Here is a 203,773-nt window from a genome sequence, read left to right as displayed (position 1 = left end):
TATAATTTTTCGTCCCTACTAGTTAAGGTTGTTTAATATTTTCTGATTAATTTTGTAGATAAAAATAAATCAAAAAAAGATTAAAAAAGGCGTTGACAAAGTTAGGAAAAGGCGTAGAATGCGCGCCTCATCTGCAGAGTAAAGCTCTAAAGATACAAGTTCTTTAACAATATAAATCAAGTAAATCGTGTGGGTGTTTGTAGTACTGGTAAGAAATATCAGTAATATAAACAACTCGTCATAGATTGAGTTTTTAGATTACTGAGCCGTTTTAGAACCTTATGGTTCAAAAGATTTTAAACTGAAGAGTTTGATCATGGCTCAGATTGAACGCTGGCGGCAGGCCTAACACATGCAAGTCGGGCGGTAACAGGTCTTTCGGGATGCTGACGAGCGGCGGACGGGTGAGTAAAGTCTAGGAATCTGCCCAGTAGTGGGGGACAACGCGGGGAAACTCGCGCTAATACCGCATACGCCCTACGGGGGAAAGGTGCTTTATTGTACCGCTATTGGATGAGCCTAGATCAGATTAGCTAGTTGGTGGGGTAAAGGCCCACCAAGGCGACGATCTGTAGCTGGTCTGAGAGGATGATCAGCCACACTGGGACTGAGACACGGCCCAGACTCCTACGGGAGGCAGCAGTGGGGAATATTGGACAATGGGGGAAACCCTGATCCAGCCATGCCGCGTGTGTGAAGAAGGTCTTCGGATTGTAAAGCACTTTAAGTTGGGAGGAAGGGGTGAAGTAACGACTCACCTTTGACGTTACCAACAGAATAAGCACCGGCTAACTTCGTGCCAGCAGCCGCGGTAATACGAAGGGTGCAAGCGTTAATCGGAATAACTGGGCGTAAAGCGCGCGTAGGTGGTTTGTCAAGTTGGATGTGAAATCCCCGGGCTCAACCTGGGAACTGCATCCAAAACTGACTGACTAGAGTACAGTAGAGGTTAGTGGAATTTCCTGTGTAGCGGTGAAATGCGTAGATATAGGAAGGAACACCAGTGGCGAAGGCGACTAACTGGACTGATACTGACACTGAGGTGCGAAAGCGTGGGGAGCAAACAGGATTAGATACCCTGGTAGTCCACGCTGTAAACGATGTCAACTAGCCGTTGGGACCCTTGAGGTTTTAGTGGCGCAGCTAACGCAATAAGTTGACCGCCTGGGGAGTACGGTCGCAAGATTAAAACTCAAATGAATTGACGGGGGCCCGCACAAGCGGTGGAGCATGTGGTTTAATTCGACGCAACGCGAAGAACCTTACCTGGCCTTGACATGTCCGGAATCCTACAGAGATGTGGGAGTGCCTTCGGGAATCGGAACACAGGTGCTGCATGGCTGTCGTCAGCTCGTGTCGTGAGATGTTGGGTTAAGTCCCGTAACGAGCGCAACCCTTATCCTTAGTTACCAGCACGTAAAGGTGGGCACTTTAAGGAGACTGCCGGTGACAAACCGGAGGAAGGTGGGGATGACGTCAAGTCATCATGGCCCTTACGGCCAGGGCTACACACGTGCTACAATGGTTGGTACAGAGGGTTGCCAAGCTGTGAAGCGGAGCTAATCTCAGAAAACCAATCGTAGTCCGGATTGAAGTCTGCAACTCGACTTCATGAAGTCGGAATCGCTAGTAATCGCGAATCAGAATGTCGCGGTGAATACGTTCCCGGGCCTTGTACACACCGCCCGTCACACCATGGGAGTGGGTTGCTCCAGAAGTAGCTAGGCTAACCTCGTGAGGCCGGTTACCACGGAGTGATTCATGACTGGGGTGAAGTCGTAACAAGGTAGCCGTAGGGGAACCTGCGGCTGGATCACCTCCTTAAACGAAAGCTGGTACTACAAGTACCCACACGAATTACTTGATTTATAATTGCAAAGAACGAATTGGGCGGATGCCTAAAAAGTTAACAGATTAGGGTCTGTAGCTCAGCTGGTTAGAGCACACGCTTGATAAGCGTGGGGTCGTAGGTTCAAGTCCTACCAGACCCACCAATTAAATGGGGCCATAGCTCAGCTGGGAGAGCGCCTGCCTTGCACGCAGGAGGTCAGGAGTTCGATCCTCCTTGGCTCCACCAGATAATAATCAAAAGAAGCTAGAAGCTAATTCTTTTAAGCAAAGAGAATTACCTTCTAACTTTTAAAGTTAGACTGTTCTTTAACAAATTAGATATGCAAAGAAGTAAAGATTAATTAGTAATTACTGGTCTAATTACTAATGCTGAGGTGAAAATATTGCGAACTCAAGCGCAAATTTTCGGCGAAACAAATGTCGATTCTTTGGTTGTGTAGCTTTAGATTACTAGATAATTTAGGGTTATATAGTCAAGTGAATAAGCGCATACGGTGGATGCCTTGGCAGTCAGAGGCGATGAAAGACGTGATACCTGCGAAAAGTTACGGGGAGCTGGGTACAAAGCATTGATCCGTAAATGTCTGAATGGGGAAACCCAACTGAGAGAACCTCAGTTATCCAGTACTGAATACATAGGTACTGAGAAGCGAACCAGGGGAACTGAAACATCTAAGTACCCTGAGGAAAAGAAATCAACCGAGATACCCCAAGTAGTGGCGAGCGAACGGGGTGCAGCCAGTGTTCAGAAGCATATGTATTAGTGGAATGGTCATGGGAAAGCCAATCATAGAGGGTGATAATCCCGTACACGAAAATACGCATGTGGATCTAAGTACACAAAAAGTAGGTCGGGGCACGAGAAACCTTGACTGAAGACGGGGGGACCATCCTCCAAGGCTAAATACTACTGACTGACCGATAGTGAACCAGTACCGTGAGGGAAAGGCGAAAAGAACCCCGAGTAGGGGAGTGAAATAGAACCTGAAACCGTATGCGTACAAGCAGTGGGAGCGGACTTGTTCCGTGACTGCGTACCTTTTGTATAATGGGTCAGCGACTTATATACAGTAGCAAGCTTAACCGAATAGGGGAGGCGTAGCGAAAGCGAGTCTTAATAGGGCGCCTAGTTGCTGTGTATAGACCCGAAACCAAGCGATCTATCCATGGGCAGGTTGAAGGTTAGGTAACACTGACTGGAGGACCGAACCGACTACCGTTGAAAAGTTAGCGGATGACCTGTGGATCGGAGTGAAAGGCTAATCAAGCTTGGAGATAGCTGGTTCTCCTCGAAAGCTATTTAGGTAGCGCCTCATGTATAACTTCTGGGGGTAGAGCACTGTTTCGGCTAGGGGGTCATCCCGACTTACCAACCCGATGCAAACTCCGAATACCAGAAAGTTCTAGCATGGGAGACACACGGCGGGTGCTAACGTCCGTCGTGAAAAGGGAAACAACCCAGACCGTCAGCTAAGGTCCCAAAATTTTGGTTAAGTGGGAAACGATGTGGGAAGGCATAGACAGCTAGGAGGTTGGCTTAGAAGCAGCCATCCTTTAAAGAAAGCGTAATAGCTCACTAGTCGAGTCGGCCTGCGCGGAAGATGTAACGGGGCTCAAACCAAATACCGAAGCTACGGGTTCACGTTTTACGTGAGCGGTAGAGGAGCGTTGTGTACGCCTGTGAAGGTCAATTGAGAAGTTGGCTGGAGGTATCACAAGTGCGAATGCTGACATGAGTAACGACAATGGGTGTGAAAAACATCCACGCCGAAAGACCAAGGTTTCCTGCGATACGTTAATCGAAGCAGGGTTAGTCGGCCCCTAAGGCGAGGCTGAAAAGCGTAGTCGATGGGAAATAGGTTAATATTCCTATACTTCTAATAACAGTGATGGAGGGACGGAGTAGGCTAAATCAGAGTGGCGTTGGTTGTCCACTTGAAAGGCTGTAGGTAGATCTCTTAGGCAAATCCGGGAGATTATTACTGAGAACTGATGACGATTCATTTATCTTAAATGGAAAGTGATTGATGCCATGCTTCCAAGAAAAGCTTCTAAACTTATGTTATTAGGAACCGTACCCCAAACCGACACAGGTGGTCAGGTAGAGAATACCAAGGCGCTTGAGAGAACTCGGGTGAAGGAACTAGGCAAAATGGCACCGTAACTTCGGGAGAAGGTGCGCTGGTGGTAAGTGAAGTTCCTCGCGAATGGAGCTGAAGCCAGTCGAAGATACCAGGCCGCTGCAACTGTTTATTAAAAACACAGCACTCTGCAAACACGAAAGTGGACGTATAGGGTGTGACGCCTGCCCGGTGCCGGAAGGTTAATTGATGGGGTTAGCTTAGGCGAAGCTCTTGATCGAAGCCCCGGTAAACGGCGGCCGTAACTATAACGGTCCTAAGGTAGCGAAATTCCTTGTCGGGTAAGTTCCGACCTGCACGAATGGCGTAATGATGGCGGCGCTGTCTCCACCCGAGACTCAGTGAAATTGAAATCGCTGTGAAGATGCAGTGTATCCGCGGCTAGACGGAAAGACCCCGTGAACCTTTACTGTAGCTTTGCACTGGACTTTGAACCTGTTTGTGTAGGATAGGTGGGAGGCTTTGAAGTTAGGACGCTAGTTCTAATGGAGCCAACCTTGAAATACCACCCTGACATGTTTGAGGTTCTAACTCTGACCCGTTATCCGGGTTGAGGACAGTGTATGGTGGGCAGTTTGACTGGGGCGGTCTCCTCCTAAAGAGTAACGGAGGAGTACGAAGGTGCGCTCGGCGTGGTCGGAAATCACGCTAAGAGTATAAAGGCAAAAGCGCGCTTGACTGCGAGACAGACAAGTCGAGCAGGTACGAAAGTAGGTCTTAGTGATCCGGTGGTTCTGTATGGAAGGGCCATCGCTCAACGGATAAAAGGTACTCCGGGGATAACAGGCTGATACCGCCCAAGAGTTCATATCGACGGCGGTGTTTGGCACCTCGATGTCGGCTCATCACATCCTGGGGCTGAAGCCGGTCCCAAGGGTATGGCTGTTCGCCATTTAAAGTGGTACGCGAGCTGGGTTTAGAACGTCGTGAGACAGTTCGGTCCCTATCTGCCGTGGACGTTTGAGATTTGAGAGGGGCTGCTCCTAGTACGAGAGGACCGGAGTGGACGAACCTCTGGTGTTCCGGTTGTCACGCCAGTGGCATTGCCGGGTAGCTATGTTCGGAAGAGATAACCGCTGAAAGCATCTAAGCGGGAAACTTGCCTCAAGATGAGATCTCACTGGGGATTTAATCCCCCTAAAGGGCCGTTGAAGACTACAACGTTGATAGGTTGGGTGTGTAAGCGTAGTGATACGTTGAGCTAACCAATACTAATTGCCCGAGAGGCTTGACTATATAACCCCAAGTTATTTAGTTAACCAAAGAAAGACAAGCAAAAGTCGAAAGTGAGCAAATGAGTTCGTTTGCCAAAGCGTAGACTAGACTGAAATAATGATTAATCTTTACAGCATACAAAAGCATATCTGATTTGGGTGATGGGGTAAGATAACCAAGAACCTTCTCACCATAAAGAATTGCTTGAGGAAAATAGAGCGTTGGAACCACCTGAATCCTTCTCGAACTCAGTAGTGAAACGACGTATCGCCAATGGTAGTGTGGGGTCTCCCCATGTGAGAGTAGGTCATCCTCAAGCTCCTAAACAAAAGCCCCATCATAAACTTATATGATGGGGCTTTTTTATTTACAGATAAATTTAATAATAAATAGAAAATATTAGATGGCTGGTTAAAGTCATTAAAAATACTATATTAGATTACAGTAACTTCTTACCTTCTATGCTGGAATCCAACTATAATACTCATTCTTAAATTACTTTAACTGATATATTGAATGATATTTAACCATTTGAATTTAGAAAATATTAAGGATGAGTATTATTCTATATAGCATGATTCTTTTATGCTTATGATTTTGATTTAAGAAATATAAAATAGTCCAAATGTGGTTAGGTTGATGCTAGCTGGAAAAATATTCACTGTAATTCTTTGCTATTAAAGATTTGGAAATGGAGTAAGGGATGTCAAATATAGATTTTATTAATAAGATTTCTATTAATAGACTGTTTAGTAGGAAATTTGAAAGAGACAGAGACAGGGATATTTATCTTTATAAAGTAGCTAGTCAATTAGAGAGTGATCGTGGAAGAATTATAAATTCAGCAGCAGTTAGAAGATTACAGCAAAAAACACAGGTTTTTCCATTAGAAAAGAATTCAGCAGTCAGAAGTAGGTTAACCCATTCTTTAGAAGTTCAACAAACAGGTAGGTATATTGTTAAAACTATTTTCGATGAATTATCTAAGCAACAACTTCTTGATAAATATGGATTATATGGTCTTGAACAACATATAGAAACAATAGTTGAAATGGCCTGTTTAATGCACGATATTGGTAATCCCCCTTTTGGTCATTTTGGTGAATATGCGATTAATCAATGGTTTGAAAAAAATATTGATGCAATCTTTTCAACAATAGATGGCTATAAAATAGTAGAGCTTGCAGATCAGCTAATGTTTGAGCTAAAGCAATTTGAGGGCAATGCGCAGGCAATAAGATTAGTTTCTAATGTTATATCATTAAATTTGACTTATGTACAGTTAGCTAGTTTAATGAAATATATTAAGCCAGTATATTCCCAAGAAAGCTTTGATGATCATCCACTGAGTTATCTTTATAAGAAAGGTGGTTATTATTGGTCAGAAAAAGAATTAGTTGATAATTTAAAAGAAGAATTAATATTAGAAAATAGAAGACATCCCTTCGCTTATATTATGGAGGCAGCAGATGATATTTCTTATTGTTTGGCCGATATTGAAGATGCTGTTGAAAAAGGAATATTGGACATAGTTATGCTAAAGGAACTGTTTATTAAGTATGTTGATTCTGATGAAAAGATTGAAGTTTTACAAGGCTATCAAACTACTAATAAAACAATAGAAGAAGTTTTAGATTATATTACTAAAAATCCATATAGCCATATGGATGAAGTAGGTAGTTTTTTTGTACAGTTTAGAGCGACCTTAATTCAAGTCTTAGTTAAGTATGCAGCTAAGCAATTTGTTAATAATATTGATCAAATTTATAATGGTACTTTGAATAAAGCATTAATGGAAATGGAGGGCATTGAGAGTTTACTTACTCAAGTGCTTAAAAAAATAGCAATTAAATATGTGTTTTGCCATCATGAGGTAAGAACATTGGAGTTAAAAGGATATCAAATTATTACTGGGTTGTTAGAATGTTATCTACCTGTTTTAAAAGCGAGTTATGTGGATTTTTTTAATATTGTAGAAAAAATAGTTAAGGATGATGATATAAAAATTAAGACAAAAGATAAATTATTAGTTCATCTAGTGTACAGATTGGCTAAAAAGCATATTAAGTCCTATTATAAGGCAGTAATTAGCTTAGATAATGACGAAGAATTAAAGATAAAAGAATTATATTTTCGTTGTCGTTTAATTCAAGATTATGTGAGTGGAATGACAGATCAGTTTGCTTTTGATGAATACCAAGAGTTAAAAGTAGCTGGTTTAAATTAGGCAATAATATTTTAGATAAAATTATTTCTACATTACAGAGTCATAATTAGTTTTTGTTTGATTAATCAACATTTGTTATTGAGTGTTTGAGTACAAGATTTAGGATAATAGCTAAAATGCTAACTAATCCTACCCCTACTAAGCTAAATGCACCTATTTTCAGAGTTAGTCCACCTATACCGCAAGTTAATACTACTGAGACTATTACAAGATTTTTGGGAATAGATAGGTCTACTTTACCATCAATAATAGTTTTTAAACCAATAGAGGCAATAGTACCAAAGAGAAGTACCATAATGCCCCCCATAACTGGTTTAGGAATAGATTGAAGGATAGCATTGAATTTTCCGAAGAAAGCTAAACCAATAGCTAGAACGGCTGCATAGGTCATAATAATAACTTTAAAATTACGAGTAATCATTAACGCACCAGTTACTTCTGAATAGGTTGTAATTGGTGGTCCACCAATTAAGCCTGCAAAGCAAACACCAATGCCATCTCCTGTTAGGGTGCGATGTAATCCTGGTTTTTTTGTATAGTTTTCGCCTGTTACATTGCCAGTGGCCATCACATTACCAATGTGTTCGATAATGGGAGCAATAGCAACAGGTAGCATAAAGAGAGCTGCGTACCAATTTACTTCTATTGAGTGAAACTCTGGAACGGCAAACCATTTGGCATCAACGATTGGCTGAAAATCAATTAAACCCATAATTATTGCAGTAACATAGCCTACAATTACACCTGAAAGAATGGGAATAAGGCGGAACATACCACGCCCGAAGATAGATACGATGATTGTGGTGAGTAAAGAAATAGCAGCTAATGTGATAGCTTGGTAGTAGCCTATGGTTGAACCTTCCACTTGTCCCATTGCCATATTGGAGGCGGTTACTGCAACAGATAAACCAATGACCATAATAATTGGACCAATAACTACAGGAGGTAGCAATTTATCAATAAGGCTAATACCTCGCCATTTGATAATTAATGCAAAAATAAAATAGGTAAAACCTGCAGCAAATAAGCCAAATTGTGTAGCTCCTTGACCCCATGTAGACATGGTATAACTAATTGGTGCTATGAAGGCAAAGGATGATCCTAAAAAGATAGGTACTTGGCCTTTAGTAATAAGCTGGAATAGTAAAGTACCTACACCGGCACCAAGAAGCGCCATAGCAGGATTAAGTCCAGTTAATAAGGGAACTAGTACCATTGCTCCAAATGCAACAAAAAGGATTTGGGCCCCTGCTATTAGTTGTTTTATATAGTACATAGTGACTCACCTTATAAAATAGCTTAACTATTATATAGATAAAATATTAATAGAGCGTAAAAATAACAAAAATTTAAATTAACTTATTTGTTAATAGGTAGAGAGTTGCCAATCTGCTTGGTAAATCGGCTGATAAAGTTTTTCTGCCCATTTCTCAAATTGCTGATGTTGGTTGAGTAGTTCAAAACTTGGATATTGCCTTACTAGTACCGCACTTTGTTGGCACTCACCTAGTGTATATTCTGTACCTTCATAAGCTGTTTGAACTAAGTCTAAGTTGTTTTTAGATAATAGGGTAAAGGCAGTTTTAATAGCAACAGGAAGAGGTTGTTGCATTCCTTGTTGGCAACTGGTGAGCAGTGAGTTAAGTAAAGGAGTAGCTTGTTGAGGATTCATGGGGGCTAAGGATATATAGCAATCTAAACCTAGCACAAGCGTTTGTAGCGGTATATTGCAACTATTAGCAGCTAGTTGTATAACCCAAGGGGCGATTAGCTGTTGCCACTTATAATCTTTACCATTAAGCAAGGTGTTAGGTAAGGTAAAACAGTTTAATAAGTTTTCATCATTTATTTGATAAAGATTATTTAACCAGCTTTGTAAATGAATATCTTGGTATTGATAGTTAATAGGCAATGGAGCTGTTATTTGTTGATAAGGTGCTATCAGTAAGCGATGTTGTTCTAGCAAGGGTGTTAATTGGTTAATAAGTTCTAAACCAAGTTGTTGCCCGAATCCTGCCATAGGGAGTTGTCCACTACGTTGTAGGTTATCAATATTATTGCTTAAAATCTGTTGTGTCAGTTGTTCATTTTGATTATAAATGAGGCAGTTTTTTAGTAGCTGCTCAGTTATTTGATAGCGTTGTAAACCATTTAGGGAAAAAGGTTCATTATCTTCCATAAATTCTCTAGTTTGGTTAAAAGAGACTTTTAAGCGTTGGTTAAAGAAGTAACGAACAGGGTGTTTAAGAAAACTGGTAAGTTGTTCTATAGTAAGTGGCGTATCGGCAGGAAAGATAGCAAGTTTTTGCTCATCAGTTAATGTATGGTTTTCTTGGTATAATCCAGCCCATTCTTGTGCATAGCTAAACCAGTTATTATCATTGTGAAAATAACGACGGCTGAAAGGTTGTAATGCATGTGTTTGGGTTAGAGCATGTAGTAAGTCTTTGCTATTAGCTAATTGCCAGCCGCTAGATAAGTGGTCTCTTAGTTGTCCAATTAAAACAGAGGGTGGGCGTTCACTATTGTCACGAATATTGCGGCCTATCCAGCTAATGTACAAGCGATTACGGGCTGATAGTAAGGCTTCTAACAGTAAATAACGATCATCCTCTCTTCTAGAGCGATCGCCAGGCCTATAATCTTTTGCCATCAGATCAAAATCAAGATGAGTTGAAGGGCGAGGGTAGTCACCATCATTCATGCCTAATAAGCAAATAATTTTAAAAGGAATGGCTCGCATAGGCATTAGCGTACAAAAACTGACTGAACCTGCAATAAAATTTTGTGTAAAACGTTCGTTATCTATACCTGTTAGCCAAGCTTCTCTGACAATGGTTAGTGGTAACTGTTCATTTAGGTTTGCTTCTTCACAAAGGGTTAACCAATCATCCAGTAGATTAGCTAGTTCGGTTAATAGTTCTTGTTCTTTTTCATTGCTAGGTTCAAATAGTAACTCTAGCAGCTGTCTAAGAAGGGTTGCCCATTCAATAGGTAATAAATTTTGTGATAGTTTCTGTTGGATATCATCCAGTACAGCAATAAATTGGGCAAGTGAACCAATAAGAGTGGCTTGATTACCACCAATTTCATCAAAGGGTTGAATAGTTTGCCAGTTAGTATCGCTATTACCAATGGCGTATCCTAGTAGCATACGACGTAAACCAAAGAACCAACTATTTTGTTCCATTGTTGTTGGTAGGCCAAGGTTATGTCTTTGTTCTGCATCTAGTCCCCAACGAATACCAGCTTGATGTATCCAGCGATGAAGGATAGGTAAGTCTTGTTCCCGCCAATTAAAACGATTACGAATGGCTGGTACATCTAGTAGATCTAATATATCAGTAACAGCAAATCGGCTATCAGGTAGTTGTAGAAGATATTCCAGTGCTATAAGTAATGGTTCTACTTTTCTTTTACCGCGATCAGAAAGGGTAAAGGGGATATAGCGTTTATCTTGTTTATCAATTTTGCCAAAGGTTGCTTGAATAAAGGGGGTATATTGGTCAATATTGGGTACCATAACAATGATGTCTCGGGGAAGTAATGATTTATCATTGTTAAATAAGTCTAGCAATTGGTCTTGTAAGATTTCTACTTCACGTTGTGGGCTATGGGCAATATGGAAGCGAATTGAATGATCTTGTTCAAGATTTATAGGTGGCCATTGTTTGCGAGTTTCTGGTAGTGCTCTTAACTCAAGAATATCATCCTGTAGTTGCCCTAATAAGGTATTGGTATTAGGGGCTTCATAGAGGTCAATTTTGCCTTCATTGATAATCCCAAAACGTTGTTGGTAACTTTCTGGATCGTCGTAGCTATCGAGTAAGTTTATATAGTCACGCCCTTGTTTCCCCCAAGCTGCCAGTAAAGGATGACCATGTTGGTGAAGGTCTTGGATTTGTAGTTTATTAACTTTCTTTTTTTGGCGACGATATTCATGGTGTAATAGTTGTTTACCTTCAATAATATCTAACCAATGATAACGACAGGGGTTGTGTACATAGAGCATTACTTGGGTAAATTTAGCTAAAATAGCTAGTGCCTCAACCATTTGTGCAGGTAATGCTGAAATACCAAAAATACTAATACGCTTTGGTAGACCTTTAGGTGCTTTGGTAAGTTGTTGGCAATATTCAATAAAGTGTTGATGTACACCTGCACGGCTGCCTTGCATGACTTCTTCACCTAAATCTTCGAGTAAGAGTCGCCATAGTGCAGGTTGCCAGAGTTGTTCTTGGGGAACGGGTGTTATTTTACCATGTACATTTTTTAGTTGATCTTTGCCTTGTAACCAGTCTTGTAGCCAATCAGAACGATAAACTTGGTATTGGTCCAATAAGTCGGCTAGTTGTTCTGCTAGTTGGTAATGTTTGCGTTGATCAATATCATCTGCAAGGAATTGTTTTAAGGTAGTGAATAGGTGATTATTCAGGCATTGTGGTAGTAGTCTAAGTAGGCGCCATGTAAGTGGTTCTTTATCTAAAGGTGATTGTTTGGCTACAGCCTTTTCACCTAATACAGCACGATAGGTTTGCCATAAAAAACGTGAAGGTAGTTGGATATTAATAGCGGCTGCTATGCCACAGCCATCATTAATAGGATCTTCAGCCAGTGCTAGTTTTAGCCATTGAGCAATACCATTACTTTGTACCAAAATGACTTCTGGTTCTAAAGGGGGTAATGGATGTTCTTGCATCCAACTTACAGCAAGATTTCTTAGTTGTTCAAGGTGATTGCCATGTACAATCATTAAACCTGACTGCAATGGTGGCCTCCAATAGATAGAAATAAATAAGGGGGTATTTTACACCCCCTTGTTGATTATTCGCTAACTTTCTGTAAGTAGCGGAAGAAATCGGAGTTGGGATCAAGGACTAGCACATCGTTTTTATCTTTAAAGCTTTCACGATAGGCTTGTAAGCTACGATAGAAGTTATAGAATTCTGGTGCTTTGGAGTAAGCTTTAGCATAAATAGTTGCTGCTTCTGCATCACCCTCACCGCGTACTTCCTCAGCATTACGATAAGCTTCTGCTAAAATAACTTGTTTTTGACGATCTGCTTCTGCACGAATTCTTTCAGCAGCCTCACGTCCTTCTGCACGATATTTTTGAGCTTCACGTTCACGCTCAGTACGCATTCTAGCGAATACACTGTCATAAACTTCTTTAGGTAGATCAATGGCTTTAATTCTTACATCAACTACTTCAATACCTAGTTCTTTTTGAGCCATTTTGTTAAGAGAGTCTGTTACTTGTGCCATTACTTCATTTCGACCGCTGGCAGATTTACTGTTTGTGTCTGTTAGCTCGCCAGATTCATTAACCAATTCGTTAAGGGTTTTATTACCAAATTGATTACGTAATGCGGCATCTAAACGACGGCCTAAACGCTCATCAGCAATCGCTTTTTCACCACGTACGCTGGTGTAGAAAATTTCTGGATTAGAAACTCTCCAACGAGCGTACGCATCTACCATAACAGATTTCTTTTCTTTAGTAAGAAAACGCACATTAGGTGTTTCTAAGGTTAATAAACGACCATCAAAAAGTTTAACTTTATTAATTACAGGCCATTTAAAATGTAAACCTGGTTCTAAATTAGATTGTTCTATTTCTCCAAAGCGCAATAAAATGCCTTTTTGCGTTTGTAAAACAATATAAAGCGAACTCCAGCCAAAAATAACAAGTAGCAAGACAATGACTAAAGGAAAAAGTAGTTTATTACTCATTAACGGTTCCCTCTTGTTCTTGAATCTGTAGTACTAGGTCTTTGGTTACTACTATCAGTAGTTGGAGTATATGAGTTGATACCAGTACTAAAATTACTATTAGTAGCAGAGTTATTGGCTGGTACAGCTTGCTGATTATTCATTAATTTATCTATAGGAAGATAAAGCAATTGGCTTTGTCCATCTTTACTTGTGACTAGGATTTTACTCGTTTTTGTTAGTATTTCTTGAATAGTTTCAAGGTACATACGTTCTCTAGTTACTTTTGGTGCCTGTTGATAGGCCTCCAGTAGTTTTTCAAAGCGAATAGCTTCCCCTGTTGCTCTATCTACAATAGCTTCACGATAACCAGTAGATTGTTTCTCAATACGTGCTGCTTCACCTCGAGCATCAGGAACAATACCATTTTGATAGGTTTCCGCCTCGTTCTTTAGTTTTTGTTGCTCTTCACGGGCACGAATTACATCATCGAAAGCAGATTGAACATCAGATGGTGCGGTGGCACTTTGGATATTAACTTGAGTCACTTGTATGCCTGTTTCATATTTTTCAAGCATTTTAGTTAATTCTTCTTGAATATCACCCGCCATTTTTTCACGGCCACTGGTAAGGATATCATCCATATTAGTTGAGCCAGCTACTTGCCTTAATGCACTATCAGTAGCATTTTCTAAACTTTGCTCAGGTGCATCATTTTTTAGAACGAATTTTTCTAAATCAATAATACGATATTGAACAGTGAGTGGAATTTCAACAATATTCTCATCACTGGTTAACATTTGACCATGCTTGCTGTAGGAACGTTCTGCTGTTACATTGACTTGAAACTTAGTATCTATAGGAGGAAAATAGATATGTAAGCCAGGTTTGACAGTATCGTGGTATTTACCAAAACGTAAAATAACAGCTTCTTCTTGTTGGTCTACTACATAGATTGCCTTAGAAAGCCAAAATCCTACAATAACTACAATAATAATCAAGACAATAGGGAGTATGGGGATTGCAAAGTCGCCACCACCATTATTTCTACCTGAGTTATTATTTGAAGGTTTTTTACCGCCTAAGAATTTGTTAAAAGAATCTTTGACTTTACGTAAAGCCTCATCAAGATCTGGAGGTCCTTCGTTACCGCCATTGTTTTTAGGTGGTTTGCCCCAAGGATCTTGATCGCGATTTTTGTCTTTATCATTATCGTTGTTATTTGAATTACCAGGCTCATTCCAAGCCATAATTCCTCCCAAAATATAATTAATGCCAATAGTTGTTTATTATGGCATGAAAGAACATATTTAAAAGAATGAATTATATCAAAATAGCTATTATATTGCCGAAATTTATTGCAAAGTATGTTTTATAATAATTTATAAATGATAATAGGATTGATAAGTAATGAAATTAGTAAAGTATTTGTTGATTATTGTTCTTGGAAACATATCACAAATAGTAGTAGCAGATAATAAACAGCTTACTTTTGATAAGCATTTATTAACAATTAATGGGGTGCAGTTACAGGCAGAATTAGCTGTTACGGATAAGCAGCGTCAACAAGGGTTAATGTTTCGTAAAAGTCTGGAAGCGGGACAAGGTATGTTGTTTTATTTAGATGAAGATTCAATGCCTTGTTTTTGGATGAAGAATACCTATGTTCCATTATCACTGGCTTTTATTGATAAACATTATCGAGTTTTGCAAATTGAGCAATTACAGCCAGAGAGCCTTAGTCATGTGTGTGCAATGCAGCCTATTAGGTATGCTTTAGAAGTACCGCAAGGTTGGTTTAGTGAGCAGAGAATTAGCATTGGTATGCTGGTTGAGGGAATAAACCATCCTATACCTTGATATAGGATGGTTGTATTAAATTAATTATCTAGTAGTTGTTTATTGCGTACAGCGCCTTTATCTGCACTGGTCGCTAATAAAGCATAAGCTTTAAGCGCTGTACTTACTTTTCTTGCTCTAGGAGCAGCAGGTTTCCAACCCTTTTGTTGTTGTACAGCACGACGATTAGCTAACTCTTCGTCGCTAACAAGTAGTTGGATAGAGCGGTTAGGAATATCAATTAATATCTTATCACCGTTTTGTACAAGACCAATATTGCCACCTGAGGCGGCTTCTGGTGAGACATGTCCTATGGATAAGCCAGATGTGCCGCCAGAGAAACGACCATCAGTTAATAAAGCGCATTGCTTACCTAAACCTTTTGATTTGAGGTAACTGGTTGGGTAAAGCATTTCTTGCATACCTGGGCCACCACGAGGACCCTCATAGCGAATAACTACTACGTCACCAGCTTTTATTTCATCAGCTAAAATACCTTTAACAGCAGCATCTTGGCTTTCAAATACATGAGCTGTTCCTTCAAAACGTAGGATAGAATCATCTACCCCCGCTGTTTTAACTACGCAGCCGTCTTCCGCAAGATTGCCATATAGCACAGCTAGCCCACCGTCTTTAGAATAAGCATGTTCAAGATCACGGATACAACCATTAGCGCGATCTAAATCAAGGCTAGGCCAACGGGTTGATTGACTAAAAGCTTGTTCTGTGCGAATGCCAGCAGGGCCTGCTTTAAAGAATGTATGAACAGTTTCATCGTCAGTTTGGCTGATATCCCATTGAGCAATAGCGTCAGCTAAGGTTTTACTATGTACTGTGTTAACAGAAGTATCTATTAATTTTGCTTTAGCTAATTGACCTAGAATACTAAAAATACCACCAGCACGATGTACATCTTCGATATGATACTTTTGTACATTGGGAGCAACTTTACAAAGTTGAGGTACTTGACGAGAAAGTTCATCAATGACTTTCATATCAAAAGCAACTTCGCCCTCTTGGGCAACAGCTAGTAAATGTAAAATAGTATTGGTAGAGCCGCCCATGGCAATATCAAGTGTCATGGCATTTTTGAAAGCAGCTAATGAAGCGACATTACGTGGTAATACAGAGCTATCATTCTGTTCGTAATAACGTTTACAAAGGTCTACGATTAGATGGGCTGCATTAACAAAAAGCTGTTTACGATCAGCATGGGTTGCTAGTGTAGTGCCATTGCCAGGTAGTGATAAACCGAGTGCTTCTGTTAAACAGTTCATGGAGTTGGCTGTAAACATCCCAGAGCAAGAGCCACAGGTAGGGCAGGCGCTACGTTCATATTCCGCCACTTGTTCATCTGAATAGTTATCATCAGCCGCAATTACCATGGCATCAATTAAGTCTAGATTATGGTCTGCTAACTTGGTTTTACCAGCCTCCATTGGGCCACCAGAAACAAAAACTACTGGAATATTAAGACGTAAAGCAGCCATTAACATGCCAGGAGTAATTTTATCGCAGTTAGAGATGCATACTAGGGCATCTGCACAATGTGCATTTACCATGTATTCTACTGAGTCGGCAATAATTTCTCGGCTTGGTAGAGAGTAGAGCATACCATCATGCCCCATTGCGATACCATCATCAACAGCAATGGTATTAAATTCTTTAGCGACACCACCTGCTTTCTCAATTTCACGAGCGACCAGTTGTCCAAGGTCTTTTAGATGAACATGCCCTGGAACAAATTGAGTAAATGAGTTGGCGACAGCAATAATTGGCTTATTGAAGTCATCATCTTTCATCCCTGTGGCACGCCATAGGGAACGAGCACCCGCCATATTACGGCCTTGGGTGGATGTTTTGGAACGATAGTCAGGCATTGAAAGCTCCTGTTTTCACGGCAATAGTTTAATTATTAACGTGAGTGGATTAGTAAATAGACTGTTAGGTAAACAAGTGTATTTAATACTAATCATGCGATACATTCGGGGTAACCAACTTACTCGTAAAACTCACAATCACGGTAGAATAATGGATAAGTATTCTACAATGGTATTGCAAAACAACATACAACTTTATCTTGTTATTTATAGGATTAGCAATTATCTTGAAGATTCCTGTTAAATAGCGAGATTTATTTTATTAATTAATAGGCTGCTCTTGAGCTTCTCTGTCACGATAACCTAATAAATATAAAATACCATCTAACCCTAAGGTAGAAATAGCTTGTTTAGCAGATTGTTTAACCAGAGGCTTGGCTCTGAAAGCAACGCCTAGCCCTGCAATACCAAGCATAGGTAAATCATTTGCACCATCGCCAACTGCAATAGTTTGTTCTAAACTAATGTTTTCTTTTAGAGCTAAATCTTTTAACAGGTCTGCTTTTCTTTGAGCATCTACAATAGGTTCAATAGCTACACCCGTTAATTTTCCATCTACTATTTGTAGTTCATTGGCATAAACATAATCAATGCCTAGTTTTTGCTGTAATTTATTAGCAAAGTAACTAAAACCACCAGAAAGAATTGCTGTTCTGTAACCTAACTTTTTAAGCTCATCAAATAAATTTTCTGCACCTTCAGTAAGTGGAAGATTATCTGCAATTTCCTCTAACACAGATTCAGATAAGCCTTTGAGTAATGCTAAACGTTCTTTAAAGCTTTCTTTAAAATCAATTTCCCCACGCATTGCCCGTTCAGTAATGGCAGAGACTTGGTCGCCGACACCTGCAGCTTTGGCTAATTCGTCAATAACTTCTGCTTCAATAAGTGTTGAGTCCATATCAAATACAGCTAAGCGACGATTACGGCGATAAATACTGTCTTGTTGGAAAGCAATATCAACACCCAGCTCCGCACCAACCTTTAGAAATTCAGCTTTTAATGCACTGATATTTGCATCACCACGTACTGAAAATTCAATACAACCTTTACTATTTTCTGGTGCAGTACCTAAGGGAATGCGACCAGATAAGCGGTCGATATGATCAATATTAAGATTATGTGCAGCTGTAATAGTACTAACTCTGCATAATTGTTCGGCAGTAACTTTGCGCGTTAATAAAGTTACAAGATGACGGGGTTTGCCTTGTCCAGCCACCCATACTTGGTAATCTTGTTCAGAAATAGGTGTAAAACGTACCTGTTGATCGAGTTCATAGCCACAGAATAATACATCTTTGAGCACATTAGAGTCACTATTATCAGGAAGTTCTACTAAAATGCCGAAAGATAACGTGTTATGAATCACGGCTTGGCCAATATCAAGAATTTGTGCGCCTCCAGCAGCTAACACACCAGTAATTGCTGCAGTAAGCCCAGGACGGTCTTCTCCAGTAATATTAATTAAAATAATTTCACGCAATCTACAATCTCCAACACTGTAAAGCACAAATTTTTACTATTTTAACTTGTTTAAGGGCTTTCCCCAAAAAAAAACGCTAGTTATACTAATATATTCCTATTTTTAAAAGAGTTTTGCTTGTGAAACAGCAACAACATGCTAAAAAAGACAATCTTTTTTTATATTCCAACCAAACAATACGACAAAAACGAGTTTCTCTTGTTGCTAGTTTGATTATTCAATGCTTGCTAGTGTTAGCTATTGCCTTTGGTGTTTATGCTTGGCTAGTTAATGATCAATTTAAGCTTTCTATGCGTCAACAAGCGGATGCAGTGGGACAAAGTTTATTAACTCAGACTGCAGAAAGGGCAGCAGAGTTATTAGCCATTGATGATAAGTTGGGGCTGAATATTTTGTTAGGATCACTAGCTAAAAATCCATTGGTTGCCGATGTGGGGATTTATGATGGTGAAGGTAATGAATTGTTTCGGGCTGGTCTAAAACAATTTTCTCACACCAATAAAACAGATTTGTATAAAGAAAGGTTAGCTATCCAAAAGCAGCCAGATGTTGAATTACGTTTAAGATTAAATCATCAGCAATTTCAATTGCCTTGGGTGGTGAGTGTTGAGCGTGCCATTATTATTGCAGGTATTTTACTGGTTATTGTATTAATTTTTATATTTAGATTAGGTCGTAAAATTACTACACCGGTTACTCAATTACGAGAATGGGTAAGAGATCCTGTTATGCCTGTACCTGCCAGCGATCGACAAGATGAAATAGGTGATTTAGCTAGAGAGTTACAAGCTAAATTAATTGCTGTTGAAGATATTGAAGCATATTATGCGCAATTTATTGAACCAGAGTTAGAGCCTGAACCTATTGAGGTGGTTGAACATGATCTGATTAATATTAGACAAACTGAAGATGAATTAACAGATAGTAATTTTGATCGGGCTTTTCTTGATGAGATTGCCAGTTTTGATCGCTCAGTCATTGCTGAGGCAGATATACCTATTATTAGTGATTCAGTGCCAGCAGATAAAGAAGAATTAGAAAGTGGTGTGACTATGCAACAACCTACACAAACTGCAGTATTGTATATACGGTTAGGTGGACAGGATAAGTTAAAATTATTATCTAAAGAGCGATTAATTAATTTATTACAACGTTATCGTGATTGTTTAGATCAAACCGTACGTATCTATAAGGGTGAAATACATACATTAAATGATGGTAGTAGTTTAGTATTGTTTCATGGGCGTGGTAATGATACAGATACTTATTTAACACATGCGATATGTTGTGGTGAATTAATGCGTGGTTTAAGCCATGAGTTACAAGTTGAATTGGCGGATACAAATATCACGTTATTGCTACAAATAGCTCTGGCACAGGGAACTGATTTATTAGGTTTAACACCCCAAGAGTTATTAGATAATACGACTGTAAAATTAGCTCGGTCGCTTGTTGACCATAGTCGTAATCTATTATTAATGGATCAGTCTGTGGCAGGTGATGAGAGGGTAGAGATTTTAGCTAAGATTAGAGGATTAGCTAATCCAGCAGATACATTCTGTATTGAGCGAGTGTTAGAGCCTTATGCAGAAGTACTTGAAAAACAACTAAGAAATATGCGCAATAATAAATTATAGGTAATAAAAAAGCTGCTTATTTAAGCAGCTTTTTTATATTGGGTTTAACTATATTTTTGGTAGAACATAGTTTTGTTGAGTGATTAAGTCCACACCACACTCTAAGTTTTCAAACCAATTGATAAACTTATTAACCATTTCTTTGCCTTTAAATGGACGGCCATGTTGTGGAACCATCATTTCAATATCTAAACCACGAACCATGTTTGCCCAATAGCGACCAATTTTGTTACTAATCATATAACGTTGGTGGAAGCCAAGCATGTTTGGTAAATGTTCTTCAAAGTTTGTAATAGGCTCTGCATCATCTACAATAGATGCGCCTAGGTCACCAGAGAATAAAATTTTACTCACAGGATCATAGATTTGGAAATTACCTTCAGAGTGTAAGAAATGCGCAGGAACAGCCATTAACTTACTATCGCCTAAAGGAATGGCACCGCCAGCATCAGGTAATTGGATAATACGCTCATAAGTATTAATGCCATGGCTATTTGAAAGATAGTTGGCCACTAAGTGAGGTAAGAAACGAGCCCATAATTTAGAGCAGATAACCCGAGCATTGGTATGTAATAACCATTTATCTAAAGATGCCACAATATCGGGGTCTTGGTGAGATGCAAAGATATAAGTCAAATCTTTAAGGGCTAAATGCTTAGCAATCTCTAATGTTAAAGTGGTATATGTTAAATCTCCACCTGGATCAAGAAGGATAGCTTGGTCACCGTCTAAAATCACAAACTGATTAGACTGTACACCACCACCTGTAACAAGGTTATCAAAACAGACACACTTATGGGTGCCATTATCAAATAAAGTAATCGGATCGCGTCGCATGAGATACCCTCTAAAAATGTCTCATTATTTAATCATTTACTCGAGTAGAGGTTATGACACAAGTCAAAAGCAGTACTAATCTACTAAATAAGTAGCCCAAGCTCTATACAATATCTTGCAAATGATTTTATTTGTATAGCTTAACTCAAATTAATATATATTTATACAGTGTATTGCTATAATTATCGATAGTTATTTGTTTAAATTGTGAAAAAAGTATGAAATTTAAATAACTAGTTGACTATAAGCAAACTTTTTTTAGATTATAACTTGTTATTTTCATAGTCTAATTTATATAAATGAGGTATTTAGTAGTTGTCTCTGTTATTCAAACTTATTCAAAATATAGTGTATTAATCTTTTATGTTGAAAAAAATATTCAAATCTGTAGATGGCTTGTTTAAGCGTTCTGATAAAGCATCAGGTGGTTCTCAACAATTACCATCCAAAAAGAAATATACATTGGAACAAGAGCACATTAGTAAAAATGCCTTAGAAACCATTAAAAAACTTCATAAAGAAGGTTATGAGGCTTATTTAGTAGGTGGTTGTATACGTGATTTGTTACTGAGTTTACGTCCGAAAGATTTTGATGTGGCAACTAATGCAACACCTGAACAGGTTAAGAAAATTTTTCGTAATTCCAGAGTAATTGGGCGTCGCTTTAAGTTAGTTCATGTTTTTTGGGGAAAAGAAACCATAGAGGTAGCAACTTTTAGAGGTCCTCACAGTAAAGATGATATTGCGACAGACGCTGCGCAACACAGTAGTGGCCGCATATTGCGTGATAATGTCTATGGAACAATTGAGCAAGATGCAACACGACGAGACTTTACGATTAATGCATTTTATTATGATATTGTAAAAAAACAAGTTTTAGATCATGTAAATGGTTTGGAAGATATTAATAGTAAAGTAATTCGTTTAATTGGAAATCCACAAAAACGTTATCAAGAAGATCCTGTAAGAATGTTACGGGCCATAAGATTTATGGTAAAGTTAGACTTTTCTATAGCTTCAGAAACTGAGCAACCACTTAATCAGTTATCTTATTTATTGGGGGATATTCCTGCTGCTAGGTTATTTGATGAGGTATTAAAGTTATTTTTATCAGGTAATGCAGTAAAAATATTCACACTGCTTTGCCAATATAATTTATTTAGTTATTTATTTCCCCTAACTGCTAAGGCTTTAGATAAATCACCACAAGCAGAAAAGTTTATTCGGCAGGCTTTGATTAATACAGATGATAGATTAAATAGTGGAAAAACAGTTAATCCAGCCTTTTTATATGCTAGTTTATTGTGGCCAGTATTATTAGAGCATTTAGAAAAACCAATTTCTGAAAATTTGCCTAACCTATTGGATTTACATGATTTAGCTAATGAGTTAATTGCTGAGCAAAGTAAATATACGACTATTCCTAAACGCTTTGGTATCCCTATACGTGAGATTTGGGAAGCACAAATTAGATTGACCAGAAGACAAGGTAAAAAAGCAGATGCCTTATTAGTACATCCTCGTTTTCGTGCAGGCTATGATTTTCTATTGTTGAGGGAGTCAGTAGGAGAGGATACAGCAGGTTTAGGCAAGTGGTGGACATGTTACCAACAAGCCGATGATCAGCAAAGACGAACAATGATTCGTCAAGTAAATGGAGATAAAAAGCCAAGTCGTAGAAAGCGTTATCACTATAAGTCTAAGGCAAAGAATAAAGCAGAGGGAAAAATTGACTAAACAACTTGTTTATATTGGTTTAGGTAGTAATTTACAAGATCCAGTTACCCAGTTGATTACAGCGTTAAATGCATTAGCTAATTTACCTGATATTAAGCTTGTTAGTCAGTCTTCATTGTATATAAGTGATTCATTATTAGAGGGGCAGCCTCAATATATTAATGCTGTTGCTTGTTTAGAAACGGTGTTAACGCCAGAAGCCTTATTAGATCAATTGCAACAAATTGAAAATGAGCATGGCAGAGAACGTAAAGAGCGATGGGGTGCTAGAACCTTAGATTTAGATATAATTCTTTATGGTAATCAAAAAATTAATACAGAACGTTTAATAATACCTCATCCCCAAATGGCTTTACGTTCCTTTGTGTTAATGCCTTTATTAGAAATAGCCCCTAATATTTGTTTGCCAGATGGCAGAGTAGTGGCTGACTTACTGGCTGATTGTCCTTCGCAAAACTTGAAGAGACTATCAAGTTAATCTTCATCCATATGACGATATTGACCTAGGTTTAATGTGTCAAACTCGTCAATAATATTATTAGAAATTACGCCTATAAGTTTTAGTGCTTGATTGATTACCCCGATTTCAGCGCATTGTGGAGGTAGGATAATATTTCCATTTGCAAAAGCTATTGCCGCTTGACTGCCCGTGCCACCAAAATAGTCCGTTGCAATATAAGCGATAGGGGCTTGTAAGGAATAATGAGATAGTATTTCAACTAATTTATCAGATAGGCCATTAATATCATATAGATCATAATTAGCAGAAAAAATAAAAGAATCTAAATCATCCTCACTCAACATGAGTAAAGAAAAACCTTGGCTTAATGAAATACGCTTCTTTAAAGAATAGTATCGCGCAAAGGCATTAATATTGTCAGATTTACTAATAATGCCTTGAATATGATGTCCCATTTTTCTAATTAATAATTAAGTTATCTTTATGAATAAGTTCTGGTTCATTGATAAAACCTAAAACCTTTGTTATTTCATCTGAGCTTAGACCAATGATTTTTTGTGCTTCGGAAGCATTGTAGTTAATGAGTCCTCTGGCGATTTCTATACCTTCTAAATTAATACAGGCAACCATCTCACCTCGTCTAAAATCACCTTCTATATTTTTTACGCCTACAGGTAGTAAACTTTTTTGGTATTGTGTGAGTGCGGTTACAGCACCGTTATCTAGAGTTATTTTGCCTTTAACCTGTAGTTGGCCTGCTAACCATTGTTTACGAGCAGCAATGGGTGATTGATCAGGTGTTAATAGTGTTCCTATACGTTCGCCTTGTTGTAATCTAGTAATTACTTGGGGGATTGTGCCGCCAATAATAATAGTGTTTGTGCCAGAACGAGCGGCAAAACGAGCTGCTCTTAGTTTAGTTTGCATACCACCACGACCTAAGTTTCCTGCACCGCCTGCTACTTCATCTAAACTAGGATCGTTGGCTTTCGCTTCATAGATTAACTGTGCATTTGGATTATTGCGGGGATCGGCATTAAACATACCATCGCGATCAGTGAGAATAACCAATAAATCTGCTTCTACTAGATTAGCTACTAACGCTGCTAAAGTATCGTTATCACCAAAACGAATTTCATCAGTGACTACTGTATCGTTTTCATTAATAACAGGAATAATAGCTAAATCGATTAAAGCTCTTAGCGTACTACGGGCATTTAAATAACGTTTACGGTCAGATAGGTCATCATGAGTTAATAGAATCTGTGCTGCTTGGCAGTTAAATTGATCAAAACAGTTCTCCCACGCTTGTACTAAAACCATTTGACCAATAGCTGCTGCTGCTTGCAGTTGATGCATTTCTTTAGGGCGGGTTTCCCAACCTAGTTTACTCATTCCTGCAGCTACAGCACCAGATGAAACTAAGATAAGTTCAATACCCTGGTTTCGTAGAGCAACCATTTGTTCAACCCAACCTTGCATAGCATGGGGATCTAGTCCTTTACCATTAGCAGTCAGTAAAGAACTACCTATTTTTATAACCCAGCGTTTGGTTTGGGAAACTATTTGCCGCATGATTATTAATATCCTAAAAATACAAATCCAGAATTTATCTATTTTATACCTTATAAGTAGAAATAATAAGATGGCTTGAGATAGGATGAAGAAATTAATTTTAATATAACTAAATAATTATTATAATTTTGAGGGGTAGTCTTATTAATAGTAGTTTGTGGTATCCATATCATCAGTTAGAAACTATTTATAAGACCAGTAATCTAAAAATCACTGAAGCACTCCTATCGTTGTTGGGTATGTATTGTAAAATACTCAATGTTATTGTCGTTTATTACCTGCTTCACAATAAAATTAATTATGAAAAATAATCTATTAGCTATTAAATGGCGTACCCAATCAAAATTATATGAGCAACTAACAGAGCAGGAAGCTGATTGGCTATTTAATGAAGATTCTCTTACTCAAAGGTTAACAACAGTTAGTCAACAACAATTTTCTATTGAAGTATTGCTAGAAGAATGGCAGATATTACGTCCAGATGAATACCAAAAGCTTGCAGCACCTATTGATAAAAAAGGTTGGGTAAGAGAGGTTTTTTTAAAGGGTGGTGGTGAACCTTGGGTTTATGCGCGTAGTGTTGCTTTACAAACTGATTTAAAAAATGATCAATACGATTTAACCAATATTGGTGAAAAATCATTAGGCTCTATATTATTTATTGATAAGACTTTTCAAAGAACCCCCCTTGAGGCAACGCGTTATCCTGTTGAGTTATTACCAACAACTCATCAGTTTCAAAATTTATGGGGAAGGTGGTCAAGTTTTATTAATGAAGAAGTCAATGTGATTGTACAAGAGATATTTTTGCCTGCTTTTTGGCAAAAATTAGAGATTAAAAAATCAGGGCAATAAAAAATTGCCCTTTTTTCAAATTAAACTTTTAAGTAGTTTAAAATACCTTCAGCTGCACCACGACCTTCTGCAATAGCAGTAACGACTAGATCGGAACCTCTGACCATATCACCGCCTGCAAATATTTTTGGGTTATTGGTTTGATACTGGTAGGGGCCACTTGCTGGCGCAACTACACGACCTTGGTTATCTAAATTGATTTTGTGCTCTTCAAACCAGGGTGCAGGACTTGGACGGAAACCAAAGGCAATAATAACTGCGTCAGCGGGTAAAATTTCTTCTGAGCCTGCAATAGGTACGGGTGAACGGCGACCTCTAGCATCAGGTTCCCCCAGTTCTGTTTCTACTACTTTAATACCTTCTACTTTGCCATTACCAACAATCTCTATAGGTTGACGGTTAAATAAAAATCTAACACCTTCCTCTTTAGCATTTTTAACTTCTTTGCGAGAGCCAGGCATATTTTCAGCATCACGGCGATAGGCACAAGTAACGGTTGTTGCACCTTGACGGATAGAGGTACGGGTACAGTCCATGGCCGTGTCGCCACCACCTAATACGACTACTTGTTTACCTTTCATGGAGATAAAATCATCAGCTGATTTTTCAAAGCCAAGATTATGATTTACATTAGCAATTAAAAAATCTAATGCATCGTAAACACCTGCTAAGTCTTCCCCAGGAAAGCCACCCTGCATATAGGTATAAGTGCCCATGCCCATAAATACAGCATCATAGTCATCGAGTAACTGTTGCATAGAAATATCTTTACCAATTTCGGTATTAAGACGGAACTCAATGCCCATTTCTGTAAAGATTTCACGACGACGGCTCATTACAGTTTTTTCTAATTTAAACTCTGGAATACCAAAAGTAAGTAGGCCACCGATTTCTGGATTGCGGTCAAACACAACAGGTGTAACACCATTGCGTACAAGCACATCTGCACAACCTAAGCCAGCAGGGCCAGCACCAATAATAGCTACTTTTTTACCTGTACTTTTTACGTGAGAAATATCAGGTCGCCAGCCCATAGCAAAAGCAGTATCGCTGATATATTTTTCTACTGAGCCAATAGTGACGGCACTAAAGCCAGTTTGATTGAGTGTACAAGCTCCCTCACAAAGACGGTCTTGCGGACATACGCGGCCACAGACTTCTGGTAAGCTATTAGTTTGATGAGAAAGCTCCGCAGCTTCAAAAATACGGCCTTCTGTGATTAACTTTAACCAGTTAGGAATGTAGTTGTGAACAGGACATTTCCATTCACAATAGGGGTTGCCACAGTCAAGACAACGTTCAGCTTGTTCTGTAGCTCGCTCTGGTTCAAAGATATTATAGATTTCAATAAATTCTCTTTTACGTTTACCTAAAGCTTTTCTTTTAGGTTCTTTACGTAACACGTCAAGAAACTGGAAGTCGTTATGTGTATGTTCAGTCATTTACAACCTCGTTACCGCTGGGCGGTAGTAATTACGGTGAGCAGTATTAACCATTCACTTTAGTCTATTATTGTGGATTCGCACGGGTGCTGCTTAATAGCATTTTTAAATTGGCTGCTTTAGGTTTTACTAACCAAAAACTACGGATGTAATCATCTAAGTTATCGGCTATCTCTTTACCCCAAGCACTGTCTGTTTCATCCACATACTCATCTAATACACTTTGTAAATGGTTGCGATAGGCTTCCATCGTTTCTTTGCTGATTCGTTGAATTTCAACAAGATCATGATTCACTAAATCCACAAAAGTACGGTCTAGATCTAATACATAGGCAAAGCCACCTGTCATACCTGAACCAAAGTTATAACCTGTTTTTCCTAATACACAGATAAAACCACCTGTCATATATTCACAGCAGTGATCGCCTGTTCCTTCAACAACAGCATGAGCACCAGAATTACGTACACCAAAGCGTTCACCTGCTGTACCTGCTATAAAGAGTTTTCCTCCTGTAGCACCATATAAACAAGTATTACCTACAATAGCTGACTCTTGGGTTTTTAGCGTACTATCTTTTGGTGGAGTAATCACAATCTTACCCCCTGTCATACCTTTACCCACATAGTCGTTAGCATCCCCTTCTAAATGCAGATGTAAACCGCCAGCATTCCACACCCCAAAACTTTGTCCAGCTGTACCTGTGAAGCGGAAGGTAATAGGATTTTGTGACATGCCTTGGTTGCCATGTAGTTTTGCAACCTCACCAGATACTCTGGCACCTATGGAGCGATCACAGTTACAAATGTTGAGTTCAAACTCGCCACCAGAGAGTGATTCAATGGCAGGCATCGCCATTTCTACCATGCGTTCTGCTAATAATCCTTTATCAAATGGCGGATTATTTGCTACTTCACAATACTGTGGTTTATCTTTAATTTGGCTATTGGCTAGTAAGGGTGATAGATCTAAGTTAGCTTGTTTATCTGTTTCACCTGATAAAACTTCTAATAAATCAGTGCGACCAATAATTTCTTCTAAACTAGCTACGCCTAACTTAGCCAACCATTCACGAGTATCTTCAGCAATAAATTGGAAGAAGTTGGTGACCATTTCAACTGTGCCAATAAAATGTTCTTTACGAAGACGATTATTTTGAGTGGCAACACCTGTAGCACAATTGTTAAGGTGGCAAATACGTAAGTATTTACAACCTAATGCGATCATTGGTGCGGTACCAAAGCCAAAGCTTTCAGCACCTAAAATAGCTGCTTTAATGACATCTAAACCTGTTTTTAAACCACCGTCAGTTTGTACTCTGACTTTGCCACGTAGATCATTACCACGTAATGTTTGGTGAGTTTCTGCTAAGCCTAATTCCCAAGGTGCCCCTGCATATTTGATAGAGCTAATAGGGGAGGCACCTGTACCACCATCATAACCAGAGATAGTGATTAAATCAGCGTAAGCTTTTGCTACACCTGCGGCAATAGTTCCTACGCCTGCTTCAGCCACTAATTTAACTGATACTAAGGCCTGTGGATTGACTTGTTTAAGGTCAAAGATTAGCTGTGCCAAATCCTCAATAGAATAAATATCATGATGAGGAGGAGGTGAAATTAACGTTACGCCAGGAACGGCATAACGTAAACGAGCAATTAAGCCATTAACTTTACCACCAGGTAACTGTCCACCTTCACCAGGTTTAGCACCTTGGGCAATTTTAATCTGTAAAACTTCAGCATTAACTAAATATTCTGGTGTAACACCAAAACGACCTGTGGCAACTTGCTTGATTTTAGACATTCTAATGGTGCCATAGCGAGCAGGGTCCTCTCCACCTTCACCTGAGTTAGAACGTGCACCTAGACGATTCATAGCTTCAGCTAAGGCTTCATGTGCTTCTGGTGATAATGCACCCAATGAAATGCCCGCAGAATCAAAACGTTTTAGAATGGCGCCAATAGGTTCAACCTTATCTAATGGTAAAGGTGTATTAACTGCTTTAACCTTAAATAAGTCACGAATCATAGAAACTGGGCGAGTGTCTACTGCTTGCGCATACTCTTTGAATTTTGCATAGTTATTTGTTTGTACAGCTTCTTGTAAGAGTTGTACTACATCAGGATTGTAAGCGTGGTATTCACCATTGTAGATAAATTTCAGTAAACCACCTTTTTGGATAGTTTTACGACTATCCCATGCTTCGCTAGCTAGTAGTTTTTGTTCAGCTTCTAAATCAATAAAACGAGCACCTTCAATACGGCTTGGTACACCACGAAAACAAAGGTTAGTTATTTCAGAAGATAAACCTACTGCCTCAAAAAGCTGTGCTCCACGGTAAGAGGAAATAGTAGATATACCCATTTTAGAAAGAATTTTCTTAAGGCCTTTAGAGATGCCTTTACGATAATATTTAAATATCTCGTATATATCCCCTACTACTTCGCCTGTTCTTGCTAGATCTGCTAATACTTCATAAGCTAGGTAAGGATAAACTACACTAGCACCAAAGCCTATGAGTACAGCAAATTGATGAGGATCACGGGCTGTTGCTGTTTCTACCAGAATATTACATTCACAACGTAAGCCTGTAGCTATCATATGATGTTGTACAGCCCCTACTGCTAATGCAGCATGAATAGGTAGTTTGTTAGCAGCAATGTTACGGTCAGAAAGAATTAGCTGGCTTTTACCATTTCTAACGGCTTGTTCTGCCTGTTCTACCACTTTTTTGATGGCCGCTTCTAAACCAATAGCAGGGTCATAGTTAAGATCAATGATCTCTTTAGCAAATCCCTCACGTTGCATATTAAGGATAGTTTGCCATTTTGCAGGAGAAATAATAGGGCTGGTTAAAATAGCCCGATTGGCATGTTCTGGTGCTTCTTCATAGATATTATACTCAGGGCCTAAACAGGTTTCTAATGACATTACGATTTCTTCACGTAAAGGGTCAATAGGGGGATTAGTCACCTGTGCAAACTGCTGGCGAAAATAATCGTATACTGAACGAACACGCTGAGATAAGACAGCCATTGGTGTATCGTCACCCATTGAGCCTACCGCCTCTTGGCCTTGTTCTGCTAGTGGGCGCAATACTTGGTCACGTTCCTCAAAAGTTACTTGGAACATTTTCATGTATTGTGCTAGCTGTTCTCCTGAATAGCTAGCATCACCTTGTTGGCTCTCATTCAATGTTGCTTGAATGCGTAAAGCATTTTGTTTTAGCCACTGTTTGTAAGGGTGTCTAACTTTTAAGCGGTTATCAATTTGTTCGGTGTTGAGCATTTCACCTGTATGAGTATCAACGGCTAAAATCTGTCCTGGACTTACACGGCCTTTAGCTAATACATCTTTTTGATCATAATCCCATACACCTACTTCAGAGGCTAAAGTGATATAACCATTTTTAGTAGTTACCCAACGGGCAGGACGTAGACCATTTCTATCTAGTAGACAAACGGCATGACGACCATCAGTTAATACTACACCTGCTGGGCCATCCCAAGGCTCCATATGAATAGAGTTAAATTCATAGAAACTACGTAAGTCAGCATCAATGGTTTCCACATTCTGCCATGCTGGTGGAATCATCATTCTTAAACCACGGAATAAATCCATACCGCCTGTGACTAAGAGTTCTAGCATATTATCCATGCTGGCAGAGTCTGAGCCTGAACAGTCAATTAGTGGTTCTAATTCTTGTAAATTAGGTAATAAAGGGTTAGCAAACTTTTTACGACGAGAAAGAGCCCAATTACGATTTCCCGTAATGGTGTTAATTTCACCATTATGGGCAAGAAAACGAAAAGGTTGTGCTAAACGCCATCTTGGCATTGTGTTAGTGGAAAAGCGTTGGTGGAATACACAAATAGCCGTAGCCATACGCTCATCGCCTAAATCAGGGTAAAATTGCTCAAGATCAGCAGGCATCATTAAACCTTTGTAGATGATGTTTTTGCCCGATAGGCTACATACATAAAAATCACTATCATCTTTTAAAGCTATTTCAGCTCGTCGGCGCACAAAGAATAGTTTAATGGCAAAAGCCTGATCAGAGAGCCCATCTCCTGTCACAAAAACTTGTTCAATACGAGGCATTCTTTCTAATGCTAATGGACCTAGTACTGAAGAGTCTGTAGGAACTTCACGCCAACCAATAAGTTTTAAACCATTAGCTGTAATTTGTTGGTTAAGTTGTTCTTTGGCAGTATTAGCTTTTTCTTCATCAGGACTTAAAAATACCATGCCTACAGCATATTGTTCGGGTAAGTCTGCTTGAAATTGTTCTTTTGCGATTATGCGGAAGAAAGAATCAGGTTTTTGAAGTAATAGACCACAGCCATCGCCTGTTTTTCCGTCAGCATTAATGCCACCACGATGGGTCATGCAAGTAAGTGCTTGAATGGCAGTTTTTAAAAGATGGTGACTAGCCGTACCTTGCATATGTGCAATCAAGCCGAAGCCACAGTTATCTTTAAACTGGTCTGGATAATATAAACCTGTATTCATAGTAATTCCCATCAGGTAGTTCAATCGTTAATGCTTAATAGCTAGATATTTTTATAATGTATTTTATTCAAAACTTATCTTTAAGGTTTTTGAATAAAGGGCGTGTATTATATGTTTATTTTTACAATATGCAAATAGTGTATATGATATACGTATTTTGCATAATATCGATTTTACTTATTGTATAGCTAAATAATTAGGTTGTTAGACAAAAGAATAATTCTAAAGGCTGACTATTTTTTACCATAATTAAAAAATTAAAGGAGTTTTCTTTTTATTAATAAGAAAAAGTTATATATGGATGTGGTTTAAGCACAGTATAAATGCTGCGCGATAATGTATATAAGGCTTTGTAATAAAAAGGAATGCTGTTATTAATGGATTGTATTAGTATTATAGAATATATTAATCACATATAAAAAAAACTTATGTTAATATGCTAAAAGAATATAAGTAATTTTGTTATATAATGTTGTTTCTATATTTAAGTTATTGTTCTGAATTCTTAAAGATTTAAGAAGAAGGTATTGCTTGTTTTAATTAGCAATGTAAATAAAATACATTTTTGAAGTTAATGATTTTTTAACACTCGTTTTGTATTTGACGTTTATTAATTTTTAGTATGTTTTTAATAACTAAGGAAGGGGAAGGAATCTCCAGTAGTAGAGGTGTAGGTTAGTAAATGGATAGGTTGAGTTACTAATATTCTTTATATATGGTTTAGCACTTTGTGTTGTGTGTTTGATTTTTATTTTTTATAGATTTTAAGAAGTAAAGTTAGAGCTATATTCATATTACATATCTATATTTAAATTATTTTTAGCGGATAAGGATTTAGTTGCTATAGAAACGCTTTGTTAAAAAATTAAGGTTTAGCAGTCCTTTTTAATTTTTATTCAAAATCAAAATAAAATTTTAGGAAATGATATTCAGAGAGATTAATAATCACCTAATGAATTAGGTTGCCATTTGGGCATAAACGATTATTTTTGCCATTAAATCGTTTATGCCTTTTTTTATTTATCAAATATTATTGTGAAATTTTATCTTTTATTTTGAAATGTACCCAACCAACTTTGCCATCTTGCATCTCTTTAGTTTTAAATAGTGCTATTTCACTAGCTTTAAACAATGGTGGTGGATGATCTCCTACAATAATAACTTCGACACCTTGCATTTCTGGTGAGGTAATAAACTCTGCAATATAATCAAAAAATTGTGCTTGTAACTTAAGGTTGCGACAAGCGTCTCCTGTTGCTGATACGTTATAAATGGCACAATTAAACCGCTCATTATGAATATCATGTTGATAATAGGCATAGTGTGCAGTTAATGTTAACCAATAATTAAAGAGTTTTTTATCTTGAGCAAAGGATTGTTTAAGAAAGGGTAAAATATCCCAATCACAGATACCATCAAAGGGTATGCAGTTAACTGGTTTGTTTAACTCTTCTTGAAAAGTATGGGTTTTAAATCCCGCTTTAGGATACCATTTTTTTCTACCATAAATAGTACTACTACCGCCATGAATTGCCTGTGTTTCATAACCCAGTTTATTTAGTATATGAGGCATACAATTTTGGAAGCCAGTTTTTATCTGGTAAAGATCCACTGTAGAGGGATAGAGTTGACAGAGTTCTCGTAGTTCTCCTTCAACAGTAAAACCACGGAATAAAAAATTACCTTGATTTAAATAATCGAAAGAATTAGTTTTGGCTTTTAGATTTTTTAAAATATCTTCCTGAATAGTTTGATTTAAGGGTTGTCCCCATGATTCGACGACAATTAAAAGAATTTTTTTATTTAAAGGTTGGTGTTGTTGAATGGCATTTGTCCATGGTGTGGTAGCATGGTAATAGGGGCTTGGTTCTAATAAATCACCACCTAATAAATTTGAAAAGCTTGCTTCTTGGTTTTTTATAAAATAAATCGTATTACTGCTGGCAAATGGTGTGTGATAGATATCCATTTGCTGTCCATTGCTTTGCTCTATAAAGTAAGAAGTGGTAGTACCTAAAACGAGTATTAATGTAACTGTTAATAGGTTATTACTAGTTATCTTCTTAGTGAATTGCCATAAGATAGCAGACTCTATAGCAATAATAGCAACAACTACTGTTGCATAAACAAGAAAGATTTTAGGACCTGAAAAAATAAAACTAATTAAATAAAGGCTGTCTCTAAAATGAAAGCCAGGATAGTGTTGTAATACAATCAGTAAGATATCAATCAGAAAAATAAATATAAATAATATAATACCTGTTGCTCTTATTACTCGGTTATGAAAAATAAGACAGATAAAAGGGAGTAAATAATCAATATTAAAAATTGATCGATTATCGCCAGTCCAATAAGTTGCAAGAACAAAAATAAAATTAGGCAATATTAATAATAGACAGGCTGTATAAATAAGCGACTTTATGTTTAACTGATTATTCATTGTAAAATGGCTAGTAATAAAAAAGATAAAGTATAAAGTAACTGTAAAAAAATATCTTTAGTGAGCTATTTTTAATAAGGTTTATTGCGTGTTAAAGGGGTATTTTAATGAGTAAACAGCGTTGCTATTGGTGTGGTACTGATGCTGAATATATAGCCTACCATGATAAGGAGTGGGGAATACCTTGTTATGATGAGAAACACTTATTTGAAATGTTGCTATTAGAAGGATTTCAAGCAGGACTTTCATGGATAACAGTATTAAAGAAACGAGAACGTTATAGACAGGTATTATTTAATTTTGATCCACATAAAATAGCGGCAATGTCTGATGATTATATTGAGCAGTTATTACAAGATAAAGGTATTATCCGTAATCGATTAAAGGTCAATGCCGCTCGTAAAAATGCGATTGCTTGGTTAAAGCTTGAAGAACCAGTGCAATTTATTTGGTCGTTTGTTGGTGGAAAACCAAAAATAAACCATTTTAAAAAAATGGAAGAAATACCTGCTACCACTACAGAGTCAGATGCTATGAGTAAGGCATTAAAGAAAGCAGGTTTTACTTTTGTAGGTTCAACTATTTGTTATGCTTATATGCAAGCTACAGGTATGGTGATGGATCATATTACAGATTGCTTTAGTTATAAGAAAATAATAGACAAATTGAATAAGTAACTTGGTAGTTAACACTACCAAGTTGTTATGATTTCTCTATAGTTTCTTTTTTTGTTGAGGTTCTGTTAGTGTTAACTCTTTACCTTCACTATTTTTGAGTGTTACATCAACTTGATGATAAGGAATATCAATATTTTCTGCTCTAAATAGGGTGAGTATTTGACGATTAATTTCATCAGTGGCTGCACCACGATCTGCTATTTCATTAACTAACATGGTTAATTCAAGGTCTAGAGTGTCGGCACCAAAGTTTACAAAAGAAACAGAGGGGCCTGGGTCTTGAATTACGCGAGAGTTATTTTGAGCAATTTGTAATAGTAGTTCTTTAACCCTATCTATATCTGAGTCATAACCAACCCCAATTTTAAGGGTAATACGGGTAATGGTATCGGTAAGTGTCCAGTTAATAAGTTGACCTGTTGCAAAGGTGGTATTAGGAATAATAACCTCTTTACGGTCACCATCTGTTACGCGGGTAGCACGGATTTGAATACGATTTACTGTACCCGTAACACCTCCTACTGTGATTCTATCGCCAATCCGAACAGGGCGTTCAAAAAGTAGAATAATACCTGATACAAAGTTTTTAAAGATTTCTTGTAATCCAAAACCTAACCCTACTGAAAGTGCAGCAACTAACCATTGTAATTTATTCCAACTAACACCTAATAGGCCCAATGTTAGAGAGAAGCCAACAGCGATGATGATATAAGTCAGTAAGGTAGTAGTGGCATAAGAAATACCCCGTTCTAGATTGAGACGAGATAATACAGTGACTTCAAGTAAACCAGGGAGGTTACGGGTTAATACGACGCTTACGATTGCTATAACAATAGCCATAATAAATGCTTTTAGTGTTAAAGGAACTAAAGTCGCGCCATCTGCCCCGATATACTGATATAGTGTAATAGTGTCTAAGTAAGAGAATACTGCCAAAACATCTGACCATATCCAGTATAGTGTAAAACCAAAAGCAACAAATAAACCTAAGCGGATGAGGCGTAATGATTGTTGGTTAATTTCTTGAATATCTAATACAGGCTCTTCAATTATTTCTTCTTCACCTTCTTTGGTTTCTGCTTTATTTTTTCGTTTCTCTAATGCACGTTGGAAAGCTATACGACGGGCAGCTACGCTTAGTCCACGAACTAATACTGCCTCAGATACTACCCATATTAATAATGCGTAGAGGGTATCTATTAGACGGTCAGTTAATCGTAGAGCGGTATAGTAATAACCTGCAATAGTTGCAATCATAAGAATGATAGGTAGTGAAACAATAGCAATAGCCATAATCCAGCGGATAGTATTAAAGTAACATCTGGCTTTTTTTGAAAAAACAGTACGAGCAATTATCAAGGCCATTAAAAGGTAACAAATAACAACGATAATAATACCTAAAACATCATTGGCTAAATTGCCTAACTGTTGACTAGCAATGGTAACGACAGACATTAAAACGAGTGATAAAGCACCTATTTGAACGATCTGTTTGCGCATTGTGGCTACTTGTCGTTCACTCCAATTGAAGTGAGTCATTGCTACATTATTAGGTGATAATAGTCGATATGTTGTATAGAAAAACATCCAACCTAATGCTAATTCTAATAATGTCTTGCCATAGGCAATATTCATTCCTTGCCCGTCTAATAATAGTGCAATTCCTCCTAAAGCAAGCACTAAAGCCACAGGAAGGGCAAGTAAAATATTAAATAGGATAACTAATGGGGTATGGAGTTGTGAGTCATGCCTTACATTGCCTACTTCTTTGTTAAGCGATTCTATTCTGGCTGATAAATAACAGCGTTTCCAAAGTAGTAATATAATAAAGAAGACAACAGGAGCAAATATCCAAGGTCTATCAATCAGCCCTCGCCCTAAGTCTGTTAGCGTTTGCTGCCAAGAAATAGAGCTAAGTTCTTCTTTTAAACGACTTGGTACTTGTTTTAGCCAGTTCCATCCTAACGTTGAATTACTGGGTAGCCAGAACATTTTTTCATCTATATCATCAGAAATCTGTGATACTTTTTTTTGTAGTTGTTGTTTAGTTAACTGTAGATTAATGGCCTCAGTAGTTAAGCTATTTAAAGAATATTGTAATTGGCTAAATAATTGCTGGCGAGTTCTAGCGAGTTCAAGTAGCTTTTGCCGTAAATCATCATTAACATCTGTATTATTAGCGAGTAATCTATTTACATAGTTACTTGGACTAATAAATTGTTCTTGTTGTTCGTTAAGTTGGAACTGGTATATGCGTAAGTTGGCTATTTCATTAGCTAGATTATCCTCTATTGGCGTTGGTAATACCTGCTTTTGTTGATATAAAATTCTAGAGAGAGCAATACTATTTTTTAATGCAAGGCTTTGTTCTTTTAATGTTTCTTCAATTTTTTGTGTTTTATTTAATTGTTGTTTGGTTGTTTGATTGAGTTGACTGATTTCATTTAAGCGATTATTACTTTTTAAAAGGTATTCAGAAAGTTTAAGGTTGGTTTCGCTTTCTTGACTTAATAATGTGTCTGTTTGGTTGCCTTGATGTTGTGCTAAATCTTGCACAGTTTTTTCTGTTGCAGCTTGTCTACGAGCATTAATAATATTTTGTAGTTGTAGGTTTTCTTGCTCCAATCTATTAATTCGTTCAGTAAGCAAGTTGCGTGAACTAGTTGAGTAATCTTGTAATACGCTGCTACCAGCAAGTTCTTGGTTTATTAAATTAATCTGTGCATTAATAGCGGCTTGTTCTGCTTGAAGCTTAAGCTTAACAGCATCTGTTTGGGTAATTTTTAGTTGATCTGCTATTTCTTGCAGACGGGCTTGTAAAGTACTAATTTGTGACTGTGTTTGTTCTGGACGTGTTTGTAGTTGTTGAATAGTATTATTGGCATTAGTTAATTCTATTTGCCAATTAGTAATTTGTGTATTGTTATCACTCTGACGCTGCTGTAATTCAGCATCACTCATCTTGGGTTCTATATCACGAATGGTTTTAGCAGGATTGGCCGTAAGTTCTTCTAGTTGTTGACGATAAGTATTGGACTTAGCAGGAGCATCGGCAAGTTGATTTTTTAGGCTGGCAATTTTAGATTCAGATTCGTCACGATTTTTTGCAAATTGTAAGGCTTGTTCAAGGTTTGATTTGGCTACAGTTGCTTCATTTTCAGGTAATTTTTTGGCTGGTAAGTCATCAATTGCTTGTTGAATAGTTGTGGTAGATACAGCATTGGTTGCCTCATTAGCGTTAGTTGCAGCAGGAGCTGCAAAACTTGGTAGTGTAAAGCTAAGTAATAAAAGTAAAAAAATGTACCACGTCTGCTTCATCTTTAGCGAGCCCTTTGCCTGTAAAAAATCCTTTTTTATTATGCACAGTTGTTGCTATTTGGGCTAGTAGGTAAATAGTCTAGGCACCCGTTTAACGTTGCAAAACAATTGATAGGAAATTGTATCAGCAAGTTTTGCTATATCACTGGCTAAAATATTTTTCCCCCATAACTCCACTTGACTGCCAACACCTGCATTAGGATGATCTGTTAAATCGATTGTCAGCATATCCATAGAAACTCGACCAATTAGTCTAGTTTTTTTTCCTTCTAGTAGTACAGGAGTATCGTTAGGTGCATGGCGGGGGTAACCATCAGCATAACCCATTGCTACTATACCTATGCGCATGGGCTTGTTAGTAATAAAACGACCACCATAACCTATTGGTTCTCCCATAGGTAGCTCTCGTGTAGCAATAATTTTTGATTGTAAGGTCATCACAGGCGTTAATTGATCTGCTGGTGATTGTGGTTGATTGAAAGGTGAAGAACCGTAGAGCATAATCCCAGGGCGTACCCAATCAGTAGCCAGTTCAGGATAGGCTAATAAGGTTGGCGAATTACATAGGCAGGTTTCTGCATTTAATGTTTTGGAGATTTGTTGAAATGTTGTTAGTTGTTGTTTCGTATAATCAGTGTCTAGCTCATCAGAGCGAGCAAAATGAGTCATTAAGGTGATCTTAGCTACTTTATTTGTTGTCAAAAGTTTTTGGTAAGCAGCCTTATAGTGTTCTGGAAAGAAACCTACTCGATGCATGCCTGAATCCATTTTAAGAAATATATTTAATGGTTTGCTTAAAGATGCTTTTTCAATAGCAGCAATTTGCCAGTGGGAGTGAATAACTACCCATAAATCAAATTTATCTATTAATGCTAATTCACTTTCTTCAAAGAAACCTTCTAATAATAGAATAGGATTCAGAATACCTGCTTCTCTTAATTCCAAAGCTTCTTCTATACAAGCTACAGCAAAAGCATTAGCCTCTTTTTCTAATGCTTTTGCACATTGCACAGCTCCGTGACCATAAGCATCTGCTTTAATAACAGCAATGGCTTTAGAGCCAGAAATAGAGCGAGCTAATTGGTAGTTATAGCAAAGGGCTTTAAGATCAATAATAGCTTGAGCAGGACGCATGATTAGTTCTCAATTATATTTAATAAGAGGATCAATAAAGGTTATTAGCTATCACAAAGTGATAGCTCACTATACATTAAGGTAATGTGGCGACTATACTAATTTCAATTAATAGCTCAGGTTCACACATTTTTGCTTCAACAGTGGCTCTTGCTGGAGTAACACCTTCAGGTAGCCATGTATCCCAAACACGATTCATATTTTCAAAGTCTTTTTCAATATCTTTTAAATAAATAGTGGCTGAAAGAATTCGTGTTTTGTCGGTGCCTGCTTCACCTAACAATTTTTCAATAGCGGCTAAGGTTTCTTTAGTTTGTTTTTCAATATCACCTTGTACATCTTCACAAACTTGGCCTGAAAGATAAGCTAGACCATTATGAATAACTACTTGGCTCATGCGTTTATTAGCATGTAGACGTTTAATTGACATAATAACTCCTAATTATTTTTTATAGCGTGAAATATCAAAACCTTCGGTGCTAATTTCGGGCTTCTGGCCTGCTAATATATCACTTAAGTAGCGACCAGAACCAGCAGCCATTGTCCAACCTAAGGTTCCATGTCCTGTGTTTAGATAAAGATTTTTGATAAGAGTTTCACCAATAATTGGAGTTCCATCTGGAGTAGCTGGTCTCAAACCGGTCCAAAACTCGGCTTTAGTAATATCTCCACCTTGTGGGTAGAGGTCTTGAGTAACCATTTTTAAGGTTTCTCGTCGTCTAGGATTGAGGGATAAATCAAAACCAGATATTTCAGCCATACCACCTACACGAATTCGATTATCAAAACGGGTGATGGCTACTTTGTAAGTTTCATCCAAAATAGTAGAAACAGGCGACATTTCAGCATTGGTAATAGGTATTGTTAGTGAATAGCCTTTTAATGGATAAATGGGTACATAAATTCCTACAGAAGCTAAAAACTTTGGTGTATAGCTACCTAAACATAAGACATAACGATCTGCTTGAACAAGTTCACCATCAATCCATACTCCATTAATAATATTATTGCTAATATGCAGTCGATCAATAATGCTATTAAATTTAAATTCAACACCTAGGTCTTTTGCCATATTAGCAATACGTGTGGTAAATAAATAACAATCACCTGTTTCATCATAGGGTAACCGTAAGGCCCCCGTGAGTTTGTCAACTACTGGAGCTAGTGCAGGTTCTACCTGCACAATACCTGCTCGGTCTAATACTTCATAAGGTACACCGGACTCTTTTAACACTTTGATGTCTTTGGCTGAGGCATCTAATTGTTGTTGAGTGCGAAAGAGCTGGGTAGTACCTAATGTTCTTTCTTCATAGGTTAGACCTGTCTCATTACGTAACTGATCTAAGCAATCACGGCTATATTCAGAAAGGCGCACCATTCGCTCTTTGTTAATTGCATAGCGACTTGCTGTACAGTTACGTAGCATCTGCATCATCCAACGGTACTGTAGTGAATCAGTTGTAGCATGAATTGCTAATGGTGCGTGTCTTTGAGGCAGCCATTTTAGTGCTTTGAAAGGTATTCCTGGGGCAGCCCATGGAGAGGCATACCCTGGAGAGATTTGTCCAGCATTACCATAGCTTGTTTCTAAAGCTGGGCCTGATTGACGATCTACTACAGTAACTTGCATTCCTTTTTTGGCAAGATAATAGGCGAGTGTTGTACCAGTAACTCCGCTACCCAATATAAGTACCCGCATAAACTACCTCTTAATATCAATAGTTATTTTTATAAACAAGATTAATAACTAGTATATAGTGAATTATCTAGTTTATTTTTCTGTTTGATTAATAATATTTAGCGTTTATTATGGTATTTATTAATATAAATAGTGGATATTGTGATGAGAACACAAAAAGAGAGTCGGCGAGATTTGGATAAAATTGATCGACATATCTTAAAGATATTGCAACAAGAAGGGCGTATCCCTTTTACAGAACTTGGGGAAAGAGTAGGGTTATCTACAACACCCTGTACAGAAAGAGTGAGAAGATTAGAAAGGGAAAAAGTAATACTAGGTTACCATGCTCAACTTAATCCAAAACATTTAAAATCTAATCTTTTGGTTTTTGTGGAAATTAACCTTTCTTACAAGTCAGGTGATATTTTTGAAGAGTTTAGAAAAGCTGTTATCAAATTACCTCAAGTGCAGGAGTGTCATTTGGTATCAGGAGATTTTGACTATTTACTAAAAGCACGTATTTCGGAAATGGCCTCTTATCGTAAGTTGTTAGGAGATATTTTATTAAAATTACCTCATGTCAGGGAATCTAAAAGCTATATTGTAATGGAGGAGCTTAAGGAAACATTAAGTTTACCTATTATGGAGTAATACACTTAAATAATATTTTTAAAAACAACAAAACCGACAATTAAGTCGGTTTTGTTTTAAATCTTTTTTAAAGATTAAGCAGCGCTTAATGCTTTTAAGTGCGCGTTTAAACGGCTCTTATGACGCGCAGCTTTATTCTTACTGATAATACCTTTGTCAGCAATACGATCAATAACAGGAACTGCTTTTTCATAAGCGGCTTTAGATTTCTCTAAATCTTTAGTTTCTAAAGCTTTAACTACGTTCTTGATATAAGTACGAACCATAGAGCGCAAGCTGGCATTGTGAGCGCGTTGCTTTTCAGCTTGTCTTGCGCGTTTTTTTGCGGAAGGGGTATTTGCCACCTTTCAACTCCTCGAAAAAACTTGATTAATAAAATTAAGGGCGGCAATATTGCCTCTTTTATAGGGTAATGTCAAGCATTTTGTCCTGACTATTATAAATGCTTAAAGCATGGGTTAATATAACCCAAGTTAGCGATTAAATAAAGTTTGCTGTGTGTAAAGAACCTTCTTAAACTTTGCGCCTCTAATTGGCTTTAGCTATAAAAAGTAACTTGATGATAAACCTATTTTTAAGGTATTTCTAGGAACAAATTTCTATTATGACAACAGAACAGGTACCACAAAAAGCAAAAAGCAGTGGTTTATTGCGTTCCAGTATTATTGTAAGTTTGATGACACTATTATCTCGTGTTCTAGGGATGGTGCGCGATATTGTGGTTGCTCGTTATTTTGGTTCCAATTCTGCTGCCGATGCTTTTTTTGTTGCTTTTCGCATTCCTAATTTTTTACGTCGCTTATTTGCTGAGGGTGCTTTTGCACAGGCTTTTGTTCCTGTTCTTTCAGAGTATCGTACCAAGCGTAGTTTAGATGAAGTTAAATTATTGGTTGACCGCACTATGGGGGCGTTGGGATTAGTGCTCTCTGGTATCACTGTATTTGGAGTGATTTTTGCGCCTTATATTATGATGGTGTTTGCACCAGGCTTCTATAATGATCCTTATAAAATGGAATTAGCAGGGGAGTTACTGCGGATTACTTTTCCTTATTTAATGCTGATTTCTTTAACTGCGTTTTGTAGCGGTATTTTAAATAGTTATGGTAAGTTTGCAGTACCCGCTGTAACCCCTGTATTTTTAAATATTAGTATGATTGCGGCAACTATATTAATGTCACCTTATTTCAAAGAGCCTGTAATGGCTTTAGCATGGGGTGTTTTTATTGCAGGTGTTGCACAGTTTCTTTTCCAATTACCTTTTTTAGTAAAAATAAAATTATTACCTCGTCCTAGGTTGCATAAAGATGAGGGGGTAAGGCGGATTTTGTTATTAATGCTACCTGCTTTATTAAGTGTTTCTGTTAGCCAAATTAACTTATTGTTAGATACAATTTTAGCTTCTTTCCTACGGGAAGGTAGTGTTTCTTGGCTTTATTATGCAGATCGATTATCTGAACTACCATTAGGTGCTTTTGGTATTGCCATTGGTACTGTTATTTTGCCAAGCTTATCAAGGCAACATGCAGGGGAAGATCCCAAGGCATTTTCTGCAACCTTAGATTGGGCGATTAGAATGGTTTTATTAGTAGGCGTTCCTGCTGCATTGGCTTTAGGTTTATTAGCAGAGCCATTAATTGCTACGCTTTATAATTATGGCAAGATGACAGATTATGCGGTTGAGCAATCAGCTATGGCGCTACAAGCTTACTCTCTAGGTGTTTTAACATTTATGTTAATTAAGGTATTGGCACCTGGTTACTTTGCCCGTCAAGATTTAAAAACACCTGTTAAGATAGCTATTGTTTGTATGGTTGCCAATATGGGATTTAATTTAGTTCTTATTTGGCCTTTACAGCATGTTGGCTTGGCTTTAGCTACTTCCTTATCTTCCGTACTAAATACATGGTTATTATTGTGGGGGCTTCGTAAGGCTGGCGTTTATATGCCAAGTGCAGGTTGGCGATTATTTATTTTAAGATTAGTTGCAGCTTGTGCAGTAATGGCTGCGCTTATCTATTGGCTTAATGTACCCTCAATTGAATGGTTTGCTTGGGGCTGGAAAAAACGTGTATTAGAAATGAGTATTCTAGTAATTGCAGGCATAGTGGTATTTTTTGCTGCCTTGGGAATATTTGGTATGAGACCAAAACATTTTAGGCAAACAGCTTCTGATTAAAAGTTAGCCATCTAGTGCTTTAGACATAGATGGCTAATCTCAAGAGAAATTCTATTCTTCCATATAGGTATCAGGATCTTGCTTGGGTTTTATATGTCTATCTAATGTAGATATTAAAACCATATCCTCTTTGTCTAATTCAAAATCAAAAAGATTTAGATTTTCTTGTATACGTTTTGGGTTAGAAGATTTAGGGATAATGCTATTACCCAATTGTATATGCCAACGTAAAACAACTTGAGCTGGTGTTTTATTGTGTTTAGCAGCAATTTTGGTAATAACACTTGTATTGAGTAAATCTGTTCCCCTGCCTAGTGGGCTCCATGCTTGGCAAACGATATTATATTTAGCCAGCCATAAGCGAGTTTCCTCTTGAGGTAAATAAGGGCTAAGCTGAATTTGGTCTACTGCTGGAATAACACCTGTTTCATCAATAATACGGCCTAAATGCGCTATTTTGAAGTTAGAAACTCCAATAGCTCTAATAAGTCCTTGATTATAAAGAGTAGCTATAGCTTTCCATGTTTCGACATAAAGATCTTTGCTAGGTAATGGCCAATGGATTAGATACAGATCTAAATACTCTAGTTGTAAGTCTCTAAGGGTTTGTTGGAATGCTTTGATAGTGTTTTGATAACCATGGGCGCTACCACGAAGCTTACTGGTAATAAACAATTCCTCTCTAGCTACTTTGGATTGTTTGATACCCTTGCCAACAGCTTGTTCGTTACTGTACTTGGCAGCTGTATCGATCAGTCTAAAGCCTTGTTCAATGGCAGTGGTGACAGTACGAGTACATTCATTACCTAGTAAAGGCCAAGTACCCGAACCAATAATAGGCATTTTTATACCATTATTTAAAGTTATTGTTTTACTTAGCATATAACTCTCCATTTAATGTGGACTTAAAGTTTAAGATGATTATTTTGGACTTATAATAGCAATAATGGTTTAGTACATAGGTTGTTTATTATGTAAAACAATATAACGTTAATAAGTTAATTTTAAAATTTTGTAATGTGTTTTTAGGTAATTTTAAATATTTATATATTCGTGTTATTAAGTATATGGCATAGTATGGTTATGGTATAAAAAGGATAAGTTATAGCACTAGATAGAGGTTGGTATGCGTTTTTTTGGTATATATTTTATTATTGAGATAGTGCTATTAGTTGTAGCAGGTAGATTTCTAGGTATTGGTTTAACACTTTTTATTATTTTAGCCACTACTATTTTAGGTGTATTAATTTTACGATTAGCAGGGCTTGCCACATTAATGAGCATTCGTCAAAAGGTAAATCAAGGGGAAACCCCTGATGGGGAAATGATGAATGGTATGCTTTTAGGTCTAGGGGGTGGGCTATTATTCTTACCTGGCTTATTAGGTAATGTGGTTGGGATATTGTTAGTTATTCCTGCAAGCAGAGGGTTATTTATACAGCTTGCTAAAAAACTGTTAGTGAAATATAGCACAAAAGCTCAACAGGCCTATGGTTCTACTAATGGTAATCAACAACATAAGCCAGATATCATTGAAGGTGAGTGGGAAAGAAAAGATAAATAAAAAAATAATACATTACCCCTTGAATTATTTTTTTTTGCCCTTATTTAATTGATCAGTATTCTTTAATACTTAGTTTTTATGAACTGGGTATTTTTATTTAGTCGCCATTATTGGTTAAATGACTGATAACGGTATTTTTCATTTTAAAAAGTAATAATTTGTTCAGGAGAATTTTGGATATGAAACTTCGTCCATTGCATGACCGTGTTGTCATTCGCCGTAGCGAAGAAGAGACAAAGACTGCTGGTGGTATCGTATTACCAGGTTCAGCGGCTGAAAAACCAAACCAAGGTGAAGTAGTAGCTGTAGGTACAGGCCGAGTTTTAGATAATGGTGAAGTTCGTGCAGTTGCTGTTAACGTTGGCGATAAAGTTGTGTTTGGTCCATATTCTGGTAGTAACACCATTAAAGTAGATGGTGAAGACTTACTTATTATGGGTGAGAACGAAATTCTTGCTGTTATTGAAAAATAATTTAACGGTTTTATAAGATTCGAGGAAAATATAAATGGCTGCTAAAGAAGTTAAATTTGGCGATTCTGCACGTAGAAAATTATTAGTTGGTGTTAATACATTAGCAGATGCAGTAAAAGCAACTTTAGGCCCTAAAGGTCGTAATGTAGTATTAGAGCGTAGCTTTGGTGCTCCTTTAATTACTAAAGACGGTGTTTCTGTTGCTAAAGAAATTGAATTAAAAGATAAAATTGAAAACATAGGTGCACAGTTAGTAAAAGATGTGGCTTCTAAAGCTAACGATGCAGCAGGTGATGGTACTACTACTGCAACTGTATTAGCGCAATCAATTGTTACTGAAGGTTTAAAATCAGTGGCTGCTGGTTTAAATCCTATGGATTTAAAACGTGGTATTGATAAAGCAACTATCGCTATCGTTGAAGAGATTAAAAAATTATCTAAACCATGTGAAGATACTAAGTCTATTGCTCAAGTAGGTACCATTTCTGCAAACTCTGATGAGTCTATTGGTAATATCATTGCTGAAGCAATGGAAAAAGTAGGTAAAGAAGGTGTTATCACTGTTGAAGAGGGTTCTGGTTTAGAGAATGAACTTTCTGTAGTAGAAGGTATGCAATTTGACCGTGGTTACCTATCTCCATACTTCATCAACAAGCCAGATACAATGGCTGCAGAAGTGGATAGCCCATATATCTTATTAGTAGACAAGAAAATTTCTAACATTCGTGAATTATTACCAGTGTTAGAAGCTGTTGCTAAATCTGGTCGTCCTTTATTAATCATCGCTGAAGATGTTGAAGGCGAAGCATTAGCTACATTAGTTGTGAATAACATGCGTGGTATTGTTAAAGTGGTTGCAGTTAAGGCTCCTGGCTTTGGTGACCGTCGTAAAGCTATGTTACAAGACATCGCTATCTTAACAGGTGCTACTGTAATCAGTGAAGAAGTAGGTTTAAGTTTAGAAAGCACTACTTTAGAACATTTAGGTACTGCTAAACGTACTGTTTCTAACAAAGAAAACACTACTATTATTGATGGCGCTGGTAATCAAGTTGATATTGAAGCACGTATTAAGCAAATTCGTGCACAAATCGAAGAAACTACTTCAGATTATGACCGTGAAAAATTACAAGAGCGTCTTGCTAAATTAGCAGGCGGTGTTGCTGTAATTAAAGTAGGTGCGGCTACTGAAGTTGAAATGAAAGAGAAGAAAGCACGTGTTGAAGATGCGTTAAGTGCTACTCGTGCAGCAGTAGAAGAAGGTGTTGTACCTGGCGGTGGTGTTGCGTTAGTTCGTGCTTTAGAGTCTATCAAAGACCTTAAGGGTGCTAATGAAGAACAAACTGTTGGTATTAACATTTTACGTCGTGCGGCTGAAGCTCCATTACGTCAAATCGTTGCTAACTCTGGTGATGAAGCCTCTGTAGTACTTGATAAAGTAAAACAAGGTAAAGGTAACTATGGTTACAATGCGGCAACAGGTGAATATGGCGATATGATCGAATTCGGTATTATTGATCCAGCTAAAGTTACCCGTAGTGCATTACAAGCAGCAGCTTCAATTGCTGGTTTATTAATCACTACTGAAGCTATTGTAGCTGAATTGCCAGAAGATAAATCTGCTCCTGCAATGCCTGATATGGGCGGTATGGGTGGAATGGGCGGCATGGGCATGATGTAATCATTAGCTCACTAAGCTATCTGCAAAAACCCACCATTTGGTGGGTTTTTTTATGCTTATAGATTAATCTAATAGAAAAGGATCTATACTTAATAAGTCTTTTTGTGTAAGCTAAAGTTTCAAAAATAATTAAATTTAACAAAAATAAAAAAGGTTAAACGATGATAAAAGCTATATTGCCTATGGCTACTATAGGTATTGTTTTGGGCATGGGAGTTATAAGCCCAGCACAAGCTGTACAAAGTCAACAAGATGCTAATGGTTTCCTCGAAGATTCCCAATTTAAAGGGTTATATAAAAATTTTTATTTCTACAGAAATTTCCTCAATGAGCCAAGTAGTAAGCAAAATTATGCTAAAGAATGGGCTCATGGCATTATGTTGGACTATTCTTCGGGGTTTACACAGGGAACAGTAGGCTTTGGTTTAGATGTACAAGGATTTATGGCACAGCGTCTTGATAGCGGTAAAGGTCAGGCTGGGGGAGGTATAGGATTAGTACCCTATAAGAATGGAAATGACCCTAAACATGGTTATGGTCGTGTTAATGCTTCAGTTAAAATGAGAATATCTAAAACAGTTCTAAAATATGGTGATATGTATCCAGAGAACCCTATATTTGGTACTGCTAATAACCGTCTTTGGCCACAAACATCTACTGGTTTTCAGTTAATTAGTAATGAATTTGATAAAGCCGTTTTTGAAGCGGGTTATTTTACCGCTAAAAATGCTAGAACCTCCTCTCATCATACTGGGGATATTGGCTTTTGGAATCTGTTAGCAGTTAATCCGCAAACAGGTGAATTAGTACGTGCTAGAAATATTAAATATGCAGGGGTTACTTATCGGCCAATTGATGGTTTAAGTCTAATTTATTATGGATCAGATTTTAAAGATGTTTATCGTCAACATTATGCAGAGGTTACTTATAACCGACCATTTAATCCAAAGATAGCATGGTCTACTACGGGTAATGTTTATCGTACATTGGCAAGTGGTAATGATAAAGCTGGGCGTATTAATAATACAACATGGGGGTTAAAAACGTCATTAACCTATGATGTACATAAATTTACTTTAGCTTATCAACAGTCTAATGGTAATCAAGCAATGCCTTTTGAGGGTGCTTATCCTGGTGAGTATTCTTATAAATGGTTAGTTAATGCTTCAATGTACAATGACTTTGATGCGGCCAATGAAAAATCTGCACAAGTACGTTATGACTATAACTTTACTAATTGGGGCATTCCAGGGCTAAGTTTTACCACCCGTTATGTAAAAGGTTGGGATGCTGATTATAGTCATAATAATGCCAAAAATACGGCTTCTTATGTTGGTTATAAATATAAGCATTGGGAATATAATGCTGAAACCAAATATGTAGTGCAGTCTGGTAAGGCGAAAGGTTTGTCATTTCATGTGCGTTATGGCAAGCACCGTACAGAAAATAACTCACCATTAAGAGACTTTGATGAAGTAAGAATAATTACCCAATATCCATTTGATCTGTTAGCAATAAGTAAGGCACTTTTTTAAGTGCCTGTACTTTATTTACTAGTATGTTGTTTTAAGATAAGTAATGCTTGTTCTGTTGAAGCAATACAATTCTTGATATCACCTTGTTTTTGATATTCTTCTGCTTGAGTACGTAATTCATGAACGCGTTCTTTGCCAGGGGAACCCATGGTAAGTGCATCAGTCGCTTTATAGCGAGCAATTTTATTCAAGTTATTGCTGCATAGATTTGAATCTGCAAAAGCAATTGTTGACATTAACACAGATAGCATAAAAACAGTGATTGTTTTCATAATAGTTACCTCTTATGTAGTTTTTAGTTAAATAGATTCCATCCCTTTGTAGGAAAGTTATTTTTCCTATAAAGGTTTTTTTCTAATTTATATTCTGACTAACTAATGGATACAGAAAAAATTATAAATTTAATAAGTGATCTTAGTTTTGGAAAGCTTTAAATAAAAGCTTTCCATTTGCTAAGTGAATATTTTTATTATTATAAAGTAGTTGTGAAATTACTTAATGGATAGTTAATTTAAAAAAAGACAGTTAGTTATTACTTGCTGCTATGCTGAGCAATAATAGATAGAGCTTGTTCTGATGTTGCAATACAGTTTTTAGTATCACCCGCTTCTTTATACTCTTTTGCTTTTGCATGTAATGCTTTTAATTGACTATTTTCTGGTTCACCAGTAGTCATGGAAAACTGTGCGCTGTAGTTAGCAATTTTATTCAAATTAATGTCACAAAGATTATGGTTTGCTGTTGTTGAATCTTTGCTGTTAGATGCGCAACCAATAACCATAAGTGCAAGTGTAATAATAATTAAGTTTTTCATTTTGATCCCCTCAAATAATTTTGTATTTACCCAATAGACAGGTTAGTTAATTAATCGTTCAACGATACTTTTTTATTATTAAAACTATAAAACATGATATCAGCGTTTGTTCAGTAAACTATTAGCCTTTAGGTTTAAGACTTATTTTTGTTTTTATGGTGAGCACGAGGGTGCGCCTGATCATATACAGCAGCTAAATGTTGGAAGTTTAAGTGGGTATAAATTTGTGTGGTAGATATATCAGCATGACCTAATAATTCTTGCACTGCACGTAAATCTTGAGATGACTCTAAAAGATGGCTAGCAAAGCTATGGCGTAACATATGTGGGTGTAAATGTTGTCCTAAACCTTTAGCACCTGCTTGTTGTACACGCAATTCAACAGCTCTTGGGGTTAGTTTTGTGCCGCGTTGGCTAATAAATACAAAATCATCTTTAGGATTGCCTTGTAAGCGAATTGATAGCCAAGCAGTTAATGCTTCTTTTGCCTTTGTGCCTACGGGGAGCTCTCGAGTTTTATTACCTTTACCTAACACACGAACACTATTATTGTTTAAGTCTAACTCAGTGAGTGTTAGGTTGACTAGTTCAGAAAGACGTAATCCTGAAGAATAGAATAGCTCTAACATGGCATGGTCACGACAATTTATAAATTCGTTATCACTACTTGCTATAGGAGTATCTAATAATTGTTGTGTGCGATCTATATCTAATAACTTAGGTAAACGTTTTTCTGTTTTTGGTGGTGTAATGCCTGTGCTAGGGTCTTTGCTACATAACTGCTCTTTAATAAGGTAGCGATAGAGTCCACGCAATGAAGAGAGTAATCGTCCTAAACTGCGTGCAGATAATCCTTGCTTATGAAGTTTACTAATAAATAAGCGAACTTGATGAGTAGTTAAATCTGCCCAGTTATTAACATTATTTGCTTCACAAAGGACTATTATTTTTTGTAAGTCGCGTTGATAACCAGCAAGTGTATGTGATGAAACTTGTCGTTCAGTTTGCAAATGTCTTAAATAGTTCTCTAAAGCAACTTGCATTATTGATCCTATAATAAACGAGGTAGGATACGACAAAGAATATCGCTGATTTGTTGTAAGAAAATAGTTCCAGTCTCTCTTTGATAGCGATATTGATCACTACTGCCTAATGCTAATAATCCCAGTGTATTATTATTTCTGAGGGGAACTAATGCGGCAGAGTGAACGTTGTGATCACTACCAAATAAAAACTCTAGTGCATTATCTCTAAATTGGCCTGTGGTAATTTTATCTGTATTAATTAAACTACCTAATTTGGTTTGTGCTTCTTCAAGTTTACAAAAGCGACCAGCAGGTAGAGTGCTTTCGCTAAAGAGAATAAAGCTAACTTTTTCTATTTTAAAATCATGTCTTAAACTGTCCTCAAGAGTAGCAACTAAGCTTTCAAGTGAAGCTGCTTCTAATAACTCAAGTGTTAAGCGTCGAGCCTTTTCAAAGAGACGGTCATTCTCTCTCGCCATTTCTAGTAATTGATTGAGTTGTTTTTGCAATTCTTGATTGCGAGAACGTAACCGATTAAGTTGGTGTTCAATTAAAGAAATGGCTTTACCTGATTCATGGCGAATGCGTATGGTTTGTAATACATCATCATGTTTAATAAAAAAGTCAGGATGTTGTCTAATATACTCTGCAACAGCTTCAGCTGTTAATTCATTTGAAGTTTGTTCTGATGGAGTAGGTTGACTCATAATTGTATCTTTCCTTCATAAACGCTTACGGCATTGCCTGTCATAAAAACAGGAGTATCACCACCATTCCACTCAATGGTTAATTTGCCTCCTAGTAATTGTAAGTGCACAGGTGACTCCATCCAATTATTTTGAATGGCTGTTACAGCAGCAGCACAAGCACCAGTGCCACACGCTTGAGTTTCACCTGCACCACGTTCCCATACACGTAATTTAGCATGGTGACGGTCAGTAACTTCTATAAAACCCACATTAACACGATTAGGGAAAAGGGGATGATGTTCAATTTTTGGACCTACAGTTTGTACGGGAGCAGTTTCTAAATTATCAGTACGAATAACTGCATGGGGGTTACCCATGGATACTGCAGATATATCAACAGTCTGCTCTTCAACAGTTAATGGGTAAATATTAGCTTGTTGTTCTGCTAAAAAAGGAATTTCTTTTGGAACAAAGCGAGCTTTTCCCATGTTTACTTTAACTTGGTGATCTGGCAAAACATGTAGTTCAATAATGCCACTACTAGTTTCTACAATAATATGTTTTTTAGCTGTTAAGCGTTTATTGCGAACAAAAATAGCAAAGCAGCGCGCACCATTACCACATTGTTCAACTTCTGAACCATCAGAATTAAATATACGGTAACTAAAATCAACATCGGGCTTACTAGGTGGTTCAACAATCAGTAGCTGGTCAAAACCAATACCTGTATGACGATTACCCCAGTGTTTAACTTGTTTAGGCGTAATATGGGCATGTTGCGTGACGAGGTCAATGACCATAAAGTCATTACCTAGTCCGTGCATTTTTGTAAAATGTAAAAACATGCTTACTCCTTAATTGGGTAATAAGTACTCGTCTGCATAAAGAGAGACTAATGTTTCGCGCTTACGAACAAGATATACTTTATCACCATCTACCATTACTTCAGCCGCTCTACCACGTGTATTATAGTTAGAGCTCATTACAAAGCCATAAGCCCCCGCTGAACATACTGCTAGTAAGTCACCTTCGGCAATGTTTAATGAGCGATCTTTACCTAAGAAGTCACTGGTTTCACATACAGGGCCTACTATGTCATAGCTAGTTGCTTGGCCTTGTTTTTGGATAACGGGTTGAATATCCATCCATGCATCATAAAGCGCAGGTCGGATAAGGTCATTCATGGCTGCATCAACAATAGCAAAGTTTTTATGGGTAGTATGTTTTAAATACTCCACTTGAGTTATTAAAATACCAGCATTAGCAATAATATAACGGCCAGGCTCAAATACTAGAGCTAGGTTGCGGCCTGTTAAACGTTCTCTTACTGCTTGAATGTAATCTTTGGCTAGAGGAGGTTGTTCATCATTATAACGTACACCTAAGCCACCACCTAAATCGAGGTGTTCAATAGTAATACCCTTGCTAGCTAGCTTATCAGTTAACAATAATAATCTATCTAAAGCATCTAGAAAAGGTGCTAAAGTCGTTAATTGAGAGCCTATGTGGCAGTCAATTCCTTTAATCTTTAAGTTTTTTAATGTGGCAGCATATTCATAAACTGATTCAGCTTCAGCTATATCAATACCAAATTTATTCTCTTTTAACCCAGTAGAGATATAGGGATGAGTTTGAGCATCCACATCAGGATTAATACGTAAAGAAATAGGGGCGATTTTACCCATTTCGGCTGCTATTTTCTGAATACGGTCTAGTTCATTAGTGGATTCAACATTAAAACAATGAACACCTACTTGTAATGCTCTTTGGATATCATCCACTGTTTTACCAACACCAGAGAAGACAATTTTATCCGCTTGTCCACCAGCAGCTAAAACACGTTCTAACTCGCCACGAGAAACAATATCAAAACCTGCCCCTAACTTGGCAAGTACATTGAGTACAGCAATATTAGAATTTGCCTTTACAGCATAACAAATTAAATGAGAGGTACCTTGTAAGGCATCTTGATAGCTTTTAAATTGTTGCTCAATATGTTTTTTTGAGTACACATAAGTTGGTGTAGCAAATTGTTTGGCAATATCTGTAACAGCCACTTGTTCAGCATACAATTGGTTATTTTGGTAGGTAAACACTGACATTATTGCGCAGCCTCATTAGTGCTTTCTGATGATGCTTGCCTTTCTTCTGTATGCTCTGTTTTTGTGGTGGCTTGTGAGTTGGCATCATTAGTTTGTGCTGGTTCAGTGGTAATTACTGGCGCTGTTTGCTTTTCAGGTAGATAAAGAGGGCCTTTTTGACCACAGCCCATTAATACAGATGCATAAGCAAGTACAATAAGAATAGGTAAATGTAATAGTTTCATTATATTAATTCCAGATTAAGCTTTTTATTATATAAAAGTATACCGACCAATTAGCTGATTGACTATTGGTTGTGTTAGCTTTCGTTTAATATAATGGCAAGATATTATTACTAGGTAGCTGTTTATGATGCTAGAAGAGACAGAATATCATCAACGTATTGATGAATTACAACAACAGGTTGAAGATAAATTAGAAACTGTAGATTTTGATGTGGATATGGATAATGCGAATGGTGTATTAACCATAGAGTTTGAAAATGGCAGTCAAATTATTTTAAGTAGGCAATCAGCTTTACGCCAATTATGGGTTGCTGCAAGGTCTGGAGGTTATCATTTAGACTATAATGCAGAACTTGCTGATTGGTTGGTAGTCAATGGTAATGAACCATTTCATGAATTGTTACAACGATTAATAAAAGAGCAAGTAGGTGAGCTAGTTGATTTTGATGTACAGCGAGACTAATAGCTAGTAGTTACCATGATTTAAATTCATATATTTTATATGAAATCGTTAGATAATATAGATAATATATGAACTCATCATCTACCCAGCGTAAGTTATCAGTTAATAAAAAAGGAGTACTTATGGGATTGCATACCCCTTTGTATGAGCAGCATTTGGCTCTTGGGGCGGAAATGGCAGAACTCAATGGATGGGAGTTACCTTTACATTTTGGGTCACAGGTAGAAGAGCATTTTCAAGTTAGAAAAGATTGCGGAATGTTTGACGTATCTTTTATGACGATTATTGATGTGACGGGTAAGCAGGCTAAACAATATTTACAGTATATACTGGCTAATGATGTGTCTTTGTTAAATGATCAAGGTCGTGTACTGTATTCCGTTATGCTAAATGATCAAGCGGGCATTATTGATGATATTTTAGTTTATTTAACTAAAGATGGTTATCGGTTAATGTTTAATGCGGGTATTCCTGAGCAAATTCTTGCTTGGATGGAGCAGTATAAAGGTGACTTTGATGTGAACTTTTGTCTCCAATCAGATATGGCTGTACTCGCTATTCAAGGGCCAGAGGCAATTAATAAGTTATTAAAGCAGTTAGCTAAACAATATGTAGATCAGTTAGCTCAATTAAAACCGTTATATAGTTGTTTTGTGGGTGATTGGTTTATCTCTCGCACTGGTTATACGGGAGAAGATGGCGTTGAAATTGTATTGCCAAAAGCTGATGCTGAGCAGTTATGGTTAGAGCTAATAGGCGCTGGTATTATGCCAATAGGTATGCGAGCTAGAGATACACTCCGTCTGGAGGCAGGCCATAGCTTGTATGGATTAGATATGGATGCTGAAATATCCCCTTTATCATGCAATATGGATTGGACGATTGCTTGGCAGCCAGAAGATCGTCAATTTATTGGTCGAGCTGCATTGGAAGATAAATTACAGGCAGGCTTACGTAATAAGTTAATTGGCCTTGTTTCTGAGGAAAGGGGCACTTTACATAACGGTCAGCTAGTACGTATTGAAAATGTGGGCGAAGGTGTTATTACCAGTACTAATTTTTCACCTACTTTAGGCAAATGTATTGCTTTGGCACGAGTACCTACTCAAACAGGCGCAAGAGCTGAAGTGGAGATTAAAGGCAAATGGTGCCCTGTAAGAGTTGTTCCCCCACGATTCGTTTGGCATGGTAAAATTTTAATTTAATTATTTAAAAGGAATAGGTTAAACATGAGCAATATCCCTAAAATTTTACGTTATACAGAAGGCCATTCTTGGGTAGGGGTGTTAGAGGATGATATTTTAATGGTAGGGATTACTGATTATGCCCAAAACTCTTTAGGGGATATCGTATTTGTAGAACTACCAGAAGATGGTATGCATTACCAACAGGGACAGCAAATTGGTATGATAGAGTCTGTTAAAACAAGCTCTGATATTTATGCACCTGTGGCAGGCAAAGTCGTTGACGTCAATGAGCAATTAAGTGATAGTCCAGAATTAATTAATGATGATCCTTATACCGCATGGATATATAAAATATTACCTGCTTCTATTGTGGAAGTTGAGCAATTATTAAAGGCTCAAGATTATCAAGACCTGATAGGCGAATAGCCTGTAAAAGCTAGTTATTAATTTGTTTTATCTTGTTATAAAAATGCCTTAAAAATTAAGGCATTTTTATTGTCAAAATACAGCTTGTTTATCTGTTTTGTGGTATCATAATAGGCTTAATCTGTAGATTGTCGCAAAACAAGGAACAGGCTTCTTATGGGCACTGAAATCGCCAAAGAAATTCTCCCCGTCAGAATTGAAGATGAACTTAAACAGTCATACCTAGACTATGCTATGAGCGTTATTGTTGGGCGTGCTTTGCCTGATGTGCGTGATGGTTTAAAACCAGTGCATAGACGTGTGTTATTTGCCATGAGCGAAAATAACAATGACTGGAATAAACCTTACATGAAATCTGCCCGTATTGTGGGTGATGTCATTGGTAAGTATCACCCGCATGGTGACTCTGCTGTTTATGACACCATTGTGCGGATGGCTCAGCCTTTCTCGATGCGTTATATGCTGGTAGATGGGCAAGGTAACTTCGGTTCAGTAGATGGTGACTCAGCTGCTGCAATGCGTTATACCGAAATACGTATGCAGAAGTTAACCCATGAAATGTTAGCTGATCTTGATAAAGAGACAGTTGATTGGGTTCCTAACTATGATGACTCGTTAAAAATTCCAGCGGTATTACCGACTAAGATTCCAGCCTTATTGGTGAATGGTTCTAGTGGTATTGCTGTGGGTATGGCCACCAATATCCCTCCACATAACCTAACAGAAGTAATCAATGGTTGTTTGGCTTTAATTGATGATGAAAATTTAACCATCGATCAATTAATGGAATATATTCCTGGCCCTGATTTTCCTACAGCAGGTATTATCAATGGCCGTGCAGGCATTATTGAAGGTTATCGCACTGGGCGTGGTAGAGTTTATATTCGTGCTAAAACACATGTTGAGCCCATTGAAAATAATCGTGAACAAATTGTTGTTACTGAATTACCTTATCAAGTTAACAAAGCTCGCTTAATTGAAAAAATTGCGGAGCTGGTTAAAGAGAAGAAAATTGAGGGTATCAGTGAGCTACGTGATGAGTCTGATAAAGATGGTATGCGGATAGTTATTGAATTACGTCGTGGCGAAATGCCAGAGGTAATTATTAATAACTTATATACCCAAACCCAATTACAAAATGTATTTGGTATTAACGTAGTTGCTTTAGTAGATGGCCAACCAAGAATTCTAAATCTCAAAGAGATGTTGGAAGCCTTTGTGCGCCATCGTCGTGAAGTGGTTACTCGTCGTACTATTTATGAGTTGCGTAAAGCCCGTGAGCGCGGCCATGTTGTTGAAGGTTTGGCGGTTGCTTTAGCTAATATTGATCCTATTATTGAATTGATTAAAAAATCACCAAATCCTGCCGAAGCTAAAGAAAAATTATTAGCTACTGCTTGGGAAGCTGGTCCTATTCAAGCAATGGTAGAGCGTGCTGGTGCTGAAAGTTGTCGTCCAGATGATTTGGAGGAGCAATATGGCATTCATGATGGTAAGTATTTCTTATCACCTGTACAAGCACAAGCTATTTTAGATTTACGTTTACACCGTTTAACAGGCTTAGAGCATGAAAAGTTAATTGGTGAATACAAAGAGATTTTAGAGCAGATTGGTGAGCTAATCCGTATCTTAACTATCCCTGAGCGTTTAATGGAAGTTATTCGTGAAGAATTAGTAAAAATACGTGATGAATTTGGTGATATACGTCGTACTGAAATTATCGCTTCACAAATGGATTTAACTACTGCTGATCTTATTCCAGAAGAAGAGCGTGTAGTCACTATTTCTCATGGTGGTTATGCTAAATCACAGCCATTAGCTTCTTACCAAGCACAACGTCGTGGTGGTAAAGGTAAATCAGCTACGGGTGTGAAAGATGAAGACTATATTGAGCATTTATTAGTAGCGAATAGCCATGCTACTTTATTACTGTTCTCTAGTAAGGGTAAAGTTTATTCCTTACGTACTTTTGAAATTCCTGAAGCCTCTCGTGCGGCAAGAGGCCGTCCATTAGTGAATATCATCCCACTAGATGAGGGTGAAAAAATTACTACCATGTTGCCTGTGGATGAGTTTACTGAAGGTCGCTTTATCTTTATGGCAACGGCCAATGGTACGGTGAAGAAAACCCCATTAGAACAGTTTAGTAAAGTCCGTAAGAACGGCTTAATTGCCCTTGGTTTAAAAGAGGGTGATGTGCTAATTTCAGCCGCTATTACTGATGGTAATAGTGAAGTAATGTTATTTACTGATGAAGGTAAAGTCATCCGTTTTGAAGAGTCAAAAGTGCGTGAAATGGGACGTACTGCTAAAGGAGTACGTGGTATTCGCTTACCGAAAGAAGGCGAAAACGATAACAGTGATGATGACGAAAATGCAGTAGTTATCGAAGAAGACAATGAAGACGATAACAGCATTGAGTTATTCAGAAGTCATGTTATTGCAATGATTATCCCTGAAGATAATGCCTATATCTTAACTGCTTCTGAACGTGGTTACGGTAAGCGTACAGCGATTGACCAATACCCTTTACGTGGACGTGGTGGTAAAGGTGTTATTTCCATGATTACCAGTGATCGTAATGGTAAAATCGTTGGTGCTGTACAAGTACAAGATGGTGAAGAAATTATGTTAATTTCTGACCAAGGTACTTTAGTACGTACCCGTGTAGATGAAATACGCCCAATGGGACGTAATACTCAGGGTGTTACTTTAATTAAACTATCTACTGATGAAACCTTAGTAGGTTTAGAGCGTGTTCAAGAGCCATCTGAAACGGAAGAAGATTTAGATGAAGTCGATCTTGAAAATAATGCAACTAATGATGAAGATAATCCCACTATTCAGTAATGAATAGTGTGGTAAATTAATAAGATCATAAATCGATTGAGTATAAAGCCATGACTAAGCGAGTTTATAATTTCTGTGCAGGACCAGCGGCATTACCTTTAGAGGTTTTACAACAAGCCCAAGCTGAATTATTAGATTGGCATGGTAAAGGCTTGTCGATTATGGAAATGAGTCATCGTGGTGCTGACTATACCGCAGTAGCTGCTGAGGCCGAGCAGGATTTACGTGATTTATTATTAATTCCTAATAATTATAAAGTATTATTTTTGCAAGGTGGTGCAAGCCAGCAATTTGCACAAATTCCTCTTAATTTAATGCGTCATGATCAAAAAGCTGATTATATTGATACAGGTATTTGGTCAAAGAAAGCCATTGAAGAGGCTTCTCGCTTTGCCGCAGTAAATGTGGCTGCTAGTGGTAAAGAATATAATTACTTAGCTATTCCAGGTCAAAATGAGTGGCAGCTTTCTAAAGATGCTACCTATGTACATTACACGGCTAATGAAACTATTAATGGTGTTGAGTTTGATTGGATTCCTGAAGTAGGTGATGTGCCATTGGTCACGGACTTATCTTCTAACATCCTATCACAACCTATTGATGTGTCTAAGTTTGGTTTGATTTATGCTGGCGCGCAAAAGAATATTGGCCCTAGTGGTTTAGTGGTAGTAATTATTCGTGAAGACTTATTAGGCAATGCCCGTAGTGATTGCCCTACAATGTTGAATTATAAAGTAGCGGCTGATAATGATTCTATGTATAACACGCCACCAACATTCTCTTGGTATCTTGCAGGATTAATCTTTAAATGGTTGAAAAAGCAAGGTGGCTTGGATGCCATGAAAAAGATTAATGAGCAAAAGAAAGATTTGCTTTATGGTTATATTGATAGCACAGAATTCTACAATAACCCAATTAATCCTTCTAACCGTTCTTGGATGAATATCCCTTTTAGATTAATTGATGAACGTTTAGATAAAGTGTTTTTAGAAAAAGCAGATGCTAATGGTCTATTAAATTTAAAAGGTCACCGTACTGTAGGCGGAATGCGTGCTTCTATTTATAACGCAGTTGGTTTAGATGCAGTACAAGCATTGGTAGACTTTATGAAAGCGTTTGAGAAGGAGCATGGTTAGACATGGCAGTAGAACAAGAATTACAAGCACTAAGGGTGCGGATTGATAGTTTAGATGAGAAAATTCTCGATTTAATCTCCGATCGTGCCCGCTGTGCACAAGAAGTAGCAAGAGTTAAAACTGCTAATCTTGCTGAGGGTGAGTCACCTGTATTTTATCGTCCAGAACGTGAAGCTTTTGTGCTTAAACATATTATGGAACGTAATAAAGGGCCTCTGAGTAATGAAGAGATGGCTCGTTTATTCCGTGAAATAATGTCTACCTGTCTAGCATTAGAGCAGCCATTAAGAGTGGCTTATTTAGGCCCAGAAGGAACGTTTACTCAAGCAGCAGCAATCAAACATTTTGGTAATGCTGTGGTAAGTAAACCAATGGCAGCTATTGATGAAGTGTTTAGAGAGGTAGCGGCTGGTGCGGTAAACTTTGGGGTGGTACCTGTCGAAAACTCCACCGAGGGTGCAGTAAGCCATACTTTAGATAGTTTTTTAGAACATGATTTAGTAATTTGTGGTGAGGTGGAGTTACGTATTCATCACCATTTATTAGTGGGTAAAAATACTAAACAAGATCGGATTACACGTATTTATTCTCATGCACAATCACTCGCGCAATGTCGCAAATGGTTAGATGCGCATTATCCTAATGTTGAGCGGGTGGCTGTTTCTAGTAATGCTGAAGCGGCTAAACGTGTCCAAAGTGAATGGAATAGTGCAGCTATTGCTGGTGATATGGCGGCTAGTTTATATGGTCTAACTATTTTAAATGAGAAAATAGAAGATCGTCCTGATAACTCAACCCGCTTCTTTATTATTGGCAATCAAGAAGTACCACCTACAGGTGATGACAAAACCTCTATAATTGTTTCTATCCATAATAAGCCAGGTATTTTGCACGAGTTATTAGAACCATTCCGTAAAAACAATATTGACTTGACCCGTATTGAAACGAGACCTGCGCGTAGTAGCAAATGGAGCTATGTATTTTTTATTGATTTTACAGGCCATCATCATGACCCATTGATTAAAGCTGTTTTAGAAGAAATGGGTAAAGGTAGTGTAGGCTTAAAGGTATTAGGCTCATACCCTCAAGCAGTTTTATAAGACATTAGGCGCTTATATTGTATAATGTAAGTGCCTGATTATTATTATAGAGGACTGTAAAATGGCTGTTACCCTGACTCAGCTAGTTCAATATCTTGATTACTATCTAAGTTGTGACCAAATCAAAGACTATTGTCCTAATGGTTTACAAGTAGAAGGTAAACCAGAAATAAATAAAATAATTACGGGTGTAACAGCAAGCCAAGCTTTAATTGATGCAGCTATTGAGCAGCAAGCAGATGCTATTATTGTCCATCATGGTTACTTTTGGCGTGGTGAAGAACCTACCATTGTGGGAATGAAACGTAATCGCATAAAAGTATTATTAGATAATAATGTAAGTTTATTAGCTTATCATTTACCTCTCGATGTGCATCCCATGTTGGGTAACAATGCACAATTAGCTAAAATACTAGGTATTACAATAGACACTACCTTAAATCCGAATGATCCTACTATCATAGGTTTACAAGGCCACTTGGCTATGCCTCAATCTGTGACAGAATTTGCTGGGCAAGTAGAGCAGGCATTAAATCGCAAGCCAATGGTGGTCGATAGTGGTAAACCAGTACAAAAAATAGGTTGGTGTACGGGCGGTGGGCAAGGTTATATTGATCAAGCAGCCGCTATGGGTGTTGATCTGTTTTTAACAGGTGAAGCCTCTGAACAAACTTTTCATAGTGCTGTAGAAAATGGTATTAGTTTTATTGCAGCAGGACATCATGCAACAGAGCGTTACGGTGTTAAAGCGTTAGGTGAACATATTGCTAGGCTTCATGATGTAGAACATCAGTTTATCAATATTGATAATCCTTTCTAGTTAATTTAAAAAGAAAGAAATGAAAAAAAGACTTATAGCATTATTTTTAATGTTAATTTTTAATTGCTATGGGGATGATGTTCTACGACCAAGCATAAATAATGAACCAATTAGACTTCCACATTCTACTAAGCAAGCAGTAGAAAAGAAAGAAATTATTATTTATGAAAGAGATTTAACTGATAAACAAAAACAAATGATTATTGAAGCACTAGATAATGAATTAAAAAAGAATCGTGAGAAATTTTCTATAATAGATGCTAAATTCGACTTTCCTCCGAGTATTGTTAAAAGTGATAAGCCAAAGGAGAGGGGGTTATATTGCGCGTTGGTTAATTTAAAAATTAATGATAGATATTATCATTATGAGCCTTTCTTGGTATTTATGGATCCTCAAAAGGACTACATAATTTCTTATTTAGATACAAGAGCTCTAGGAACAACCTATTATAGTAAAACTAGAACGATACTTTCTGAAATTATATTAGCTGAAAATCCAATAGCTATAATTTATGCATACAGTTTAGAGGGATACAGTATACCGAAGTGGAAAAAGCATTATAAAGATAAGAGAGAAGATATATATGAGAGCTGTGAGCAACGAGGTTATGATTTAAGGGAGCGAGCAAAAAGACTCTCAGCGAATAAATTAGTACAAAATATATATTCCATATTTGAATAAGTAAATAAGTTTTTATTCTCAAAGTAAAGCTTTAATCTATGATAGAGTGTTTACCATTTTCAATAAGTAAACAATCTATATAGATAAGGTTGTGAGAATCATGCTTGATAAATTAACTCACTTAAAGCAATTAGAAGCTGAGAGTATACATATTATTCGTGAAGTAGCAGCAGAGTTTGATAACCCTGTTATGCTCTATTCGATAGGTAAAGACTCAGCAGTAATGTTGCACTTAGCGCGTAAAGCGTTCTTTCCAGGTAAATTGCCTTTCCCAGTATTACACGTAGATACTCGCTGGAAGTTTCAGGAGATGTATCAGTTCCGTAGCCAAATGACTCAAGAAATGAATCTTGATTTACTTGTGCATATTAATCCTGATGGTGTTGCGCAAAATGTTAATCCCTTTACTCATGGTAGTGCGAAACACACTGATATTATGAAAACCCAAGGGCTAAAACAAGCTTTGGATAAATATGGCTTTGATGCTGCTTTTGGTGGTGCTCGTCGTGATGAAGAAAAATCACGTGCTAAAGAGCGTGTTTATTCCTTCCGTGATAGCAAACACCGTTGGGATCCTAAAAACCAACGTCCTGAATTATGGAATATCTATAACAGTAAAATTAATAAAGGTGAATCAATTCGCGTATTCCCTTTATCAAACTGGACAGAATTAGATATTTGGCAATATATCTATTTAGAGAAAATACCCATAGTTCCGCTTTATTTTGCTGCTGAACGTGATGTTATTGCGATGAACGGTACACTTATTATGATCGATGATGAGCGTATTCTTGAATATTTAACAGACGAACAAAAAGCGAGTATTACAAAGAAAATGGTACGTTTCCGTACCCTTGGTTGTTATCCATTGACAGGGGCTGTTGAATCCACAGCGACTACATTACCTGAGATTATTCAGGAAATGCTATTAACCAAAACGTCAGAGCGGCAAGGTCGTGTCATTGATCATGATGCTACAGGGTCGATGGAAGAGAAAAAACGGCAGGGGTATTTCTAAAATGTCACATCAATCAGAATTAATTAGCCAAGATATTTTGGCTTACTTAGCGCAACACGAACGTAAAGAATTACTGCGCTTTTTAACCTGCGGTAATGTGGATGATGGTAAAAGTACCTTAATTGGTCGTTTATTACATGACTCAAAAATGATCTATGAAGATCAGTTAGAAGCTATTACCAAAGATTCTAAAAAAGTAGGTACTACAGGTGATGATGTGGACTTGGCTTTATTAGTAGATGGTCTGCAAGCTGAACGTGAGCAAGGCATTACTATTGATGTGGCTTATCGCTATTTTAGTACTGCTAAACGTAAATTTATTATTGCCGACACCCCTGGTCATGAGCAATATACCCGTAATATGGCAACAGGTGCTTCTACCTGTGATTTAGCGATTATTCTTATTGATGCTAGACACGGTGTACAAACTCAAACAAGACGTCATAGCTTTATTGCCTCTTTACTAGGTATTAAACATATAGTGGTCGCCATTAATAAAATGGATTTAATGCATTTCGATCAGTCAGTGTTTGAAAAAATTAAAGCGGATTACTTAGAGTTTGCTAAGCAACTTAATGTTAATAGTGAAGCAATTTACTTTGTGCCTATGTCTGCTTTAAAAGGCGACAACGTAGTAAACCATAGTGAACATACACCTTGGTATGATGGTAAATCACTGATGGAAATTTTGGAGACAGTGGAAATTGCAGCAGATCGTAATTTAACCGACTTACGTTTTCCTGTACAGTATGTTAATCGTCCTAACTTAAACTTCCGAGGTTTTGCAGGGACATTAGCCAGTGGTATTGTGCGTAAAGGTGATGAGGTTTTAGTATTACCTTCTGGTAAGTCTAGTAGAGTTAAATCGATAGTAACCTTTGCAGGTGAATTAGAGCAGGCAATTCCTGGTGAGGCGATTACCTTAACCTTAGAAGATGAAATTGATATTTCTCGTGGTGATTTATTAGTTCATGCTGATTCCGTACCACAGGTTACGGATAGCTTTGAAGCAATGTTAGTGTGGATGGCTGAAGAGCCAATGAGGCCAGGTAAGAAGTACGATATTAAACGTGCTACTAGTTATATTCCAGGGACTATTGCCACCATAGAACATAGTATTGATGTAAATACTTTAGAACATAAAACAGCGAGCGAATTAAAACTTAATGAAATTGCTAAAGTAAAAGTAGCATTAGATGCACCTATAGCATTAGATGGCTATGAGCAAAATCGTACTACGGGTGCATTTATTATTGTTGACCGTTTAACTAATGGTACAGTGGGGGCTGGGATGATTATTGCTGCACCTACAGGCAGTGGTATTAATCGTCATGGTAATAATGCCCATGTGAGTGTGGCTGAGCGTGTGCAACGTTTTGGTCAAAAACCTGTTACTATTTTATTCTCTGGTCTATCTGGCGCAGGTAAAAGTACACTTGCCTATGGAGTAGAACGTCGCTTATTTGATCGTGGTCGTGCTGTTTATGTACTGGATGGTCAGAACCTACGTCGTGATTTAAATAAAGGCTTGCCACAAGACCGTGCAGGGCGTAGTGAAAACTGGTTACGCGCGGCTAATGTGGCGCGTCAATTTAATGAGGCAGGGTTAATTGCCTTAGCTGCTTTTGTTGCACCTGATACTGAAGGGCGAGAACAAGCAAAAGCAATTATTGGCAGTGATCGTTTAATCACCGTGTATGTAAAAGCTTCTTTAGAAGCTTGTAAGGAACGTGATCCACAAGGGCTTTATGCGGCAAGTGAAGATAATATTCCAGCTATTTCATTCCAATATGATGAACCTTTGGATGCTGATATTATTATTGATACACAAACTACTTCAATAGAGCAAGGGGTAGAGCAGATAATTAAAGTATTGTGGGAAAAAGATTTTATTTAGTTTTATTAAATAAAATATAGAATGGCTGTGTTAGGTTAATGTTTCTGTTAATCTAATATGGCCATTATTTTTTATAAAGAAGATTATTTTATTTAACAGAAATAGGTAATTGCAGAACCTCTACTTTTCATAGAGGTTTGTTATGAAATGAAAAGCTACTTAATTTTTTCACCAAAACATTGATTAAGTGCTGTAAGTAATCTTTGTTTTTCAGACTCTTCTAATATATTAAGAGCAATAACTATTTTCTTTTCTTGAGCATTTTGTTCACCATGTATTTTATAAAAAATAGTGATCTTTTTGGGCTCTTTAGTTACAGAAGTAATTTCACTAAATAGAATGTTAACTCTGCTTCTTGCAGGGGCAGGTTTTATAGCAATATAGTCTTTATCTATGATTACATAATGCATGTTATGAGTCATCATAGTGATAATAATAAATAATATACCGAAGCCAATAGGTGCTCCACTGGCACCTGTCATAGAGATAGCAAAAAAGCCTACGATAATAAGAAGGATAGCAATTCCAATATTTAGTCCAGTATATTTTTGAGCATAAAATACGTTGCTATCTTGAGTATCTTCTTGTGTTGTATTAGTCATTGATTATTATCCTGTTGATTAGCTATAGCTTGGCGTCGTTTTTCTAAATCAATTTGTGTAGGTTCTTTTATTCTTACTGCACCAAAAATAGCTACCATTCCAAGTGGAACAAAAATAGCACTTCCTATAATTACAAGTATAGAGCCAATTTTACGCTTACCTATTGCTGCCAAAATACCACCAATGAGTGATAGTAACCAAGAAGCTAATACAACTAGTGTAAAGCCTTCTGCACCAGAGCTAGGGCTTAATTCAGTAACATAATAATAAGTATAAAAAACACCTAGTAGATTTAAAGCAATACCAGTAAACATTAATCCCATTAAGAGAGCACCTTTTGTTACCATGAGAATAAGGAGGGCAATTATATAAATTAATACTTAAAATAGAATTAAATTTTTAATTAATTATTAAATTTAAAAATAACTATTTAATTTTCTTGATATCTATACCCCATACCATGTACTGTTCTTATAAGTTGTGGGTTATTCGCATCTAATTCAATAGCTTTTCTTAAGTGCGAAATATGCTGATCTAAAGTACGGCTATTGGGAATATGTTCATAACCCCATGCTGCATTAAATAACATATCTCTGGTTACTACTTGATTGCGATGAGCATAAAGGCATTCTAGAATTTTTATTTCTCTTAGTGATAACTCTAGCTTTTGTTCACCTCGCGTTGCGCAAAGTTCATTTGGATAAACAATCAAGTCACCAAAGGTAAAATGATTATCTGTTTTTTCTGTTGCATTACGTAAACAACGACGAGCAATAGTTTTTATTCTGGCTCTTATTTCGTGGATACCGAAGGGTTTACTAATATAATCATCTGCGCCTAGTTCTAAACCAACTACTCGATCAATTTCTTCATCTTTAGCTGATAAAAATATAATAGGGATATGCTCATTGTTTTTACGAATTTCCCGACATACCGAATAGCCATCTAGTTCTGGCATCATAATATCGAGAATAATAAAGTCTGGCTTTTCTAACTGATATTTTTCTAATGCAATTTTACCATTTTCAGCTGTAATCAGTGTATAGCCCTCACGTGCTAACGCTTTTTCTAAACCTTGGCGAATATTAAGATCATCTTCAGCAATAAGAATTTTCATTATTAATTACCTGTTCCTTGTGAGTTTGATAGTTGCCAAAGTCGTAAGGTAAAACATACCCCAGGGTTAGTATTAGTAATCAGAATTTCAGCTTTTAGGCTAGTAGCTAGTTGTTTGGCAATGGTTAGTCCAATACCTGTACCAGAAACACCTTCTGTAATGGTAGATTTAATACGATAGAAGGGTGTAAAAATAAGTTTATGTTCTTTATTGGCTATGCCGTTACCATAATCACGCACTTGAATATCAATATAATTAGTATGCGGTGTTAAATTTAGATCAACTTGCTTTCCCTGAGCTGCATATTTTTCAGCATTGCTAAGAAAATTACAGATAATTTGGGTAACACGATCAATATCAGAAGTAACCTTGATATTCTCAGGAATAGTTAGAACTAAACTTATTCCTTTACTAGTAAAAGAGGGTGAGAAAGTATGAGCGATTTGAATAAGTGTTTTACTTAGATTAAAAGTGGTTAAGTGTATTTTAGGCGTTTTAGTAAAACTAAGAATATTTTGTATTAAACGTGATAAACGTTGGCTCTCATTGATAATCACTTCAGTATAGGCTTGTTGATCTGTATTATCTTCTTCTTGTTCTTCTTTTAATAATTCTGCATAAAGGGTGATATTGGTTAGTGGTGTTTTTAATTCATGGGAAACTTGGCTAACAAAGTTAACTTGTTGCATCGCTTGGCGTGTTGTACGCATATATTCTCTATAGAGGTTAAACATAATAAAACCAATAGAGATAAGTAATAATAAGATAATTATCATACCCCATAAATAGATGGTTAGGGTGCTGGTAGGTTCTCCATAGTAACTAATCTGCCAATTAGTTAGGGGGTAGGCTAAGTTTTTATTAGCCAGTAGTTGTAAGTTTTTTATATCTGTAGTGCTTTGATAAAGTAGTCGATCATTTTCAGTGATTTTTAAACTACCATTGTCATAAGTAAGGTTTGCAGTATTGATTACATCGGCTAATAAGTTGACATAGGAAATGCAGAAACCAATAGTAATATTATCTTTACTAGACCAGTATATAAGTAAGGGCGTTTGATTACTGTAGTTAATATACCAACCTGCGTTAGGTCTAATTTTTTCGTTGGTAATACTTGGTGTATATAGTGAATTAGGGTCGTTAATAATAGGTGTAATAGCTGTTATTAGTTGTTGTTGCTTTTGGGGTAAATCAGTTTGTTGGTTAGGGTAAGTAAGCTGGTTATTTTGTAAAATAAAAATATTATCAACGTCTGTGTCATTATCAGTAAATTGTTTTAATGAGTAGTCATCAAGTTGTAGAAAGTTAGTAATTGCATCAAGACGAGTAGCTTTTTGATCAAGCTGGTTTCTAATAAATTTATCTGCTTCATTGGTACGGCTTTGGGCTATTTCTTCAGTTTGGTAGTGTTTTAATAGCGCTTGGTGTTCGATAGTACGAAAACCAAGATAACCTACTAACCCAAAAATTATTAAGCTAATAATTAGGAAAAAAGTATAACTTTTAGGTGTATTACTCATAGTCATCTCTAGCCCTTACCACTGATAGTTAGCCTATCAGTGGTATTATAATTTAATTACTTTTGTTGTTTCTGAATCTTATAACTAGATTCTTTAATAGCCTTACGTGATGATGCTTTGCTTTCCGTGCTTACTCTATTGAATAGTTGTTTATTGGCCTCTGCGCTTTGATCAGCTTTCATTCTTGCTGCTGGTGCAGAAACAGGCAAAGCTTCCATTTGTGTAGCATTGTTTTTTAAGACAATTTTAGCTTCTTCCACTCTACCTTGATCCATTAATTGAATAGCACGTTCATTTTCTATAGCTGCTTTTTGGATAGCTGAATCAACAACAATTTCATCTACTTGAGCCTGTTTTACTACATCAGCAGATTTGCTATAGCGAACAGCTATTTTTTCATCATAATTTTCATGTTTTTTACTACTAAGGTTATTATAAGAAACCTGTACTTCTGCTAAGTCTTTTTGTTGTTCTGCTGAACCTTTAGCAGGAACAACTTCAAGTAATACATATTTTTCTTGGTTAGAGTAAAGTTGATTTAGTTTTACAGTAATAGTGTTACCTGTGATTTCACCATCTCTACCTAATAGACGAACAGGTTTAACACCATCAGCAGTTTTAATAATAACTTCTACATCTTGTGCAACTACTGACATAACATCTTTAAATTCTTTGGTGAAGATTTTTTCTAAATCAGCTGTATGGGCTACGAAAGTATGGTTACCATCACTAAAACCTGCAATGGCTGTCATTAAATCTTCATTATAACCTTCACCTATGCCTATAGTACTAATGGTAATCCCTTTTTTAGCAGCAGTTCTGGCTAAATCAGAAAGTTCTTTGATAGAGGTAGGGCCAACATTAGCTTGTCCATCAGATAATAAAATAATACGGTTAATCTGTTCTTTATCAAGGTGTTTATTAACTTGGTTGATACCTTTGCTAACACCAGCAAATAGGGCAGTCATACCGCGAGGATTAATATTTTGCTTAATTTTAGCAATTAATTTTTCTTTATCTTTTACTTTAGTGGCTGGAATGATAACTTCAGCAGAACTATCGTAGGTAATAACAGATAATGTATCTTCGCTACTAAGCATATTAACTGTCATAATTGCAGCATCTCTAGCTTTCTCAATACGATCACCACTCATTGAGGTAGAGCGATCAATAACTAATGCTAGATTAATAGGGCTGCGTTTTTTTACATCTAGTGGGAAACCGGTTAAGGAGATTTTGAGATAGTTTTTATCTTGAGCATTTTCTAATACGACAGGCGAAGCCAGCTCAGATTTAATAATAATTTTAGGTGCAGCATTGGCATTCACTATTGTCATCAATGACAATACTGGGATAGCAAGTAGTGAAAATAGTGTTCGTTTCATGATGGTACTCCTGTGTGTAATGATAGTACCATTATCTAGTTTATATTTTAATGAGTTGTCTATTATCTGTATAAGATTGTAAAAGAATTGTAAAAATAATGAAGCTGATATGAGTGAAATGATTTATTAGAGTGTTAACTGAAGAAGTAAGCTTCCCTGCTTTTACTTGTGGGGTTCCCAAATAACTTCATCAGTACATCCTTGTAATACCATGCTTTCCATAAGTGTAATGAATGTACATGAATAGGAAACATTCTATTTACAGGAAATATCATATGATAATTAAATTAATTAAAGCTTAATTTATGAGTATTTATAGTGGATTAAAAAGGAAGAAGAGAAGCAGGATGAGGGGATAAATAAAATTAGAGGCCGCTTATTTTACGGCCTCTATAATAAGAAAACTAGAAAATGCCTCTAGGTAACATATAATGCATATTATCTTGTAACTCTGGGTCAGGCTGACCATTGCTGTAGAATTGGCCTTGTTTGTATTCAAACTTACCAGAGAATTTACCATTATTTAAAATAAAACGGTTTTTCTCAGTAATACCCATAATAAATTCATCTTTACTCATAGGTAGTTGATCTTTATTGACGGCTTCATCTAATAAACTTTCAGAGAAGCTCGGTGCAACAGTAATTTCTAGGCGATTCATGCCATTCATTAGTAGGCTCATCATGTCAGTTGCCGTATCAGCTGTTGCTAGTTTAGCTTCTGCATTAATATTCGCATCACCTTGTTTACTAGTAACTAGCGCATGCGCTGTAATGCTTGGTGTACCTTGTAATACAGCGATAGCAAAAGTTTCTCCTAAACGCATTACTTCAGTATCTGTGGGTGTTTTACCTTGTTGTTGAATATCATCTATTTTCTTCATGAACTCAACGAAAGGCTTCTTAGGAATACCATTAAAACCGATACCAAACTCTACTAGATCACTATCTGCTGTAGCAATACCTAGCTCTTGAGGCACTATAATATTAGTGAATTTTAAGGTAGTGTTATAACCTAGATTAGTTTTGTCATCAGTAGAAACCGCATTGAGCGCAATTTTAGAGCTATATGTTCCTTGTGGAGATTGTACAAATAATTTTTCAATATTAAATGTAGCATCTCCAGTCCAGTTAATAGCTTCAAATTTGTTTTTATCGCTACTATAAGCACTATCACCTTTTATGGTAAAGCCAAGTATCTCAATAGATTTATCAGTATTTGTAAGTGAGAATTTTGGTATGTTAACATCTGTGATTAAACGATCTCCATTGAGATTAAAGCTACCTGTCATCCCTCCCCAATTAATGGTGGTTGAAGGGTCGGTTGGGGCTGGCTTATTGTTAATTTCAGCAGAGTAAAGTTCGATAGATTTGTAACCAGAGAAACCTACATTAGTAGTGATTAATAAAGGTTGTTTATTATCAAATAAACTGTCAACAACTTGTTTTTGCTGGTCATTAAATACAATGTTAGTTTGTATTTTTCCTAAGCCAAAATAACTAAAAGGGCCATGTATAATTTTATGCTCTAGTGGAATTTGTTGGCGGTCAATTGTTAATACTGTTTTTGCAGTAGATGAGAACCAACCTTTTGAGTATTCGGTTTTTTCTAATGTTAAACTAGGATCCATTTGTTTTAAAGCAACTTGAAACTCTTTTAGTTGATTATCAAATTTGCTTTCGATGGCGCTTCCACAAAAATATGGGCTAGCAGCACCTACTAAAACAACAATCCCCCCAATAATAATACCCTTATTCAAAGTATATACTCCTATATATTAAAATTATCTAAATTCACGTGAATATTTTTGTAAAAAAGTTGGGTCAAGCTCGCCATTTACGTAGAAGCTATTGTCTTTAAATTCCACTTCTACAGAGTATTGACCATTGCTATCAATAATGGGATAACGTTGTTTAGCTTCATGTTTTAAATCAACTAACTGTTCTTCATCAAGTTCAACTTGTTGTGCTACGGCATCAATAAGTGATTCAGCAGCATTTACTGAGAGCTTAGCGTTTATTCGTGGTAAGGCTCCCATAGCAAGCTGTTGAATATTGGTAGTGCTGGTATCTGGCTTAATTAAAGAAGCTTTAAAATTAACATTAGCATCACCCTTATTGCCTTGTAATTTAAAGTCAACAATTACGTCGGGTGTACTTTGTAAAGTAGCAACAGCAAGATTTTGTCCAGAAGTCATCAATTTATTTTCATATTGCTGCATAATTGCATAACTATCACCAGAGCTGTATTTATCAAATCCTTTATTAAAACTTGACATAAAACTGTGTTTGATAAAATCAATATAGTTCGCAAAAGCAATAGAGAGTTGCTCTTTTGGTAAACCATTAATTTGATAGCTTAATTCGCCACCATTAATAAAGTTACCATACCTAGGAAATTGAATATTGATATTGGAGGCTCTGTAAAGTTCACGATATCCTATTTTGTTGTCATTATCAGTTAATTGTTGTTCTTGATGGTAATCAAGTGCAACTTGAGTGGCTTTTTCAGGGTAGTTAAATTTAATATTCTTTGCTGATGCAGCTGCATTAGAATTCCAGTCCGCTTCCTTTAGATTATTTCTTAAAATCCAGAATGGATCGTTAACTACACTATTCATGCTGATATTATCAGTAGAAAATGAAATAAGGTCAGCTTTGGCTATAACGTTTTCAATTACAAAGTTACCAGTGTAATTATTACTGTCAGTTTTCATCTGACTAGTAATATTATTGATTTGAATATTTACAGGTTGGCTGTCATTTAAAAGATCAAAGGTGATTTTGCCAATGCTTGCATCGCTATCCATTTTGAAGTTTTTAGCTAATACAAAGTTTAACTCATTATCAAATAAGCGATCACCTTTACTTTGACTCTTAATATTTTCAATTGAGAGAGTACCATTACCCTCTTTGAAAACAAATTTAGGCATTGAAAAAGTAGAGCTTACAGTGTTTTTGGTGATATCAGAAGATAATTCTAGCCCTTGCCAAACAATTTTTACTTTAGGATTATTTGGCAATTCTTTTTCACCAAAAGCGGGTGATTGGATATTCAAATGAGTAGTACCAGAGAAACCTAATTTAGTAGTAATTGAATAAGGTTTTTTACCATCAAATAATGTGGCTAATTCCTTTTCTGCTTTTTCTGGTATATTAAATGTGCTATCCACTTGAGCAACACCAAACGTGCAGTATGGGCCATGCACAATATGATGGTTCATTACCACATCGCCAATAGTTGTTTTAGCAGATGAACTAAACCAGCCAGCATGATACTCTAGTTTAATAAGGTCTTTTTGGTGAAAAACTTTTTCTAGCTTACTGTTTATAAGCGCTACTTTATTCTCAAAGTGGTTTTCTATTAACTTCCCTGTAATAAAGGGCGCTACAACTATTGCAGCAATAATAACTAGTACAACAACAATCTTTTTCATGTCATATCGTCCTTTTGATCGTAATAAGCTAAATCCAGCTTAGAGGCTGGATTTAGACATACCTTATACTATAGCACAGAGTATTTTTATTGTTTAAGACTTTATAAACGATCCCTGTACATATTAAGCTTTAATTAATCTTTGGCTTTAAATCACCTTTTGCATAGCGTTCAGCCATCACTTCTAGAGACACAGGTTTAATTTTTGAGCCATTTCCTGCTGAACCAAAAGCTTCATAACGAGCTATACAAATATCACGCATGGCTTCTATCGTTTTGGCAAAATATTTACGTGGGTCGAACTCACTAGGGTTTTGTGCTAAGAAACGACGTATTGCTCCTGTTGATGCTAAACGTAGGTCTGTATCAATGTTAACTTTGCGCACACCATATTTAATGCCTTCAACAATTTCTTCGACTGGTACACCATAAGTTTCAGGAATTTCTCCACCAAACTCATTAATCACTTTCAACCATTCTTGTGGTACAGAACTAGAACCATGCATAACTAAATGAGTATCAGGGATGCGCGCATGAATTTCTTTAATTCGTGCAATAGATAAAGTATCACCTGTAGGTGGTTTAGTGAATTTATAAGCACCATGGCTTGTACCAATAGCAATAGCTAAAGCATCTACTTCAGTAGCTTTTACAAATTGAGCTGCTTCTTCTGGATCTGTGAGTAATTGGCTATGGTCTAAAACACCTTCAGCACCAATACCATCTTCTTCGCCAGCCATTCCTGTTTCTAAGCTACCTAAGCAACCAAGTTCACCTTCCACTGAAACACCACAAGCGTGAGCCATATAAACAGTTTGTTGAGTTACGCGAACATTGTAATCATAGTCTGTTGGGGTTTTGCCATCTTCACCTAATGAGCCATCCATCATGACGGATGAGAAGCCTAATTGGATGGAGCGTTGGCAAACAGCAGGGCTAGTTCCATGGTCTTGATGCATCACGACAGGAATATGTGGAAACTCTTCTACAGCAGCTAAAATGAGGTGACGTAAAAAAGGAGCACCTGCATATTTCCTAGCACCTGCTGAAGCTTGAACAATTACTGGAGAATCCGTCTTGTCTGCAGCTTCCATAATGGCACGCATTTGTTCAAGGTTATTTACATTAAAAGCAGGAATGCCATAGCCATATTCTGCTGCGTGGTCTAGCATTTGTCTCATACTAATTAATGCCATCTTTAAAGTATCTCCTACATTTGAATTCTATTATTTAGTAATTGGTCTTACCTTACATACAGTTTTGACCAATTATTTCATCGTTAGTAGCCCAAAATATTACGCCAGTTTGATTTTTAACTCTAAAGGCAAGTTCGCCATTGGAGTAAAGTGTGCCAATATCTGTGGTATATATTTTATTTAAAATATAAAGTTTTTGACCATTGTCTAAACGTAATTGAATTTTGTTGGCTGATAAATCTTCTGCTTTCCATTCAACAATAGCCCCTGTATCGCAGGTCCATTGATAGTTAGGTATGCCAACAGGTACAGATGCTGTTTCATCATGGGTACAGCTAAGTAAAAATATTACACTTATTACTAAGCTGATTAACTGTAAAATTTTCATCTATTGTTCTCAACGATTAGTATGATTCATTAATAGAGATCATTTGTTAAGTCGAAGTAGTTTTAATCATAAAACTACTTTTTTACCATTAAATAACAAAACAGTACTATTACCTATACGCTTTTCGTATATTACAAGTTCTTGGCTCGTTGTTCTAAGACAGCTACCGCTGGCAATACTTTACCTTCTACAAACTCCAAGAAAGCCCCGCCACCTGTTGAAATATAAGATATTTGTCTTATTACACCAAATTTATCAATAGCAGCTAATGTATCACCACCACCTGCAATGGAGAAAGCATTACCAGTAGCAATTGCTTTGGCTAGTGTTTCTGTACCTTTGGCAAATTGATCAAACTCAAATACACCGACAGGGCCATTCCATAAGATAGTTTTACAAGTATTTAATAGCTGTGCAAAATGTGCTGCTGTTTTGGGGCCAATATCTAAAATCATATCATCATCAGCCACATCATTAATGTTTTTAACAGTTGCTTCTGCATCAGCAGCAAAGGCTTTTGCTACCACCACATCAGAGGGTAATGGTACACTGACTTGTTGCGCTATTTGCTTTGCAGTATCTATTAGTTCAGGTTCATAAAGTGATTTGCCTACACGATAACCAGCAGCAGCTAAGAAAGTATTAGCGATACCACCACCTACAATTAATTGATCACAAATCTTGGCTAAAGAATTGAGTACATCTAATTTAGTAGAAACTTTAGAACCTGCCACAATAGCAGCCATTGGTTTTGCCGGATTAGATAATGCTTTAGCAAGTGCCTCTAGTTCAGCACTTAATAAAGGCCCTGCTGCTGCAACTTTAGCAAATTTTGCAACGCCATGGGTAGATGCCTGTGCACGGTGAGCTGTACCAAATGCATCCATTACAAAAACATCACAAAGGCTAGCATATTTTTGTGCTAACTCATCGTTGTCTTTCTTTTCACCCTTGTTAAAGCGTACATTTTCCAATAAAACAACTTTACCAGGTTCAATTGTAATAGGGTTCTCTAAATAGTCTTTAATTAATGGCACAGATTGCTTTAAAGCGATACTTAAGTAATTTGCAACAGGGGCAAGGCTATTTTCTTCAGAGAATACGCCTTCCTCTGGTCGACCTAAGTGAGAGCATACGATGACAGCCGCACCTTGTTTTAATGCTTGTTTAATGGTTGGTAATGAGGCTACTAATCTAGCATCACTCGTAATGATGCCGTTTTTAACAGGAACATTAAGATCTTCACGAATAAGTACTCGTTTACCCGCTAAATCAAGATCTTCCATTTTTAAAACATGCATAGTGTTTAACCTTTTTTATTAAGTACAGTATTAAAGTAATTGGTTAGCAATAGCTACTACGTTTTCAACGGTAAAACCGAATTCTTTAAATAACGTAGGGGCAGGAGCTGACTCACCAAAGGTTGTCATACCAATAACACGACCATTAAGACCTACATATTTATACCAGAAATCTACATGGGCAGCTTCTATAGCAACTCTTGCTGTAACATCACTAGGTAATACAGCTTCTTTATAGGCCATCTCTTGACGATCAAATACAGAAGTACATGGCATAGAAACAACACGTACCTTTTTACCCTGTACTGTTAATTCTTCATAAGCTTGAGTAGCTAGTTCTACTTCGGAACCTGTGGCGATTAAAATGAGATCTGGCTTACCTTGGCAATCTTTAAGGATATAACCACCTTTTTCAATGTTGGCGATTTGTTCGTTAGTACGTATTTGATGTTGTAAGTTTTGACGTGAGAACACTAAAGAAGTAGGGCCATCTTCACGTGCAATAGCTAATTTCCAAGCAACTGCTGACTCAACAGCATCACATGGGCGCCAAGTATCTAAGTTGGGCGTTAAACGTAAGCTAGCTAGTTGCTCAATTGGTTGGTGAGTAGGGCCATCTTCACCTAAGCCAATAGAGTCATGAGTGAATACATAAATCACTCGTTGTTTCATAAGTGCTGACATACGTACAGCATTACGAGCATATTCCATGAAAATTAAGAAGGTTGCGCCATAAGGGATAAAGCCACCATGTAGAGCAATACCATTCATCATGGCACTCATACCAAACTCACGCACACCATAGAATACATAGTTACCGCTGGCATCATCAGGGCCAATGCCTTTACAGCCTTTCCACAAAGTAAGGTTAGAGCCTGCTAAGTCAGCAGAACCGCCTAGTAGTTCAGGCAATAAAGGACCATAGGCGTTTAGTGCATTTTGACTGGCTTTACGGCTCGCAATAGTTTCTGCTTTGTTAGCAATTTCAGCAATGTATTGATCTGCTTTTTCTAAGAAGTCTTCTGGTAACTCGCGCCATACACGGCGTTCAAACTCAGCAGTTAATTCTGGGAATTGCTTTTTGTATTCAAAGAATAATGTATTCCAAGCTTTTTCTGCATCAGTGCCTGCATGTTTATGATCCCAAGCAGCATAGATATCATGGGGGATATCAAAGGGTGCATGTGGCCAATTTAATGCATCACGAGTGATTGATATTTCATCAGCGCCTAATGGTGCACCATGACTGCTTTCTTTACCTTGTTTATTGGGTGAGCCAAAGCCAATAATAGTTTTACAACAAATAAGTGTAGGTTTAGTTGTTTCTGCTTTAGCTGTTTCAATAGCTATTTTAATTTCTTCAGCATCATGTCCATCTACATTACGAATTACTTGCCAGCCATAAGACTCAAAGCGAAGAGCCGTATCATCAGTAAACCAACCTTCAACCTCTCCGTCAATAGAAATGCCATTGTCATCATAGAAGGCGATTAATTTGCCAAGTTCTAAAGTACCTGCTAATGAGCTTGCCTCATGTGAAATACCTTCCATAAGACAACCGTCACCTAAAAATACATAGGTGTGGTGGTCAACTAATGGGAATTCTGGCTTATTAAATTGTGCTGCAAGGACTTTTTCAGCAATAGCCATACCTACAGCATTAGCTAAACCTTGACCTAATGGGCCTGTGGTGGTTTCTATGCCTACCGTATAGCCATATTCTGGATGGCCTGGAGTACGTGATTTAAATTGTCTGAAATTTTTTAAATCATTAATTGAAAGGTTATAGCCTGATAAATGAAGTAATGAGTAAAGCAACATCGAGCCATGACCATTTGACAGAACAAAGCGGTCACGGTTAAACCAATCTGGATTTAGAGGATTGTACTTTAAAAAACCACGCCATAAAACCTCTGCAATATCGGCCATTCCTAGAGGGGCACCAGGGTGTCCACTATTGGCTTTTTGAACGGCATCCATACTTAAGGCTCGGATAGCATTAGCGCACTCACGATGGCTTGGCATCTTTAAAGATCTCCTACAAACTAATCATTAATATCAAGATAAAGTGTTATTGTCGCTTAGTCATATTAATAAAAAAAGCCTAAAAGACAAATAACTTTTATAATAAAGTTGCCTATTATACCTAGAATATAACTGGACAGGTTAGTAACTTTGACTGTGAAAGTAATTTTCTTGTAAATCATGGTGTTATTATGTTTTTTGAAGAGTGTCATTTATTGTTTGCTGTAAAACAATGTTATGATTTATTCAGACAAATAGAAGTATCTGAATTAAACTACTTAGTATAAAGTAGTAAGTTTTTTGGAGTGAGTGATGCAATTAGCCTTTATCCTGTATAAGTACTTTCCTTTTGGAGGGTTGCAGCGTGATTTTATGCGTATTGCACAGGAGTGCCAGAGGCGTGGCCATAGTATTCGTGTTTATACTATGATTTGGCAAGGTGATATTCCAGAGGGATTTGAAGTATTAATTGCGCCAGTTAAAGCTTTTTTTAATCATAATCGTAATGAAAAGTTTAGAGCTTGGGTGCAGGCAGATTTAGCTAAGCGACCTGTTGATAAAGTAATTGGCTTTAATAAAATGCCAGATCTAGATGTTTATTATGCCGCTGACCCATGTTTTGAAGATAAAGCACAAAATTTACGGCATGGCTTTTATAAAAAAACAGGGCGTTATCGTCATTTCTATGAGTATGAAAAGGCGGTATTTGATGTTAAGTCTAAAACTCATATATTAATGATTTCAGCATTACAACAACCACTATTTGTAAAACATTATCAAACACCCTCAGAGCGTTTTCATTTATTACCTCCTGGTATAGCTACAGATCGCAAAGCACCTGCTAATGCGGCAGATATTCGGGCACAGTTTAGACAAGAGTTTAATATTAAAGATAATGAACTATTAATAGTACAAATAGGTTCAGGATTTAAAACTAAAGGACTTGATCGTTCTTTGAAAGCCTTAGCTAGTTTACCTACTGAGTTAAGAAAACGTACTAAGTTTATTGTTATTGGTCAGGATGAACCGCGCAATTTCTTATTAATGATTAAGAAGTTAGGTTTGTCAGAGCAGGTTACTATTTTAAAAGGTCGTAATGATATTCCGCGTTTTTTATTGGGAGCAGATGTGCTTATTCATCCTGCTTATAATGAAAATACAGGGACTATTTTATTAGAAGCAATGGTGGCTGGGTTGCCTGTATTAGTAACAGATGTTTGTGGATATGCCTACTATATTAAAGAAGCAGATTGCGGTATTGTTATTGAAAGTCCCTTTGAGCAAGGTAATTTAAATCAAGCATTACAAACCATGCTAGATGACAAGTCAGCACGTGCTAAATGGCAACAAAATGGTTTAGCCTATGCAAAAGATGCTGATATTTATAGTATGCCAGAACGTGCTGCGGATATTATTTTGGAAGTCTGTTAATGAAGTTAGAGTTATCTGAACCCTTTAAAAGCTTGTGGTTAGGGAAAGATCCATTTACTGAAGTAGAAAGCTTGCAAGGAGAAGTCTATCGTGAACTAAGTGGACGTAAAACACTACGTACAGAAGTTCAGGGTAAGGGATATTTTGTCAAAATTCATCGTGGTATTGGTTGGTCTGAGATTTTTAAAAATCTTATTACAGCAAAATTACCTGTTTTAGGTGCGGGTCAAGAATTAAAGGCTATTAAGAAGTTGCAGTCAGTGGGAGTTGATACCATGACAGCAGTAGCTTTTGGTGAAAAGGGAGCTAATCCAGCAAAACAATACTCTTTTATTATTACTGAAGAGCTAGCGCCTACGATTAGCCTAGAAGATTTTAGTATAAATTGGATCAATCAGCCGCCTGAGGTAAAGCTAAAATGGGCACTGATTAATCGTGTTGCAGAAATGGTAGGAAAAATGCATCGTGCGGGCGTAAATCACCGTGATTGTTATATTTGCCATTTTTTATTACATACAGACACAGCAGTGACTGCAGAGCAGTTTAAATTGTCGGTAATTGATTTACATCGTGCACAAATACATAGTCAATTACCAACTCGCTGGCGCAATAAGGATTTGGCAGCACTTTATTTTTCGGTATTAGAGATTGGTTTAACTAAACGAGATTTATTGCGTTTTTTAAAAGTTTATTTTCAAAAGCCTATAGCTGATATTTTCAGGGATGAAAAAGATCTTTTACAGTGGCTTGAGGAAAAAGCAGCAAAGCTTTATAAGCGTAAGCAAAAGTATGGTGAGGCGATTTAATGGCTGAGTGGAAGTTAAATCCTGAGTATCAACATTTAAACAATAGTTTTGGTAGTCTGGAAGCTGTATTTGCTCTAGAGGGTGAACGTATTACTAAGGATCGTGTTTCTGAAGTAGTACGTGTGGAAATAGAGGGAACTCGCTATTATGTAAAGCGTTATTGGGACGCTGGTAAAGGGATTCGTAAATTTCTTGGTAAGCCTCGTATTAAAAGAGAATGGCAGAATATGCAACGTTTTAAAAAGTGGGGCATCCCTACTGCTGAAGTGGTTGCTTCAGGTTTGGAGCGTAGTAAAGGCTTATTTATGCGTGGTGCTATGGTAACTAAAGAAATTCCTAATACCACAGATTTATCACAAATGGTGGAGCAGCAGGATGCTCGACTACACGATTATAAATGGGTAAATAATGTTAGCCTGCAATTAGCTAAAGCTACCCGTAAAATGCATGATCATAATTTTGCCCATAATGATTTGAAATGGCGTAATTTATTAGTGGATGACCAACAAAATTTATTTTTTATTGATTGTCCTACAGGTGCTTTTTGGTATGGCTACATGTTTAGTTTTCGCCGTATCAAAGACCTTGCTTGTTTAGATAAAGTAGCAAAATATCAGCTTACTCGTACCCAGCGGTTACGTTTTTATCTGCAATATCGTGAGCGTGATCGTTTAAAAGATAAAGATAAACAGCGCATTAGACGTATTGTAAAACTTTATGAGGGAAGAGAATGAGCGATTTTATTGCTTCCGTAGATAAGCAATTATTAGTCGAGAATGGCTTAGATTCTTTTGAAGCACTATGGAATCTTCAATTAGAAACTGTGGATGAACCTAATAGTGAGCGTGGCGGCTGGAGTACTGTAAGTTATCTGAAACTAGGAGATAGGGGCTATTTTTTAAAACGCCAATCTAATCATCTGACGCGCTCATTATATGCACCTTTTGGTGAGCCTACTTTTGCTAGAGAGTTTCGTAATATTGAATACTATCAACAATTAGGTATTCCTGCGGTAACAGCGGCTTTTTTTGGCACTAGAACATTAGCTAATGAGAAACAAGCCATTTTGCTGACTCACGCGTTAGATGGTTGGCAAGATTTAGAGAGCTATTTGCCAGATTGGTTTACGATGGCTAAAGAAACGCAACAGATGATTATTAAAGCTTGTGGCTTATTATTAAAAAAGTTACATGATAAGAAAGTGTTACATGGTTGTTTCTATCCTAAACATATCTTTTTAAAACCTAGTATTGATGGTTTTGATAGTTGCCTTATTGATTTAGAAAAAACCAGACGATTACATTTTGGTAAACGTGACCGATTAAAAGATATTGATACATTGGCGCGTCGAACTAAAAATCAATGGTTAGAGGATGATTATCGTCTATTCCTTAATACTTATCTTGATAAGCCAAAAGATTCTACAGAAGTGACTGATTGGTTAAATCGACTCATCAAGCGTAATCAACGTAAGGAGAACCGTGCTTGAAACTGGTTGAGCTTACCAATGCAGGTCGTACACCTGAATTACCGCTATCTATAACATTAGATAAAGATAATGATTTAGTAATAGAAAATTTACTGCGTACTTTACCTAATCAGCGTTATGTAGCAAAAGCTAATTGGCAAGCTAAAATAGTATTAGCCAAGTTATTTGTCGGTAGTAAAGCAAATAAGCATTATCAAAGAGAATTAAAGGGTGTTAATTTATTAGCACAGCAACAAATCAATACCCCTAAATTATTTGCTCACCAAATAACTGAAGAAGGTGGCTATTTATTATTTGAGTACCTAGAGAATAGTCAAACGCTTGACCAACAATGGCAATTATTTATTAATCAGCCATTGCTTAATGAACAGCAAAAAAAGGTTTTACAACAGGCATTAGCAGCTATAGCACAACTTCATTTAAAGGGTTTGTGGCAGCAAGATTTACATTTGGATAACTTGTTAGAGCAAAGTGGTATTTTATATTGGATTGATGGTGATGGAATTTCTGTAGAAAAAGCTGGACAGGCATTATCTATTAATAAAGTAATAGCTAATTTAGCTGTTTTCTTTGCTCAGTTGCCTCCTCAGCTAGATGATTTTTTACAGGAGTTTGTTGAGTTTTATCAAACGCAAAATATAACAATTAGTTTATCAGTAGCAGATTTACAGCAAGCTATTATTAAAGTTAGAAAGTGGCGAGTTGATAATATACTGAAAAAAATCAGACGAGACTGTACATTATTTAGTGTGAAGAATACAGCAAATGGTTTTTATGGTGTAGTTCGCACAGAAGAAGAAATATTAGCGCCACTGTTAGCCGAGCCAGATTATTATATTGATCAAGGGCGTTTTATTAAGGGCTTTGGTACTACTAATGTGGCTGATATCATTATTAATGGTAAACATATTTTACTAAAACGCTATAACATTAAAAACTTTAAGCATAAGTTAAGTCGTTGCTGGCGACCAACACGTGGTTGGCACTCATGGCAAGAGAGTTTTAGGTTAATGATGTTAGGCATTCCAACAGCTAAACCACTGGCTTTATTAGAGGAGCGTCATTGCTGGATGCGTGGTAGAGCTTGGTTAGTAACGGAGTATTTAGAAGGGCCAGACTTACTAACCCATTTAAAGCCTTATGAAAATAGTAGGCCACCTGAAGCAGAATTAGTAGCGTTAGATAACTTATTCGTTAGTCTTATTAAGCATCGTATTAGTCATGGTGATTTAAAGGGAACCAATTTGTTTTGGGTTAATAATCAGTGGACATTAATTGACCTTGATGCAGTTAAACAACATAAATGTATTCATTCTTTTAAGCGAGCTTATGCTAAAGATCGTACTCGCTTTTTACGTAATTGGCCTAAAGACTCTAGTTTGTATAGGCTATTTGATGAGCGTCTTCCTAAGATATAGCTATTGCTCTACATTTTTATATGTCGTTGAATGACTTTGCCGTAATAGTTGTACTGTTTTCAGCCATTCGCTTCGTCTAAAATTGTATAGTAACAGCTGTAAATCAAATAGCCTTAAAATTAACCATTAATAAATAAGTGATGAATTCCTAAGTTAATGGTATAACCACCCACTATTAAAAATATAAATAAGCTTCCTGCTAATAATAGAGGCTTAATACCTGCCTGACGGATTGCCCCTAGATGTGTTCTTACACCTAATGCGGCCATTGCCATTGTTAAAAATAATGTATCTGCACTATTTATTAAGTCAAGTATTGAATTGGGAATAGTTACCAAAGAGTTAAACAGCGCTACAAGAATAAATAGAACAGCAAACCATGGAATATTAATTTTAGCTTTGCTGGTGTTATCACCCTTTTTAGCTAATGTAATAGAGAGCATCATTAAAAAAGGGGCTAGCAACATAACTCTTAACATTTTTTCAATAACTGCTGCAGAAGCAGCTGCTTCACTAATATTTTTCCCTGCAACAACAACTTGTGCTACTTCATGAATGGTAGATCCCGCAAAAACACCATAGGCTTGTTCTGATAATCCTAAATAAGGAAAAAGTAAAGGATAGAGAAACATAGCTATAGTGCCAAATACAACAACGGTTGCTACTGCTACTGCTACCTTATGAGCTTGTCCTTTAACAATTGGTTCTGCTGCCATCACAGCTGCTGCACCACAAATAGAACTACCGGCTCCAATAAGTATGGCTGTTTGTTTATCAAGTTTAAGCAGCTTTATTCCTATCAACATCGCTAACATAAAAGTACTTGCTAACATCACGGTGGCAATTAATACACCAGACCAACCAACAGAACTAAATTGTTGGAAGGTAATTCGAAAGCCATAACAAATAATGCCAAAACGTAATAGAGTATTTTTTGAAAAATCTACACCTGAAACTGTGTGAGTAGCAATATGGTTAAAAAATGTATTACCAATCACAATGCCTAATAAGATGGCTATAGTTAAGGCACTTAGGCCAGTAGTTTTTACCCAAGATAAAGAAGATAAGTATTGGCTAATACAGGCTATAGTAATAATAAGAATGAGACCTAACAAAAAACTACTATTCCCTATATTTTGGAAAATGGGTAGAGTTTTTCTCTGTTGTAACATCTTATGCTCCTAACTTTTAAAGTTATAAAACTATTTGACATAAGCTTATTACTAATAATAATATGGAATCAAATATATAAATTTCAAATAATCATGAATTTTAGTTATGAAATTGAATTTACACTTGGTTCGTATTTTTTATCAAATAGTTGAGAGTCAAAGCTTTACAAAAGCTGCGGAAAAGCTTTTTATTAGTCAATCGGCGGTGTCAAAAGCGATACGAGAATTAGAAACGCAATTAGGTTTATCGCTTATTGAGCGTAATATGGCAGGTGTTAAAAAAAACAGAACAATAAAATTAACAGAGGATGGTCGAATATTATTCGAGCATGCGCGTGCTATTTTTTCTTTAGAAAAAGTAGCTATAGATGATTTACAGGCGCGTATTGGTTTAAAACAAGGGAAATTGAGAGTTGGGGCTAGTACAACAGTAGCCAGTTATTGGTTAGCAAATTATGTAACAGCTTTTCACCAAAAATATCCAAATATTGAGTTAAATATAAAAGTAGGCAATACAGAGATGATGCGGCAGGCGTTAATCAATTGTGATATTGATTTAGCTATTGTAGAGGGAGAGGTTGATGATCAACGAATTCACAGAGAAGTTTGGCAACAAGAAGAGCTGAGTATAATTACTTCCCCTGATATGAATCTATCCTTAAAAGAACTAAGTAATCAATTGTGGTTAGTAAGAGAGCAAGGCTCAGGAACTTATAAAGTGACTGAAAATATGTTGCAAACATTAAACGTTAAACCAAAACAGCGGCTTATAATGGCAAGTAATGAAGGGATTGCTAGAATGGTAGCATGTGGTGCAGGTGTGGCAATATTACCTGCCTGTATTGTAGAGGATTTAATCACACTTAAAAAAGTTAAGGTTTTACAGCTTCCACAAGCTAAAAAATTGATAAGAGCTTTGTATTTAATAACACTTCAAGAAAGACCAATTTCAACTTTATTACAACGTTTTATTGAGGAACTTAAGAGATAAAATAAGAAAGTGCCCGTGACACAAATAAACACTAGATATTGAATTGCAGTATAATAAGCAGCAAATAATGGTTAATATGACTATTAGCAAACTGTGAAAACCTATAAATTGAGAGTGAGTAATGCAGCGATTACACAGTAAACGTATTATTTTGGGCGTGGGCGGTGGTATTGCTGCTTATAAAAGTGCAGAGTTAGTTCGTAAGCTAAAGGAATATGGTGCTGATGTTCGTGTCGTTATGACCAAAGCGGGGCAAGAGTTTATTACGCCCTTAACTTTGCAAGCATTATCTGGAAATGCTGTCCATACTGATTTATTAGACCCTCATGCTGAAGCAGCGATGGGGCATATTGAGTTAGCGCGTTGGGCTGACTTAGTGCTTATTGCTCCAGCTACTGCTGATTTATTAGCAAGAATTGCTGAGGGTAGGGCTGATGATTTATTAACTACTTTAATATTAGCAACAGATGCCAAAATTGCTTTAGCTCCTGCCATGAATCAAGCTATGTGGCGGGATGTGGCGACCCAGAATAATGTTGAAAAATTAATCGCAAGAGATATCTTACTGTTTGGTCCTGATACTGGCTCACAAGCATGTGGTGATGTGGGACCTGGTAGAATGTTAGAACCTTATCATTTGGCTGAATTAGTGGCCAATTGTTTTGAAACTAAATTATTAACAGGTAAAAAAGTAGTTATCACCGCAGGGCCTACTCAAGAAAATATAGACCCTGTGCGTTATATCACCAATCATAGTTCAGGCAAAATGGGCTTTGCTTTAGCAGATGCAGCAGCAGAGCAAGGAGCTGAAGTAATCTTGGTGAGTGGGCCAGTTAACCTAGCAACACCAGATAGGGTTGAGCGTATTGATGTGGTGAGTGCTAGGGATATGCTTACTGCCTGTGAGTCTATTTTACCTTGTGATATTTTTATTGCTGTAGCCGCGGTGGCCGACTTTAGACCACAAGTTGTTGCAGAGCAAAAACTAAAAAAACAACAATCTAATCAACATGGTGTGCTACTAGAGTTAATACGTAATCCTGATATTTTAGCCACAATAGCTAATAGAGAGGATAGACCTTTCTGTGTAGGTTTTGCAGCTGAAACAGAAAACTTATTAGAATATGCCTCAAAAAAATTAAAAGATAAAAATTTAAATTTAATTGTAGCCAATGATGTGGCTAACCCTACAATTGGTTTTAATAGTGATGATAATGTGATTACTGTGATTGATCGGGAGTTAAAAACTACCCGTTTTGATTTAACTAGCAAGTCAAAAATTGCCAGACAATTACTGGCTCTGATTACCGATTATTTTTTACAAGAGAAACGTTAATGTATAAGTTACAAACTAAAATTTTAGATAAACGATTAGGTGCAGATTTTCCTGTTCCTGCCTATGCAACTACTGGGTCTGCTGGTTTAGATCTACGAGCTATGTTACAAGAGGATTGTGTGCTTGAACCAGGCCACACAATTTTAATTCCAACAGGTCTGGCTATTCATATAGGCACATCAGAATTAGCAGCGATGATTTTACCTCGTTCAGGTTTAGGGCATAAACATGGCATTGTATTAGGCAATCTTGTAGGATTAATTGATTCAGATTATCAAGGTGAATTAATGGTTTCCTGTTGGAATCGTGGTAATACAGCATTTACTATTACTGTGGGAGAGCGTATTGCTCAATTGGTACTAGTTCCTGTTGTACAAGCAGCTTTTGAATTTGTGGATGAGTTTACTGAATCAGAACGTGGTATAGGCGGTTTTGGGCATTCAGGTCGCCATTAATTAAATAGTTTAGTTAATGGAGCGTTAGAAATGTTTTTTTACATTCTAAAATATCCTTAAAAAAACCATAAAAAAGCCAGCGAAAATGATCATAACTCCTATTTTTTAGCATTGTTTTCTTAGACTTAAGGCTAAGAAATGGGGGGGTTTCCTGAACGCTAGATGACAGAACCTATAGTTGAGGCTAGCCTAAATTTGAACTCTGTTAAAATCTACTCATCGAAATTTATGTCGGTTATATGTACTTTAATAATATTCCATATTTATTGGGGATTTAATAATGAAAATGAAAAATAGCTTAGCACTTGTTGCTGGTTCTTTAATCGCAGTAGTTTCTACTGGTGCCTTTGCTCAAGGTCAAGGTGCTGTAGAAGGTGAAGCATTTGTAAAACGTTACTTCACAGACAGCGCTCGTCACATGGATAATGGTCAGCTTTATGGTGGTAGCTTAGGTTACTTCTTAACTGATGACGTTTCTTTAGCATTATCTTATGGTGAATATCACGATATTCGTGGTGATAACGAATATGGTAATAAAAACATTAAAGGTTCATTAACTTCTTTAGACGCTTACTATCACTTTGCACAACCAGGTGATTGGGTTCGTCCATACATTTCTACTGGTGTTGCTCACCAATCTATCAGCAATGCTGATCGTTCTGGTCGTGACCGTGATACTATCCTTAACTTAGGTGTAGGTGCAAAATTATACTTCACTGATAATTTCTATGCGCGTGCAGGTGTTGATGGCATGTACGGTTTAGGTAATCACCAAGCTGAATACATGTTAACAGGTGCTGTTGGCTTTAATTTCGGTGGTGGTAAGAAAGTTGAACCAGCTCCAGAGCCAGTAGTAGTTGAGCCAACTCCAGAGCCAGAAATTGTACGTGTACAATTAGATGTTAAATTCGATTTCGATAAAGCAACTATCCGTGAAGGTAGCTACGACGACATCAAACAAGTAGCTGACTTTATGAAACAGTTCCCACAAACTACTACTGTAGTTGAAGGTCATACTGACTCTGTTGGTGCAGAAGCTTATAACCAAAAACTTTCAGAAGAACGTGCTAATGCTGTTCGTAATGCTTTAGTTGATACTTATGGTGTTGAAGGTAGCCGTGTACAAGCAGTTGGTTATGGTGAAGACAAGCCTATTGCTGATAACGCTTCTAAAGAAGGTCGTGCTATGAACCGTCGCGTTGACGCTACTGTAGAAGCACAAGTTATTCCTCCTCAAGAAACTGCTACTGAACAAGCTCAGTAATTAGTTACTCACTAGAGTAGGTTAAACTATAAAGAATGCCCTGAATTATCAGGGCATTTTTTTATCTTCTTGAAAGAAAAAATGAATTAAATGGAGTTTTAAGTTTCTATACAAACAGTTTAATATTAATAAATCAGTAATAAGAAAAATTCAGTTTTAGACGTTGTGATAATTATTTTTATACACTTTGCTGAATATATTAAACTACGGTCTTTTAAATAGAATCAGACAAGTACTAATTTAAAATTAATTATTATTTGAGATATAGGATATGAAACTATTGCATCGAAGTTTGATTATTTTGTGTATAGCATTGATAACAACCTATGCTAATGCAGAAAATAACAGCGCACGTGTTTCATTGAGAAAGACAGGTTTGGTTAGGATTTATTATGATGCAGTAAATAACAACTCTGACTTGGCAGCAGCCAAAGCACAATATAAAGCAAAACAAGAAGTGGTTCCTCAGGCTCGAGCAGGACTATTGCCACAAATTAATGCTAATGCTAATTATGAAAACACAAGAACAGTATTGGATAAACCTGCAACCACAATAAAACGTAACTCACATGTTTATGGGGTAAATTTAACTCAACCTATTTTTCGTGTGGATCGATGGTTTCAATTACAGGCTGCACATGCTACTAATGAGCAGGCTTATTTTGATTTTGCAGTGACACAGCAACAATTAATTTTACAAACAGCACAAGTCTACTTTAATGTTTTGCAAGCACAAGATGACTTGGCAGCCACTAAAGCAGAAGAAAATGCATATAAACGTCAAGCAGATGAAGCTAGTGCACGTTTTGATTTAGGGTTGGCGGATAAAACAGATTATTTACAAGCAAAAGCTGCTTACGACATGTCACGTGCTAAAAGAATTGTGTCAGAAAAAAATGTTGAAGATGCTTTTCAAGCATTAACAACATTAACTAATCGTCATTATGAAGCCGTTGAAGGTATCCGTCATAATTTACCTATTAATCCTCCTATCCCTAATAATGCAACAGCGTGGGTTGATAAAGCAGTTGAACAAAATCTGAGTTTGAGAGCAGGGTTTTATGGTGTGACTGCTGCTGAAGAAACATTAAGACAGCGTAAAGCAGGTCATGCTCCTACAGTTGATTTTGTGGCTTCGTATCAACGAGGGGATAATGATGCTTTTAATTTTAATAATTCAGCTACTAGCCTAGCTCATTATGGTTCAGATGTTGAACAAACAAGTGTTGGTGTGCAGTTACAAGTTCCCCTTTATTCTGGAGGGATGACTTCGTCGCAGGTGAGAGAAGCGCGTTCAACATTGATGATGTCTGAGCATAGTCAAGAAAGTTTACGACGTAAAGTTGTGCAGAATACCCGTAATTATCATCGAGCAGTTAATACAGATATTGAGCAAATTCAGGCATTACGGCAGACTATAATTTCTAGCCAAAGTGCTGTGGAAGCTACCCAGATAGGATTCCAATCTGGCACACGTAATATTGTTGATATATTAGATGCACAGCGACAACTATATGATGCAGTACGTAATTATAATAATGCACGTTATGCCTATATTATTGATATATTGAGTTTAAAAGAAATGGTGGGTACTTTAAGCCCATTAGATTTGCAGGAGTTAGAGGCTTATTTAAATCCTAACTATGAGCCAAATAAAGATTTTTTACCGCCAGAACTATTAAGAAATAATTAAGTGTTCTTTGTTATAAAAAAAGAAGTTTACAGAGGGAATATATAAGTATGCTTCCATTTTATAAGCGTTTAAGCTCTTGGTTAACAAAAGGATTAATAGTTTTTATCTGTTTGTTGAGTTTGCCCTTTGTGGGACAGAAAATTGCTAGTATTGTGGGTAGAAAGTTAGACTGGTATAGATTAATTGACTATGCTTATTATAATTCGGGTCCATTTGTTTTTATTTTTAATTTCTGGGATATTATTATTGGTTGGTTATTAATAATATTTATTGTCAGAATAGTGGGAAGTAATCAAAAAGTATATCAGCATTCAAAATATGAATATAAATTAAATTATAAATTGGCATCTAATATATTAGATATTGTTGATATAACTTTATGTATGGGGATTACAGTATTTGTATGTTTTTTTGCTACACCTATTATAGGTACTTTTGTAGCTTATGGAGTGGCTAGTAGTTTGGGATGTGATCTAAGTGGGATCGGTGGTACTGTCAGTTGTAGGGTTCCAGGGCTGGCAGGAGATATTGCTAGAAGGCTTATTTATTACAGAATACCTTTTATTGGGATCTTTTTAACGCCATTTTCATTTGTTTTAGCATTTTGGGATATTGTATTGGTTTGGGTTGGTATGATATTTGGTATAAAAACCTTAAACAAGAGTTTATCAAAAGATAAAGAATAGATTTGTAGTGATGGATATTTAGTATTTGAAATATATTATGAATATGAATAAAAAAGAATTACCAAGTTTACTATTGTTACCAGGCCTATTATGCAATGAAAGATTATGGCAAAATCAGGTTAATAATTTAGTGGATATCTGCCAGCCGTTTGTGGCTGACTTTTCTCAAGATGACTCCATTGAGGCAATGGCAAGGAGGGTGTTAGATAGAGCACCAGAGCAGTTCTTTTTGGCCGGTTTGTCAATGGGTGGCTATGTGGCTTTTGAAATTATGCGGCAAGCACCAGAGCGCGTTACTCGTTTAGCATTGTTTGATACGATGGCTCGTTTAGATGAGCCTGAAAGAGCGGCAACTCGTAAGGGGCTACTTCGTCTTGCTGAGGAAGGACGATTTATCGGGGTGACTCCTCGATTACTACCCAACCTTATCCATAAAGATAAACTAAATACGCCTGTTGCTGATGAGGTAATGAAAATGGCTGCTGAATTGGGTAAAGAGGTCTTTTTAAAACAGCAGACAGCTATTCTAAATCGTTCTGATTCTATTCCTACCCTAAGTAAAATAAAGCAACCAACGATAATTGTTGTTGGTGAGGATGATAAGTTAACGCCTCCAGAGGAATCAGTGAATATGGCAAAAGCCATACCAAATGCACAGTTACATAGGATTCCTAAATGTGGACATTTGCCACCGTTAGAGTATCCACAATTAACGACAGAGTTATTAAGAGATTGGATTTTACAAGAAGCGTAGTGGCGATAATTCGCCACTCGCAGTAGTATGTAATGTTAGTTTTTATGTGGTCTAGTTAAGAATTCATGAGATTGCATTTCTAACAAACGACTCAGTGTACGTTGGAAAGCAAACTCAGAACGAATACCTACATAAAGATCCTTTAAAGGTACTTCGGCAGATAAAATAAGTTTAACATTGCGATCATAAAATTCGTCTACTAAATAGATAAAGCGAGTGGCTATATCTTCTTTATTAGTATCTAATTGCTCAACATTAGAAATAAGTACTGCTTTGTAAGCTTTAGCAATATCTATATAGTCGTTTTGGCTACGGGGGCCATCACAGATATCTCTAAACTCAAACCAAACCGCTGTGCTGCAAGCCTTTTTGGCATGAATTAAGCGGTTTTCAATAGTTAGATCAATATTTTCTTTAGCATCTGCTGGATCAAGAATTAAATTAGCAAAGGTATGTTCTAATTGTTTCTCTGCTTCAGCATCATTTGGGCAATAATAAAGATTAGCTTTCTCTAATACACGTAACCGATAGTCTATGCCACTATCAACATTAATTACTTCAGTATTTTCTTTTAATAGTGCTATAGCAGGTAAGAAGCGAGCACGCTGTAAACCATCTTTATAGAGACCATCTGGAATGATATTTGAAGTAGCTACCAGTGAAACACCACGCTTAAAAATTTCTTCAAATAATGTACCTAGTATCATTGCATCTGCAATATCTGATACGAAAAACTCATCAAAACAGATAACGCGGGTCTCTTTTGATATCCGTTCTGCAATTAGTGTAAGCGGATTTTTATGTCCTTTTAGTTGTGTTAAATCTTCATGTACACGTTTCATAAAGCGATGAAAGTGGGTACGCATTTTTTCTGGAAAAGGTAAGGTATCATAGAAAATATCCATTAAATAGGTTTTTCCACGCCCTACGCCACCCCAAAAATAAAGCCCTTTAATAGGCTTGCGCTTATGGAAGAGTTTGCTAACTAGGCTGGTACTTTTGTTGTGTGCTGCAACTAAATCATCAAAAAGTCTTTGTAAATGGTTTACTGCATTTTCTTGAGCTGAGTCTTTAGCAAAGTCAGGACGCTTTAAATCAGCTTGGTAACGTTCAAGAGGAGTCATAACTTCTTATACTAATTAAATGGTGGTCATTAAAAAGGAAAACATAAATTATACGCTATAAACAAGGAAAAAAGTAAAGAATACTTTTCTATTGTGTTATCTAGTCGTATGATATAACGGTTTTCTACTATAAAAAGGTAGAGTTAATTTTAATATTAAATGTTATCTAAGAGATAATCCAATGAGCTTTGAAAAATCCAACAAACTGGCTAATGTTTGCTATGACATTCGTGGACCAGTTTTAGATCACGCTAAACGCCTAGAAGAAGAAGGTCAACGTATTTTAAAATTAAATATCGGTAACCCTGCCCCTTTTGGCTTTGAAGCACCTGCCGAAATGCTGCAAGATATGATCAAAAATCTTCCAGCGGCCCAAGGTTATTGTGATTCTAAAGGATTATTCAGCGCTCGTAAGGCGGTAATGCAATATTATCAACAAAATCTAGTAGAAGGTGTGAGTGTTGATGATATCTATATAGGTAATGGGGTTTCTGAACTAATTGTGATGTCTTTGCAGGCATTGTTAAATAATGGTGATGAAGTGCTGATTCCTGCACCTGATTATCCATTGTGGACAGCAGCAACTACATTGGCTGGTGGTAGAGCGGTTCATTACCTATGTGATGAGCAAGCGAATTGGTTTCCTGATATTAATGATATTAAATCAAAAATTACTGAAAACACTAAAGCGATTTTATTAATTAACCCTAATAATCCAACAGGTGCTGTTTACTCTAAGGAGTTATTATTAGATATCATTGAAGTTGCTCGCCAACATAATCTAATTATTTTCTCTGATGAGATTTACGATAAGATTCTTTATGATGATGCTCAGCACACTATTATTGCTTCTTTAGCTTCAGATGTGGTTTTTGTTACTTTTGGTGGTTTGTCAAAAGTTTATCGAAGTGCAGGTTTTAGGTCAGGTTGGTTGGTGATTTCAGGGGCAAAGCATTTAGCAAAAGGCTATATTGAGGGCATAGATATGCTGTCGAATATGCGTTTATGTGCTAATGTGCCAGCACAAGGAGCAATTCAAACGGCATTAGGCGGTTATCAGACGATTAATGATCTAGTAAAACCCGGTGGACGTTTATACGAACAACGTAATAAAACATGGGAAATGTTAAATGCTATTCCAGGAGTTAGCTGTGTCAAACCTATGGGTGCGCTTTATGCTTTTCCTAAATTAGACCCTAAAGTTTATCCAATTCGTAATGATGAAAAATTTGTATTAGATTTATTATTACAAGAGAAAATTTTAGTTGTGCAAGGTACAGCATTTAATTGGATACATCCAGACCATTTTAGAATTGTGACATTACCTAGAGTGGATGATTTAGAATATGCTATTAAACGCATAGAAATTTTCTTAAAAAGTTATAAACAGTAAGATGTGTATTATAAAGCGACCAAAGGGTCGCTTTATTTATTAATGGGATATTATGAAGAAAACAATATTATTAATACTATTAATAGTATTTTGCTTACCTTCTGTGGCTTCAACGGAAGGTTATCCTGTTGTCTATCGTATTAGTAATTACTATGATACTTCACTAAAAGTAAAAGTTGATGTAGTAACTAAGCATTTAGGGACTTTTATATTAACAAACTCTAAAACATCACTTTCAAAAGTACCTCAACCCAGAAAGCAAGTCTATTGTGCCGATAATAATAGTTTAGTGGAATATAATAGAGCACAGCGTTGTAGTTTAATATATTGGTTTATAGATCTTAAGCGTCAACCTATGGAAGGAATTAATGGTGCAGGACAAGATGATTATTATTTGAATAATGGTCAATGGTTAATTACAGAAGCTTATAACTTTCCACGTTTTCATAATATTTCCAAAACATTAGTATGTGTTAACGATAAAACGTGTCAGCCTATACCTGCTGATGGGTTACCTTTATTTTTTATTTGGGGCAAGCAACCTACAACTGTAAAATTACCTTCTTTAACTGTTAATCTTTTTACAGATAGACAAGGGGATACTTTATTAGATAAACAAAAGTTAGTGAAATGGTTAGAACCTAGGTATGAGTATATTGCTAAAGTATTTCATACTGATAATGATTATCCAATTAATATTATTTGGTTGGCTCGGAATGCTAATGCGAAAGTTTCTGGTGGATTAGCAGGCTATCATTCATTTTTAGCAAATTATTATGTTGAGAATAACCAGCTTGTAAAAAATACAGAAACTATATTATTACATACCTCTTTGCATGAGTATGTGCATGTGGCTTCCCGTTATCGATATGCTACTTGGATTGAGGAGAGTATTGCGGAATATTATGCGAATAAGGCTGTAACATTAGGAGAGTTTAATACTAATTCGTTAGAGCGTTGGCAAAAAATTGCTTCAGCACATCCTTCTTTCTCCACAGGTTTATATGAGGCAAATCAAAAATTGTTAAAAGGTGCTGTTAGTTATTATAGTGTTTTGTATATAAAAGGATCTGCATTCTGGAGTGAAATAGACCAGCACCTATTACAACATAATACTTCTTTAGATGAATTTATTCCTTACTTGGCTGGAACAAACGATAATATAGAGTTACCTAAAGTGTTTATTGATAAAGTAGAACCTATTATAGGTAAAGATATCTTTGATCAATTAGTACAACACTATCTACGTTAGTTTAGATTAAATATTTATGAGAAATAGGATTTTTTTAATAATAATAGGTTTAGTTATTTGTTTAATTTCTCAGGCAGAAGACTATCAAATTATTTACCAGTTAAAAAAAGAGTTTTACCCATCTTTAAGAGTTAGAGTCGAAGTAAATACAAAGCCATTAAATAATTTTATATTAGAAGAATCAAGATATTATTATGGAGATAAACGGCCTGCAAGAGATGTATATTGTGCAAATGACAATACTAAGATTAGTTATGGTCAACCAGCTAATTGTGAGTTAATTTATTGGGTTATAGATGTTAAAAGGCAGTCTGTTACAGGGGTTGGTGCTAGGTCTTTAGAAGATTATTATTTAAATAATGGGCAGTGGACTCTTTCTGAGAGTAAAAACTTTCCAAGAATTATCGGGGCTGCAAAGGAGTTAGTCTGTGTAGATGAACATGGTTGTAAACCATTGCCCTCAAAAGAAGAGCCCTTTTTATTTTGGGTTTGGGGGCGAGCACCTACTCAAGTCACTGTAGCTAATAAACAGTTTGAGATATTTTCGGATAAAAGTGCTGAAGCTATTAATAAACGAATGTTAATGGTTAAGGTTGAAGCTAATCTTAGATATTTAAATAAAGTTTTTACCTCACAATTGGGTAATTATATTAAAAAACCTATATCTATAGTGATGTTAGAACGAAATGATAGAATCATGGAAGATGCAGGTGGTGTTGCCCAAGATCATGTGGCATTAATTAATTACTATACTTATGGCTATCAACTTGCTGAGGATTGGGAAGTTCGTTTTCATAAAACAATGCTACATGAATATGTGCATTTATTAGTTCCATGTGAGTCATTTTCAAGGTGGGCATGTGAGAGTCTAGCAGATTATTATGCTTATAAAGCTTTAACTGTAGGTAGACTAAATACAACTACTTTAGATCGTTGGTTTAGGCTGGAAATAAACAATCCTAAGAATGCATTAGGTATGTATCAAATAGATAAAAAATTCTGGCAAACAGGAAGTTGGAATTACTATAGCTTATTTTATGTAAAGGGAGCCGCTTTTTGGAATGAGTTAGACAGCATGTTGCATAAGAAATATCATAATTTAGATAGTTATTTGCACTTATTGGTGATAGAACCCAATAAATATCAATCAAATTTACCCCAACCTTTTGTTAATAAAATAATAGAAATCATTGGTGAGCAAGAGTATAAAAAACTATCAGCGAAGTATTTAGAGTAATAATTAAAAAGGGGCTATAAAGCCCCTTAAATAAAATTTAACCTGCAATAGAGGGTAATAGTTTTTCCCATGCTTTAACTTCTTTCTTGGATGCTCCACCCAAAGCTTCAAGTGCTTGACGAAAGCGGTAGCGAGATAGGTCTGGGCCTAAAATTTCCATTGCATCAAGTACCGGCAGTGAACTAGTTTTACCAGTGATAGCCACAAATACCATAGGCATAATATCTCTGAATTTAACTTCAAAGAAGTCGGCAATACCTTGTACACATAGCGTAATTTGATCTTTTTCCCAATGCCTTAAAGCTTCTAATTTCCACAAAAGTAGTTGCATTGCTTGGCGAACTTGTTCAGGAGAAAGCTTTTTATTTTCAAAAAGAGTAGTGTCTATAGGAACTCCTCCCATAAATAAAAAGTCAGCTAAAGGAACAATTTCGCTAAATGTTTCAACTCTATCTTGTAATAGAGGGATAATTTTAGTGAAGTAGTCTTTATTAAATCCCCAAGTTTGAACTTTGCTAGCAAATTCTTCAACAGATAGATCACGAATCCATTGTCCATTTAACCAAGAAAGTTTTTCGATATCAAAAATAGGACCACCTAATGAAACGCGCTTGATATCAAAACTTTCAATCATTTCAGTTAAAGTAAATTTTTCACGTTCATCAGGCATAGACCAGCCCATACGACCTAAATAATTCAACATGGCTTCTGGTAGAAAACCCATACGCTCATAGAAATTAATAGAGGTAGGATTTTTACGTTTTGATAACTTACTTTTATCTGGATTACGTAATAATGGCATATAGCAAAGTTCAGGTTGCTCCCAGCCAAAATACTCATAAAGCTTAATTAGTTTTGGTGCAGAAGGTAACCATTCTTCACCACGTAGCACGTGAGTAATGCCCATTAAATGATCATCTACTACATTAGCTAAGAAATAAGTAGGTAAACCATCTGTTTTCATCAATACTTGCATATCCATACGATCCCATGGTATCTCTACTTCACCACGGAGCATGTCGTTAACTACACATATTCCATCGCTAGGAACTTTCATACGAATAACATTTGGCTCATTAGCAGACAAGCGGTTGTTTACCTCATCTGAGCTGAGGTGCATACAATGACCATCATAGCGAGGTGTTTCTTTATTTGCCATTTGCTCATTACGAACTTGTTCTAAACGTTCGGCAGTACAAAAACAATGAAAAGCATGACCTTTTTCTACAAGTTCAGTTGCATACTTTTTATAAATATCTCCACGTTCACTTTGTCTATATGGGCCGTATGGGCCTCCAATATCTGGGCCTTCATTCCATTCGATACCTAACCAACGTAATGCATCAAAAATTTGTTGTTCAGATTCACGAGTTGAGCGTACTTGATCAGTATCTTCAATACGTAAAATGAACTCCCCGCCATGTTGACGAGCAAAACAAAGATTAAAAAGAGCAATATAAGCGGTGCCTACATGAGGATCACCTGTTGGAGATGGTGCAATACGTGTACGAACAGTAGTCATAGGACTCTCAAATAAGGAAAAGTAATGTTAATAAATTTATTAATGTAAAATTAGCGTAAATAAGGATTATTATCCAATTAAAATATTTTACTATAACCATTACAACAAAAACACCGTAAGGACATAAAGATGAGTATTAAAAATTGGCCAGCAACAGAAAGACCTAGAGAAAAACTACTAGCACAAGGTGCTAGTTATTTAACAGATGCAGAGCTGCTAGCTATATTTTTAAGAACAGGAGTGACAGGGAAAAGTGCTGTAGATTTGGCGAGGCAACTGCTTTCAGAGTTTGGTAGCTTGCGTGCATTATTGGAAGCAGATTTAAAATCCTTTAGTTCTCACCTTGGTTTAGGTGTAGCGAAATTTACTCAACTACAAGCTGTTATTGAAATGGGTAAACGTCACCTAGCAGAAAAGCTACAAAAGGGTACGGTAATGGACAACCCTCAAGTGGTTAGGGATTTTTTATGTGCACAATTACGCGATGAACCTCATGAGGTGTTTGGTTGTTTATTTTTGGATAGTAAATATCGAGTAATAGCCTATGAAAATCTATTTTATGGCAGCATCAATGAGTCAACTGTTTATCCTAGACAGATAATTAAAAGGTGTCTGCATTTTAATGCTGCCGCTGTTATCTTTACTCATAACCATCCATCAGGCATTACTGAACCAAGTAATAATGACAAACTGTTAACTAAAGAATTAATAAATGCTTTATCTTATGTAGATATTAAAGTATTAGATCACTTAATTATTGGTGAGGGAGAACCTTTTTCCATGGCTGAATGGGGGATGATTTAAAAAATGGAAAATATCTGTGGTTAATTTTAGAGATGTGGGAGAGTTTGTTAATTTATTAGCAGAGCAGGAGTTAATGAGGAGGAAGTGCTTATATAGAGGTGGTAAAATCACTTACCTTGAAAATCTTGATCAAATCGAAACCCCAAAAACAATTATTAATTTGAGAAAAGGGCAAGATCCATATTTTTCTAATATTAAAATGCTACAAATAGCAACAGATAATCAATTGGAGGTTTATAAGACATCGGATAATAAGGTTCGACGTTGGTTAAATGAAGTGATGATGTGTTTTCAAAATAGTTAAATAGACTTTCCTATATTTATTCATTGTACTTCAGGTAAAGATAGAACAGGCATTGTTATTGCAGCATTATTAACTTTGTTAGATATTCCTCAGGATATAATCATTGAAGAATATCTACTAAGTGAGGGAGAGGTAAAGCGTGATTGGATAGAACAAGCCTTAAATGGTATTGGTGATACAAAAAAGTACTTTAATAAAATTTGTAGTAGCACTATAAAGAAACAGTTTTTAGCTATTTAAAAAAAGCCAATACTTACCTCAAATAAGCGCTCGACATCACGAATATATTTTTTATCTACTACAAATAAAATAATATGATCCTCTGATTGGATCAACGTATCATCATGTGCAATAATTACCTCATCACCACGTACAATTGCACCAATAGTTGTTCCTGGCGGTAATCCTACACGTTCAACAGTTCTACCTACTACTTTACTTGATTTTTCATCACCATGAGCGATAGCTTCAATAGCCTCAGCAACCCCCTGATGTAACGAGTGTACACTTACCATATCACCGCGTCTAACATGAGTTAATAAACTACCAATAGTAATATTTTGTGGGCTGATAGCAATATCAATAGTATTTGCTTGAATAAGTTTTACATAAGCAGGGTTATTAACAATAGTCATCACCTTTTTAGCACCTAACTGCTTAGCTAATAATGAAGACATAATATTGGCCTCATCATCATTCGTTAATGCTAAAAATACATCTGCTTCTGCTATGTTTTCTTCAACTAATAGTTCTTTATCAGAAGCACTACCTTGTAACACAATACTGGTATCTAGCTTTTCAGAGAGCTCCCTACAACGAACAGTATTGTGTTCAATAATTTTTACCTGATAACGTGTTTCTATTGCTTCAGCTAGCCGTTCACCAATATTCCCACCCCCCGCAATTACAATTCGTCTATTGGCAGATTCGGCACGTCTTAACAAATTAATAATAGAACGTACATTATTTTTAGCAGTAATAAAAAAGACAATATCATCTACCTCAATAATTGTTTCTCCATTAGGTAGAATAGGATGATCATGTCTATAAATAGCTACTATACGAGCATCAATATTAGGTAAAAGGGTTTTAATCTGCTGTATCTGTTGACCAATTAAGTTACCACCATAATAAGCCTTAACCGCTACTAACTGTGCTTTCCCTTCTGCGAAGTCAATAACTTGGAATGCACCAGGGTATTCAATAAGTCGTTTAATATAATTAGTCACCAACTGTTCAGGGCTAATAATTACATCAACAGGAATAGCTTCATCAGCAAATAACTCATCCCTACTTAAATAAGCAGAATTGCGAATACGTGCAATACGAGTAGGGGTGTGAAATAGTGTATAAGCAACCTGACAGGCAGTCATATTAACTTCATCAGAATTAGTAACGGCTACCAATAAATCAGCATCGTCTGCACCCGCTTGTCGTAATACCGTTGGAAATGAAGCCATACCTTTAATTGTACGAATATCTAAACGATCGCCTAAATCACGTAAGCGCTCAGTATCTAGATCTACTACAGTAATATCATTTGCTTCACTGGCTAAGTGTTCAGCAAGTGTGCCGCCTACTTGGCCAGCTCCAAGAATAATAATCTTCATTTATTTATCAATAAATAGTGAAAGTTTAAAAGATAAAAGAAATAATACACGTTTATAACCATAATATATATGGCTATATAACAATAGCTATTCTTTACAATTAAATATTCTTAAATAGATTGTTTAACTTCCGATGCTTATATAGATAGTATTTAGAACAAGGCATTAAAATTTATTTAATCAAAGAAAATAAGTTAGTGTTTGCAGCGTGTTAAAAGGGTAGATTAAAAATAAACAAAAAAAGTAGTTGACGGGTTTTGTTGATCGCGTATAATGCGCGTCCTCGATAGGCAGTAAGCAAAAAGTTGGTTACCAAACTATCACTGTTCTTTAACAATATAAATCAAGTAAATCGTGTGGGTGTTTGTAGTACTGGTAAGAAATATCAGTAATATAAACAACTCGTCATAGATTGAGTTTTTAGATTACTGAGCCGTTTTAGAACCTTATGGTTCAAAAGATTTTAAACTGAAGAGTTTGATCATGGCTCAGATTGAACGCTGGCGGCAGGCCTAACACATGCAAGTCGGGCGGTAACAGGTCTTTCGGGATGCTGACGAGCGGCGGACGGGTGAGTAAAGTCTAGGAATCTGCCCAGTAGTGGGGGACAACGCGGGGAAACTCGCGCTAATACCGCATACGCCCTACGGGGGAAAGGTGCTTTATTGTACCGCTATTGGATGAGCCTAGATCAGATTAGCTAGTTGGTGGGGTAAAGGCCCACCAAGGCGACGATCTGTAGCTGGTCTGAGAGGATGATCAGCCACACTGGGACTGAGACACGGCCCAGACTCCTACGGGAGGCAGCAGTGGGGAATATTGGACAATGGGGGAAACCCTGATCCAGCCATGCCGCGTGTGTGAAGAAGGTCTTCGGATTGTAAAGCACTTTAAGTTGGGAGGAAGGGGTGAAGTAACGACTCACCTTTGACGTTACCAACAGAATAAGCACCGGCTAACTTCGTGCCAGCAGCCGCGGTAATACGAAGGGTGCAAGCGTTAATCGGAATAACTGGGCGTAAAGCGCGCGTAGGTGGTTTGTCAAGTTGGATGTGAAATCCCCGGGCTCAACCTGGGAACTGCATCCAAAACTGACTGACTAGAGTACAGTAGAGGTTAGTGGAATTTCCTGTGTAGCGGTGAAATGCGTAGATATAGGAAGGAACACCAGTGGCGAAGGCGACTAACTGGACTGATACTGACACTGAGGTGCGAAAGCGTGGGGAGCAAACAGGATTAGATACCCTGGTAGTCCACGCTGTAAACGATGTCAACTAGCCGTTGGGACCCTTGAGGTTTTAGTGGCGCAGCTAACGCAATAAGTTGACCGCCTGGGGAGTACGGTCGCAAGATTAAAACTCAAATGAATTGACGGGGGCCCGCACAAGCGGTGGAGCATGTGGTTTAATTCGACGCAACGCGAAGAACCTTACCTGGCCTTGACATGTCCGGAATCCTACAGAGATGTGGGAGTGCCTTCGGGAATCGGAACACAGGTGCTGCATGGCTGTCGTCAGCTCGTGTCGTGAGATGTTGGGTTAAGTCCCGTAACGAGCGCAACCCTTATCCTTAGTTACCAGCACGTAAAGGTGGGCACTTTAAGGAGACTGCCGGTGACAAACCGGAGGAAGGTGGGGATGACGTCAAGTCATCATGGCCCTTACGGCCAGGGCTACACACGTGCTACAATGGTTGGTACAGAGGGTTGCCAAGCTGTGAAGCGGAGCTAATCTCAGAAAACCAATCGTAGTCCGGATTGAAGTCTGCAACTCGACTTCATGAAGTCGGAATCGCTAGTAATCGCGAATCAGAATGTCGCGGTGAATACGTTCCCGGGCCTTGTACACACCGCCCGTCACACCATGGGAGTGGGTTGCTCCAGAAGTAGCTAGGCTAACCTCGTGAGGCCGGTTACCACGGAGTGATTCATGACTGGGGTGAAGTCGTAACAAGGTAGCCGTAGGGGAACCTGCGGCTGGATCACCTCCTTAAACGAAAGCTGGTACTACAAGTACCCACACGAATTACTTGATTTATAATTGCAAAGAACGAATTGGGCGGATGCCTAAAAAGTTAACAGATTAGGGTCTGTAGCTCAGCTGGTTAGAGCACACGCTTGATAAGCGTGGGGTCGTAGGTTCAAGTCCTACCAGACCCACCAATTAAATGGGGCCATAGCTCAGCTGGGAGAGCGCCTGCCTTGCACGCAGGAGGTCAGGAGTTCGATCCTCCTTGGCTCCACCAGATAATAATCAAAAGAAGCTAGAAGCTAATTCTTTTAAGCAAAGAGAATTACCTTCTAACTTTTAAAGTTAGACTGTTCTTTAACAAATTAGATATGCAAAGAAGTAAAGATTAATTAGTAATTACTGGTCTAATTACTAATGCTGAGGTGAAAATATTGCGAACTCAAGCGCAAATTTTCGGCGAAACAAATGTCGATTCTTTGGTTGTGTAGCTTTAGATTACTAGATAATTTAGGGTTATATAGTCAAGTGAATAAGCGCATACGGTGGATGCCTTGGCAGTCAGAGGCGATGAAAGACGTGATACCTGCGAAAAGTTACGGGGAGCTGGGTACAAAGCATTGATCCGTAAATGTCTGAATGGGGAAACCCAACTGAGAGAACCTCAGTTATCCAGTACTGAATACATAGGTACTGAGAAGCGAACCAGGGGAACTGAAACATCTAAGTACCCTGAGGAAAAGAAATCAACCGAGATACCCCAAGTAGTGGCGAGCGAACGGGGTGCAGCCAGTGTTCAGAAGCATATGTATTAGTGGAATGGTCATGGGAAAGCCAATCATAGAGGGTGATAATCCCGTACACGAAAATACGCATGTGGATCTAAGTACACAAAAAGTAGGTCGGGGCACGAGAAACCTTGACTGAAGACGGGGGGACCATCCTCCAAGGCTAAATACTACTGACTGACCGATAGTGAACCAGTACCGTGAGGGAAAGGCGAAAAGAACCCCGAGTAGGGGAGTGAAATAGAACCTGAAACCGTATGCGTACAAGCAGTGGGAGCGGACTTGTTCCGTGACTGCGTACCTTTTGTATAATGGGTCAGCGACTTATATACAGTAGCAAGCTTAACCGAATAGGGGAGGCGTAGCGAAAGCGAGTCTTAATAGGGCGCCTAGTTGCTGTGTATAGACCCGAAACCAAGCGATCTATCCATGGGCAGGTTGAAGGTTAGGTAACACTGACTGGAGGACCGAACCGACTACCGTTGAAAAGTTAGCGGATGACCTGTGGATCGGAGTGAAAGGCTAATCAAGCTTGGAGATAGCTGGTTCTCCTCGAAAGCTATTTAGGTAGCGCCTCATGTATAACTTCTGGGGGTAGAGCACTGTTTCGGCTAGGGGGTCATCCCGACTTACCAACCCGATGCAAACTCCGAATACCAGAAAGTTCTAGCATGGGAGACACACGGCGGGTGCTAACGTCCGTCGTGAAAAGGGAAACAACCCAGACCGTCAGCTAAGGTCCCAAAATTTTGGTTAAGTGGGAAACGATGTGGGAAGGCATAGACAGCTAGGAGGTTGGCTTAGAAGCAGCCATCCTTTAAAGAAAGCGTAATAGCTCACTAGTCGAGTCGGCCTGCGCGGAAGATGTAACGGGGCTCAAACCAAATACCGAAGCTACGGGTTCACGTTTTACGTGAGCGGTAGAGGAGCGTTGTGTACGCCTGTGAAGGTCAATTGAGAAGTTGGCTGGAGGTATCACAAGTGCGAATGCTGACATGAGTAACGACAATGGGTGTGAAAAACATCCACGCCGAAAGACCAAGGTTTCCTGCGATACGTTAATCGAAGCAGGGTTAGTCGGCCCCTAAGGCGAGGCTGAAAAGCGTAGTCGATGGGAAATAGGTTAATATTCCTATACTTCTAATAACAGTGATGGAGGGACGGAGTAGGCTAAATCAGAGTGGCGTTGGTTGTCCACTTGAAAGGCTGTAGGTAGATCTCTTAGGCAAATCCGGGAGATTATTACTGAGAACTGATGACGATTCATTTATCTTAAATGGAAAGTGATTGATGCCATGCTTCCAAGAAAAGCTTCTAAACTTATGTTATTAGGAACCGTACCCCAAACCGACACAGGTGGTCAGGTAGAGAATACCAAGGCGCTTGAGAGAACTCGGGTGAAGGAACTAGGCAAAATGGCACCGTAACTTCGGGAGAAGGTGCGCTGGTGGTAAGTGAAGTTCCTCGCGAATGGAGCTGAAGCCAGTCGAAGATACCAGGCCGCTGCAACTGTTTATTAAAAACACAGCACTCTGCAAACACGAAAGTGGACGTATAGGGTGTGACGCCTGCCCGGTGCCGGAAGGTTAATTGATGGGGTTAGCTTAGGCGAAGCTCTTGATCGAAGCCCCGGTAAACGGCGGCCGTAACTATAACGGTCCTAAGGTAGCGAAATTCCTTGTCGGGTAAGTTCCGACCTGCACGAATGGCGTAATGATGGCGGCGCTGTCTCCACCCGAGACTCAGTGAAATTGAAATCGCTGTGAAGATGCAGTGTATCCGCGGCTAGACGGAAAGACCCCGTGAACCTTTACTGTAGCTTTGCACTGGACTTTGAACCTGTTTGTGTAGGATAGGTGGGAGGCTTTGAAGTTAGGACGCTAGTTCTAATGGAGCCAACCTTGAAATACCACCCTGACATGTTTGAGGTTCTAACTCTGACCCGTTATCCGGGTTGAGGACAGTGTATGGTGGGCAGTTTGACTGGGGCGGTCTCCTCCTAAAGAGTAACGGAGGAGTACGAAGGTGCGCTCGGCGTGGTCGGAAATCACGCTAAGAGTATAAAGGCAAAAGCGCGCTTGACTGCGAGACAGACAAGTCGAGCAGGTACGAAAGTAGGTCTTAGTGATCCGGTGGTTCTGTATGGAAGGGCCATCGCTCAACGGATAAAAGGTACTCCGGGGATAACAGGCTGATACCGCCCAAGAGTTCATATCGACGGCGGTGTTTGGCACCTCGATGTCGGCTCATCACATCCTGGGGCTGAAGCCGGTCCCAAGGGTATGGCTGTTCGCCATTTAAAGTGGTACGCGAGCTGGGTTTAGAACGTCGTGAGACAGTTCGGTCCCTATCTGCCGTGGACGTTTGAGATTTGAGAGGGGCTGCTCCTAGTACGAGAGGACCGGAGTGGACGAACCTCTGGTGTTCCGGTTGTCACGCCAGTGGCATTGCCGGGTAGCTATGTTCGGAAGAGATAACCGCTGAAAGCATCTAAGCGGGAAACTTGCCTCAAGATGAGATCTCACTGGGGATTTAATCCCCCTAAAGGGCCGTTGAAGACTACAACGTTGATAGGTTGGGTGTGTAAGCGTAGTGATACGTTGAGCTAACCAATACTAATTGCCCGAGAGGCTTGACTATATAACCCCAAGTTATTTAGTTAACCAAAGAAAGACAAGCAAAAGTCGAAAGTGAGCAAATGAGTTCGTTTGCCAAAGCGTAGACTAGACTGAAATAATGATTAATCTTTACAGCATACAAAAGCATATCTGATTTGGGTGATGGGGTAAGATAACCAAGAACCTTCTCACCATAAAGAATTGCTTGAGGAAAATAGAGCGTTGGAACCACCTGAATCCTTCTCGAACTCAGTAGTGAAACGACGTATCGCCAATGGTAGTGTGGGGTCTCCCCATGTGAGAGTAGGTCATCCTCAAGCTCCTAATACAAGCCCCTGACTATAAACAGCAGGGGCTTTTTTATTGTGCAATGAATAATATATAAGTGAATTACAGAGTTGTCCTTCAAGTTGTAAGTAACATTGAAGGACTATAGAGTTATTTAATGGCACAGAATATTTTCTAGAAATTGTTTCGCTCGATTTGTTGAGGGGGCATTAAAAAATTGTTCTTTGGGTCTATCTTCTAAAATTTGGCCTTGATCCATAAAAATAACTCGATTAGCTACTTTTTTGGCAAATCCCATTTCGTGGGTTACTACTAGCATGGTCATACCTTCTTCTGCTAGTTCTACCATTACATCAAGTACTTCATTAATCATTTCTGGATCTAGGGCAGAAGTGGGTTCATCAAATAGCATACAGATAGGATCCATACATAAGGCTCTGGCAATGGCTACTCGTTGTTGTTGACCACCTGATAGTTGACTAGGGTATTTGTTGGCATGATCTTTTAGCCCTACCCTTGTTAGCAGAGAATTTGCTTTATTGAGTGCCTGTTGTTTAGTGCGTTTAAGTATTTTTATTTGTGGTGTAATAAGATTTTCGATAATGGTCATATGGGGGAATAGTTCAAAGTGTTGGAATACCATACCTACTTTGGAACGAAGCTTGGGTAAGTTGGTTTGAGGATCGTTAACTTTGATATTGTCGATAACTATTTCACCTGTTTGTATTTCTTCTAAAGCATTGATAGTTTTTATAAAAGTTGATTTGCCTGAGCCAGAAGGGCCGCAGATAACTACAACTTCACCTTTTTTAACGTCTGTTGAGCAGTCTTTGAGCACGTGAAAATTGCCATAGTATTTATTTATATTGTTAACGGTTATCATGATAGTCTCACTTTTCTACTTAGGCGTCTTACTAGTTTTGACGTAATAAAACAAATAATAAAATATACAAATCCGGCAAAGAGAATTAATTCTACTAATCTGCCATCACGATCTCCTACTTTATAGGCTGTGCTGAAAAAGTCGGATAAGCCAATTACATAAACCAGTGATGTATCTTGGAAGAGGATAATTGCTTGGGTTAGTAGGATGGGGATCATTTTGCGAAAGGCTTGGGGTAGAACAACTATTCGCATAGTTTGGAGTTTGGTAAAGCCTAGTGCATAGCTAGCATTGATTTGACCCTTAGAGATACTTTGAATACCTGAACGTATAATTTCTGAGTAGAAGGCGGCTTCAAATAGGGTAAAACCGATTAGTGCAGAAAGAAAGCGGATATCTAGTGTAGGGTCATCTAGTAAGTTTCTTAGTAAACCAGGAACAATCAGGTAGAACCAGAGTAGTACCATAATCAGTGGAATAGAGCGAAACAGGTTAACATAACCTTTTGCTAGTAATGCTATGCTTTTTCCTAGAAAGGTTTTGCTGTCGTTTAAGCGAGCTAAAGCCAATAGTGTGCCTAAAATAATACCTGTAATAATGGCAACACCTGTAATTTCTAAGGTAGTTATCATTCCTTTTAATAGTAGATGGCGAGCATCGTATATTACATTCCAATCAAACTCGTACATTATTTATCTCCTGTTATATAACCAGGTATTTGTAATTTTTTCTCTAATTTATGCATTAGTAACATAACAATGATGTTGACGAGCATGTAAAGTGCTGTAATTACTATAAAGGCTTCATAAGGTTGTGCTGTGTAATCAACGAGTTGTTGAGCTTGTCGAGATAGTTCGATAAAGCCAATAGTAGTAGCCACTGAGGAGTTTTTAAAAATATTCAGAAACTCTGATGTAAGAGCTGGCATGATAATACGGATAGCTTGGGGGATTCGAACGGTGAAATATATTTGTAAAGTGGTAAATCCCAAAGCTAAACCTGCTGCTGTTTGTCCATCTGGTACAGCTTGAATACCTGTTCTTACTTGTTCGGCAATACGTGCAGAGGTAAATAGGCCTAGGCATATCCAAGCAGTTAGAAACTGGGAATAAAGAGGCGGCATTTGAAACAGAGCATCTCTGGCTGTTTGAGGTAAAAATTCAGGTATAACAAAAAACCAGATAAATAATTGCACCAAAAGAGGGATATCTCTAAATAGTTCAATATAGCCGCTAGCAATACTTGAGATAATAGGATTTTTGACAGTCCGTAAGGTGCCTATAATACCGCCCATTATTAGTGCAAGTATCCAAGCTGTAATGGAAAGTACGATGGTTCCAATTAAGCCTGCAATAATCCAATCAATATAGGTAGCATCGCCTGAAGGAACGCTTTGGAAGAAGACACTCCAATTCCAACTATAATTAGTCATGATGAATTCTCTTATAATAATTATGTTAGGCTTAGTAGAGTTACTAAGCCTATTTAGGTGCTGTTACTCAAAAGGTTTGTCGTTGGGTGCTTTGAAGAGAGCCTGCATTTTTTCTGAGAGTGGGAATTCAAGATTTAAGTTTTTAGGTGGAATAGGTTTATTAAACCATTTATCATAAATAGTATTAATTTCTCCTGAGGTCATCAGTTTTGCGATGGTTTCATCTGCGATAGCTTTAAATTCTGGATCGTCTTTACGTATCATACAACCATAAGCTTCATAAGATTGTGGTTCTCCTACTACTACCCAATCTGAAGGGTTTCTTGCTTTAGCTCTTTCGCCGAATAATAATGCATCATCCATCATAAAGGCTACTGCTCTTCCCGACTGTAACATAAGGAATGCTTCACCATGATCTTTGGCACTAATTATGTTCATATTCATGTCTTTATCATTATCCATTTTTTGTAGAATACGCTCTGAGGTTGTACCTGCAGTAGTAACTACATTTTTACCTGCTAGGTCAGGAAAGTCTTTAATACCTGAGGTGGTTTTAGTCATTAAACGTGTACCAATAATAAAGATAGTATTGGAGAAGCCTACTTGTTGAGCACGTTCTTTATTATGGGTAGTTGAACCACATTCGATATCAATTGAACCATTTTGGAGCAATGTAATACGGTTTGCAGAGGTTACAGGTAGCATTTTTGTTTTTAGGTCTGGAAGGTTGAGTTTAGCTTTAATGGCATCAACTATTTTCATTTCAATTTCTTGTGAATAACCAATCACATTTTGGTTATTGTCATAGTATGAGAAAGGAACAGAGGATTCGCGATGGCCCAGTAATATTGTGTTAGTAGATTTAATCTTATTGAGTGTAGGAGATTCTGCTAAGGCTATGGAGGATAAACCTAATGCAGAGATTGTTAGTACAGCGATGGAAGTTTTGAGTAAACGCATAAAAGCACCTTTTTATATTTCTAAAATTGAGTTGTTGTTATTTTAAATAGGCAAACTTTGTGCCACTATGATTACTATAAAGGGCTTATAAGAGGGCGGTAAACACGACGAAAGTATAGGAAAATACAGCTAATATTATTATTTGTTAGGTTGGGCTATAGTGACGAAATATGTGCAGATTATTGAAAGATAAAAAAGGTTAGTAAGACTATTACTAACCTTTAGGTTTGCTTAGAAATCAAAGCTTAGTTTTGTCCAAACTGTACGACCTGGTTCTGGTATTTGTTGATCAGCAGTAAAACCAAACATATTGGCACCCCCTCTATTTAAGTGTTCCACATAATAGCGATCAAATAAGTTATCAACCCCTGCTGTTAATTTAAAGTTTTTATTTATTTGGTAACCTCCATTAAAGGAGAAAATACCAAAGCCAGAGCTTTTACCAAAGTCTTTACCAATGACATTGCCTTGGTTGGTAGCAACACGGCTTTGTGAGTCAACAATACGCATTAATGCACCTGCTGACCATTTATCATATTGATAGTTAAGACCTAACCGCACTTCTAAAGGGGGAATTTGTGGTAGGGCACGGCCATCGCTACTATTTTTACCCCATGAGTAAGCAAGACTTGCATCTGTTGTCCAACGATCTGTGAGCTTGTAGGCTGCACCTAATTCACCACCCATAATACGGGCATCAACGTTACCTACATTATTAGCAGCACCTTGTTGAGTGAAGATAATATAGTCGCCAACCCAACCTACATAACCAGATGCCCAAGCACTTAAACGATCATTGTTATATTGTAGGCCAAAATCAACTTGTGTTGTTTTCTCTGGTGCTAATTTTTTGAACGCGGTATTTTTATTGGCGCCACTAAATAGCTCCCAATAGTCTGGAAAACGCTGAGTATGACCGATACCTGCGTAAAGGGTAGTTGGTGAGTCTGCTAAGTCATATTCAAAACGCATAAAACCACTAGGAAGGGTTTTGGTTCTTTCTTTACTTATTTGTTCTGCTCTAGCTCGATAGTGATCGATTCTAGCACCTGTAATAAGCCTACTTTGCTCAGAGGTATACCAAGTTAACTCACTAAAAGCACCATAATTACTAATATAGGCGTCTTTAGTCCAACCATCTGTTGTTAACATCATCTGTCTGTTTTTAGATCGATGAGTATCACGTTTGCCATCTATCCCTGTTTGTAATTTGAAATCAGTCCACTCCCAAGTAGCGCTCACTTTACCACCCATAGTTCGGCGATCAGGATTAGACTCCATCCAGTTTGGCGGGGGATTCATATGGCGTAAGCGAAAGTTATCCATCACATGATTAATATAGTTGTAATAGACTTGAGCTTCTACTTTATTTAATACTTCACCTATATTAGATTTTTCAAAACGAACGCCGTAGGATTCTCTTAGAAAGCGAGAGCCATCCATACTTCTATCTGCATAACGGGCTTCGCCATTACCACGACCTGCTGTTAGTTCTAGTAGTGTGTCTTCATCAGGCGTTATACCAAGAGCAAGATCGCCATTCCATTTACTCCATTTGGAGTGGATACGATTATCATTACCATCATGGTAGTCACCTGCTTTGGATTGGTTTCCAGTAAATCGAAGGTAACCATATTGATTACCACCGACCGCATCTAGGTTTTTATCGAAGCGACCATCTGTACCAATTAATACGCTACCACTGATATGTCCACCTAGTTCATGGAAACGATGTGGATCACGTTCGAATAAAATAGTACCTGCAGAGCCTGTTGGTCCCCAAATTACAGTTTGTGGGCCTTTAATTACAGTTATGCGGTCGTAAGTTTCAGGAGAAATATAAGAAGTAGGTGTATCCATTCGTCCACCACAGCCTCCCAGAATTGTTCCTCCATCGGTTAATATATTAAGGCGAGAACCAAACATACCACGGAAAACAGGGTCACCATTAGAGCCGCCTTTGCGCACTACAGAAAAACCAGGAATTGTTTTTAAGTAATCAGCACCATCACTGGCTGGAACGGGTTGTCGGGGTTGTTTAGGGTCTGTTACCACTGTTAATGGGGAAGTTTGAGGCGCAGCAGTTATTACAATGGTATCTAAAGTAATATCTGAATTATTTTTTTGCTTATTTTCATCTGATTCATTTGCGTAGGTAGGTTGGTAACCTAATCCTACAGATAGAATCGAAATAATACATGCTAAATAAGCATGCTTATTGCGAGACATAGCCATAAAACTTAATCCTTCTTTAATTAAAGTAATATCTATCTAGCAAATAACCAATCTTTATCCTTAAGTAAAAGGACTACTTACATTGCTAGATAATAAGTTTTTATAGATGAGTTATATAAATAAAGAAGGAGGAGCGCGGCTTAGAGGGCTATTATAAAGAGGTGAGAATATATCATTGAAATGATAAGGCGTAGTATATTGATGTATAGGTGGAGCCTGTACAATAACAGCTATATAAGTAGTTAGGACAGGTGTGTGTAGTAAATCACAATAACCACATAAGCTCATTTGGTGATGGTTGGTTTGTGGTGTTGAAGTTTGTGATGCTGATTGATCTGAGGATATAGTGTTGTGGTGATTAGAATGATCCATTGTCTCATGTTGAGACATGGTCATAGAGTGGGATGCAACAGAAACCATGGCCAATATTTGCGAGGTAACAGGCCCAATAGTGAGCATTAATACTGCAAATAGACCAAGATAGGCTAGGTAGTGCTGTTTTGCTTTGCGACTAAATAACCGCATAACCCCATTATCCCGATATAATATGTTACATTATAGGTTAATGGCTGCTTTCAACAAGCGACATAATGTAACAGTTATAAAGTTTATTTTATTGCTAGTTAGTTGAGTTATCTTTTTTTAAATTGCTGTATTTTTTATTAAATAGGTTATTCTGCTAAATTTTAAAAGATGTTTGCAATTATATTTTAATTATTTTATGGTATGCGCATGAAAACATATCAAACACTTATACTTTATCGTCAATATTGCTGCCTAAATCTAGTTGCGCAGCGACTTAGTCAGTTCTGCTAAAAATAAAACGAAAACTATTTAAGAACTCTCTTATTTGATAAGTATTTTGAAGGAATTTTAATTATGTCTATGCAACAAGTACCAGCTCATAAATATCGTGCTTTTCCTATGGTCGATATTCCAGATCGTACATGGCCATCAAAAACAATTGATAAAGCGCCTGTTTGGAGTAGCTCAGATTTACGTGATGGCAATCAATCATTGATCGAGCCAATGGATGCTGATAAAAAAATGAAATTCTTTAAAACCTTAGTTGATGTAGGTCTTAAAGAAATTGAGGTGGCTTTTCCCTCAGCTTCACAAACAGATTACGATTTTGTGCGTGAGTTAATTGAAAATAATCATATCCCAGATGATGTTTATATTCAGGTATTGACTCAAGCGCGTGAGGAGTTGATTCGCCGTACTTTTGAATCATTACGTGGTGCTAAAAAAGCTATCGTGCATTTCTATGTGGCGGTGTCTCCTTCTTTTCGTCGTATTGTTTTTAAACAAGATAAAGAATCTATTATTCAAACAGCAGTAAACTCAGCTAAATTGTTTAATGAGTTGGCAGCGCAGCAACCAGAAACTGAATGGGTATTTGAGTTTTCACCAGAAACATTCAGTATGGCCGAATTACCATTTTCTGTAGAAATTTGTAATGCAGTGTTGGACGTTTGGAAACCTACACCTGAGAAAAAAGTTATTTTGAATTTACCTGCAACCGTAGAAAGCTCTATGCCGAATGTATATGCAGATCAAATAGAGTGGTTCTGTCGCCATGTGAATCATCGTGATAGTGTATTAGTAAGTGTGCATTGCCATAATGACCGTGGTACAGGTATTGCTGCTACTGAGTTAGGTTTATTAGCTGGCGCTGACCGTGTGGAAGGTTGCTTGTTTGGTAATGGTGAGCGTACAGGTAATGTGGATATTGTTACTTTAGCTTTAAATATGTATACGCAAGGTGTTGATCCTAAATTAGACTTTTCTGATATTGATGCTGTACGTAAAGTGGTGGAAGAGTGTAATCAAATTGCAGTGCATCCACGTCATCCTTATGTGGGAGACTTAGTACATACTGCATTCTCTGGTTCGCATCAAGATGCTATTCGTAAAGGTTTTGCTGCGCAAACTGAAGATATCTATTGGGAGGTGCCTTACTTACCGATTGACCCAAGTGATATTGGTCGTAGCTATGACGCAGTCATTCGTGTTAATAGTCAATCAGGTAAGGGTGGTATTACTTACTTATTGGAGCAAGAGTATGGTATTAGCTTACCGCGTCGTATGCAGATCGAGTTTAGCCAAGTAGTACAAAAAGAAACTGATCGTTTAGGGTTAGAAATGACGGCTAAACAGATCCACAGTTTGTTAGATACTGAATATTTACAAGCAAATCAACCATTTCAATTAGTAAAACATCGCCTCCAAGAAGAGAATGATGTTAGTACTGTAGATTTAGAAGTTAATGTAGGTGGTAAAGTTGAACATTGGCAAGGTTCTGGTAAAGGGCCATTAGAAGCAGTAGTTTCAGCCTTACCTGTTAAAGTAGAAATTATGGATTACAATGAGCATGCTATTGGTGCAGGCAGTACAGCTAATGCTGCCGCTTATATTGAAATTCGTATGGAAGGACAACGTCCATTACATGGTATAGGTATTAATGAAAATATAACTACTGCTAGTTTCCATGCGTTATTTAGTGCAGTTAATCGTGCTATGCAAATAGCTAATGGAAAAGCTGCATAACAGTTATTAAATAGGCAAGGCTAATCCCTTGCCTATTGTTTATTTGCTTCTTCTTTTACTTTTCTTTTTTCTTCATTAATATATTTCATTACATCACCAATGGGGTTGGATGATTTATTTAATCCTTTGACACAACAGTATATTTTTTTACCGTAGATAGAATTAGTTTTTAATTCAATTATGGCATCATATACGCTAACTCTTGTTAAAGCTGGAGTGCCTGAGGAAAATAAGCCAACTTTATATATATTTCTTATATTTCTTATATTTCTTATATTTGTTATAGGCGTAGTAATTTCACCCTTTTTACCTATGATTATTAGGTTGCCATTTTCAATATATATTTCTTTAATTCTAAAGTAAGTAAATAGTAAGTAACTACAGATAAAAATATGAATTATAAGAGCAGTAATTATATCTATATCACCATCATAGTAAAAAAGTAAAGGAAGGGCGAAACAAGCACAAATCATTATCAATTTATGATGAAGATATTCTTTTTTAGTTAGAAAGTAGCTTCCATCCATATTTATAGTCTTCTTCTTATATATTTATCAAATATTAGCATATTTCATTACTTTCTTTAATTAATATAGCATTTGATTTTCTGGTTTAGGATTAACTTTTTAAAACCATTTTTATATGAGGAATACCATCCTCATAATACATGTCTCCCTCAGCTATAAAACCAAAAGAACCATAAAATTGTTGCAAATGGGCTTGGGCTGATAGATAAATAGGTAATGTACCTGACCAGTGCTGTTTACAAGCATGTAGTGCTTTTTCTAGAAGTCGGTTGCCTAAACCAGCACCTCGTGCAGCAGGCGCTGTGATCACTCTACCTATAGATAATTGAGTATCAGTTGCTAGTATTCTAGCATAAGCCACTAGTTGATTAGCTTGCCATGCCATTATATGTCTGTTTTCACTCATTAAGTCTTGGCCATCAATATCCTGATAAACACAATTTTGTTCTACAATAAATACTTCGTTACGTAATTTTAATAGTTGATAAAGTTGTTCAGTAGTTAATTGGGAATGGTGCAGATCTTGCCAGATAATTTGCATAATAATATGTTCTTAAGTATTTAGTTAAACTATAAAATTGATCTAAAGCTAAATTAGAAGATAGAAAATAAAATGATAGCTAAGAGTATTAATCATATTAATGGTATTATTACAAATTTTTAGCAAAGTGTTCATTAAATAATTAATGAATACCCTATGATAAAAGTTAAATGAGAATCTAGGAAAACTTGAATGAGTAATTCATCTCAATTAGCACGTGGATTAACTGCCCGTCATATTTTATTTATTGCCCTTGGTTCAGCAATTGGTACTGGCCTATTTTATGGTTCAGCTAAAGCTATTCAGATGGCAGGGCCTGCTGTTTTATTAGCCTATTTTGTAGGTGGTGCAGCCGTATTTATTATGATGCGCGCTTTAGGAGAAATGGCGGTGCGTGATCCTGTTTCAGGATCGTTTAGTCATTATGCTACTAAGTATTTAGGCCCAATGGCGGGCTTTATTACAGGTTGGACTTATACCTTTGAAATGATCGTGGTTTGTATTGCTGATGTTACTGCCTTTGGGATTTATATGAAGCTGTGGTTTCCACATGTTGATCAATGGATATGGGCACTAGCTATTATTTTAGTGATTGGTGGTATTAATCTTTTTCATGTAAAAGCATTTGGTGAAATGGAGTTTTGGCTGTGCTTAATTAAAGTGCTAGCTATCATCGCTATGATTGTAGGTGGTGGTATTTTATTGTTAGTAGGTACTAATTTTGGTTATCCAATAGGTATCAGTAACCTATGGGAGCATGGTGGTTTTATGCCTAATGGCATTGAAGGAGTGATTGCTTCTTTAGCCATTGTCATGTTTGCTTTCGGTGGGGTAGAAGTTATTGGTGTTACTTCTAGTGAAGCAGATAATCCTGAAAAATCTATTCCTAAAGCAATTAATGCAGTACCTTTTAGAATTTTATTCTTCTATGTGTTTACCTTATTTATTTTAATGTCGCTATTTCCTTGGAATGAAATAGGTTTGGCAGGTAGTCCCTTTGTAACTATCTTTGAAAAGTTAGGCATTCCTTATGCTCCCCATATTTTAAATGTGGTGGTGATTGTGGCTGCTGTTTCAGCGATTAATAGTGATATATTTGGTGCTGGTCGTGTTATGTATGGTATGGCACAAAATAAACAAGCACCGAGTGCTTTTTTACGGATTAATAAGAATGGAGTACCTTGGGTAACGGCTATTGTTTTATCTATTACTTTGGGTATTGGTGTTTATCTAAACTATCTAATTCCTAAAAATGTTTTTGTACTTATTGCCTCAATTGCCACTTTTGCTACGGTATGGGTATGGTTAATGATTTTATGTTCTCATCTAATGATGCGCCGTAAAATGACTAGACAAGAAGTAGCCGAATTGAAATTTCCAATACCTTTCTGGCCTATTGCCCCCATTTTAACTACATTATTTATGGTGTTTGTGGTGGTGTTATTGGGCTTCTTTAAAGAGACAAGGATTGCTTTATATGTGGGAGTCGTTTGGGTGGTGTTATTAATTGTAGCTTATTATTTATTTGTGAAAGAGAAATAAAGTTATAGTATATGTATATCTGTAAGTAATTAAATAATGGGAGGAGATTGTTTTGTTAATTGATATATTTCTTCCTAGCTTTCAGTTTTCTGAAAAGCATTGTATAACAATATCCGCTCCTCCAGATATTATTATGGATGTTATCATCAATAATGATCCATCTGCAGATAAGTTAACTAAAATTTTAATGAAAATACGTGAGTTTCCAATGAAACTTTATTCTTTTCATCGAGCAAAAGAAATTAAAGAACCTTTTGGATTTCATAGTTTTCTATTTCTGGGGAGCCAAGAAAGTAAAGAAGTTACTTATGGGCTTATTGGAAAGTTTTGGCAATTTAATTTTGGTTTAGTTTCTGTTTCAACACCATTAGAGTTTCAGCAATTTTCTAACAAAGGGGTTGCTAAATTGGTGATGAATTTTGTAATAACAGAACGAAATGATAATACGTCTATTTTATCAACTGAAACAAGGGTATTTTGTCCTGATAAGAAAATAGTAATGTTATTTTCACCATATTGGTATCTAATAAGACTAGCTAGTGGCTTTATTCGGAGAAGAATACTCTTACAAATTAAGTATATTGCTGAACAAAAAGGATCAAATTGAGTGCTCAATTTTTAAAGTTTGATTATTGGGTACTAAAATTTTAATCCACTTAATCGAACAGTTTGTCTTTTGATAGTTTCATCAAAGATACGTGGTTCGCTTTCGATTAAAGTAAATTTATTACGGGCACGAGTAATAGCAGTATAGAGTAGCTCACGGCTAAGAACAGGGTTTAACTGATCTGGTAGTATTAGGGCAGTATGAGAGAATTCTGAGCCTTGTGATTTATGTACAGTCATAGCAAAAACTGTTTCTGCTGAACTTAAACGGCTTGGTAATACTTCTCGTAAATTTTGAGTGCCATCATTGTAGGGAAATACTACTTTTAATACAGTTTGTTCAGGTGCATTTTCCATGGGAAATGCAAGAGTGATACCTATATCACCATTCATTAAACCTAATGCATAATCGTTGTGGGTCATTAGCACGGGTCGACCTTCATACCAACCCTCAAAATGGGAAATATAACCATGACGATACAACATATAAGCAATAGTTCTATTTAATTCATTAATACCATATTGACCTTCCCGCAATACAGCTAATATTTGAAACTGATTAAATGCAGCTAGTACTTGATTAGCCCATTTTTTCCATACAGGATCATAGACTGGGATAGTTGTATCAGGTCGTTGGTTTTTTAAAACGGCTAAATAATGACTATAACCATCCTGCTTTTCACTTCCAGTTAGAATAAATTTTTCAAAGTTTGGGTCTTTGACTTGGTTGATAGTTAGGTGCCCCAAGTCAGAAAGTGTCTGTTTTAATAGCTGGCGGGTTTGTTTAATATTACCTGTATTTACCCATTTAGCTAACTGGCCAATTCCACTATCACTGGCAAAACGTCGAGAGTGACGTAACATAACAGTCTGTTGTGCTAATGGATTTTGTTCGTTGTTACCTATTTGCAAATGGGTATTAGCTAATTGTTCACCTGTTATTTCAGTTAACCAGCTAAGTGTTTGTGGGCTATATAAACCTAACTCTGCATTTCGGCATAAATCACCCAGTACAGCTCCTGCCTCTACTGAGGCTAATTGGTCTTTGTCACCTAATAAAATTAACCGAGCATGGGTAGGTAATGCTTCTAATAGATGAGCAAAAAGCTCTAAATCAATCATAGAGGCTTCATCAATAATAAGAATATCTAAAGCTAATGGATTGGTTTTATTGTGTATAAAATGGCGGGTATCAGGACGACTACCTAGTAGACGGTGTAAGGTACTTACAGTCACAGGAATATATGCTCTTACATCTTCATCAATGGTTAATGAGGCTACTTGTTTACCAATAGATTCAGTTAAGCGTGCTGCTGCTTTGCCTGTTGGGGCTGCCAGTTGAATATTAAGTGGTTTACCCGCTTTAACAGCAGGTGTTTGTAGTAATGCCAATAATCGAATAACCGTAGTTGTTTTACCAGTACCTGGCCCCCCAGTAATAATACTAAAGGCTGTTCGCGTAGCAATAGCACAGGCAATTTTCTGCCAATCAGGGGAGTCTTTATTATCTTTAAAAAGTTCGTTTAATCTAGTTGATAAATCTTCGGGTATGGCTAGTTGGGTATTTAAACGTTGATTAATATGCGTAGTTAATAATTTCTCGTAGTACCAATAACGCCATAAATACAGTCTACCCTGTTGCCAAACCATAGGGGTTTGCTTTTCACCTTGTGAAGTTAAATCACTATTGATAATGGCTTGTTGCCAATCAGCAAGATTAAGCTGTGCTAATAATTGAACTGGATACCAAGGTTGCTGTTGATAAGTATAACTAAGAGATAAAGATAGTTCTGGATGTTGTAAAGTTAATGCTAAATCTAAACAAACATGACCATGGCTCAATTGATAACTGGTTAATGTAGCAGCTAATAATACACTAGGTTCAGTATTTGGTGATTGTTCTGCTAAGAACGCTGCAAAAGCATGATCTAATGGGCGAAGCCAACCTGCTGTTACCCATAGCTGTAATACCACTAGCATATCTGTAGTAGATGTTAGTGGTCGTAAAGTTAACCATTGCTCAGCTTGATCTAGCTGTTGTTGGCTGATGGGCAGCAATGGATTCATGCTTGCTCCTTAGCTTTATTGCTAAATAGATTATCTAATTTATCAATCAGTTCAAAAGGCACACGCTCATAAAATACACCGCCCGTTGCACTTTGATAACCTCGTAAAAATAGATAGAGTACGCCACCTGTATGTTGCTCATAGTCATAATCAGCTAAACGGGCTTTAAGCTGGCGATGTAGGGCTAATTGATAAAGTACTAGCTGTAAATCGTAACGGTGAGTAAGCATGGCTTCATTCATAGCTGATAGGGTATAGGCTTGGTTATTTTCACCTAGCCAATTAGATTTGTAATCAACAATATAGTAACGGTCATCTTGTGCAAAGGTTAAATCGATAAAGCCTTTAAACATACCATTCAGCATACCTTTTTCTAAAGGTGGGCGAATTTGATTAGGTAAAATATAGCTTTTTACTAATGTATCTAATTGTTCAAGATTAAGCCAATGGCTAGCAAACATAAATTCCATTTCTGAAAGGTAATGGGGGAGTTCTAATAATGAACTGGTTCTATCAACTAACGGTAGTTGCTGTTTGATAAAACCTTGTAACCAGTCTTGTAAAATATCAATCCAATGTTCCCAGCTACGAATATTACAACGCCTTGCAATAAAGTCTCTGCTTTCGGTTGGGTTATTTGCTACTTCAGCAAAACCTTTATTAGCAGCCCAGTCCAGTATGCCATGTAGAAAAGAGCCTGCTAATGCTCCCCGTGGAAAGCCATGAATGTCATTGGTGATTGGTGTATTGGTTGAGAAGCTACTGTTATCATCATCAAATAAGTTTTGATTAGCTGCCGTTTCAGGTACAGCTAAGGTTTCTATTGATTCTTGTTCAATCGTTGTTGCAGCCAAACGTAATGAGCTATAAGACGATATCCACCAAAAGCGCGAAATACTTCTTGCCATTTCTCGTGCTTGTGGTTTTATAACAGTTAACTGTTGTTCATTAAAACGTTGTAGGTTACTTTCTGGTAATACTTGTAGTTGAATACTTGAACAATCTTCAGTAAATTTTTCTAAACAACTTTGTAAATGGCTAGAGTCAGTTAGCGGTGAGCCATTATTTAATAAATAACCAATCGCTGAGTCATGCAATACAGAAGCTTTATTATTGCCATATTTTAAATCAGCTATACCTAACCAACAGTTATATTTAGCCCGTGTTAGTGCTACATATAATAAACGTAAATCTTCGGATAAACGTTCTTTATCTGCTTGATTAATAATTTCAGTATTTCTATGTAAGGAAAGTTGCAAATTACCTTGTTCATCGTGGTAGCGAATAGGTAAAAAATTTCCATTCACTGCTTTAAAAGAACAAATAAAAGGTAAAAATACTAAGGGATATTCTAAGCCTTTAGATTTATGAATAGTAATAACTTTAACCAGTTGCTCATCACTTTCTAAGCGAACAATATATTCATCACTTTGTTTATTATTTTCAGTCAAGCGTTCTGCTAAATAACGTATTAATGCTTGTTCGCCATCTAGCTCGGTAGCAGCTTGTTGTAATAGTTCTGCAAGGTGTAATAGGTTGGTGAGTTTTCTTTCACCTTCTTGGTAATTACTTAATAACCGTTGTGGTAGTTTAAAATCTTGTAAGAAACGACGTAACATGGGAAGTACCCCTTGGGTTCTCCACAATTCTTTATAGAAACGGAATTGTAAAATACGTTGTTCCCAAATATTTTCATTTTGATTGTAGCTGTCTAATTCTTGTAAGGTTAGATCAAGGGTTGCAGTAGCTAAAGCAGCCCTTAATAAGTGTTCATTTTCAGGCTGACCACAGGCTTCTAACCAGAGCAGTAAGTCCTGTGCTTCAAGAGTATCTAATACTGAATCCTTATCAGATAGGTAGACACTACGTACATTACGCGTAGCTAGTGCATCTCGTATTGCTTTAGCTTCTTTACCACTTCGAACAAGGATTGCAATATCAGAAGGACGTAGTGGTAATAAATAATCCTCTTGTTGAAAGCCAGCTTTATTTTGTTGGCCTAGATTTAATAAGCGAACAATTTCACTGGCACAACTTGCTGCAAAATGATTGTAGTATTCAGTTGTGCTAATAGGCGCATCGCTAGGTTGGTACCAAAAATTTAAAGCCGTTTGCTGCTGATTATTAATAACAAAAGCTTCTTTTTTGCCTTGTGCTTTAACAGGGTAAAAAGGTAAAGGATTATGCTGAGCTGTTTTAAAATGGAAAGCGCCTGTCGCATTATGTTGTTCCGCATAATCGAATAAACAGTTAGTGGCAGCTACCATAGCTTGACTAGAGCGATAGTTTGTATCTAGTTGGTGTAAACGTTTTTCAATATGATAGCGGGCTTGTAGATAAGTATAGATGTCTGCACCACGGAAGGCATAAATAGCTTGCTTGGGGTCACCAATTAAAAATAGCCCTACATCCTCTTCTTGTTCTAAATAGATCTTAGACAGAATGCGATATTGGATAGGGTCAGTATCTTGAAACTCATCAACCATAGCCACTGGAAATTGTTGTCGAATAAGTTTAGCTAAGCGGTTACCAGAAGGTCTTTGTAATGCTTCATCTAAGCGAGTTAATAGATCATCAAAGCCAATTTCAGCACGACGTACTTTCTCTTGTTCAAAGCGTTGTTTAACCCACTGTACTGCATGGGTTAACACAGCTAAAGTTGGGTTTGGTAGATTGTTTAATGCTTTAACCAGTTCTGGCATTGCTTCTAATGCAGGGTGATTAGGAGGTGAACCTTGTTTCCAAATTTCAGCAAAGCCTTCTGACGATAGTCGTTCAAACCCTACACCTAGATCAAGTTCTATTTGCTCGTTATCTGTTGCCCATTCTTTAAGCTTATTGCACCAACTATCATAAAAACGTTTTTGTAATTTACGGCCATCTACTTGTTTTTTTGCAACTGCTTCATCACAAATCAATCTAAGTTCTTCTGCCCACTCAGCCCAAGATTTTTTTAACTCAGTAATTGTTTGTTGGCGTAAGTTGAGTTGTTGTTTTAATAGTTCGGCAGGTGGCGTTGTCTGTTCTGGTAAGTCTGCTATTAATAAATCAGTGAGTTGGTTTTGTAAGTTTTTTGGTGTTTGCCAATTTTCTCTTACCCAATCTAAAGCCATACCTGTTAATGGATAACAAAAAATTCGCCAATAGTCACGAATAACACTGGCAAGTAAATCACTATGATCTGGTTCTAAGTGCTGGCGGAATAAATTGCCACTATCGAAGGCATGCTCTTTAAGCATCCGTTGACACCAAGAGTGAATGGTGGATACTGCTGCTTCATCCATCCATTGTGCAGCAATTTCTAATTGTTGGGCACAGGTAGGCCATTCCATTTCTAAATAATCATTACGTAAACTAATCAGTATCTCATCTGGATTGGCTAATTCATTTCGAAAGTAACGAGCAGCTTCTGCTAGGCGTGTACGAATACGATCACGTAGTTCTTGAGTTGCTGCCTCAGTAAAAGTCATTACCAATATTTCAGGTGGTAATAAGGGGCGTCTAAATTTAGTTTTTTCACTCCCATGGCCTAATACTAATCGTAAGTACAGTGTAGATATGGTAAACGTTTTACCTGTTCCAGCACTGGCCTCGATTAGTTGACTTCCTTGTAATGGAAAGTTTAAGGCAAAGGGTAGTTGATTGGTCATTAGTGATTTATAAATAATCAGATAAGGTAGTTGATCATTCTACAAAATTTTACTTGTAAAGGTTGATTTATTTAATAATAATCACTAATCAATCGTTATATAACGGCAGTAAAACATTCTAATTGTGGTGGCCCTAAGTAAATTTCACGCGTACTAGGATCACCTGCATTAGCGTGTGCTTTACGAAAGGCTTCGGAATGAGTCCAGTTTTTAAAAGCTTCTTCTGATTCCCATTCTGCATGTGAAGCAAACAGTGTATAACCATCCTGAGTAGAACCTTGTAGTAGATTAAATTTAACAAATCCAGGCACTTCTTTTAAATGGCTATCACGATTTTGCCAAATATTAATAAAGCGCTGTTCTTCACCCTGTTTAATTTTAAAGCGATTCATAGCTATATACATAATGTTGTATCCTCTTATTTTTAAAAATATTGATTATTGTATTTAGGAAGAAAGAAGTTAGAAAATAATTGATAACTTGAATTTTATCAAAATACTGTTTGAGTAAACATATAATAATTGTCAGCTTATATTATTAATTAAGAGAACGTTAATAAAGGGTTAGTATAATTAGCTTGTTACTGATGATAAGTATTTTAAAAATAGTTTAAATTACTGGTATTATTAGTTTGAGTTTAATACATAAGTAAGAGAGTAGGGAACGATGGGAACAATCAAAAAATTAAAAGATTATCAACAAATGGATTGGCCATGTACATCTGGTATAAGTACAGAGATTGCTAGAAATGAAGACTCTCCTAGTAAAGAGGTTTTTGATTGGCGTTTAGCCATGGAAGATGTACAAGGAGGCGCTTTATCGCCATTTAATGGCTTTATCCGGATATTTTCAGTTTTAGAAGGTGCAGCTGCTAATGTAGTGATTAATGGTCAATATGAAAATACTTTAAAGACTTATGATTTAGTACGTTTAGAGGCAGGTAGTGCAACGAATGTTAATTTACCGGCAGGTCCTGTAAAAGATTTAAGTCTACTTTATAACAATGAGCTTTATACTGGCGCTTATCAGTGGTGTCAGGTAGGTACTGAACCTCAAACGTTCAACTCAATGGCTGATACAGTATTAGTTTTCTCAGCAGCGCCACAAGTAACAGTTACAACAGGTGGTTCTGCTCAGGCATTGAGTCGTTACGATACGTTAATCACATCAGGCGGACAGGATATTAGTGTATCGGGCTCATCTCCTGCAGATTATGCTTGTATCGTGGAATTATTAAGACATTAATTTAAGTTAATTGCACCTAATTATAGAAAAAATAGAGGTATAAAAATTGCCTGTACATTTTGAAGAATTGTCTTGCTTAGATAACTATAAAGTAGGTGTAATTACTTTAAACTCACCTAAAAATCTTAATGCATTAAACTACCAAATAACCAAAGCTATGTATCAGCAGTTAGAAAAATGGGCTATTGATCCTAAGCTAGCCTGTGTTTTCTTGCATAGTTCTTCTGCTAAAGCTTTTTGTGCAGGTGGCGATGTTCGGCAAATTGTGGAGTCATGTTGTCAACATTTAGGCGAACCTGATGAGGTTGCACAAAGGTTCTTTTCACAAGAGTACCAATTGGATGCATTTATACATCATTATCCTAAACCCATTATAGGTTGGGGTGAGGGTTATGTATTAGGTGGTGGAATGGGGTTACTACAAGGTTGTTCAACTCGAATAGTTACCCCAACCAGTAAGCTGGCAATGCCTGAAATTAATATTGGCTTATTTCCAGATGTGGGGGCGGCTTGGTTTTTATCTCGTATGCCACAAAACTTAGGATTATTTTTTGCATTAACAGCTAGTCAGTTGAATGCTAATGATGCTTTATATTTTGGTTGGGCCGATCGTTTCTTATTAAATGACCAGAAAGACATTTTATTACAAGGTTTACAACAAATTAATTGGGCATGTAATGCTGAGCAACAATTACAGCAGTTATTAAAGTCTCTTGAACAACAAGCATTTCCACAACTACCAGACGCTATTTGGCAGTTTAGATTAAAGATTATTAAAGAAACTTTGGATCAACCTGATTTACCAAGTGTTTGTAATGCTATTATTAGCTTGCAAGATAGTAATGATGAAGCTTTAGCACAGGCAGCTAAAACCCTTGTAAGTGGATGTCCAATGACGGCATGGCTAATTTGGGAACAATTAAAACGTTTATCACGTTGTTCAATTACAGAAGTATTAGAAATGGATTTAGTGATTAGTCAAAATTGCTGTAAGAGAAAGGATTTTATTGAAGGTGTTAGGGCCAAACTAATTGATAAAGATAATAAACCAAATTGGTGTTGGAAGAGTATAGAAGAGGTTCCATATCGTGAAGTCAATAAACATTTTATCCCTTGACTAGAACCTTTTCATACAGTAGGTAACAATGTGACTAGAATATATTTAATAAAATGGCTATTCATCATAATAAGTAGTTTAATTTTTCCTTTAATAAGTTATGGTGAGCAAACCGATGAGACAGATCTTGATGAATGTATAAAAATAGCAAAATTATTTGATAAGAATGCCTTTAGCACATTATTTGATGGTGAACCTGTTACTGTCAATCTTCGTACTACAAGAAACTATATGCCTTTAAGTGGGTATGGAACTGGAGGCAAAATGGTTTCAGGTTGTTCAATAGACTTTATTTTGGAAAATAAAAGTGATGATCGTGAGCTTGGAGGCGTTAGATTAGCTAAGCAACAAAATGCATATGAAGTATTTAAGAGAGATAAAGCTAATAATAGCTTAAGCTCTAAAGCAGCATATCCTTCACCAAACACAGTTGTATATTCTTGGGCTTCTGATACTTATTATGAGTATATGGGAATAAATAAATTTCAAGAGTTTGGAGTTTATACTAAAAAAGGTGATTATATTATTTTTAGATATAACAATAATGCAGTGCTTAAAAACTCATTACAAAGAAATAATAAAGAATTGTTAGAGAAAAACTTTATTGAATTTATCAATATTGTTATACAACAAATGAAATATTAAATACATAACATTGTTAGATATCTACAAAGTTAATAATTGATAGAATGAAATTACTACAAAAGGTCAATGGATTTAGTTTCTAAAAACCATTTTAATAGATAAAAATTTAATGGCTTTTTGAGATATGAAAAAAATAGTTATTAGTAGTATATGCGTATTAGTTTGTTTAGTGGTTGGTTTTACTCCTAGTTTTTTCAAACAGAAGCTATAACTCATTGGTATCCTACATTGAGTAGATCTGCTTTAACACCACCTAATATAGCTTTCCCAATTGCTTGGACTATTTTATATATGCTAATGGGGATTTCTATTAGTTTAATAACAATGAGTTCTCATTATTTAAAAAAAACTTTAATAGTTTTATTCATACTTCAATTAATAGCTAACTTTTTATGGAGTGTATTTTTCTTTTATTTAGAGAATCCTTTTTTAGGCCTAACTGATATAGTTATCCTTGATATTATTGTTATCTTTTATATTATAAAATCTTATAGTGTAAGTAAAATAAGTACATGGTTATTTGTACCTTATTTATTATGGATTTTATTTGCTACTTACCTTAATGCTTATATCTTTATCTATAATTAAAGTTTAGAACAGGCTATTTTCATTCGTTCAATAGCTTGTTCTAACAATACTCTAGAGCATCCAAAGTTAAGTCGTAAAAATTTATCACAGCCAAAATCATTACCATCTGATAAACCAACACCAGCTTCTTCAAAAAAACGATGAGGATTCTCTATGGGGAGTTTGGTTGCATCAATCCATGCTAAATAGCTAGCCTCGATAGGCAATAATTTCAAGCCTTCAATACTATTAATTTGTTGATAGAGATAATCTCTATTGCCCCGCAGATATATTAATTGTTCTGCTAACCAATCGCTTGTATCTGTATACGCGGAAATTGCAGCAGTGTAAGCTAAAATATTTAAATGAGGAACTATATCCTCCATTACGTGCATAAATTTTTGACGAAGTTGTGGGTTAGGGATAATAGCAATGGATGCCCCAAGCCCAGCAATATTAAAAGTTTTAGAAGGAGCCATTAAAGTGATAGAGCGATTTGCAGCATCCTCATTAAGAGAAGCAAAAGGGATATGTTTTAAATTAGACTCTAATAAAAGATCACAGTGTATTTCATCACTACAAACAATCATATTATGTTGTTTAGCAAAAGCAAGTTGTTCTAATAACTCCTCATGACGATAAACGGTACCACCAGGATTTTGCGGATTGCAGAGCATTAATAATTTTTCGTTGCCATCTAATTTATTTTCAAGAGTACTTAAATCCATGACCCAACGATTATTTTTATTCAATAAATTAGCATAATATTGCTTACGATTGACATGCTTTGCTGCTGCCATAAAGGGAGGATAAATAGGAAAAGGGCAAATACTAGCTTCTGTCTCATTAGTAAATGCACGTAAACTAATATTTAAACCTGTTACTAATCCTGGTAAAAAAACTAGCCATTCAGGTTGTATTTGCCAATTATAGTGTTTGTCTGTCCAATTGATAAAAGCCTTAGCTAACTCTTTTGGTTGTCCGCCATAGCCATAAACTCCCTCTGCTACGCGTTCTTGTAATGCGTTCATAATAGAAGGCGGAGAAAGAAAATCAGTATCAGCTATCCATAGCGGAATGATATCTTTAGCAGCATATTTTTGCCATTTAAGGCTATCGGTATTAGCTCGATTAATAACTTGATCAAAATTAAACATGCTGATTCCTATATTATTTGGCTACTAGGTAAGCTCATCATTATATGGCAATATATACATTATTAAAAACCTACGTATCATGAGGATAATTTATGCTAACACTGGGCACACCACTATCAGCTACAGCTATTAGAGTAATGCTTTGTGGCTCTGGAGAATTAGGAAAAGAAGTTGTGATTGAGCTACAGCGTTTAGGTTGTGAAGTGATTGCTGTAGATCGTTATGCCAATGCACCTGCTATGCAGGTTGCCCATCGTAGCCATGTTATTAGCATGTTAGATGGTAATGCTTTACGTAAAGTAATAGAGCAAGAAAAGCCTCATTATATCGTGCCAGAAATTGAAGCTATTGCCACTGATACATTAGTTGCTCTAGAAAAAGAAGGCTATACAATTATTCCTACAGCTCGAGCTACTCAGCTTACTATGAATAGAGAGGGAATTCGTCGTTTAGTGGCTGAAGAGTTAAAGTTACCTACTTCACCTTATCGTTTTGCTACTAATGAAATGGAGTATAAACAAGCCATAAAAGAGTTAGGTTTTCCCTGCATTGTCAAGCCTGTAATGAGCTCATCAGGCAAAGGACAATCCTTAATTCGTAGTGAGGCTGATATTGATACTGCTTGGAAATATGCTCAAGAAGGGGGCAGAGCAGGTGGTGGCAATGTAATTATAGAAGGTTTTATAGATTTTGATTATGAAATTACCTTATTAACTGTTCGTCATATTAATGGTGTATCTTTCTGTGAACCAATTGGCCATCGGCAAGAAAAAGGGGACTATAGAGAGTCTTGGCAACCACAACCAATGACAGAAACAGCATGGTCTATCTCTAAAGAAATAGCCACTAAAGTGACTGAAGCCTTAGGTGGTAGAGGTGTATTTGGTGTTGAATTGTTTGTCAACGGTGATCAAGTTTGGTTTAGTGAGGTTTCTCCAAGACCCCATGATACAGGCATGGTTACTTTAATTTCACAAAATTTATCCGAATTTGCGTTACATGCTCGTGCTATTCTAGGGTTACCTATTCCTTATATAGAACAATATGGACCTTCTGCTTCATCAGTTATCTTGGTTGAGGGAGAGTCTAAACAAGTGAGTTTTTCTAATTTAGAGCAAGCGATTAGTGAGTCATTAACAGATTTACGTTTATTTGGTAAACCAGAAGTATCAGGCCAAAGAAGAATGGGAGTTGGACTTGCAAGAGCAGAAACTATAGAGCAAGCGGTTAATAAAGCAAAGCATGTATCACAGCAAGTTAAAGTGAAATTGTAGGATTAACTATGCAAATTCCAGAAGCTATTAAGTTAAAAAAAACATCTAACCTACTAGAGCTTACTTACCAAGGCCAGCTCTATCAGTTATCGGCTGAATATCTAAGAGTTAACTCTCCCTCAGCTGAAGTGCAAGGACATGGTAATCCCATACTACAATACGCTAAGAAAGAGGTTAAATTAATTAAAATAGAACCTGCTGGACAATATGCCCTCAAATTAACGTTTGATGACGGCCATGATACGGGGCTATATACATGGGAATATCTATATAAATTAGCTACAGAGCAAGAAAATATTTGGGATGACTATTTAAAACAACTAAATGAGCAAGGAAAGTCTAGAGATCCTAATGAATCTATAGTTAAACTCGTTAGTTCTACTCAAAAAACTAATCAAACAAATTGACAAAGTTGAGTAAATCTATATAATTTTTCGTCCCTACTAGTTAAGGTTGTTTAATATTTTCTGATTAATTTTGTAGATAAAAATAAATCAAAAAAAGATTAAAAAAGGCGTTGACAAAGTTAGGAAAAGGCGTAGAATGCGCGCCTCATCTGCAGAGTAAAGCTCTAAAGATACAAGTTCTTTAACAATATAAATCAAGTAAATCGTGTGGGTGTTTGTAGTACTGGTAAGAAATATCAGTAATATAAACAACTCGTCATAGATTGAGTTTTTAGATTACTGAGCCGTTTTAGAACCTTATGGTTCAAAAGATTTTAAACTGAAGAGTTTGATCATGGCTCAGATTGAACGCTGGCGGCAGGCCTAACACATGCAAGTCGGGCGGTAACAGGTCTTTCGGGATGCTGACGAGCGGCGGACGGGTGAGTAAAGTCTAGGAATCTGCCCAGTAGTGGGGGACAACGCGGGGAAACTCGCGCTAATACCGCATACGCCCTACGGGGGAAAGGTGCTTTATTGTACCGCTATTGGATGAGCCTAGATCAGATTAGCTAGTTGGTGGGGTAAAGGCCCACCAAGGCGACGATCTGTAGCTGGTCTGAGAGGATGATCAGCCACACTGGGACTGAGACACGGCCCAGACTCCTACGGGAGGCAGCAGTGGGGAATATTGGACAATGGGGGAAACCCTGATCCAGCCATGCCGCGTGTGTGAAGAAGGTCTTCGGATTGTAAAGCACTTTAAGTTGGGAGGAAGGGGTGAAGTAACGACTCACCTTTGACGTTACCAACAGAATAAGCACCGGCTAACTTCGTGCCAGCAGCCGCGGTAATACGAAGGGTGCAAGCGTTAATCGGAATAACTGGGCGTAAAGCGCGCGTAGGTGGTTTGTCAAGTTGGATGTGAAATCCCCGGGCTCAACCTGGGAACTGCATCCAAAACTGACTGACTAGAGTACAGTAGAGGTTAGTGGAATTTCCTGTGTAGCGGTGAAATGCGTAGATATAGGAAGGAACACCAGTGGCGAAGGCGACTAACTGGACTGATACTGACACTGAGGTGCGAAAGCGTGGGGAGCAAACAGGATTAGATACCCTGGTAGTCCACGCTGTAAACGATGTCAACTAGCCGTTGGGACCCTTGAGGTTTTAGTGGCGCAGCTAACGCAATAAGTTGACCGCCTGGGGAGTACGGTCGCAAGATTAAAACTCAAATGAATTGACGGGGGCCCGCACAAGCGGTGGAGCATGTGGTTTAATTCGACGCAACGCGAAGAACCTTACCTGGCCTTGACATGTCCGGAATCCTACAGAGATGTGGGAGTGCCTTCGGGAATCGGAACACAGGTGCTGCATGGCTGTCGTCAGCTCGTGTCGTGAGATGTTGGGTTAAGTCCCGTAACGAGCGCAACCCTTATCCTTAGTTACCAGCACGTAAAGGTGGGCACTTTAAGGAGACTGCCGGTGACAAACCGGAGGAAGGTGGGGATGACGTCAAGTCATCATGGCCCTTACGGCCAGGGCTACACACGTGCTACAATGGTTGGTACAGAGGGTTGCCAAGCTGTGAAGCGGAGCTAATCTCAGAAAACCAATCGTAGTCCGGATTGAAGTCTGCAACTCGACTTCATGAAGTCGGAATCGCTAGTAATCGCGAATCAGAATGTCGCGGTGAATACGTTCCCGGGCCTTGTACACACCGCCCGTCACACCATGGGAGTGGGTTGCTCCAGAAGTAGCTAGGCTAACCTCGTGAGGCCGGTTACCACGGAGTGATTCATGACTGGGGTGAAGTCGTAACAAGGTAGCCGTAGGGGAACCTGCGGCTGGATCACCTCCTTAAACGAAAGCTGGTACTACAAGTACCCACACGAATTACTTGATTTATAATTGCAAAGAACGAATTGGGCGGATGCCTAAAAAGTTAACAGATTAGGGTCTGTAGCTCAGCTGGTTAGAGCACACGCTTGATAAGCGTGGGGTCGTAGGTTCAAGTCCTACCAGACCCACCAATTAAATGGGGCCATAGCTCAGCTGGGAGAGCGCCTGCCTTGCACGCAGGAGGTCAGGAGTTCGATCCTCCTTGGCTCCACCAGATAATAATCAAAAGAAGCTAGAAGCTAATTCTTTTAAGCAAAGAGAATTACCTTCTAACTTTTAAAGTTAGACTGTTCTTTAACAAATTAGATATGCAAAGAAGTAAAGATTAATTAGTAATTACTGGTCTAATTACTAATGCTGAGGTGAAAATATTGCGAACTCAAGCGCAAATTTTCGGCGAAACAAATGTCGATTCTTTGGTTGTGTAGCTTTAGATTACTAGATAATTTAGGGTTATATAGTCAAGTGAATAAGCGCATACGGTGGATGCCTTGGCAGTCAGAGGCGATGAAAGACGTGATACCTGCGAAAAGTTACGGGGAGCTGGGTACAAAGCATTGATCCGTAAATGTCTGAATGGGGAAACCCAACTGAGAGAACCTCAGTTATCCAGTACTGAATACATAGGTACTGAGAAGCGAACCAGGGGAACTGAAACATCTAAGTACCCTGAGGAAAAGAAATCAACCGAGATACCCCAAGTAGTGGCGAGCGAACGGGGTGCAGCCAGTGTTCAGAAGCATATGTATTAGTGGAATGGTCATGGGAAAGCCAATCATAGAGGGTGATAATCCCGTACACGAAAATACGCATGTGGATCTAAGTACACAAAAAGTAGGTCGGGGCACGAGAAACCTTGACTGAAGACGGGGGGACCATCCTCCAAGGCTAAATACTACTGACTGACCGATAGTGAACCAGTACCGTGAGGGAAAGGCGAAAAGAACCCCGAGTAGGGGAGTGAAATAGAACCTGAAACCGTATGCGTACAAGCAGTGGGAGCGGACTTGTTCCGTGACTGCGTACCTTTTGTATAATGGGTCAGCGACTTATATACAGTAGCAAGCTTAACCGAATAGGGGAGGCGTAGCGAAAGCGAGTCTTAATAGGGCGCCTAGTTGCTGTGTATAGACCCGAAACCAAGCGATCTATCCATGGGCAGGTTGAAGGTTAGGTAACACTGACTGGAGGACCGAACCGACTACCGTTGAAAAGTTAGCGGATGACCTGTGGATCGGAGTGAAAGGCTAATCAAGCTTGGAGATAGCTGGTTCTCCTCGAAAGCTATTTAGGTAGCGCCTCATGTATAACTTCTGGGGGTAGAGCACTGTTTCGGCTAGGGGGTCATCCCGACTTACCAACCCGATGCAAACTCCGAATACCAGAAAGTTCTAGCATGGGAGACACACGGCGGGTGCTAACGTCCGTCGTGAAAAGGGAAACAACCCAGACCGTCAGCTAAGGTCCCAAAATTTTGGTTAAGTGGGAAACGATGTGGGAAGGCATAGACAGCTAGGAGGTTGGCTTAGAAGCAGCCATCCTTTAAAGAAAGCGTAATAGCTCACTAGTCGAGTCGGCCTGCGCGGAAGATGTAACGGGGCTCAAACCAAATACCGAAGCTACGGGTTCACGTTTTACGTGAGCGGTAGAGGAGCGTTGTGTACGCCTGTGAAGGTCAATTGAGAAGTTGGCTGGAGGTATCACAAGTGCGAATGCTGACATGAGTAACGACAATGGGTGTGAAAAACATCCACGCCGAAAGACCAAGGTTTCCTGCGATACGTTAATCGAAGCAGGGTTAGTCGGCCCCTAAGGCGAGGCTGAAAAGCGTAGTCGATGGGAAATAGGTTAATATTCCTATACTTCTAATAACAGTGATGGAGGGACGGAGTAGGCTAAATCAGAGTGGCGTTGGTTGTCCACTTGAAAGGCTGTAGGTAGATCTCTTAGGCAAATCCGGGAGATTATTACTGAGAACTGATGACGATTCATTTATCTTAAATGGAAAGTGATTGATGCCATGCTTCCAAGAAAAGCTTCTAAACTTATGTTATTAGGAACCGTACCCCAAACCGACACAGGTGGTCAGGTAGAGAATACCAAGGCGCTTGAGAGAACTCGGGTGAAGGAACTAGGCAAAATGGCACCGTAACTTCGGGAGAAGGTGCGCTGGTGGTAAGTGAAGTTCCTCGCGAATGGAGCTGAAGCCAGTCGAAGATACCAGGCCGCTGCAACTGTTTATTAAAAACACAGCACTCTGCAAACACGAAAGTGGACGTATAGGGTGTGACGCCTGCCCGGTGCCGGAAGGTTAATTGATGGGGTTAGCTTAGGCGAAGCTCTTGATCGAAGCCCCGGTAAACGGCGGCCGTAACTATAACGGTCCTAAGGTAGCGAAATTCCTTGTCGGGTAAGTTCCGACCTGCACGAATGGCGTAATGATGGCGGCGCTGTCTCCACCCGAGACTCAGTGAAATTGAAATCGCTGTGAAGATGCAGTGTATCCGCGGCTAGACGGAAAGACCCCGTGAACCTTTACTGTAGCTTTGCACTGGACTTTGAACCTGTTTGTGTAGGATAGGTGGGAGGCTTTGAAGTTAGGACGCTAGTTCTAATGGAGCCAACCTTGAAATACCACCCTGACATGTTTGAGGTTCTAACTCTGACCCGTTATCCGGGTTGAGGACAGTGTATGGTGGGCAGTTTGACTGGGGCGGTCTCCTCCTAAAGAGTAACGGAGGAGTACGAAGGTGCGCTCGGCGTGGTCGGAAATCACGCTAAGAGTATAAAGGCAAAAGCGCGCTTGACTGCGAGACAGACAAGTCGAGCAGGTACGAAAGTAGGTCTTAGTGATCCGGTGGTTCTGTATGGAAGGGCCATCGCTCAACGGATAAAAGGTACTCCGGGGATAACAGGCTGATACCGCCCAAGAGTTCATATCGACGGCGGTGTTTGGCACCTCGATGTCGGCTCATCACATCCTGGGGCTGAAGCCGGTCCCAAGGGTATGGCTGTTCGCCATTTAAAGTGGTACGCGAGCTGGGTTTAGAACGTCGTGAGACAGTTCGGTCCCTATCTGCCGTGGACGTTTGAGATTTGAGAGGGGCTGCTCCTAGTACGAGAGGACCGGAGTGGACGAACCTCTGGTGTTCCGGTTGTCACGCCAGTGGCATTGCCGGGTAGCTATGTTCGGAAGAGATAACCGCTGAAAGCATCTAAGCGGGAAACTTGCCTCAAGATGAGATCTCACTGGGGATTTAATCCCCCTAAAGGGCCGTTGAAGACTACAACGTTGATAGGTTGGGTGTGTAAGCGTAGTGATACGTTGAGCTAACCAATACTAATTGCCCGAGAGGCTTGACTATATAACCCCAAGTTATTTAGTTAACCAAAGAAAGACAAGCAAAAGTCGAAAGTGAGCAAATGAGTTCGTTTGCCAAAGCGTAGACTAGACTGAAATAATGATTAATCTTTACAGCATACAAAAGCATATCTGATTTGGGTGATGGGGTAAGATAACCAAGAACCTTCTCACCATAAAGAATTGCTTGAGGAAAATAGAGCGTTGGAACCACCTGAATCCTTCTCGAACTCAGTAGTGAAACGACGTATCGCCAATGGTAGTGTGGGGTCTCCCCATGTGAGAGTAGGTCATCCTCAAGCTCCTAAACAAAAGCCCCATCATAAACTTATATGATGGGGCTTTTTTATTGAGTAATGAAAATATATAAGTGAATTACAGAATTGTCTTCTGCAGCTGGAATCCAAGCATAATGTTAGTTCTTAATGCTCTTCATTTTAATTTCTATTTCTATGTTTTTGAACAAATTTTTTATTCTGTTCAAGTAGGGTTAATGGATCTTTATAATATTTTTTGTTAAAGTGCTTATGTCATTTTGAAATAGAAGTTATGGTTGTTGTATGAATAGAATACGTGGTTTTACATTAATTGAATTGATGATTGTTATTGCGATTCTAGGTATATTGGCCGCTATTGCTGTACCTGCCTATAGAACACATATTGCTAAGATACAGGTAACAGAAATTGTAAATGTATTGACTAGATATAAAACTGAAATAGCAGAAACAGTTAGTATGAAGAATATGTGCCCTTCAGGAATAGTGAAAGATAAAGTTCCTAATACCTATCAAGTTGTCTTTGGTGCTGCGGGAAATATAGGTGGACAAAAATATACTTGTATGGTTATGGTTCTGACAAAATCAACAAGTGATAGTAAACTTAGTCCAGCAGTTGCTGATAATGTTATTGTTTTAGCTGGTAGGTTTAATGTAGGTTCTATTGAGTGGGCATGTAGAACTACAATAGAACAGGCATATGTGCCTAATAGTTGCGAAGGTGGTTTATCAGCAGGTGATGCGCTTGGTGAATTTTGATTAGTTATAAGTTTCGAATGAGTATTTGACTGCTTCGTTATGCTTGAAATTTCATAACTTCTTCTTACATTATTTATTAAAGCTTTGTATTGTAATGTGCAGTAAAAACTTCCTTTATTTGATAGTAGTTTATATTTAAGTGATAAAATATATAAATCCCCAATCATATGATGTGGGGATTTTTTTAATAAAGACAATAATAATATGGTAAAAATATTAATTAAAGTTTGTCAATTATTTCCATTATGGGCAACTGCTATAGCAGTTGTTGCTTATTATATACCTACTATATTTACACCATTTAAACCCAGTATTAGCTATTTACTAATGTTTGTTATGTTTACTATGGGGGTATCTTTAAGTTTTGCAGATTTTAAATATGTATTTGCTAAGCCTAAAGCAGTTATTGTGTGTACGGTATTACATTATATTGTGATGCCATTTACGGCTCTAATTTTAACCAAAATTTTTCAAATGCCTACTGATTTAGCAGTGGGAATGATTTTGGTAGGTAGTGTTTCTAGTGGAACAGCTTCTAATGTGATTATTTATTTAGCTAAAGGTGATGTAGCACTTTCAGTAACTATTTCTTCGGTTTCAACCTTAGTTGGGGTTGTGGTTACTCCTTTACTTACGTTATTACTAGTAGGTCAGTCAGTACAAGTAAATGCTTGGGAGATGTTTGAGCATATAGTTTTAATAGTGCTTGTACCTATTATATTAGGTTTAATTATTCATTATTTTTTTAATAAATTGGTGAAAAAAGTTGAATCAATATTACCCTTTTTATCTATGTGTAGTTTGATATTTCTAATTGGTATTGTGGTAGCTGCTAGTAGAGGTCAAATTGCTAATGTGGGAGTGACTATTATGCTAGCTATTATATTGCATAATGCAATTGGCTTATTAGGTGGTTATTGGGGTGGAAAATTATTTGGTTTTGATGAGTCCACTTGTAGAACAATGTCTATTGAAGTAGGTATGCAGAATTCAGCATTAGCTGCTACTTTAGGACAAACTTATTTCTCTTCATTAGCTTCTTTGCCTGGTGCTATCTTCTCTGTTTGGCATAATATTTCGGGCTCTTTATTAGCAGGGTATTGGCAGGGTAAACCTGTTAAGAAAAGGGAATAAATAAAGCAATATGATAGAAGTGATTATTATCATAGCATTCAATTAGGTTAATAATTTAAAAAGAAAGTAGGTTTGAGTAACTGACTAATTATTATTCTATTCTTTTTGACAAAGAATTTTGATGATGTGGTTTTTTATTGTATCAATATCAAATCTAAATTCTTCTACTACGGCTAAACTATCAAAACCACAGCTGAGGGCGATTAGTTGCCATGCTAATCCAGAACTATTTTGTGTAGTAATAAGTTGTTTGTGTTTACCTTCTTCTATTAGTTTGGTTGTGGCACTGTGCCATTCTTCAATAGATTGTTTATAGGCTAATTTTATATCTGGATCACGTTCAGCAAGAAAAACGGCCTCATTCCATAGTTTTCTCATAACAGAACCTATTTCTCCTTCAATAGGACTAATAATATTGATGATTTGGTTAATGATGGATTCATTTTGATAAGAGAGTTGGGTTTTTGTAATTAATTCTTCTGTTACCCTTGCTAAGGCTTCAGCTTTTAGTTGACCTACAGATTTAAAGTGATGGTGAATTTGGCCCACAGCTATATTGGCTTCATGAGCAACACGTCTAGCTGTTATTGCTGCTATTCCCTCTTGGGTAATTATTTTCATGGCTGTTGCTAAAATAGCATTGTATCTTTCATTTTTTTTTAGGTAGGCCATTCTAATATCCGAGTTGTTACTAGTTTTGATAATTATGCAATAAATATGGACGAATGTTCAACTTTTATATAAAATATACAAACTTGAACTTATGTTCAGAAAATTTAAAGAGGGTATGATGAGTAATAAATGGCTAATTTTGGCGTTGATTATCCTCATGTATTTACCAGTATCAATTGATGCTACTGTTTTGCATGTGGCTATTCCAACACTGAGTTTGGAACTAGAATCTTCTGCTAATGAGTTACTTTGGATTATAGATATTTATTCATTGATTATGGCAGGTTTATTACTGCCAATGGGAGCATTAGGGGATAGGTTAGGCTATAAAAAATTAGCTATTTTAGGGTTAATTATTTTTGGTTTTGCTTCTATTAGTGCGGCGTTAGCTCCTACTTCATTGATGTTAATTATAGCTAGAGCTTTTTTAGCTATTGGTGCAGCCATGATTTTGCCAGCTACTTTAGCTGGAGTGCGTAAAACATTTTTAAATGATGAGGAAAGAGCTGTTGCCTTAGGTATTTGGACAACTGTTGGTGTGGGAGGGGCTGCGATAGGTCCTTTAGTTGGTGGGTATTTATTGCAACATTTTTATTGGGGATCAGTATTTTTAATTAATATCCCTATTGTTGTGATTACGATAGTTGCTATATTGCTTGTTGTTCCAAAGCAAGCACAGAATGATCAACAAAAATGGGAAATTGGTAAAGCACTAGTACTTATTACAGGTATTTTACTATTAATTTACGCTATTAAGTCTGGATTAAGAGCAGATAGCTCATTTTTGATAGTTTTATTAATAGGCATATTGGGATTTGTTATTTTATTTATTTTTATAAGAAAAGAGTTAGATAGTTTATCGCCAATGGTGGATTTTAGATTGCTTAAACAAAGAGTTATGGCAATAGGCGTTGTAATGGCCATGACTGCGATGATTAGTATTGTAGGATTTGAGTTATTAATGGCGCAAGAGCTGCAATTTGTTCATGGTAAAACTCCATTGCAAGCAGGTTTATTTATGTTGCCATTGATGTTGGCTAGTGGCTTAGGTGGACCATTGGCGGGCTGGTTAGTAGCAAGGTTAGGTCTGCGTATGGTGGCTACTGTTGGTATAGGGATTAGTGCTTTAAGTTTCTTTGGTTTATCTTTATGTGACTTTATGCGTTTTCCTTATTTAGCTTGGTCATTAATGATTTTATTAGGGTTGAGTATAGGTACAGCTTTATTAGCTTCAACAGCAGCTATTATGTCTTCAGCACCTTCTGATAAGTCAGCATCGGCAGGGGCAATCGAAGGTATGGCATATGAGTTGGGTGCTGGTTTTGGTGTAGTGCTATTTGGTGTGATGTTAACCATTATTTTTAGTAATAATATAGATATTCCAGCAGGAATATCTGAAGAGTTAGCCATACAAGCAACGAACTCGATTAATGAAGCATTGTTGGTAGCAAGTAAATTAGAAGATCAACAAATACTAAGTAATGGCCTGATTATGGCAGCAAAAGAAGCTTTTATTAATGCACATGTGTTGGTATTAGCAACAGCAGGTTTTTTATTAACAGTATTAACTTTTTTTGTTTGGAGATTTTTACCTGTTAGGATAGATCCTAGTATACAGAATCATTAATATAAAACTATAGATAAGATATAGGAGTATCTTATCTATAGTTATACAGGACTATTATTTACATGTTTGTAGTTGTTCTGCTAAAGATACCAGAAGTTTAGGATAGCCTTGATTATTCATTGTTATCTCAGCACCCATTGCATCAAGCATATATACACTAACAGGTAATCCTTGAGTCAATGTATCTGCTAGTTTTGGCTTGACAGGAGGCTCATAAAAAATACAGCTATCACCTGCTTTTGCTAGCCGTTGTTTCATTTCAGCAACGTGTCTTATGCTAGGTTGAATGCTAGCGTTTAAACTAAATACACCGCTATGTTTTATATCGTAAGTTTCTTCAAAATAGTTGTAGGTTTCATGGAATACAAAGAAGGGTTTTAATTTAGTATAAGTAAAACTATGACGGATAGCTTTATCTGTTATATTTAGGTCTTTTTGAAACTCTACTAAGTTTGTTTTATATCTATCTTTATTAGAGGGGTCTAGCTTAGACAGATCTTCAGTTATTTTAGTAGCAATAGTAATGGCATTGGTAGGGTTTAACCATAGGTGAGGATCTAAACTGCCTGCTTGATGTTGGTGGTCATTGTCATCATGTTCTTCGTGTCCTTCACTAAAATGACGTAATTGAATGTTAGCAAGCTCTTGAATAGCAACACTAGGTTTAGTGCGTGTTTGCAATGTTTTGGTTAAAAAGACTTCCATATTAGGGCCTATCCAGTAGAACAGGTCGGCATCTTGAATGCGCTGTAGGTCATTAGGTTTTAATGAATAATGATGGGCAGAAGCACCTAGTGGAAGAAGAACATCTGGCTGGTTAATTCCATTTTGAACAGCTGCGGCGATAAGCTGTAAAGGTTTAATACTTGTGAGTAATTTAATTTCTTTAGCTTGTGCAGTAATAGATGTAGTAACAAATAGCAAACTAAAGAAAAAAAGTTTAATAGTACGCATGTAGCTCCTCCCAATAATATGTTATATAATAACATAACAAAATATAGCATTGAACTTTCTTTATGAATACTCCATTTAAGTCACACCATAAACATGATCATCAACAGTGTATTGATAATGCTTTACAACAAGCAGAACAGTTATGTCTGGAGCGTGGAGTTCGTTTAACCTCCTTGCGCAAAAGAGTATTAGCACTTATTTGGCAAAGTCATAAACCATTAGGTGCGTATGATATTCTTAATGTGTTAGCTACAGAGGATGGACGCAATGCCGCACCACCTACTGTGTATCGTGCATTAGATTTTTTATTAGAAAATCAGCTAATTCATCGTTTAGCTTCACGTAATGCATTTGTGGGGTGTGCTCATCCCGCACATATTCATGAAGGTTATTTCTTGATTTGTAGTCAATGCAATAATGTACTTGAGTTGGAGCAGACTACTATTAATAAGGCAATTGAAACTGCTGCTAAGAAAGCAGATTTTTTAATTACAGGCCAAACTGTAGAAGTAGTTGGATTATGTAATAATTGCCAAGAGCGTAATTGATAATGATGAAAGAATTATTAGTTGAGCTTAAGCAGGTTAATGTTAAGCTACGAGCACAAACTATTCTCGATGATATTAGCTTATCCATTTATGCAGGGCAGATTGTTACTATTATTGGGCCTAATGGAGCAGGTAAAACAACTTTATTAAGAACACTGTTAGGGCTTATTAAGCCTACATCTGGCGATATATGGAAAAAAGAAGGGCTAACTATTGGTTATGTTCCTCAAAAATTACAACTTAATCCTAGTTTGCCATTAACGGTTAAACGGTTTTTGAAGCTAATACCTCATATCTCTAATGAGCAAATTAATAAATCTATGGAAGAAGTAGGTGCTTCCCATATTTTGGATCGTTCAATGCAAAGTATCTCTGGTGGTGAATTACAGAGAGTATTGTTAGCAAGGGCATTGTTACGTAAACCGCAATTATTGGTATTAGACGAGCCTACCCAGGGCGTTGATATTAATGGGCAAGTAGAGCTTTATCAATTAATTAACCAAATATGTGATCATTATAATTGTGGTGTATTAATGGTTTCACATGATTTACATTTGGTAATGGCTAATACCAATCAGGTTATTTGTTTGAATCAACATATTTGTTGTTCTGGGTATCCCGAGCATGTGAGTAATGATCCCGCATTTAAAGAATTATTTGGGGTTAATGCTAATAGTTTTGCTGTCTATCATCACCACCATGATCATCAACATAACCTGCATGGTCAGGTTATTAAAACACATCAATGTGGAGATGACTGTAAACATGCCTGACTTTCTACTTTATGCCTTAATTGCAGGGTTATCTTTGGCAATTGTTGCAGGACCACTAGGTTCTTTTGTGGTTTGGCGTAAAATGGCTTATTTTGGTGATACGCTTTCCCATGCCTCTTTATTAGGGGTAGCACTGGGATTTATGTTAAAAATAAATCTTACCTTCGCAGTAATTGTTTGCTGTATTTTAATTGCTATTTTGTTAGTGAGTTTACAACGTAAACAACCTTTAGCATCAGATACTTTATTGGGTATATTAGCTCACAGCACATTATCATTAGGTTTAGTTGTATTAAGCTTTATGCCAGATGTCCGTGTAGATTTAATGGATTATTTATTTGGTGATATTCTTACTATTACTCCTATAGATTTATATTGGATTGTGGGTGGTAGTTTATTTGTGCTAGTTCTTATTGTTATCTTGTGGCGCCAGTTGTTATCTATTACAGTGCATGAAGAGTTATCAGCTGTAGAAGGTATGCCTGTTACAATTATTAGGTTAGCGTTGATGTTATTAGTGGCCATTGTTATTGCGGTGGCCATGAAAATAGTTGGGGTTTTATTAATTGCTTCTTTACTAATTATTCCAGCAGCTACTGCTCAGCGTCATGCAACAAGCCCTGAACAAATGGCGATAGGTGCTAGTATTTTAGGAGTGTTAGCGGTGTGTTTGGGGTTAACTTTTTCTTATTATTCTAATGCACCAACGGGCCCAGCTATTGTTGTTTCAGCTGCAGCATTATTTTTATTAAGCTTTTTATTTCCTCGACGTGTTCTTGCTTAGTATTAATTGATAAATATTAATTTGCACTAGCAGTTACTAGTGCAAATTATTGCTATAAAGTAATTTCAATATTATCAATTAAACGTGTTTTACCTAGGCGAGCAGCTGCTAAGATAACTAATTTTGTATCTTCAAGTTTAGCTGGTTGCAAAGTATTTGCATTGCGTAGTTCAATATATTCTACTTGCCAACCTGAATCATTAAGTTGTTTTTTAGCATCATCTAGTAGATTTTGATAATCACGATTTCCTGCTTTAATTGTCTGCTGTAAGCTGGTTAATGTTTGATAAAGAGTTGGCGCTTGTAGTCGTTCGGCATCAGTTAAATAACCATTACGGCTTGATAAGGCAAGGCCATCTTTAGCACGACCTGTATTAACACCAATAATTTGTAGAGGCATATTTAGATTTGCTACCATCTCTTTAATAACAAACAGTTGTTGATAATCTTTTTTGCCAAAACAAGCTATATTAGGTTGTACTATATTAAATAGTTTGTTTACTACAGTAGCTGCGCCTCTGAAATGGCCAGGGCGAGTTATGCCACAAAGTTCATTTTGAATACTTGATGGTTCTATAAAAACAGTTTGTGGAATAGGGTAGAGTTCTTTTACTTCTGGAGCAAATACTACAGAAACTCCAGCTTCTACTAGTTTTTCCATGTCTTGATCTAAGGTTCTTGGATAAGAGTCGAAGTCTTCACCTTCTCCAAATTGGATAGGATTAACAAAAATACTAACAACCACATGATCTGCTAGTTTTTTTGCTTCTTTAACGAGCTGTAAATGCCCATCATGAAGATTGCCCATCGTGGGTACAAAACCAATAAATCCTTTATCTTTGCGCCATGTGCGTAATTCTTTGATAGTATGAAGCAATTGCATAAAAAACCTTAGAAAATGCTGAGCTATAATTATTGGATTCTGTTATTTATTAGAAGAAAGAGTGCGTATTGTACTCTTCTTCTAATATAAATTGTACGGCAAGGATTAGAGTAAGTATCTAGCAGTTAGTTTAATAGTATTCTAATTATTTTTTAGAGTAATATTAAAAGTTAAGCCTTTTTCATAAATTCTGATTTTAATTTAAGGCCAACACCATCTACTTTACAGTCTAAATTATGGTCACCTTCACAAAGGCGAATATTTTTGATTTTTGTGCCTTTTTTGATGACTAGAGAAGAGCCTTTTACTTTAAGGTCTTTAATTAAAATAACAGAGTCACCATCTTGTAGGATATTTCCGTTAGAGTCTTTTACTTCTAATTCGCCAGTTGTAGTTGTACTTTCTTCACCAGCTGCCCACTCATGGGTACAGTCAGGACATACAAATAATGTACCATCAAAATAAGTGTTTTCCATGCTGCATACGGGACATTGAGGAGGCGTATTCATAATTATTCCTTATCAGTCTATAAAAACAAATTATTATAGCCGAAATAACATTAAATTAGTGTTATTTAGTAGGAAATAGCAGGAGTATGTTGGAGTGGTTTACTAATAAGTAATGGCAGTGACGCTAAATAGATTTTAGCCTCACTGTAAAATAAATAAAAGTGATTAATGTTTATGCATATCTACAACCATACGGCCTAAGATTTCACCTTTTTCCATTTCTTCAAAAATATCATTAACTTCATCTAATTTACGTGTTTTTACGATAGGTACTACTTTGCCTTCTGCTGCAAATTGAAAAGCTTCTTCTAAATCTTTACGTGTACCCACTAAAGAACCTACTACTTCAATACCATCTAATACGGTCTTTACTATAGAAAGATCCATAGTTTCTGGTGGTAAACCAACAGCTACTACTTTTGCACCTGCACGTACGGCATTTACTGCTTGATTAAATGCAGCTTTAGATACAGCCGTAACTATTGCAGCGTGAGCACCACCTGTTTTATCTTGAATAGCTTTAGCAACATCTTTTTCTTTTTTAGCGTTAAAGGTTAGATCTGCACCAATTTTTTTAGCAAGTTTTAATTTATCATCGTTAATATCTACAGCAATAACTTTAGCGTTAAATACATTTTTTGCATATTGAATAGCTAAGTTACCTAAACCACCACAACCGGAAATAAGAATCCATTGACTTGGTTTAATATGGGATACTTTAACTGCTTTATAACAGGTAACACCCGCACAGGTAACGCTGCTTGCTTGTGCAGGGTCTAATCCATCAGGTACTTTTACTGCATAATCAGCTTCTACAACACATTTTTCAGCCATTGCGCCATCTACTGAAAAGCCAGCATTTTTTGCTTGGCGACAGAATGTCTCTCTACCTGTTAAGCAATATTCACAAATCCCACATCCTTGGTAGAACCAAGCAATACTGACACGATCACCTACTTTTAAATGAGTAACATCAGGCGCCACTTTGGAAACAATACCAATACCTTCATGACCAATAATACGACCTGGTACTTTTCCAAAATCACCATTGGCAACATGTAAATCAGTATGGCAAACGCCACAATATTCAACATCGACCAAGGCTTGACCTGCTTTAATCACAGGATCTTTTACTTTTTTTATATCTACACGACCGGGATTAGTTTTACTTACAATAGCAGCTTTCATTGTAATTTCTCCATATGGGTAATTTGAGATGAAAGTAATTTGTTATTTTTAGGTAATAACAATAGAAGATAGCCTATTCCTGTTTAGTAGAAATAAATACTATACGATGGGATAAATTGAGAAGATAAAGAGTAAATAATATAGAAAAGAGAAGGAATTTATTTAACTTTCATCCACTAGGTATAGTGGATGAAAGTTATAGCTATGAGTTTTAGAACGGAATATCATCATCAAAATCGTCAAAGTTTGGTGCAGGTTGTTGTGGCTGCTGTTGAGGACGATTTTGTGGTTGCTGCATAGGTTGTTGTGCTGGTGCAGGCTGTCCGCCATATTGGTTGCCAGCAGGTGCTTGTTGTTGATAAGGTTGTTGGGGAGGTTGGTAACCACCCGCATCACCTTGGCGGCTATCTAGTAATTGCATTGTACCGCCCATATCGACTACCACTTCGGTAGAGTAGCGATCTACACCTTGTTGGTCGGTCCATTTACGGGTTTGTAAACGGCCTTCCACGTAAAGTTTAGAACCTTTATGTACATATTGACCAACAATTTCAGCAAGCTTGCCAAAAAATACTACGCGATGCCATTCTGTACGCTCTTGTTGTTCACCTGTATTTTTATCTTTCCATGCGTCAGAAGTAGCTAATGAAACAGTAGCTACAGCATTGCCATTAGGCATATAGCGCATTTCTGGTTCATTACCGATATTGCCTACTAATATAACTTTGTTAATACCTCTAGCTGCCATGATGGTTCCTTTTACTTGCTATATTTTGAATATAATTAGACAACATATTACATTACTCTGAATAAGCAGCCAATCAAAAAATAGTAATGATATATTTGCTAATTTATATCGTTGTAGCCCATTGTTTGGCAATAGTTGTTAATTCTTCTCTAGCTCTTGCTAGTGCAGCTAAGCGTGATTCTGGATCAGAAAACTGTAATGGTTGCGCATCTACAAATTGTGGGTTATCTATGCCTAGAAAACTAAAAGCAGCTTTAAGTACGGGGGTCATTGCATCCATATGTTGAAAAGCACCTGAACGTAAATCAGCGCCACGCGTAGTGATAAATAATACTTTTTTACCTGCTAGTTTGCCTTTGGTAGTGCCATCGGGAAAGAGGTCGTAAGTAACGCCAGTTCTAATAATGGTATCAATAAAGGTTTTAAAGGTTGAAGGAATTGTCCAATTATACATAGGCATAGCACATACTAAAGTATCTGCGCTGATAACTCGTTGGCACATGGCATCGGAGTCAGTTAATACTGCTTTCATTTCTGGGGTACGTTCGTTTTCGGGTTTATATGTGGCAACAACAAACTCTGGTGTTAGATGTGGTTGAATATCTTTAGTAAGGTCTAGATAGTCTATTTGAAAGTTAACACCTTGTTCTTTTAGTTGTTCTAAGAAGAACTTACCTAACATACGAGAGTTGGATTGTTCAGGCTTTTTTGCACTTGCATCGATATGCATGATTTTCATAAGAAATTTCCTTTTTAAACTTGGATATTATTTGTCGTAGTTAATTTATATAGTTTTTATATTAAATGCAAGTATGTGTATATTATTTAATATAAAAATAAGGGAAGATTTAGTTATTTATTGTTGGGTTGGCGATTAATTGTACGATGATCTAACCATTTGATAACTTGTTGTGGATAGTCTTTGGGTAATTTTTTTGTCACTTTTTGGGCAATATCTGCGAGTGATTGTTGGGATAAAGTATCGCGTAGTTGTTGTTCTGCATCTAGCATAATTGCATGAATAGTACAGGTACCTTGTGTCGCTTCTGCAGGTATTTTTTTATCAAAAACAGCACAGCCAGACCGTATTTCTTTACATTTAAACAGTGGTTTGTAGTTATCAATAGCAACAATAACATCATGCACACTGATTTGATCAGCAGTTTTAGCAAGAGAGAAGCCACCTTTTATACCTTCTGTAGCTATGACAATTCCAGCTTTATGAAGCTTGGTAAAAATTTTGGCTAAATAGTCAATAGGTATATTTTGCAGCTCTGCAAGATCTCGCACACTTACCCCTTTAGCATTGATTGGTTGGCTAAGATAAAGTAGACAATGTAATGCGTATTCTACGCCAGAACTAATATATGACATGGGAGAGTATAGTACTGTAAGTGGTTTTATTAGTCTTCTATTTTATTATAGAGAGTTTTAGCCTAGTTAGCGATTAGCTAAAGTTATTATTGTGGCTAAGGTAATAATCTATAGCGAAATACTTAAGTCTTAGCATCTTAGTAAAAAACTTGCTGATTAGCGTTAACTAGCCTTACAATAAAAAGACTATAGCAAAATCTATAGCATGGGCGTCGCGGCCCGTTTCATCCACACACGGCTCGCTGCTAGAACGATCTAGCAGTTGGTAGTATAGCTTTGCCTGTTTTTATGGCGGACTATGCACGGGACACCTTTCGGGGTGTGCCGATTCCGTGTGTGTCGGTCCGCGAACCTGTGCATAGTTCTGCCTCCTTATCTGGTTAGGGAGGCTAAACAAATTACAGGAGTTAAACGATGAGCAAAGCGACTAACATCTCCCCTTGTTTTATTCCCTTGAATTTTACTTCGCAGTCAAATAAAGAGAATGTACTTTACTATAATGCTAATGCAGCAGCTGAAGATATTTTTGAATGTGCAACAGGTAGGTTACTGGCAGTAATTAATTTATTGGAAAGTCTTTATGAGTTTGATAAGTGTGAAAGTACAGCAGTACAGGCTGTATGTTCTGCTTCCAGTTTGCTATTAAATGATGCTTTTACTCTTTTGCAGGAGATGAATCCAGTAGCTACTAGGCTGAGAAATGAAAATAAGAAAGACTAGTTGGTAAGACTAGTCTTAAATGTTTTATAGGTAGTAGAGTGTTCTAGTTTAAGGACTGTTTTTGCTATAATCCTCTTATTAGTATTCTAACGATTAGCTAATAGTTGTTTACCTTGCTCAATGGCTGCTTTTACTTGAGCAGGTGCAGTGCCACCTAAATGGTCTCGTGCGTTAACTGAACCTTCGAGGGTTAGCACAGCAAACACATCTTGCTCAATCTTATCACTGAATTGTTTTAATTCAGATAGGCTCATTTCAGCTAAGTCTTTATCATGCTCAACGCCATAACGCACCGCATGACCAACAATTTCATGGCAATCACGGAAAGGTAAGCCTTTGCGTACTAGATAGTCAGCAAGGTCTGTAGCTGTAGAAAAACCACGTAAGGCTGCTTCTCGCATATTATCACGACGGGCTTGGATTGCTGGTACCATATCAGCAAAGGCACGTAATGAATCTGCTACAGTATCTACGGCATCAAATAGGGGTTCTTTGTCTTCTTGGTTGTCTTTGTTATAGGCTAATGGTTGGCCTTTCATTAAGGTTAATAAACCTGTTAAATCACCAAAAACACGTCCTGATTTACCACGTATTAGTTCTGGTACATCTGGATTTTTCTTTTGTGGCATAATTGAGCTACCTGTACAGAAACGATCAGGTAATTCAATAAAACGAAATTGCGCACTAGTCCATAATACTAGCTCTTCTGAAAAGCGAGAAAGGTGCATCATAATAAGGCTGGCGGCACTACAGAATTCAATCGCAAAATCCCTATCAGATACACCATCTAAAGAGTTACCTGAAACGCTTTCAAATCCTAGTAAGTCACAAGTGATTAAACGGTCGATTGGATACGTTGTACCTGCTAATGCAGCACTACCCAATGGCATGCGATTAACCCGTTTACGGCAGTCAACTAGGCGCTCATAATCACGGCTTAACATTTCAAACCATGCTAATAAATGATGACCAAAGGTGACAGGTTGGGCGGTTTGTAAGTGAGTAAAACCAGGCATAATAGTATTAGCTTCGCGCTCAGCCAGCTCTAAAATACCTTGTTGTAGACGAGTAACTTCAGCTTTAATGCGGTCTATTTCATCGCGCAACCATAGGCGAATATCGGTAGCTACTTGGTCGTTACGACTACGTCCAGTATGAAGTTTTTTACCTGTGACACCAATACGCTCAGTTAATTTAGCTTCGATATTCATATGAACATCTTCTAAATCCACACGCCATTCAAAGTGACCTGCTTCGATCTCTTGTTGAATTTGGCTAAGCCCTTCAATAATAGCATCACGCTCAACGGCGGTTAATACACCTACTTCAGTAAGCATTTTGGCGTGGGCAATTGAGCCCATAATATCGTGTTTATAAAGACGTTTATCAAAATCAACGGAGGCTGTAAAACGAGCGACAAAAGCATCTACTGGCTCATTAAAACGACCACCCCATGACTGATTTGTTTCTTTAGTCATAATTAAACTCTGCAATTGGATTATTTTTCAGTACAATTGTCATATGATACCAGATGTGTTTTTGGGACGCAGATTTTTAGTAAGGTGATTATGAAAGTTTTATTTCTTGTTCAAAAAGAGCAGCGAATTATTTTAGATAGACTGTATGAAAGTATAGAGGCTAATTGCGATTGTGATACTCGCTGGTTAACAGATGATGAGCAAGCAAATTTAAAACGTTACTTTAAAGAGAAAGTAGATACTTCTCAGTATGATCGTATTTTATTTTTCTTACGCTTTAAAAAAGAAATTAAACAAGTAGGTTTTATACGTTCTGTGCCTAATTTAGTTATTTTAGAGCATGATGCTTGGCAAAATTACGCAGCAGGTAAGTATCATGGCAAATTTACCCAATATTATCATCATTTACCTTGGGCTAGGGTATTAGTATCAGGTCATAGTATCGCTAAAAAATTACAACAAGAAGGTGTAGATGCTGTTTTTGTACCGAAAGGCTATGATGAACAATTGCTTTGTAATAAAGGGTTAGAGCGTGAAATTGAATTAGGCTTTGTGGGGAGTATTCGTAATGAGGCCTATAGCTTACGTAAGCAAACATTAGAAGCTGTAGCTAAAGCAGAGAATTTGGTTATTACCAAAACTAAATCAGGTGAAGAGTATGTTAATACTTTAAATCGCATTAAGTTCTTCGTTAGTGCTGATGTTGGTTTTGGCGAGTATATGATTAAGAATTTTGAAGCGATGGCTTGTGGTTGTGTATTAATCGCTTATGATCAAGGTGTTGATGAAAACCAAGCTTTAGGTTTTGTAGATATGGAGAATATTGTTCTATACCGTAATCTACAAGATATTCAAGAAAAATTAAAAGAGTTAAGGGCTAATCCAGAAAAGGCTGAACAAATTGCTAAAGCAGGTCAGCAGTTAGTGGAAAGTCGCTACAGTTATAAACAATTGGGTAAAACAACTGTTGCAGCAATGACTTCTCCCTTACGTGAAAGACCAAAAGATACTTTTTGGGAAAAACTCTATTATGGTTTAAAAGGCTAATTGTAAGCCCTTATATTTTGTTGCATTTCTTCTTTGAGTCTAATAGTAATAATTTGGCAGAATAGATATTATTTATCCATTAGGATTATTATCTATGTGTATTCTGACTAGGTTAAATCAATTATCTCAGTCAATATTAGCTATTTTTTTAGCATTATTTGTATTATCAGCTAATGCCCGTGATTATCATTATTCAGATGCTCATTTGCATTATGTGGACTTTTTCCAAGATACAGATGGTATGAATAAGTTGCTTAAAGCAATGGATAAGGGAAAGATTGATCATGTAATGATTAGTGGTGTTGCTGTAGCTAAGAAATGGCATGAAGATGAACCTCAAAAGCCACGCTATTATGCAGGCGATGATGCTGCTGTTTATTGGTATAGTGCAACTGATGTAATTGTACTTGATGCAGTTAAAGATTTATCTGAGGAGCAAAGAAAACGTTTTCATCCTTTTTTAACAGGGTTTAATCCTGTAGATAAGATGGCTGATCAGCATATAGAGCGTGTGTTGGAAATGAATCCTGGGTTTTGGCAGGGTATTGGTGAGATATTTACTCGTCATGATAATTTAACAGCTTTAACTACAGGGGATATTCCCCGTGCTAATAATGAGGCATTGGATCGTGTTTATGATTTAGCAGCTAAGCATGATCTGCCAGTTATGTTGCATAGTAATATAACTTCTCAGCGAGAGCGTAAGCCTCTTTACTTAGAAGAGCTAGAAGAGGCAGTAAAAAAACATCCTAAAACACGATTTATTTGGGCGCATGCAGGAACAAGTGCAGAAATTCATCGCCATCAAAAAAAGTTGGATTTTCTATTACCAGAAGTAAAGCGTTTATTAAAAACTTATCCAAATTTATATATTGATTTGTCATGGACTGTATTAGAACCTTATCTTATTGATAAAGATAAGAAGCCTGATCCTAAGTGGATAGAGCTAGTAGAAGAATATCCAGATAGATTTTTATTAGGTTCTGATGTGGTAGGTAAGTTTGATAATTTACCTAGTTATTTGGAAAGTTTTAATCCTTTTTTGGATGCATTACCTAAAGATGTTGCTCATAAAGTAGCAAGGGATAATTTTTTAGCTATTCTTCCTAAAGCTATAAAGAACCAACAGGAATAATTATATAGGCTATGTAATACATAGCCTATGAGTTACTTATTCTCGATTAATTGCTTTTTCTAATATTTTTTCAGCTGCTTGGAACATTTGTTCAATAGATAATACTGTTAGATTAGACAAGCTTTTTAACCAGTTAGCATTAAGCTCAATGAGGTTTTCTCTTATCTTAAAGAAGTCATCATTGTTTAAAGCATCACGGGTTGGGTTTTTACCAAAATAATCACCGTCTAAGAATCTAGCTAGTTCAAGTTCATCATAGGTATCTATTACAATAGCTTGCTGATTAAAAAAAGCTAAATGATCTGTGGCCTGCATTTTTTCAAGGCCATCACGTATAACAGCATTTAACTCATCGTTCCAACCACTGTTATAAACAAACTGAGAGAAACCACCATTTTTAACTTGTGAATAATAGTAGTCTACATAGTAACTAGTTTGAGCTTCTGGACAAAGTTCCTCCTCAAAGCCTTCTTCCCTTAATAAGTTAATAAAACTGATATTGGAGTCAATGATATCGTAGGGATCAATGCTATTAAAACTATTTTCAGAGACAATAACTTTGTCCATTTATTTTCCTTTTTTTATGTAAAGTAAGATGTTTTATTGTGGATAACTAATTAAAAAATGTAAAGACAGATGAAAATAGTTTTAACTTAATCAAGTATCAAGTAATTATCTTGTTGAGTTTAAGAAGCAATATAAAAAGATTCTCTTCTTCTTAAGAAGTTTCTTCTATATCATCATTATGTTTTTCAATAATGTTGTTTATTTGTTGTTTTAATTCTTTAAGATTAGTATATGCATCATCACAAAACTCTTGAGAAGGCTGATAATCAGGATGACCAAATTGTTTGATTTCCGCAGCATGCTTTTTCTTAAAAGAAGCTTTTGGTTTTATTTTGCTTAATTCAGCCACAGCGACATGATTTTTTTTGTTAGTGAATTCGCTAATATAGTTTGATATTTCTCGTAAATATTGACTATTTGCTTCTTCAATAGCTTGTTGCGAACAAATTTGAGTTGATTCTGCCATAACTACGAATGGAGTATACAAGCTAAAAAGGATAAAAATACAACAAAACTTATAACGCATTAGAGCAATTCCTAGTTTTAAAATAATCTTTGCACGAAACACTCTTTTAAATAAAGTTAGCTTCATAATATCATTGTTTAAATAAATATGACTTAAAGGAATACAAATCATTTAGTTTTTGTTCATGAATAGATATATGGTTTTGTTTTTATTGTGTTTAATTTTGACAAGGTTAAGATAGACTTTCTTTTTATAAAGATTGCTCTCAGTATATACAATGAGTCATGACTTTTTTAATACTGTAAGGAGATACAAATGGCTGATAAAAAATTACTAATGATTGTGGGTGATTATGTTGAAGACTATGAAACTATGGTGCCTTTTCAAGCCTTATTAATGCTGGGTTATAAGGTGCATGCTGTTTGTCCAAATAAAAAAGCAGGAGAGAAGGTTAAAACAGCTATCCATGATTTTGAAGGTGATCAAACTTACAGTGAAAAACCTGGTCATGGTTTTGCATTAAACTATGATTTTGATAAAGTAAATGTAGCTGATTATGTTGGTTTAGTAGTGCCTGGAGGACGTGCACCAGAATATTTGCGTCTTAATAAACGAGTTGTTGAAATTGTACAAGAGTTTGCTAAGGCTGATAAGCCTATTGCGGCTGTATGCCATGGTCCCCAATTATTGGCTGCAGCGGGTATTTTAAAGGGTAAGAAATGTAGTGCTTATCCTGCCTGTGAGCCAGAGGTTGGTTTAGGCGGTGGTAGTTATCAGAATATACCTGTTGATCAAGCTGTAGTTGATGGTAATTTAGTAACTGCACCAGCTTGGCCTGCTCATCCTGATTGGTTAGCTAAATTTGTTAAACTTTTAGGGGCAAATATAGTAATTTAGACGAATATCCTACTATTTATAGGTGAATTATTAGACATAGGTCTCATTATTCACCTTTTACGGTTCTCTTTCTATGAAAAAACATCATAATAATAAAAAAAAGCAATAGAAGGATTTTGGCATGACTGATATAGCAGTAGAAATAATACATGATGTAATGGAGCATCAATTTAAAGTAAATATAAATGAGAGTTGTGCTTATCTAGCCTATGCTAACATGGGAGATAGGACAATTGACTGCTATCGAACCTTTGTTCCTGAGGCTTTAAGGGGTAGAGGAATTGCTGCTGAACTAACTAAAGCAGTGTTAGATTATGCCGAGCAGAACAGCTTAAAAATTATTCCAACATGCTCGTATGTTGAAAAATATATGCAAAGTAAGGGGTTGATTTAAAAGGATAAGTTAGATGGTAATAATACCATCTAACTTGCTAGTGCATTAATTACGTTTTGGAAGTATATCTTTCAAACGATTGTGCATTGAACGGATTGATTTTTCAGTCGTTTCCCAGTCAATACATGCATCTGTAATGGAAACACCATATTTTAATTGCTTTAAGTCTTTAGGAATAGATTGACTTCCCCATCCTAAGTTACTTTCTACCATTAGTGAAACGATGGATTTGTTACCCTCAACAATTTGATTAGTTACGTTTTCCATTACTAAAGGTTGTAAAGCTGGATCTTTGTTAGAGTTAGCATGGCTGCAATCAATCATAATATTAGGTGTGATTTTCGCCTTAGTTAATTCTTGTTCGCACAGAGAAACACTTACAGAGTCGTAATTAGGGCGACCATTGCCACCACGTAATACTACGTGACCATAAGGGTTACCTCTTGTGGTTACAATAGAGACACCACCTTTTTGGTCAATACCTAAAAAACGATGCGGATTAGAAACAGATTGCAATGCATTAATTGCTACAGTTAAACCACCATCTGTGCCATTTTTAAAACCAACTGCAGAAGAGAGACCTGAGGCCATTTCACGGTGAGTCTGTGACTCAGTAGTACGTGCGCCAATGGCAGACCAGCTAATTAAATCTTGCAAATATTGTGGTGAAATAGGATCTAATGCCTCAGTAGCAGTAGGCAAACCCATATCAGCTAAGTCTAATAGTAATTGACGACCAATCTTTAGACCATCCTCAATTTTAAAAGAATCATCTAAATAAGGATCATTAATTAAGCCTTTCCAACCTACAGTGGTACGTGGTTTCTCAAAATAAACGCGCATAATAAGATAGAGCGTGTCTTGCACTTCTTCAGCAAGTAATTTAAGGCGCTCAGCGTATTCTTTAGCCGCTTTTAAATCGTGAATAGAGCAAGGACCTAACACTATAAACAAGCGGTGGTCTTTACGATCTAAAATATCACGTACAACTTGACGACCAGTAGAAACAGTTTTTAAAGCAGTAGCCGTTAATGGCAGCTCTTTTTTAAGTTGTTCTGGTGTGATCAAAGCATTATTTGATACAACATTTAAGTCTTCAATAGGTAAGTCAGTCATTATATTACTCATCAGGCACTTTATGCACAGAAAATTTCCATAAACAATAGCAGTTGAAAGATGTAGACAATAACATATAAGTTGTATTCTCCTCTAGTGTGCTGTAGCAAGAAAATTATTTTTATTGATGGAGTTAATAGATTTTTTGATGAGTTAGTCAAAAGTTATATTAATAATGTAATAAATAATAAAGTTTATTTTAATCAGTATCTGTAAAGGTATTATAATGTTCGCTTTTGTATTAGCTGATACTTGATAGATGACTACTGAACAGCAATTAGATAATTCCTTATTAAAACGTATTGAGCGAGCAATGATGGTTGATCGTCATTTTTTGCGAAAGGAGTTTTTTGCCTTAAAAAAACAACCTGATGAAGCAAAATTGGTACGTTGGAGTGAGCGTTTGCAACAGTCTTGTCAAACAGTAGTCAATCGCCAACAAAGTATTCCACCTATTAATTATGATGACGCGTTACCTATTGCAGCTAAAAGAGAAGAAATAAAAAAAGCAATTTTAGAAAATCAAGTAGTAGTGGTAGCAGGCGAAACAGGTTCTGGAAAAACAACTCAATTACCTAAAATTTGTTTAGAAATAGGCCGTGGTGTTCAGGGTTTGATAGGGCATACTCAACCTAGGAGAATCGCTGCTCGTAGTGTGGCTAGTCGGGTAGCTGAAGAGTTGACCACTCCCTTAGGTGAGTTAGTGGGTTATCAGGTTAGGTTTGAGGATCAAAGTACGGATAAAACGCTGATTAAGTTGATGACAGATGGTATTTTACTATCTGAAACGCAACATGATCGCTTTTTAAATCGTTACGATACGATTATTGTGGATGAAGCTCATGAGCGTAGTTTAAATATTGATTTTCTATTAGGCTTTTTAAAAACCTTATTACCTAAAAGACCTGATTTAAAACTGATTATTACTTCTGCAACCATTGACTTAGAACGTTTTGCTAAGCATTTTGATAATGCACCTATTATTGAAGTATCAGGTCGTACTTATCCTGTAGAGACTTGGTATCGTCCTTTAGTGAGTGAGTTAGACGCAGAGGGTAATCCTTTAGAAGATGATTTATCAGTCGATCAAGGGGTTTTGGCGGCTATCGCAGAGTTAGATCAATATGAAAAATCTAATCAACGAGCATTAGGTGATATTCTGGTTTTCTTACCGGGTGAGAGGGAAATTCGTGATGCAGCGGATATACTGCGTAAAGCTAATTTACGGCATACCGAAATTTTGCCCCTTTATGCTCGATTAACACCTGCTGAGCAGCAACGTATTTTTCAGACCCATGCAGGGCGACGTATTATTCTTGCTACTAATGTGGCAGAAACTTCATTAACTGTGCCGGGTATTCGTTATGTAATTGATAGTGGTACGGCAAGAGTTAGTCGTTATAGTTATCGTGCTAAAGTACAACGTTTGCCCATTGAAGCTATTTCTCAAGCCAGCGCCAACCAACGTAAAGGGCGTTGTGGGCGAGTAGAGGCTGGTATTTGTATTCGGCTCTACAGTGAGCAAGATTTTTTGAGTAGACCACTGTTTACTGATCCAGAAATACTGCGTACCAACTTAGCTGCAGTTATTTTGCAAATGCTTCATTTGCGTTTAGGTAGAATTGAGGATTTCCCTTTTATTGAACCGCCTGAAAGTAAGGCTATTAAAGATGGCTTTACCTTATTACAAGAAATATCAGCAGTTACGCTAAAAGGTGAGTTAACCAATTTAGGTAAACAGTTAGCACGTTTGCCTGTTGACCCACGTTTAGGGCGTATGCTTATTGAGGGAGCACGGCGTAAGGTATTAGATGAATTATTAATTATTAGTAGTGCGCTTTCGGTTCAAGATCCAAGAGAGCGACCAATGGAAAGGCAACAGGCAGCAGATCAAGCTCATGCTCAATGGAAAGATCCTGATTCTGATTTTGCAGCACTGATTAATTTATGGCGTGGTTTTGAGGAAAAACGCCAAGAATTAGGCAGCAATCAACTACGCAATTGGTGTCGAAAAAACTTTTTAAATTATTTACGATTAAGAGAGTGGCGTGATGCACATCGACAACTATTATTAATTTGTCGAGAAATGAAGTTATTAAATCACCAAAAGCATAGTGATAATGAGCAAGCAAGTTTAAATTATGAGGCGGTTCATCAAGCGGTGTTAGCTGGTTTATTAAGTCATATCGGTCAAAAAACAGAAGATAATGATTATCTTGGTGCTAGACAACGACGGTTTTGGATACACCCATCCACAGGGCTAGCTAAAAAACGTCCCCAATGGATTATGGCGGCTGAATTAGTGGAAACCACTAAATTATTTGCCCGTATAGTCGCTAAAATAGAGCCAAGTTGGTTAGAAAACCTAGCAGCCCACTTATTAAAGCGAACTTATCTTGAACCCCATTGGGAAAAAAGACGAGGGCAAGTCGTTGCTTTTGAGCAGGTTACTTTATATGGCTTAATTATTGTTGGGCGACGAGCAGTGCATTATGGACCGCATGATCCACAAACCGCACGGGAGTTATTTATTCGTGAGGGATTAGTGCAGGGTGAAATTTTATCTAAAGCAAAATGTTTAAAAGCCAATCATCAACTAATGGAAAAATTAGATGATTTAGAAGCTAAAGCCCGTCGTCGCGATATTATTGCTGATGAAGAAACGCTCTATCAGTATTATGATAAATATATTCCACAAGATATTTATCAAACAGCTAGTTTTGATAAATGGTATCAGACAGAGAGTAAAAATAATCCTAAGCTATTAATAATGACCGAGGCTGATGCATTAGCAAGGGATGCTAATGAGGTTACCACCAACCTATTTCCAGATTACTTACAGCTAGGCGATTTAACCCTGCCACTTAGTTATGAGTTTGAACCAGGAAACCCTCGTGATGGTGTTACTGTAAAAGTTCCAGCACCATTATTGCCCCAGTTAGCTAAAGAGCGTTTAAATTGGTTAGTGCTTGGTTTATTAGAACAACGTTGTATTGCGTTAGTACGTAATCTACCCAAAGCTATTCGTAAAAACTTTGTGCCTGTTCCTGATTTTGTTAAAGCCGCATTGGCAACTATTAGCTTTGCTGAGGGGGATTTATACCAAGCATTAGGTCAGCAGTTATTAAGAATGACAGGGGTACGAATTAGTGATGAAGCATGGTTAGAGGCAGAAGCTAACCTTGATGATCATTTAAGAATGAATATTGAGGTAGTGGATGCAGAGGGCAAGTTGTTAGGTGAGGGTAGGGATTTGGCAGCCTTGGTAGCACGTTTTAATAAAGAAAGCCAAGCAGCACTGGCAATTCCTAAACAAAAACAAGCCAGCAAGCCTATTGCCGCAAACAGTTTTGATACCTTGCCAATTACTCAACAACATAAAGTGGCTGGCTTAAGCATGACCGTGTATCCTGCTTTAGCCGAGCAAAATGGTGTTATCAAAGAGGAGCGTTTTGCTACTCAAGCTGAGGCAGATTATCAACATCGTCGAGCTTTACAACGATTATTTTCACAACAATTAGCAGACCAAGCAAAGTTTTTGCGTAACAAACTTCCTTTACAAACAGAGCTAGGCCTTTATTTTAAAGATATTGGTCGAGTAGATGCTTTATTAGAAGATATTTTATTAGCCAGTATTGATGAAACTGTATTAGCTGATGAAAAGACACTACCTCGTGATGCGGCTGGTTTAGCTAGCTTAGCAGAGACTAAGCGTGGTAGCTGGTTTGATAATGCAGATCGATTAGTTAAGCTTGTGTTAGGTATTTTAAAGTTACATCACAGTTTACAAAGACGCTTAAAAGGTAAAATAGATCTAACCCAAGCAGTAGCTTTAGCTGATGTAAAACTACAGTTAGCAAATTTAGTTAATCTACATTTTGTTAGGGATACTCCCATTGAATGGTTAAAAGAGTATCCACGTTATTTAAAAGCCGTTGAACAACGTCTTGAGAAATTAGCAGGACAGTTACAGAAAGATCGAGTTTATAGCAGTGAGTTAACCGAATATTGGCAGCAATATCAAACACGTTTAACTAAACATCTAAAAGAAGGTAAACGAGATATAGCCTTACAACAATATCGTTGGATGTTGGAAGAATATCGTGTATCAATATTTGCTCAGCAATTAGGTACTAAAATGCCTATTTCAGATAAGCGATTAGCTAAGCAGTGGCAGTTGGTAGAAAATTAAAAGTGAGTTGAATCAACTATGGAAAGAACAGGGAGTAAGTCATTAGCTTTTTGGATAACGGGATTATCAGGAGTAGGTAAAACTACTTTGGCTAATGCATTGGCAGCAAGCCTTACAGCCCTTAATATAAAAAATCAAGTGTTAGATGGTGATGAGCTAAGAAAAACTTTATGTGCTGATTTGGGGTTTTCTAAACAAGATCGCGATACTAATATTCAACGGATAGCGGAGTTAGCTTATTCGTTACAGCAGCAGGGAATAGTGGTTATTGTCAGTGTTATTAGCCCTTATAAAGAGGCTCGACAACAAGCTATTGAAAAATTACAAGCTACTGAAATTTATTTAGAAGCTCCTTTAGCTGTTTTGCAAAAACGAGATCCTAAAGGATTATATGCTAAAGCAATAGCAGGTGAGTTATTAGATTTTACAGGGGTTAGTGCACCTTACGAAACTCCTGAAAACCCTGCATATCAATTTAGAACAGATTTACTTACAGTTGAAGAAACTGTCAGTAAAATATTACCATCATAATATTGCGGTAAATTAATATATTATTAAGTATAAATTTATAAACTAGAGAAATTATTTTTAACAACAGCAATATGATTTAATTCAGCAGGAAGGGGATTATTATGACAATAGGTAACCATTTAGATAAATTTGCTGGCTATAAAGTTGAAGATTGGGAGCCAGGAAAACCACTTCAAAACTTAGAAAATACCATATATCGTATTGCTGTTGATTACGATGATAAGCAAACATGGGATGAAAAATTAAGTAAATATCTAGCAGAATCTAATGCTAAAGAAACTAGAGGGTTGGTATTGGGTGCTTATTCAGAAGAAATGTATGAAGAAAGTTCAGCGGGCCCAATTAATGCTGTGATTGCTGCTAAAGATCAATTACCGTTATTGGATACCTTATTTGTTAATGATATAACCTATGAAGAAAATGAAATTTCATGGATTATTAATACAGATAATGCGCCCTTAATTCATGCCTTTCCTAAATTAAAACATTTTGGTACGCGTGGTGGTAATGATTTAGGTTTTACTAATTTAAATGCACCAGAGTTAGAAACATTAATTGTTCAATCAGGTGGTTTAGATTCTACAACAATTAAAGAAATAGCCAATGCTAATTTACCTAAACTAAAACATCTGGAAATTTATTTAGGTACAGAAGAGTATGGTTATACAGGATCGGTAGAAGATTTACAGCCGATACTGCAAGATCGTTTTAATCAATTAACCTATTTAGGATTAATGAACTGTGATGAGCAAGATAATATTGCTAAAGCAGTGGCTAACTCGCCTGTAGTTACTCATCTAGATACTTTAGATCTATCATTAGGGACATTAGGTGATAAGGGTGCCCAAGCACTATTGGATGCTAAAAATTTAGATAACTTAAAACACCTCGATTTAAACCATAACTATTTATCAGAAGAAATGGCTAAAAAATTACAAGCTTTTGCTGCAGCCAAAGGCTTTACTATTGATGTATCTTCTGATGCTGATTATGATGAGGATGATGACTGGCGCTATGTCAGCATTGGTGAGTAATCCACAACAGGTGGTGCTTATAGCACCACCTAATAGCCGTCGAGTTGCTGCTTTTCAATCTTCATTACAGCAAATTAATTGGCCATTAGCTAAGGTTATTTCCTATCAACAGATAATAGAAAATCCACAATCGCTTATCCATACAGTACACCAAGGCAATATCATTCGACTGGAGACATCAGGAGAGTCTAGTGATATTGAGCGTTTGTTATTACAGTTAGGTAAACAACATATAACAAACGGTGTGATTGAAAATATTGCTGATTTACAGCTGGAGCAAGGGGAGATAATCCCATCTAATCAATGGTATGCAGGATTACAGCAGTTTTTTGGTATTGTTCAAGAACAGCTTGTACAAAGCCCTAGTCATTACTGTACAGTGGATTTCTCAGAAGGATTACAATTATTTGATAAAAGAAAAACATCAGAGCTTTGGCAGTTATTAAACTTACCAACTCCGTATCAAGTAACTGAGGAGGTGAGGAGTTTTGAACAGTTGATCTCAGTATTAAATCAACAAAAGTTAAATCGAGTTTTTATTAAGTTAGCACATGGTAGTGGTGCTAGTGGCACAATCGCATTAGCCATTAATAAAAATCAAATTCAAGCAATTACAACCATTGAAATGGTAGAAAGCCAGAAGGGTATTCGCTTGTATAATAATCGTAAACTCATTCGTTATAATACTTGGCAGCAAATAGCTCAGCTAATAGATGAGTTATTAAAATATCATAAACTACAAATAGAAAGGTGGCTTCCTAAAGCAAGTTATCAAGGCAAAGTATTTGATATTCGAGTTGTAGTGATTAATGGTAAAGCGATGCATACTTTAATTCGATTGGGTAAGCAGGCCATTACTAACTTACATTTAGGTAATGGACGGGGAGATCTTGAGCAGATTAAAAATTATTTAGGTAATAGTTGGCAGTTAGTACCTGAGCTGGCAGAAAAAGCAATGCAATGTTTTCCTAATAGTTTATATGCAGGGGTTGATATTTTAGTTAGCCAAAATACCAAAAAGCCTTATTTATTAGAGGCAAATACTTTTGGTGATTTTCATCCTAATACTTATTATCAAGGGCTAGATACTTATCAAGCAGAGTTATTAGCATTATTAACACGTAATAAAATTGGACGTAGTAATGATTAATGTAAAAGAGTTGGTGGCTAATAAAGTAGATATTATTTTTATTACTTTTGATAGTTTACGTTTTGATGTATTACAAAATGCCAAGATGCCTCAGTTAAACGTATTTGTACCTCATTGGGAGGCAAGACATTCTCCAGCTACTTTTACTTATGCAGCACATCATGCTTTTTTTAGTGGCTTTTTACCAACCCCTATTGATAACCCTACTGCTCCAAGATTATTTGCTTCCGCTTTTGCTGGTTCGACCACTACTCAGCCTAATACCTTTACTTTTGCTGAAAGTACCTTGCCTAACGCATTGAAGAATTTAGGTTATGCTACCTGCTGTATAGGTGGTGTGGGGTTTTTTAATAAACAAGCAGAGTTAGGCAGTGTATTACCTAATTTATTTCAAGAGTCTTATTGGAATATAGAAATGGGGGTAACAGGTAAAGGTTCTACCGAGTTACAGGTTAAACAAGCTCTTCAATTTTTACAGCAAAATAATAAACCAAAGTTTTTATTTATTAATGTGGCCGCCACCCACCAACCTACTTGTATTTATCATCCAACCTTGCAAGAAGATTCTAAGGAAACGCAACAAGCAGCTTTGGAGTATGCACAACAACATATTGCTTATTTACTAGCAGAGCAGCAAAAACGTTGTAAAACGTTAGTTATTTTAACCTCAGATCATGGTGAAGCGTTTGGTGAAGATGGTTATTATGGGCACCGTTTAGCCCATGAAACAGTTTGGACAGTACCTTATACAGAATTTGTTTTGGATGTACTATGAGTTTAAAAGCATTGATTGAGCAGGGTGAATATTACAAAGGCTATACCTATGCCTATCCCCATAAAACAAGCTATCAACATTTTGAGCCTATAGCATTAAAAAGTGCTTGGGCTGTAGAAGATAAATCACAATTATTTCTTTATGCTCATATTCCCTTTTGTGGTATGCGTTGTGGCTTTTGTAATTTATTCACTACTGCTAATCCTAAATTAGCGCTAACCAAAGCTTATATTGAAGCCTTAACTAGGCAAGCAAAAGTAACCTATGAAGCCTTAGGAGAGCAGGCAAAATTTAGTCGTTTTGCTTTAGGAGGAGGTACACCTACTTATTTATTGGCAGAAGAGTTGCAACAATTATTTGATGCATTGGCTATCTTTAAATTAGATTATGCAGCTATTCCTTCCAGTGTTGAAACCAGCCCCGCAACAGTAACTTTAGATCGCTTAGCTATTTTAAAAAACTACCATATCAAACGTGTCAGTATGGGGGTGCAAAGCTTTTCTGCAACTGAGATTAAATCAGTTGGGCGTGGGCAAAGCAATCAAGAAGTAATTCATGCTATAGAAAAGATTAGAAAGTTTAGTTTTCCTATTTTAAATCTAGATTTAATCTATGGTTTAGCTAATCAAGATCCAACTAGTTGGGCAAAGTCTTTACAAGCAGCATTAAGCTTTGAACCTGAAGAAATATTTTTATACCCACTTTATGTAAGACCCTTAACAGGTATTGGTAAATTTGGTTTTAGTTGGGATGATGAGCGGTTAAGACTTTATCAACAAGGACGAGATATGTTATTAAACGCAGGCTATCAACAAATGAGTATGCGTCATTTTAGAAAGCCTATCGTTAGTCAGATTGAATATGCAGATTATTGTTGCCAACAAGATGGTATGGTTGGTTTGGGTTGTGGAGCGCGATCCTATACTCGAGGGTTACATTACTCTAATGAATACGCGGTTGGTCGTAAAGGAATTAAAGCTATCTTAGAAAGTTATAACAATAGAACCGAAGCTGATTTTAAGCAAATAGCTTATGGTTTTAAAATGGATCAAGATACTCAAAAACGTCGTTTTATTCTGCAATCTATTTTACATATGACAGGGCTGTCTATTGAGCTTTATCAACAGCGTTTTGCCAGCTCACCTTTTATAGATTATCCACAATTAAATGAGTTAATAGAATTGCAGTTAATTCAAAACCAGCAAAATAATTGGCAGTTAACTGAGAGAGGTTTAGAGCTGGCTGATTTAATAGGCCCATGGTTTTATGCGCCAGATATTGAGCAACGTATGAGTAGCTATGAGTTGAAATAAATTATGCATTGTAGAGAATTGTCAAAAGGGTTATGCCCTATGTTGAAAAAGTATATTATAGCGTGTGGCATAGTGAGTTACTTTTTATATGATTTTATAAGTTTCCATGGAAACTTATTATGTTAAAGGAGTTAACGGTTTTTTATAGGGGAGCTTTAGAGACTTGTAATTATGCGTGTGACTATTGTCCTTTTGCGAAGAGTAAAGAAACTAGCCAGAAAAAGGCCAAAGATATTGCTGGGCTAGATAGTTTTATAAGCTGGATAGCTAATAATACAGATATTAACTTTAATATATTTTTTACTCCATGGGGGGAGGCATTAGTCTTTAAACGATACCAACAAGCAATTAAACAATTAGCAGTAATGCCTAATGTTAATAAGATTATTTTTCAAACCAATTTAAGTAGTAAGCTAGATTTTTTAGCGGAGATCAATAGTTCAAAACTTAGATTATGGTGTACTTATCACCCAACGGAAGTAGCTAGACAAAAGTTTATTAGTAAGACTAAACTTTTGGACAGTAATAATGTTAAATACAGTGTAGGAGTGGTAGGGAAACCTGATTTATTTGATGAGATTCAGCAATTACGTAAAGAGTTAAATCCTAGCACTTATTTATGGATTAATGCTTATGTAGATAAAGATCAGCATTATATCTATACAGAAGAGCAAAGGTTGTTTTTAACAGCAATTGATCCATTATTTCCATTCAATAAGCCTTATGTTTCTATAGATCTACCTTGTTCTACTGGCGAAGATGCTATTGTTGTAGATGAGTGTGGTGATATTTATCGTTGTCATTTTATTAAACAAGTTATTGGTAATATTCATCAAAATAACTGGCAACAGATACTACAAGAAAGAGTTTGTAGAAGAGGATTTTGTGATTGTCATATAGGCTATATTTTTCTTAAGTCACTTAATTTTAAAAGAATATTTGGTAAGCAAGCCCTAGAACGTATTATGCTTATAGAGCTATAAGTATAATTTAATAATGAGTTAAACTCATTATTATGCAAATAATTAATTATGATTAGATGATGGAAGTTTATAAAGAAAATATAGTCAATTTGATTCATTTTAAGGAATAATTAAGGTATTTATTCTATTGTTGTCATAAGGGATTGGTAATTGATGTTGTGATATTTAGGTAACCTTTTTTGCTGGTTTGTTAACTTAAATTAATAAAATTTAATTTAAGTGTGGAACTATTATTAAAAGTAAGGATATACTATTACAAAATAGTTAAGCCTATTGTCTAATGGAAATTTAAGGAAATTAAACAATAGTTGAATGGTTGAATTTCATAGTAGCACTGACATATGGAATATATTAGTAATAACTTTATTCAAATATGGTTGAGTAGTAGTGATTGATATTAATAATGGAATAGCAACGCAACCTAGGAAGATGCTCTATCTTTTGAGTAAGTTATTTTGTATTAATATGTTATTGGTATTAACTGCTTGTAGTCTATGGAATAAACCACAACAAGATGAGTTCGTTCATTTAAAAGGACAACATATATTAGTAGTTATTGATGGGTTTGGTAGAAATCCTGATGTGATTGAAGATTGGGTTGATTATAAGCGCTATACATGGCATCAATGCAAAACCACGGGGCAATCTTCTGTTGGGATTAGAGATAATGATACATATTATTTAAAACCTGAAGTTGTTTGTTGTAATGTTCAGTTTGAAACAGATAGGAAGAATATTGTTTTTGGCTATAAGGGTTTGAATACTTGCCCTGTTAGTAATAGTTTAAAACAAAAAAAATGAAAGTTTAGCGGTAAGGTATGGTTTTAAGAAAATAATTAAGTAATGAATAATTATTTTTAGAATCATGAAGTTATAGTGGTCAATAAAGGATATATTATATGATAGCTGTACATATAAATTATAATAGATACAAAATTGATGTATTAAGCCATGTTGCTATACATAAAATTAATAATATGATCTTGGTTATCAATCAATAATCTTTATTTATCAGGGAAGCAGGGTAAAGATGTCTTTTGTTAACCCCTTACTAAAAAATTATTCATCTTTATTAGAGGCTATTAATGGTGATAGCTTTGTAGGTGAAGATGTTCGTTATTCTGCTGCTTTCGAAGAAGTTGAAAGTATGTTGTCAGGATCGACCTCACTTTTTAGTAGTACAGGGACGGATTGGCAGAGAGTAGTAGAGTTAAGTGAAAAAATACTAACTTCTCAGGCAAAAGATATACGAGTGCTTGCTTGGTTCTCTTGGGGACTTTTTAAAACAGATTCTTTTACTGGATTGCATGCGGGCATTTATTTTCTCAATGAATTAATTGCTAAGTGTTGGGATGATATATTTCCTACTAAGCAAAGAACAAAGATGTCGGCTGTTGAGTGGTTAAGCTCTAGGTTAGAGCAACTTTTTCAAGAGTCTATAGATGTTAAAGACCAAATTTCTTTATTTGAAAAATTATTAGAAGAATTAATTCGTTTAGATACGTTTTTAACAGATAAGTGGCAGGATAAGTCCCCTTTATTATTACCTACTTGTCGCCGCATCGAAAGGATGATTTCAGAGACTACTCAACTAGTTGATAAAGATAAAGAGTCTAAAAGTGTAGTAGAAAAAGTTATTACACAAGCTAAAGAAATAGTTACAGGTACAGCAACTCCTCAATCAATAATTACTACACTAGATAATGAGCGGGATGCTAGTAAGTTATTACGCAATTTACAAGATAATGGTCGAACACTTTGTATATGGTGGTTAAACCAACGACCAACTGATATTAAAGCATTACGTTTAAATCGTACTTTACTATGGATTGCTATAGAGGCATTACCTGATAGTAAAGATGATGTAACTACATTACGTCCAGTACCTCTAGATAAAGTAAATAATTATAAAGAGAGGCTAGCTCAAGGACGTTATTCAGATTTGATAACAGATGTAGAAATAAGCATTTCAAAAGCACCTTTTTGGTTAGATGGACAATATATAGTTTGGCAATGTTTGCATGCTCTTCGTATGGATGCCGCTATGTTGGAGCTAGAGGTGCAATTAGCGTTATTTTTGCAACGTGTTCCTCGTGTTACAGAGTTAAAGTTTCACGATAATACAGGTTTTGCAAGTGAAACTACAGTAGCTTGGATTAATGACCATGTATTACCACGATTAAGTAATCAAGCAGGGCATATTAATGCGCATATTGTTTCAGGAGGTACAGGTCAAGAGGCTTGGGACGATGTGTTGCAGGAGTGTATTACTAACTTGTCACGAGAAGGTTTAAAAGAGTCAATGGCACCATTAGTAGCTGGTTTAAAGATGGCTACTGGGGGGCGAGAAAAGTTCTTCTGGCAGCTATGTATGGCTAAACTCTGTTTTGCTAATAAGAAGTATGAGTTAGCAAAAACTCAATTGGAAAATTTAGATGAACATGTTCATCAGTTAGGAATTGAGCAGTGGGAGCCTTCATTAGCTTTAGAAGTAGTTTACTTGTTATATAAGTGTTGTGAGCTGTTACCACAATCACAGCAAGTAAGAGAGTCAAAAGAGAGATTATATAAAAGACTGTGTTTTTTGGACATGGATTTAATTGTGGATGAAGGTCAATAATTTTATTGGTTTTTATCCAAAGTTTAGTAACCAATGGAGAGATTTATGGCTAAGAAAGAAAGCTCAGTAGCACCTAAAGAGCGGATTAACGTTACGTTTAAACCTGCAATAGGGGATGCTCAAGAAGAAATTGAAATTCCTTTTAAAGTTATGGTGCTTGGTGATTTCACTCATCGCCCAGATGATCGTGTTTTAGAAGAAAGAAAGCCGATTAGTGTTGATAAAAATACATTTAATGATGTATTGGAAAAACAGAATTTAAATTTAAATATATCAGTGCCGAATCGTCTTCAAAATGAAGATCCAGATAGCGAATTAGCAGTGAGCTTGAAGTTCAAGAATATGAAAGACTTTGATCCTGCTAGTGTTGTTGAGCAAGTGCCTGAGCTTAAGAAACTAATGGAGTTAAGAGATGCATTAGTAGCATTGAAAGGTCCATTAGGAAATGCGCCTGCTTTCCGTAAAGCAATTGAGAGTGTGTTATCTGATGATGACTCTCGTGACAAAGTGCTTAAAGAGTTAGGTTTAGCTGCGGAAGCTGCGGCTAATGGAAAAGACTCTGGTAAAGATAAGAAAGGAGATAAATAATGAGTGCTAGCTCACAAGAAGCAAAGTCCAAGTCTGTCGCTACCGAGCTTGGTATTCTTGATCGTATCATTGCAGAAACTAAGTTAACCCCAGAGGACGAAGCATACAACGTTGCAAAGCAGGGGATTGCTGTATTTATTGAGGAATTATTAAAGCCTCAAAATAAAAATGAACCTATCAAGAAAGCATTAGTTGATCGTATGATCAGTGAAATTGATGAGAAATTAAGCCGCCAAATGGATGAAATTCTTCATAACGCTGAGATGCAAAGTTTAGAATCAACATGGCGTGGTCTAAAACTATTAGTTGATCGTACAGATTTCCGTGAAAACAATAAGATTGAAATCTTAAATGTTTCTAAAGAAGACCTATTAGATGATTTTGAAGATGCACCTGAAATCTTTAAATCTGGTTTATATAAGCACGTATATACAGCTGAATATGGTCAATTCGGTGGTATGCCAGTAGGCTCTATTGTTGGTAATTATTATTTTGGCCCGAGTTCGCCAGATGTTAAGTTAATGCAGTATCTTTCTGCAGTAGCTTGTATGGCTCATGCACCATTTATTGCAGCAGCTGGTCCTCAATTCTTTGGTTTAGAAGCTTTCACTGGTTTACCAGATATGAAAGATTTGAAAGATCACTTCGAAGGTCCTTTATTTACTAAATGGCAAAGTTTTAGAGAGCAAGAAGACTCACGCTATTGTGGTTTAACATTACCTCGTTTCTTATTACGTAATCCTTATGATCCAGAAGAAAATCCTGTGAAAAGCTTCTGTTATAAAGAGAATGTATCTGAAAATCATGAGCATTACTTATGGGGTAATACAGCATTTGCATTTGCTACACGTTTAACAGATAGCTTTGCTAAATACCGTTGGTGTCCAAATATTATTGGTCCACGCAGTGGTGGTGCGGTTGAAGATTTACCATTACATCATTTTGAAAGTATGGGTGAAATCGAAACTAAGATTCCTACTGAAGTATTGGTTTCTGATCGCCGTGAGTATGAATTAGCTGAGTCTGGCTTTATTGCATTAACCATGCGTAAAGGTAGTGATAATGCAGCATTCTTCTCAGCTAACTCTGTGCAAAAACCAAAATTCTTTGGTATTAGTGAAGAAGGTAAAACAGCAGAGCTTAATTATAAATTAGGTACCCAGTTACCATATTTATTCGTAATTAGCCGTCTTGCTCACTATGTGAAAGTATTACAACGTGAACAATTAGGTTCTTGGAAAGAGCGTACAGATCTTGAGCGTGAACTTAATAAGTGGATTAAACAATACATTGCTGACCAAGAAAATCCAAGCGCTGAAGTGCGTGGTCGTCGTCCTCTACGTGCAGCACAAATTATTGTGACTGATGTTGAGGGTGAACCAGGTTGGTATCGTGTAACTGTTAATGTTCGTCCTCACTTTAAATATATGGGTGCGGATTTCACCTTATCTCTAGTTGGTAAATTGGATAAGGAATAATGAGGGTGATGGAATGAGTAAATATGGTAGTCTCTTTGAGCGATTAGCAGGTGTACCTGAAACCAGAAAAAAGCTTGATGACGAGACTGCCATTACTCTTTCTATTGCTGATCATTTAGCAAAGATGTTAAGTACCAGAGCAGGTAGTGTACAAACATTACCTGATTATGGTTTGCCTGACTTAAATGATTTAAATCTGTCGTTACATGACTCGCTACAACAGTCACGAACAGCGATTGAACGGTTTGTAGAAGCTTATGAACCTAGATTATCTGAAGTTAGGGTAGTTCCTTTGCCTAGGACCCATGACCCATTAAACCTATCTTTTACTATTGAGGGAATGATAGAGGTGGGAGGCATGAAAAGAGAAGTATCTTTTTCTGCTGCTTTAAATGGTTCAGGACAAGTGAAAATAAAGAAACGTTATTATAGTTAATAGAGAGTTTCTAAGGAGTTTCATTCAGTGTCGTTTAATTATTATTACCTACAAGAGTTAACAGCCCTGCGTCGTATGGGTAAGCAGTTTGCGCAAAGAAATCCTGCGTTAGCTCCATTCATTGGTGATGGTAGTCGTGACCCTGATGTTGAGCGTTTATTAGAAAGTTTTGCTTTTTTAACTGGACGTTTAAGACAACGTTTGGATGATGAGCTGCCAGAATTAGCCCATTCATTAATGAACTTGTTATGGCCAAACTATATGCGGTCATTGCCTGCATTTAGCATCGTAGAATTTGATGCAGTGCAAGAAACAGAGGATTGTATAACGTTACCTCGACAATCAATGATTAATTCAGTTCCTGTTGATGGAACAGTTTGTCAATTTCAAACTTGCTTTGAAACAAAAATATATGCCTTACAATTGGATAGTGTGGATTACGCCATTAAAAATGGTGGGGCTATTTTTAGCTTAAAGTTACTGTTGAATGGTGAAGGTGATTTAATTGGTGCCCCACTCGATAGTTTAAGGCTACATTTGGCTGGTGAGCGTTATATTAGCCAAATGTTATACCTTTGTTTATTACGCCATCTTGAAGATATTCAGTTGATTCCTTTAAATGAAAAAGGGGAGCCTTTTACTGATAGTAATGGCAATATTCTAGGGGCAAAAACAATAGGTCCTGAGAATATTAAGGCAGTGGGTTATGCTGAAAATGAGGCATTATTACCTTATCCTGCTAATACTTTTCGTGGTTATCGCTATATTCAAGAATATTTTGCTTTTCAAGATAAATTTTTATTTGTTGATCTTGAAAAGCTAAACGTTTTAAAGACATTGCCTGAGGATATTTTAGAGCGAGCAAAAGGGGTAATGGTTCGCTTTAATATTCGTAAAGCTAATATGCAACGGATCCAACCGACTACGGAAAATATTCGGTTATATTGTACACCTGTGGTTAATTTATTTTCACATAGTGCGATGCCTATTAATTTTACGGGTACTGATAATGAATACCATATTCTACCAAGCATTAATACACCAGGGCACTATGAGGTATTTTCGGTAGATAAAGTGGTTGGTTGGAGTAATACTCGTAGTGAGTATAAAGAATATGTACCCTTTGAATCTTTTGAACATGATGCTAGCTTTGATGTAGATGAAGTAAAGCCTTATTACTTTATTAGAAAGGAAAAGTCTATCACCCATGATGGGTTAGATACTTATTTACGTTTTGCTAGTAAAGATAGCACTATTTTTTCAGGAGATACTCTATCTATTGATTTAAGTTGTACCAACCAGAACCTTCCTAAACAATTAAGGGTAGGTGATATTTGTGTAGCAACCGAAAGTATTCCTGATAATTTAGTGTTTAGAAATATTGTACCACCTACCGCAAGTTATACACCACCGATAGAAACTGGTTTCTTATGGCGTATTATCAGCAATATGTCATTGAACTATTTATCGTTAGCGGATGTGGAGCCTTTAAAGGTTGTATTAGAAACTTATGATTTTCCGCGTTATTACGATCAGCAAAAAGAACGGGTTAGTCGAAGATTATTAGCAGGTTTAAAAGATATTAAATATAAGCCTGTTGATAGATTACATAAAGGATTACCTTTACGTGGTATTAGAACAGAAATAACTATCAATCCAGAAGGTTATATTGGTGATGGCGATTTATTTTTGTTTGCGTCTATGTTGAATGAGTTTTTTGTACTCTATGTGAGTTTAAATTCATTCCATGAGCTCGTAGTACATAGTACTCATAACCAAACTTATAAATGGCCATTACGTATAGGGCAGCAGGCCTTATTATGATGTTAGGAATGGTAAGGGCATGACTGCTAAAAATATTTATTATCGAGAAAATGTTAAAGAATATCTTCCCATATTGCCTTTATGGCATAAGCAAAATGTTAGAAAGTACTCGTTATTTCAAGGTGTGCTATTAACGATAGATTATCTGCGTAGTATTACATCTGATGCGGTTACTGATGAAGAATTGTACGAGCGTATTGAGTTTGTAGCGAATCCTAGTTTGGGATTTCCTACCTGTGATATTGAATATATTGAATTTTTTATTGAGAACGAACAAGTTCGAGTAAAAATGCGGATTAATCCATTGGGATTAATTGGTGCTAATTCGCCAATGCCAGTTTTCTATGGTGAGCAAGCGCTTGGTGATAGTACAGAGGAAGATAATACTACAAGGGATTTTTTAAATTATTTTAATGATCGCTTACAGCGATTATTACTGCCTATTTGGAAAAAATATCGTTATTACGCTTTTTATCAGTCAGGTGCAATGGATGTTTTTTCAGCAAAGTTGTTTTCATTAATAGGCCTAGGGCATGATGCATTAAGAAAGTCAGATAATTTAAATTGGAAACGATTATTGCCTTATTTGGGAATGATTAGTTTACGGGCACATTCAGCAGTATTGGTTGAGGCGGTATTAAGGTATTACTTTAAACATTCAGATATTTTTGTAGAGCAATGTATTGAGCGTAGAGTAAGTATTGCCGAGGATCAACTAAATCGGTTGGGTTTAAGTAACAGTATAATGGGAGATACCCTCGTAATAGGTACTGAGGTGCGTGATAGAGGTGGTAAGTTTCGGATTCATATTTTGAAATTAACATGGGATCGCTTCCATCAGTTTTTACCGATTTATAAAGAGTATGGTCAATTGAGCACACTAGTTGGCTTTATATTGCGAGATCCTTTAGATTACGACATTAAGTTGCAATTATTAAAGGATGAGATAAGAGATTTAACAATAGGGGATGAGAGTGAGTGTCTCCTAGGTTGGACAAGTTGGCTAGGCAAAGAAATGGCTGATGGCGAAATTTTATTAAAGAACCAAATGTAAAAGGGATTATTGATGATTAATATCGATTTGCAACAGTTAATCCAGGCATTAGATGCTCAAACTAGAAAAGAACTTGAAAAAGCTGCTGAGGGTTGTGTAGTAAGAGGGGGAAGTAAAGTATTAATAGAAGACATGTTACTTAGCATGTTAGCTACACCTGAAAGTTTACTTAATAAAGCGATCATAGATGCTGAAATTGAATTGGGTGAATTACTCTCTGTATTGCAGCCACGTGCAGAATCAAGTGAAACACAAAATCCAGTATTCTCAGTTGAGTTAGTACAATGGTTACAAGATGCCCTATTGTTAGCTAATTTAGAATTAGAAAGAAATTATGTAGATCAGGCTGCACTTATTTTAGCGTTTCTTCGCAATAGTATGCGTTATGTAGGAACTAAATATTACAAGCTACTTTCTACGATTGATGAGCAGCGTCTTAAAGATTTTGTATTGGCAGATCAAGTAGAACAGCAAAGTTCTGCTAATGTTATTAGAGAAGGTGCTGAATCATTTTTGAAGAAGTTTACTCATAATTTTACTCAGTTGGCACGTGATAATAAATTAGACCCTGTGTTATGTCGTGATGATGCTATTCGTCAAATGATCGATATTTTGGCACGCCGTAGAAAGAATAATCCTATTATTGTAGGCGAAGCAGGTGTTGGTAAAACAGCTGTGGTAGAAGGATTGGCGATTCGTATTGCAAAAGGCGATGTACCTGAAATCTTACAGAATGTTGAGTTGTTAACCTTAGATATGGGGCTTTTACAAGCTGGCGCTAGTATGAAAGGTGAGTTTGAGCGTCGCTTAAAAGGTTTAATTGATGAGGTTAAAGCGTCACCTAAACCCATTATTCTATTTATTGATGAAGCGCATACGATGATTGGTTCAGGTGGAGATGCAGGTGGCTCAGATGCTGCAAACTTATTAAAACCTGCACTTGCACGTGGTGAGCTTTGCACCATTGCAGCCACTACATGGTCTGAATATAAAAAGTATTTTGAAAAGGATGCTGCATTAGCCCGTCGTTTCCAAGCAGTACAATTACATGAACCAACTATTGAAGAAGCTGTGACTATTTTACGTGGTTTAGCACCTGTTTATGAGCACAGCCATGGCATCTATTTAAGAGATGATTCAGTGGTTGCAGCAGCAGAGTTGTCCGCTCGTTATTTAGCAGGTCGTCAATTACCTGATAAGGCAGTTGATCTATTAGATACGGCCAGTGCGCGAGTGAAAATTAGTTTGGCTTCGGCACCTGAGCAAATTGAAACACTACGTAATCGTATTTCTATTGATGAAAGACAATATGAAGCATTAACCCGTGATAAGTTAGCAGGTATTAAAACTGATCAAGAAGTGCTTGATACACTAGAAAAAACTTTAACTGAAAATAGAGTTAAGTTAGAGCAATTAAACGAACAGTGGCAACATCAAAAAGAGCTTGCGGAACAACTATTAGGCTTAAGAAAACAATATAGCCAATTGCAGAAAGTCAAAACTGATTTAGAGCTTGAGTTAGTTAATGAACAGCAAGAAGTATCTGTTACAGAAGTAACAGATACTATCGTTGAGGAAGTTACAGAGCAGGGTGAGCATATTGTTGAGGAAGTAATAGAGGCTGTCACAGTAAAAGTAACTCCTGAGCAAGTGGCTGAACAATTAAAGCAAGTTCAAGAAGAGCTTAACAAGACTCATGAGTTACTTGATAAAGCACAGGAAACAGAAAGTCTGGTTAGTTTTGAAGTATGTCCAAGATTGATAGCAGAAGTGATTAGTAACTGGACTGGTATTCCTGTTGAGCAGTTAGCTAGAGAGCATAATGCACGGGTAATGCAATTTGCTGAAGACTTAAGAGAGCGAGTTCGTGGACAAGAGCAAGCAGTTGTAGCCTTAGATAAAGCTATTCGTACTTCTGCTGCTGGTTTGAATCGTCCAGAAACTCCTGTTGGTGTATTCTTATTTGTTGGTCCTAGTGGTGTAGGTAAAACTGAAACAGCGCTGGCGCTCTCTGATTTACTTTATGGTGGTGATCGTTTCTTAACAGTTATTAATATGTCAGAGTTCCAAGAGAAGCATACGGTTTCTCGCTTAATCGGTTCTCCACCGGGCTATGTGGGTTATGGTGAGGGTGGCATGTTAACTGAGGCAGTACGTCAAAAACCTTATTCAGTTATTTTATTAGATGAAGTCGAAAAGGCCGATCCAGATGTAATGAATCTGTTCTATCAAATTTTTGATAAAGGTATAGCTAATGATGGTGAGGGTAGAGAAATTAACTTTAGAAATACCCTTATTATTATGACTTCAAATCTTGCTAGTGATCGGATTGTAGCACTTTGTAAAGATGGTGCTCGTCCATCGCCAGAAGCGTTAGAAGATGCAATTAGACCAGCCCTCAGTCAACATTTTAAACCTGCATTATTAGGACGGATGAAGGTTATTCCTTATTATCCTGTAGATGGTGAAGTGTTACATGAGTTGATTGAATTAAAATTAGGTCGTTTAGCTCATCGTATGCAACAGCGTAAATTAGAATTAACTTATGATAAAGCCTTGGTTGATGTGTTGGCTGAGCGTTGTACATACAGTGATAGTGGTGCACGTCTTATTGATTCATTATTAGATCAATATATTGTGCCTCATATTACAGATCGTTTACTGGCAGCAATGGCAACTAAGGAAGAGTTAAAACGTGTCAATATTGTGGTAGGAGAAGATAAAGCTGTAGTTTGTGAGTTTTATTGAGATTAGTTATGGATAATGTAGCGGCCAAATATTATTCCTCTTTAATTGAGGCGGAAAGTACACAGGATTTAATTGCTTGTGTGCTTGCTGTGGCTACTACATTAACATCAGCAGAGTTAGCACAATTATATTTGCTAGATCAAAGTAAAACTAAATTAAATCTTTACGGACAATCCTTTGCAGGTAAAATGTTATTAAAGCAAGATATCTCTTGTGATTATTACAATGATGTATTGCTGCAATATTGTTTAACTCAGAATAAGTCAATTATTTCAGAGGACATAAATAGCCTTTTATTAGAGCATAATTTTTTACCACAGAGTACTGTAAAGAGTTGGCGCAGTTTATTAGTATTACCATTATTGAATAAGCAACAGCATATTTATGGTTTATTAGTTTGTGCAGGTTATAAAGTAATAGACTGGCATGATAAGCTAACTTCTTTAGAATCTTTTTGTCGATTGATGTTAATTCAGTATAATCGACTAATAACATTGCAGGTTAAACAACAGCAGCCTCTAAAAGTAGAGAAGGAAAGTGCAATAACTAATAAGCACTATGGTTTAGTGGGTAGTAGCCAAGCAATGAAAAAAGTTTATTCATTGATTAGCAAAGTGTTACATACTCCTTATACTGTTTTAATAACAGGTGAAACAGGAACAGGGAAAGAATTAGTAGCTAAAGCTATTCACCAATATAGTTCAAGAAAGAGTAAGCCTTTTATTGTACAGAATTGTGCTTCTATGCCAGAAGCTTTATTGGAAAGTGAGCTATTTGGTTATTGTAAGGGGGCTTTTACTGGTGCTGATAAAGATTATTTAGGACTGTTTAGAGAAGCAGATGGTGGTACCTTATTTTTAGATGAAATAGGTGATATGCCACTAGTGTTACAAGCAAAATTATTAAGAGTATTACAAGAGAGTGAAGTAAGGCCATTGGGAAGTAGTAAAACGTATAAAGTAAATGTACGTATTATTGCTGCGACTCATCGTCATTTATTAGATGAAATTGGTAAGGGAAGTTTTAGAGAAGACCTTTATTATCGTTTAGCTAAATTCCCAATAGAGTTACCCCCGTTAAGAGATAGGGATGATGATATTGTAGAGTTGGTTGATTTTTTTATAAATAAGACCTGTCAGTTTTTAGATAGAAAGAGAAGTGTTGTAACTCAGGATTTTATGGATAAATTATTAAGTTATTCTTTTCCAGGAAATATTCGTGAGTTAAAAGGTTTATTAGAAAGAGCCATTTTATTGGCAGATGATGAGTTGTTAGAAGATCAATATTTACAATTGGACGTTAATAAACAGCGAAAAGATCAGGATAATAACTTTAAAGACAGTGTTGCTAATTATGAGCGTGAGCACTTAGTGAAAAGCTTACGAAGTAATCAAGGAAATCAGACTAAAACAGCTAAACAATTAGGAATTTCAAGGCGTACGCTGATATATAAATTGCAGAAATTAAATATATCAAAAGAAGAATTTTTGGTTTAATGAGAGGGTAATAGATCCAATGGTTACTATTAATAAATTGATAATGTTGTTGTTATTAGGTGTTTTTATCAGTGGTTGTGCTGGTAATTACAAAACGAGTGATGATAGATATAGATCTATCGGTCAGCCACCTATAGTCATTGATAACAAAACAAAATAAAGGTAATTATTGTGGAACTTATTTTAGAGATCATCAGTGATCAGCAGTTTGCTGATAATACTGTCGTTAGTAAAGAGTTTAAAAGTGCGGGTGGGGTGATTGGTCGTGCGCCTGATTGTGATTGGATTATTGCTGATCCAAAGCGTTATGTGTCAGGGCATCATGCATTGATTACTACTAAAAATAATCAGTTTTATATTACTGATACTAGTAGTAATGGCACTATTCTAAAAAATACAGGTTCAAGATTACCTGCTGGCGAACAATTTCTTATTGAGCACGGTGCTGTGTTTTCAATGGGAGATTATGATATTCGTGCTCGTTTAGTTTATGATCCTGAAGTATTTGAAAATGTAGTAGGAAAGTCTGTGGAAGCAGGTAGTATTATTCCTGATGATGCTTTCTTAGATTTGGATCCAATTAAAGCGATTGAGCAACAGCCATTCCAATATGTGGATATGGATGAATTAGCAGACTTTATGAAAGCCAACGAACAACAGGATGGTGAGCAGCGTAAGGATTATGCAAGGGTTGATATTGAAAGTTTAGAAATTCCTCAATTAGTAGAGGATAAAATGCCTGAACCAGTTAAAGCTACACCAACTCCTGTATATGTACCACCGCCAGCTACACCAACTAAATTTTCTAGTGATTTTTGGGATAAGTTTGCAGCAGAGTTAGGGATTGATATAGCAAAGTTAGATGAGACTGAAAGAGAGCAGTTAGCTATTCATACGGCTAAACTGTTTAAGCAATGTATTGCAGGTATCCAACAAAGTTTGCGGACACGTTCTGATTTGAAAAATGAGTTACGGTTGCCTATTACTACAGTGCAAGCAACAGGTAATAATCCATTACGTTATACAGTTGATGCAGAAAGTGCTATTAATGATTTATTGAAAAAGCATAACCCTAATCAATTAACCCCAGAACAAGCAATTAATCGTGCATTTAGGGATTTGCAAGCACATCAAGTCGCTTTATTAGCCGCTTGTCGTGGTGCTGTGCGTAGTGTTATTCACCAGTTCTCACCAGCACAATTAATTTTAGCGTTCGAGCAACGTGGTGATAAGGGAGTGATCAAAGGTAGTGCTTGGAAATGGCGTACCTATTGTCGTTACCATAACTTATTACAACAAGATGCAGAGTGGAGTGATCGTTTATTTAGCAAAGACTTCACCACCTATTACGAAGAGCAAGTGCGTTTATTAGCTTCATTGAATGATGATTAAGGAGTAATACAGATGGCAAAATTGAGAATAATAAGCTTGTTGTTGATGGCAGTTTTATTGTCTGGTTGTTCTTGGATGAATCCTTACTCAGATGTTACTAAAGTTAATATTCGTTTAAACGGTAGTGATTATCTTAATCCAGATTTAAGAGGCAGACCTTCACCAGTGGTTGTACGCATTTTTGAATTAAAAAATGCAGTTAACTTCACCAATGCAGATTTTTTTAGTTTATATAATGATGCAAAAAATGTATTAGGTGAGGACTTAGTTGCTGTTGAGGAAATGGAGTTAACGCCTAGACAAAAAATACATTTACGTTACCGTGTGGCAGAAACCAGCCAGTATGTAGGTATTATTGCTGCTTACCGTGATTTATCAACAGCTACTTGGCGTTATGTAGTTAAAACTGTACCAAAAGAAAAGCTTTATGTGAATGTGGTGTTAACAAGCGATGGTATCTATCAGAATACAGACCCTAGAGCTTATAAAGTTAACGAAACTTTGCCAATGAATGAAAGATAATTGAGGTAGGCATTATTATTATGAGTATCCAAAAAGTAGTTTGGCGAGAAGGGATGTTATTAAGACCTCAGCACTTTCAACACAGTGACAGGTATTATAATCATCAATTAGCTGTGCGCACTCAGTTATCATCCAGTAATACATGGGGATTTATTTCTTTGCAGATAGATCCCCAGTATTTGAATATGGGAAAGATTGTCGTTAATGAAGCTAAAGGGGTATTACCTGATGGTTCATTCTTTGATATTAGACAGGAATTAGAGCCATTAACTTTAGATATTCCTACTAATACAAACAATAAACCTGTTTATTTGGCATTACCGTTAACTACAGATAACCATATTGAAACCAGAGAAGCTTCACAAACTGACGTGTTAGCTCGTTATGTAATGCGTGAAGTTGAAGTGGTTGATTCAAATACTGCTGATTCTAATATTATTATGATTAACTGTTGTCAGCCTGATTTTAGATTGATTCTAGGTGACGAAGAGAATAACAGTGCCTTTGTATGTTTGAAAATATGTCATATTTTAGATTGTAGTTCTGACAAAACGATTGTGTTAGATAGTGAGTATGTGCCTACTTATTTAAATTTACATGCCTCTTCAGTTTTATTGTCATCTCTAAAAGAGGTGATCAGTATGTTAGTGCATCGTGGTGATCGTTTAGCAGAAAGAATTAACGCCAGTGGTAAAACACAAAGTGCGGAAGTAGGCGATTTGTTAATGTTGCAATTAATTAATCGGGTTGAACCTCTATTGCGTCATTATTTACGAGCAGATAAGGCACATCCAGAGGATGTCTATAAAGAGTTACTTTATCTATATGGTGAATTAGCTACTTATGCGAGTGAAAGTAAACGTCCAAGTATCGATTACTACTATATGCATAGTGATCAAGGATTATGTTATAGAAAGTTAATGGAAAGACTTCGTCAAGTATTGTCAATGGTACTTGAACAGCACGCTATTGAGCTGCTGCTACAACAGCGTGCTTATGGTATTCAAGTATCACCATTACACGATCATACTATGCTTAGTAATTCGAAGTTTATCTTGGCGGCGAGTGCTTCTTGTGATCCTGAGTACTTACGCAAAAATTTACCTGCATACTTGAAGTGTGGTCCTGTAGAACGTATTCGTCAGTTAGTGAATTTGCATTTACCGGGTGTTAAGGTGAAGTCATTACCAGTAGCGCCTAGACAAATACCGTTCCATTCTGGAAAAATTTATTTTGCTTTAGAGTTAAGTTCTGATGATCTTGCCCAATTTGAAAGTTCAGGTGGTTTTGCTTTCCATGTGTCGGGTAGCTTTGACAATCTGGATCTTAAATTCTGGGCGATTCGTAACTAAATCAGAGAAGAAAGTATATGGAAAGAGATGATAAAACGGTCATTAGTAGTAGATTTAATGACAGCAATACCAGTTCAGTACCATTATTAACTGATATTTCTGATGCGCCAAACTATGCTTCACTAGATGACAAAATGGTGTTTGCAGCAAGATTACGTCCAGTTGACGAAAACATTGTAGGATTAAATCCTCTGATTTCAGCTGGTGCTCATATTCTTTCTGAAGTGGTACGGTTACGTAATAATGCGCCACCTGAAGATTTAGAGTCATTACAACATAATTATATTGAAGCGATTAAACGTTTTGAGCGTATAGCCTTACAAAGTGGTGTGGAAAATAGCCAAGTGATGAGTGCGCGTTATGTAATGTGTACGGTATTAGATGAGGCAGTTGTTTGTACTAGTTGGGGTGTGGAAAGTGCTTGGGCAAAATATAGCTTGCTTGCTTCTTTTCATAATGAAACGTTTGGTGGTGAAAAAGTTTTCCAATTATTAGATCGCATTACTCGTAATCCTGTTAAGTATTTACCTTTAATTGAATTAATTTATGTTTGTTTATCGTTAGGTTTTGAAGGTAAATATCGTGTAATGAACCGTGGAACACTTGAACTAGAGGCTATTAGAGATAGTTTATATCGCCAAATTAAGCAGTTGCGTGGTGATGTACCTAAGGCCTTATCTCCACAATGGCAAGGATTGCAACCATATCGTAGAGGTTTGATTAAAATTGTGCCTTGGTGGATGGTAGTTATCTTTACTATTATTTGTTTAGTTATTATGTATTCTGGTTTTGCCTTTGTACTAAATCAAGAGCGTAAGCAGTCATTAGAACCTTACCATACACTAGATACTACTTTAACTTCAGAAACTAAAAATAACACACAGTGATAAGGGACTTTTCGATGAAAAGATTTTTTAGAAAATTAGCTGTTTTTTTCAAAAAAAGATGGGTTTGGACACTGTGTATTGCATTGTTTTTAGCATTGCTTGTATGGTTCTTATTTCCTTATTTTGGTTTTGGCGAATCAAAACCATGGGAATCAAGCACATCTCGTTTAGTGACTATTTGTATTATTTTCCTATTATGGGGATTGTTATTAGTTTTTCTAAATTGGCGAGAAACGGCAAAACAAAAGAAAAAACTTACTTCTGATCAAGCTCAGGAAAAGTTAATTGTTGAAGAAAAAATACATGAAGAACGCCAAGCTGTAACTTCCTTATATAAAAAGGCGATGCAGACTCTTAAGAAGTCGAGTATTTATAAAGGCAGAAGTCAAGGTTGGAAGCATGATTTACCTTGGTATTTATTGATAGGTCCAGAGTCTAGTGGTAAAACGAGTATTTTAGATTTCTCTGGATTAAATTTTCCACTTAACCAAATTGAGCAGCGTCTCACTAAAAATATCGAGGGTACACGTTATTGTGAGTGGTATTTTGCTGAGAATGGTGTAGTAGTAGATACATCTGGTCGCTATTTCTCTCAAGAAAATAGTGAAGTTGATAATGCAGGTTGGTTAACACTATTAAATTTATTACGCCGTCGTAAAAGAAGCAGACCACTAAATGGTGTGTTAGTAAATGTGCCTGTTGATGACTTGTTAAGTCATGATGAGGTTCATTTGGAGCGTATTGCTCGTCAAACACGTGCAAGGTTACATGATATTCAACAGCGTTTAGGTACAGAATGTCCTGTTTATATTTTATTTAGTAAAGCTGATCATATTATTGGTTTTAATGAGTTCTTTGATAATATTTCCCAAGAGGAAAGTGCCCAAGTATTGGGAGTAACCTTTACTAAAGAGCAGAAAGTAGTCAGTGCTGATCTAACTCGTTTTGAGTTTGAAAGATTATTGGAACGTTTGAATAAACAAGTTGTTAATAACTTGCATCAAGAGCGTGATATTCAACGTCGTGGCAAAATATTAGATTTTCCTTACCAATTTAATTTGATTGCTGAGCAGCTATGTTTATTTATTGAACTGGCAACTACAGGTAATCGTTATCAAGAGGCTAGTCATCTAAGAGGTTTCTATTTCATGAGTGCCCCTCATGTGACAGAACATCTTGATGAACATACAGTTAGAATTGGTAGAAATTTAGGACTTTCTAGTAAAGCATTGCCTGTTTATCGTCAAGGTAAACCTCGTTTCCTTTATCAATTGTTTACTTCTGTTATTTTCCCTGAGTCAGAATTAGCGACACTCGATGAAACGGAAAGAAAGCGTCTTAGCTGGAAACAAAGAAGTTTATATATTGGCTCAGTAGCTACCTTAGCTGGGGTTGGATTGCTTTGGGGATATAGTTTTTCTGCTAATAATAACTATTTGAAGCAAACTAATGAGTTAGGTGTATTGTTAGCTAAACAGCACACTGAGCTAATTCCTAAAGGTGATTTGTCACAGCTAGAGTCTGTGCTAAATACTAGTTATAAAGCATATAAAGTATTTCCTACTGATAAAGATTTATCAGTAACCCATCAATTGGGGCTTTATCAAGGTGAAAAAACAACACCTACTGTTTTAATAACTTATCATGATGAGTTATTAAAACAAATGTTGCCAGCTGTAGCTCGCCAGTTAGAAGCACAAATTAGATCGAATTTTACTAATAGAGAGAAACTGTTAAATAGTTTACGTGCTTATCTCATGTTAAATTATGAAAAACATCGTGATAAAGAGTATTTGGCAGCAACAATGACTGATTATTGGGCTAATATCTATCCAAATAATACAGAGCTACAAGATGATTTAGAAGGTCATTTTAATAGATTATTGGCGCTAGATTTTGTTTATCCTATTAATGATGAATTGGTTGCACAGGCTAGACGTGTTCTAAGTAACGAACCTTTAGCTAATCTTGTTTACAATTCAATGAAACAAGATGCAAAAATATTACCTGATTATGTTTTATCGCAACACTTGGGTTCACAAGGCTATTTGATTAAAGGGGCTGATAAAAAGATAGCAGGTTTCTTTACTAAGTCTGGCTATAATCAATATTTCTTATCTAAGAAAGCATTAGATTTTATTACCAAGACATTAAGGGATAATTGGGTATTAGGTAGTGCTGATACGTTATCTCCTGCTGAGTTACAAAAAATATTGGTACAGGTAGAACAGTTATACTTTATTGATTATACAGATCAATGGAGCAATACAATTGGTGGCTTGAAAGTGGCTAATGTTAACTCTTTCCCTGAGAGTGATTCACAGCTAACAGGTTTAACAGCAGCTAATAGTCCATTCTTATTATTGCTGGGTGAAATTAAAGAGCATACTAAATTACCAGGTATTGTTCCTGAACCTGACGAAGATGATAAAGATGTTATAGCTGATAAAACAGGTGCAATTAATACTAATAGTTCTGTTAAACAAATGGCTAAACAAGCCACTAAGAAGGCAGCGATTAAAGGTGTTAATGCTGGTATTGATGGCGCGAAGAAATTAGCTGCAGCGGCTGTACCTGAGCAAGGTAAGAAACGGATGGTGCAAATGTTTACACCCTATCATCGATTATTATTAGATGATGGTTCACCTAGTTCTGACTATGCAGCTGCCTCTCAAGCGTTGAATGATCTTAACCAAAAAGTATCAATGCTTTCTAGAGATAGTGCTCCAGAACAAGCAGCGTTAGCATGGGCAAAAGATCGAATGGAAGGACAGCAAGATGCACTATCGGCTGTACAAAATGCTGTTAAGCGTTTACCTGCACCATTTGATAAGTGGTATACCCAAATAGCGGATGATAACTGGCGTATCATTTTAGCAAGTTCTTATAACTACATTAACCAAGCTTATAAGGCTAATGTGTATACATACTACAACAGCTCTATTAGAGGACGTTATCCATTTAATGGAAAAGCTAATACGGATGTGGCTATGTCTGACTTTATTCGCTTCTTTAAAGTAGGCGGCATCATGGATAGTTTCTATGAAAGTAATTTAAAGCCTTTTGTGTCAACAAATGGTAGTTACTATCAAGTGAAAACAATTGATGGTCGTGGTTTACCTATTAGTAGTGCCTCATTAGCTCAGTTTAGAGTTGTTCGTGTGATTCAGGGTGGTTTGTTTAGCGAAAACCCAGAACACCCAACAGTAAGTTTTAAACTTGAACCGCATTTCTTAGAGGTGACTTTAAGCCGAGTGATCTTACAAATTGGAGATCAAAAAATAGAGTATCGCCATGGTCCTATTTTATCTAATCGCTTTACGTGGCCAACAGAGAATGCGGATACCAGTGTAGTATCTGAGAAGTTTGAGGATTTATCAGGTAATCGTACTTTATATCAAACTGAGCCAGGCGCTTGGTCACTGTTTAGATTTATTGATCAAATGGAAATATCTTACGCTTCTGGACGTGATGTGATGATTCTAAAAACTAACGTAGATGGTAAATATGCTAACTACTTATTATCAACACAACGCTCACCTAATCCGTTTGATGTGAAAATATATCGTGCATTTGCTCTAAGGGATAATCTATAGCAATGTTATTACGAAGTGCTGCAAGGACAGATCAAGGCAAAGTAAGAGAAAAAAATGAAGATGCTTTTATCAACTACCCAGATCGAAAGATCTGGGCTGTTGCTGATGGTATGGGAGGTCATGATAACGGAGAGATTGCTAGCCGTATGGTGGTTGAGGCTTTAGCTGATCTTGAGTTGGCTCAGGATTTTGATGAGCGTGTAAAACAAATAACGCGTAGTTTAAGGTTTGTTAATAAGCAACTGACTCAACAGGATAAAACTGTTGTTAAAGGGCAGCTACCACCTATAATGGGAACAACGGTGGTTGCTTTATTGATAGAAGATTATCGAATGGCTTGTATTTGGGCTGGAGATAGTCGTTGTTATTTGTTTCGAAAAGGCAATATCTATCAAGTTACAAAAGATCATGCGGTTTGGCAAGAGTTAATGGATGAGCAACAACTTTCTATGCAAGAGGCTCAACAGCAAAAAGGTAGTTTTGCTTTAACTAGAGCAATTGGTGCTGATGAAGAACTAAGTCTGGGAATAGTAGAGATGGAAATCACCGAAGGTGATAGATTCTTGCTTTGTTCAGATGGAATTTATCAGTATGTTAGTTATGATCAGCTCTATCAAGCAATGAGTAAAGCATCACCTAATTTGGCCATTGAGCAATTGTTTCATGACGTGTTAGCTACAGAAGCAAAAGATAATTTAACAGCTATTATAGTCGTTCCATGAATGAGAAAAGCGAATTAACAGCAATGGCTAATGATAAGCCAATTTTAGACACTGAGTCAGTAAATAAAAATACTGATGAAGGTGTAATAGATTCTTCATCTATTATTGAAAGTCCTATTATTAGCAAAGATGATGCAAAACAGTCAGTAATAGCTACTGATGAATCTAAGGCCAAAGCGTTACCTGATATATTAGCTGGACGTTATAAACTTGAACGTATTTTAGGTGTTGGTGGTATGGCTGTTGTATATCGTGCCTATGATAAGTTAGCAGCACACTTTAAACATCCTTTCCCTTATGTCGCTGTAAAAATGTTTAAAGAAGAGTTTGCAGGTTTTGCTGATGCAAGTTACTTACTTTACAGTGAATATGCTTTACTTACCTCTTTAAACCATCCACATATCGTAAAAGCCTATCAATTTGATATCGATGTTGAAAGTGAACGTGCTTTTTTAACTTTAGAGTTTTTAAAAGGCTTAACACTTGATCAATGGTTGATGGAGAATCCATTAGGGGGGAATTTTAAAAAAATACAACCCATGCTGTTAGAGATCATTGATGCAATGTGTTATAGCCATCAACACAATACTATTCACGGTGACCTTAAGCCAAGTAATATTATGCTAACTAATGAAGGGTGCATATTATTTGATTATGGATTAGGTCAGGTATTAGTAGGGGAGCTTGCAAGATTACCTAAAATATCCAGAAACCGTTTTAATGCATGGACACCCAAATATGCTGCTCCTGAATTACTTGAGGATATTTCATTGACAACAAAAACAGACATATTTGCCTTATGTTGCATAATTTATGAGTTATTAACAGGTAAAAACCCTTATTATATTGATAAGAAAACTAAATATTCTGTTAGTCCACCTAAGCCTAAAGATTTATCAAAAAAACAATGGCAGGCATTAGCTTGTGGTTTAGCAATTAAACCACAAGAAAGAACTGTAACTGCTGAAGAGCTTAAAGAAGTTTTTCAATCTACTTCTAAACATTTCTTTTTTTGGTCTTAATGCAGTTGTGCAATAAGATGCACGTTATTTTTATAAATAGCTTTATTTTCTATACAACTTATTGAAAATATTATATTTAATGTGTTGAGCAAAGTTTTGTACAGTATGTGAAAAGAATTGCTCAATTTTTCATTAATTTATAGTGAGTTTTAGTAAAAAATATTCTTTATTTATTATTTGATAAATTAAAATTATTTTTTATTGTTAATTATCATTGTGTTATATATTTTTAATCGTTAATTTTTAAATATGGCATAAGCTTTGCTTTATACATAGTACCCTTAATTCAAAAACAAGTACTTTTATTTTTTATTTTAATTAATTTAGGAGAATACTATGCCAACTCCCGCGTATGTAACACTAGTAGGAACTAAGCAAGGTTTAATTACAGCTGGTACTTTTACTGAAGACTCAGTAGGTAACATCTATCAAGAAGGTCATGAGGACGAAGCACTTGTTCAAGCGTTTAGTCATGAAATTATTATTCCACGTGACCCTCAATCAGGTCAACCTACAGGTCAACGTGTACACAAGCCATTAATGATCACTAAAGTTTACGATAAAGCTTCTCCATTGATTTTCAATGCGTTAACTTCAGGTGAGCGTTTAAGCGAATGTACTATTAAATGGTACAGAACTTCTTCAGCTGGTGTACAAGAACATTATTTCACAGTTAAATTAGAAGATGCTGTGATCGTAGACGTAAAAGCATATATGCCTAACTGTCAAGATCCTGCGATGTCTCATTTCACTCACTTAGAAGATGTGTATATGACTTATCGTAAAATCATTTGGACTCACGAAGTTGCAGGTACTTCTGGTTCAGACGATTGGAGAGCACCTATCTCTGCTTAATTGTCAGAATAGTACTTCTATAGAGCTAAACTCCAGAAGAAACCCTCTTGCAGTTAATTTAACTGTAAGAGGGTTTTCTGTTGTGGCCAATATAGTTTAATTAAATGTACTCAAAGAGTGATGTTTGTTAAGTGGCTAATGGATGAAAGATTATACTATGAGAAGTAGAGCTATTAGCATCTAGATCTGGTTATATAAGAGCTAATGTAAGTAAATCTATTATTAGTCAGAGTTTTATTTTTGGCAGATTGAGTAAAATACCTAACATTATTGAACCTACATATTTGAGAAAAATATGAACTGAAATAAAGTTAGAGTTTAAAACAAAAAAAATCATTACTTTAAATATTATATCTTGTGTTTTTTTTGAAAATTATTATTAATTCATTCTGAAAGAAGCAAAAAGAATATTAATAAGCTTTATAATATGAAATATTCATTCTATGGAATTGCAATAAAGAAGTTTTGTCAAACCCAGTGCAGCACCAATTATTTAGATACTAAAAAGATGCCCCATTTTGACTAAAAAGACAATGCATGCAAATATATCGAACAGAACTAAAAGACCATCAACATTGGCAAAAGGAGAAGAAGTTTCTAAATATAAAATTATTACTAATAAAGATATTGAAGATGCTAAAAAACGTCTAGATGAAGCCTATACCGTAAACTATCCCCAACAACAAGCATTTATTAGAAAAGATGGTCGTGACTATATGTCTAATTTGGGTAAAGCCAAATGGGGATTTACCAGAAACCAATGCGACGATATAATAAATCTATGATGTATTAAAGCGTTTTATTAATGATAATGGTAATGAAGACTATGCTATAAAAATAGTTTTCGTTTTACTGATCAATCCAATATCGCCTATGTAATTTATACATGAAATAATATCTCTCCACTTTGTAGTACATAACCGTATGCCAACTGTTAATAAAGGATATAAAGGTACACCTGTAAATCAAACGATTACTTTAAAAAAGGCTATACCTTGGAGCTTAAGGTTGGGAAATTACTGAAGAAAAACCACGAGACCCTAAACAGCCTGAACACCACTATTGGGTTTATGGTGAGCTGAAAGATCCAGCCATTGCCCAAAATAATCCTTTTGTAGTTATTCAAATAGATGCCTTTATTAAAAATCTAGAGTATGATAGAACCAATAACGCACCGCCTTTAGATCAGGCGATTAAGCATTTGATTCCTGTATTAGAGAGTATACAAGTTTTTAATTACTGATTTTAATAAATCCTGATTCATGACTTCATTCAAGTGAGATATTTCCTTTTTCATCATAATATATGTTATGAGTAGAGCTATCTTTTTTATAAGCTACTTTTCTAAATAGATGGCCGTTTTGATCCCAACTTTATTCTATGCCATCTTTTTCGTCATGGATAAAATTTATAGTAACACTTTTTTGACCATTAGGATGGTATATAGTTAAAAGCCATGTAGTTTACCTTTCAAAAAAGTACAATCTGCAATTTTATACCATGTATTTTTTTTATAGTATCTTTAGCTCAAGCAGTATATTTATTTTAAATACTAATATAAAAATAATAGAATTTTTAATTTTAGTTATATTATGTTAACTATAAGTTAACGCTAATATTAGTCACACTTAATGAGGGTAATTAAATATTTAATTTTTATGTCAGAAATAATGTAAATTTCTATTAGATTAATTTAGAATAGAAGTATTGTTTTGATTTTTTAAACTTTAATTTTATTTAAATCAATAAGTTAAATCTTTAAATTGGAGCGGAAAACGAGACTCGAACTCGCGACCCTAACCTTGGCAAGGTTATGCTCTACCAACTGAGCTATTTCCGCTTAAATTGGCGTCCCCTAGGGGACTCGAACCCCTGTTACCGCCGTGAAAGGGCGATGTCCTAACCACTAGACGAAGGGGACAATTACTACTTCGTCTATCAAAGAAGTGGCGCGCATTCTATTAAGATTTTAGAAGGCCGTCAAGTAAAAATTGAAAAAAAATTAAATTATTTTTAATTTTGTAGAATTTTAAATTATTTTTTAAAAGCGCTTGTTCTTATTATTTAAGTTTCGTAAGCTGTAATGTCCTTTTATTTATTAGTAGAAAATATGCAAGCTATGTCAAAGAATCAGTTTATTCCTGAGGTAAAAGCACTATTTGGGTTAACATTGCCTATTTTGATTGCCCAATTGGCTTATACATCAATGGGGTTTGTTGATGCGGTCATGGCTGGACATTTTAGTAAGCACGATTTAGCAGCCATTGCTTTGGGTAACTCTATATGGGTGCCTATTTATTTGTTGATGACAGGTGTTATTTTGGCAACCACACCTAAGGTTGCTAATCTATTTGGTGCACGTAATAACAAGGAAATAGGGCCATTAGTGAGGCAAGCGTTATGGATGGCAGCAATGGTGGTTGTGGTTGTTATTGCATTGCTTGTTAGTGCTCATCCTTTGTTACTTATTATGGGTGCGTCAGAGGACACAGCAGCACTTACTATGAAGTTTATTTATGGGATTGCGGGTGGTATGCCTGCTATTGCGTTTTATCAGGTATTTCGCTGTTTAAGTGATGGTATTAGTAGACCTAGGCCTAGCATGGTGTTAGGCATTATTGGGTTGATTTTAAATATTCCAGTTAATTATGTCTTAGTATTTGGTAAATTAGGTTTTCCAGCAATGGGTGGTGCTGGTTGTGGAATAGCTAGTGCTTCTGTAATGTGGTTTATGTTTTTTGGTTTTTTATGGTGGGTTTCTTATGGTCCTGCTTATAAAGAATGTGAAATTTTTAAACGTTTTGATATGCCTAATTGGAAAGCAGTGGGTGATTTGTTGCGAGTTGGAGTTCCTATTGGCATTGCTGTTTTCACAGAGGCCAGTATTTTTAGTATTATTGCGTTGTTGATTGCTAAATTAGGTGATGATATTGTTGCTGGGCATATGATAGCGCTGAATTTTTCATCATTAGTGTTTATGGTGCCTTTATCTATTTCGATTGCTATTACTGTTCGAGTTGGGCAGGCTGTGGGACGTAAAGAGCCTATGGCAGCTAAATTTTCAGCACATACAGGCATTTTAGTTGCTTTTTTACTTTCTGGTGTGTCAACTGTGTTGATGTGGATTTTTAAGGAGTATGTGGCAGGGTTTTATACAACTGACAAGGCTGTATTACTATTGGCTGGTCATTTGATTATTTTTGCAGCTATTTATCAGTTACCAGATGCTATTCAAGTGACTTGTGCAGGTGCCTTAAGAGGTTATCAGGATACTGGAATCATTATGTTGATTACGCTGATTTCCTATTGGGTTATTGCTATGCCTATAGGTTATACATTGGGGTTAACTAATTATTGGGGTGAGCCAAGTGGGCCAGCAGGATTTTGGATTAGTTTGATTATTGGGTTAACATTTGCTTCAGTAATGTTGGGTGCACGTTTTGTGTATCAAAGCCGTAATCAACTAAAAAAGTTGGCAGTCGCTAGTAGTTAACTGTTAGCTTTTTTACGTATCCAGTAGTAATAAGTGGTTTTATCGTTATTTTGTGCAATTAATTGGTGTTCTAAGAAATTGCAGAATTTAGGAATATCTCTTTGTGTTGATGGGTCTGTAGCAATTATTTTAAGTAGACCGCCAGCAGGTAGATCTCTAATTTTATTGTGTAATAGCATGATAGGTTCGGGGCAGAGTAACCCTGTAGCGTCTAATATGTCATCTGGTTGTAATATATCTTGAGTCATTTTGTAGCCCTAATTGAGTCGTTGTAAATGGCAGGTGATTTCTTCTCTATCATGATAAAGTTGTTTGCAGGTAATTTTAACTTTTATTTGATGGTTAATAAAATGATCATACATTTTTTCAATTAGTTTAACGACTTCTTGATAACGTTGCTTCATGGGCAATTTAAAATTAACAATGGCTTCTTTGCACCAACCTTCAGTTAACCATGTTTGTACCATTGCGGCTGTGCGCGCTGGTTTTTCAACAATATCACAAACCATCCAGTTTACGGGTTTGCGTGGTTGGTAAGTAAAGCCATCTGCACGAATATGTTCTACTTGGCCTGTTTCCATCAGTTGTTGTTGCATTGGGCCGTTATCAATGGCTGCTACATACATGTGTCTTTTTATCAGTTGCCATGTCCAACCACCTGGTGCTGCTCCTAGATCTACAGCTTTCATGGCAGGGGCTAATCTGCTATCCCATTCTTTGCTTGGAATAAATTGATGCCAAGCCTCTTCTAGTTTTAATGTGGATCGACTTGGTGCTTCACGTGGAAATTTTAAACGAGGGATACCCATAGGCCATTTGGCACTGTTATTAGGAAGGGCATATCCTACAAAGACTTTTTGTCCTGTAAAAAAGGTAAGCAGTAGTCTAGGCTTATTGGGATCGTCCTCTAATTTACCTGATTTTTTTAGGTGATTAATAAGTGGTTTTTCAAATTTACGACAGAAGTTAGATAATGCTTTTCCTTCGTTAGTATCAAGCATTTCCAACCAGACACTACCAAATGTTGGATAGTTTTCTAAGGTATTGAGTAGTGTACTAATTCGATCACTTTCTGGAAGTTCTATGTATTGCCCAATGGACCATTGTCTAGGAAAAATAAGATCATTAAATGGTAGTTTGTTGATAAGTTGTGTTGCTTGGGCTGGGTCTTGGCAGATAAATTCTGCATAAGCATTATTGGTTTTGCCTCGGGCATAGCCAATAATTCCAAGAGTATTGGCTTTATCGGTAATTTCTGCACAAACTTCACTTTCAAAGCCTGCACGGCAATGTAATAAAAGGGTATTGATCACTGTTTAAACTCTTTTATGATGTCGTTTTATATTTTAGCAGTTTTTTACTAAGAACTTGCAATAACATAGTTTACAGTTAACTTATACTGTTATTTATCTGTTTGTGAGTGGTTATAGAATAGTTTAAATAGCTCAGGAATAGCAGCACGCCAAGCACGTTGTTTAATACCAAAGGTATGAAGAATTTTTTTACAAGCAAGAACTGAGTATTGGGGTTCTACGGTGGCATCATTAAAGTCTGTGTGCGGTTTAGCTATGATGTTTTCTGTTAGGTTTTTATCATAGTTGCGTGCTTCAGCTAAGGCAACTTGTCCCCAAGCTAGTGATGAGGTTGCTTCCATTCCACCATAATGATAAGTCCCCCACAGTTCAAATTTACAATCAAGCTGTTGTAAAATGCCTAAAATAACACGAGCGGCATCATCAACAGGGGTTGGATTACCTCGTCGATCATCTGCTAGTTGTACTTCTGGAAGTGTTTCTGCACGTTTTATTAGTCTTCCCACTTTACCATCAGCACTATAATCTAGTAGCCAACCAAAACGAACAAGTACGTGTTTAGGGCATTCTTCTGCAACTATTTGTTCCATTTGCCACAGTGCTTGCCCTAATACTGAAATAGGTAGTGGTTCATCTTCTTCGTTGTAGGCTGTAATACGAGTACCACCAAAAACACGGTAACTTGAAGGTTGAAATAGAATAATAGACTGTTGATGACACAGTTTAGCAAGATGTTCTATGATGTTTATTTGTGAGCTAAGTTTTGCTGTATCTACTTCTCTTGTTTGGAACCAATCAAAATAATAGGCTAAATTAATGATACAATTAGGTTGCACTTCTTGTAGAAGTATAGCTAAGTTATCTGGGTTCCAGCCTTCTTTAGGTGGTTTAGGGGTATGAAATTCAACACCTTCTAACGCTCCCTGTTCTATTAGAGATTGTCCTAGTAAATTACCACCACCTAATAAAAGTAATCGCATCCGCATAGTAACTGTTTAATCTGTTAGCAGCCATTAATAAAATAATATAAACATTATGACATGTTACATTAGATTTTGTTAATGGCGATAGTAAAAATAAAATTTACTTTATTTTATAGTAATAAAGTTATTTTTTTAAAACTGTTTTGCCTGATGGCCTTTCTTTCATCCTTGTTAAATAGGGTATAAGATTTGTTGTATTATTAAATAGTTCAGTAGCTTTAGGGGTTTGTATTACATAGTCAAGTATGGGAGTAAGGATAGCATCCGCCATGCTGTAGGAAATACCACAGAAAAATGGCTTGTCGGCTAGGTGTTTATCTAAAAATATTAGAGTTTCTATTACTTTGGGTGTTATTTCTTTAATTATTTCCTCTCGAATACTCTTATTTGGCCCCTTAGGAAAAGCAAACTCTAGAACGTACTGACGAATGAGAATATTGTCAACATATAGGCTTAAGGCACCAGCCCACTCATCTACTAGGGCTATTGTTAAAGGATCTTTAGGGGTTAAATTATTTGGTGCAGAAATAATATCAAGGAAACGACAAATAGTAGTTGTCTCAAAAATAGCTGTATTATTGTAGATCAGCACAGGTACTTTTTTAAAAGGATGATATTGTTTTAATTCTTCGCTGCCTAAAGTAATATGTTTTCTATTAACTTCTAGGCCATAAGTGTAGTTAATACCTAACTCCTCACAATATAATCGAACAGCACGTAAGAAGCTACTAAATTCAGGGCCTAAGATATGTGGTGTTAGCATTTATATTTCTCTCTTGTTAATAATTGATTTCTTGCTATATTGGTTATATAGCAAGAAGTCTAAACAATTAGACATTAATAATATGTTTGATTTTTTCTACTAAGCGCTGTTGCTGAGCACATAGTTTACCTTTGACAGTAGCTTTTGCATCTTCTGCAAGCAGGCTAAAGAATTTTACATAAGTTTCTTTGTCTTTCGGTTTACTAAGTAGTTTAGGTAAGGTTTGTAATGATTTTTCTGGGTAGTAATAACAGAGTAATTCTTCTCTACCTCTAATTTGGCGAACATCATCTATTTCAAATGGACCAAGCAGGTGTAGATATTTTTGTACACTTTCTTTTTTAGTTTCTAAACAGTCAAGGGTAATATGTTCACCATCTTTTTCTAAAAGAAGTATGGTTCTTACTACTGCGGCGATTAGACCACCTTTATTGATGTCCAATAGTGCTTGTTGTACAACAGGTTGTTTGGTAGGGTTTTTAATCTTTTGAGGTTCTTTAGGCTCGATACTTTCAGTATCTTTTTGAATCAAATATATACCGAAAGGTGAGGTGTATATTGAAAAGAATAAAGACTCTGTGATGGTATCGCGAATATCTCGATAAAGATTTAAGTTAGTTTCAATTGTTTCTGATACAGCTTCTTCTAATATAGCAAAAGGATTATCAGAACGATCTGTGGGTTGTCTATTAGCTCTTACTTTAGCTGCAATAGGTTGCAGCATATTCATAAATGGATTAAAGCCACTGGAAACCGCCCATTTTTCTACCCGTGATGGATGCATTTCACGAATTAATTCTGCTGTATTCTCACTTGCATAAGCTTGAATAATTGGTTGTGCGAATAGTTCATAAGCTTTTTGATTGAATTCTGAAATAACTTCAACCGCTTTAAAGGGTTGTTCATCAGCACGTTCATATTTATTAAGTTGTTTAGCTAGATCTTCTAAGCGATACTCTACAAAGGATACATCATATTCAGGATCTTGGCCTTTTTTAATTGGTTTTTCAGTAATTTTCATACCATATAAACCAGGGTTTAGTGCTTCAATGTTATCAAGAACAGGAACGAGTTCTTTATATTCTTTACGAGCTACTTTACCAGAAACAAAAACACCTAAATGGCCGATACTTTCATGGAGTAAACCGACAATGACTTGACCTCGTGCTTTAATTTCATCAGTTGATGAGTAAATATCAGCTATCCAATTGAAAGCTTGTTGTGGTGGAGTAATGTTGTCACCTAGAGATGCAAAGATAACGATAGGGCAATGTACATTACGAATATCTAATGGCCTACCATCGTTAGCTCGAATCTTTCCTGTCCATAATTCATTACCAACAAATAAATTTTGAACAATCCAATCCATCTCTTTGCCATTCATGAGGGATAGTGATCCCCACCATTTTTCAAAATCTAAAAAGCGTGGTGGCTCAGTATCAATTTTATTGTATACCGCACGGTATTTAGTCCAAAGTGTATTAGCAGGATTTAGATTTTCAAAGTTTTGAACAAGATAAGCACCATCAAAATGACCATTGCCAAGATCAGATGCTAAGGAGGACATCCAGCTACCACCCATTAGTCCACCTGCATAACGCATAGGGTTGTTGCCTTTACCACTAGTCCAAGCACCTCCCCAATAGGATAGAGGTGAACCACTAAGCAATAATACTCCTACATCTTTAGGATTAGCTGCGGCAAGCATCATCACTGCCCAGCCACCTTGGCAGTTACCAATAATGATAGGTTTTGAACTTTCTGGGTGAAGTTCACACACTTTTTTGACAAAAATATCTTCTACATCAGTAACATCCAAAATTGTTTGGTTAGGTTCTGGAGTAGGGAAGAAAAGTACAAAATAAACAGGGTGTCCAGCTCTTAGTGCAACACCTACTTGAGAGTCATCTTTAAAACCACCTATACCTGGTACTTGACCTGCACGTGGATCAATAATGACATAAGGCCGTTTTTTATTATCTATAGTTACGCCTGTCGGTGGAAGAATACGTGCTAGTGCATAGTTAACAGGTTTAGCAAATTTACGAGCATCAAGTAGTATTTCATAATCAAAGTGGAGTAGTGGAGGGTTTCCTTCATCTTTTAATTTTAAGTAATCGTCACCACGTTGTCTTAATGTGTCCCAAAATAAAATACTACGTTCTGTAGAATCAATAACATAGTTTTGCCATGCTTGGCAAAGTTGCATTGGTTGATAAAAAAGACTGGTATTGATAACAGGTTGTATATTTCTTTCATAGGTTGATTGTACGCTACTAGAAAAAGCTTGTTCCGCGTCTGTAATGCGTTTTTGCAGTAAGGTAGTAATTTTGCCAGCAGCTACTTGGGAAATAGTAAAAGGTTTTGTACGCATATCGTTTTTCATTATTTAACTCCATGCTCTTTGAATTTGTTAGTAAGAGTGATTGTCGCAAAGATTTATTGTATATATGGACTACAAAAAGTATTAAAAAGTTACTTTTTAAATAACAGTTGATAATTATGATCATCACAATTTCTTTCATAGTGATGTTTATTGTTTTTATTATCAATTAAATAATTATAACTATTTGTGAGTAAATCAGTTGCTAGATGATATTAAGCAAAGATATATAAAGGGGCCTTTGAGCCCCTTAAAGCTAGTAAAGGTTAGATGGCAGGTTGTGCTGGCGTACAAGTCACTTCCCATATCAGTTTTGCATCTGGACCTTCTAATGGAATAAATTCTGCTTGAGGATCAGCATTTGCTTGTTCTAGCACTTTTCCCTGACCAAAAAAATTCTCGTGTAAGTATTGTTCGCCCATCTTTGCGGTTTTATCTTGGCAATTGATAGTGAATTTTGTGAGGTAAGATAATGGATAAGGATTAGTTAGTTTGGTTTTTGTAGGGTTAGCTTTTCTATCCTGCATGGATGGAATATTAACGGATATCGTAACTGTTTTAAGATTAGGATTTTCTTTATCAGTGGTAATGCTGTCTTTGTTGATAAAGATATGAGATTCTTTTTGTGTTTCTATCCAGTTCTCATTTTCTGCAAGTGCTAATGATGAAGCTGTGATCATTAGTAGTGTAATAAGTACCTTATTCATAAAATAGTATTTTCCTGATATTTTATTTAGGTGATTACTTTATTATAAGTTAACTGTTTTTAACAGTAGAAAACGTGACTAACAGCACAATTGACGATTTTACTAGAAAAATATGGGATTATAGATAATAAAAAGGCTTATTTTGAATAAGCCTTTTTATTCTTTACTATTTGGTTTTTACACCTGGTAGTACACAAAGCATTTCATAGAGTAAATTAGCACCTAGTAGGGCAGTATTACCTGTTGTGTCATAAGGAGGGGATACTTCTACTAAGTCTCCACCGATTAAATCAAGTCCTTTGCAACCACGAATAATTTCTAGTGCTTGAATAGTGGTTAAGCCTCCTACTTCTGGCGTTCCAGTGCCGGGAGCCCAAGCTGGATCTATGCCATCAATATCAAATGATAAATAAACAGGTCCTCCTTGTACTTGTTCTCTCACTTCTGCCATTAATGGTGCTAACGATTTGTGCCAACATTCTTCTGCTTGTACAACTCTGAATCCTTGTTTACGACTCCAGTCAAAATCATCTGCTTCATAGCCTTGAGCCCGTAAGCCTATTTGTACAACACGTTTACTATCTAATAAGCCTTCTTCTTGAGCGCGTCGGAAAGTAGTGCCATGAGCTATTTTTTCACCAAACATGTTGTCATTAACATCTGCGTGAGCATCGACATGGATTAAACCAACTTTGCCATGTTTTTTATGCATTGCCCTCAGAATAGGTAGTGTGAGTGTATGATCGCCACCTAATGTTAGGGGAATAATATTATGTTTTAGAACATTGTCGTAATGTTCTTCAATAATTTTAACAGCATCAAGTAGGTTAAATGTATTAATGGCTACATCACCAATATCAGCTATTGATAGTGAGTCAAAAGGAGCAGCGCCAGTTGCCATATTGTAAGGGCGAATCATAACTGACTGGCAACGGATCTCTCTAGGCCCAAATCTTGTGCCACTGCGTAATGATGTACCTATATCTAAAGGTATGCCAATAAAACCAACGTCTAAGCCCTTTAAATCTGTAATATGGGGAAGACGCATCATTGTTGCAATACCACCAAAACGTGGCATTTCATTACCACCTAAGGGTTGATGTAATGTTTTGTTCATCTATTAACCTCATCCGTTATTTTTATATTTGTTATATTGTGGGTAATTTTTATAATATAAAAAATGGTGTTTAGTAAATAAATAGTTCAGTAATTTATGAAGTTTATTGTATTATAGTTTTATTAAAACGAATATAAGAGTGATTGTTATGAAAGTACCTAGTTTGAAGTTATTGAATATATTTGTAACTGTTGTGCGTTGTCAAGGGTTTGCACCAGCCCAACAAGAGCTTAACTTGTCTACTTCAGCGATTAGTAATTATATGACACAGTTAGAAACAGAACTAGGTATGCTGTTGTGCCATCGTGGCCGTGGTGGTTTTAGATTAACCAGTAAAGGTGCTTTATTCTATCAAAAAGCGCTGCATTTATTGGGAGAAGTAGATAGTTTAGGGAATTACTTATCAAATTTAAAAGGGGAATTAATAGGTAGCCTTAGGATTGGTTTGTTGGATGCTATGGTAACTAATGCACAATTCCCACTACCAGATATAATTGCAGCATTTAATAAAGAATATGCTAATGTGCATCTTACCTTACAAATACAGCGTCCTTATGAAATGCAAATGGCTATTTTAGAAGGACAGTTAGATGTGGGGATAGGCGCTTTCCCAAATAAAATGAATGGTCTATGGTTTCAGCCGCTATATGAAGAGCAACAGCGTCTTTATTGTAGTGATTTGCATCCATTATATGTACAAGAAGAGATATCAAAAGAAACTATTGCTAATCAGCGTGTAGTAAATAGAAGCTATTGGAGTGATGCTGAGTTAGCTAGGCAGGGTTTTAAAAGCAGTGCTGCAACAATTGATAGTATGGAGCCTCAATTAATACTTATTTTGTCAGGTGCTTATATTGGTTATTTACCAGAGCATTATGCACAGTCATGGGTAGATAATAAAAGGCTTAGAATGTTAGATCCAGAATCTTATGGATATAAAGCGCCATTTTCATTAGTTGTTAAACGTAGTGGTTTGCATGAGCCGGTTATACGCGCTTTCCGTAAGTTATTGGCTGAACATTATGGAGCATCTTTAGAAGTTTAATAAAAAGGCATAGAGCGCTCTATGCCTTTTCTATATTAAAATTAAATAATGTCTTTTTTTGTGTTCATTTGTTCTTGTTGAAAAAGAGCAACAGTACTTGTTTTAGTCATATAACTGCCAATGATGAAACTTAGTAGGCCAATAGTTAAGCTATAGTAAATGGGGCTATTGGCATCTAGACCATCTTTAATGATAAAGATAATAACAGTAATAAAGCCAAGAGCCATACTTAACATTGCACCAAATGTTGATGCTCGTTTCCAATAAACAGCACCGATTAATGGGATTAACATGCCACCTACCAGTAGATTATAGGCTAGGGTCAATGCACTAATTACATCATTTACAACCATAGATATACCTAGAATTAAAACACCAAATATAAAAGTAGCAATGCGATTTAATGTAACGCTAGTTTTATGGTGAGTTAAACTGGGTAGTAAGTCTTCTGTGAATACCGTAGATGAGGCAAGTAAAGCAGCGCTAGCCGTAGACATCATAGCGGCTAAAGTGGCTGCAATAATAAGACCACGAATGCCCATAGGCAGTGCAGACTCTAACACATAACCAAAAGCATTATTGGCATCAGCTAGATCAGGAACAATAATTCTTGCACACATACCAATAACTGCACAGATCAAGCCATAGATAACACAGTAAATACCCGCAGCGGTTCCTGCATATTTAGCTACTTTTATACTGCGAGCAGTAAAAACACGTTGCCAAATATCTTGACCAATTAAGATACCAAAGAAATAGATCAGGAAGTAGGTGATAATGGTTGATATACCAATGGTTGTAAAATCAAAACTACTTGCTGGTAACTTTTCAGCTAATGCCGACCACCCACCCGCTTGGTAAAGACAAATAGGTAGTAAAATAAACATTAAGCCAATAGTTTTAATTAAGAATTGTACAATATCTGTTAGTGTCAGTGACCACATGCCACCAATAGCTGAATAAGTAACTACAACACCTCCGCCAATTAAAACAGCCATCCAGTGGTTTAAACCAAATAGTGGTTCTAGAATTTTGCACATAGCGATAACAGAAGTTACTGCTAACATAAGTGCATAGGCAAGCATAATGATGGCGCTAATTTTTCTAACAACAGGGTTATAACGTTTTTCTAATACTTGAGTAACAGTAAAAATACGTAGTTTTAGAAGGGGCTTAGCTAATAGGACGTTAATCACTATAATACCAATGCCTAGTGCTGTACAAAGCCAGACACCAGATATTCCATAAGTATAGCCAAGTTTAACAGTACCTACTGTGGAGGCTCCTCCTAAGACAGTAGCTGCCATAGTTCCCATGTAAAAACTAGGCCCTAAATTACGACCAGCCACTAAAAACTCTTCATTATTTTTGGTGTGTTTGAGGCCAATGTAACCTAGGAATAACATGCACAGCGCATAAATTACAACAATAATAAAATCTACAACCATGAAAAGCCTCTTATAAGTTAATTATTATGTCAAAGAGGTTGCTAATTAGAGATTATTATAGTTGTTAACTATTCATTATTAAATTAATGGAGTTTTTATAATCATCTCAGTAATTAATTATAACCTTTCTTTGAGAAATATTAGGCAGAATATAAAAGTAATACCTTATTTTTATAGGTATATTTGAGTTTACCTATCTGTTACTTAATGAAAAATAATAATAAGTAAATACTTACTACAAAAAAATATGAAGTATTTATTAAGTTTTAAATAATGTAAGTAGTCGACAATAAAAATTTGAGTTATTGTGTTAGTTAAAATAATTGTTAATTTTTAATATAAATAAGGATGTAAAAGCATGATATCTGTCTATCAGCTTAAACCTAAGTTTCAAGCATTACTCAGACCGTTAGTACAAAAATTATTTGATGCAAAGGTGACAGCTAATCAGGTGACTATTGCTGCTTGTATAGGCTCATTATTGGTTGCATTACTAGTTGTATTAGCGAGTTCTCATTTATGGGTGTTTTGGTTAATTCCTCTTTGGATGTTTGTGCGGATGGCACTTAACGCTATTGATGGTATGTTAGCCAGAGAGTTCGGGCAAAAATCTAACTTAGGTGCTTATTTTAATGAATTAACGGATGTGATTGCAGATAGTGCTTTATTTTTAGTATTTGTTTTTGTTAGTGGTGTTAACCCTATGTTAGTTGTATTGGTTGTTATTCTTTCCTTGTTAACGGAATATGCTGGAGTGATGGGGCCTTTAATTGGCGCCTCACGTCGTTATGATGGACCTATGGGAAAAAGTGATCGGGCATTGGCTTTTGGTGTCATTAGTGCAGGCATTGCTATCGGTTGGTTACCATTAACATGGATTAATCCATTGCTATGGATTATTGCAGGATTATTAGTTTATACGTTGGTAAATCGTATTAGACAAGGATTAAATGAGGTTTCTAACAATTAAAAAAAATTTACTAGCCATGATACTTTGGAATTCTTTTATTGTCCTTGGTCAGCCATAGTAAATGCTTCTAAAGATACTGCACTAGTAATTTTAATTAGTAAAAGGTAGCAAGCTATTCGTTGTTTAATGCCAGTTATTTTTCTAATGATGATGTCAATGAAAGGGTTATAATTAATAACTTGAATGGAAAGTAGACTAATTTTAATTATATAGTAATGTGAAGTAGGTTATTAACAGCCTTAAAGTAATTATTCAGAGGTGTTTCGGGTATGTTGGCAAAGGTGTGTTCCAAATTACTAATAGGGTTTGCAAAAGCCTTAACAGGGGCTCGTTGTGTCTGGAAAGGGTGTAATCCTGAGCCAAAGCAACGCATTTATTATGCTAATCATACAAGTCATGCTGATTTTGTATTAATTTGGGCTGCACTTCCCCCAAAATTACGCAATAAAACAAGACCTGTAGCAGCAGCTGATTATTGGTCAAAAACTAAACTACACCGTTTTATGATTCATAAAATGTTCAGAGGGGTGTTAGTAGACCGTATTCGTAAAGAAGACAGCAATCCATTAGAACCCATGCTAAAAGCTTTAGCAGAAGGCGATTCACTTATTCTTTTTCCAGAAGGAACACGTAATAAAGAAGAGGAGTTATTGCCTTTTAAAAGCGGAGTTTATAATTTAGCAGTAGCTTATCCTGATGTAGAAATAGTACCTGTTTGGCTAGATAATTTAAAAAGAGTAATGCCAAAAGGTCATTTAATACCGTTACCAGTACTTTGTTCATTAACTATTGGTGAACCTATTCAAGTTGAAGAAAATGAAACACGTCAGGAATTTTTAGAGAGAGCAAGAGCAACATTAATTTCTTTGGGTAAAGGAGAGTAAATAGATGATTAGTTATGATAAAGATACTTTACTCTTATTTTGTGGAATTGGTGGTATTTTAGTTTTTGCCTCTGTGGTTGGTTTTGCTTTAAAGCTAGTGAAAGGTAATAACCCTGTTATTGAAAACCTTAATGCCCGTATTAATGCTTGGTGGGTAATGGTTTTAGTAATAGGTTGTACTTTTTGGTTGGGGAATACAGCAGTTATTATTTTATTCTTTTTAATATCTGGCTTTGCTTTAAGAGAGTTTATTACCATAACACCTACCACTTCTGATGATTATTATGCCTTGCTGTTTGCATTTTATATTGCCTTACCAGTGCAGTATATTTTTGTTGCTATAAACTGGTACGGTATGTTCAGTATTTTTATTCCTGTGTATGTGTTTTTATTATTACCTGTATTGGCTTCTATTAAGGGTAGTACTAAAAACTTTTTAGAAAGAACAGCAAAGGTGCAGTGGGGACTAATGATTACAGTGTACTGTATATCTTGTGTACCTGCTTTATTAACTTTAGATATTCAAGGCTATGAAAACCGTAACTTATTATTAATCGCTTTCTTAGTAATAGTGGTTCAAATATCTGATGTATTGCAATATGTATTTGGTAAGTTATTTGGTAAACGAAAAATAGCACCTACTTTATCACCCTCTAAAACGGTAGAAGGATTTTTAGGTGGAATTGTTTCGGCTTCTTTGATCGGTGCATGCTTATGGTGGATTACCCCCTTTAGTTTCTTGCAGGCTGGGATGATTTCGTTAATGATTACTTTACTTGGCTTTATGGGAGGATTAGTGATGTCTTCTATTAAACGAGACCAAGGTATTAAAGACTGGGGGCATATGATTGAAGGGCATGGAGGCA

The 203,773-nt window shown here is 36.7% G+C and carries 162 protein-coding genes, 8 tRNA genes, 9 rRNA genes and 1 pseudogene (1 of these 180 cut by a window edge); 106 read left to right on the top strand and 74 right to left on the bottom strand.

What is annotated here, in order from left to right; translation table 11 throughout:
• Positions 1-298: 298 nt before the first annotated feature.
• The 6 genes from ACQVD9_RS15740 (at position 299) to dgt (ending at position 7,434) form a co-directional block, all read left to right on the top strand.
• Positions 299-1,824: ribosomal RNA gene (locus ACQVD9_RS15740) — 16S ribosomal RNA — on the top strand.
• A gap of 93 nt (positions 1,825-1,917) precedes the next feature.
• Positions 1,918-1,994: transfer RNA gene (locus ACQVD9_RS15735), tRNA-Ile, on the top strand.
• 7 nt (positions 1,995-2,001) lie between these two features.
• Positions 2,002-2,077: transfer RNA gene (locus tag ACQVD9_RS15730), tRNA-Ala, on the top strand.
• Between the two features lie 245 nt (positions 2,078-2,322).
• Positions 2,323-5,228, top strand: a 23S ribosomal RNA gene (locus ACQVD9_RS15725).
• A 182-nt stretch (positions 5,229-5,410) separates the two neighbouring features.
• Positions 5,411-5,526: ribosomal RNA gene (rrf, locus tag ACQVD9_RS15720) — 5S ribosomal RNA — on the top strand.
• Together the 16S, 23S and 5S rRNA genes with 2 tRNA genes alongside form the textbook arrangement of a ribosomal RNA operon.
• 384 nt (positions 5,527-5,910) lie before the next feature.
• Positions 5,911-7,434 carry a dGTPase gene (dgt, locus tag ACQVD9_RS15715; protein WP_264746866.1) on the top strand — a complete coding sequence of 508 codons (1,524 nt, stop codon included), beginning with the start codon at positions 5,911-5,913 and terminating at the stop codon, positions 7,432-7,434.
• 61 nt (positions 7,435-7,495) lie between these two features.
• Here dgt and ACQVD9_RS15710 read toward each other — a convergent pair whose 3' ends face one another.
• From ACQVD9_RS15710 to hflK, 4 genes are all read right to left on the bottom strand, one after another.
• Positions 7,496-8,710: a uracil-xanthine permease family protein gene (locus tag ACQVD9_RS15710; RefSeq protein ID WP_264746865.1), complete on the bottom strand. Its 1,215-nt coding sequence runs from the start codon at positions 8,708-8,710 to the stop codon at positions 7,496-7,498.
• Positions 8,711-8,800: 90 nt separating this feature from the next.
• The gene (gene recC / locus ACQVD9_RS15705; protein WP_264747816.1) at positions 8,801-12,187 is read right to left on the bottom strand and encodes an exodeoxyribonuclease V subunit gamma; all 3,387 of its coding nucleotides are present in this window, start codon (positions 12,185-12,187) and stop codon (positions 8,801-8,803) included.
• Between the two features lie 71 nt (positions 12,188-12,258).
• The gene (hflC, locus tag ACQVD9_RS15700; RefSeq protein ID WP_264746864.1) at positions 12,259-13,167 is read right to left on the bottom strand and encodes a protease modulator HflC; all 909 of its coding nucleotides are present in this window, start codon (positions 13,165-13,167) and stop codon (positions 12,259-12,261) included.
• Complete coding sequence (gene hflK / locus ACQVD9_RS15695) at positions 13,167-14,396, bottom strand: FtsH protease activity modulator HflK (protein WP_264746863.1); 1,230 nt, start codon at positions 14,394-14,396, stop codon at positions 13,167-13,169. The genes hflC and hflK overlap by 1 nt, the downstream gene beginning before the upstream one ends.
• 160 nt (positions 14,397-14,556) lie before the next feature.
• Here hflK and ACQVD9_RS15690 point away from each other — a divergent pair, with 160 nt between their 5' ends.
• Entirely contained in the window at positions 14,557-15,006 is a 450-nt protein-coding gene (locus ACQVD9_RS15690) for a DUF192 domain-containing protein (protein ID WP_264746862.1), read from the top strand.
• Between the two features lie 20 nt (positions 15,007-15,026).
• Here the strand turns inward: ACQVD9_RS15690 and ilvD are convergent, their stop codons facing one another.
• The gene (gene ilvD, locus ACQVD9_RS15685) at positions 15,027-16,865 is read right to left on the bottom strand and encodes a dihydroxy-acid dehydratase (protein ID WP_264746861.1); all 1,839 of its coding nucleotides are present in this window, start codon (positions 16,863-16,865) and stop codon (positions 15,027-15,029) included.
• 262 nt (positions 16,866-17,127) lie between these two features.
• Positions 17,128-18,348, bottom strand: coding sequence for a phosphoserine phosphatase SerB (gene serB, locus ACQVD9_RS15680; RefSeq protein WP_264746860.1), 1,221 nt, complete (start codon positions 18,346-18,348; stop codon positions 17,128-17,130).
• Between the two features lie 119 nt (positions 18,349-18,467).
• On the opposite strand from serB, the gene ACQVD9_RS15675 reads away from it, so the two are divergent.
• Positions 18,468-19,985 carry a histidine kinase gene (locus ACQVD9_RS15675; protein ID WP_264746859.1) on the top strand — a complete coding sequence of 506 codons (1,518 nt, stop codon included), beginning with the start codon at positions 18,468-18,470 and terminating at the stop codon, positions 19,983-19,985.
• Positions 19,986-20,033: 48 nt separating this feature from the next.
• On the opposite strand, the gene ACQVD9_RS15670 is transcribed toward ACQVD9_RS15675, so the two are convergent.
• Entirely contained in the window at positions 20,034-20,822 is a 789-nt protein-coding gene (locus ACQVD9_RS15670) for an oxygen-binding di-iron domain-containing protein (RefSeq protein WP_264746858.1), read from the bottom strand.
• A 363-nt stretch (positions 20,823-21,185) separates the two neighbouring features.
• On the opposite strand from ACQVD9_RS15670, the gene pcnB reads away from it, so the two are divergent.
• Together pcnB and folK are read left to right on the top strand one after the other, a co-directional pair.
• Positions 21,186-22,559, top strand: a complete 1,374-nt coding sequence (gene pcnB, locus ACQVD9_RS15665) for a polynucleotide adenylyltransferase PcnB (RefSeq protein ID WP_264746857.1) — start codon at positions 21,186-21,188, stop codon at positions 22,557-22,559.
• Entirely contained in the window at positions 22,552-23,037 is a 486-nt protein-coding gene (gene folK / locus ACQVD9_RS15660; RefSeq protein ID WP_264746856.1) for a 2-amino-4-hydroxy-6-hydroxymethyldihydropteridine diphosphokinase, read from the top strand. The genes pcnB and folK overlap by 8 nt, the downstream gene beginning before the upstream one ends.
• Here folK and ACQVD9_RS15655 read toward each other — a convergent pair.
• Entirely contained in the window at positions 23,034-23,474 is a 441-nt protein-coding gene (locus tag ACQVD9_RS15655) for a hypothetical protein (RefSeq protein ID WP_264746855.1), read from the bottom strand. The genes folK and ACQVD9_RS15655 overlap by 4 nt on opposite strands.
• A 4-nt stretch (positions 23,475-23,478) precedes the next feature.
• Positions 23,479-24,594, bottom strand: coding sequence for a glutamate 5-kinase (proB, locus tag ACQVD9_RS15650; protein WP_264746854.1), 1,116 nt, complete (start codon positions 24,592-24,594; stop codon positions 23,479-23,481).
• A 300-nt stretch (positions 24,595-24,894) separates the two neighbouring features.
• Here proB and ACQVD9_RS15645 point away from each other — a divergent pair, with 300 nt between their 5' ends.
• Positions 24,895-25,449 carry a chorismate--pyruvate lyase family protein gene (locus ACQVD9_RS15645; RefSeq protein WP_264746853.1) on the top strand — a complete coding sequence of 185 codons (555 nt, stop codon included), beginning with the start codon at positions 24,895-24,897 and terminating at the stop codon, positions 25,447-25,449.
• A 20-nt stretch (positions 25,450-25,469) separates the two neighbouring features.
• Here ACQVD9_RS15645 and ACQVD9_RS15640 read toward each other — a convergent pair whose 3' ends face one another.
• The 3 genes from ACQVD9_RS15640 to ACQVD9_RS15630 all read right to left on the bottom strand — a co-directional run bounded on the left by ACQVD9_RS15640 (position 25,470) and on the right by ACQVD9_RS15630 (position 33,844).
• Entirely contained in the window at positions 25,470-26,891 is a 1,422-nt protein-coding gene (locus ACQVD9_RS15640; protein ID WP_264746852.1) for an FAD-dependent oxidoreductase, read from the bottom strand.
• Positions 26,892-26,958: 67 nt separating this feature from the next.
• Entirely contained in the window at positions 26,959-31,404 is a 4,446-nt protein-coding gene (gltB, locus tag ACQVD9_RS15635; protein WP_264746851.1) for a glutamate synthase large subunit, read from the bottom strand.
• A gap of 1,030 nt (positions 31,405-32,434) precedes the next feature.
• Positions 32,435-33,844, bottom strand: a complete 1,410-nt coding sequence (locus tag ACQVD9_RS15630) for a sulfatase-like hydrolase/transferase (RefSeq protein ID WP_264746850.1) — start codon at positions 33,842-33,844, stop codon at positions 32,435-32,437.
• A 107-nt stretch (positions 33,845-33,951) separates the two neighbouring features.
• On the opposite strand from ACQVD9_RS15630, the gene ACQVD9_RS15625 reads away from it, so the two are divergent.
• A complete protein-coding gene (locus tag ACQVD9_RS15625) occupies positions 33,952-34,521 on the top strand; it encodes a DNA-3-methyladenine glycosylase I (RefSeq protein WP_264746849.1) in 570 nt (189 codons plus the stop codon).
• Between the two features lie 36 nt (positions 34,522-34,557).
• On the opposite strand, the gene mscK is transcribed toward ACQVD9_RS15625, so the two are convergent.
• The 4 genes from mscK to ACQVD9_RS15605 form a co-directional block, all read right to left on the bottom strand.
• Entirely contained in the window at positions 34,558-37,839 is a 3,282-nt protein-coding gene (gene mscK, locus ACQVD9_RS15620; protein WP_264746848.1) for a mechanosensitive channel MscK, read from the bottom strand.
• Positions 37,840-37,902: 63 nt separating this feature from the next.
• Positions 37,903-38,973 carry an alanine racemase gene (gene alr, locus ACQVD9_RS15615; RefSeq protein ID WP_264746847.1) on the bottom strand — a complete coding sequence of 357 codons (1,071 nt, stop codon included), beginning with the start codon at positions 38,971-38,973 and terminating at the stop codon, positions 37,903-37,905.
• Positions 38,974-39,049: 76 nt separating this feature from the next.
• The gene (locus ACQVD9_RS15610; protein WP_264746846.1) at positions 39,050-39,403 is read right to left on the bottom strand and encodes a RidA family protein; all 354 of its coding nucleotides are present in this window, start codon (positions 39,401-39,403) and stop codon (positions 39,050-39,052) included.
• Between the two features lie 12 nt (positions 39,404-39,415).
• On the bottom strand, positions 39,416-40,672 hold the full coding sequence (locus tag ACQVD9_RS15605; protein WP_264746845.1) for a D-amino acid dehydrogenase: 1,257 nt from the start codon (positions 40,670-40,672) through the stop codon (positions 39,416-39,418).
• A gap of 144 nt (positions 40,673-40,816) precedes the next feature.
• On the opposite strand from ACQVD9_RS15605, the gene ACQVD9_RS15600 reads away from it, so the two are divergent.
• Positions 40,817-41,305 carry an Lrp/AsnC ligand binding domain-containing protein gene (locus tag ACQVD9_RS15600; RefSeq protein ID WP_264746844.1) on the top strand — a complete coding sequence of 163 codons (489 nt, stop codon included), beginning with the start codon at positions 40,817-40,819 and terminating at the stop codon, positions 41,303-41,305.
• Positions 41,306-41,379: 74 nt separating this feature from the next.
• On the opposite strand, the gene rpsT is transcribed toward ACQVD9_RS15600, so the two are convergent.
• Positions 41,380-41,649 (bottom strand): 30S ribosomal protein S20, encoded by a 270-nt coding sequence (rpsT, locus tag ACQVD9_RS15595; RefSeq protein ID WP_201093174.1) that lies wholly within the window; start codon positions 41,647-41,649, stop codon positions 41,380-41,382.
• A gap of 260 nt (positions 41,650-41,909) precedes the next feature.
• Between rpsT and murJ the strand changes: the two genes are divergently transcribed.
• On the top strand, positions 41,910-43,481 hold the full coding sequence (gene murJ, locus ACQVD9_RS15590) for a murein biosynthesis integral membrane protein MurJ (RefSeq protein WP_264746843.1): 1,572 nt from the start codon (positions 41,910-41,912) through the stop codon (positions 43,479-43,481).
• 51 nt (positions 43,482-43,532) lie between these two features.
• On the opposite strand, the gene ACQVD9_RS15585 is transcribed toward murJ, so the two are convergent.
• Positions 43,533-44,363, bottom strand: a complete 831-nt coding sequence (locus tag ACQVD9_RS15585; RefSeq protein ID WP_264746842.1) for an aldo/keto reductase — start codon at positions 44,361-44,363, stop codon at positions 43,533-43,535.
• A 244-nt stretch (positions 44,364-44,607) separates the two neighbouring features.
• On the opposite strand from ACQVD9_RS15585, the gene ACQVD9_RS15580 reads away from it, so the two are divergent.
• The 4 genes from ACQVD9_RS15580 to ACQVD9_RS15565 all read left to right on the top strand — a co-directional run bounded on the left by ACQVD9_RS15580 (position 44,608) and on the right by ACQVD9_RS15565 (position 48,734).
• A complete protein-coding gene (locus ACQVD9_RS15580) occupies positions 44,608-45,045 on the top strand; it encodes an FxsA family protein (RefSeq protein ID WP_264746841.1) in 438 nt (145 codons plus the stop codon).
• Positions 45,046-45,224: 179 nt separating this feature from the next.
• Positions 45,225-45,518, top strand: coding sequence for a co-chaperone GroES (locus ACQVD9_RS15575; RefSeq protein WP_264746840.1), 294 nt, complete (start codon positions 45,225-45,227; stop codon positions 45,516-45,518).
• 34 nt (positions 45,519-45,552) lie between these two features.
• Entirely contained in the window at positions 45,553-47,199 is a 1,647-nt protein-coding gene (gene groL, locus ACQVD9_RS15570; protein WP_264746839.1) for a chaperonin GroEL, read from the top strand.
• A 161-nt stretch (positions 47,200-47,360) separates the two neighbouring features.
• Entirely contained in the window at positions 47,361-48,734 is a 1,374-nt protein-coding gene (locus ACQVD9_RS15565) for an OprD family porin (RefSeq protein WP_264746838.1), read from the top strand.
• 11 nt (positions 48,735-48,745) lie between these two features.
• Here ACQVD9_RS15565 and ACQVD9_RS15560 read toward each other — a convergent pair whose 3' ends face one another.
• The 7 genes and pseudogenes from ACQVD9_RS15560 to lptM all read right to left on the bottom strand — a co-directional run.
• Positions 48,746-49,006: a PA2433 domain-containing protein gene (locus ACQVD9_RS15560; protein ID WP_264746837.1), complete on the bottom strand. Its 261-nt coding sequence runs from the start codon at positions 49,004-49,006 to the stop codon at positions 48,746-48,748.
• A 260-nt stretch (positions 49,007-49,266) separates the two neighbouring features.
• A complete protein-coding gene (locus tag ACQVD9_RS15555; protein WP_264746836.1) occupies positions 49,267-49,548 on the bottom strand; it encodes a PA2433 domain-containing protein in 282 nt (93 codons plus the stop codon).
• Between the two features lie 134 nt (positions 49,549-49,682).
• The gene (xerC, locus tag ACQVD9_RS15550) at positions 49,683-50,591 is read right to left on the bottom strand and encodes a tyrosine recombinase XerC (protein ID WP_264746835.1); all 909 of its coding nucleotides are present in this window, start codon (positions 50,589-50,591) and stop codon (positions 49,683-49,685) included.
• An 8-nt stretch (positions 50,592-50,599) separates the two neighbouring features.
• Positions 50,600-51,280, bottom strand: a complete 681-nt coding sequence (locus tag ACQVD9_RS15545; protein WP_264746834.1) for a DUF484 family protein — start codon at positions 51,278-51,280, stop codon at positions 50,600-50,602.
• Positions 51,277-52,107 (bottom strand): diaminopimelate epimerase, encoded by an 831-nt coding sequence (gene dapF / locus ACQVD9_RS15540; RefSeq protein ID WP_264746833.1) that lies wholly within the window; start codon positions 52,105-52,107, stop codon positions 51,277-51,279. The genes ACQVD9_RS15545 and dapF overlap by 4 nt, the downstream gene beginning before the upstream one ends.
• Before the next feature lie 9 nt (positions 52,108-52,116).
• Positions 52,117-53,364, bottom strand: a complete 1,248-nt coding sequence (lysA, locus tag ACQVD9_RS15535; RefSeq protein WP_264746832.1) for a diaminopimelate decarboxylase — start codon at positions 53,362-53,364, stop codon at positions 52,117-52,119.
• Between the two features lie 119 nt (positions 53,365-53,483).
• Positions 53,484-53,588 (bottom strand): annotated as a pseudogene (lptM, locus tag ACQVD9_RS15530) (LPS translocon maturation chaperone LptM); the annotation flags it as partial.
• 124 nt (positions 53,589-53,712) lie between these two features.
• On the opposite strand from lptM, the gene cyaY reads away from it, so the two are divergent.
• The 10 genes from cyaY to cysN all read left to right on the top strand — a co-directional run bounded on the left by cyaY (position 53,713) and on the right by cysN (position 65,167).
• Complete coding sequence (cyaY, locus tag ACQVD9_RS15525) at positions 53,713-54,051, top strand: iron donor protein CyaY (RefSeq protein ID WP_264746831.1); 339 nt, start codon at positions 53,713-53,715, stop codon at positions 54,049-54,051.
• Positions 54,052-54,173: 122 nt separating this feature from the next.
• Positions 54,174-55,256: a glycine cleavage system aminomethyltransferase GcvT gene (gcvT, locus tag ACQVD9_RS15520; protein ID WP_264746830.1), complete on the top strand. Its 1,083-nt coding sequence runs from the start codon at positions 54,174-54,176 to the stop codon at positions 55,254-55,256.
• A gap of 24 nt (positions 55,257-55,280) precedes the next feature.
• Positions 55,281-55,664, top strand: coding sequence for a glycine cleavage system protein GcvH (gene gcvH / locus ACQVD9_RS15515; protein WP_264746829.1), 384 nt, complete (start codon positions 55,281-55,283; stop codon positions 55,662-55,664).
• Between the two features lie 156 nt (positions 55,665-55,820).
• Positions 55,821-58,514 carry a DNA gyrase subunit A gene (gene gyrA / locus ACQVD9_RS15510; protein ID WP_264746828.1) on the top strand — a complete coding sequence of 898 codons (2,694 nt, stop codon included), beginning with the start codon at positions 55,821-55,823 and terminating at the stop codon, positions 58,512-58,514.
• Positions 58,515-58,564: 50 nt separating this feature from the next.
• Positions 58,565-59,650, top strand: coding sequence for a 3-phosphoserine/phosphohydroxythreonine transaminase (gene serC, locus ACQVD9_RS15505; RefSeq protein ID WP_264746827.1), 1,086 nt, complete (start codon positions 58,565-58,567; stop codon positions 59,648-59,650).
• A gap of 2 nt (positions 59,651-59,652) precedes the next feature.
• Positions 59,653-60,750 carry a prephenate dehydratase gene (gene pheA, locus ACQVD9_RS15500; protein ID WP_264746826.1) on the top strand — a complete coding sequence of 366 codons (1,098 nt, stop codon included), beginning with the start codon at positions 59,653-59,655 and terminating at the stop codon, positions 60,748-60,750.
• Positions 60,751-60,811: 61 nt separating this feature from the next.
• Entirely contained in the window at positions 60,812-61,570 is a 759-nt protein-coding gene (locus tag ACQVD9_RS15495) for a Nif3-like dinuclear metal center hexameric protein (protein ID WP_264746825.1), read from the top strand.
• A 19-nt stretch (positions 61,571-61,589) separates the two neighbouring features.
• Entirely contained in the window at positions 61,590-62,252 is a 663-nt protein-coding gene (locus ACQVD9_RS15490) for a hypothetical protein (RefSeq protein ID WP_264746824.1), read from the top strand.
• Positions 62,253-62,352: 100 nt separating this feature from the next.
• Positions 62,353-63,270, top strand: coding sequence for a sulfate adenylyltransferase subunit CysD (cysD, locus tag ACQVD9_RS15485; protein ID WP_264746823.1), 918 nt, complete (start codon positions 62,353-62,355; stop codon positions 63,268-63,270).
• Between the two features lies 1 nt (position 63,271).
• Positions 63,272-65,167, top strand: coding sequence for a sulfate adenylyltransferase subunit CysN (gene cysN, locus ACQVD9_RS15480; RefSeq protein WP_264746822.1), 1,896 nt, complete (start codon positions 63,272-63,274; stop codon positions 65,165-65,167).
• A gap of 155 nt (positions 65,168-65,322) precedes the next feature.
• On the opposite strand, the gene ACQVD9_RS15475 is transcribed toward cysN, so the two are convergent.
• From ACQVD9_RS15475 to tkt, 11 genes are all read right to left on the bottom strand, one after another.
• Entirely contained in the window at positions 65,323-65,769 is a 447-nt protein-coding gene (locus tag ACQVD9_RS15475) for a hypothetical protein (protein ID WP_264746821.1), read from the bottom strand.
• Positions 65,766-66,092, bottom strand: coding sequence for a hypothetical protein (locus tag ACQVD9_RS15470; protein ID WP_264746820.1), 327 nt, complete (start codon positions 66,090-66,092; stop codon positions 65,766-65,768). Before ACQVD9_RS15470 ends, ACQVD9_RS15475 begins: the two co-directional genes overlap by 4 nt.
• 107 nt (positions 66,093-66,199) lie before the next feature.
• A complete protein-coding gene (locus ACQVD9_RS15465; RefSeq protein WP_264746819.1) occupies positions 66,200-66,886 on the bottom strand; it encodes a response regulator transcription factor in 687 nt (228 codons plus the stop codon).
• A 2-nt stretch (positions 66,887-66,888) separates the two neighbouring features.
• On the bottom strand, positions 66,889-68,406 hold the full coding sequence (locus tag ACQVD9_RS15460) for a sensor histidine kinase (RefSeq protein ID WP_264746818.1): 1,518 nt from the start codon (positions 68,404-68,406) through the stop codon (positions 66,889-66,891).
• Between the two features lie 56 nt (positions 68,407-68,462).
• Complete coding sequence (locus ACQVD9_RS15455) at positions 68,463-69,791, bottom strand: vWA domain-containing protein (protein WP_264746817.1); 1,329 nt, start codon at positions 69,789-69,791, stop codon at positions 68,463-68,465.
• A gap of 404 nt (positions 69,792-70,195) precedes the next feature.
• Positions 70,196-71,548: a YdgA family protein gene (locus ACQVD9_RS15450; protein ID WP_264746816.1), complete on the bottom strand. Its 1,353-nt coding sequence runs from the start codon at positions 71,546-71,548 to the stop codon at positions 70,196-70,198.
• Between the two features lie 24 nt (positions 71,549-71,572).
• Positions 71,573-73,225 carry a YdgA family protein gene (locus ACQVD9_RS15445; protein ID WP_264746815.1) on the bottom strand — a complete coding sequence of 551 codons (1,653 nt, stop codon included), beginning with the start codon at positions 73,223-73,225 and terminating at the stop codon, positions 71,573-71,575.
• 130 nt (positions 73,226-73,355) lie between these two features.
• The gene (fba, locus tag ACQVD9_RS15440) at positions 73,356-74,420 is read right to left on the bottom strand and encodes a class II fructose-bisphosphate aldolase (protein WP_264746814.1); all 1,065 of its coding nucleotides are present in this window, start codon (positions 74,418-74,420) and stop codon (positions 73,356-73,358) included.
• 52 nt (positions 74,421-74,472) lie between these two features.
• On the bottom strand, positions 74,473-74,808 hold the full coding sequence (locus tag ACQVD9_RS15435) for a hypothetical protein (protein ID WP_264746813.1): 336 nt from the start codon (positions 74,806-74,808) through the stop codon (positions 74,473-74,475).
• Between the two features lie 131 nt (positions 74,809-74,939).
• Entirely contained in the window at positions 74,940-76,109 is a 1,170-nt protein-coding gene (locus ACQVD9_RS15430) for a phosphoglycerate kinase (RefSeq protein WP_264746812.1), read from the bottom strand.
• A gap of 30 nt (positions 76,110-76,139) precedes the next feature.
• Complete coding sequence (tkt, locus tag ACQVD9_RS15425) at positions 76,140-78,134, bottom strand: transketolase (RefSeq protein WP_264746811.1); 1,995 nt, start codon at positions 78,132-78,134, stop codon at positions 76,140-76,142.
• A 312-nt stretch (positions 78,135-78,446) separates the two neighbouring features.
• On the opposite strand from tkt, the gene ACQVD9_RS15420 reads away from it, so the two are divergent.
• The 5 genes from ACQVD9_RS15420 to ACQVD9_RS15400 are packed head-to-tail and all read left to right on the top strand — an operon-like array spanning position 78,447 to position 83,278.
• Positions 78,447-79,565: a glycosyltransferase family 4 protein gene (locus ACQVD9_RS15420; RefSeq protein ID WP_264746810.1), complete on the top strand. Its 1,119-nt coding sequence runs from the start codon at positions 78,447-78,449 to the stop codon at positions 79,563-79,565.
• Positions 79,565-80,371 carry a lipopolysaccharide core heptose(I) kinase RfaP gene (rfaP, locus tag ACQVD9_RS15415; protein ID WP_264746809.1) on the top strand — a complete coding sequence of 269 codons (807 nt, stop codon included), beginning with the start codon at positions 79,565-79,567 and terminating at the stop codon, positions 80,369-80,371. Before ACQVD9_RS15420 ends, rfaP begins: the two co-directional genes overlap by 1 nt.
• Positions 80,371-81,105, top strand: a complete 735-nt coding sequence (locus ACQVD9_RS15410) for a lipopolysaccharide kinase InaA family protein (RefSeq protein WP_264746808.1) — start codon at positions 80,371-80,373, stop codon at positions 81,103-81,105. The genes rfaP and ACQVD9_RS15410 overlap by 1 nt, the downstream gene beginning before the upstream one ends.
• The gene (locus ACQVD9_RS15405; RefSeq protein ID WP_264746807.1) at positions 81,102-81,860 is read left to right on the top strand and encodes a lipopolysaccharide kinase InaA family protein; all 759 of its coding nucleotides are present in this window, start codon (positions 81,102-81,104) and stop codon (positions 81,858-81,860) included. The genes ACQVD9_RS15410 and ACQVD9_RS15405 overlap by 4 nt, the downstream gene beginning before the upstream one ends.
• Entirely contained in the window at positions 81,857-83,278 is a 1,422-nt protein-coding gene (locus ACQVD9_RS15400) for a lipopolysaccharide kinase InaA family protein (protein ID WP_264746806.1), read from the top strand. Before ACQVD9_RS15405 ends, ACQVD9_RS15400 begins: the two co-directional genes overlap by 4 nt.
• Positions 83,279-83,397: 119 nt before the next feature.
• Here the strand turns inward: ACQVD9_RS15400 and ACQVD9_RS15395 are convergent, their stop codons facing one another.
• On the bottom strand, positions 83,398-84,450 hold the full coding sequence (locus ACQVD9_RS15395) for a YeiH family protein (protein ID WP_264746805.1): 1,053 nt from the start codon (positions 84,448-84,450) through the stop codon (positions 83,398-83,400).
• A gap of 106 nt (positions 84,451-84,556) precedes the next feature.
• Between ACQVD9_RS15395 and ACQVD9_RS15390 the strand changes: the two genes are divergently transcribed.
• The 7 genes from ACQVD9_RS15390 (at position 84,557) to ACQVD9_RS15360 (ending at position 91,629) form a co-directional block, all read left to right on the top strand.
• On the top strand, positions 84,557-85,441 hold the full coding sequence (locus ACQVD9_RS15390; protein WP_264746804.1) for a LysR family transcriptional regulator: 885 nt from the start codon (positions 84,557-84,559) through the stop codon (positions 85,439-85,441).
• Between the two features lie 121 nt (positions 85,442-85,562).
• The gene (gene coaBC / locus ACQVD9_RS15385; protein ID WP_264746803.1) at positions 85,563-86,777 is read left to right on the top strand and encodes a bifunctional phosphopantothenoylcysteine decarboxylase/phosphopantothenate--cysteine ligase CoaBC; all 1,215 of its coding nucleotides are present in this window, start codon (positions 85,563-85,565) and stop codon (positions 86,775-86,777) included.
• On the top strand, positions 86,777-87,232 hold the full coding sequence (gene dut / locus ACQVD9_RS15380; protein ID WP_264746802.1) for a dUTP diphosphatase: 456 nt from the start codon (positions 86,777-86,779) through the stop codon (positions 87,230-87,232). Before coaBC ends, dut begins: the two co-directional genes overlap by 1 nt.
• 280 nt (positions 87,233-87,512) lie before the next feature.
• Positions 87,513-88,496: an OmpA family protein gene (locus ACQVD9_RS15375; protein WP_264746801.1), complete on the top strand. Its 984-nt coding sequence runs from the start codon at positions 87,513-87,515 to the stop codon at positions 88,494-88,496.
• A 271-nt stretch (positions 88,497-88,767) separates the two neighbouring features.
• A complete protein-coding gene (locus ACQVD9_RS15370; protein ID WP_264746800.1) occupies positions 88,768-90,189 on the top strand; it encodes a TolC family outer membrane protein in 1,422 nt (473 codons plus the stop codon).
• A gap of 47 nt (positions 90,190-90,236) precedes the next feature.
• On the top strand, positions 90,237-90,875 hold the full coding sequence (locus ACQVD9_RS15365) for a hypothetical protein (protein WP_264746799.1): 639 nt from the start codon (positions 90,237-90,239) through the stop codon (positions 90,873-90,875).
• 37 nt (positions 90,876-90,912) lie between these two features.
• A complete protein-coding gene (locus ACQVD9_RS15360) occupies positions 90,913-91,629 on the top strand; it encodes an alpha/beta fold hydrolase (protein ID WP_319804739.1) in 717 nt (238 codons plus the stop codon).
• Between the two features lie 35 nt (positions 91,630-91,664).
• Here the strand turns inward: ACQVD9_RS15360 and zapE are convergent, their stop codons facing one another.
• On the bottom strand, positions 91,665-92,753 hold the full coding sequence (gene zapE, locus ACQVD9_RS15355) for a cell division protein ZapE (RefSeq protein ID WP_264746798.1): 1,089 nt from the start codon (positions 92,751-92,753) through the stop codon (positions 91,665-91,667).
• Between the two features lie 181 nt (positions 92,754-92,934).
• Here zapE and ACQVD9_RS15350 point away from each other — a divergent pair, with 181 nt between their 5' ends.
• The 3 genes from ACQVD9_RS15350 to ACQVD9_RS15340 are packed head-to-tail and all read left to right on the top strand — an operon-like array spanning position 92,935 to position 96,635.
• The gene (locus tag ACQVD9_RS15350; protein WP_264746797.1) at positions 92,935-94,146 is read left to right on the top strand and encodes a pyridoxal phosphate-dependent aminotransferase; all 1,212 of its coding nucleotides are present in this window, start codon (positions 92,935-92,937) and stop codon (positions 94,144-94,146) included.
• A gap of 52 nt (positions 94,147-94,198) precedes the next feature.
• Positions 94,199-95,398: a hypothetical protein gene (locus ACQVD9_RS15345; protein ID WP_264746796.1), complete on the top strand. Its 1,200-nt coding sequence runs from the start codon at positions 94,199-94,201 to the stop codon at positions 95,396-95,398.
• A 16-nt stretch (positions 95,399-95,414) separates the two neighbouring features.
• On the top strand, positions 95,415-96,635 hold the full coding sequence (locus ACQVD9_RS15340; protein ID WP_264746795.1) for a hypothetical protein: 1,221 nt from the start codon (positions 95,415-95,417) through the stop codon (positions 96,633-96,635).
• A gap of 37 nt (positions 96,636-96,672) precedes the next feature.
• On the opposite strand, the gene gltX is transcribed toward ACQVD9_RS15340, so the two are convergent.
• Positions 96,673-98,157, bottom strand: a complete 1,485-nt coding sequence (gene gltX, locus ACQVD9_RS15335) for a glutamate--tRNA ligase (protein WP_264746794.1) — start codon at positions 98,155-98,157, stop codon at positions 96,673-96,675.
• 129 nt (positions 98,158-98,286) lie between these two features.
• Here gltX and radC point away from each other — a divergent pair, with 129 nt between their 5' ends.
• The 3 genes from radC to ACQVD9_RS15320 are packed head-to-tail and all read left to right on the top strand — an operon-like array spanning position 98,287 to position 99,505.
• On the top strand, positions 98,287-98,961 hold the full coding sequence (gene radC / locus ACQVD9_RS15330; RefSeq protein ID WP_264746793.1) for a RadC family protein: 675 nt from the start codon (positions 98,287-98,289) through the stop codon (positions 98,959-98,961).
• A 16-nt stretch (positions 98,962-98,977) separates the two neighbouring features.
• Complete coding sequence (locus tag ACQVD9_RS15325) at positions 98,978-99,265, top strand: hypothetical protein (protein ID WP_264746792.1); 288 nt, start codon at positions 98,978-98,980, stop codon at positions 99,263-99,265.
• Positions 99,266-99,505 carry a tyrosine-protein phosphatase gene (locus tag ACQVD9_RS15320; protein ID WP_319804749.1) on the top strand — a complete coding sequence of 80 codons (240 nt, stop codon included), beginning with the start codon at positions 99,266-99,268 and terminating at the stop codon, positions 99,503-99,505.
• On the opposite strand, the gene trkA is transcribed toward ACQVD9_RS15320, so the two are convergent.
• Entirely contained in the window at positions 99,502-100,875 is a 1,374-nt protein-coding gene (trkA, locus tag ACQVD9_RS15315) for a Trk system potassium transporter TrkA (protein ID WP_264746791.1), read from the bottom strand. The two genes, ACQVD9_RS15320 and trkA, sit on opposite strands and share 4 nt — an antisense overlap.
• Positions 100,876-101,340: 465 nt before the next feature.
• On the opposite strand from trkA, the gene ACQVD9_RS15310 reads away from it, so the two are divergent.
• From ACQVD9_RS15310 to rrf (ACQVD9_RS15290), 5 genes are all read left to right on the top strand, one after another.
• Positions 101,341-102,866: ribosomal RNA gene (locus tag ACQVD9_RS15310) — 16S ribosomal RNA — on the top strand.
• Between the two features lie 93 nt (positions 102,867-102,959).
• A tRNA-Ile gene (locus tag ACQVD9_RS15305) sits at positions 102,960-103,036 on the top strand.
• A 7-nt stretch (positions 103,037-103,043) separates the two neighbouring features.
• A tRNA-Ala gene (locus tag ACQVD9_RS15300) sits at positions 103,044-103,119 on the top strand.
• 245 nt (positions 103,120-103,364) lie between these two features.
• A 23S ribosomal RNA gene (locus ACQVD9_RS15295) occupies positions 103,365-106,270 on the top strand.
• A 182-nt stretch (positions 106,271-106,452) separates the two neighbouring features.
• Positions 106,453-106,568 (top strand): 5S ribosomal RNA (gene rrf, locus ACQVD9_RS15290).
• A gap of 122 nt (positions 106,569-106,690) precedes the next feature.
• Here rrf (ACQVD9_RS15290) and ACQVD9_RS15285 read toward each other — a convergent pair.
• The 6 genes from ACQVD9_RS15285 to ACQVD9_RS15260 form a co-directional block, all read right to left on the bottom strand.
• Positions 106,691-107,419: an amino acid ABC transporter ATP-binding protein gene (locus ACQVD9_RS15285; protein ID WP_264746790.1), complete on the bottom strand. Its 729-nt coding sequence runs from the start codon at positions 107,417-107,419 to the stop codon at positions 106,691-106,693.
• Entirely contained in the window at positions 107,416-108,108 is a 693-nt protein-coding gene (locus tag ACQVD9_RS15280; RefSeq protein ID WP_264746789.1) for an ABC transporter permease subunit, read from the bottom strand. The genes ACQVD9_RS15285 and ACQVD9_RS15280 overlap by 4 nt, the downstream gene beginning before the upstream one ends.
• A complete protein-coding gene (locus ACQVD9_RS15275; RefSeq protein WP_201093798.1) occupies positions 108,108-108,851 on the bottom strand; it encodes an amino acid ABC transporter permease in 744 nt (247 codons plus the stop codon). The genes ACQVD9_RS15280 and ACQVD9_RS15275 overlap by 1 nt, the downstream gene beginning before the upstream one ends.
• Positions 108,852-108,914: 63 nt before the next feature.
• Entirely contained in the window at positions 108,915-109,811 is an 897-nt protein-coding gene (locus tag ACQVD9_RS15270; RefSeq protein WP_264746788.1) for a glutamate/aspartate ABC transporter substrate-binding protein, read from the bottom strand.
• Between the two features lie 231 nt (positions 109,812-110,042).
• Positions 110,043-112,040, bottom strand: a complete 1,998-nt coding sequence (locus ACQVD9_RS15265; protein WP_413774183.1) for a TonB-dependent copper receptor — start codon at positions 112,038-112,040, stop codon at positions 110,043-110,045.
• A 117-nt stretch (positions 112,041-112,157) separates the two neighbouring features.
• Complete coding sequence (locus tag ACQVD9_RS15260; protein ID WP_264746786.1) at positions 112,158-112,571, bottom strand: DUF2946 domain-containing protein; 414 nt, start codon at positions 112,569-112,571, stop codon at positions 112,158-112,160.
• A gap of 354 nt (positions 112,572-112,925) precedes the next feature.
• Here ACQVD9_RS15260 and leuA point away from each other — a divergent pair, with 354 nt between their 5' ends.
• Positions 112,926-114,596, top strand: coding sequence for a 2-isopropylmalate synthase (gene leuA / locus ACQVD9_RS15255; RefSeq protein ID WP_264746785.1), 1,671 nt, complete (start codon positions 112,926-112,928; stop codon positions 114,594-114,596).
• Between the two features lie 32 nt (positions 114,597-114,628).
• Here the strand turns inward: leuA and ACQVD9_RS15250 are convergent, their stop codons facing one another.
• Both ACQVD9_RS15250 and ACQVD9_RS15245 read right to left on the bottom strand, forming a co-directional pair.
• On the bottom strand, positions 114,629-115,123 hold the full coding sequence (locus ACQVD9_RS15250) for a hypothetical protein (protein WP_264746784.1): 495 nt from the start codon (positions 115,121-115,123) through the stop codon (positions 114,629-114,631).
• A gap of 91 nt (positions 115,124-115,214) precedes the next feature.
• On the bottom strand, positions 115,215-115,664 hold the full coding sequence (locus ACQVD9_RS15245; protein WP_264746783.1) for a GNAT family N-acetyltransferase: 450 nt from the start codon (positions 115,662-115,664) through the stop codon (positions 115,215-115,217).
• 192 nt (positions 115,665-115,856) lie between these two features.
• On the opposite strand from ACQVD9_RS15245, the gene ACQVD9_RS15240 reads away from it, so the two are divergent.
• Together ACQVD9_RS15240 and ACQVD9_RS15235 are read left to right on the top strand one after the other, a co-directional pair.
• Positions 115,857-117,206, top strand: a complete 1,350-nt coding sequence (locus ACQVD9_RS15240; protein ID WP_264746782.1) for an amino acid permease — start codon at positions 115,857-115,859, stop codon at positions 117,204-117,206.
• A 52-nt stretch (positions 117,207-117,258) separates the two neighbouring features.
• Positions 117,259-117,813, top strand: a complete 555-nt coding sequence (locus tag ACQVD9_RS15235; RefSeq protein ID WP_264746781.1) for a hypothetical protein — start codon at positions 117,259-117,261, stop codon at positions 117,811-117,813.
• Between the two features lie 32 nt (positions 117,814-117,845).
• Here the strand turns inward: ACQVD9_RS15235 and recD are convergent, their stop codons facing one another.
• The 3 genes from recD to hmuQ all read right to left on the bottom strand — a co-directional run bounded on the left by recD (position 117,846) and on the right by hmuQ (position 123,933).
• Positions 117,846-119,879 (bottom strand): exodeoxyribonuclease V subunit alpha, encoded by a 2,034-nt coding sequence (recD, locus tag ACQVD9_RS15230; RefSeq protein ID WP_264746780.1) that lies wholly within the window; start codon positions 119,877-119,879, stop codon positions 117,846-117,848.
• Entirely contained in the window at positions 119,876-123,529 is a 3,654-nt protein-coding gene (recB, locus tag ACQVD9_RS15225) for an exodeoxyribonuclease V subunit beta (RefSeq protein ID WP_264746779.1), read from the bottom strand. Before recB ends, recD begins: the two co-directional genes overlap by 4 nt.
• A gap of 95 nt (positions 123,530-123,624) precedes the next feature.
• Positions 123,625-123,933 carry a heme-degrading protein HmuQ gene (gene hmuQ / locus ACQVD9_RS15220; RefSeq protein WP_264746778.1) on the bottom strand — a complete coding sequence of 103 codons (309 nt, stop codon included), beginning with the start codon at positions 123,931-123,933 and terminating at the stop codon, positions 123,625-123,627.
• Positions 123,934-124,195: 262 nt separating this feature from the next.
• On the opposite strand from hmuQ, the gene ACQVD9_RS15215 reads away from it, so the two are divergent.
• The 4 genes from ACQVD9_RS15215 (at position 124,196) to ACQVD9_RS15200 (ending at position 127,124) form a co-directional block, all read left to right on the top strand.
• Positions 124,196-124,774: a HutD/Ves family protein gene (locus tag ACQVD9_RS15215; protein ID WP_264746777.1), complete on the top strand. Its 579-nt coding sequence runs from the start codon at positions 124,196-124,198 to the stop codon at positions 124,772-124,774.
• A gap of 46 nt (positions 124,775-124,820) precedes the next feature.
• Positions 124,821-125,891, top strand: coding sequence for an enoyl-CoA hydratase/isomerase family protein (locus tag ACQVD9_RS15210; RefSeq protein WP_264746776.1), 1,071 nt, complete (start codon positions 124,821-124,823; stop codon positions 125,889-125,891).
• Positions 125,892-125,921: 30 nt separating this feature from the next.
• Positions 125,922-126,536, top strand: coding sequence for a hypothetical protein (locus ACQVD9_RS15205; RefSeq protein WP_264746775.1), 615 nt, complete (start codon positions 125,922-125,924; stop codon positions 126,534-126,536).
• A 207-nt stretch (positions 126,537-126,743) separates the two neighbouring features.
• Positions 126,744-127,124: a TspO/MBR family protein gene (locus ACQVD9_RS15200; RefSeq protein WP_413774182.1), complete on the top strand. Its 381-nt coding sequence runs from the start codon at positions 126,744-126,746 to the stop codon at positions 127,122-127,124.
• Here ACQVD9_RS15200 and ACQVD9_RS15195 read toward each other — a convergent pair.
• Positions 127,121-128,260, bottom strand: coding sequence for a MalY/PatB family protein (locus ACQVD9_RS15195; RefSeq protein WP_264746774.1), 1,140 nt, complete (start codon positions 128,258-128,260; stop codon positions 127,121-127,123). The genes ACQVD9_RS15200 and ACQVD9_RS15195 overlap by 4 nt on opposite strands.
• 92 nt (positions 128,261-128,352) lie before the next feature.
• On the opposite strand from ACQVD9_RS15195, the gene purT reads away from it, so the two are divergent.
• The 9 genes from purT (at position 128,353) to panS (ending at position 137,351) form a co-directional block, all read left to right on the top strand.
• Positions 128,353-129,534 (top strand): formate-dependent phosphoribosylglycinamide formyltransferase, encoded by a 1,182-nt coding sequence (gene purT / locus ACQVD9_RS15190; protein WP_264746773.1) that lies wholly within the window; start codon positions 128,353-128,355, stop codon positions 129,532-129,534.
• A gap of 8 nt (positions 129,535-129,542) precedes the next feature.
• The gene (locus tag ACQVD9_RS15185; RefSeq protein ID WP_264746772.1) at positions 129,543-129,941 is read left to right on the top strand and encodes a gamma-butyrobetaine hydroxylase family protein; all 399 of its coding nucleotides are present in this window, start codon (positions 129,543-129,545) and stop codon (positions 129,939-129,941) included.
• A gap of 316 nt (positions 129,942-130,257) precedes the next feature.
• A 16S ribosomal RNA gene (locus ACQVD9_RS15180) occupies positions 130,258-131,783 on the top strand.
• Positions 131,784-131,876: 93 nt separating this feature from the next.
• Positions 131,877-131,953 (top strand) — tRNA-Ile (locus ACQVD9_RS15175).
• Positions 131,954-131,960: 7 nt separating this feature from the next.
• A tRNA-Ala gene (locus ACQVD9_RS15170) sits at positions 131,961-132,036 on the top strand.
• A 245-nt stretch (positions 132,037-132,281) separates the two neighbouring features.
• Positions 132,282-135,187 (top strand): 23S ribosomal RNA (locus ACQVD9_RS15165).
• Positions 135,188-135,369: 182 nt separating this feature from the next.
• Positions 135,370-135,485, top strand: a 5S ribosomal RNA gene (gene rrf, locus ACQVD9_RS15160).
• A gap of 258 nt (positions 135,486-135,743) precedes the next feature.
• Entirely contained in the window at positions 135,744-136,217 is a 474-nt protein-coding gene (locus tag ACQVD9_RS15155) for a pilin (protein ID WP_319804738.1), read from the top strand.
• 204 nt (positions 136,218-136,421) lie between these two features.
• Positions 136,422-137,351, top strand: a complete 930-nt coding sequence (gene panS / locus ACQVD9_RS15150) for a ketopantoate/pantoate/pantothenate transporter PanS (protein WP_319804737.1) — start codon at positions 136,422-136,424, stop codon at positions 137,349-137,351.
• 96 nt (positions 137,352-137,447) lie between these two features.
• Here panS and ACQVD9_RS15145 read toward each other — a convergent pair whose 3' ends face one another.
• Positions 137,448-138,023, bottom strand: a complete 576-nt coding sequence (locus ACQVD9_RS15145; RefSeq protein WP_264746771.1) for a TetR family transcriptional regulator — start codon at positions 138,021-138,023, stop codon at positions 137,448-137,450.
• Between the two features lie 118 nt (positions 138,024-138,141).
• Here ACQVD9_RS15145 and ACQVD9_RS15140 point away from each other — a divergent pair, with 118 nt between their 5' ends.
• Complete coding sequence (locus ACQVD9_RS15140) at positions 138,142-139,650, top strand: SmvA family efflux MFS transporter (RefSeq protein ID WP_264747811.1); 1,509 nt, start codon at positions 138,142-138,144, stop codon at positions 139,648-139,650.
• Positions 139,651-139,704: 54 nt separating this feature from the next.
• Here ACQVD9_RS15140 and ACQVD9_RS15135 read toward each other — a convergent pair whose 3' ends face one another.
• A complete protein-coding gene (locus ACQVD9_RS15135; protein ID WP_264746770.1) occupies positions 139,705-140,604 on the bottom strand; it encodes a zinc ABC transporter substrate-binding protein in 900 nt (299 codons plus the stop codon).
• A gap of 62 nt (positions 140,605-140,666) precedes the next feature.
• On the opposite strand from ACQVD9_RS15135, the gene ACQVD9_RS15130 reads away from it, so the two are divergent.
• Genes ACQVD9_RS15130 through znuB form a run of 3 tightly spaced genes read left to right on the top strand, consistent with a single transcriptional unit; the run spans position 140,667 to position 142,709 of the window.
• Positions 140,667-141,152 (top strand): Fur family transcriptional regulator, encoded by a 486-nt coding sequence (locus ACQVD9_RS15130; protein ID WP_264746769.1) that lies wholly within the window; start codon positions 140,667-140,669, stop codon positions 141,150-141,152.
• A 5-nt stretch (positions 141,153-141,157) separates the two neighbouring features.
• Complete coding sequence (znuC, locus tag ACQVD9_RS15125; RefSeq protein ID WP_264747810.1) at positions 141,158-141,925, top strand: zinc ABC transporter ATP-binding protein ZnuC; 768 nt, start codon at positions 141,158-141,160, stop codon at positions 141,923-141,925.
• Positions 141,918-142,709 carry a zinc ABC transporter permease subunit ZnuB gene (gene znuB / locus ACQVD9_RS15120; RefSeq protein WP_264746768.1) on the top strand — a complete coding sequence of 264 codons (792 nt, stop codon included), beginning with the start codon at positions 141,918-141,920 and terminating at the stop codon, positions 142,707-142,709. The genes znuC and znuB overlap by 8 nt, the downstream gene beginning before the upstream one ends.
• A 52-nt stretch (positions 142,710-142,761) precedes the next feature.
• Here the strand turns inward: znuB and panC are convergent, their stop codons facing one another.
• From panC to ACQVD9_RS15090, 6 genes are all read right to left on the bottom strand, one after another.
• A complete protein-coding gene (gene panC / locus ACQVD9_RS15115) occupies positions 142,762-143,592 on the bottom strand; it encodes a pantoate--beta-alanine ligase (protein WP_264746767.1) in 831 nt (276 codons plus the stop codon).
• A gap of 170 nt (positions 143,593-143,762) precedes the next feature.
• Complete coding sequence (locus tag ACQVD9_RS15110; RefSeq protein WP_264746766.1) at positions 143,763-144,101, bottom strand: zinc ribbon domain-containing protein YjdM; 339 nt, start codon at positions 144,099-144,101, stop codon at positions 143,763-143,765.
• A gap of 165 nt (positions 144,102-144,266) precedes the next feature.
• The gene (adhP, locus tag ACQVD9_RS15105) at positions 144,267-145,289 is read right to left on the bottom strand and encodes an alcohol dehydrogenase AdhP (protein ID WP_264746765.1); all 1,023 of its coding nucleotides are present in this window, start codon (positions 145,287-145,289) and stop codon (positions 144,267-144,269) included.
• A gap of 211 nt (positions 145,290-145,500) precedes the next feature.
• Positions 145,501-146,037, bottom strand: coding sequence for a single-stranded DNA-binding protein (ssb, locus tag ACQVD9_RS15100; RefSeq protein ID WP_264746764.1), 537 nt, complete (start codon positions 146,035-146,037; stop codon positions 145,501-145,503).
• Positions 146,038-146,140: 103 nt separating this feature from the next.
• Positions 146,141-146,776, bottom strand: coding sequence for an FMN-dependent NADH-azoreductase (locus ACQVD9_RS15095; protein WP_264746763.1), 636 nt, complete (start codon positions 146,774-146,776; stop codon positions 146,141-146,143).
• Between the two features lie 113 nt (positions 146,777-146,889).
• A complete protein-coding gene (locus tag ACQVD9_RS15090; RefSeq protein WP_264746762.1) occupies positions 146,890-147,411 on the bottom strand; it encodes an RrF2 family transcriptional regulator in 522 nt (173 codons plus the stop codon).
• Between the two features lie 414 nt (positions 147,412-147,825).
• Here ACQVD9_RS15090 and ACQVD9_RS15085 point away from each other — a divergent pair, with 414 nt between their 5' ends.
• The gene (locus ACQVD9_RS15085; protein ID WP_264746761.1) at positions 147,826-148,131 is read left to right on the top strand and encodes a hypothetical protein; all 306 of its coding nucleotides are present in this window, start codon (positions 147,826-147,828) and stop codon (positions 148,129-148,131) included.
• An 86-nt stretch (positions 148,132-148,217) separates the two neighbouring features.
• On the opposite strand, the gene argH is transcribed toward ACQVD9_RS15085, so the two are convergent.
• The gene (gene argH, locus ACQVD9_RS15080) at positions 148,218-149,609 is read right to left on the bottom strand and encodes an argininosuccinate lyase (RefSeq protein WP_413774168.1); all 1,392 of its coding nucleotides are present in this window, start codon (positions 149,607-149,609) and stop codon (positions 148,218-148,220) included.
• Between the two features lie 90 nt (positions 149,610-149,699).
• Between argH and ACQVD9_RS15075 the strand changes: the two genes are divergently transcribed.
• Positions 149,700-150,656 carry a glycosyltransferase gene (locus ACQVD9_RS15075; protein WP_264746760.1) on the top strand — a complete coding sequence of 319 codons (957 nt, stop codon included), beginning with the start codon at positions 149,700-149,702 and terminating at the stop codon, positions 150,654-150,656.
• A 94-nt stretch (positions 150,657-150,750) separates the two neighbouring features.
• Positions 150,751-151,791 (top strand): amidohydrolase family protein, encoded by a 1,041-nt coding sequence (locus ACQVD9_RS15070; RefSeq protein ID WP_264746759.1) that lies wholly within the window; start codon positions 150,751-150,753, stop codon positions 151,789-151,791.
• A 36-nt stretch (positions 151,792-151,827) separates the two neighbouring features.
• On the opposite strand, the gene ACQVD9_RS15065 is transcribed toward ACQVD9_RS15070, so the two are convergent.
• Positions 151,828-152,358 (bottom strand): DMP19 family protein, encoded by a 531-nt coding sequence (locus ACQVD9_RS15065; protein WP_264746758.1) that lies wholly within the window; start codon positions 152,356-152,358, stop codon positions 151,828-151,830.
• Between the two features lie 151 nt (positions 152,359-152,509).
• Positions 152,510-152,884, bottom strand: a complete 375-nt coding sequence (locus ACQVD9_RS15060; protein WP_264746757.1) for a hypothetical protein — start codon at positions 152,882-152,884, stop codon at positions 152,510-152,512.
• Between the two features lie 255 nt (positions 152,885-153,139).
• Here ACQVD9_RS15060 and ACQVD9_RS15055 point away from each other — a divergent pair, with 255 nt between their 5' ends.
• Together ACQVD9_RS15055 and ACQVD9_RS15050 are read left to right on the top strand one after the other, a co-directional pair.
• Positions 153,140-153,721 (top strand): DJ-1/PfpI family protein, encoded by a 582-nt coding sequence (locus ACQVD9_RS15055; RefSeq protein ID WP_264746756.1) that lies wholly within the window; start codon positions 153,140-153,142, stop codon positions 153,719-153,721.
• A 121-nt stretch (positions 153,722-153,842) separates the two neighbouring features.
• Positions 153,843-154,115, top strand: a complete 273-nt coding sequence (locus tag ACQVD9_RS15050) for a GNAT family N-acetyltransferase (protein ID WP_264746755.1) — start codon at positions 153,843-153,845, stop codon at positions 154,113-154,115.
• Positions 154,116-154,160: 45 nt separating this feature from the next.
• On the opposite strand, the gene ACQVD9_RS15045 is transcribed toward ACQVD9_RS15050, so the two are convergent.
• Entirely contained in the window at positions 154,161-155,231 is a 1,071-nt protein-coding gene (locus tag ACQVD9_RS15045) for a 3-deoxy-7-phosphoheptulonate synthase (protein WP_264746754.1), read from the bottom strand.
• A gap of 259 nt (positions 155,232-155,490) precedes the next feature.
• Between ACQVD9_RS15045 and hrpA the strand changes: the two genes are divergently transcribed.
• The 25 genes from hrpA (at position 155,491) to ACQVD9_RS14920 (ending at position 188,586) form a co-directional block, all read left to right on the top strand.
• Positions 155,491-159,423, top strand: coding sequence for an ATP-dependent RNA helicase HrpA (hrpA, locus tag ACQVD9_RS15040; protein WP_264746753.1), 3,933 nt, complete (start codon positions 155,491-155,493; stop codon positions 159,421-159,423).
• 18 nt (positions 159,424-159,441) lie between these two features.
• Positions 159,442-159,954, top strand: a complete 513-nt coding sequence (gene cysC / locus ACQVD9_RS15035; protein ID WP_264746752.1) for an adenylyl-sulfate kinase — start codon at positions 159,442-159,444, stop codon at positions 159,952-159,954.
• Positions 159,955-160,055: 101 nt separating this feature from the next.
• Entirely contained in the window at positions 160,056-160,988 is a 933-nt protein-coding gene (locus ACQVD9_RS15030; protein WP_264746751.1) for an STM4015 family protein, read from the top strand.
• Positions 160,969-162,138, top strand: coding sequence for an STM4014 family protein (locus ACQVD9_RS15025; RefSeq protein ID WP_264746750.1), 1,170 nt, complete (start codon positions 160,969-160,971; stop codon positions 162,136-162,138). The genes ACQVD9_RS15030 and ACQVD9_RS15025 overlap by 20 nt, the downstream gene beginning before the upstream one ends.
• Positions 162,131-162,913 (top strand): STM4013/SEN3800 family hydrolase, encoded by a 783-nt coding sequence (locus tag ACQVD9_RS15020; RefSeq protein WP_264746749.1) that lies wholly within the window; start codon positions 162,131-162,133, stop codon positions 162,911-162,913. The genes ACQVD9_RS15025 and ACQVD9_RS15020 overlap by 8 nt, the downstream gene beginning before the upstream one ends.
• Positions 162,910-164,226 carry an STM4012 family radical SAM protein gene (locus tag ACQVD9_RS15015; protein WP_264746748.1) on the top strand — a complete coding sequence of 439 codons (1,317 nt, stop codon included), beginning with the start codon at positions 162,910-162,912 and terminating at the stop codon, positions 164,224-164,226. Before ACQVD9_RS15020 ends, ACQVD9_RS15015 begins: the two co-directional genes overlap by 4 nt.
• 119 nt (positions 164,227-164,345) lie before the next feature.
• Positions 164,346-165,209 carry an STM4011 family radical SAM protein gene (locus ACQVD9_RS15010; RefSeq protein ID WP_264746747.1) on the top strand — a complete coding sequence of 288 codons (864 nt, stop codon included), beginning with the start codon at positions 164,346-164,348 and terminating at the stop codon, positions 165,207-165,209.
• A gap of 441 nt (positions 165,210-165,650) precedes the next feature.
• Positions 165,651-166,010, top strand: coding sequence for a hypothetical protein (locus ACQVD9_RS15005; RefSeq protein ID WP_264746746.1), 360 nt, complete (start codon positions 165,651-165,653; stop codon positions 166,008-166,010).
• Between the two features lie 229 nt (positions 166,011-166,239).
• A complete protein-coding gene (gene tssA / locus ACQVD9_RS15000) occupies positions 166,240-167,829 on the top strand; it encodes a type VI secretion system protein TssA (protein WP_264746745.1) in 1,590 nt (529 codons plus the stop codon).
• 45 nt (positions 167,830-167,874) lie between these two features.
• On the top strand, positions 167,875-168,417 hold the full coding sequence (gene tssB / locus ACQVD9_RS14995; RefSeq protein ID WP_264746744.1) for a type VI secretion system contractile sheath small subunit: 543 nt from the start codon (positions 167,875-167,877) through the stop codon (positions 168,415-168,417).
• Positions 168,417-169,895, top strand: a complete 1,479-nt coding sequence (gene tssC / locus ACQVD9_RS14990) for a type VI secretion system contractile sheath large subunit (protein WP_264746743.1) — start codon at positions 168,417-168,419, stop codon at positions 169,893-169,895. The genes tssB and tssC overlap by 1 nt, the downstream gene beginning before the upstream one ends.
• Before the next feature lie 13 nt (positions 169,896-169,908).
• Positions 169,909-170,331, top strand: coding sequence for a type VI secretion system baseplate subunit TssE (gene tssE, locus ACQVD9_RS14985; protein ID WP_264746742.1), 423 nt, complete (start codon positions 169,909-169,911; stop codon positions 170,329-170,331).
• 27 nt (positions 170,332-170,358) lie between these two features.
• A complete protein-coding gene (tssF, locus tag ACQVD9_RS14980; protein WP_264746741.1) occupies positions 170,359-172,155 on the top strand; it encodes a type VI secretion system baseplate subunit TssF in 1,797 nt (598 codons plus the stop codon).
• A gap of 19 nt (positions 172,156-172,174) precedes the next feature.
• Positions 172,175-173,209 carry a type VI secretion system baseplate subunit TssG gene (gene tssG, locus ACQVD9_RS14975; protein ID WP_264746740.1) on the top strand — a complete coding sequence of 345 codons (1,035 nt, stop codon included), beginning with the start codon at positions 172,175-172,177 and terminating at the stop codon, positions 173,207-173,209.
• A 12-nt stretch (positions 173,210-173,221) separates the two neighbouring features.
• Positions 173,222-175,957: a type VI secretion system ATPase TssH gene (gene tssH, locus ACQVD9_RS14970; RefSeq protein ID WP_264746739.1), complete on the top strand. Its 2,736-nt coding sequence runs from the start codon at positions 173,222-173,224 to the stop codon at positions 175,955-175,957.
• Between the two features lie 8 nt (positions 175,958-175,965).
• Positions 175,966-177,453 carry a sigma-54 interaction domain-containing protein gene (locus tag ACQVD9_RS14965; protein WP_264746738.1) on the top strand — a complete coding sequence of 496 codons (1,488 nt, stop codon included), beginning with the start codon at positions 175,966-175,968 and terminating at the stop codon, positions 177,451-177,453.
• A 171-nt stretch (positions 177,454-177,624) separates the two neighbouring features.
• The gene (gene tagH / locus ACQVD9_RS14960; RefSeq protein WP_264746737.1) at positions 177,625-178,845 is read left to right on the top strand and encodes a type VI secretion system-associated FHA domain protein TagH; all 1,221 of its coding nucleotides are present in this window, start codon (positions 177,625-177,627) and stop codon (positions 178,843-178,845) included.
• Positions 178,846-178,857: 12 nt separating this feature from the next.
• A complete protein-coding gene (gene tssJ / locus ACQVD9_RS14955; RefSeq protein WP_264746736.1) occupies positions 178,858-179,367 on the top strand; it encodes a type VI secretion system lipoprotein TssJ in 510 nt (169 codons plus the stop codon).
• A gap of 20 nt (positions 179,368-179,387) precedes the next feature.
• The gene (gene tssK / locus ACQVD9_RS14950; RefSeq protein ID WP_264746735.1) at positions 179,388-180,719 is read left to right on the top strand and encodes a type VI secretion system baseplate subunit TssK; all 1,332 of its coding nucleotides are present in this window, start codon (positions 179,388-179,390) and stop codon (positions 180,717-180,719) included.
• Between the two features lie 17 nt (positions 180,720-180,736).
• Positions 180,737-181,606 (top strand): type IVB secretion system protein IcmH/DotU, encoded by an 870-nt coding sequence (gene icmH / locus ACQVD9_RS14945; RefSeq protein WP_264746734.1) that lies wholly within the window; start codon positions 180,737-180,739, stop codon positions 181,604-181,606.
• A gap of 14 nt (positions 181,607-181,620) precedes the next feature.
• Positions 181,621-185,202: a type VI secretion system membrane subunit TssM gene (gene tssM / locus ACQVD9_RS14940; protein ID WP_264746733.1), complete on the top strand. Its 3,582-nt coding sequence runs from the start codon at positions 181,621-181,623 to the stop codon at positions 185,200-185,202.
• Between the two features lie 2 nt (positions 185,203-185,204).
• Complete coding sequence (locus ACQVD9_RS14935) at positions 185,205-185,924, top strand: PP2C family protein-serine/threonine phosphatase (protein WP_264746732.1); 720 nt, start codon at positions 185,205-185,207, stop codon at positions 185,922-185,924.
• Entirely contained in the window at positions 185,921-186,946 is a 1,026-nt protein-coding gene (locus ACQVD9_RS14930) for a serine/threonine protein kinase (protein WP_264746731.1), read from the top strand. The genes ACQVD9_RS14935 and ACQVD9_RS14930 overlap by 4 nt, the downstream gene beginning before the upstream one ends.
• A 336-nt stretch (positions 186,947-187,282) precedes the next feature.
• The gene (locus ACQVD9_RS14925; protein WP_264746730.1) at positions 187,283-187,801 is read left to right on the top strand and encodes an Hcp family type VI secretion system effector; all 519 of its coding nucleotides are present in this window, start codon (positions 187,283-187,285) and stop codon (positions 187,799-187,801) included.
• A gap of 575 nt (positions 187,802-188,376) precedes the next feature.
• On the top strand, positions 188,377-188,586 hold the full coding sequence (locus tag ACQVD9_RS14920; RefSeq protein ID WP_264746729.1) for a hypothetical protein: 210 nt from the start codon (positions 188,377-188,379) through the stop codon (positions 188,584-188,586).
• Between the two features lie 979 nt (positions 188,587-189,565).
• Here the strand turns inward: ACQVD9_RS14920 and ACQVD9_RS14915 are convergent.
• Together ACQVD9_RS14915 and ACQVD9_RS14910 are read right to left on the bottom strand one after the other, a co-directional pair.
• Positions 189,566-189,641, bottom strand: a tRNA-Gly gene (locus ACQVD9_RS14915).
• Positions 189,642-189,647: 6 nt separating this feature from the next.
• Positions 189,648-189,722: transfer RNA gene (locus tag ACQVD9_RS14910), tRNA-Glu, on the bottom strand.
• A 189-nt stretch (positions 189,723-189,911) separates the two neighbouring features.
• On the opposite strand from ACQVD9_RS14910, the gene ACQVD9_RS14905 reads away from it, so the two are divergent.
• Complete coding sequence (locus tag ACQVD9_RS14905; RefSeq protein WP_264746711.1) at positions 189,912-191,294, top strand: MATE family efflux transporter; 1,383 nt, start codon at positions 189,912-189,914, stop codon at positions 191,292-191,294.
• On the opposite strand, the gene tusA is transcribed toward ACQVD9_RS14905, so the two are convergent.
• The 7 genes from tusA to speB all read right to left on the bottom strand — a co-directional run bounded on the left by tusA (position 191,291) and on the right by speB (position 198,560).
• On the bottom strand, positions 191,291-191,542 hold the full coding sequence (tusA, locus tag ACQVD9_RS14900) for a sulfurtransferase TusA (RefSeq protein WP_264746710.1): 252 nt from the start codon (positions 191,540-191,542) through the stop codon (positions 191,291-191,293). The genes ACQVD9_RS14905 and tusA overlap by 4 nt on opposite strands.
• A 9-nt stretch (positions 191,543-191,551) precedes the next feature.
• Positions 191,552-192,604: a 23S rRNA (cytidine(2498)-2'-O)-methyltransferase RlmM gene (rlmM, locus tag ACQVD9_RS14895; protein WP_264747808.1), complete on the bottom strand. Its 1,053-nt coding sequence runs from the start codon at positions 192,602-192,604 to the stop codon at positions 191,552-191,554.
• A gap of 92 nt (positions 192,605-192,696) precedes the next feature.
• On the bottom strand, positions 192,697-193,593 hold the full coding sequence (locus tag ACQVD9_RS14890; protein ID WP_264746709.1) for an NAD(P)-dependent oxidoreductase: 897 nt from the start codon (positions 193,591-193,593) through the stop codon (positions 192,697-192,699).
• Between the two features lie 121 nt (positions 193,594-193,714).
• Entirely contained in the window at positions 193,715-194,353 is a 639-nt protein-coding gene (locus ACQVD9_RS14885) for a glutathione S-transferase family protein (RefSeq protein ID WP_264746708.1), read from the bottom strand.
• Positions 194,354-194,420: 67 nt separating this feature from the next.
• Complete coding sequence (locus tag ACQVD9_RS14880) at positions 194,421-196,739, bottom strand: DUF3141 domain-containing protein (RefSeq protein WP_264746707.1); 2,319 nt, start codon at positions 196,737-196,739, stop codon at positions 194,421-194,423.
• A gap of 263 nt (positions 196,740-197,002) precedes the next feature.
• Positions 197,003-197,443, bottom strand: a complete 441-nt coding sequence (locus ACQVD9_RS14875) for a surface-adhesin E family protein (protein ID WP_264746706.1) — start codon at positions 197,441-197,443, stop codon at positions 197,003-197,005.
• Positions 197,444-197,609: 166 nt separating this feature from the next.
• Positions 197,610-198,560, bottom strand: a complete 951-nt coding sequence (gene speB / locus ACQVD9_RS14870; RefSeq protein ID WP_264746705.1) for an agmatinase — start codon at positions 198,558-198,560, stop codon at positions 197,610-197,612.
• A gap of 142 nt (positions 198,561-198,702) precedes the next feature.
• On the opposite strand from speB, the gene ACQVD9_RS14865 reads away from it, so the two are divergent.
• Complete coding sequence (locus ACQVD9_RS14865; RefSeq protein WP_264747807.1) at positions 198,703-199,605, top strand: LysR family transcriptional regulator; 903 nt, start codon at positions 198,703-198,705, stop codon at positions 199,603-199,605.
• 41 nt (positions 199,606-199,646) lie between these two features.
• Here ACQVD9_RS14865 and ACQVD9_RS14860 read toward each other — a convergent pair whose 3' ends face one another.
• Positions 199,647-201,053 (bottom strand): sodium:solute symporter family protein, encoded by a 1,407-nt coding sequence (locus ACQVD9_RS14860; RefSeq protein WP_264746704.1) that lies wholly within the window; start codon positions 201,051-201,053, stop codon positions 199,647-199,649.
• A 358-nt stretch (positions 201,054-201,411) separates the two neighbouring features.
• On the opposite strand from ACQVD9_RS14860, the gene ACQVD9_RS14855 reads away from it, so the two are divergent.
• The 3 genes from ACQVD9_RS14855 to ACQVD9_RS14845 form a co-directional block, all read left to right on the top strand.
• Positions 201,412-202,023, top strand: coding sequence for a CDP-alcohol phosphatidyltransferase family protein (locus ACQVD9_RS14855; RefSeq protein ID WP_264746703.1), 612 nt, complete (start codon positions 201,412-201,414; stop codon positions 202,021-202,023).
• A 269-nt stretch (positions 202,024-202,292) separates the two neighbouring features.
• Positions 202,293-202,907 (top strand): lysophospholipid acyltransferase family protein, encoded by a 615-nt coding sequence (locus tag ACQVD9_RS14850; RefSeq protein ID WP_264746702.1) that lies wholly within the window; start codon positions 202,293-202,295, stop codon positions 202,905-202,907.
• Positions 202,908-202,911: 4 nt separating this feature from the next.
• On the top strand, positions 202,912-203,773 hold the 5' portion of the coding sequence (locus tag ACQVD9_RS14845) for a phosphatidate cytidylyltransferase (RefSeq protein ID WP_264746701.1). The gene runs 74 nt beyond the window's last position; only the first 862 of its 936 coding nucleotides appear in the window; the start codon lies at positions 202,912-202,914; its stop codon lies beyond the right edge, outside the window.

Source organism: Entomomonas sp. E7T21, from assembly GCF_058693955.1.
Note: the sequence above shows the minus strand (reverse complement) of the source record. Positions and strands in the feature narration are given on the sequence as shown.

Excerpts from the sequence above, each read along its gene's own strand:
- ACQVD9_RS15260 (WP_264746786.1), bottom strand. The coding sequence starts at position 112,571 with ATGCGGTTATTTAGTCGCAAAGCAAAACAGCACTACCTAGCCTATCTT.
- argH (WP_413774168.1), bottom strand. The coding sequence starts at position 149,609 with ATGACTAAAGAAACAAATCAGTCATGGGGTGGTCGTTTTAATGAGCCA.
- ACQVD9_RS15470 (WP_264746820.1), bottom strand. The coding sequence starts at position 66,092 with ATGGGATTAATGTTTACTGGTATTGCTTTAAATCTACTAGGTGTTTTT.
- ACQVD9_RS15090 (WP_264746762.1), bottom strand. The coding sequence starts at position 147,411 with ATGTCATATATTAGTTCTGGCGTAGAATACGCATTACATTGTCTACTT.
- dgt (WP_264746866.1), top strand. The coding sequence starts at position 5,911 with ATGTCAAATATAGATTTTATTAATAAGATTTCTATTAATAGACTGTTT.
- ACQVD9_RS15195 (WP_264746774.1), bottom strand. The coding sequence starts at position 128,260 with ATGTTTAATTTTGATCAAGTTATTAATCGAGCTAATACCGATAGCCTT.
- ACQVD9_RS15490 (WP_264746824.1), top strand. The coding sequence starts at position 61,590 with ATGAAAAAAAGACTTATAGCATTATTTTTAATGTTAATTTTTAATTGC.
- ACQVD9_RS15050 (WP_264746755.1), top strand. The coding sequence starts at position 153,843 with ATGACTGATATAGCAGTAGAAATAATACATGATGTAATGGAGCATCAA.
- ACQVD9_RS15375 (WP_264746801.1), top strand. The coding sequence starts at position 87,513 with ATGAAAATGAAAAATAGCTTAGCACTTGTTGCTGGTTCTTTAATCGCA.
- hrpA (WP_264746753.1), top strand. The coding sequence starts at position 155,491 with ATGACTACTGAACAGCAATTAGATAATTCCTTATTAAAACGTATTGAG.
- pheA (WP_264746826.1), top strand. The coding sequence starts at position 59,653 with ATGGCAGTAGAACAAGAATTACAAGCACTAAGGGTGCGGATTGATAGT.
- ACQVD9_RS15370 (WP_264746800.1), top strand. The coding sequence starts at position 88,768 with ATGAAACTATTGCATCGAAGTTTGATTATTTTGTGTATAGCATTGATA.
- ACQVD9_RS15435 (WP_264746813.1), bottom strand. The coding sequence starts at position 74,808 with ATGAAAATTTTACAGTTAATCAGCTTAGTAATAAGTGTAATATTTTTA.
- ACQVD9_RS15580 (WP_264746841.1), top strand. The coding sequence starts at position 44,608 with ATGCGTTTTTTTGGTATATATTTTATTATTGAGATAGTGCTATTAGTT.
- tkt (WP_264746811.1), bottom strand. The coding sequence starts at position 78,134 with ATGCCAAGCCATCGTGAGTGCGCTAATGCTATCCGAGCCTTAAGTATG.
- ACQVD9_RS15155 (WP_319804738.1), top strand. The coding sequence starts at position 135,744 with ATGAATAGAATACGTGGTTTTACATTAATTGAATTGATGATTGTTATT.
- ACQVD9_RS14885 (WP_264746708.1), bottom strand. The coding sequence starts at position 194,353 with ATGCTAACACCACATATCTTAGGCCCTGAATTTAGTAGCTTCTTACGT.
- ACQVD9_RS15545 (WP_264746834.1), bottom strand. The coding sequence starts at position 51,280 with ATGAGTCAACCTACTCCATCAGAACAAACTTCAAATGAATTAACAGCT.
- ACQVD9_RS15565 (WP_264746838.1), top strand. The coding sequence starts at position 47,361 with ATGATAAAAGCTATATTGCCTATGGCTACTATAGGTATTGTTTTGGGC.
- ACQVD9_RS14890 (WP_264746709.1), bottom strand. The coding sequence starts at position 193,593 with ATGCGGATGCGATTACTTTTATTAGGTGGTGGTAATTTACTAGGACAA.
- ACQVD9_RS15555 (WP_264746836.1), bottom strand. The coding sequence starts at position 49,548 with ATGAAAAACTTAATTATTATTACACTTGCACTTATGGTTATTGGTTGC.
- ACQVD9_RS15265 (WP_413774183.1), bottom strand. The coding sequence starts at position 112,040 with ATGTCTCGCAATAAGCATGCTTATTTAGCATGTATTATTTCGATTCTA.
- ACQVD9_RS15360 (WP_319804739.1), top strand. The coding sequence starts at position 90,913 with ATGAATATGAATAAAAAAGAATTACCAAGTTTACTATTGTTACCAGGC.
- ACQVD9_RS14875 (WP_264746706.1), bottom strand. The coding sequence starts at position 197,443 with ATGAATAAGGTACTTATTACACTACTAATGATCACAGCTTCATCATTA.
- ACQVD9_RS15095 (WP_264746763.1), bottom strand. The coding sequence starts at position 146,776 with ATGAAAATCATGCATATCGATGCAAGTGCAAAAAAGCCTGAACAATCC.
- ACQVD9_RS15585 (WP_264746842.1), bottom strand. The coding sequence starts at position 44,363 with ATGCTAAGTAAAACAATAACTTTAAATAATGGTATAAAAATGCCTATT.
- recD (WP_264746780.1), bottom strand. The coding sequence starts at position 119,879 with ATGAATCCATTGCTGCCCATCAGCCAACAACAGCTAGATCAAGCTGAG.
- ACQVD9_RS15640 (WP_264746852.1), bottom strand. The coding sequence starts at position 26,891 with ATGACTGAACATACACATAACGACTTCCAGTTTCTTGACGTGTTACGT.
- ACQVD9_RS15065 (WP_264746758.1), bottom strand. The coding sequence starts at position 152,358 with ATGGACAAAGTTATTGTCTCTGAAAATAGTTTTAATAGCATTGATCCC.
- ACQVD9_RS15430 (WP_264746812.1), bottom strand. The coding sequence starts at position 76,109 with ATGCATGTTTTAAAAATGGAAGATCTTGATTTAGCGGGTAAACGAGTA.
- ACQVD9_RS15495 (WP_264746825.1), top strand. The coding sequence starts at position 60,812 with ATGGCTGTTACCCTGACTCAGCTAGTTCAATATCTTGATTACTATCTA.
- tssM (WP_264746733.1), top strand. The coding sequence starts at position 181,621 with ATGAAAAGATTTTTTAGAAAATTAGCTGTTTTTTTCAAAAAAAGATGG.
- ACQVD9_RS15245 (WP_264746783.1), bottom strand. The coding sequence starts at position 115,664 with ATGCAAATTATCTGGCAAGATCTGCACCATTCCCAATTAACTACTGAA.
- dapF (WP_264746833.1), bottom strand. The coding sequence starts at position 52,107 with ATGTTTTTACATTTTACAAAAATGCACGGACTAGGTAATGACTTTATG.
- alr (WP_264746847.1), bottom strand. The coding sequence starts at position 38,973 with ATGCGTCCTGCTCAAGCTATTATTGATCTTAAAGCCCTTTGCTATAAC.
- icmH (WP_264746734.1), top strand. The coding sequence starts at position 180,737 with ATGGAAAGAGATGATAAAACGGTCATTAGTAGTAGATTTAATGACAGC.
- ACQVD9_RS14850 (WP_264746702.1), top strand. The coding sequence starts at position 202,293 with ATGTTGGCAAAGGTGTGTTCCAAATTACTAATAGGGTTTGCAAAAGCC.
- cysD (WP_264746823.1), top strand. The coding sequence starts at position 62,353 with ATGCTTGATAAATTAACTCACTTAAAGCAATTAGAAGCTGAGAGTATA.
- ACQVD9_RS15020 (WP_264746749.1), top strand. The coding sequence starts at position 162,131 with ATGATTAATGTAAAAGAGTTGGTGGCTAATAAAGTAGATATTATTTTT.
- ACQVD9_RS15060 (WP_264746757.1), bottom strand. The coding sequence starts at position 152,884 with ATGCGTTATAAGTTTTGTTGTATTTTTATCCTTTTTAGCTTGTATACT.
- groL (WP_264746839.1), top strand. The coding sequence starts at position 45,553 with ATGGCTGCTAAAGAAGTTAAATTTGGCGATTCTGCACGTAGAAAATTA.
- ACQVD9_RS15015 (WP_264746748.1), top strand. The coding sequence starts at position 162,910 with ATGAGTTTAAAAGCATTGATTGAGCAGGGTGAATATTACAAAGGCTAT.
- murJ (WP_264746843.1), top strand. The coding sequence starts at position 41,910 with ATGACAACAGAACAGGTACCACAAAAAGCAAAAAGCAGTGGTTTATTG.
- ACQVD9_RS15110 (WP_264746766.1), bottom strand. The coding sequence starts at position 144,101 with ATGAATACGCCTCCTCAATGTCCCGTATGCAGCATGGAAAACACTTAT.
- speB (WP_264746705.1), bottom strand. The coding sequence starts at position 198,560 with ATGAACAAAACATTACATCAACCCTTAGGTGGTAATGAAATGCCACGT.
- ACQVD9_RS15655 (WP_264746855.1), bottom strand. The coding sequence starts at position 23,474 with ATGGGACATCATATTCAAGGCATTATTAGTAAATCTGACAATATTAAT.
- gltB (WP_264746851.1), bottom strand. The coding sequence starts at position 31,404 with ATGAATACAGGTTTATATTATCCAGACCAGTTTAAAGATAACTGTGGC.
- ssb (WP_264746764.1), bottom strand. The coding sequence starts at position 146,037 with ATGGCAGCTAGAGGTATTAACAAAGTTATATTAGTAGGCAATATCGGT.
- ACQVD9_RS15365 (WP_264746799.1), top strand. The coding sequence starts at position 90,237 with ATGCTTCCATTTTATAAGCGTTTAAGCTCTTGGTTAACAAAAGGATTA.
- ACQVD9_RS15405 (WP_264746807.1), top strand. The coding sequence starts at position 81,102 with ATGAGCGATTTTATTGCTTCCGTAGATAAGCAATTATTAGTCGAGAAT.
- ACQVD9_RS14935 (WP_264746732.1), top strand. The coding sequence starts at position 185,205 with ATGTTATTACGAAGTGCTGCAAGGACAGATCAAGGCAAAGTAAGAGAA.
- ACQVD9_RS15455 (WP_264746817.1), bottom strand. The coding sequence starts at position 69,791 with ATGAAACGAACACTATTTTCACTACTTGCTATCCCAGTATTGTCATTG.
- ACQVD9_RS14860 (WP_264746704.1), bottom strand. The coding sequence starts at position 201,053 with ATGGTTGTAGATTTTATTATTGTTGTAATTTATGCGCTGTGCATGTTA.
- serC (WP_264746827.1), top strand. The coding sequence starts at position 58,565 with ATGACTAAGCGAGTTTATAATTTCTGTGCAGGACCAGCGGCATTACCT.
- ACQVD9_RS15395 (WP_264746805.1), bottom strand. The coding sequence starts at position 84,450 with ATGTTACAACAGAGAAAAACTCTACCCATTTTCCAAAATATAGGGAAT.
- ACQVD9_RS15630 (WP_264746850.1), bottom strand. The coding sequence starts at position 33,844 with ATGAATAATCAGTTAAACATAAAGTCGCTTATTTATACAGCCTGTCTA.
- ACQVD9_RS15240 (WP_264746782.1), top strand. The coding sequence starts at position 115,857 with ATGAGTAATTCATCTCAATTAGCACGTGGATTAACTGCCCGTCATATT.
- ACQVD9_RS15410 (WP_264746808.1), top strand. The coding sequence starts at position 80,371 with ATGGCTGAGTGGAAGTTAAATCCTGAGTATCAACATTTAAACAATAGT.
- tusA (WP_264746710.1), bottom strand. The coding sequence starts at position 191,542 with ATGACTCAAGATATATTACAACCAGATGACATATTAGACGCTACAGGG.
- lysA (WP_264746832.1), bottom strand. The coding sequence starts at position 53,364 with ATGTCAGTGTTTACCTACCAAAATAACCAATTGTATGCTGAACAAGTG.
- ACQVD9_RS15350 (WP_264746797.1), top strand. The coding sequence starts at position 92,935 with ATGAGCTTTGAAAAATCCAACAAACTGGCTAATGTTTGCTATGACATT.
- tssG (WP_264746740.1), top strand. The coding sequence starts at position 172,175 with ATGACTGCTAAAAATATTTATTATCGAGAAAATGTTAAAGAATATCTT.
- ACQVD9_RS15560 (WP_264746837.1), bottom strand. The coding sequence starts at position 49,006 with ATGAAAACAATCACTGTTTTTATGCTATCTGTGTTAATGTCAACAATT.
- ACQVD9_RS15130 (WP_264746769.1), top strand. The coding sequence starts at position 140,667 with ATGAATACTCCATTTAAGTCACACCATAAACATGATCATCAACAGTGT.
- trkA (WP_264746791.1), bottom strand. The coding sequence starts at position 100,875 with ATGAAGATTATTATTCTTGGAGCTGGCCAAGTAGGCGGCACACTTGCT.
- ACQVD9_RS15690 (WP_264746862.1), top strand. The coding sequence starts at position 14,557 with ATGAAATTAGTAAAGTATTTGTTGATTATTGTTCTTGGAAACATATCA.
- ACQVD9_RS14880 (WP_264746707.1), bottom strand. The coding sequence starts at position 196,739 with ATGAAAAACGATATGCGTACAAAACCTTTTACTATTTCCCAAGTAGCT.
- ACQVD9_RS15475 (WP_264746821.1), bottom strand. The coding sequence starts at position 65,769 with ATGACTAATACAACACAAGAAGATACTCAAGATAGCAACGTATTTTAT.
- recB (WP_264746779.1), bottom strand. The coding sequence starts at position 123,529 with ATGACCAATCAACTACCCTTTGCCTTAAACTTTCCATTACAAGGAAGT.
- tssB (WP_264746744.1), top strand. The coding sequence starts at position 167,875 with ATGGCTAAGAAAGAAAGCTCAGTAGCACCTAAAGAGCGGATTAACGTT.
- gcvH (WP_264746829.1), top strand. The coding sequence starts at position 55,281 with ATGAGCAATATCCCTAAAATTTTACGTTATACAGAAGGCCATTCTTGG.
- ACQVD9_RS14925 (WP_264746730.1), top strand. The coding sequence starts at position 187,283 with ATGCCAACTCCCGCGTATGTAACACTAGTAGGAACTAAGCAAGGTTTA.
- ACQVD9_RS15575 (WP_264746840.1), top strand. The coding sequence starts at position 45,225 with ATGAAACTTCGTCCATTGCATGACCGTGTTGTCATTCGCCGTAGCGAA.
- ACQVD9_RS15030 (WP_264746751.1), top strand. The coding sequence starts at position 160,056 with ATGACAATAGGTAACCATTTAGATAAATTTGCTGGCTATAAAGTTGAA.
- ACQVD9_RS15645 (WP_264746853.1), top strand. The coding sequence starts at position 24,895 with ATGAAAAATAATCTATTAGCTATTAAATGGCGTACCCAATCAAAATTA.
- ACQVD9_RS15145 (WP_264746771.1), bottom strand. The coding sequence starts at position 138,023 with ATGGCCTACCTAAAAAAAAATGAAAGATACAATGCTATTTTAGCAACA.
- ACQVD9_RS15605 (WP_264746845.1), bottom strand. The coding sequence starts at position 40,672 with ATGCGGGTACTTATATTGGGTAGCGGAGTTACTGGTACAACACTCGCC.
- tssA (WP_264746745.1), top strand. The coding sequence starts at position 166,240 with ATGTCTTTTGTTAACCCCTTACTAAAAAATTATTCATCTTTATTAGAG.
- hmuQ (WP_264746778.1), bottom strand. The coding sequence starts at position 123,933 with ATGTATATAGCTATGAATCGCTTTAAAATTAAACAGGGTGAAGAACAG.
- ACQVD9_RS15250 (WP_264746784.1), bottom strand. The coding sequence starts at position 115,123 with ATGGATGGAAGCTACTTTCTAACTAAAAAAGAATATCTTCATCATAAA.
- ilvD (WP_264746861.1), bottom strand. The coding sequence starts at position 16,865 with ATGCCTGACTATCGTTCCAAAACATCCACCCAAGGCCGTAATATGGCG.
- fba (WP_264746814.1), bottom strand. The coding sequence starts at position 74,420 with ATGGCATTAATTAGTATGAGACAAATGCTAGACCACGCAGCAGAATAT.
- znuB (WP_264746768.1), top strand. The coding sequence starts at position 141,918 with ATGCCTGACTTTCTACTTTATGCCTTAATTGCAGGGTTATCTTTGGCA.
- ACQVD9_RS15345 (WP_264746796.1), top strand. The coding sequence starts at position 94,199 with ATGAAGAAAACAATATTATTAATACTATTAATAGTATTTTGCTTACCT.
- ACQVD9_RS15420 (WP_264746810.1), top strand. The coding sequence starts at position 78,447 with ATGCAATTAGCCTTTATCCTGTATAAGTACTTTCCTTTTGGAGGGTTG.
- ACQVD9_RS15270 (WP_264746788.1), bottom strand. The coding sequence starts at position 109,811 with ATGCGTTTACTCAAAACTTCCATCGCTGTACTAACAATCTCTGCATTA.
- ACQVD9_RS15070 (WP_264746759.1), top strand. The coding sequence starts at position 150,751 with ATGTGTATTCTGACTAGGTTAAATCAATTATCTCAGTCAATATTAGCT.
- rfaP (WP_264746809.1), top strand. The coding sequence starts at position 79,565 with ATGAAGTTAGAGTTATCTGAACCCTTTAAAAGCTTGTGGTTAGGGAAA.
- ACQVD9_RS15710 (WP_264746865.1), bottom strand. The coding sequence starts at position 8,710 with ATGTACTATATAAAACAACTAATAGCAGGGGCCCAAATCCTTTTTGTT.
- pcnB (WP_264746857.1), top strand. The coding sequence starts at position 21,186 with ATGTTGAAAAAAATATTCAAATCTGTAGATGGCTTGTTTAAGCGTTCT.
- ACQVD9_RS14965 (WP_264746738.1), top strand. The coding sequence starts at position 175,966 with ATGGATAATGTAGCGGCCAAATATTATTCCTCTTTAATTGAGGCGGAA.
- panC (WP_264746767.1), bottom strand. The coding sequence starts at position 143,592 with ATGCAATTGCTTCATACTATCAAAGAATTACGCACATGGCGCAAAGAT.
- xerC (WP_264746835.1), bottom strand. The coding sequence starts at position 50,591 with ATGCAAGTTGCTTTAGAGAACTATTTAAGACATTTGCAAACTGAACGA.
- ACQVD9_RS15280 (WP_264746789.1), bottom strand. The coding sequence starts at position 108,108 with ATGTACGAGTTTGATTGGAATGTAATATACGATGCTCGCCATCTACTA.
- tssC (WP_264746743.1), top strand. The coding sequence starts at position 168,417 with ATGAGTGCTAGCTCACAAGAAGCAAAGTCCAAGTCTGTCGCTACCGAG.
- recC (WP_264747816.1), bottom strand. The coding sequence starts at position 12,187 with ATGATTGTACATGGCAATCACCTTGAACAACTAAGAAATCTTGCTGTA.
- hflK (WP_264746863.1), bottom strand. The coding sequence starts at position 14,396 with ATGGCTTGGAATGAGCCTGGTAATTCAAATAACAACGATAATGATAAA.
- radC (WP_264746793.1), top strand. The coding sequence starts at position 98,287 with ATGAGTATTAAAAATTGGCCAGCAACAGAAAGACCTAGAGAAAAACTA.
- ACQVD9_RS15610 (WP_264746846.1), bottom strand. The coding sequence starts at position 39,403 with ATGTCAATTAAACGTCTACATGCTAATAAACGCATGAGCCAAGTAGTT.
- ACQVD9_RS14905 (WP_264746711.1), top strand. The coding sequence starts at position 189,912 with ATGCAAGCTATGTCAAAGAATCAGTTTATTCCTGAGGTAAAAGCACTA.
- ACQVD9_RS15670 (WP_264746858.1), bottom strand. The coding sequence starts at position 20,822 with ATGCGACGCGATCCGATTACTTTATTTGATAATGGCACCCATAAGTGT.
- ACQVD9_RS15460 (WP_264746818.1), bottom strand. The coding sequence starts at position 68,406 with ATGAGTAATACACCTAAAAGTTATACTTTTTTCCTAATTATTAGCTTA.
- gyrA (WP_264746828.1), top strand. The coding sequence starts at position 55,821 with ATGGGCACTGAAATCGCCAAAGAAATTCTCCCCGTCAGAATTGAAGAT.
- ACQVD9_RS15390 (WP_264746804.1), top strand. The coding sequence starts at position 84,557 with ATGAAATTGAATTTACACTTGGTTCGTATTTTTTATCAAATAGTTGAG.
- ACQVD9_RS15055 (WP_264746756.1), top strand. The coding sequence starts at position 153,140 with ATGGCTGATAAAAAATTACTAATGATTGTGGGTGATTATGTTGAAGAC.
- ACQVD9_RS14930 (WP_264746731.1), top strand. The coding sequence starts at position 185,921 with ATGAATGAGAAAAGCGAATTAACAGCAATGGCTAATGATAAGCCAATT.
- znuC (WP_264747810.1), top strand. The coding sequence starts at position 141,158 with ATGAAAGAATTATTAGTTGAGCTTAAGCAGGTTAATGTTAAGCTACGA.
- ACQVD9_RS15600 (WP_264746844.1), top strand. The coding sequence starts at position 40,817 with ATGAGAACACAAAAAGAGAGTCGGCGAGATTTGGATAAAATTGATCGA.
- cysN (WP_264746822.1), top strand. The coding sequence starts at position 63,272 with ATGTCACATCAATCAGAATTAATTAGCCAAGATATTTTGGCTTACTTA.
- tssE (WP_264746742.1), top strand. The coding sequence starts at position 169,909 with ATGAGTAAATATGGTAGTCTCTTTGAGCGATTAGCAGGTGTACCTGAA.
- cyaY (WP_264746831.1), top strand. The coding sequence starts at position 53,713 with ATGATGCTAGAAGAGACAGAATATCATCAACGTATTGATGAATTACAA.
- ACQVD9_RS15215 (WP_264746777.1), top strand. The coding sequence starts at position 124,196 with ATGGGAACAATCAAAAAATTAAAAGATTATCAACAAATGGATTGGCCA.
- ACQVD9_RS15465 (WP_264746819.1), bottom strand. The coding sequence starts at position 66,886 with ATGAAAATTCTTATTGCTGAAGATGATCTTAATATTCGCCAAGGTTTA.
- ACQVD9_RS15140 (WP_264747811.1), top strand. The coding sequence starts at position 138,142 with ATGAGTAATAAATGGCTAATTTTGGCGTTGATTATCCTCATGTATTTA.
- ACQVD9_RS14855 (WP_264746703.1), top strand. The coding sequence starts at position 201,412 with ATGATATCTGTCTATCAGCTTAAACCTAAGTTTCAAGCATTACTCAGA.
- panS (WP_319804737.1), top strand. The coding sequence starts at position 136,422 with ATGGTAAAAATATTAATTAAAGTTTGTCAATTATTTCCATTATGGGCA.
- gcvT (WP_264746830.1), top strand. The coding sequence starts at position 54,174 with ATGGGATTGCATACCCCTTTGTATGAGCAGCATTTGGCTCTTGGGGCG.
- ACQVD9_RS15045 (WP_264746754.1), bottom strand. The coding sequence starts at position 155,231 with ATGACTGACTTACCTATTGAAGACTTAAATGTTGTATCAAATAATGCT.
- tssK (WP_264746735.1), top strand. The coding sequence starts at position 179,388 with ATGAGTATCCAAAAAGTAGTTTGGCGAGAAGGGATGTTATTAAGACCT.
- purT (WP_264746773.1), top strand. The coding sequence starts at position 128,353 with ATGCTAACACTGGGCACACCACTATCAGCTACAGCTATTAGAGTAATG.
- ACQVD9_RS15085 (WP_264746761.1), top strand. The coding sequence starts at position 147,826 with ATGAGCAAAGCGACTAACATCTCCCCTTGTTTTATTCCCTTGAATTTT.
- tssH (WP_264746739.1), top strand. The coding sequence starts at position 173,222 with ATGATTAATATCGATTTGCAACAGTTAATCCAGGCATTAGATGCTCAA.
- ACQVD9_RS15185 (WP_264746772.1), top strand. The coding sequence starts at position 129,543 with ATGCAAATTCCAGAAGCTATTAAGTTAAAAAAAACATCTAACCTACTA.
- ACQVD9_RS15625 (WP_264746849.1), top strand. The coding sequence starts at position 33,952 with ATGAGTAAACAGCGTTGCTATTGGTGTGGTACTGATGCTGAATATATA.
- proB (WP_264746854.1), bottom strand. The coding sequence starts at position 24,594 with ATGCGGCAAATAGTTTCCCAAACCAAACGCTGGGTTATAAAAATAGGT.
- leuA (WP_264746785.1), top strand. The coding sequence starts at position 112,926 with ATGTCTATGCAACAAGTACCAGCTCATAAATATCGTGCTTTTCCTATG.
- ACQVD9_RS15340 (WP_264746795.1), top strand. The coding sequence starts at position 95,415 with ATGAGAAATAGGATTTTTTTAATAATAATAGGTTTAGTTATTTGTTTA.
- gltX (WP_264746794.1), bottom strand. The coding sequence starts at position 98,157 with ATGACTACTGTTCGTACACGTATTGCACCATCTCCAACAGGTGATCCT.
- ACQVD9_RS15285 (WP_264746790.1), bottom strand. The coding sequence starts at position 107,419 with ATGATAACCGTTAACAATATAAATAAATACTATGGCAATTTTCACGTG.
- mscK (WP_264746848.1), bottom strand. The coding sequence starts at position 37,839 with ATGAAGCAGACGTGGTACATTTTTTTACTTTTATTACTTAGCTTTACA.
- tssJ (WP_264746736.1), top strand. The coding sequence starts at position 178,858 with ATGGCAAAATTGAGAATAATAAGCTTGTTGTTGATGGCAGTTTTATTG.
- ACQVD9_RS15025 (WP_264746750.1), top strand. The coding sequence starts at position 160,969 with ATGTCAGCATTGGTGAGTAATCCACAACAGGTGGTGCTTATAGCACCA.
- coaBC (WP_264746803.1), top strand. The coding sequence starts at position 85,563 with ATGCAGCGATTACACAGTAAACGTATTATTTTGGGCGTGGGCGGTGGT.
- ACQVD9_RS15075 (WP_264746760.1), top strand. The coding sequence starts at position 149,700 with ATGAAAGTTTTATTTCTTGTTCAAAAAGAGCAGCGAATTATTTTAGAT.
- cysC (WP_264746752.1), top strand. The coding sequence starts at position 159,442 with ATGGAAAGAACAGGGAGTAAGTCATTAGCTTTTTGGATAACGGGATTA.
- zapE (WP_264746798.1), bottom strand. The coding sequence starts at position 92,753 with ATGACTCCTCTTGAACGTTACCAAGCTGATTTAAAGCGTCCTGACTTT.
- ACQVD9_RS15275 (WP_201093798.1), bottom strand. The coding sequence starts at position 108,851 with ATGACTAATTATAGTTGGAATTGGAGTGTCTTCTTCCAAAGCGTTCCT.
- dut (WP_264746802.1), top strand. The coding sequence starts at position 86,777 with ATGTATAAGTTACAAACTAAAATTTTAGATAAACGATTAGGTGCAGAT.
- ACQVD9_RS15445 (WP_264746815.1), bottom strand. The coding sequence starts at position 73,225 with ATGAAAAAGATTGTTGTTGTACTAGTTATTATTGCTGCAATAGTTGTA.
- hflC (WP_264746864.1), bottom strand. The coding sequence starts at position 13,167 with ATGAGTAATAAACTACTTTTTCCTTTAGTCATTGTCTTGCTACTTGTT.
- ACQVD9_RS15010 (WP_264746747.1), top strand. The coding sequence starts at position 164,346 with ATGTTAAAGGAGTTAACGGTTTTTTATAGGGGAGCTTTAGAGACTTGT.
- adhP (WP_264746765.1), bottom strand. The coding sequence starts at position 145,289 with ATGAAAGCTGCTATTGTAAGTAAAACTAATCCCGGTCGTGTAGATATA.
- ACQVD9_RS15135 (WP_264746770.1), bottom strand. The coding sequence starts at position 140,604 with ATGCGTACTATTAAACTTTTTTTCTTTAGTTTGCTATTTGTTACTACA.